At 70.6% G+C, this 190,688-nt stretch carries 167 protein-coding genes and 5 tRNA genes; 100 read left to right on the plus strand and 72 right to left on the minus strand.

Annotated elements, in window-relative coordinates; translation table 11 throughout:
- Positions 1-300: 300 nt before the first annotated feature.
- From AB0M63_RS40220 to AB0M63_RS40240, 5 genes are all read left to right on the plus strand, one after another.
- Entirely contained in the window at positions 301-1,704 is a 1,404-nt protein-coding gene (locus tag AB0M63_RS40220) for an APC family permease (protein ID WP_355901373.1), read from the plus strand.
- Between the two features lie 103 nt (positions 1,705-1,807).
- A complete protein-coding gene (locus tag AB0M63_RS40225) occupies positions 1,808-4,633 on the plus strand; it encodes an alpha/beta fold hydrolase (RefSeq protein ID WP_366022874.1) in 2,826 nt (941 codons plus the stop codon).
- Positions 4,630-5,493: an ABC transporter permease gene (locus tag AB0M63_RS40230; RefSeq protein ID WP_355901378.1), complete on the plus strand. Its 864-nt coding sequence runs from the start codon at positions 4,630-4,632 to the stop codon at positions 5,491-5,493. The genes AB0M63_RS40225 and AB0M63_RS40230 overlap by 4 nt, the downstream gene beginning before the upstream one ends.
- A 147-nt stretch (positions 5,494-5,640) precedes the next feature.
- Positions 5,641-7,212, plus strand: coding sequence for a von Willebrand factor type A domain-containing protein (locus AB0M63_RS40235; protein WP_366022875.1), 1,572 nt, complete (start codon positions 5,641-5,643; stop codon positions 7,210-7,212).
- Positions 7,213-7,316: 104 nt separating this feature from the next.
- Positions 7,317-9,236 (plus strand): AMP-dependent synthetase/ligase, encoded by a 1,920-nt coding sequence (locus AB0M63_RS40240; protein ID WP_366022876.1) that lies wholly within the window; start codon positions 7,317-7,319, stop codon positions 9,234-9,236.
- A 65-nt stretch (positions 9,237-9,301) separates the two neighbouring features.
- Here the strand turns inward: AB0M63_RS40240 and AB0M63_RS40245 are convergent, their stop codons facing one another.
- Positions 9,302-9,712, minus strand: coding sequence for a rodlin (locus AB0M63_RS40245; protein ID WP_355901384.1), 411 nt, complete (start codon positions 9,710-9,712; stop codon positions 9,302-9,304).
- 215 nt (positions 9,713-9,927) lie between these two features.
- Positions 9,928-10,341, minus strand: a complete 414-nt coding sequence (locus AB0M63_RS40250; protein ID WP_355901386.1) for a rodlin — start codon at positions 10,339-10,341, stop codon at positions 9,928-9,930.
- Between the two features lie 188 nt (positions 10,342-10,529).
- On the opposite strand from AB0M63_RS40250, the gene AB0M63_RS40255 reads away from it, so the two are divergent.
- From AB0M63_RS40255 to AB0M63_RS40265, 3 genes are all read left to right on the plus strand, one after another.
- Positions 10,530-10,946, plus strand: coding sequence for a rodlin (locus AB0M63_RS40255; protein WP_355901389.1), 417 nt, complete (start codon positions 10,530-10,532; stop codon positions 10,944-10,946).
- A gap of 336 nt (positions 10,947-11,282) precedes the next feature.
- Positions 11,283-11,474, plus strand: a complete 192-nt coding sequence (locus AB0M63_RS40260) for a chaplin (RefSeq protein ID WP_019065692.1) — start codon at positions 11,283-11,285, stop codon at positions 11,472-11,474.
- A gap of 131 nt (positions 11,475-11,605) precedes the next feature.
- Positions 11,606-12,523, plus strand: a complete 918-nt coding sequence (locus AB0M63_RS40265) for a chaplin family protein (protein ID WP_366022959.1) — start codon at positions 11,606-11,608, stop codon at positions 12,521-12,523.
- Positions 12,524-12,576: 53 nt separating this feature from the next.
- Here the strand turns inward: AB0M63_RS40265 and AB0M63_RS40270 are convergent, their stop codons facing one another.
- Together AB0M63_RS40270 and AB0M63_RS40275 are read right to left on the minus strand one after the other, a co-directional pair.
- Positions 12,577-13,833 (minus strand): NAD(P)-binding domain-containing protein, encoded by a 1,257-nt coding sequence (locus AB0M63_RS40270; RefSeq protein ID WP_366022877.1) that lies wholly within the window; start codon positions 13,831-13,833, stop codon positions 12,577-12,579.
- Positions 13,833-15,110: an ATP-grasp domain-containing protein gene (locus AB0M63_RS40275; protein ID WP_355901393.1), complete on the minus strand. Its 1,278-nt coding sequence runs from the start codon at positions 15,108-15,110 to the stop codon at positions 13,833-13,835. Before AB0M63_RS40275 ends, AB0M63_RS40270 begins: the two co-directional genes overlap by 1 nt.
- Before the next feature lie 166 nt (positions 15,111-15,276).
- On the opposite strand from AB0M63_RS40275, the gene AB0M63_RS40280 reads away from it, so the two are divergent.
- Positions 15,277-16,485 (plus strand): glycosyl hydrolase, encoded by a 1,209-nt coding sequence (locus AB0M63_RS40280; protein ID WP_366022878.1) that lies wholly within the window; start codon positions 15,277-15,279, stop codon positions 16,483-16,485.
- A gap of 22 nt (positions 16,486-16,507) precedes the next feature.
- Here the strand turns inward: AB0M63_RS40280 and AB0M63_RS40285 are convergent, their stop codons facing one another.
- The 9 genes from AB0M63_RS40285 to AB0M63_RS40325 are packed head-to-tail and all read right to left on the minus strand — an operon-like array spanning position 16,508 to position 26,895.
- A complete protein-coding gene (locus AB0M63_RS40285) occupies positions 16,508-17,611 on the minus strand; it encodes a GNAT family N-acetyltransferase (protein ID WP_366022879.1) in 1,104 nt (367 codons plus the stop codon).
- Positions 17,608-18,240, minus strand: a complete 633-nt coding sequence (locus tag AB0M63_RS40290; RefSeq protein ID WP_366022880.1) for a lipopolysaccharide biosynthesis protein — start codon at positions 18,238-18,240, stop codon at positions 17,608-17,610. Before AB0M63_RS40290 ends, AB0M63_RS40285 begins: the two co-directional genes overlap by 4 nt.
- Positions 18,237-19,391 (minus strand): glycosyltransferase, encoded by a 1,155-nt coding sequence (locus AB0M63_RS40295; protein WP_366022881.1) that lies wholly within the window; start codon positions 19,389-19,391, stop codon positions 18,237-18,239. Before AB0M63_RS40295 ends, AB0M63_RS40290 begins: the two co-directional genes overlap by 4 nt.
- Positions 19,388-20,146 (minus strand): polysaccharide deacetylase family protein, encoded by a 759-nt coding sequence (locus AB0M63_RS40300; protein ID WP_366022882.1) that lies wholly within the window; start codon positions 20,144-20,146, stop codon positions 19,388-19,390. The genes AB0M63_RS40295 and AB0M63_RS40300 overlap by 4 nt, the downstream gene beginning before the upstream one ends.
- On the minus strand, positions 20,130-21,827 hold the full coding sequence (locus AB0M63_RS40305; RefSeq protein WP_366022883.1) for a lipid II flippase MurJ: 1,698 nt from the start codon (positions 21,825-21,827) through the stop codon (positions 20,130-20,132). The genes AB0M63_RS40300 and AB0M63_RS40305 overlap by 17 nt, the downstream gene beginning before the upstream one ends.
- Complete coding sequence (locus tag AB0M63_RS40310) at positions 21,824-23,158, minus strand: O-antigen ligase family protein (protein WP_366022884.1); 1,335 nt, start codon at positions 23,156-23,158, stop codon at positions 21,824-21,826. Before AB0M63_RS40310 ends, AB0M63_RS40305 begins: the two co-directional genes overlap by 4 nt.
- A gap of 3 nt (positions 23,159-23,161) precedes the next feature.
- Positions 23,162-24,580 (minus strand): exopolysaccharide biosynthesis polyprenyl glycosylphosphotransferase, encoded by a 1,419-nt coding sequence (locus AB0M63_RS40315; protein ID WP_355901410.1) that lies wholly within the window; start codon positions 24,578-24,580, stop codon positions 23,162-23,164.
- Positions 24,577-25,749: a glycosyltransferase gene (locus tag AB0M63_RS40320; protein ID WP_366022885.1), complete on the minus strand. Its 1,173-nt coding sequence runs from the start codon at positions 25,747-25,749 to the stop codon at positions 24,577-24,579. The genes AB0M63_RS40315 and AB0M63_RS40320 overlap by 4 nt, the downstream gene beginning before the upstream one ends.
- A gap of 54 nt (positions 25,750-25,803) precedes the next feature.
- On the minus strand, positions 25,804-26,895 hold the full coding sequence (locus AB0M63_RS40325; protein ID WP_366022886.1) for a DUF3344 domain-containing protein: 1,092 nt from the start codon (positions 26,893-26,895) through the stop codon (positions 25,804-25,806).
- Between the two features lie 254 nt (positions 26,896-27,149).
- Between AB0M63_RS40325 and chpG the strand changes: the two genes are divergently transcribed.
- From chpG to AB0M63_RS40360, 7 genes are all read left to right on the plus strand, one after another.
- The gene (gene chpG, locus AB0M63_RS40330) at positions 27,150-27,389 is read left to right on the plus strand and encodes a chaplin ChpG (RefSeq protein WP_355901416.1); all 240 of its coding nucleotides are present in this window, start codon (positions 27,150-27,152) and stop codon (positions 27,387-27,389) included.
- 168 nt (positions 27,390-27,557) lie between these two features.
- The gene (locus AB0M63_RS40335) at positions 27,558-28,259 is read left to right on the plus strand and encodes a hypothetical protein (RefSeq protein WP_355901418.1); all 702 of its coding nucleotides are present in this window, start codon (positions 27,558-27,560) and stop codon (positions 28,257-28,259) included.
- A 232-nt stretch (positions 28,260-28,491) separates the two neighbouring features.
- Positions 28,492-28,782, plus strand: a complete 291-nt coding sequence (locus tag AB0M63_RS40340; RefSeq protein ID WP_355901420.1) for a hypothetical protein — start codon at positions 28,492-28,494, stop codon at positions 28,780-28,782.
- A 127-nt stretch (positions 28,783-28,909) separates the two neighbouring features.
- The gene (locus tag AB0M63_RS40345) at positions 28,910-29,407 is read left to right on the plus strand and encodes a DUF5949 family protein (RefSeq protein WP_355901422.1); all 498 of its coding nucleotides are present in this window, start codon (positions 28,910-28,912) and stop codon (positions 29,405-29,407) included.
- Between the two features lie 189 nt (positions 29,408-29,596).
- Positions 29,597-30,115 (plus strand): hypothetical protein, encoded by a 519-nt coding sequence (locus tag AB0M63_RS40350; protein WP_355901424.1) that lies wholly within the window; start codon positions 29,597-29,599, stop codon positions 30,113-30,115.
- Positions 30,116-30,262: 147 nt separating this feature from the next.
- Positions 30,263-30,712, plus strand: a complete 450-nt coding sequence (locus AB0M63_RS40355) for a tyrosinase family oxidase copper chaperone (RefSeq protein ID WP_355901426.1) — start codon at positions 30,263-30,265, stop codon at positions 30,710-30,712.
- The gene (locus AB0M63_RS40360; protein WP_366022887.1) at positions 30,696-31,562 is read left to right on the plus strand and encodes a tyrosinase family protein; all 867 of its coding nucleotides are present in this window, start codon (positions 30,696-30,698) and stop codon (positions 31,560-31,562) included. Before AB0M63_RS40355 ends, AB0M63_RS40360 begins: the two co-directional genes overlap by 17 nt.
- Before the next feature lie 72 nt (positions 31,563-31,634).
- On the opposite strand, the gene AB0M63_RS40365 is transcribed toward AB0M63_RS40360, so the two are convergent.
- Entirely contained in the window at positions 31,635-31,934 is a 300-nt protein-coding gene (locus AB0M63_RS40365; protein WP_355901430.1) for a chaplin, read from the minus strand.
- Between the two features lie 197 nt (positions 31,935-32,131).
- Here AB0M63_RS40365 and AB0M63_RS40370 point away from each other — a divergent pair, with 197 nt between their 5' ends.
- Complete coding sequence (locus tag AB0M63_RS40370) at positions 32,132-32,671, plus strand: DUF2087 domain-containing protein (protein WP_355901432.1); 540 nt, start codon at positions 32,132-32,134, stop codon at positions 32,669-32,671.
- 43 nt (positions 32,672-32,714) lie between these two features.
- Here AB0M63_RS40370 and AB0M63_RS40375 read toward each other — a convergent pair whose 3' ends face one another.
- From AB0M63_RS40375 to AB0M63_RS40385, 3 genes are all read right to left on the minus strand, one after another.
- Positions 32,715-33,674 carry a D-2-hydroxyacid dehydrogenase family protein gene (locus AB0M63_RS40375; protein ID WP_366022888.1) on the minus strand — a complete coding sequence of 320 codons (960 nt, stop codon included), beginning with the start codon at positions 33,672-33,674 and terminating at the stop codon, positions 32,715-32,717.
- Positions 33,675-33,747: 73 nt separating this feature from the next.
- Positions 33,748-35,280, minus strand: coding sequence for an APC family permease (locus AB0M63_RS40380; RefSeq protein ID WP_366022889.1), 1,533 nt, complete (start codon positions 35,278-35,280; stop codon positions 33,748-33,750).
- 168 nt (positions 35,281-35,448) lie between these two features.
- Positions 35,449-35,524 (minus strand) — tRNA-Arg (locus tag AB0M63_RS40385).
- Between the two features lie 323 nt (positions 35,525-35,847).
- Here AB0M63_RS40385 and AB0M63_RS40390 point away from each other — a divergent pair.
- The 7 genes from AB0M63_RS40390 (at position 35,848) to AB0M63_RS40420 (ending at position 45,229) form a co-directional block, all read left to right on the plus strand.
- Positions 35,848-37,455 (plus strand): dynamin family protein, encoded by a 1,608-nt coding sequence (locus AB0M63_RS40390; RefSeq protein ID WP_355901438.1) that lies wholly within the window; start codon positions 35,848-35,850, stop codon positions 37,453-37,455.
- Between the two features lie 3 nt (positions 37,456-37,458).
- Positions 37,459-39,414, plus strand: coding sequence for a YfjP family GTPase (locus AB0M63_RS40395; protein WP_366022890.1), 1,956 nt, complete (start codon positions 37,459-37,461; stop codon positions 39,412-39,414).
- Positions 39,415-39,653: 239 nt separating this feature from the next.
- Positions 39,654-40,157: a single-stranded DNA-binding protein gene (locus AB0M63_RS40400; protein ID WP_366022891.1), complete on the plus strand. Its 504-nt coding sequence runs from the start codon at positions 39,654-39,656 to the stop codon at positions 40,155-40,157.
- 271 nt (positions 40,158-40,428) lie between these two features.
- Complete coding sequence (locus AB0M63_RS40405; protein WP_366022892.1) at positions 40,429-41,841, plus strand: Cys-Gln thioester bond-forming surface protein; 1,413 nt, start codon at positions 40,429-40,431, stop codon at positions 41,839-41,841.
- Positions 41,842-42,480: 639 nt separating this feature from the next.
- Positions 42,481-44,145 (plus strand): energy-dependent translational throttle protein EttA, encoded by a 1,665-nt coding sequence (gene ettA, locus AB0M63_RS40410; RefSeq protein WP_366022893.1) that lies wholly within the window; start codon positions 42,481-42,483, stop codon positions 44,143-44,145.
- Between the two features lie 5 nt (positions 44,146-44,150).
- Complete coding sequence (locus AB0M63_RS40415; RefSeq protein ID WP_355901448.1) at positions 44,151-44,564, plus strand: thioesterase family protein; 414 nt, start codon at positions 44,151-44,153, stop codon at positions 44,562-44,564.
- Positions 44,561-45,229, plus strand: coding sequence for a hypothetical protein (locus tag AB0M63_RS40420; protein ID WP_355901450.1), 669 nt, complete (start codon positions 44,561-44,563; stop codon positions 45,227-45,229). The genes AB0M63_RS40415 and AB0M63_RS40420 overlap by 4 nt, the downstream gene beginning before the upstream one ends.
- Before the next feature lie 6 nt (positions 45,230-45,235).
- Here AB0M63_RS40420 and AB0M63_RS40425 read toward each other — a convergent pair whose 3' ends face one another.
- The 4 genes from AB0M63_RS40425 to AB0M63_RS40440 form a co-directional block, all read right to left on the minus strand.
- Positions 45,236-46,192 carry an ABC transporter ATP-binding protein gene (locus AB0M63_RS40425; protein ID WP_355901452.1) on the minus strand — a complete coding sequence of 319 codons (957 nt, stop codon included), beginning with the start codon at positions 46,190-46,192 and terminating at the stop codon, positions 45,236-45,238.
- Positions 46,193-46,259: 67 nt separating this feature from the next.
- Positions 46,260-48,983, minus strand: coding sequence for an FtsX-like permease family protein (locus AB0M63_RS40430; protein ID WP_366022894.1), 2,724 nt, complete (start codon positions 48,981-48,983; stop codon positions 46,260-46,262).
- A 297-nt stretch (positions 48,984-49,280) separates the two neighbouring features.
- A complete protein-coding gene (locus AB0M63_RS40435) occupies positions 49,281-52,535 on the minus strand; it encodes an ABC transporter permease (RefSeq protein ID WP_366022895.1) in 3,255 nt (1,084 codons plus the stop codon).
- A 175-nt stretch (positions 52,536-52,710) separates the two neighbouring features.
- Positions 52,711-53,115 (minus strand): globin, encoded by a 405-nt coding sequence (locus AB0M63_RS40440; protein WP_093626885.1) that lies wholly within the window; start codon positions 53,113-53,115, stop codon positions 52,711-52,713.
- 85 nt (positions 53,116-53,200) lie between these two features.
- On the opposite strand from AB0M63_RS40440, the gene AB0M63_RS40445 reads away from it, so the two are divergent.
- Positions 53,201-54,166, plus strand: coding sequence for a methyltransferase domain-containing protein (locus AB0M63_RS40445; protein ID WP_366022896.1), 966 nt, complete (start codon positions 53,201-53,203; stop codon positions 54,164-54,166).
- A 24-nt stretch (positions 54,167-54,190) separates the two neighbouring features.
- On the opposite strand, the gene AB0M63_RS40450 is transcribed toward AB0M63_RS40445, so the two are convergent.
- The 14 genes from AB0M63_RS40450 to AB0M63_RS40515 form a co-directional block, all read right to left on the minus strand.
- Positions 54,191-55,939, minus strand: a complete 1,749-nt coding sequence (locus AB0M63_RS40450) for an FHA domain-containing protein (protein WP_366022897.1) — start codon at positions 55,937-55,939, stop codon at positions 54,191-54,193.
- A gap of 41 nt (positions 55,940-55,980) precedes the next feature.
- Positions 55,981-57,327 carry a VWA domain-containing protein gene (locus AB0M63_RS40455; protein WP_355901463.1) on the minus strand — a complete coding sequence of 449 codons (1,347 nt, stop codon included), beginning with the start codon at positions 57,325-57,327 and terminating at the stop codon, positions 55,981-55,983.
- A gap of 99 nt (positions 57,328-57,426) precedes the next feature.
- Positions 57,427-58,770 carry a PP2C family serine/threonine-protein phosphatase gene (locus tag AB0M63_RS40460; protein WP_355901465.1) on the minus strand — a complete coding sequence of 448 codons (1,344 nt, stop codon included), beginning with the start codon at positions 58,768-58,770 and terminating at the stop codon, positions 57,427-57,429.
- Positions 58,771-61,323: a tetratricopeptide repeat protein gene (locus tag AB0M63_RS40465; protein ID WP_355901823.1), complete on the minus strand. Its 2,553-nt coding sequence runs from the start codon at positions 61,321-61,323 to the stop codon at positions 58,771-58,773. It abuts the gene before it with no gap.
- 26 nt (positions 61,324-61,349) lie between these two features.
- Positions 61,350-62,681, minus strand: a complete 1,332-nt coding sequence (locus AB0M63_RS40470) for a hypothetical protein (protein ID WP_366022898.1) — start codon at positions 62,679-62,681, stop codon at positions 61,350-61,352.
- 73 nt (positions 62,682-62,754) lie between these two features.
- Complete coding sequence (locus AB0M63_RS40475) at positions 62,755-63,813, minus strand: glutamate ABC transporter substrate-binding protein (protein WP_355901825.1); 1,059 nt, start codon at positions 63,811-63,813, stop codon at positions 62,755-62,757.
- A 20-nt stretch (positions 63,814-63,833) separates the two neighbouring features.
- Positions 63,834-65,225 (minus strand): hypothetical protein, encoded by a 1,392-nt coding sequence (locus tag AB0M63_RS40480; protein WP_366022960.1) that lies wholly within the window; start codon positions 65,223-65,225, stop codon positions 63,834-63,836.
- Between the two features lie 239 nt (positions 65,226-65,464).
- Complete coding sequence (locus AB0M63_RS40485; RefSeq protein WP_366022899.1) at positions 65,465-66,436, minus strand: BadF/BadG/BcrA/BcrD ATPase family protein; 972 nt, start codon at positions 66,434-66,436, stop codon at positions 65,465-65,467.
- Positions 66,427-67,692: a 6-phospho-beta-glucosidase gene (locus AB0M63_RS40490; protein WP_366022900.1), complete on the minus strand. Its 1,266-nt coding sequence runs from the start codon at positions 67,690-67,692 to the stop codon at positions 66,427-66,429. The genes AB0M63_RS40485 and AB0M63_RS40490 overlap by 10 nt, the downstream gene beginning before the upstream one ends.
- Before the next feature lie 6 nt (positions 67,693-67,698).
- Complete coding sequence (locus AB0M63_RS40495; RefSeq protein WP_366022901.1) at positions 67,699-68,592, minus strand: carbohydrate ABC transporter permease; 894 nt, start codon at positions 68,590-68,592, stop codon at positions 67,699-67,701.
- A 3-nt stretch (positions 68,593-68,595) separates the two neighbouring features.
- On the minus strand, positions 68,596-69,537 hold the full coding sequence (locus tag AB0M63_RS40500; RefSeq protein WP_262058107.1) for a sugar ABC transporter permease: 942 nt from the start codon (positions 69,535-69,537) through the stop codon (positions 68,596-68,598).
- Between the two features lie 14 nt (positions 69,538-69,551).
- A complete protein-coding gene (locus tag AB0M63_RS40505) occupies positions 69,552-70,910 on the minus strand; it encodes an ABC transporter substrate-binding protein (RefSeq protein WP_366022902.1) in 1,359 nt (452 codons plus the stop codon).
- A 71-nt stretch (positions 70,911-70,981) separates the two neighbouring features.
- Positions 70,982-72,193, minus strand: a complete 1,212-nt coding sequence (locus AB0M63_RS40510) for an ROK family transcriptional regulator (RefSeq protein WP_366022903.1) — start codon at positions 72,191-72,193, stop codon at positions 70,982-70,984.
- Positions 72,194-72,383: 190 nt separating this feature from the next.
- Complete coding sequence (locus AB0M63_RS40515) at positions 72,384-73,217, minus strand: hypothetical protein (RefSeq protein WP_366022904.1); 834 nt, start codon at positions 73,215-73,217, stop codon at positions 72,384-72,386.
- Positions 73,218-73,561: 344 nt separating this feature from the next.
- Between AB0M63_RS40515 and AB0M63_RS40520 the strand changes: the two genes are divergently transcribed.
- Together AB0M63_RS40520 and AB0M63_RS40525 are read left to right on the plus strand one after the other, a co-directional pair.
- A complete protein-coding gene (locus AB0M63_RS40520) occupies positions 73,562-74,113 on the plus strand; it encodes a hypothetical protein (protein WP_355901482.1) in 552 nt (183 codons plus the stop codon).
- Positions 74,114-74,129: 16 nt separating this feature from the next.
- A complete protein-coding gene (locus AB0M63_RS40525; RefSeq protein WP_366022905.1) occupies positions 74,130-74,441 on the plus strand; it encodes a hypothetical protein in 312 nt (103 codons plus the stop codon).
- A 188-nt stretch (positions 74,442-74,629) separates the two neighbouring features.
- On the opposite strand, the gene AB0M63_RS40530 is transcribed toward AB0M63_RS40525, so the two are convergent.
- Both AB0M63_RS40530 and AB0M63_RS40535 read right to left on the minus strand, forming a co-directional pair.
- A complete protein-coding gene (locus AB0M63_RS40530) occupies positions 74,630-74,950 on the minus strand; it encodes a hypothetical protein (RefSeq protein WP_366022906.1) in 321 nt (106 codons plus the stop codon).
- 33 nt (positions 74,951-74,983) lie between these two features.
- Positions 74,984-76,078 carry a mechanosensitive ion channel family protein gene (locus AB0M63_RS40535; protein WP_355901488.1) on the minus strand — a complete coding sequence of 365 codons (1,095 nt, stop codon included), beginning with the start codon at positions 76,076-76,078 and terminating at the stop codon, positions 74,984-74,986.
- Between the two features lie 323 nt (positions 76,079-76,401).
- Here AB0M63_RS40535 and AB0M63_RS40540 point away from each other — a divergent pair, with 323 nt between their 5' ends.
- Positions 76,402-76,938: an HNH endonuclease gene (locus AB0M63_RS40540; RefSeq protein ID WP_030609777.1), complete on the plus strand. Its 537-nt coding sequence runs from the start codon at positions 76,402-76,404 to the stop codon at positions 76,936-76,938.
- A gap of 82 nt (positions 76,939-77,020) precedes the next feature.
- On the opposite strand, the gene AB0M63_RS40545 is transcribed toward AB0M63_RS40540, so the two are convergent.
- From AB0M63_RS40545 to AB0M63_RS40555, 3 genes are read right to left on the minus strand one after another with little or no spacing between them, the layout of a single operon-like run.
- Positions 77,021-78,370: an ABC transporter permease gene (locus tag AB0M63_RS40545; protein ID WP_366022907.1), complete on the minus strand. Its 1,350-nt coding sequence runs from the start codon at positions 78,368-78,370 to the stop codon at positions 77,021-77,023.
- The gene (locus AB0M63_RS40550; protein ID WP_366022908.1) at positions 78,367-79,065 is read right to left on the minus strand and encodes an ABC transporter ATP-binding protein; all 699 of its coding nucleotides are present in this window, start codon (positions 79,063-79,065) and stop codon (positions 78,367-78,369) included. The genes AB0M63_RS40545 and AB0M63_RS40550 overlap by 4 nt, the downstream gene beginning before the upstream one ends.
- Positions 79,062-79,595 carry a PadR family transcriptional regulator gene (locus AB0M63_RS40555; protein WP_366022909.1) on the minus strand — a complete coding sequence of 178 codons (534 nt, stop codon included), beginning with the start codon at positions 79,593-79,595 and terminating at the stop codon, positions 79,062-79,064. Before AB0M63_RS40555 ends, AB0M63_RS40550 begins: the two co-directional genes overlap by 4 nt.
- 180 nt (positions 79,596-79,775) lie before the next feature.
- On the opposite strand from AB0M63_RS40555, the gene AB0M63_RS40560 reads away from it, so the two are divergent.
- From AB0M63_RS40560 to AB0M63_RS40570, 3 genes are all read left to right on the plus strand, one after another.
- Positions 79,776-80,102 carry a hypothetical protein gene (locus AB0M63_RS40560; protein WP_366022910.1) on the plus strand — a complete coding sequence of 109 codons (327 nt, stop codon included), beginning with the start codon at positions 79,776-79,778 and terminating at the stop codon, positions 80,100-80,102.
- A complete protein-coding gene (malQ, locus tag AB0M63_RS40565; RefSeq protein WP_366022911.1) occupies positions 80,103-82,229 on the plus strand; it encodes a 4-alpha-glucanotransferase in 2,127 nt (708 codons plus the stop codon).
- Between the two features lie 110 nt (positions 82,230-82,339).
- Complete coding sequence (locus AB0M63_RS40570; protein WP_355901501.1) at positions 82,340-82,627, plus strand: hypothetical protein; 288 nt, start codon at positions 82,340-82,342, stop codon at positions 82,625-82,627.
- Positions 82,628-82,694: 67 nt separating this feature from the next.
- On the opposite strand, the gene AB0M63_RS40575 is transcribed toward AB0M63_RS40570, so the two are convergent.
- Complete coding sequence (locus tag AB0M63_RS40575; protein WP_355901503.1) at positions 82,695-83,285, minus strand: TetR family transcriptional regulator; 591 nt, start codon at positions 83,283-83,285, stop codon at positions 82,695-82,697.
- 113 nt (positions 83,286-83,398) lie between these two features.
- On the opposite strand from AB0M63_RS40575, the gene AB0M63_RS40580 reads away from it, so the two are divergent.
- Positions 83,399-84,850 carry an FAD-dependent monooxygenase gene (locus tag AB0M63_RS40580; RefSeq protein WP_366022912.1) on the plus strand — a complete coding sequence of 484 codons (1,452 nt, stop codon included), beginning with the start codon at positions 83,399-83,401 and terminating at the stop codon, positions 84,848-84,850.
- Positions 84,851-84,869: 19 nt separating this feature from the next.
- Here AB0M63_RS40580 and AB0M63_RS40585 read toward each other — a convergent pair whose 3' ends face one another.
- Positions 84,870-85,364, minus strand: a complete 495-nt coding sequence (locus AB0M63_RS40585; RefSeq protein WP_366022913.1) for a MarR family transcriptional regulator — start codon at positions 85,362-85,364, stop codon at positions 84,870-84,872.
- Between the two features lie 134 nt (positions 85,365-85,498).
- Between AB0M63_RS40585 and AB0M63_RS40590 the strand changes: the two genes are divergently transcribed.
- The 3 genes from AB0M63_RS40590 to AB0M63_RS40600 all read left to right on the plus strand — a co-directional run bounded on the left by AB0M63_RS40590 (position 85,499) and on the right by AB0M63_RS40600 (position 88,566).
- Positions 85,499-86,572, plus strand: coding sequence for an EamA family transporter (locus AB0M63_RS40590; protein ID WP_366022914.1), 1,074 nt, complete (start codon positions 85,499-85,501; stop codon positions 86,570-86,572).
- Positions 86,494-87,735, plus strand: coding sequence for a sigma-70 family RNA polymerase sigma factor (locus AB0M63_RS40595; RefSeq protein WP_366022961.1), 1,242 nt, complete (start codon positions 86,494-86,496; stop codon positions 87,733-87,735). The genes AB0M63_RS40590 and AB0M63_RS40595 overlap by 79 nt, the downstream gene beginning before the upstream one ends.
- Positions 87,736-87,807: 72 nt before the next feature.
- Positions 87,808-88,566 (plus strand): SDR family oxidoreductase, encoded by a 759-nt coding sequence (locus tag AB0M63_RS40600; RefSeq protein ID WP_366022915.1) that lies wholly within the window; start codon positions 87,808-87,810, stop codon positions 88,564-88,566.
- 53 nt (positions 88,567-88,619) lie between these two features.
- Here AB0M63_RS40600 and pepN (AB0M63_RS40605) read toward each other — a convergent pair whose 3' ends face one another.
- Positions 88,620-91,193: an aminopeptidase N gene (gene pepN / locus AB0M63_RS40605; protein WP_366022916.1), complete on the minus strand. Its 2,574-nt coding sequence runs from the start codon at positions 91,191-91,193 to the stop codon at positions 88,620-88,622.
- Positions 91,194-91,305: 112 nt separating this feature from the next.
- Between pepN (AB0M63_RS40605) and AB0M63_RS40610 the strand changes: the two genes are divergently transcribed.
- Positions 91,306-91,797 (plus strand): DUF1203 domain-containing protein, encoded by a 492-nt coding sequence (locus AB0M63_RS40610; protein WP_366022917.1) that lies wholly within the window; start codon positions 91,306-91,308, stop codon positions 91,795-91,797.
- 320 nt (positions 91,798-92,117) lie between these two features.
- Here AB0M63_RS40610 and AB0M63_RS40615 read toward each other — a convergent pair whose 3' ends face one another.
- Positions 92,118-93,137, minus strand: a complete 1,020-nt coding sequence (locus tag AB0M63_RS40615) for an aspartate-semialdehyde dehydrogenase (RefSeq protein ID WP_355901515.1) — start codon at positions 93,135-93,137, stop codon at positions 92,118-92,120.
- Between the two features lie 312 nt (positions 93,138-93,449).
- On the opposite strand from AB0M63_RS40615, the gene AB0M63_RS40620 reads away from it, so the two are divergent.
- Together AB0M63_RS40620 and AB0M63_RS40625 are read left to right on the plus strand one after the other, a co-directional pair.
- Entirely contained in the window at positions 93,450-93,977 is a 528-nt protein-coding gene (locus tag AB0M63_RS40620; protein WP_355901516.1) for a sigma-70 family RNA polymerase sigma factor, read from the plus strand.
- Position 93,978: 1 nt separating this feature from the next.
- Positions 93,979-94,725 (plus strand): hypothetical protein, encoded by a 747-nt coding sequence (locus AB0M63_RS40625; RefSeq protein WP_366022918.1) that lies wholly within the window; start codon positions 93,979-93,981, stop codon positions 94,723-94,725.
- A 78-nt stretch (positions 94,726-94,803) separates the two neighbouring features.
- On the opposite strand, the gene AB0M63_RS40630 is transcribed toward AB0M63_RS40625, so the two are convergent.
- Positions 94,804-98,097: a S8 family serine peptidase gene (locus tag AB0M63_RS40630; protein ID WP_366022919.1), complete on the minus strand. Its 3,294-nt coding sequence runs from the start codon at positions 98,095-98,097 to the stop codon at positions 94,804-94,806.
- 175 nt (positions 98,098-98,272) lie between these two features.
- Here AB0M63_RS40630 and AB0M63_RS40635 point away from each other — a divergent pair, with 175 nt between their 5' ends.
- Together AB0M63_RS40635 and AB0M63_RS40640 are read left to right on the plus strand one after the other, a co-directional pair.
- Complete coding sequence (locus tag AB0M63_RS40635) at positions 98,273-98,722, plus strand: NUDIX hydrolase (protein WP_355901519.1); 450 nt, start codon at positions 98,273-98,275, stop codon at positions 98,720-98,722.
- A 252-nt stretch (positions 98,723-98,974) separates the two neighbouring features.
- Positions 98,975-100,744: a TIGR03767 family metallophosphoesterase gene (locus AB0M63_RS40640; RefSeq protein ID WP_366022920.1), complete on the plus strand. Its 1,770-nt coding sequence runs from the start codon at positions 98,975-98,977 to the stop codon at positions 100,742-100,744.
- Positions 100,745-100,793: 49 nt separating this feature from the next.
- On the opposite strand, the gene AB0M63_RS40645 is transcribed toward AB0M63_RS40640, so the two are convergent.
- Entirely contained in the window at positions 100,794-101,231 is a 438-nt protein-coding gene (locus AB0M63_RS40645) for a hypothetical protein (RefSeq protein ID WP_366022921.1), read from the minus strand.
- A 154-nt stretch (positions 101,232-101,385) separates the two neighbouring features.
- Here AB0M63_RS40645 and AB0M63_RS40650 point away from each other — a divergent pair, with 154 nt between their 5' ends.
- Positions 101,386-103,137: an esterase gene (locus AB0M63_RS40650; protein ID WP_366022922.1), complete on the plus strand. Its 1,752-nt coding sequence runs from the start codon at positions 101,386-101,388 to the stop codon at positions 103,135-103,137.
- Between the two features lie 62 nt (positions 103,138-103,199).
- On the opposite strand, the gene AB0M63_RS40655 is transcribed toward AB0M63_RS40650, so the two are convergent.
- From AB0M63_RS40655 to AB0M63_RS40665, 3 genes are read right to left on the minus strand one after another with little or no spacing between them, the layout of a single operon-like run.
- Complete coding sequence (locus tag AB0M63_RS40655; protein WP_366022923.1) at positions 103,200-103,436, minus strand: DUF397 domain-containing protein; 237 nt, start codon at positions 103,434-103,436, stop codon at positions 103,200-103,202.
- A complete protein-coding gene (locus AB0M63_RS40660; protein ID WP_366022924.1) occupies positions 103,433-103,648 on the minus strand; it encodes a DUF397 domain-containing protein in 216 nt (71 codons plus the stop codon). The genes AB0M63_RS40655 and AB0M63_RS40660 overlap by 4 nt, the downstream gene beginning before the upstream one ends.
- Positions 103,649-103,651: 3 nt before the next feature.
- Positions 103,652-104,530 (minus strand): helix-turn-helix transcriptional regulator, encoded by an 879-nt coding sequence (locus AB0M63_RS40665; RefSeq protein ID WP_366022925.1) that lies wholly within the window; start codon positions 104,528-104,530, stop codon positions 103,652-103,654.
- 199 nt (positions 104,531-104,729) lie between these two features.
- Here AB0M63_RS40665 and AB0M63_RS40670 point away from each other — a divergent pair, with 199 nt between their 5' ends.
- Together AB0M63_RS40670 and AB0M63_RS40675 are read left to right on the plus strand one after the other, a co-directional pair.
- The gene (locus tag AB0M63_RS40670) at positions 104,730-105,140 is read left to right on the plus strand and encodes an ATP-binding protein (RefSeq protein ID WP_366022926.1); all 411 of its coding nucleotides are present in this window, start codon (positions 104,730-104,732) and stop codon (positions 105,138-105,140) included.
- 143 nt (positions 105,141-105,283) lie between these two features.
- Entirely contained in the window at positions 105,284-106,501 is a 1,218-nt protein-coding gene (locus tag AB0M63_RS40675; RefSeq protein WP_355901831.1) for a glycosyltransferase family 4 protein, read from the plus strand.
- Between the two features lie 74 nt (positions 106,502-106,575).
- Here AB0M63_RS40675 and AB0M63_RS40680 read toward each other — a convergent pair whose 3' ends face one another.
- Together AB0M63_RS40680 and pepN (AB0M63_RS40685) are read right to left on the minus strand one after the other, a co-directional pair.
- A complete protein-coding gene (locus tag AB0M63_RS40680) occupies positions 106,576-107,625 on the minus strand; it encodes a hypothetical protein (protein WP_355901525.1) in 1,050 nt (349 codons plus the stop codon).
- 207 nt (positions 107,626-107,832) lie between these two features.
- Positions 107,833-110,415, minus strand: a complete 2,583-nt coding sequence (gene pepN / locus AB0M63_RS40685) for an aminopeptidase N (RefSeq protein WP_366022927.1) — start codon at positions 110,413-110,415, stop codon at positions 107,833-107,835.
- Positions 110,416-110,552: 137 nt separating this feature from the next.
- On the opposite strand from pepN (AB0M63_RS40685), the gene AB0M63_RS40690 reads away from it, so the two are divergent.
- Positions 110,553-111,227 (plus strand): DsbA family protein, encoded by a 675-nt coding sequence (locus tag AB0M63_RS40690; RefSeq protein WP_355901527.1) that lies wholly within the window; start codon positions 110,553-110,555, stop codon positions 111,225-111,227.
- 14 nt (positions 111,228-111,241) lie between these two features.
- Here the strand turns inward: AB0M63_RS40690 and AB0M63_RS40695 are convergent, their stop codons facing one another.
- From AB0M63_RS40695 to AB0M63_RS40705, 3 genes are read right to left on the minus strand one after another with little or no spacing between them, the layout of a single operon-like run.
- Positions 111,242-111,445 carry a hypothetical protein gene (locus tag AB0M63_RS40695; RefSeq protein WP_355901528.1) on the minus strand — a complete coding sequence of 68 codons (204 nt, stop codon included), beginning with the start codon at positions 111,443-111,445 and terminating at the stop codon, positions 111,242-111,244.
- Between the two features lie 55 nt (positions 111,446-111,500).
- Positions 111,501-112,934, minus strand: coding sequence for an FGGY-family carbohydrate kinase (locus AB0M63_RS40700; protein ID WP_366022928.1), 1,434 nt, complete (start codon positions 112,932-112,934; stop codon positions 111,501-111,503).
- A 29-nt stretch (positions 112,935-112,963) separates the two neighbouring features.
- Entirely contained in the window at positions 112,964-114,007 is a 1,044-nt protein-coding gene (locus tag AB0M63_RS40705; RefSeq protein ID WP_366022929.1) for a 2-hydroxyacid dehydrogenase, read from the minus strand.
- A 71-nt stretch (positions 114,008-114,078) separates the two neighbouring features.
- On the opposite strand from AB0M63_RS40705, the gene AB0M63_RS40710 reads away from it, so the two are divergent.
- Positions 114,079-115,515, plus strand: a complete 1,437-nt coding sequence (locus tag AB0M63_RS40710) for an FGGY family carbohydrate kinase (RefSeq protein ID WP_366022930.1) — start codon at positions 114,079-114,081, stop codon at positions 115,513-115,515.
- Positions 115,512-116,129, plus strand: a complete 618-nt coding sequence (locus AB0M63_RS40715) for a histidine phosphatase family protein (RefSeq protein ID WP_366022931.1) — start codon at positions 115,512-115,514, stop codon at positions 116,127-116,129. Before AB0M63_RS40710 ends, AB0M63_RS40715 begins: the two co-directional genes overlap by 4 nt.
- Before the next feature lie 8 nt (positions 116,130-116,137).
- Here the strand turns inward: AB0M63_RS40715 and AB0M63_RS40720 are convergent, their stop codons facing one another.
- The 6 genes from AB0M63_RS40720 to AB0M63_RS40745 form a co-directional block, all read right to left on the minus strand.
- The gene (locus AB0M63_RS40720) at positions 116,138-117,028 is read right to left on the minus strand and encodes a TauD/TfdA family dioxygenase (RefSeq protein ID WP_366022932.1); all 891 of its coding nucleotides are present in this window, start codon (positions 117,026-117,028) and stop codon (positions 116,138-116,140) included.
- A 12-nt stretch (positions 117,029-117,040) separates the two neighbouring features.
- Entirely contained in the window at positions 117,041-118,405 is a 1,365-nt protein-coding gene (locus AB0M63_RS40725) for an LLM class flavin-dependent oxidoreductase (RefSeq protein WP_366022933.1), read from the minus strand.
- Positions 118,402-119,139, minus strand: coding sequence for an ABC transporter ATP-binding protein (locus AB0M63_RS40730; RefSeq protein WP_366022934.1), 738 nt, complete (start codon positions 119,137-119,139; stop codon positions 118,402-118,404). Before AB0M63_RS40730 ends, AB0M63_RS40725 begins: the two co-directional genes overlap by 4 nt.
- Complete coding sequence (locus AB0M63_RS40735) at positions 119,115-119,978, minus strand: ABC transporter permease (RefSeq protein WP_366022935.1); 864 nt, start codon at positions 119,976-119,978, stop codon at positions 119,115-119,117. The genes AB0M63_RS40730 and AB0M63_RS40735 overlap by 25 nt, the downstream gene beginning before the upstream one ends.
- Before the next feature lie 5 nt (positions 119,979-119,983).
- Positions 119,984-121,054 carry an ABC transporter substrate-binding protein gene (locus tag AB0M63_RS40740; protein WP_355921393.1) on the minus strand — a complete coding sequence of 357 codons (1,071 nt, stop codon included), beginning with the start codon at positions 121,052-121,054 and terminating at the stop codon, positions 119,984-119,986.
- 218 nt (positions 121,055-121,272) lie between these two features.
- Positions 121,273-122,499, minus strand: a complete 1,227-nt coding sequence (locus tag AB0M63_RS40745; RefSeq protein ID WP_355921396.1) for an ROK family protein — start codon at positions 122,497-122,499, stop codon at positions 121,273-121,275.
- Positions 122,500-122,896: 397 nt separating this feature from the next.
- Between AB0M63_RS40745 and AB0M63_RS40750 the strand changes: the two genes are divergently transcribed.
- Positions 122,897-123,478: a biotin transporter BioY gene (locus tag AB0M63_RS40750; RefSeq protein ID WP_366022936.1), complete on the plus strand. Its 582-nt coding sequence runs from the start codon at positions 122,897-122,899 to the stop codon at positions 123,476-123,478.
- A gap of 64 nt (positions 123,479-123,542) precedes the next feature.
- Here AB0M63_RS40750 and AB0M63_RS40755 read toward each other — a convergent pair whose 3' ends face one another.
- The gene (locus tag AB0M63_RS40755; protein ID WP_366022937.1) at positions 123,543-124,970 is read right to left on the minus strand and encodes an amino acid permease; all 1,428 of its coding nucleotides are present in this window, start codon (positions 124,968-124,970) and stop codon (positions 123,543-123,545) included.
- Between the two features lie 95 nt (positions 124,971-125,065).
- On the opposite strand from AB0M63_RS40755, the gene AB0M63_RS40760 reads away from it, so the two are divergent.
- Together AB0M63_RS40760 and AB0M63_RS40765 are read left to right on the plus strand one after the other, a co-directional pair.
- The gene (locus AB0M63_RS40760) at positions 125,066-125,551 is read left to right on the plus strand and encodes a ribose-5-phosphate isomerase (RefSeq protein WP_355921405.1); all 486 of its coding nucleotides are present in this window, start codon (positions 125,066-125,068) and stop codon (positions 125,549-125,551) included.
- A gap of 66 nt (positions 125,552-125,617) precedes the next feature.
- Positions 125,618-126,427 carry a DNA-formamidopyrimidine glycosylase family protein gene (locus tag AB0M63_RS40765; RefSeq protein ID WP_355921408.1) on the plus strand — a complete coding sequence of 270 codons (810 nt, stop codon included), beginning with the start codon at positions 125,618-125,620 and terminating at the stop codon, positions 126,425-126,427.
- Between the two features lie 7 nt (positions 126,428-126,434).
- On the opposite strand, the gene AB0M63_RS40770 is transcribed toward AB0M63_RS40765, so the two are convergent.
- Positions 126,435-127,694 carry a GNAT family N-acetyltransferase gene (locus AB0M63_RS40770; protein WP_366022938.1) on the minus strand — a complete coding sequence of 420 codons (1,260 nt, stop codon included), beginning with the start codon at positions 127,692-127,694 and terminating at the stop codon, positions 126,435-126,437.
- 162 nt (positions 127,695-127,856) lie between these two features.
- Between AB0M63_RS40770 and AB0M63_RS40775 the strand changes: the two genes are divergently transcribed.
- Positions 127,857-129,044 carry a PP2C family protein-serine/threonine phosphatase gene (locus AB0M63_RS40775; RefSeq protein WP_366022939.1) on the plus strand — a complete coding sequence of 396 codons (1,188 nt, stop codon included), beginning with the start codon at positions 127,857-127,859 and terminating at the stop codon, positions 129,042-129,044.
- Entirely contained in the window at positions 129,041-129,496 is a 456-nt protein-coding gene (locus AB0M63_RS40780; RefSeq protein ID WP_366022940.1) for an HD domain-containing protein, read from the plus strand. Before AB0M63_RS40775 ends, AB0M63_RS40780 begins: the two co-directional genes overlap by 4 nt.
- Here AB0M63_RS40780 and AB0M63_RS40785 read toward each other — a convergent pair.
- Positions 129,493-130,632, minus strand: a complete 1,140-nt coding sequence (locus tag AB0M63_RS40785; protein WP_366022941.1) for an acyltransferase family protein — start codon at positions 130,630-130,632, stop codon at positions 129,493-129,495. The genes AB0M63_RS40780 and AB0M63_RS40785 overlap by 4 nt on opposite strands.
- 305 nt (positions 130,633-130,937) lie before the next feature.
- Here AB0M63_RS40785 and AB0M63_RS40790 point away from each other — a divergent pair, with 305 nt between their 5' ends.
- The gene (locus AB0M63_RS40790; RefSeq protein WP_026151384.1) at positions 130,938-131,132 is read left to right on the plus strand and encodes a hypothetical protein; all 195 of its coding nucleotides are present in this window, start codon (positions 130,938-130,940) and stop codon (positions 131,130-131,132) included.
- A 100-nt stretch (positions 131,133-131,232) separates the two neighbouring features.
- Here the strand turns inward: AB0M63_RS40790 and AB0M63_RS40795 are convergent.
- A tRNA-Gly gene (locus tag AB0M63_RS40795) sits at positions 131,233-131,306 on the minus strand.
- Between the two features lie 153 nt (positions 131,307-131,459).
- Here AB0M63_RS40795 and AB0M63_RS40800 point away from each other — a divergent pair.
- From AB0M63_RS40800 to clpX, 5 genes are all read left to right on the plus strand, one after another.
- Positions 131,460-131,536, plus strand: a tRNA-Pro gene (locus tag AB0M63_RS40800).
- A gap of 203 nt (positions 131,537-131,739) precedes the next feature.
- Positions 131,740-133,125: a trigger factor gene (gene tig, locus AB0M63_RS40805; protein ID WP_366022942.1), complete on the plus strand. Its 1,386-nt coding sequence runs from the start codon at positions 131,740-131,742 to the stop codon at positions 133,123-133,125.
- Between the two features lie 240 nt (positions 133,126-133,365).
- Positions 133,366-133,968, plus strand: coding sequence for an ATP-dependent Clp protease proteolytic subunit (locus tag AB0M63_RS40810; RefSeq protein WP_355921542.1), 603 nt, complete (start codon positions 133,366-133,368; stop codon positions 133,966-133,968).
- 49 nt (positions 133,969-134,017) lie between these two features.
- A complete protein-coding gene (locus AB0M63_RS40815) occupies positions 134,018-134,698 on the plus strand; it encodes an ATP-dependent Clp protease proteolytic subunit (protein WP_355921426.1) in 681 nt (226 codons plus the stop codon).
- A 161-nt stretch (positions 134,699-134,859) separates the two neighbouring features.
- On the plus strand, positions 134,860-136,146 hold the full coding sequence (gene clpX, locus AB0M63_RS40820) for an ATP-dependent Clp protease ATP-binding subunit ClpX (protein ID WP_019065572.1): 1,287 nt from the start codon (positions 134,860-134,862) through the stop codon (positions 136,144-136,146).
- 82 nt (positions 136,147-136,228) lie between these two features.
- Here clpX and AB0M63_RS40825 read toward each other — a convergent pair whose 3' ends face one another.
- Positions 136,229-137,218 (minus strand): hypothetical protein, encoded by a 990-nt coding sequence (locus AB0M63_RS40825; RefSeq protein ID WP_355921429.1) that lies wholly within the window; start codon positions 137,216-137,218, stop codon positions 136,229-136,231.
- Between the two features lie 135 nt (positions 137,219-137,353).
- On the opposite strand from AB0M63_RS40825, the gene AB0M63_RS40830 reads away from it, so the two are divergent.
- The 11 genes from AB0M63_RS40830 (at position 137,354) to AB0M63_RS40880 (ending at position 152,687) form a co-directional block, all read left to right on the plus strand.
- Positions 137,354-139,978, plus strand: coding sequence for a valine--tRNA ligase (locus AB0M63_RS40830; protein ID WP_366022943.1), 2,625 nt, complete (start codon positions 137,354-137,356; stop codon positions 139,976-139,978).
- 111 nt (positions 139,979-140,089) lie between these two features.
- Positions 140,090-141,577: a folylpolyglutamate synthase/dihydrofolate synthase family protein gene (locus AB0M63_RS40835; RefSeq protein WP_355921435.1), complete on the plus strand. Its 1,488-nt coding sequence runs from the start codon at positions 140,090-140,092 to the stop codon at positions 141,575-141,577.
- A 5-nt stretch (positions 141,578-141,582) separates the two neighbouring features.
- Positions 141,583-141,939, plus strand: a complete 357-nt coding sequence (locus tag AB0M63_RS40840; RefSeq protein WP_366022944.1) for a DUF4233 domain-containing protein — start codon at positions 141,583-141,585, stop codon at positions 141,937-141,939.
- A gap of 82 nt (positions 141,940-142,021) precedes the next feature.
- Complete coding sequence (gene ndk / locus AB0M63_RS40845; protein WP_355921441.1) at positions 142,022-142,435, plus strand: nucleoside-diphosphate kinase; 414 nt, start codon at positions 142,022-142,024, stop codon at positions 142,433-142,435.
- A 276-nt stretch (positions 142,436-142,711) separates the two neighbouring features.
- The gene (locus tag AB0M63_RS40850; protein WP_355921444.1) at positions 142,712-143,731 is read left to right on the plus strand and encodes a rod shape-determining protein; all 1,020 of its coding nucleotides are present in this window, start codon (positions 142,712-142,714) and stop codon (positions 143,729-143,731) included.
- 163 nt (positions 143,732-143,894) lie between these two features.
- A complete protein-coding gene (gene mreC, locus AB0M63_RS40855) occupies positions 143,895-144,836 on the plus strand; it encodes a rod shape-determining protein MreC (RefSeq protein ID WP_355921447.1) in 942 nt (313 codons plus the stop codon).
- Positions 144,837-144,848: 12 nt separating this feature from the next.
- On the plus strand, positions 144,849-145,517 hold the full coding sequence (gene mreD, locus AB0M63_RS40860) for a rod shape-determining protein MreD (protein WP_355921450.1): 669 nt from the start codon (positions 144,849-144,851) through the stop codon (positions 145,515-145,517).
- A 95-nt stretch (positions 145,518-145,612) separates the two neighbouring features.
- The gene (gene mrdA / locus AB0M63_RS40865; protein WP_355921453.1) at positions 145,613-147,877 is read left to right on the plus strand and encodes a penicillin-binding protein 2; all 2,265 of its coding nucleotides are present in this window, start codon (positions 145,613-145,615) and stop codon (positions 147,875-147,877) included.
- Positions 147,874-149,070, plus strand: coding sequence for a rod shape-determining protein RodA (rodA, locus tag AB0M63_RS40870; protein WP_355921456.1), 1,197 nt, complete (start codon positions 147,874-147,876; stop codon positions 149,068-149,070). The genes mrdA and rodA overlap by 4 nt, the downstream gene beginning before the upstream one ends.
- 88 nt (positions 149,071-149,158) lie before the next feature.
- Entirely contained in the window at positions 149,159-150,667 is a 1,509-nt protein-coding gene (locus AB0M63_RS40875) for a CYTH and CHAD domain-containing protein (RefSeq protein WP_366022945.1), read from the plus strand.
- 70 nt (positions 150,668-150,737) lie between these two features.
- Entirely contained in the window at positions 150,738-152,687 is a 1,950-nt protein-coding gene (locus AB0M63_RS40880) for a TIGR03960 family B12-binding radical SAM protein (RefSeq protein ID WP_366022946.1), read from the plus strand.
- 25 nt (positions 152,688-152,712) lie between these two features.
- Here the strand turns inward: AB0M63_RS40880 and AB0M63_RS40885 are convergent, their stop codons facing one another.
- Positions 152,713-153,096 carry a hypothetical protein gene (locus AB0M63_RS40885; protein ID WP_355921465.1) on the minus strand — a complete coding sequence of 128 codons (384 nt, stop codon included), beginning with the start codon at positions 153,094-153,096 and terminating at the stop codon, positions 152,713-152,715.
- 116 nt (positions 153,097-153,212) lie between these two features.
- Between AB0M63_RS40885 and AB0M63_RS40890 the strand changes: the two genes are divergently transcribed.
- Complete coding sequence (locus AB0M63_RS40890; protein ID WP_355921468.1) at positions 153,213-153,692, plus strand: MarR family winged helix-turn-helix transcriptional regulator; 480 nt, start codon at positions 153,213-153,215, stop codon at positions 153,690-153,692.
- Between the two features lie 62 nt (positions 153,693-153,754).
- Here AB0M63_RS40890 and AB0M63_RS40895 read toward each other — a convergent pair whose 3' ends face one another.
- Positions 153,755-154,537 carry a hypothetical protein gene (locus tag AB0M63_RS40895; protein WP_355921471.1) on the minus strand — a complete coding sequence of 261 codons (783 nt, stop codon included), beginning with the start codon at positions 154,535-154,537 and terminating at the stop codon, positions 153,755-153,757.
- Positions 154,538-154,836: 299 nt separating this feature from the next.
- Between AB0M63_RS40895 and AB0M63_RS40900 the strand changes: the two genes are divergently transcribed.
- The gene (locus AB0M63_RS40900) at positions 154,837-155,949 is read left to right on the plus strand and encodes a glycosyltransferase (protein ID WP_366022947.1); all 1,113 of its coding nucleotides are present in this window, start codon (positions 154,837-154,839) and stop codon (positions 155,947-155,949) included.
- A 7-nt stretch (positions 155,950-155,956) separates the two neighbouring features.
- Here the strand turns inward: AB0M63_RS40900 and AB0M63_RS40905 are convergent, their stop codons facing one another.
- A complete protein-coding gene (locus AB0M63_RS40905) occupies positions 155,957-156,436 on the minus strand; it encodes an Rrf2 family transcriptional regulator (protein WP_355921545.1) in 480 nt (159 codons plus the stop codon).
- A 168-nt stretch (positions 156,437-156,604) separates the two neighbouring features.
- Here AB0M63_RS40905 and AB0M63_RS40910 point away from each other — a divergent pair, with 168 nt between their 5' ends.
- Positions 156,605-157,342 carry an NAD(P)H-binding protein gene (locus AB0M63_RS40910; RefSeq protein ID WP_355921477.1) on the plus strand — a complete coding sequence of 246 codons (738 nt, stop codon included), beginning with the start codon at positions 156,605-156,607 and terminating at the stop codon, positions 157,340-157,342.
- Positions 157,343-157,365: 23 nt separating this feature from the next.
- On the opposite strand, the gene AB0M63_RS40915 is transcribed toward AB0M63_RS40910, so the two are convergent.
- Complete coding sequence (locus tag AB0M63_RS40915; RefSeq protein ID WP_355921479.1) at positions 157,366-158,199, minus strand: hypothetical protein; 834 nt, start codon at positions 158,197-158,199, stop codon at positions 157,366-157,368.
- Between the two features lie 98 nt (positions 158,200-158,297).
- Positions 158,298-158,849 (minus strand): isochorismatase family cysteine hydrolase, encoded by a 552-nt coding sequence (locus tag AB0M63_RS40920; RefSeq protein WP_366022948.1) that lies wholly within the window; start codon positions 158,847-158,849, stop codon positions 158,298-158,300.
- 123 nt (positions 158,850-158,972) lie between these two features.
- Between AB0M63_RS40920 and AB0M63_RS40925 the strand changes: the two genes are divergently transcribed.
- From AB0M63_RS40925 to AB0M63_RS41010, 18 genes are all read left to right on the plus strand, one after another.
- Positions 158,973-159,584: a helix-turn-helix domain-containing protein gene (locus tag AB0M63_RS40925; protein ID WP_366022949.1), complete on the plus strand. Its 612-nt coding sequence runs from the start codon at positions 158,973-158,975 to the stop codon at positions 159,582-159,584.
- A 19-nt stretch (positions 159,585-159,603) separates the two neighbouring features.
- Positions 159,604-160,083 carry a GNAT family N-acetyltransferase gene (locus AB0M63_RS40930; RefSeq protein WP_366022950.1) on the plus strand — a complete coding sequence of 160 codons (480 nt, stop codon included), beginning with the start codon at positions 159,604-159,606 and terminating at the stop codon, positions 160,081-160,083.
- Between the two features lie 43 nt (positions 160,084-160,126).
- Positions 160,127-161,203 (plus strand): hypothetical protein, encoded by a 1,077-nt coding sequence (locus AB0M63_RS40935; RefSeq protein WP_366022951.1) that lies wholly within the window; start codon positions 160,127-160,129, stop codon positions 161,201-161,203.
- Between the two features lie 46 nt (positions 161,204-161,249).
- Complete coding sequence (locus AB0M63_RS40940; protein ID WP_355921488.1) at positions 161,250-162,017, plus strand: TIGR03936 family radical SAM-associated protein; 768 nt, start codon at positions 161,250-161,252, stop codon at positions 162,015-162,017.
- 264 nt (positions 162,018-162,281) lie between these two features.
- Positions 162,282-166,229, plus strand: a complete 3,948-nt coding sequence (locus tag AB0M63_RS40945; protein ID WP_366022952.1) for an Rne/Rng family ribonuclease — start codon at positions 162,282-162,284, stop codon at positions 166,227-166,229.
- Positions 166,230-166,458: 229 nt separating this feature from the next.
- Entirely contained in the window at positions 166,459-166,779 is a 321-nt protein-coding gene (gene rplU / locus AB0M63_RS40950) for a 50S ribosomal protein L21 (protein ID WP_067245664.1), read from the plus strand.
- Between the two features lie 14 nt (positions 166,780-166,793).
- Positions 166,794-167,048, plus strand: coding sequence for a 50S ribosomal protein L27 (gene rpmA / locus AB0M63_RS40955; protein WP_019063244.1), 255 nt, complete (start codon positions 166,794-166,796; stop codon positions 167,046-167,048).
- Between the two features lie 104 nt (positions 167,049-167,152).
- The gene (obgE, locus tag AB0M63_RS40960) at positions 167,153-168,589 is read left to right on the plus strand and encodes a GTPase ObgE (protein WP_355921495.1); all 1,437 of its coding nucleotides are present in this window, start codon (positions 167,153-167,155) and stop codon (positions 168,587-168,589) included.
- Positions 168,590-168,785: 196 nt separating this feature from the next.
- On the plus strand, positions 168,786-170,336 hold the full coding sequence (locus AB0M63_RS40965; RefSeq protein WP_355921498.1) for an alkaline phosphatase D family protein: 1,551 nt from the start codon (positions 168,786-168,788) through the stop codon (positions 170,334-170,336).
- 113 nt (positions 170,337-170,449) lie between these two features.
- Complete coding sequence (locus AB0M63_RS40970; protein ID WP_355921501.1) at positions 170,450-171,613, plus strand: hypothetical protein; 1,164 nt, start codon at positions 170,450-170,452, stop codon at positions 171,611-171,613.
- Between the two features lie 149 nt (positions 171,614-171,762).
- On the plus strand, positions 171,763-173,256 hold the full coding sequence (locus tag AB0M63_RS40975) for a bifunctional cytidylyltransferase/SDR family oxidoreductase (RefSeq protein ID WP_355921504.1): 1,494 nt from the start codon (positions 171,763-171,765) through the stop codon (positions 173,254-173,256).
- Between the two features lie 59 nt (positions 173,257-173,315).
- On the plus strand, positions 173,316-175,394 hold the full coding sequence (locus AB0M63_RS40980) for a hypothetical protein (RefSeq protein WP_366022953.1): 2,079 nt from the start codon (positions 173,316-173,318) through the stop codon (positions 175,392-175,394).
- A gap of 198 nt (positions 175,395-175,592) precedes the next feature.
- Positions 175,593-176,795, plus strand: a complete 1,203-nt coding sequence (locus tag AB0M63_RS40985) for a glycosyltransferase family 2 protein (protein WP_366022954.1) — start codon at positions 175,593-175,595, stop codon at positions 176,793-176,795.
- Positions 176,796-176,963: 168 nt separating this feature from the next.
- Entirely contained in the window at positions 176,964-178,070 is a 1,107-nt protein-coding gene (gene proB, locus AB0M63_RS40990; protein WP_366022962.1) for a glutamate 5-kinase, read from the plus strand.
- Positions 178,071-178,206: 136 nt separating this feature from the next.
- Positions 178,207-178,674: a hypothetical protein gene (locus tag AB0M63_RS40995; RefSeq protein WP_366022955.1), complete on the plus strand. Its 468-nt coding sequence runs from the start codon at positions 178,207-178,209 to the stop codon at positions 178,672-178,674.
- A 70-nt stretch (positions 178,675-178,744) separates the two neighbouring features.
- Positions 178,745-180,031 carry a glutamate-5-semialdehyde dehydrogenase gene (locus tag AB0M63_RS41000; protein ID WP_355921510.1) on the plus strand — a complete coding sequence of 429 codons (1,287 nt, stop codon included), beginning with the start codon at positions 178,745-178,747 and terminating at the stop codon, positions 180,029-180,031.
- Between the two features lie 121 nt (positions 180,032-180,152).
- Entirely contained in the window at positions 180,153-180,734 is a 582-nt protein-coding gene (locus tag AB0M63_RS41005; protein WP_355921513.1) for a hypothetical protein, read from the plus strand.
- 89 nt (positions 180,735-180,823) lie between these two features.
- Positions 180,824-181,903 (plus strand): hypothetical protein, encoded by a 1,080-nt coding sequence (locus AB0M63_RS41010; protein WP_366022956.1) that lies wholly within the window; start codon positions 180,824-180,826, stop codon positions 181,901-181,903.
- 31 nt (positions 181,904-181,934) lie between these two features.
- On the opposite strand, the gene AB0M63_RS41015 is transcribed toward AB0M63_RS41010, so the two are convergent.
- Positions 181,935-183,062, minus strand: a complete 1,128-nt coding sequence (locus AB0M63_RS41015; RefSeq protein ID WP_355921519.1) for a M48 family metallopeptidase — start codon at positions 183,060-183,062, stop codon at positions 181,935-181,937.
- Positions 183,063-183,163: 101 nt separating this feature from the next.
- Here AB0M63_RS41015 and AB0M63_RS41020 point away from each other — a divergent pair, with 101 nt between their 5' ends.
- The 7 genes from AB0M63_RS41020 to AB0M63_RS41050 all read left to right on the plus strand — a co-directional run bounded on the left by AB0M63_RS41020 (position 183,164) and on the right by AB0M63_RS41050 (position 187,464).
- Positions 183,164-183,325 carry a hypothetical protein gene (locus tag AB0M63_RS41020; RefSeq protein WP_366022957.1) on the plus strand — a complete coding sequence of 54 codons (162 nt, stop codon included), beginning with the start codon at positions 183,164-183,166 and terminating at the stop codon, positions 183,323-183,325.
- A 133-nt stretch (positions 183,326-183,458) separates the two neighbouring features.
- Positions 183,459-183,620 (plus strand): hypothetical protein, encoded by a 162-nt coding sequence (locus tag AB0M63_RS41025; RefSeq protein ID WP_355921525.1) that lies wholly within the window; start codon positions 183,459-183,461, stop codon positions 183,618-183,620.
- Between the two features lie 60 nt (positions 183,621-183,680).
- Complete coding sequence (nadD, locus tag AB0M63_RS41030) at positions 183,681-184,346, plus strand: nicotinate-nucleotide adenylyltransferase (protein ID WP_355921527.1); 666 nt, start codon at positions 183,681-183,683, stop codon at positions 184,344-184,346.
- 16 nt (positions 184,347-184,362) lie between these two features.
- On the plus strand, positions 184,363-186,039 hold the full coding sequence (locus AB0M63_RS41035; protein ID WP_355921530.1) for an LCP family protein: 1,677 nt from the start codon (positions 184,363-184,365) through the stop codon (positions 186,037-186,039).
- Positions 186,040-186,192: 153 nt separating this feature from the next.
- Entirely contained in the window at positions 186,193-186,636 is a 444-nt protein-coding gene (gene rsfS, locus AB0M63_RS41040) for a ribosome silencing factor (RefSeq protein ID WP_355921533.1), read from the plus strand.
- Positions 186,633-187,298 (plus strand): histidine phosphatase family protein, encoded by a 666-nt coding sequence (locus AB0M63_RS41045; RefSeq protein ID WP_355921535.1) that lies wholly within the window; start codon positions 186,633-186,635, stop codon positions 187,296-187,298. Before rsfS ends, AB0M63_RS41045 begins: the two co-directional genes overlap by 4 nt.
- A gap of 93 nt (positions 187,299-187,391) precedes the next feature.
- Positions 187,392-187,464, plus strand: a tRNA-Ala gene (locus AB0M63_RS41050).
- A 47-nt stretch (positions 187,465-187,511) separates the two neighbouring features.
- On the opposite strand, the gene AB0M63_RS41055 is transcribed toward AB0M63_RS41050, so the two are convergent.
- On the minus strand, positions 187,512-188,375 hold the full coding sequence (locus AB0M63_RS41055) for a helix-turn-helix transcriptional regulator (RefSeq protein ID WP_366022958.1): 864 nt from the start codon (positions 188,373-188,375) through the stop codon (positions 187,512-187,514).
- 215 nt (positions 188,376-188,590) lie between these two features.
- Here AB0M63_RS41055 and AB0M63_RS41060 point away from each other — a divergent pair, with 215 nt between their 5' ends.
- From AB0M63_RS41060 to AB0M63_RS41075, 4 genes are all read left to right on the plus strand, one after another.
- Positions 188,591-189,955: an MFS transporter gene (locus tag AB0M63_RS41060; RefSeq protein ID WP_366022963.1), complete on the plus strand. Its 1,365-nt coding sequence runs from the start codon at positions 188,591-188,593 to the stop codon at positions 189,953-189,955.
- A gap of 69 nt (positions 189,956-190,024) precedes the next feature.
- Entirely contained in the window at positions 190,025-190,198 is a 174-nt protein-coding gene (locus AB0M63_RS41065; protein ID WP_019063265.1) for a hypothetical protein, read from the plus strand.
- A 3-nt stretch (positions 190,199-190,201) separates the two neighbouring features.
- Positions 190,202-190,435, plus strand: a complete 234-nt coding sequence (locus tag AB0M63_RS41070; protein ID WP_003976229.1) for a hypothetical protein — start codon at positions 190,202-190,204, stop codon at positions 190,433-190,435.
- A gap of 137 nt (positions 190,436-190,572) precedes the next feature.
- Positions 190,573-190,645, plus strand: a tRNA-Ala gene (locus tag AB0M63_RS41075).
- Positions 190,646-190,688 lie beyond the last annotated feature (43 nt).

Consider the following 190,688-nt stretch of genomic DNA (forward strand, 5'->3'; position numbering starts at 1 on the left):
TTCTACACCCGCGGCAAGGTCGTCACCACCCGCTGGCCCGACCCCGCCGACGCCCCCACCGGCGTAGACCTCGGCTTCCCCCGCAACCACTGAGCGGCATCCGCAGCACTGGTGGGGTCGTCCGTATCGCGGACGGCCCCACTTTTTTCGTCCCGTCGGCTGCGGTTCCCGCAGGGAGTGGGACCGTGGCCCGCACTGCCTCGAACTGCCGAATACGCCCTACCCGACGTGTTCGATCTACGGATTCCGTAGGTGAACACCCATTGACGTGACGGTTTCCGTCACTGTTCCATCAGCCCCGTGACCGACACCCTCCCCACCGCCGAAGCCGCCGTCGCCGAGGCATCGTCGGGCAGCTCCCAGGGCCCGCAGCAGCTCAAGCGTTCCATCGGCATCGTCGGCGGCACCCTCCTCACGCTCTCGTGCGTGACGCCCGCCTCCACGCTCTTCGTGGTCGTCCCCGACCTGTTCGGCTCGCTCGGTACCGCGACCGCCCTCACGATCGCGATCGGCTCCGTCCTCTGTATCGCCGTGGCGTTCTGCTACTCGGAGCTGGGCACCCTCATCCCCAGCGCGGGCGGCGAGTACGCCATGGTGTCGACGCTGGCCGGCCGGCTCGCGGGCTGGCTGGTCTTCGTCCTCTCCCTCCTCGTCGTGATGATCGTCCCGCCGGTGATCGCGATGGGCACGGCGGACTATCTCGCCCCGATCGTCCACCTCGACCCGGCGATGACCGGCGCGGGCGTCATGCTCCTGGCCACCCTCGCGGGCCTGCTGGACCTGCGCGCCAACGCCTGGATCACCGGCGTCTTCCTGGTCCTCGAAGTCATCGCGGCCGGTGTCGTGGCCCTCCTGGGCTTCACCCACAGCCACCGCGGCCTCGGCAGCCTCACCTCGATGCAGGTCGCCGGCACCGGCGGCCATACGGACACGGTGACGGCGATGCTGGTGGTCTCCGGCCTGGCGATCGCCCTCTTCGTCACCCAGGGCTTCTCCACGGCCGTCTACCTCTCCGAGGAACTGGAGAACCCGCGCCGCAACGTGGCCCGTACGGTCCTCGCCACCCTCGCGATCTCCACGGTGATCATCCTGGTCCCGGTGGTCGCGATCACCCTGGGCGCGTCCGACCTCTCCGAGCTGACCGGCGGCGACATCAGCAGCATGGTCACCGCCTGGTCCAACTCCGCGGTCGGCACCTTCGTCAGCCTCTGCGTCGCCCTCGCGATCATCAACGCGGGCATCGTCATGGTCATCCAGAACTCCCGCGTCCTGTTCGCCTCCGCCCGCGACAAGGCCTGGCCCGAGCCGGTCAACACCGTCTTCTCCAAGCTCGGCCGTTTCGGCTCCCCCTGGGTCGCCACCCTCGCCGTCGGCATCCCCGGCGCGATCCTCTGCTTCGTCAACCTCGACACCCTGTACGGCGTGACAGGCGTCTCGGTGACCGGCATGTACCTGCTGGTCGCGGTCGCCGCCCTGCTGTCCCGGCGCGGAAACCACCGGCACACGCACGCGTGGCGCATGCCGCTGTGGCCCGCGATGCCGGTCCTGCTGATCGCCGTGCTGGCGTACATCCTCACCCAGCAGGAGACGAGTTACCTGCTGTGGACGGGCGGCATCGTCGCCGTGGCCACCCTCTACTGGGTGTTCTACCTGCGCCCCCGCCGCGAGACCCGCTGGCTGGTCTCGATCCCTGAGGAGACCTGAGCCCTGGAGGCTATCGGCCGTACACCAGACGCGGTACGTCATTGAACTCCGGTTCACCCCAGGGTCTGCCCCGACTGTCGGAGACGCCCCGTACCGTTGAGGCATGGATCTTCGACTGCCCGCCCTGCGAGGGCTGCTGCGAGGGCCCCGGCGCCTGATGGCCGCCGGGGCCGCCGTCGTGGTGCTCGCCGGTGCCGGTACCTGGACGGCGGTCGCCTCCGACGACCCGCCTCCGGTGCACCGCTCCGACCGCGTCATGGCCGTGGACGGAGTGCGCCTCGACACCTCGTACTTCACGTCCGGCTCCGCCGGCCGCCGCCCCGCCGTCCTCCTGGCGCACGGCTTCGGCGGCAGCAAGGACGACGTCCGCAAAGAGGCCCAGGACCTGGCCCGGGACGGATACGCGGTGCTGACCTGGTCGGCGCGCGGCTTCGGGAAGTCCACCGGCAAGATCGGGCTCAATGACCCGGACGGCGAGGTCAAGGACGTATCGAAGCTGATCGACTGGCTGGCGAAGCAGCCGGACGTCCAGCTCGACAAACCGGGCGACCCGCGCGTGGGCGTGGCGGGCGCCTCCTACGGCGGAGCGATCTCCCTGCTGGCCGCCGGGTACGACGACCGGGTGGACGCCATCGCCCCGGCGATCACGTACTGGAACCTCGCCGACGCGCTGTTCCCGAACGGCGTCTTCAAGAAGCTCTGGGCCGGCATCTTCATCAACTCCGGTGGCGGCTGCGCCAAGTTCGAGCCCCAGTTGTGCGCGATGTACGACCGGGTCGCCGAGTCCGGCACACCGGACGCGGCAGCGCGCGCCCTCCTGGAGGCCCGCTCCCCGTCGGCCGTCGCCACGCACATCAACGTGCCGACACTGCTCCTCCAGGGCCAGACCGACTCCCTCTTCCCGCTCGGCCAGGCCGACGCGGCCGCGAAGGCGATCCGGGCGAACGGCGCCCCGGTGGACGTCGACTGGATCGCGGGCGGCCATGACGGCGGCGACATGGAGACCGGCCGCGTGCAAGCGCGCGTGACGTCCTGGTTCGACCGCTACCTGAAGGACGACAAGAACACCGACACCGGCCCCGCCTTCCGCGTCACCCGCACCGGAGGCGTGGACTCCACGGACGGCGCGGCCCTGCTGCGCGGCGCGAGCGGCAGCGTCTACCCCGGCCTGGAGAGCGACCCGCGCGCGATCACTCTGACCGGCCGCCGCGAGCAGAGCTTCGTCAACCCGGCCGGCGCCAGCCCGCCCGCGATCTCCGCCCTGCCGGGCCTCGGCGGCACCGGCGGCCTGTCCCAACTGTCCGCCCTGGGCGTCGGCGTCTCCCTCGACTTCCCCGGCCAGTACGCGGCGTTCAACTCGGCCCCCTTCACCAGAGACCTCCGCATCACGGGCTCGCCGACGGTCACCGTCCACGTCAAGTCGACCGACTCCGCCGCCGTCCTCTTCGCCAAGGTCTACGACGTCGGCCCCGGCGGCACCCAACAGGTGCTCCCCTCCCAGCTGGTGACCCCCCTCAGGGTCGACGGCGCCCAGGCCGGCAAGGACGTCACGATCACCCTCCCGGCCATCGACCACGACGTCCAGAGCGGCCACCACCTCCGCCTGGTCCTCGCCTCGACGGACCTCGGCTACGCCTCCCCGGCAGCCCCGGCGACCTACACCGTCACCCTGAAGAGCGACCTCAGGGTGCCGACGGCCCCGGGCGTCACCACCGCGGCGGCGACACTGCCGTCCTGGGTGTGGTGGCTCCCGCTCACCGGCGCGGCCCTCGCCCTGGCACTGCTGCTGTCCGGCCGCAGGCGTACGGCGTCGACACCCCCCGACCCCGGGCTGGCCGAAGTCCCGCTCCAGATCACCGACTTGAGCAAGCGGTATGCCAAGTCGGCGGACCGGTACGCGGTACGGGACCTGTCCTTCCGCGTAGAGAAGGGCCAGGTGCTCGGCCTGCTGGGTCCGAACGGCGCGGGCAAGACGACCACCCTGCGCATGCTGATGGGCCTGATCAAACCGGACGCCGGCGAGATCAGGGTCTTCGGCCACGCGATCCGCCCGGGCGCACCCGTCCTGTCCCGGGTCGGCGCGTTCGTCGAGGGCGCGGGCTTCCTCCCGCACCTCTCCGGCCGCGAGAACCTGGAGCTGTACTGGCAGGCGACGGGACGGCCGCCGCAGGACGCCCACCTGGAGGAGGCCCTGGAGATCGCGGGCCTCGGCGACGCGCTCGCCCGCGCGGTCCGCACCTACTCCCAGGGCATGCGCCAGCGCCTCGCCATCGCCCAGGCCATGCTCGGCCTCCCCGACCTCCTCATCCTCGACGAACCGACCAACGGCCTCGACCCGCCCCAGATCCGCGAGATGCGCGAGGTGATGATCCGCTACGCGGCGGCCGGCCGCACGGTCATCGTCTCCAGCCACCTCCTCGCCGAGGTCGAGCAGTCCTGCACACACCTCGTCGTCATGGACCGCGGCCGACTCGTCCAGGCCGGCCCGGTCACCGAGATCATCGGCACCGGCGACACCCTCCTCGTAGGCCTGGCGACCGACATCACCGACCCCCTGGTGGAAAAGATCGCGGCCCTCCCGGATGTGGAGTCGGTGACGCGTGCGGAGGGCGGCTTGCTGCTGCGCCTGGCTCCCGCCGACGAGTTGCTGACCGCCAACTCCCTGGCGGACGGGGCCAATACGCATACCGGTGCGGTCGCCGCCACCACGACCGAGGCGTCCGGCATCGCGCTCGCCGAGCCCTCCGACGCCGCGCTCGACGCGGAGGCATCCGCAGCGGACCCTGCGCCCCCGCCCCCCGCCCACGGCTCCGCCACCGCCGCCCGACTCCTCGTGGAGCTCGTACGACTCGAAGTCCCCGTCTCCTCGGTCGGCCCCCACCGCCGGCTCGAAGACGCCTTCCTCACCCTGATCGGAGGTTCCGCGTGAGCACGCTCGCCGAGCCCGTCGAGGTGGCCTCCGGCTACCGGGCCGGCCGCACCCTGCCCCTGAGGGTCGAGCTGGTCCGGCAGTTGAAGCGGCGCCGCACGCTGATCATGGGTGGCATCCTCGCCGCGCTGCCCTTCGTGCTGGTGGCCGCGTTCGCGATCGGTGGCACCCCGGGCGACCGCAACTCCCAGGTGACGCTGATGGACACGGCCACCTCGTCCGGCGCCAACTTCGCCGCGGTGAACCTGTTCGTGTCGGCGGGCTTCCTCCTGGTCGTCCCGGTCGCCCTGTTCTGCGGAGACACGGTCGCCTCCGAGGCGAGCTGGTCCTCCCTGCGCTATCTGCTGGCGGCACCCGTGCCCAGGGCCCGCCTCCTGTGGTCCAAGCTCGTGGTCGGACTCACCCTCAGCCTCGCCGCGATGGTCCTGCTCCCGCTCGTCGCCCTGGCCGTCGGCACCGCCGCCTACGGCTGGGGCCCGCTGGAGCTGCCCACCGGCGGAGCGATCGGCGCGGCCACGGCGGCCCAACGCCTGCTCGTGGTCGTGGCGTTCATCTTCGTGTCCCAACTGGTCACCGCGGGGCTCGCGTTCTGGCTGTCGACCAAGACCGACGCGCCCTTGGGAGCGGTAGGCGGCGCGGTCGGCCTGACCATCGTCGGCAATGTCCTGGACGCCGTCACGGCCCTCGGCCACTGGCGCGACTTCCTGCCCGCACACTGGCAGTTCGCCTGGGCGGACGCCGTACAACCCCATCCCGAGTGGTCCGGCATGATCCAGGGCACGGCGGTCTCCGTTACGTACGCCCTGGTGCTGTTCGCCCTGGCCTTCCGGGGTTTCGCCCGCAAGGACATCGTGTCCTAGGTCACCGGAGGATCTCCCACCGGTCTCGACCGGCCATGATCGCGACCCCTTCGAGACTCTTCCGCAACTCCCCGTAGCGCACATTCCGGCCCCCTCCGCCGTCACAGTCGCAGAAGCCGACGTCAACGGACCGAGGGGGCACGGCAGATGGAAACCAACGGAACACAGCCGGGCGAGCGGCGGGAGCTGCGCTCGCGCCACCGCACCCGCCGCCTACGCGCCACCCTGCTCGCCCTCACCACCGCGGGCGGCCTGCTCCTCACCGGCTGCGGCGCGGGCGGCGGCAGCCACTCCAGCAGCTCGGACGGGGCGAACCACACCGGCTTCCCGGCCCCGGCCGTCACCTCCGGCGGAGAACAGGGCGAAGACCAGAACGGGGAGCGGAAGGACAGTTCCGCCGACGAGATCGCCCCGTCCCCCGACTACCTCTCCACCTTCGCCCTCGACGTCGACACGGCCTCGTACGGTTACGCCCGCCGCGTCCTCGCCGACGGCCAGATGCCCGACCCGTCGACGATCCGCCCCGAGGAATTCGTCAACAGCTTCCGGCAGGACTACGACCGCCCCGACGGCAACGGCTTCACGGTCACCGTCGACGGCGCCCGCACCGACGACACCGACTGGTCCCTCGTCCGCGTAGGCCTCGCCACCCGCGCCGCCGACGACAGCGACGAACGCCCGCCCGCCGCCCTGACGTTCGTCATCGACGTCTCCGGCTCCATGGCCGAGACGGGCCGCCTGGACCTCGCCAAGAAGTCCCTCGACGAGATGACCGACCGACTGCGTGACGACGACTCGGTCGCGCTCGTCACCTTCAGCGACGAGGCCGAGACCGTCCTCCCGATGACCCGCCTCGACGGCCACCGCGGCAAAGTCCACGACGCCATAGACGAGTTGGAGACCCAGTCCTCGACCAACCTCGGCGCCGGCGTCGAGACCGGCTACGCGACAGCCACCGACGGCCTGCGCGAGGGCGCCACCAACCGCGTCGTCCTCATCTCCGACGGCCTCGCCAACACCGGTGACACCAACGCCGATTCGATCCTCGAACGCATCGCGGACGAACGCCGTGAGCACGGCATCACCCTCTTCGGCGTCGGCGTCGGCAGCGACTACGGCGACGCCCTGATGGAACAACTCGCCGACAAGGGCGACGGCCACACCGCGTACGTCTCGAACGACGACGACGCCCGCAAGGTGTTCGTCGACCAACTCCCGCAGAACATCGACCTCACGGCCCGCGACGCCAAGGCACAGGTCGCCTTCGACCCCGAGACGGTCGCGCGATTCCGGCTCATCGGCTACGAGGACCGCAAGGTCGCCGACGACGACTTCCGCGACGACAAGGTCGACGGCGGCGAGGTCGGCCCCGGCCACACCGTGACCGCCCTCTACGCCGTCCGCACCAGGCCCGGCGCCGACGGCCACCTCGCCACCGCGAGCGTCCGCTGGCTCGACCCCGACACCCGCGCCCCGCACGAGGAATCGGGCCAGTTGGAGACCGGCGACCTGCACGACTCCCTGAGCAGCTCCCCGAACACCTTCCAAGTCACCGCGGTGGCCGCCTACTTCGCCGACTCCCTCCGCTCGGCCGACCTGCCCGGCGACCCCGGCCTCGACGAACTCGCCACCCGCGCCCACGCGTTGGCGAAGAAGACGGAGGACCGGGACGTACGACAACTCGCCGAGGCGATCGACGAGGCGAGCCGGATGAACTGAACCCGACCGAACCGGAACCGACTCGGCCGACCCCATTGACCTTCCCCTACTTGCGAGTAAGTTGACGCCCCAGTCACCGTCGACGTCGACCGGGAGCAGCCGTCATGGGCGTACGCAAGGACCTGAAGCGGGCGCGGCAGCGCACCGACCTGGCGGCCCGCACCCGGGTCGAACTCACCAGGGACGAGCGGGGCGTCGTACGGGAGGCGAGCACGCTGCCGCTCGCCCCGCGTCCGACGACGGGCAGCACCGCAGACCTGCCGTTCACCAACGCGGCGGAAGCCCCCGACACCGTGGTCCTCCGCCGCGAACAGGACGGCACCTGGCAGCCCGTGACGGCGGCCGCCTTCGCCCGTGAAGTCACCGCCACCGCAAAGGGGTTGATGGCCGCGGGCCTCGAACCGGGCGGACGGGTCGCGGTCATGTCCCGCACCCGCTACGAGTGGACGGTCCTCGACTTCGCGATCTGGGCGGCCGGCGGCCAGACCGTACCGATCTACGCCACCTCGTCCGCCGAGCAGGTGGAGTGGATCGTCCGGGACTCGGGCGCTCGCCTCGTCGTCACGGAGACCGCCGAGAACGCCGACACGGTCGCCAAGGGCACCGCCCGCCACCCCCAACTCCCGCGCGTCTGGCGGCTGGACGCCGGAGCCATGGCCGAACTCGCCGCCCTGGGCGCGGACACCCCCGACGAGGAGGTCGCCAAGCGCCGCGCATCCCTCACCCCCGACACGATCGCGACGATCTGCTACACCTCCGGCACCACCGGCCGCCCCAAGGGCTGCGTCCTCACCCACGCCAACCTGCACGCCGAGGCCGCCAACACGGTCGAGTTGCTGCACCCCCTCTTCACCGAGGTCACCGGCCAGGTCGCCTCGACACTCCTCTTCCTCCCGCTCGCCCACATCATGGGCCGCACCCTGCAGATCGCCTGCCTGATGGCCCGCATCGAGATCGGCCACTGCCCGAGCATCAAGCCCGACGAACTGAGGCCCGCGCTACGGGAGTTCAGGCCCACGTTCCTGGTCGGCGTGCCGTATCTCTTCGAGAAGATCCACGACACCGGCCGCGCGACCGCCGAGAAGATCGGCCGCGCCGCCTCCTTCGACCGAGCCGACCGCACCGCCGTCCGCTTCGGCGAGGCCTACCTCAACAAGTTCCTCGGCACCGGCAAGGGCCCCGGCCCGGGCCTCTACGCCGCATGGGCCCTCTACGACCTGCTGGTGTACCGCCGTATCCGCAAGGAACTCGGCGGCCGCCTGCGGTACGCCATCAGCGGCGGCTCCCCGCTCGACCGCGACCTCAACCTCTTCTTCTCAGCCGCCGGGATCATCGTCTACGAGGGCTACGGCCTCACCGAGACCACCGCCGCCGCCACCATCGTCCCGCCGCTCAGGCCCCGCCCCGGCACGGTCGGCCTCCCGGTGCCCGGCACCGCGATCCGCATCGCCGACGACGGCGAGGTGCTCGTCAAGGGCGGGGTGGTCTTCGGCGCGTACTGGAACAACCCGGCGGCCACCGACGCCGTACTGCGGGAGGAGTGGTTCGCGACCGGGGACCTGGGCGCGCTCGACGAGGACGGCTATCTCACCATCACCGGCCGCAAGAAGGACATCCTCGTCACCAACGGCGGCAAGAACGTCTCCCCGGCCGTCCTGGAGGACCGGCTGCGCAGCCGCGCCCCGGTCGGCCAGTGCCTGGTCGTCGGGGACAACCGCCCCTTCGTGGCCGCCCTGATCACCCTCGACCCCGAGGCCCTCGCCCACTGGCTATCGGTCCGTGGGCTCCCCACGGACACCCCGCTCGCCGACCTCGTGCGGGACCCGAGCCTGCGTGCCTATGTCCAGCGGGCCGTCGACCACGCCAACCAGGCCGTCTCCCGGGCCGAGTCGATCCGCGCCTTCGCCCTGGTCGAGGGCGAGTTCACCGAGGAGAACGGCCTGCTCACCCCGTCCCTGAAACTCAAACGGCATGTGGTGACGGCGGCCTACGCGGACGACATCGAGGCCCTCTACGCGAAGTAGCGCCACCACACGCAGGAGCGGGCCGCCGAAGTCCTCGGCGGCCCGCTCTCGTGGTGCTGGTGGGGTCAGCTGCCCACAGCGCCGTTGCCCGAGAGGACCGGGATGTTGTCCAGGATGTGCGACAGCGGCTCGTCGCCCTTCGCCTGGGTGGAGTTCTCGGTGCACTGCTGGTTCTGCGGGGCCGACAGGATCGGCACGTCCTGGAGGACGGTGATCGGCACCAGGCCGACGAGCGAGGCCAGGTTCGCCTTGACCGGCAGGCCGACACAGGGCTTGTTCAGGGTGCCCTGGACGAGGGAGAGCTGGGGGCTCATGTCGCCCTTGGTCTCCTGGTTGCCGTACTTCTGCACGGCGCCGTTGCCGTTGGTGGTGGTGACACCGTCATCGTTGCCGATCGCCATCGCCGGGGTGGCGACGGCGGCCGAGGCACCGGCGATGGAGGCGGCAACAGCCGCGGTCGCCCACAGCTTCTTCATGTTCTATCCCTTTCGGAGGACGGACTCCCGTTGCGGAGCCGCGTGATGATCAACCGGGTGGTAACTGGTTTGGTTGCGGCTTTTGCCCCGAATGGAGCAATGTGCCGGTCGTGAACTCCGTGGACGACGGAGGGGTTACCGGCGCGGGCGGATCCGCCCGCACGAAAACCGACGGGCCGCCGACAATTCGGCGGCCCGTCGTGCGAGTCCGCGAATCAGCTACCCGCGGAGCCGTTGCCCGAGAGGACCGGGATGTTGTCCAGGATGTGCGACAGGGGCTCGTCGCCCTTCGCCTGGGTCGAGTTCTCGGTGCACTGCTGGTTCTGCGGCGCGGAGAGGATCGGCACGTCCTGGAGGACGGTGACCGGCACGAGGCCGACCAGCGAAGCCAGGTTCGCCTTGGCGGGCAGGCCGATGCAGGGCTTGTTCAGCGAGCCCTGGATGAGCGCCATCTGCGGGCTCATGTTGCCGTACGTGGCCTGGTTGCCGTAGACCTGCTCGGCGCCGTTGCCGTTCGTCGTGGTGACGCCGTGGTCGTTACCGATCGCCATCGCCGGGGCGGCGACGGCAGCCGAGGCTCCGACGACGGAAGCGGCGACAGCCGCAGCAGCCATAACCTTCTTGATCACTTCATGATCCCTTCTGGAGTAACCCCGTCCACCGGAGCGTCCTGAACAACTGGCGCCCGGCCGCATGGTTGCTCCGATTCACTCCAATGGCCCAGATGAATCCAACCGGGTGAAGCCACGCAACCAATTCCGTCGACCCCGGTTGATGGGGGAGCAGGAATTGTCTCTGCCAGGAAAGGACCGCAGAAATGCTCAAGAAGGCAATGGCTGCGACGGCTGTCGCGGCTTCCGTCGTCGGCGTCTCGGCGACGGCCGCCCCGCAGGCGCTGGCCATCGGCAACGACAACGGCGTCACCACGATCAACGGGAACGGTGCCGAGCAGGTCTACGGCAACGCCAGGACCGTCGGCGACATGAGCCCCCAGCTCTCGCTCGCCCAGGGCGACCTGAACAAGCTCTGTGTCGGCCTGCCGGCCAAGGTGAACGCGGCCTCCATCGTGGGCATCCTGGTGCCGGTCACCGTCCTCCAGGACGTGCCGATCCTGTCGGCCGAGCAGAACCAGCAGTGCGCCGAGAACTCCACTCAGGCCAAGGGTGACGAGCCGCTGTCGCACATCGCGGACAACATCCCGGTGCTGTCGGGGAACGGCGCCCTCGGTAGCTGACCGTCTGTCAATGAAACGGCCAGGGCGGCCCGTCGGAAATCCTCCGCGCGGGTCGCCCTGGCCGTTTCATGAAGCTGTGCTCCCTTGACTTCCCTTGAAGAGAAGCGTTTCTGCGCTCGTGCGGCCATCGCGTCAATTCGGTGCGGACGATCGAGTGAATTGTCAGGTGACACGCGTTCTTGAGTTTCTTCCTGCGTCTATCCCTCGTTTTACAGGCTGCAGGTCATGGTGCGAGCCGCCCAAGCTGTGCTCGCTCGGTTTCGGCCGTCATAGGGCATGACCGCAGAGAAGGGAACGTTCATGAAGAAGAGCGCTGCTGTTGTCGCTGGTGCGATCATGGCCCTCGGTATGGCCGCCCCGGCCTTCGCCGACGCCGGTGCCGAGGGTGCCGCGATCGGTTCGCCGGGTGTCCTCTCGGGCAACGTGGTCCAGGTTCCCGTGCACATCCCCGTCAACGTGTGCGGCAACTCGATCGACGTGATCGGCCTGCTGAACCCGGCGTTCGGCAACACGTGCGTCAACGACTGACGACGTAACACACCAGCCGTTCCGGCTGTGTCACGGCCGGCCTTGGACGCGTTTCCGTTCCAGGGCCGGCTTTTTTTCCCACTTCTTCAAGCAGGAAGACAACGAGATTGCGACAGACCCTGGGTAAGGGAATGGTCGCGGCCGCCGCCGCGACAAGCATTCTGTCCCTGTGCGGCAGCCCCGCCGTGGCCGACTCGTTCACCGGCGGCGCTGCCAAGGACTCACCGGGCATCCTGTCCGGCAACAGTCTTGAGGTCCCGGTCGACGCGCCGGTCAACGCGTGCGGCAACTCAGTCGACGGCGCGGCCGGGCTCAACCCGACGTTCGGCAACTCCTGCGCCGGCGGCAAGGAATCGCACCGGCACAGCGAGCACACCGGACACCACCGGTGGGCCGAGCGGGCGTTCGACGACTCGTACGGCGACTCCGACGACGACTCGGGCTACGGCTCCGGGAACGATTCGGGGTACGGGTCCGGGGACCACTCCGGCTACGGCTCAGGGGAGCACTCGGGCTACGGGTCCGGGGATCACTCGGGCTACGGCTCGGGGGACCACGAGACGCCTCCGCCGCCGCCCCCGCATGTGCCCCCGACCGGTGGCGAACACCACCACCATCACCACACCCCGCCTCCCACGGACTGCGACCACACGCCGCCGCCCACGGGTGGGCACCACCACACCCCGCCTCCGGGCGGCGGGCATCACACGCCTCCGCCTACGGGTGGGCACCACACCCCGCCTCCGACGGGTGGGCACCACACGCCTCCCCCCACGGGTGGGCACCACACCCCGCCTCCCACGGGTGGAGACCACACTCCGCCTCCGAGCGGCGGGAACCACACTCCGCCGCCCACCGGCGGTGACCACACCCCACCTCCGAGCGGTGGGGACCACATGCCTCCGCCCGCCGGTGGGGGCCACACCCCGCCGCCCGTCCTGGCGCACACCGGCAGTGAGGCCATGCTGGCCACCTCCGCCGTCAGTGCCGCGTTGATCGCGGGTGGCACGATCCTCTACCGACGAGGCCGAGCCGCGTCCCGTAGGTAATGCACACGGGGTGCCGGACGTCACCGCCCGGCACACCCGCATCGCACAAGCCCTCAGCGCCGCACGAAGGCCGGCGTGCTCCGCCGACCCGGTGCCGGGATCATCCCGCCGCGCGGCTCCGAGCGAAGCCGGCGCCCGACTCCCCGCACCAGCGCGCCCGCGGTGAAGGTGGCGCCGTGCACGAAGCGCATCGCCGGACCGAAGCCCGAGGCCGTCACCAGGCCCGCCATGAAGAGGCCGGGGTGCGAGGACTCGAAGTCCCGGCCGACCTCGGGGGAACCGTCGCCCACCGTGGCCAGCGATCCCCTCAACTCGCTTGAGAGCAGCCCGAGTCTGCCGGTCGTCGCCTTGAACCCCGTTGCCGCGATGACGTGTTCGGTCTCCACCGACCGCGTTCCGCCCACTCGGCCCACCGTCTCCAGACGTACCCCGCCCGGCACCGCGTCGGCCGCCGCGACCTCGTGGCCGAGCAGCACCTCCACCGCCGGCTCGAACCGGTCCCGTACCCACCAAGCACCGGCAGGACCAAGGGCGTTGGCCGCGATCCCGGCCCGGGTCGACTCCGGGAGACGGCGGAAGAGGTCGGGGCGCTCGGAGTAGAACCAGTTGCGCCAGCCGGGGCCCAGGCCGCTGTGCGGGGAGCGGGCCGACTGCCACCAGGGGCGCTTCCAGGCCGGCGGCACATCGTTCCAGCACAGCTCGTCGGCCCTCGCCAACACCCGTACCCGCGTGCCCTGTTCGGCCAGCAGGGCCGCCGTCTCCAGGGCCGCCTGGCCGCCGCCGATCACCGTGACGTCCTTGTCGCGGAAGTCGTCCAGCGTGCTGTGGTGACTGCTGTGCGAGACGAGGGAGCGGTCCAATCCCCGCAGTGCGGAGGGGATTTCGACGAACGGCATGACACCGACCGCGAGCGCGACGGTACGGGCGTGCACGACCGTGCCGTCGTCGGTCACCGCCTCGAAGCCGCCGGGCACCGGCGCGATCCGCTCCACCGTCCGCTCGTCCACCTCGGGCACGGCGTTCCGCGCGAACCACAGGCCGTACGAGGCGAACATCTCGACCGGGATCGGCTCCCCGTGCCGGGCCTCCACGCCCTGGCCCGCGCAGTACACGTCGAGCGGCCAACGCCCTTCGGGATCCGAGAGGTTGGAGGCCCAGGGCTCCGACTTGAGGAACATGCCCCGGGGCATGTGGTCGCGCCAGGACGCCATCGGCCGGCCGAAGACGCGCAGGTTCAGCCCGGCGGCCGCGGCGTGGGACGCGATGGACAGGCCGTACGGGCCCGCGCCCACCACCAGCAGGTCGTACATCAGCAACTGCTCGCTTTCTCGTCATCGGTCAACTCGGTCAGCTTGCTCAACGTGCTCAACTCGGCCTGTTCGGAGGCCGATACGGGCTCATGGAGAGGGCTCGCCCCGCCCAGCCGCTCCCGCAGCTTGCGCAGCACATGCCGGGCCCACAGTCCCCACATCGCCCGGCCCGGCGCCCGGTCGTCCGGCGCGTACCAGGCCAGCTCGCGTCCGGCGGGCGCCGGGCGCAGCGCGCTGAGCGGCGCGTAGTTCTCCACCACGAACGACCGCCCCGGCCGCGGCGCCCCGTCCGGCAGCGGACGGTGGGTCAGATCCAGGTGCAGCGCGCGGACGACGTCCAGGCCGGCGCTGTCGGCGAAGAGCCGGAACTGGGCGCCGGGCCGCGGGTTGAAGTCCAGCAGGTGATAGCGGCCGGTCGAGCCGCAGCGGCGGAAGTCGAGGTCGAAGATGCCGCGGTAGCCGAGTTGTGCGGTGAGGCGTTCGGAGAGGGCCTGCACCTGCGGGTTGGGCGTCCAGCGGCCCACCGCCGTCAGGCCCGCGCCGCGCGGCCAGGCTCGCTGCTTGCGACCGGGCCCGCCGCCGCGCACGGCGCCGGAACGGTCGGCGTACCCGTGGAAGAACCAGTCGCGGTCGGGCCCGGACGGCAGGAACGCCTGCAACAGCAGCCGGCTGCCCGCCTCCTCGGCGCGCAGATACAGCTCGCGCGCTTCCTGCGCGCTGTGCACCACCACCGTGCTGCGCAGCCCGGTTCCGGCCGGCACCAGCCAGGGCCGGCTCCACTTGGCGACCACCGGCAGCCCCAGTTGCCAGGCGGCGCTCGCGGCCTGCGCCGGGCTCTCCGGGATCAGCGTCACCGGGTGCGGGATGTCCGCGCTCGCGCACACGGCGGCCAGTTCCGCCTTGTCGGCGACGCGTTCGGGCAGCGCGCCGGGCTGCTGCGGCAGCAGATAGGAGGGGGCGAGTTCGTCCCCCAGCCGGCCGACCGCGACGGCGCTCGCGTCGTCCATCGGGATCAGTACGGCGGGACGCGCGATGCGGGCGGCCACCCGCCGGAGTGTGCCCGCGATCTCGCCGGGAGTCGCGCCGGGCGACGGCGGGGGATGCATCTGGCAGACAAAGCGGGAGCTGCGTACGGGACTTCCGGCGGAATCGGCGACCACATGCACCTCCACTCCCGCCCTGCCGAGCGAGCGCACGGCACCCAGCGTTCCGTGGTGAAAGGGATTCCGGTCGATCCGCAACAGAACTGCGGGGACACGGATGTCGAGCAGCGACACGGACTGTTTTCCTTCGGGTCGGTTCACCCGTGCGGGCGATAGGGAAACTCGGAAGCCGTAACGGCGGTGGCGTAATTCATATTCATATGACTGAGTGTCAGTAGCAGGAAAAGCCAAGACGGAACAAGAAGCTGGACAGAGCACGAGAGTGGAGAGAGGAGCAGGCATGGCCCCACAGCAGCGACCGTCCCGGATCGGACGGCTGGCTTTCGTCGCGGCGACGGTCGCCGCGTCGGCGGCACTTGCGTCGGGTCCCGGGTTCGCGGCGGGGGCGGGGGGACCGGAGCCGGTCAAGACGCCCGGCCCCGCCTTCGGTGCCTTCCTCGACTCCGGTGCTCGTGGCGTGGCCCGCATGGCGGCGCTGAGCAGTTGGCTGGGCGGCGCCGAACTGCGCGTCGGCCACACCTACCTGCCCGGCAACCAGTGGAGCGACATCGAGGGCGCCCCCGGCCTCCTCGACGTATGGGCGGACTGGCGCACCGAGAAGTCCGACCGGATGCTCGTCCTCAACGTGCCGATGCAGGAGCACAACGAGGACGGTGTCTCCGACTACCAGGTGCGGCGGCTGCTCCAGCAGGGCGCGGCCGGCCAGTTCGATCAGCACTTCAAGGCCCTGGCCCAGCGGCTGGTCGACCTCAAGGTGCCGGACACGGTGATCGTGCTCGGCTGGGAGATGAACGGCACCACGTACACCTCTCGCTGCGGGCCGGACCCGGAGGCCTGGAAGAAGTACTGGAACAGGATCGTCACCACGATGCGCTCGGTGCCGGGCCAGAAATTCCGGTTCGACTTCACTCCGAGCCGCGGCCGGGACGCCGTTCCCTGGACGCAGTGCTATCCGGGGGACGCCACGGTCGACATCGTCGGAATGGATTCGTACGACCAGCCTTCCGGGCTGACGTTCGACGAGCAGGTGAAAGAGCCCTACGGACTCCAGGAACACGTGGACTTCGCCAAATCCCACGGCAAGCCCATTTCCTATCCTGAATGGGGACTCTTCCGCAACGGTGACAACGCGGAGTACATGAAACGCATGCTCGCCTGGATGGACGAGCACAAGCCGCTGTACAACACGGTCACCGACTACTGCCCGCACGGTGTGTGGCAGTGCTCCGAGAACCCGAAGTCGTCGAAGATCTACCGCTCGGCCCTCTTCGGCCGCACCGAGGAACCCACCACGAACCCGACCGCACCGACCACGCCCACGACCCCGGTAACCCCGGCTCCGGTCACTCCGACCCCGACCCCGACCCCGACTCCGGTCACCCCGACGCACCCGGCCAACTGCTCGCCGGTGGAGCTGGGTGACTGGGTGGAGTACTGGCTCGGCGGGAAGCTGTGCGTGAAGTTCGACTGGTGGCAGCGCGACCGCTGAACCGGAGGTGGCGGCGGGCCGCTCAGGGTCCGTCGCCACCGCGCTCCCTCCACTTCCGCAGGATCGCCTTGCCCCGCCGGCGCGCGGCGACATCGCAGACGACCGCCGACATCAGCGGTGCCGTGCGCCGCCGGGCCAGCAACAGCCGCTGGTTGACGACCGGTTCGGGCCGCCAGTGATGCTTGTACGGCTCGTCGCCGCGCAGCAGGCTGAGGGTGCGGGACCCGTCCGCGCCGGTGTGCTCGGCGCACGCGTCGAGCAGCATCACCGCCACGTCCGCCTTCCGCTCCCGAAGCCGCGGATGCGCGCCGTACAGATAGCCGCCCGCGAGCCGCCGCGACAGCAGTGTGAGGTCCACGGCGACCACGTCCTCGTCGAGCCGGAACTCGGTGACGACGGCGTCCCCGGAGCGGACCATCGGCCCGACCGAGCGCACCAGGTGTTCGCAGAACCGCGTCTGCAGATGCTCGGACGTCACCTTCCGTCCCTGCCACTGGAGTTGGTGCAGTTCCAGCAGCCGTCGCAGCGCCGAGTCCACCCCGTCCGGCTGTACGACGTGACGCTCGACGCCCAGTGCCGTCAGCTTGCGGAGCTTGGCGCGGACCCGTTGGGCCTTGGAGGAAGGGAGACGGGCGACCAGCTCGGACATGGGGACGGCGGGCAGCTCCAGGCACAGCGAGTCGTGGACGCGGCGCCGCGGGCCGCGCCAGTGGTCGTAGACACGTTCGACCGCGCCACCGGGGCGTACCTCGCGGAAGTCGATCAGCGCGGTGCGGGCGGCGGACGCGAGACCCTCGGTGAGCGCGACGACCGCGGGGTCCCCGTGCTCGTCGTCGAGCAGGACGTCGCCGTAGTCGGAGATCGCCCCGCCGAGCGGGACCAGCGCGGGCACCGGGCGCCGTACGAGCATCAGAGGTGCGGCGGCGACGAGTTCGCGGCCGTCGCGGACAACGAGCAGGCGCAGACGGCCGGTTCTGCCGTAGGACAGCCACCAGGAGTGCAGCCAGGCGTGGCTCTGGAACGGGGTGGCCGCGCCGCACTTCTGGTACAACCGGCCCCAGGCCGGGGCCAGTTCGGCGAACTCCCGGGCGTCGGTGACGAGGTGGGTCGAGTACACCGGTGTCACAGCACGTCGGCCGCGGTGGCCGGGCTGGGCACGGAGGCGGGGCGGGCGGTCTCCTCGGTGGTCCGGCGCGGTCGTACGAGCAGCAGCAGGCCGCCGAGGAGACCGCCCGCGCTCGCGCCGACCAGACCGGTCACCGCGGCCGTGGCCGAGGAGGGCGCGGCCGGCTTGACGGCGCGGGCGAAGGTCTGGAGTTCGACGTGGGTGGAGTCCTTGGAGTCGTTGGCGTGCACGGTCAGCGAGCGGGTCACGGCGTTGGCCATGTCGGCGGCGAGGTCGGCGCGGGAGGAGACGGCGGTGACGGCGACCATCGGCGCGTCCGGCGAGGTCGCCGTCTGCACGCTCGACTGGAGCGTCTTCACCGGGACGCCCGCCCACACCTGCGCGTCGCCGAGCACCGCGAGCTGCGTGGCGACCCGGCCGTAGGCCTGCGCGAAGCCGAGCGCGGTCGCGGAGTCGGCCTTGTCGGTCGGTACGGCGATGACGTAGCTGGTGGCCGTGTACGTCGGCGTCTTGGCGATGCCGTACACCCCGCCGAGCAGGCCGCCGGTCACGGCGCCGGCCGCGAGGAGGGACCAGGCGGGGAGGGCCCTGGCGCGGGCGAGGGGGCGGTGCTGTCGGTTCTCGGTCATGAGGAACTGGCTCCCTGGGGTGCGGGGGACGGCGACGAGGTGGAGACCGCGGCCGCGTACACGTCCATGAGGTGGGCGGCGCTGCGGGTGATGCAGTAGTGGTGGGCGGCGTCCGGCGCGGTGCGCGGGCGCGGGCCCTGGGCGCGGGCCGCCGCCAGCGCGCGGGCGAAGACATCGGGGCCGCCCTCGACGCGCCGGGCGGCGGACGCCGCGTGCGGGGGGAGATCCTCTACGGCGGGACAGGAGGCGTAGAGCACGGGCAGCCCGGCCGCGAGTCCTTCCACGACCGCCAGGCCGAAGGCCTCCTCGGGGCACGGTGAGGCCAGCAGGTCCATGGCGGCGGTGAGGGAGGGCAGGTCGGGGCCCGGCGAGCCGTCCGGCGCATAGGGGCGTTCGCCGGTGAACAGCACCCGGTCGGCGACCCCGCACTCGTGTGCCGTACGGCGCAGGAGGTTCTCCTCGGGGCCGCCGCCGACCAGCAACAGCCAGTAGTCGGAGGGGAGTTGGGTGAGGGCGCGGATCAGGACGTCGAAGCGTTTGCCGGCGGCGAGGCGGCCGATGCCGCCGACGACGTACGCGCCCTCGGGCAGGCCGAGACGTTGGCGGGTGCGCAGTCGCTGGACCGGGTCGAAGCGGAAGCGGTCCAGGTCGATGCCGTTCGGGACGACCTCGATGCGCGGGCCCGGCACGCCCCAGCGCTTCAGGCGTTCGGCGACCGTGGGAGATACGGCGACCGTGGACCGGCCGAGCCGCTCACTGGCGAGATACAGGGCGCGGACCCCGGCGCTGAGCCTGCGGCCCTCCATCTGCGAGTCGCCAAGGGAGTGTTCGGTGGCGACGACCGCCTTCACGCCCGCGATCCGGGCGGCGAGACGGCCGTAGACGCAGGCGCGGTAGAGGTGGGTGTGCACGAGGTCGTAGCCGCCGGTGCGGATGATGCGGACCAGGCGGGGGAGGGCGGCGAGGTCGCGGTTGCCGGTCATGCCGAGGTGGATCACGCGCACCCCGTCGGCCGTGAGGCCGTCGGCGACCGCGCCCGGGTTGGTGAGTGTCACGACATCGCAGTCGACCGGCAAGTGCCGTAGCAGCAGCCGCAGTTGCTGCTCGGCGCCGCCGACGCCGAGCCCGGTGATGATGTGCAGGGCCTTCACGCGAGGCCCTCCACCGGGCGGCGGCGCAGGCGGTGCAGCCGGTACTTGAGGAAGAGGCGTACGGCGGTGTCGTTCTGGCCGATGTGGACGCGGGGGAACGCGTGCGGGCCGTTGAGATCGCCCGGGTCGATCGCGCAGGCGTAGGTGTATCCGGCGGCGCGTACTGCGTCGACGGCCCGGGCGTCGATCGTGCCGTAGGGGTAACAGAAGCCGTCGACGGGGGAGTTGAGGAGTTCCTGGAGCCGGGAGCGGCTGTCGGCGACCTCGGCTTTCAGGGTGGGGTCGTCCGCCTTGGTCAGGTCGACGTGGGTCAGACCGTGCGAGCCGATCTCCACGCCCTCGGCGGCGGCCTGCCGGATGCCGTCGGCGGTGAGGAGCGGTTTGCGCGGTCCCAGCGGGTCCCAGGCGTTGTCGCCGCCGAGCCTGCCCGGGAGGACGAAGAGGGTGGCGCCGAAGTTCCAACGGGCCAGCAGGGGAAGGGCGTTGGTGACGAAGTCGGCGTAGCCGTCGTCGAAGGTCAGGCCGACCAGGCCGTGGCCCTCGCCACGGGCGCGGGCGGCCAGCAGGTCGGCCATGGAGACGCCCCGCAGACCGCGCCGGCTCAGCCAGCGCAACTGCTGTTCCAGCCGGTCCGGGGTGACCGTGATGCGGTAGGGGTCGTCGGAGCAGTCGCCGACGGAGTGGTACATCGCGACCCACGGGACCGGGCCCGTGACGCGACTGCCGGTGGTGGGGGACTCAACGGGAGCGGCCATGCGAGAGCCTTCGTGTGACGGAGCGTACGGATTCCAGTGCGGGTGCGAAGCCCTGGGCGCCCAGGGCCCAGCCGAGCAGGACGAAGACGGCGGCGACGGTGGTGCAGCCGACGGTGAGACCGAGCAGCGGTGAGGGCATCGCGCGGGCCGCGAACGCCCCGGCGATCGTGGCGACGGCCGCCGCGCGCACCGGCCGGCTCAGCTCGATCAGGACCTGCCGGGTGCGGATCGGGACACTGCGCGGGCCGCTGCCGCACAGCAGCAGAACGGCGGTGACGGTGATGCCGATGGCGTTCGCGATCGCGATGCCGATGACGCCCCAGGGGCCGACCGTCCAGACGCCGATCCAGGAGGTCACGACGATGCCGGCGGCCATCGCGCCGACCGGGTACCAGGTGGGGCGGCCCGCCGAGAAGTAGGAGCGGACAAGGACGCCGACCAGGGTCTGGCCGAGCAGCCCGAGGGCGTACACGCGCATCACACCGGCCGTGGCGGCGGTGTCGTGGGCGGTGAACGCGCCCCGCTGGAAGAGGAGTTCGATGATCTGCGGGGCGCAGGCGATCACCGTGGCGGCGCCCAGCAGCACCAGACACGCGGCCAGCGCGAGGTCCCGCTCCACCCGGTCGCGGGCCTTCTCGGTGTCGCCCTCGGCGAGCGCCCGCGCGACCACCGGGAAGGTGACCGTGCACAGCATCAGCGAGAGCACCATCGGCATCTGGGCGACCTTCTGCGCGTAGTTCAGATGCGAGATGGCGCCGGCCGGGAGGTTGGAGGCGAGGAAGCGCTCGATGAGGACCTGCGACTGGCGGCAGAGTGCGAAGAGCAGCACGGTGGCCATCAGCGTGAAGTTCATCGGGCCGGGGGTGTCGGTGGTGCTGGTGCCGGTATCCGCAGTGGCCGGTGTGTGACTCCTCAACTGGCGTACCAGCGCAGGAAGTTGAGTCAGCACCATCAGGCAGCCGCCCGCCGCGACGCCCAGCGCCGCCGACCGTACGCCCCAGCGGCCGCCGAAGGTGTACATCCCCGCGATGATCCCGATGTTGTACGCCACGTAGATCGCCGCCGGTGCGACAAAACGGCGGTGGGCGCGGAGCGCGGCGCTGCAGTACCCGGCGAGTCCGAAGCTCAGGACGCAGGTCGCGGTGAGGCGGGTGCAGTCGATGGCGAGGGCGGGGTGGGGGAGGCCGGGGGCGAGGGCCTCGACCAGGTAGGGGGCCGTCGCGATGAGCAGCGCCGACACCGCGATGAACGCCAGGGTGAGGCGGGGGAGGGTGTTCGCGACCAGTGCGCGGACCGGGTCGCCGGGGGCACCTTGGGCGCGGCGGGCCAGCGCCATGCTGAACGCCGGGATCAGGGCGAACGCCAGTCCGTCCTCGATCAGCAGGGTGGCGGCGAACTCCGGGACGGTCCAGGCGACGAGGAAGGCGTCCGTCTCGCTGCCGGCGCCGAAGAGGGTGGCCAGCGCTTGGTCGCGCACGAGGCCGAGCAGGGAGCCGGTGATGGAGAGGGCGGCGGTGATGAGGGCGGCTTTGGCGAGGAAGCGGGGGGATTCTGTTGCCGGGGGTTCTTGGGGGGTGCTGGGGAGGGGTGTTGGTTGGGTGGGGGCTAGTTGGTGCTGGGCGCGCAGTTCCCCGCGCCCCTTTGGGGCGCTGTCGCTGGGGGCGTTGCCAGTTACCGTCATGCGGCCATGGCCCCTTCGGCGTTCGTGCGCACCGGCGCCGTAGCCACCGGACGGTCCTCCTCGTTCGCTCCCACCAGTGACCACCACGCCGCCACCCCGAAGACCACCGCCGTCAGGACCGTGGACGGGCCGCCGATGTCCGCGTAGGCGAAGTCGACCAGCTGCCAGAACAGCAGGCCGCAGGAGACGAGGGCGCAGTCGAGGCCGGGGTGGCCGGAGCGGTGGACGTGGAACAGGCCGCGCAGGGCGCGGACCAGCAGGGCCAGCCAGCTGCCGGCGAGGGTGAGCAGGCCGAGCAGGCCCTGTTCGCTGAGGACCAGGAGGTACATGTTGTGCGGGGAGAGCAGCGGCTGCTTGAGGAACGCGGCGCCCGCGCCCTCGGTGTCGCTGCCCGAGGAGAGGGCCAACGAGGCGTTGCCGTCGCGGTGTTCGGGGAATCCCTTCAACCCGACGCCGGTCAGCGGGTGTTCACGCCACATGGCGGTGGCCGCCGCCCACATCGTGTAGCGGTCGGTCACCGACTGGTCGGGGGCGTCGGTGACTTGGGTGATGCTGCTGATCCGCTCCTGGAGCATCGCCGTACCGACCCCGAAGCCGCCGACCAGGACCACGCCCGCCGCCGTCACGGCCGCGGCCACCTTCAGCGCGCGCCGCAGTCCGGCCAGCGCCAGTTGCACGGCGCAGGTGGCGGCCGTCGCGATCCAGGCGCCGCGGCTGAAGGACAGGGCGAGGGGGAGGAGGAGGGCGAAGGTGCACGTGGTGGCAACTGCCCTTTGGCGTACGCCGGTTCGGCCCAGGGCGAGGGCCAGTGCGCAGATCAGTCCGAAGGACACGACCGTCGCCATGCCCATCACGTCGGTCGGTCCGAAGGTGCCCACCGCGCGGATGTCCTCGCCCTGGTACGAGGCGCCGGTCCCGGTGACGTACTGCTGGACGCCGATCGCCCCCTGCCACAGGGCGAGTGCGACGAACGACCAGGCCAGCAGGCGGAAGTCGCGCCGGTCGCGGATCAGCAGCAGGACGGCGGCCGGCACCAGCACGAAGATCTGGAGGTAGCGGCCCAGACCGCTGAGACCGGCGCCCGGTGAGGACGCGCCCATCGCGGCGATCGACAGGCCGAGCACCGGAAGTCCCATGACCACCATGGCAGTTGGGGTCAGGGGCCGACGTCGGTCGCGCAGCAGCCGGATCCCGCAGTACAGCACGACAAGCCCGGAGACCGCGTCGGCCGGACCGGCGCCGCCCTCGCCGGGGGCCAGCGGCAGGCCGAGCAGGGCGATCACGGCGATGACCGGCAGGACGGGGGCGAACGTGCGCAGGCGGTGGTTCACGGCTCAGCTCCCGGTCGGACGGACGAGCGCGGTGACCGTGCGGGCCAGGATGCAGATGTCCTGCCACAGCGACCAGTTGTCGATGTACGCGTTGTCGAACCGGCAGCGGTCCTCGATCGAGGTGTCGCCGCGCAGCCCGTGGATCTGGGCGAGACCGGTGATGCCGGTCTGCATCCGGTGGCGGGCCGCGTAGCCGGGGTAGGCCTGGCTGAACTCGGCGACGAAATAAGGGCGTTCGGGCCGTGGGCCGACCAGGCTCATGTCGCCCCGGAAGACGTTCCAGAGCTGGAGCAGTTCGTCCAGCGAGGTCTGCCGCAGGAAGCGACAGAAGCGGCCCATCTGGTGCTCGCCCGCGACACTCCAGCGGGTCGCCGCCTCGTGCTCGTCGACCGGGCGGTGGGTGCGGAACTTCAGCAGGGTGAAGGGGCGCCCGTCCTTGCCGATGCGTTCCTGGCGGAAGACGACCCCGGGTCCGTCGGTGAGCCGGAGCACCGCCGCGCACACCAGCAGCAACGGGCTGACCAGGAGGAGCAGGATGCCGGAGGCCAGGACGTCCAGCGCCCGCTTGCCCGCGCTGCCGCGTCTGCGGGAGCCCAACTCCAGTCGCCGGCAGGCGAATCCGGCGAGCTGGTCGCGCATCTCGTACGAGGGCGAGTCGGCGTCGACCTCCCAGACCGTGCAGCCCGACTCCGCCAACGCCCGTAGCAGCGGCCCGCGTTCGGACCGTACGGAGGGATGCACGGTGAGGACGGCCCGTACGCCGTTCTGGATGAGGGCGCGTTCGACCTCCTCGCCGGTGGTCAGCACGGGCAGGCCCTCGGTGCCGTCCGGGTGGTCGGCGACGATGCCGATCGGCTCGACCCCGCACCCCGGGTGGCGCAGGATCGCGGCCGCCACGCGCTGCGCGGTCGTCGCCGGGCCGATGACCAGGGCGGTGCGCGGGCGGGTCAGCAGGGCCTTGCGGCGGCGCTGGTGCGCCGCGCCGCGGGCCACGCAACTGGCCGCCGTCTGAAGGGCGAAGCCCAGGAGCAGGGTGCGCGCGGACAGCGCGCGGTCGGGCGCGTAGGCCGCCGTGATCGTGCCGAGGGCGAGCCAGGCGACCGCGATCCGCCCGCAGACGGCGGGCAGTTCGTCGAGGACGCGCGGTACGGCCCGGGGCAGGTGCGGGCGCAGCAGTATCGACCCGGCGATCAACATGGCGACCAGCAGCAGCCGGTGACGGCCCGTCAGTGTGACGGCGCCGCACACGGCGGCGGCGAGGTCAGCGCCGAGCAGCGGCAGCGGTGAGGCCGGCCGTGCCGGCGGCCGGCGGACCGGGAACCGGAAACCGCCGCCGGTGCGCCGGGGGATGACCGAGACGTTCGAGTATCCGTGGTCCCGTGGCTGTCCGCCGGGGGAGGGGACGGTGCTTTCCGCAGTCACGAGTGGATGGACTCCCTGCACTCGGTGGGCACGACGGGTTTGCCGCCCAGCAGTTCGCGATAGACCCCCGCGACCGCTTCGGCGGTGTTCCGCACGTCGTGCGTGGACAGGACGTACCGGCGGCCCTGGTGGCCGAGGGACTCACGCAGCAGCGGGTCGAGCAGCAGCTCGGCGACGGCACCGGCCAGCACCGCCGGGTTCTCGGCCGGGACGAGACAGCGGGCGGCGAGAGCGGGGGGCAGGCTCTCGCGGGCGCCGGCGACATCCGAGACGACGACGGGCCGCGCGCAGGCCATCGCCTCCAGCGGGGCCAGCGCCATGCCCTCCCAGCGAGAGGGCAGGACCACCAGATCGGCGGCCTGGTACCAGGGCACGGGATCGGCCACGGCTCCCGCGAACAGCACGGATTCCGGGGCGAGTTGGCGCAGCGCGTCTCGGTCGGGCCCGTCGCCGACGAGCACGAGCCGCGCCTTCGGCACCCGCCGGAGCACCGCGTCCCACGCCGACAGCAGGACGTCCTGGCCCTTCTGCCGGCACAGCCGCCCCACGCACACCACCAGCGGCGCCGCCGGATCGACCTCGGCGAGGTGCTCGATCCCGGCCCGTACGGTGTCCACGGCGGCCGGGTGGAAACGCTCGGCGTCGATGCCGTTGGGGATCACGCTCCAGCGGCCCCGGACGCCGGCCCGCAGCCCGGTGGCGCGCTCCGCCTCGCTCACGCACACCGTCCGCGTGGCCCACCGCGCGCCCCACCGCTCCCAGCCGGTCGCGAGCGTGGCGGTGACCCCGCCGACCGCCTCGAACGACCAGGCGTGCGGCTGGAACACGGTCGGAATCCGCCCCCGTACGGCGAGCCGCCCGGCCAGACCGGCCTTCGCGCTGTGCGCGTGCACCAGATCCGGCCGCACCTCCTCGACCACCCGGGCGAGCCGCCGTACCTCGGAGAGGAGCGCCGGACCCGGCGACCGTGTCGCCTCCCAGGTCCGTACGTCGGCGCCGAGCGTCCGCAGGCCGTCCGCGAGGGCGCTGTCGGGGCAGGCGACCGTGACGTCCAGGCCGGCCGTGAGCTGAGCCCGCGTCAGATCCGTGACGACCCGGGCGACTCCGCCGTCCACGGGCTGGGCGAGGTGCAGGACCCGTGGCCGGGGGACGGTTGCTGGCTGGTGCATTGCGCGGTTTCCTCGCTCACGGACGGCGCTCGGGACTGCGGGCGGGAACGCGCCTCACTGCTGGGCGTCGACGGCGACGAAGAGCGCCCCGAACCACGCCGCGTCCCGCTGGGAAACGAGCCGGAAGGCCACCTGGTCACCGCCGGGCCGCAGTGCCTTCCCGAGATCGAACACATCGGAGTCGTAGCCGAGGGTGTTCGCATACGCGGGCGCACGCTCCGAAGGCGCCGCCCCCGGGTCGCTGATCGTGGAGTTCAGCACGTCGTCACGGGGATTGACGCCGTCGCCTAGCGGAGTGGCGTTCGTACGACCGGTCGAGAGGGTGAGCGAATCCCCGGTGCGGCCGCGATCCCCGTTGTACGCCACCACGCCCGCGCGTCCCCCGGCGTGCGCGGGCGTGCGCAGCCCGCGCAACCGGATCTCCGCGCCGGTACGGGAGTTCAGCGCGTCGAAGCCGTCCCACAGCTCCAGCCGGCGCAGCGGCTCCCGCTGCTTCTCGTACGCCACGACGAGCGTCCAGCCGCCCCAGGCGCCGGCCGCCGACCTCCCCATCGCCGTGTTGACCTGGGCCACGGTGTAGAGGCCCGACCCGCTCTCCCGGACCAGCTCGGTGACGTCCGCCGAGGCCTGGAACGCGTCCGCGCCGCCCGCCACCCGGTGCCCCACGACCGTGTCCGCGAGCACCGTCTTGTACTCACCGCCGGGCTCCGCGATCAGCACCCGCCCGTTGTCCCTGGCCGGTTTCTGCTCGCCCACCCGGAGGTTGCCGCCCCAGTACAGACGCGCGTAGGTGGCCCGGGCACCCTCGGGCAACCGGACCTCCGCGCGGGAGGAGTTGTAGGTGTTCGGGTCGCGGTCGACGTCGACGTAGAACATGTCGAAGTCGCCGTTGGCCCCGTTGACTGCGTCTCGCCCCTCGCGTACGGCCGGGCAGGTAGCCGAGTCCGTACGGCAGCTGATGGAGGTGTTGGCCGCGCGGACGATGCCGCCGTGCTGGAGCGCGTGATAGCGCTGGGCGAGGGGGAGGCGCTCGGCCTCGGCGGCGGGCGGGGCGGACGCGCCGGAGGCGGCCGGGGCCCAGATCGAGGCGAGGGCGAGAGCGCCCGTCGACGCCCGGCGCAGCAGCGGACCCAGGGAATTGCGCATGACCGGCGGTGCCCTTTCGAGAAGTACGGCCCCTATATGCGATTTGCTGGCTATAGGGGTACTTCGGGAGGTGCGCAACTCTAGTAGCTATCCGGATTAATACGGCGAAACGTGACAAGTGTGTCGGAATGGTGAAGTTCGGCCACGCGGGACATCACCCCATTGGCCGCACAACCCCCGTGGGCGTCGCGCGTTGACACAGCGCCGGGCATCCCCGCCCGGATGTTTGTTTCAACCCCAAGGAGCACCTCTCCATGTCGCGTATCGCGAAGGGCCTGGTCCTGACCTCCGTTGCCGCCGCCGCCATGGCGGGCACCGCCGGCATCGCCGCCGCCGACAGCGACGCGCACGGCGCCGCCGCCCACTCCCCGGGCGTGCTGTCGGGCAACGTCGTCCAGGTCCCGGTTCACGTCCCGGTCAACGTCTGCGGCAACACGATCAACGTGATCGGCCTGCTGAACCCGGCCTTCGGCAACACCTGCGTCAACGACTGACGTCCGCGCGCATCCCTCCGGCCGGCCGTTCTCCCGTGGTCCTTCCACGGGGGGACGGCCGGTTGGCGTTGGGGAGCGTTGCGCCGAATGGTCGGTACCGGTTGCAGACGGTGGTGAGCGCTTTCACGGTGGGCTCAAGATCCGAAGCACCACCGAAAGGAACACCCCATGCGTGGTCTGCCCGCACGGCGCATCGCGTCCTCCGTACTCTGTGCCACCGTCCTGATCGGAATCGCCGGCCCCGCGGCCGTCGCGGCCGACAACGACTCGGCGCGTGAGCACGTCCGCGCGACGTCGAGCGCGCCGGTCCCCAACGCTGACGCGCTGCTCGCCCAGGTCAAGGGTCTCGGCGACATCGGCAGCGTGCTCACCCCGGTCACCGACCTGCTCAACCAGGTCCTCAAGGCCGACAACGGACAGCTCTCCGCCGACCAGGCGCAGAAGCTCGTCGACACCGTCAACGCGGCCATCGCCAAGATCACCGCCGCCGCACCGGCCGCTCCTGCGGTACCGGCTGTTCCGGCGGCTCCGGCTGTTCCCGCGACACCCGCGCTCCCGGCGACCTCGGCCCTGCCCGCGTTGCCCGCGCTCCCGAAGAGCGGCGACGACTCCAAGGCCAAGGCGCCCGCCGACCTCGCCGGTGACGCTCTCGCCGCCCTGCAGAAAGCGGTCGCCACGCTGCTTGCCGCCGTCACCTCCGGCGATGTCGGCAAGGTCGTCCCGGCGGTCACCGGTGTGGTGACGGGCCTGGTCAACGTGGTCGCCGCCACGCTGCTGGGCGGCGGTCTGCCCGCGCCGAGCCTGCCCGGTCTGCCCACGCTGCCCTCCACGTCCGCGCTGCCGGCGGTGCCCGCGGTGCCGGGGGTGTGAGGCGAGCAGTCGTAGAAGGCCGTTGGGCCGGTCCCTTTCCGGGAGCGGCCCAACGGTCTTTTCGGCTGCACGGCCCTTTCATATGAGGATGGGAAACGCCGATGAGACACACGCCGCATTTGGGTGGGCAGCAGAAACTTTCTGCGCACGGGGTTTCCGGCCCGGCCGGAACTCGTTACACACGGCGACAGATTTCCCTCTGGTGACATGAGTTGCCGAAGAAAGGAACACGATGAAGTCCCTGAAGGCTGCCGCTGTCGTTGCCGGGTCCGTCGCCCTCGCCGGTGCCGCCGCGCCCGCGTTCGCCTACAGCCCCGCCGACGTGACGCCCACCAGCCTCACCGGCGCCGTCAACACCCTCACCAGTGGTCCGCTCCAGCCCGCCGACGTGATGCCGCTGCAGCACCAGTCGGACGCGCTCGACACCGAGAACAAGAACTCCGCGCTCAGCACCGTCAAGGGTGCGGCCGGTGCGCTGAACCAGCACAACCCGCTGCTCGGCGGTCTGCCGTTGCAGGGCTGAGTCCCGCCGGTGCTGTTCGAGGGGCGTCGAGAGGCGTCCCTCGTTCGTGTGGCGGGGCGGCCGTGCCATCGGCCGGACGGGTGAGAACGCGGGCGGCGGCCTTCCGGCCCGTCGATAAGGTCGCGCGGTGACCTCAACCTCAAGCGAAACGCGCCCCTTCCGCGTCGCCGACCTCGGCACCCTCGTCGTCCTGGCCTGGAGCGGCGAGGCCCCCGACGGGGACATGCCCTATCTCCTCGCCTACACCCTGGGCGACGCCGCGGACGGCCCCGAGGCCGCCACCGCCGCCGTGGAACGGCTGCTGGCCGACAACGGAATCCCGGTCGGCGGCGATGTCGTCGACGGCTCCACCCGGCCCAGCCTGCCGGTCACCATGCTCATCGAGTCCGGGCAGGCCGTCCTCAACATGCCGCAGCTCAACGCCCAGTGCGTGCCGCCGCCCGAGTGGCTCGCGGCGGTCGGTGAACGCGGCTTCGCCTACCTCGTGTTCACCACCCGCCCGTGGCCCGAGGCCGAGCCCGGCAAGCCCGTCACCCCCGAGGCGCTGGCCGCCTTCGCCGGCTCCGAGGAGACCCTGAACGCCGCCGCGCACATCATCCTGCCCGCCCGCAGCCTGCGCGGCTGACCACCGGACAGCGGGCGGGAACACCGTCGATTCCGGCCCGCTGGTGGGACTTTGGGAATTCTGGAAAAGCTGACTACTGCGGCAGTCGGGGGAATCTTGAACTGTTGTCCTTCCCGGCCTCGTTACCCGGGCAGCACGCAGAGCCTCAGCATGCAGAGCCTCCGAATTCCGAAAGGGACCGTACTCGAAATGAAGTCGACCACCCGAGGAACCATCGCCGCCGTCATCACGGCCGTGGCGGCCGCGGCCGGCGCCGCCACCGCGACCCCCGCCGCCGCCCTCGGCACGGTTCCCGTGCCCGTGCCGCTGGAGGGCGCGGAGAGCGCCCTCGGCATGGAACTCCCCCACCTGGGCGGAGAGGTGCCGGTGCCCATGCCGGGCGCGCCCGAGGGTCCGCGGTACGTCGAGGGCCGGCTCATCCCGGAGCGGGTACTGCCCCAACTCCCGGTCCACGGCGGCCTTCCCGGCATCGGCCTGCGCGCACCGCTGCCGCACGTCCTCGGTGACGGCTTCGACCACGTCGGCGTCAGCACGCCCGCCTCCGACCTGCGCACGCTGGCCCCGGGCCTCGCCCTGGACGCCCCGCTGACCCCGCCCAACCCCGACAACTTCGGCCTCCCGGACCTGAAGGCGCCCCAGGTGGGCGTCCTGGCACCGGTCCTGCAGACCGTGCCGGGGGCGGAGCTGATCACGGGGGCCGGCCTTTAGGCCCTGTCGCGACGAAGTCCGTACGACAAGGGCCCGGGTGGTGCTACCCGGGCCCTTTCGCCTGCCCGGGTGCTTCGGACGGTGACCGTGCGGGGGGTCGGACGGTTAGCCCCCTCGAACGGTCGGAACGGACGAGGGAGTTGGGCCATGAGCGTGAGCGTCGGCGGAGCACCGGTGGGCGGGGAGTCGCTGAGTCCGGTGAGACCCGGGCCGGTGCGCGGGACGCGGCGGGAGGCACTGCGCGGGGCGTTCGGTGCTCTGCTCGCCGTGGCGCTGGTGCCCGTCGTCGCGGCCTCCCGGCCCACCCGCTCCGGTGAGGATCCGGGGGACACCGCCTTCGACGAGACCTACCGGGGCCGTCGTATCCACGGTGTGCTGAAGGACGGCTGGCAGGTGACGGTGGACGGCCGGCCGCTGCATCTGATGCGGCGGGCCGACGGCACCTGGCTGAGCATGGTCGACCACTACCGCTCGTATCCCACCGCCCTGGAGGCGACACGCGCGGCCGTCGACGAGCTCAGCCCCGGCCGCGAACTGCGCGAGGCGGACGGCCCGATGGACATGCACATGGGGGGAGACCATGGCGTACACGCGTAAGGACGTCAGCACCCTCACCGCCGCCGAGAAGCGGCGGTTCGTGGCGGCGCTCCTGGAGATCAAACGGCGGGGCGAGTACGACGAGTTCGTGCGCACGCACATCGAGTTCTTCGTGCCCGACGGGGAGTACGGACTGCGCTCGGCGCACATGGCGCCCTCCTTCCTGCCCTGGCACCGGCAGTTCCTGCTGGACCTGGAGCGGGCGCTGCGCCGGGTCGACTCCTCGGTGACGGTGCCCTACTGGGACTGGACGCGGGACCGCTCCGCGACCGCCCTGCCCTGGACCAAGGACCTGCTCGGCGGCACCGGGCGGCGCTCCGACCACCAGGTGACGACCGGGCCGTTCGCCTATGCGGCGGGCCACTGGAAGATCAAGGAGGGGATCACCGACGAGCCGTACCTCACCCGGGACCTCGGCCACCCGGCCGCCCCGATCGGGCTGCCGACGAAGCGCGACCTGGACGCGGCGCTCGCCGACCCCGTCTACGACACGGCGCCCTGGGACTCGACCTCCCGCAAGGGCTTCCGCAACCGGCTCGAAGGGTGGGGCACCGGGTCGGGCAGCGCGTCCTGGCGCAACCACAACCGGGTCCACAAATGGGTCGGGGGCGTGATGCTCGGCGGCGCCTCCGTCAACGACCCGGTGTTCTGGCTGCACCACGCCTTCGTCGACCTGCAGTGGTCCCGCTGGCAGAGCAGGCACCGCGGCGCCCGCTATCTGCCGGCGCGGCCGCCGGGGCCGGGCGACGACCAGGAGGGGCGGGTCGTGGCACGGCAGGAGAAGATGCCGCCGTGGGACGTGACGCCGGAGCAGTTGGAGAACGTCGGCACGATCTACCGGTACGGCTGACCGGCCGCGGACACGGGGAGAGCCCCGGCGCCTGAGGTGCCGGGGCTCTTCGCGTTCGTGCGTACGACCGGGTCAGTGACCGTAGCCGCTGTCGCCGTGGCCCGGGCCGGGGTGACCGTCCTTGCCGTGGCCGCTCACGTTGGCGCAGGTGTTGCCGAAGGCCGGGTTCAGCAGGCCGATCACGCTGACGGTGTTGCCGCACACGTTGACCGGGATGTGCACCGGGACCTGCACGACGTTGCCCGACAGGACGCCGGGCGAACCGACGGCCGCAGCCTGCGCGCCCGCGTCCGCCATGGCCAGACCGGCGCCGCCGAGCGCCACAGCGCCCGTGCCCAGGGCGACTACGGCCGCCTTCGCGATGCGAGACATCACGTTCTCCTTTGGTTCGGTGAGATGCGGCGGCAGGACTCGCCACCGCACTTCGAGTTCAACGCGGCGGCCCATGCCTGGTAACGGCGAGAACGCCGGGATCACCTTTTTGAACAGGACTTCGAGCGCCGGGAGCGGCTGTTCTACGGCCGGAAATTCGGTGCCCTCGGCGGGTGGGTGTCGTCTAACCTCCCGGCATGGCAACCGACCAACTGCTCCGTCTGTTCGCCGAGCAGAACCGAGTACGCGCCTTCGCGGCGGTGGCCCTGGGCGCGGAGACCTCCGAGGAGGTCGCCCAGATGGCCGGCCTCACCCCGAGGGGGACGGCCGTCGCCCTGCTCAAGCTGCGCGAACAGGGCGTGGTGAAGACCATGGACGACGGGGAACTGCGCGTCGACTACGACCTGTTCAGGAACCTCGCGCGGGAGGCCGAGGAGCCCGCAGAGGAGAGCCCGGTCACCGGCGACGAGCACACCGACATGATCCTGCGGACCTTCGTCCGGGGCGGCCGGCTGGTCCGCCTGCCCGCCCAGTGGTCCCGCAAACAGGTCGTGCTCCAGCACATCGCCGAGCAGACCTTCGCCCCTGGCGTCCAGTACCCCGAGCGGACCGTCAACGAGAAGCTGCGGGCCTGGTGCGACGAGGGCGAGGTCGACCATGTGACGCTCCGCCGCTACCTGGTGGATCTGCACCATCTGCGGCGGAGCGAGGGGATCTACCGGCGGCCCGCCGCGTGAACCCCCCGGTGTCCTGCGGCAGTTGGCGTGCGAGCGTCCGGTTCTACGGCAGTCGGCGTACGGGCGACCCCGCCAGGTAGGCCCGGATGTCCTCGACGGCCTGGCCGTAGTACGTCGTGTAGTTGGCGTGCGACACATAGCCGAGGTGGGGTGTCGCGAGCAGACGCGGTGCCGTGCGCATCGGGTGGTCGGCGGGGAGGGGCTCGATGTCGAAGACGTCGATCCCGGCGCCGGCGATCCGGCCCTCGTGCAGCGCGGCGAGCAGGGCGTCCTGGTCGACGATGGCCGCGCGTGAGGTGTTGATCAGATATGCGCTCGGCTTGAGGAGAGCGAGTTCGGCGGGGCCGAGGAGACCGCGGGTGCGGTCGCCGAGGGCCAGGTGGACCGAGACGAAGTCGCTGTCCGCGAGCAACTCCTCCTTGGAGGCGGCGAGTTGTACGCCGACCTCGGCCGCCCGGTCCTTGCTGAGGTGCTGGCTCCACGCGGTGACACGCATGCCGAAGGCCAGCCCCACCTGGGCGACCCGGCTGCCGATCTTCCCGAGGCCGAGCAGTCCGAGGGTGCGGCCGTGCAGGTCGGCGCCGACGGTCTGCTGCCAAGGGCCGCCGCCGCGCAGGGAGTTGCTCTCCTCGACGATCCCGCGGGCGAGGCCGAGGAGCAGCGCCCAGGTCATTTCGACGGGCGGGGTCGAGGAGCTGGCCGTACCGCACACGGTGACGCCGTGCGCCTCGGCGGCGGCGTAGTCGATGACGGAGTTGCGCATCCCCGAGGCCACCAGCAGCCTCAGGCGCGGGAGCCGGGCGAACAGCGAGGCGGGGAAGGGGACGCGTTCGCGCAGCGTGACGACGATGTCGGCGGTGGCGAGGGCGGCGGCCAACTCGCCCTCGTCGTCGAGGTGTTCACGCAGGCTCACGACCTCCACCGTGTCCTGGACGGGCGACCAGTCGGCGAGCTCGGTCGCCACGTTCTGAAAGTCGTCGAGGACAACACAGCGCAGGCGCACGGCGGTTCTCTTCCTTCTGTCGGTCCCGGGGACCGGCTCCCCGGTGATCGACTGGAACGCTACTCCTTGCGCCCTACTCCTTGACGAGCGAGTTCGCCCTGCGGGTCGGCTTGCCCAGGGCCCAGAAGAGGACGCCGAGGAGCATGAACCCGATGAGTGGTACGAGCTCCGTCAGGAGGTACTTCCCGCGCTCGCTCTCGGTCCAGCCGTCCGGGACGTAGTCGGCGCCGAACCAGTGGTCGCCCGCGCCGGGGGCGACCAACTGCACACTCGCGAACACGATGAGCACGGTGAGCACCACGCTGATCAGGATGGGGGCGGGCGCCTTGTAGGGGCGGGGGACGTCCGGGGCCTTGTAGCGCAGCACCGCGAGGGCCGGGAAGATGCCCAGGTAGCTGATGAGCGTGGTGGAGATGGCGAGGCCGAGGACGGCACCGAAGAGCTTGGCCGCGCTGCCGTTGGTCAGTTGGTGGGCCAGGATCAGGACGCCGGTGGAGACGAGACCGCTGAGGATGTTGACCCGCACCGGCGTGCCGAACCGGCTGGAGATGACACCGAGGAAGCGCGGCGCGGCGCCGTCGTAGCCGGAGACCGCGAGGGCGCGGTCGGAGCCCATGACCCAGGTGACGCCGGAGGAGAGCACCGTGAGGATGAACAGGACCGCGGCGATGTCCCCGAGCACCGTGCCGGCCCCGCTGCTGGTGACGGTGCCGTCGGCGGCCACGTCACCGCCGTAGACGGTGAAGACCTGGCGGATCGCGTCGAGGAAGCCGCCGAGGCCGGTGATGGCCTTGACCGGCAGGACGAGCAGGATGCCGAGGATGGGGAGCGCGTACAGGAGGACGGCGAGGGCGGCGCTGCGGAAGATCGCGAAGGGGACGTCCTTCTGGGCGTCGGTCATCTCGTCGCCCGCGGTGTTGGGCAGCTCGAAACCGACGTAGTTGAACATCAGGACGGGCACCAGGCCGACGAAGCCCGCGTACGTCGGGGAGAAGTCGCCGAGGCCGAAACCGTGCAGGCCGTGCTGGATGCCGTAGACGACGACCGTGATCGTGAACAGGCCGAGGAGCACGAAGCGGCTCCAGGCGCCGATGGTGGGGATCCACTTGCCGACGTCGAAGGAGAGGATCGCGGCGAGGACGCCCACCCAGATGAAGACGAGGGCGAAGACGTAGAAGGCCGGGGTGCTCAGGTCTTTTCCGTCGTTGAAGAAGGTCGTGTAGGCCGTGACGGCGGAGACGGCGAGGGTGCCGCCGAGCCACACCGGGTTGGTGATCCAGTACAGGAAGTTGTTGACGGCGCCCGCGAGACGGCCGAAGGCCCGGCTGGTCCAGATGTAGGGGCCGCCCTCCTCGGGGAACGCGGCGCCGAGTTCGGCGGTCAGCAGCGCCGAGGGCACGAAGAAGACCGCGGCCAGCACGATGAGCCAGGTGAACGCCTCGGCGCCGGAGGAGGCGACCGTGCCGATGGTGTCCACGCCGACGATGGTGCAGAGCAGGAAGAAGAGGATGTCGAACCGGCCGAAGTGCTTGCGCAGCTTCTGTCGTTCGGTCTGGGCTGCGGCCGGCGCGCCGGCCGGCTCGGAGGCTATCTGACCTGCGGCCACCGGGGGCTCCTGCGGGTTCGGGGGGAGGGGCGGGATTCGGCCAATGATCGGTCGCCCTCGCGAGAGCCCACAAGCGTTCGGGTGCAATTCTTGACCATTACGTATCCAGCGGGACGTAACGGAAACGGTGCCGAAACATGGGAGACGATTCCCTGATCAGAGCCCTTGTGGCGCCCCCGGCAGGACTCGAACCTGCGGCCAAGCGCTTAGAAGGCGCCTGCTCTATCCACTGAGCTACGGGGGCCGGATGTGGTGGCCTCGGTCGTGGTGTGCCCGGGTGTGGGCCGGTCCGTGACGTTGCCGGGGACAAGGATAGGGCTCCCGGGTCCTTGTCCCTGTTGCTTCCCCTCCGTGGCTCGATGTGGAGGTTCGGTGAAGCGGTCCTGATAATCGCAGGCAGGTACGAATCGTGCATCGCTTTTGGTGCCCCGAGGCACGGGTGTTGTGCACTCGTTATGCCTGGACTGTGCCCATGCCCCAGTCATCCCTTCCGTCCGTTGTGTTCCGTCGGCGCGCAGACATGCGCATATGCTTCAGAATTCCCCCAAAATTGGGCATTCTTCACATGTGGTGACCTTGGACGTACGGCCTCAGCTGCTCGACGCACTCTCCGCCCTGCGCGACCGTGTCGCCGCCGCACGCTTCCCGCTGCCCCTGGCGGGGGCTCCACGCGCGCGTGCCAACCGCGACGAACTGCTCGCCCAGCTCGACGACTATCTGGTGCCCCGCCTGAAAGAGCCCGAAGCCCCTCTGCTGGCCGTGGTCGGCGGCTCCACCGGCGCGGGGAAGTCGACACTCGTCAACTCCCTGGTCGGGCGCCGGGTCAGCGAGGCCGGCGTGCTGCGGCCGACGACCCGCACCCCGGTGCTGGTCTGTCATCCGGAGGACCATCACTGGTTCAGCGGGATGCGGGTGCTGCCCGACCTCACGCGCGTGTGGGTGCCCCACCAGGACCCTGCCGACGAGTTGCTCCTCCCCGGGGAGGACGGTATGCGCGTGCTGCGCGTGGAGACCGCCGACTCCCTCCCGCGCGGAATCGCCCTCCTGGACGCGCCCGACATCGACTCCCTGGTCGCCGACAACCGGGTGCTGGCCGCCGAACTGATCTGCGCGGCCGACATCTGGATCATGGTCACCACGGCCGCCCGCTACGCCGACGCCGTGCCCTGGCATCTGCTGCGCACGGCCAAGGAGCACGACGCGACCCTGGTCACCGTCCTCGACCGGGTGCCCCACCAGGTGGTCTCCGAGGTGTCCCGCCAGTACGGCGCCCTGCTCGCCAAGGCCGGACTCGGCGACGTCCCCCGGTTCACGGTGCCCGAACTGCCCGAGTCCGCCTGGGGCGGAGGCCTGCTGCCGGCCAGCGCCGTGGCCACGCTGCGGAGTTGGCTCGCGCAGCAGGCCCAGGATCCGGTGGCCCGGCACCAGACCATGGCGCGCACGGCCTACGGCGTCCTCGACTCGCTCAAGTCGCGGATGCCCGAGCTGGCCAGCGCCGCCGCCGCCCAGTACGCGGCCGCGCTACGGCTCACGGCCGCCGTCGACGGGGCCTACGACAGCGAGCACGCGCGCGTACGGGGGCGGTTGCAGGCCGGGGCCGTGCTCGCCGGGGACGCGTTGAAGCGCTGGCGCGCCTTCCCGCTCGACTGCTCGGCCGGCGAACTGCTCGACGCCCTCGCGGAGAGCCTCGCCGCACTGCTCCTGTGCTCCGTCACGGCCGCCGACGAACGCGTCGACGACGCCTGGCGGCGCGAACCGGCCGCGGGCGCCCCCGAACTCACCGGCCGCGACCCCTCGCCGGAGAGCGCCGAGCACCGCATCGGGATGGCCGTACGGCGGTGGCGGCGCGAGCTGGAGGAGTACGCCGAGGAAGAGGTGCACGACCTCGACAGGAGTGCCGCGACCGAGCCCGAGGTGGTCGCCGCCCTGGTCGCCACCGCGCTGTTGGGCGGTCGCCGGGCGCGGTCCGCGGGCGAGGGGCTCGCCGAGCGGATCGGCGCCCACGGCGCGCTACGGCTGCGGGACCGTGCCGGGCGGCTGCTCAACGACCATCTGGACCGGGTCATGCACACCGAGCGCGAACGCCGGCTCGCCCCGCTCGACGCCCTCGACGTGCACCCCGAACCCCAGGCCGAACTCATCGCCGCGCTGTCCGTACTGCAGAAGGAGAGGTGACCGGTGACTGCCGTCACTGACCAGGACCACACGGACGAGATGGATCACGCCGATCGCGCCGATCACGGCCAGGGTGCGGACATCAAGGCCGAGCGCCTCGAAAAGCCCTCCCCCGTAGAGGGCGATTCGGGGGCGACTCCCGTAAAGGGCCGCTCCGTAAAGGCCGCGAAGGAGGTGAGCGGGCGGGCGGACACCGACAAGGTGGCGGCGGACCCGGCGGACCCCGGGGAACCGGCCGGCGGCTGGGACGACGGGCTCATCGCCCGGCGGGTCAACGAGACCACCGCGGCGCAGCAGGCCGCGGAGAACCGGGCCGCCCGCGCGCAGGCCGCGCACACCGCGAAAGCCGCGCACGTCCCGGCCCCGCTGGCCTACGACGGGCCGCTGCGGTCGCGGCTGGACGCGCTGCGCGAACTGGTCGGGCTCTCCCGGACCCGGCTCGACAGCGGCACCCTCGCCGAGGCGGGGCGGGTCCTCGACGAGGCGGCCGCGCGCCGCAGGCTCTCCGGACAGCACACCGTCGTCGCCATCGCGGGCGCCACCGGCAGCGGCAAGTCGCAGCTCTTCAACGCGCTCGCCGGAGTGGCCATCTCGGAGACGGGTGTACGACGGCCCACCACCGCCGCGCCCATCGCGTGCAGTTGGAGCGACGGCGCGGCCACCCTCATCGACCGGCTCGGCATCCCGGGACGACTGCGCCGACGCCCGCTGCAGAGCGCCGAGATGGAGGCCCAGTTGCGCGGGCTCGTCCTGGTGGACCTGCCCGACCACGACTCGGCGGCCGTGGCGCACCGCGAGCAGGTGGACCGAGTCCTGGCGCTCGTCGACGCGGTCATCTGGGTCGTCGACCCGGAGAAGTACGCCGACGCGATCATCCATGAGCGCTATCTGCGGCCGATGGCGGGCCACGCGGAGGTCATGTTCGTCGTCCTCAACCAGATCGACCGGCTCCCCGGGGAGGCCGCCGACCAGGTCCTCGACGATCTGCGCCGACTGCTCGACGAGGACGGGATCGCCCTCGGGGAGTACAGCGAACCCGGTGCCACCGTGCTCTCCCTGTCCGCGCTCACCGGGGACGGCATCCCGGAACTGCGCGAGGTTCTGGGCCAGTTCGTGGCGGATCGTGGAGCCGCGGCACGGCGAATTTCAGCCGATGTTGACGCCGCCGCGTGGCGACTGCGACCCGTCTACGCCACGGGTCGGCGCACCGGGCTCAGCGAGGAGGCGCGGGACGAGTTCGCCGCGCGCCTCGCGGACGCGGTGGGCGCCACCGCGGCGGGCGACGCGGCCGAACGCGCCTGGCTGCGCAACGCCAACCGGGCCTGCGGCACGCCCTGGCTGCGGCTGTGGCGCTGGTACAACGACCGGCGCGAACCGGCGACCGGCCGGCTTCCGGTGCGCGCCCAGGCGGACGAGGAGGCCACGGCACGCCAGCGCGTCGAGCAGGCGGTCCGTACGGTCGCCGACCGCGCGTCCCGCGGACTCCCGGCGCCGTGGGCGCAGGCGGTGCGGGAGGCGGCCGTACGCGGGTCGCAGGGGCTGCCCGAGGCGCTGGACGAACTGGCGGCGCGGGCCGGGCTGCCCGCGGGACGGCCGCCGCGACCGGGCTGGTGGCCCGCGGCCGTACTGGCGCAGGCGTCGATGACGATCCTCCAAGTCGTCGGCGGGCTGTGGCTGTTGGGGCAGATCATCGGGTTCATGACACCGAATCTGGGGGTGCCGGTGCTGCTGATGGTGGCCGGCATCATCGGCGGCCCGCTCGTCGAGTGGAGCTGCCGGCTGGCGGCCCGCGGACCCGCCCGGCGCTACGGCCTCGACGCGGAGCGGCGCCTGCGGGAGGCGGCCTCGGGATGCGGACGGGCACAGGTGCTCGATCCGCTGGCCGCGGAGCTGCTGCGGTACCGGGAGGTCCGGGAGCAGTACGGGCGGGTCACGGGGGCGGGCGTCGGGGGCGGGTGAACTGCGGTCCGGGCCGGGTGAACCACGGTCCGGGCCGGGTGAACTACGGTCTTGGGCCGGGTGAACTGCGGTCCGAACGTCGTTCCCTCGTCCGGGTGATGAGGATTTCCACAGGTGGGCGCCGGTCCACAGCGCTCGGCGGGCCCGGCTCGGCGGAGGCAGTCTGACTGCAGCCGTACGGGACGGGCCCGTACGCGTTTCCGCCCGGTCCGCGAGGCCGGGTGAGGGAGGGAGACGCGATGAACGAGACCATGGTGTGCGTCGTCGGGAATGTGGCGACCCAGCCGATGTACCGGGATCTGGCGGCGGGACCGTCGGCGCGGTTCCGGCTGGCGGTGACCTCGCGTTACTGGGACCGCGAGAAGAGCACGTGGACGGACGGCCACACCAACTTCTTCACGGTGTGGGCCAACCGCCAGTTGGCCACCAATGTGGCGGCGTCGGTGTCGGTCGGTGACCCCGTCGTCGTCCAGGGCCGGCTGAAGGTGCGGACGGAGGCGCGGGAGGGGCAGCCGAACCGGTCCTCGGCGGACATCGACGCGGTGTCGATCGGCCACGACCTGGCGCGCGGAACCTCGGCCTTCCGGCGGGCCAACAAGCCGGAGACCTCGGCCTCTCCGCCCCGGCCCGAGCCCAACTGGGAGACGCCGGACGGGAATTCCGTCGCCGATTCCGCCGACCCCGCCGCCGTCGCTTCCGATTCTCCCGGGCAACAGCGTTCGGACGTACTCGTGGTGACGTGATGTCAGTGAATGCCCCGAGCTGATCGAACTGCGGCTTATCGATGAATGCGCTCCGAACGGTCCGGTGGATTTGTCGATAAGCCCTGCTCGCAGACGATCTTGGGGATAACGATTCCGAGTCGGATCGGTTATCCGATGACCCGACTGGAGAAGGGGGGTCGTCCGCGTCCATAGGATGCCGGGCATAGCTCGGGCACAGCTCCCGGCGCTATTCATGCTGCTGGTGGGACCGCATTCCCACGCCAACGGGTCCTGCTCGAAGGGGAATTCCGTGTCATCTGCTTTGTCTGTGTTCTCCGCGCGGTCCCCGCGCGGGCGGGGCGCCGTGCGCCTCGTCGCCGCGGCCTGGGCGTGCGGACTCGTCGCCGCCGGTGTGCTGGCCGGTGCCGGCCCGGCCGTCGCCGACGAGACACCGCAGACCCAGGGCGGGGCGACGGCCACCATAGGCGGGCTCAAGACGTACGGCGACGCCGTGATCCACGCGGACAGTGGCGATCAGCAGGTCTCCGCGGGCCTGTTCGAGATGTCCGTGGACGGCGGCGGCACCCTGCAGACGTACTGCGTCGATCTCCAGAACCCCACCCAGCGCGACGCCAAGTACCACGAGACCGCGTGGAGCGGCACATCGCTCGGCGCCAACAAGAGCGCGGGCAAGATCCGTTGGATCCTGCAGCACTCCTACCCGCAGGTGAACGATCTCGCGGTGCTCTCCGCGAAGGCCGGCACCAAGGGCCTGACCGAGCAGGACGCGGCGGCCGGCACCCAGGTGGCCATCTGGCGCTACTCGGACGGCGCCGACGTCGACGCGGTCGACCCGCAGGCGGAGAAGCTCGCGGACTATCTGCAGAAGAGCGCGCGGGACGTGGCCGAACCGCAGGCCTCGTTGACCCTCGACCCGCCCGCGGTCTCCGGGCACCCGGGCGAGCGGCTCGGCCCGGTGACCGTGCACACCAACTCGAGCGGGGTGACGGTGACGCCGCCCGCGGACGCCGCCACCAGCGGGGTGCGGATCGTCGACAAGGACGGCAAGGTCGTCACGTCCGCCGTGGACGGCAGCCAGGTGTTCTTCGACGTGCCCGAGAAGGCGGGGGCCGGGTCGGCCGAGCTGACCGTGCAGGCCTCCACCACCGTGCCCGTCGGCCGGGCCTTCACCTCCGACAGCAGGAGCCAGACGCAGATCCTCGCCGGTTCCAGCGAGTCGACGGTCTCCGCCGTCGCGAGCGCGGACTGGGCGAAGACCGGTGCCATACCGGCACTCTCGGCGCGGAAGAACTGCGCCGAGGGCGGCGTGGACATCACGGTGGCCAACCAGGGCGACTCGACGTTCACCTTCGAGCTGCTGGGCGTCGAGCACGGTATCGACGCCGGGAAGTCCCAGACGGTGACGATCCCGCTCCAGGAGGACCAGGCGTACGACTTCACGATCACGGCGCCGCACGGCTACGCGAAGCGGTTCACCGGAGTCCTCGACTGCCGGACGGAGAGCGACGCGGGCGGCGATGTGACGCAGACGCTCAGCGAGCCGAGCCCCGCGACGGTGGGCGGCACCACCGTCGACACCAACCTCGCCGAGACCGGCGGCTCCGGCATCACCCCGATGATCACGGTCGTCGCCCTCGGCCTGGTCGGCATCGGCGCCACGACCCTGGTCCTGCTGCGGGACCGCAAGCCCGGGCAGGGCTGAGAAGGCAAGGCGGCGACGGTTCGGGTCGAGGTCGGGGGAGCCTGAGACCGCTGCGGCGAGCTGGAGCGACCTGCTGCTGGTCGTACGGGGGCGGGTGGTTCCCGGCTGGCAGGTGAGCGGTGCTCTCCTCGTCCTGGCCCTCGTGCTGTGGTGGACCGTCGCCCGACGGTCTCCCCGGGCGGCGCTCTCGCGGCCCCTCGGAAGCAGGCGAGGCGGGTCCTGCGGGGGAGCATGCCGCTGATCGCCATCTCGGTGCTCGGTATCGCGTGGGGAGCGGTGGACGATCTGGTCTCGCACGCGGAGTACCGCGTACTGAGTCTTACCGGACCGGGGGCTGCACCGCCGTGGTCCGGGAGACGTCCTTCCTCGTGATCGGCAACGGCGAGGCGTACGCGGTGGGACGCACCGGCCTGGCCTGGGGCGAGGCGGGGTCCTGGGCGGTCGACGACGGCTACCGGCCCGTCGCCGCACACCTACGCGCTGAAGTGGGAACTGCGGATGGTGAGTCCGGTCACATACCGGACGCCGAACCCCCAGCTCACAGCCCCCGGCCTATACGCGTTTCCCCCGAGGGGTGGCTGTCGGGCAAGATGGAGTACATCTGCCCACTCCAGATTTCAAGCTGCCGGACGGTTTCTCTTGGCTGAGTACATCTACACCATGCGCAAGACGCGCAAGGCGCACGGCGACAAGGTCATCCTTGACGATGTGACGCTGAGCTTCCTGCCCGGCGCGAAGATCGGTGTGGTCGGACCTAACGGTGCCGGTAAGTCCACCGTTCTCAAGATCATGGCGGGCCTTGAGCAGCCGTCGAACGGCGACGCGTTCCTGTCGCCGGGCTACAGCGTCGGCATGCTGCTCCAGGAGCCCCCGCTCGACGAGTCGAAGACGGTCCTGGAGAACGTGCAGGACGGCGCCGCCGAGATCATGGGCAAGCTCAAGCGCTTCAACGAGGTCGCCGAGCTCATGGCGACCGACTACTCGGACGCGCTCATGGACGAGATGGGCAAGCTCCAGGAGGACCTGGACCACGCCAACGCGTGGGACCTGGACACCCAGTTGGAGCAGGCCATGGACGCCCTGGGCTGCCCGCCCGGCGACTGGCCCGTCACCAACCTCTCCGGTGGTGAGCGCCGCCGCGTCGCGCTGTGCAAGCTGCTGCTCGAAGCGCCCGACCTGCTGCTGCTCGACGAGCCCACCAACCACCTGGACGCCGAGTCCGTCCAGTGGCTGGAGCAGCACCTCGCGAAGTACCCCGGCACCGTCGTCGCCGTCACCCACGACCGGTACTTCCTGGACAACGTCGCCGAGTGGATCCTCGAACTCGACCGCGGCCGCGCCCACCCCTACGAGGGCAACTACTCCACCTACCTCGACAAGAAGGCCTCCCGCCTCAAGGTCGAGGGCCAGAAGGACGCCAAGCGCGCCAAGCGCCTCAAGGAGGAGCTGGACTGGGTCCGCTCCAACGCCAAGGGGCGGCAGGCCAAGTCCAAGGCGCGTCTGTCCCGCTACGAGGAGATGGCCGCCGAGGCGGACAAGATGCGGAAGCTGGACTTCGAGGAGATCCAGATCCCGCCGGGCCCGCGCCTGGGCTCCATCGTCGTCGAGGTCAGCAACCTCTCCAAGGCCTTCGGCGACAAGGTCCTCATCGAGGACCTCTCCTTCACGCTGCCGCGCAACGGCATCGTGGGCGTGATCGGCCCGAACGGCGCCGGCAAGACCACCCTCTTCAAGATGATCCAGGGCCTGGAGACGCCGGACTCCGGCTCCATCAAGGTCGGCGACACCGTCAAGATCTCCTACGTCGACCAGAGCCGCGAGAACATCGACCCCAAAAAGTCGCTGTGGGCCGTCGTCTCGGACGAACTGGACTACATCAACGTCGGACAGGTCGAGATGCCCTCCCGCGCCTACGTCTCCGCGTTCGGCTTCAAGGGCCCCGACCAGCAGAAGCCGGCCGGCGTGCTCTCCGGTGGTGAGCGCAACCGCCTCAACCTCGCGCTCACCCTGAAGCAGGGCGGCAACCTGCTGCTCCTCGACGAGCCGACCAACGACCTCGACGTCGAGACCCTCGGCTCGCTGGAGAACGCGCTGCTCGAATTCCCCGGTGCGGCCGTGGTCGTCTCCCACGACCGCTGGTTCCTGGACCGGGTGGCCACGCACATCCTCGCCTACGAGGGTGACTCCAAGTGGTTCTGGTTCGAGGGCAACTTCGAGTCGTACGAGAAGAACAAGGTCGAGCGGCTCGGCCCGGACGCGGCGCGTCCGCACCGCGCCACCTACAAGAAGCTGACCCGGGGCTGATCTTCTTGCGCCACATCTACCGCTGCCCGCTGCGCTGGTCGGACATGGACGCGTACGGCCACGTCAACAACGCGGTCTTCATCCGCTACCTGGAAGAAGCCCGTATCGACTTCCTGTTCCGCCCGGAAAAGGATTTCAAGCAGGGCTCGGTGGTGTCGCGCCACGAGATCGACTACAAACGCCAGCTCGTCCACCGGCACGCGCCCGTGGACATCGAGCTGTGGATCACGGAGATCAGGGCGGCGTCCTTCACCATCACCTACGAGGTGAAGGACGGCGACCAGATCTACGTCCGTGCCTCCACGGTCGTCGTGCCCTTCGACTTCGAGACACAGCGACCGCGCCGGATCACCGCCGAGGAACGGGAGTTCCTGGAGGAGTACCGGGACGACGACGAGGAGGAGGCCGTCGCCGCATGACGGTCCTCCACCTCGCCGACGAAGGGGAGGCGGCGGACTTCGCGGCCTTCCTCTCCCGGCTGCTCCACTACGACCGCGGCGCCGCGGTCCGTCTCCAGGCGGCCGGCACCGCACTGGCCGTATTCGGCCGTCCGCCGTCCTTCGAGGTGCTCGCCATCCGCGCGGTGCGCCTCGCCAAGCCGTACGAGAACGGCCTGGACGTCGACCTCGACGTGACCGTCTCCGCCGGTGAACTCCTGGAGTCCATCGACGAGTCGGCGGCCACGGCCGGGGTTCCGGCCGCGGTGACCGGCCCACCGTGGGCCGGGGTGCTGCCGCCGCGCGGCGGCTGGACCCCCGAGTCCGGACTGCCAGGCCCGCAGGCACTGCGCGGGATGATCGCGTCCGGAGTCGCCGAATTCCGGTCCCGTACCCAGGAGTTGGCCCCCGAGGGCCGTACGCGCGGCGAACTCGACCGGATAGGGCGGGAGATCTGGTCCCGGCCGGTCGGCGACACCCCGCTGCCGGTGCGCGCGGTGCACGCGGCGCAGTCGCTCGGGTTCCTGCGCCCCGGCGGCGAGCCGGGCCTCTTCTCCTCGGGCGCGTGGCTGCGGCTGCGCACGCCGTACGGCTCGATCGCCGTCCGCAGGGCGGGAGTCGGCGCGCTCGGCGTCAGCGTGCTCTGAGCCCGCTCAGTCCCGCTCGCTGTCGTCCGGCCAGACGCCGATGTGGTCCGGCTCCAGTTCCAGGGCCACGCGGTCGCGCATGTTCAGTGCTTCCGTGTACTCGGCGGGGAGTTGGAGCCGGCCCGCCCGGTCCAGCATGGCGTACTCCCGCGCCACGACCGTCTCGTGGCCCGTGGTCGCGTCGACCTCGCTGCGCCGCAGGACCTCCGTGGAGGTGCGGCCGTCGCGGATGGCGACCGTACGGCGGACCTCGGTGGCCACCGTCTGGTCGTGGGTGACGATCACGATGGTGGTGCCCAACCGCTCGTTCGCGGTGCGGAACGCGGCGAAGACCTGTTCGGCGGTGTGCGAGTCGAGTTCGCCGGTGGGCTCGTCGGCGAGCAGTACGGCCGGAGCGTTGGCGAGGGCCACCGCGATCGCCACCCGCTGCTGCTGGCCGCCCGACATCTCCTGCGGGCGTCGGTCACGACAGTCGGCTACCTCCAGCAACTCCAGGAGTTCCAGGGCGCGTTCGGCCCTCACCCGACGCTTGGAGCGGGCGCCGGACAACTGCATGGGCAGGGCGATGTTCTGAGCGGCCGTCAGATAGGGGAGCAGATTGCGGGAGGTCTGCTGCCAGACGAAGCCGACGACCTCACGGCGGTAGGCGAGCCGGTCCTTGGCGGTCATCGTGAGCAGATCCCGGCCGGCCACCCGGGCGGCGCCCGCGGTGGGCGTGTCCAGCCCGGCCAGGATGTTCATCAGCGTCGACTTGCCACTGCCCGAGGCCCCCACCAGGGCCATCAACTCGCCCTCCCTGACCAGGAGATCGAGCCCCTGGAGCGCCTGCACCTCGACACCGTCCGTGGTGAAGATGCGGACCAACCGGTCGCAGGTGATGAGCGCGTCATGGCCGTAGACGGGCCGGTCGCGGCTCTCGGTGGCGCGGGCGGCCAGGTCGGCGAGGGTGGGGTTCGTGGTCATCGACGCTCTCCTCGGTCGCACCCGGCACTTCGGCACAAGCCTTCTTCACGCACGTCCTCGCTACGGCTCACCGCGCGTCCCCAGCCCTCAACTCCCGTACGGACGCCTGCCGTCCGGACCACCAGGCCTGCACCCCGGCGACCCCCACCGCCACCAGCAGCACCCCGATCGCGGGGACGGCAAGCGACACCGGATCGGTTCTCAAGTGGGCCTCCCCGAGCGGGTTCCGGGCCGAGGCCAGGGCCACCGAGGTCAGGTCGAAGCCCGGGGCGAGCAGCCGGACCGTGGCCCAGCCGGTGAGCGCGCCGCCGGCCGCCGCCAGCACGGCCTGGGGCAGCGACTCCAGGACGAGCAGCCGGCGGCCCTGCGCCCGGGTGAGGCCCATCGTGCGGAGCCGGGCCAGCAGGGCGGCGCGTTCGGGGGCCGCGCGCAGGAGGGCGAGGAGGAGAGCGAGGACGGCGTACCCGGCGCCCGCGGCGACCGCCGCCGTGTAGATGTGCTCGGCGCCGGACTGGAGGGGCGAGTCGACGTACCGGGCGCGTTCCTCGGCCCGTACCGTCACCCCGGCCGAGGTTCCGGCCGCCGCGCGCAGCGCGGCCCCGCTCACCCGCTCGCCGGTCACCAGCAGCGAACTCGGCCTGGCCGCCGCACCGGACAGCCCGGCCCGGTCCACGACCAGGAAGTCGGCGCCGGACACGGCCGGGGTCACGTCCCGCACGAGCACGATCCGCACGGTGACCGCGCTGGTGTCGGGCAGCCGTACGAGGAAGGGGCGGGTGCCGTAGGCGGCCGCCACGGAGGGCGAGGCGAGGGCCGGGAGTACCGAACCGGACTGCTTCAACTGCCCCTCGCCGAAGGCCCCCAGGCTCGTCCGTCCCGCCAACTCCGCGTAGGAGCCGGGGTCCACGCCCACCAGCGGTACCGCCTCCAGGCCGTCCAGCGGCTTCGCCTGGTCCGTGACGCTCACTTCGGCGAGCCCGCGCACCCCCGCCAACCGGCTTACTTTGCCAGGGAGTTCGGTCGGCAGGGGAGCGGTCGCGTCGATGCGGGCGTCGGCGCCGACGGCGAGCAGGGCCGCGTGGTCGCGGGCGTCGCTCACCCCCGCCAGCACCGAGCCGCCGAACGCGGCCGTGGTGAGCGCGGTCAGCAGCGCGAGCAGGGGCAGCACCGCGGAGACGGAGGTGCGGCCCGCCCTGGCCAGCGACAGATGGCCCACCACGCCCCGCAGCAGACCGGCCGGACGGGCCAGCCGGCGCAGCAGCAGCGGGTAGACCCGGACCAGCACCAGGGCCGCGATCACGCCCACCAACACCGGTGCCAGCGCGACCAGTTGATCTCCCGAGGAGCCGGACGTGCCGCGTCTGCGCAGGGCCTCCACCGCGCCGGAGGCCAGCACCAGCAGGGTGAGCTCGGCGACCGTACGGCGCCGCGAGGGACGTACGGTCGTCACGTCCTCGCGCGGGCCGTGGACGCCCACGGCCCGATGGGTGAGCGCGGCGCGCACGGGCAGGGCGGCGGACGCGGTGAGGGTGACCGCGAGGGCGGCGGCGACGGCGTAGGAGCGGCGGCCCTCGGGGACGGCCAGCAGCGCGGCCGTCAGACCGAGTGCGCCCGCCGGTACGGCGATCACGGCCGTCTCGGCGAACAGGCGGGCGGTGAGGGCGCGCAGCGAGGCGCCGCGGGCGCGGAGCAGGGCGAGTTCGGTGCGGCGGCGGTCGGCGGTCAGGGAGCCGGCCATGAGCAGGACCACGACGGCGACCGAGCCGGTGCCGAAGGCCGCGACGGCGGTCAACGGGCGGATGCCGGCGCGGAGTTCGCCGTAGGCGGTGAACATGTCGTCGAGGGCGGTGCTCACCTCGGTGTCGGGGGTGGTGTAAGTCCGGATGCGTTGGAGGTCGGGGCCCGATTCGATCGCGGCGACCGCGGTCTTGAGGCTGTCCAGGTCGTGGGCGTGGAAGGCGGTCAGGTCGGGGGCCAACTGCCAGTACGGGGCCGGTTTCGCGGTGGTGGCGAGGAGACCCGGGGCCGCGTCCGGGGCCAGCAGCAGGGCGCCCAGCCAGTACTTCGGCCGGTCCGGCGTCGGCAGCGCCACCAGGGTCGGGGTGCGCAGCAGCGGCTGGGTCGACCAGTAGGCACCGGCGGGATCGCGCGGGGTGAGGATGCCGGTGACGCGGACGGCGAGCGGGGCGCGTCCCTCGCCGGGCACGTGGATCACCGAACCCACCTTGATGTGCAGGCTCTTGGCGGTCGCGGCGGTGACGGCGGCCTCGACCTCCGGAGTCTCCGTGGTGACCGACGCGGCGGCGCGCGGCAACCGGCCCTCGCGCACGGTCGCGTGTGCGGCGAGGTCGCTCTGGGTGGCCGGGTAGACGTGTGCGGGCAGGCCGTTCGGGCGCGGTATCCAGTTGTCCGGCACGGCCGGGTCGTTGGCCGGGCGCACGCCGTACGCGGACTGCACGGGGTCGAGGACGAGGGAACGGCCGACAGCGGTGCGGACGTGGTCGTACTGGGTGCGGAGCGCGCCAGGGCGCAGGTCCGCCTCGCGCTGATTCTGCGGGATCACCAAGTCGGGCTGCCCGCCCGAGAGTTGGACGGAGGTCCGGTCGGGCCCCGCCTCCCCGGCGGCATGCCGCAGCCCGGCATCCTCGTACCGGTCGAGCGCACGCGGAAACGCGGCGGCCAGACACGCGGTCACCACGACGAGCAAGGCCAGCGCCCAGGCGGAGCCGGGTGCGGAGCGCAGGCGGGTGCGGATCCAGGGGGCGGTCGGGGAGGTGTGTGCGGGGTTCATCTCACTTGCCTCCCTGTTTCCGGAGCGAGGCGGCGGGATCGGCTCGTCGCAGGGCGTTCACGGAAGGGCGTGCGGTGTCCACCCCACTCGCCTCCCTGTTCCCGGAGCGAAGTTGCCGGATCGGCCTGTCGCAGCGACGCCAGTGCGGCCGTGACGGCCTGGGGTGTCACCGCGACCGCGGCGAGTCGCAACGCGGCCCGTGGGACGGGGAGTTCGACGAGGAGACGCGGGACGGGGGCGGGGCGCAGCGGGGTGCGGATCCATGGGGCGGTCGCGGAGGCGTGTGCGGGATTCATTTCACTCGCCTCCCTGTTCGCGGAGCGAGGTGGCGGGATCGGCCCGCCGCAGCGCCAGCGCGGCCGTGACGACCAAGGGTGCTACCGCCACCGCCACGAGCAGCAACGCGACCCGTGCGACGGGGAGTTCGACGAGGGCGCGCGGGACCGGGCGGGTGGCCTGGGCCGTCAGGACGATCAGGGGGATTACCGCGCGGGTCAGCACCGTGCCCAAGGCCACGCCCACCACGAGGGCGAGGGCGACCAGGACGCCCTGTTCGGCGGCGATCATCCGGGCCAGCTGGCGGCGCGGGGCGCCCAGTGCGCGCAGTACGGCGAACTCGGCGCCGCGTTCCCGCAGGGACCCCGCCGCGCTCACCGCGAACCCGACCGCCGCGAGCGCCGCCGCCACCAGGGCCGCCGCCGCGAACGCGGCCTCGGGGCCGGCGCCGAACGGGTCGTCGCGGAGTTCCTGGGCGATCTCCTCCCGCACCACGACCTCCCCGGGATCGACATCGGGCAGGGCGCGCACGGCCGTGGCCACCGCCGCCGCGTCGCCCGGCGCGGTCCGCAGCCACCACTCGGTGGGCGTGACGCTCTCGCCGTAGCGCGTCTCCAACACCCGGTTCACGGACCGGAGATCGACCAGCAGCGCGCCGCCGTCGCCCTCCGCGACATCACCGGTCGTCGGCAGTCCGCGGACCGCCGCCACGATCCGCACCGGCAGATTCTCCCCGCCGAGTGTCACCTGCACCCGCTGTCCGGTGCGGGCGCCCGCCGAGGTCAGGAACCGGTCGGTGGCGACGGCCGTGATCTCGGGCGCCGCCGGCTGCACGACCGCCAGCCGTACCGTGACGGAGGCGACCGTCCAGATGTCCTTGCCCGGGATGTATCCCGTGCCGTAGTCGACGGTCAGCGGCTTCGCCGAACTCACCTGCGGGGCGGGCGGGTTGGAGGTCGGGCCGTACGACTCGCTGACGGAGGTCCGTCCTGTCCAGGCGGCGGGCAGAGTGAGTCGCCGGACCTTTCCCTGGGCGTCCGTGGCGCTCAACGCGCTGACCGTGAGCCGGTGTTGCGAGCCGTGCTCGCCGGGCTGGGGCATGTCCAGTTGGAGTCCGGTGAGGGTGAGCGGGCCGGGGGACGCGGAGACGTCCAGCTTCAGGTCGTACTGCCGTCCATCGGTGGGGAGTTGGCCCAGCGGTTCCTGGTACGGGGTGCCGTAGCGGTCCTCGACCGTGGCCGTGACGTCGACCGTGGTCTTCGGGCCCGTGCCGCGGATGCCCGCTCGCATCGTCAACTGGGCGGTTCCTGAGGGGATTTGGGTTCCCCTCGTGGTGCCCTTCGGGCCCAGGCCCGCCAGCAGTGGGCCGGCGGGGCGACCCGACGTCAGGTCCCCGCGCATCAGCACCGTGTCCGACGCGTGCGCCGTGTCCAGGGCCAGCACGGTCGCCGTACGGTCGCCCGAGAGGGACTGCGAGGCGCGGACGGCGGGGGCGGCCTCGCGTACGTGCGGGAGGTTCGCGTAGGTCTCCGTGCGGCCCAACCCGCCCTCGCCGGCGGCCAGTACACGTACCGGCGCCCCTGCCTGGAAGTCGGCCTGGTCGCTCTGCGAGCGGTTCCAGGAGGAGCTCTGCCCGATGGCGAGCATGCCCAGCGCCAGGGCCAGCACCAGCAGCAGCACCGGCCCGGCACCCCGCATCGGACGCCGGCTGAACTGCCAGCCCGCCAGCGCCACCGGCAGCCCCCGCCCGGCGGCGGCCCGGCGTTCCGCGAGCCGTGCCACCGGCGGCAGCAGCCGTAGCGTCAGGACCGTGCCCGCCAGCAGGGCGAGTGCGGGGGCCGCGACCAGGAGGGGATCGATGCCCAGGGTCCCGGAGGTGTCGGTGCTGACGGCTCCCGAGGTCTGCCGGTTCAGTTGCCAGTAGGCGACAGCGGCCACCACCAGCAGGCCGAGGTCCGCGCCCGCGCGGAGGGGAGCGGGGAGGGCGTGGGCCCGGCCGCCCTCGAAGGACGAGGTGAGGGCGGGGAGCGTCACCGCGAACGCGCAGCCCAGGGCCACGGCCGCCGCGACCAGCCACACCCCGGCCCGGCCGCCCGCCGGGGTGTCCAGGTGCAGCCCGATCCGGGCCAACGCGCCGTGCCCGGCGAGGAGTTCGGTGAGCGGGCCGGCGAGGAGCGGAGCAACTGCCGTGGCCGGTACGGCGAGCAGCAGTGCCTCGGCCGCCGACAGGCCCGCGAGCCGGGCCCGGGCGCCGCCGCGCGCCCGCAACAACCTGCTCTCGCCCGCCCGTTCGGCGCTCAGCAGCCGGGCCACCAGCAGCAGGGCGTAGCCCGCGAGCAGCGCGAGTTGGAGCGCGACGATGAGCAGTGTGGAGCGGGAGACGAGCAACGAGCGGTCGAGCCGGTCCAGTACGTCCGGCAGCGAGGTCGTGGCGGCCGTCGTACCGCTGAGCACGCTCGCCCTGCGCAGCGACGCGCTGCCGGTGCGGGCCGCCTCGCGCAGCGCGCCCGTCCGTCCGGTCGTCAGCGTGGAGAAGTCGGCGGACGCGAGCCACGCGGACTGCCCGGCGCTCAGCCCGGTCAGGCTCGCGGGAGCGGTGAGCAGCGGGCCGTAGGTCGTGAAGCCGGCCGTGCTGAGGCCACGGCCGCGCAGGTCGTCGAGGAGCCAGTAGGCGGCGCTCGCGACGGCGGGCCGGTAGACGCCGGTGACGAGGATGTGCGCTGCGGGGCCGCTGAGCCGGTTCGGGAGGGTGAGGCGGGTGCCGGCCTTCACACCGAGGCCCTCGGCGGCGGCACGGGGCAGCGCGACCTCGACGTCTCCCGAGGCCGTCGCGCGGGGGAAGCGGCCCGAGAGCAGCTGCACCTGTGTCCGGTCCAGGGCTCCGAAGTAGGTGAGATCGGGGTCGCCGGACCGCTGGGCGCGCGGCTGGAGCGAGCGCGGCAGGGCGTACGGGCCCGAGCGCATCAGGGTCCGTACGGTCACCGGCAGTCCGTCGAAGGTCCGGCCGGCCGCCTTCCGTACGGCGGTGTCGGCGGCCGTGTGGTCGCCGGGCGGGACGTCGGCCTTGACGATCAGGGCGGTGTCAGGGGTGTTGCGGGCGTCGTTCAGGGAGTGCTGGAGCGCCGCGTCGCCGATCGCGCCCGAGTAGGCGGTGAGCGTGGTGAGGACCGCCGTGGTCAGCAGGACGGTGAGCAGCGCGGCGGCGAGCAGCAGGCGGTGTGCCCGCGCGCGTACCAGGACGAACCCCACCCGGCCCCCCGCCGTTGTCCGGATCACTTCCGGCGATGCTGTCAGAGGGGACGGGCGTCGAGTAACCGTTTGCGACCATGGCTTGACCGGATTGTGACCGGATAGCGGCGCCGGGTGACCGGAATCCGACGTTCAGTGAACGGCGGTCAGCCCACGGTGCTCAGCCCACGGTGCTCAACCCGCCGTGCTCAACCCGCCGTGCTCAACCCTCCGTGTTCACCATCGAAGCGGCGGCGTACGTCAGGTAGTTCCACAGCGTGTGCTCGTGCTCCTCGGAGAGCCCGAGTTCGTCGACGGCGACCCGCATGTGCTTCAGCCAGGCATCGTGCGCGGCCCGGTCGACCTGGAAGGGCGCGTGCCGCATCCGCAGGCGCGGGTGGCCGCGATTGTCGCTGTACGTCGTCGGGCCGCCCCAGTACTGGATGAGGAAGAGGGTGAGGCGCTCCTCGGCCGGCCCCAGGTCCTCCTCCGGGTACATGGGCTTCAGCAGCGGGTCCCCGGCCACGCCCTCGTAGAAACGGTGGACGAGCCGACGGAAGGTCTCCTCCCCGCCGACCTGCTCGTAGAAGGTCTGCTCCTGAAGCGTGCCGCGCCGAATCTCTTTCACGCTCCCATGGTCTCAGACGGGGTGACCGAGGACTCAAGACTTAGGACCGCTCGCCTCCCGGCCCCTGGCGCAGGACAGTGGACGTATGAGCGCGCACGCTCTCGACAAGGATCTGGACGCCGTCGCCGTGGCCGCACGGGCCGAACTGGTGCGGGAGATCGAGCTGAGCGGGGCCTGGGACACCGATCCGGAATGGCGTGCGGTGTTCGAGGCGGTGCCCCGGCATCTGTTCGTGCCGTACTACTACGTGAGCGTCGCCGGCGGGCACGAGCGGCTGTGGCGGGACAGCCCCGATCCGGGCACCCGGGAGCGCTGGCTGCGCGGGGCCTACACCGACATGCCGCTGGCCACCCGGTTGCGGGACGGGGAGTTGGTGTCGTCCAGCAGTCAACCCTCGCTGATGGCAAGGATGTTGGCCGAACTGCGGGTCTCGGACGGCGACCGGGTCCTGGAGATCGGCGCGGGCACCGGCTACAACGCGGCGCTGCTCGCCCACCGGCTCGGCGACGACCTGGTGACCACCGTCGACCTGGAACCGGAGATCACCGAGTCCGCGCGCGCCCACCTCGCCGACGCCGGGTACCACCCGGCCGTCGTCACCGGCGACGGCACCCGCGGAGTCCCCGAACGTGCCCCCTACGACCGGATCATGGCGACCTGCGCCCTGCCGTCGATCCCGCGCGGCTGGCTCGCCCAGTGCGCGCCCGGGGCGCTCGTGCTGGCTCCGCTCGCCACCGGCCTGATCAGGCTCACGGTCCGGGACGCGGCGCACGCCGAGGGCGCCTTCCTGGACACGGCCGCGTACTTCGTGCCCCTGCGCGGCACCGGGCCAGGACCGGCCGACGAGGTCCCGCACCGGGCCGGCGAGCCCGAACTCCTCCGCTTCCTGCTGACCCTCGCCCAGGGCACCCTCGATCCGCGGGCCGCGTACGAGCTGTGGGAGCGCGAAGGGCGACCCGGACGCGAGCGCTACGGCGTCACGGTCGCCGGTGAGCGGACCTGGGCGTGGCTGGACGACCCGGAGGGGCCGTACACCTGGCCCCTCCGCTGACGGGCGTCGCTTCTCTCCGCGCGGCTAGCCGCGGCGGACCGTGATCGTCGTCCACGCGCCGACGTGCACCCGGTCCCCGTCCTGCAAGGGCACCGGCACGAAGGGCTGGATCGGCTCCTCGCCGCCGTTGACCGTCGTACCGTTCGTCGAGTTCTGGTCGACGACCGCCCAACTGCCGTCGGGCTGCTGGACCAGGACCGCGTGCTGGTGCGAGACGCCCGGGTCCTCCGGCGGCACCGACAGGTCGATGTCGGGGGACTCTCCGGTGGAGTGCCGGCGGCGGCCGATGGTGATCTGGTTGCCGGTGAGCTGGCGCTGCTGCTCGGGGGAGTACGCGGGCAGGTTGAGACCCGCGGCCTCCGGGCCCGAGCGCTGCATCATCGCCATGAAGTACTCGCGGTCCGGGCCGATCGTCGCCAGCCAGGTCGTCGGCTGCTGCTGGTAGGCCTGGCGGGGCGGGGGCGGGGCCTGGGTCGAACCGGGCTGCGGATAGCCGTAGCCGCCACCGCCCTGTCCGGGACCGCCGGGGCCACCGGGACCGCCCGGGGAGCCGGGGGTCGGCGGGGAGATCACCCAGTCGTCGTCACCGCCGCCGAAGGACGGGCCGCCCTGCTGCGGACGGTTCGTCTCCTGCGGGTACCCGGGCGGGGCCGACGGGGCGGACTGCTGGAACGCCTGCGGTGCGCCGCCGCTCGTCCGGCCGGGGCCCCCGGTGGGGGTCGGTCCGGGCGGGGGCGGGACGGGCCGCGAGGGGTCGGGGCCGAAGTTGGGGGGACCCTGCGGGTTCGAGGGGTCATTGCCGAAGGGGCCGGGCGGGCCCTGCCGCTCCCCGCCGTAGGCGCCGGGCCGGCCACCGCCGAACTCGCCCTGGCCGGGGCGCTCGTTGCCGAACTGGCCGCCGGGACGGCCCGCGGAACCGGGGGGTTGCTCGTTGCCGAAGGGCGGGGGCGGGCCGGAGGGCTCGTTGCCGAACGGCCGCGGCGGACCGGACGGGTCGTTGCCGCCGAACCCCTGTGGGCCGGGGCCGGGGCCCTGACGCTCCCCGCCGAAGCCCTGCGAGCCGCCGGGGGCGCCGGGCCCACCTTGCCGCTCGTTGCCGAAGCCCTGCTGCGAGCCCGGGCCGCCGGGTCCACCCGGACCGCCCTGCCGCTCGTTGCCGAAGCCCTGCGGGGGCTGACCGCCGGGTCCGCCCTGCCGTTCGCCGCCGAAGCCCTGCGGGCCGGGACCGCCGGGGCCACCTTGGCCGCCCCCTTGGCGCTCGTTGCCGAAGCCACCGGGACCGTTCGGGCCCCCAGGGCCACCAGGACCCCCGGGTGCTCCAGGCGCTCCGGGTCGGCCCGTCGGTTCGTTGCCGAACGGGGGTATCGGCTCGGCCGGGCGGTTCATCTGCGAGGGGCGCGAACCCTGGTACTCGTAGGAGTCACCGCCGTACGTCGGACCGGGCGGCTGCTGCTGGAAGCGCGCGGCCGGGCTCGGGCCGGGCGCCGGGGGGCGCGGGGCGGCGGGGGTGTACGAGGTCGCCGTGTTCGTGAGGAAGTTCCACCGGCACTCCTCGCAGAACGGCGCACCGCCCTCACGGGGCGTACGGCACTGCGGGCACAGCTCCGCCTCGGCGGAGGCGTTCGGGCGGCCGCCGGGCGCGGGCGGCGGGAAGCCGTAGCCGCCGCCGGGGGGCGGTGGAGGGGGCGGGGGTACGGCACCGGCCATGCGGTGACCGCAGACCTCGCACCAGTCGTCGGAACCCGACTGGTGTCCGTTCGGGCAGGTCGGCATGTCGGCGCGTCCCCCTTTCGCACAGGGTCGTTCTAGCTAGGTCACTTCTTTACACGAACAGTCTTTGTGGACCGTGTTTCGAGAGTCATCTCGTCGGCCTCCGCGACCTTCGCCTTCAGTCGCACAGTACCCGCCGCGGCATCGACCACGTCCACCACCTTCGCAAGCAGTTTCGCAGTATCCGCGTTTCCGGAGACGCTGGCGAGCTGAACGGCCCGTCCCAGTTTGGCCGTTGCTCCATCGACATCACCCGATTTGCGAAGATCCAGCCCTTGTTGGATGACCTGTGCCAGTTCGGCCTGGCCGGTGTAATGCGCGACCTGGGGATTGATGGACGTGGAGGCCACCATGTCGTCGGTCCACACGGCCTTCACCAGGCCCTGGGCACCCAGGTTCTGCGCACTGCCGTCGGGCTGCGGGACGACCAGCGAGACTCGGGCCGCGAGCATCTCCTGACCGATGCCGGCCTCGGGGACCTCGACGCACACGTGGTAGTCACGGGACTCGTCTCCCCAGGACCCGGTGGGGTAGTCCCCGGCGCGCGGGCCCGCCTCGGTGCGGCGGTCGGTCAACTCCTCGACCCTGGGCGCCACTTGCTTGACGAATTTGATGGCCGTGCCCACCGGCGTCCACAGCCGCAGCGCGACGTCCGCGACCTCCTTGCCCATCGCCGTCTCCATCATCTGCGTGAAGTCGGCGGCGAGGTTCGCGGGGTCGGCGACGATGTCGGCGGTGCCGAGCAGTGCGGAGGCGATCCCTGTGACTTCTTTCACTTCCCAGTCGGTGCCGACGCCCCGCGCGTCACAGGTGAAGCGCCCGGCGCAGGAGTCGAGGGCGGCCTTCAGGTCCTCCGGCGCCTCGTGCTCGTTGCGGCCGTCGGTGAGCAGGATGCCGTGGCGTATGGAGACGTCCGCCGAGGACAGCAGCCGGTCGGCGAGGCGCAGCCAGGTGCCGATGGCGGTGCCGCCGCCCGCGCTCAGCTTGCGCAGCGCCTGCTTGGCCTGGTCACGGGTGCGGGAGTCGGCGACCGCGAGCGCGCCGCCGCCCGGATAGACCTCCTTGGCGACATGGGTGCCGCCGATCACCGCGAAGTGCACCCCGTCACGCAGGGTGTCGATGGCGGCGGCCGTGGCGTCCCGGGCGTTGCGCATCTTGGTCGGCGGGTAGTCCATCGACCCCGAACAGTCGACCATGATCGCCACGGCCGCGTCCGGGCCCTGCCCGGCCGAGTAGAGATGGGGTGCCGTGACCGGGCTTCCGATGGTGCCGCCGCCGGTCGAGGTCACCGTGACGATCGCGTTGACCTCGCGCCCGCCCTCCGGCAGGTACTCGTTCTGGTACACGTCGACCGAGAACTGTGGCACGTTCGACTTCGAGAAATTGGCCATGACTGCTCTGATCCCCCTCAAGTACCCCACCTGGATGGGGCGATGACTGTGAGCGGACCGGTCCCCTCCGGTCCGAGACCATCCCCGTTTTGTCTGGCCTCAGCCGGATACTGCCCCTTGTGGCGGGGCTGGGAACGGTACGACGGCCACTGTTACGTTGTCGTGGCCCCCGCCGTCCAGTGCGTGGCCGACCAGGACCTGGGCGCTGTGCAGCGGGCGGAGCGCCGCGTCCGGGGGGACGACCTCGGCCATCTCCTCGGCGGACTCCGCGTAGTTCCACAGGCCGTCCGTGCACACCACCACTACACCCGGCCGGTCGGGCTTGAAGGAAGCGGTGTGCGGCTCCAGTTCGTAGGCGTCCGCGCCGAGCCAGCCGGTGATCGCGTGGGCGCGCTCGTCGGCGTAGGCCTCGGCCTCGCTCATCAGGCCCGCGGCGACCATCTGCGCCGCCCACGAGTCGTCCTCGGTGAGCCGGGCCGGCGGTGAACTGCGGTCCACCGGGATCCAGTAGGCGCGGCTGTCGCCGACCCAGCCGACGACGAGAAGCGTCGGTGTGACGACGGAGCCGACCAGGGTGCAGGCCGGCGCGTTCTGGTGCGGGGCGTGCTCGCGGGCCGTCGCGGGCTCCTGGGCAAGGGAGTTGACCGCGTGCGAGGCCGCGATGATCGCCTCGTGCATCGCCTGCTGCGGATGTGTGCCCCGCGGCAGCGCGGCCAGCAGCGACTCGCCCGCCTCCCGCGAGGCGGCCAGCGAGGCCGCGTCGGGCCGGGTCGCCGAGGACACCCCGTCGCACACGACCGCGACGAGCGCGGGCGCCCCGTCCGGCAGCAGGCACTGTCCTACGGCGAAGGCGTCCTCGTTGCGGTGGTGGCGCAGCCCGCGGTCGCTGACCGCCGCGAGCGGGCCCGACTCCTGTTCCATGTGGTCGCGTTCACGGGGCTGGGCGTGCCCGCAGTTCTCGCAGTACCCGTCCGGATCCACCCGGCCCGACCGGCAGGCCACGCACACCTTGGTGCCCTCGGCCGGGGTCGGCGGATCGGCGGCGACCCTCGGGTCCGGCGCCTGGAGCGGGTACTCGTCGGGCTCTGGCGGCCGGTCGAACCGTACGCCCGCGGCCGGGGAGACCGGCGAACCGGACGGCGGGAGCGGGGCGTCGGTCGGCAGCGGGGTGCCGCCCGAATCGGTGCCGGGCAGGTCCGTCGGAAGATGGACCGTCGGCCGGCTCTCGGCACCCTCGGGCTGGGACACCACGGGCCAGTCCACCTCCGCGGACTCCTCGGGCGGGAGCGGCACCGCGCCGTTCATGGTGAGCGTCGGATGGTCGTCCGGCGGCGCCGGCACGGCGGACAGGTCGTATCCGCACGCACCGCAGAAGCGGTCACCCGATTCGAGGGGTTCCTCGCAGCTCGGGCAGGCGGACAACTGGGGCATCTGCGACATCAACTACACCCACGTCCGGGGGCGGTAACGGTTGGCACGTTCCACCAGGTCGATCCTCTCCTCGCCGCCCCGCGCCAGCCGGGCCAGCGTGCGGTACGAACGCTCCAGGCCGAAGCGGAGTCCCCGCTCGTCCAGCTCGCTGCCGAGCAGCTCCCGCCGTGCGGGCGGCACGGAACCCTGGCCTCCGGAGAGTATCCAGTCGAGGGCGCACCCGAGGACCTCGGCCGACAATCGCTCCCGCCGGACCGCGTCAAGACCGTATCCCTCCAGCGCTTCCACCTGCCCGGCGGCTGCGGTCAGATCGTCCAGGAACGGCGTGTCGCCGGCCGTCGCGGTCCGCTGCCGAAGCCGCGCCCGTACGGCGGCCACCCGCGCGGCCGTGTAGTGGATCGACGCCTCGGGCACCGACTCCAGCGTCCGTACGGAACCGGCCCGGTCGCCCGTCGCGAGCTGGACGCGGGCCAGGCCGAACGCCGCGCTCACATAGCTCGGGTCGGTCGACCACACCAGCCCGTAGTACTCGGCGGCGTTGTCCAACTGCCCCAGCACCTCGGCGCACACCCCGAGCGCCAGCTTCGGTGTGGGCTCGCCCGGGAAGGCGTCGTAGATCGCGTCGAAGGAGAGCGCGGCGGCCTCGAAGTCACGGGTCGCCAGGGCGGCCACGCCCCGGTACCAGACCACCCGCCAGTCGTCGGGCCGCTCGTCCTCCAGCTTCGCCAGCGCGTCCAGCGCGGTGTAGGAGTCGCCGTTCTCCAGCCAGGCGCGGATCTGCCGCAGCCGGGTCTCCACGGACGGCGACGGCGCGGACGCGAGCGCGCCGAGCAGCTCGGTCGCCGCGGTCGCCATCAGGCCCGCCAGGAAACCCGCGTTGGGGTCGGCCGGGTCGACATGAGGGACCGGCAGGGCGAGCGCCACGGCCGGGGCGTCGACCGACTTGACGATGCCCGGGGCGTCCGCGGTGGCGGACAGCGGTGCGGTGGGCAGCGGTGTGGCGGCGGACAGCCGGGCGGCCGGGAGCGCCGTGGACGCCACCGCCTTGCGGTTCCTCGGCCGCACCACCCGCGCCCCCAGCGACGACACGTCCCCGTCCAGCGCCGGGAACAACTCCGTGTCCGTGACCTTGAGTTCGGGGCCGAACAGGGTGGACAGCGACGGCCGGGCCCGGCCGGTCTGCAGCGAGACGACCTCGCGCAGCACGCCCGTCAGCTGCTCGGCCATCTCCTGCGCGGAGGCGAACCGGCGGGCCGGGTCCGGGTCGGTGGCGCGGACCAGGAGCCGGTAGAACGACTCGTAGCGGCGGAAGACCTCGATGTTGTCCGGGTCGGGCAGCGAGTCCACGAAGACGTTCGTGTAGCCCTGGAAGTCGAAGGTCATGACCGCGAGGGTGCGGGCGACCGTGTACAGGTCGCTCGCCACCGACGGGCCGACCTCCGCGACCTCCGGCGCCTGATAGCCCACCGTGCCGTAGATGGCCGACTCGTCGTCGTCCATCCTGCGCACCGCGCCCATGTCGATCAGCTTGAGCTGGTCCTCGGTCTGGATCGCGTTGTCGACCTTGAAGTCGCAGTACAGCAGATTGCGGCTGTGCAGATGGCCGAGCGCCTCAAGGGCCTCGATGCCGTACGCGCAGGCCTGCTCCACCGGCAGCGGATCGCGCTTCCCGGCCGCCGTACGACGGTCGTTGGCGATCTCCTTCAGGGACTTGCCGCCGACGTACTCCATGACGATGTACCCGTCCAGCGAACCCGTCCGTTGGTCCAGGTGCTCCACGAAGTTGTAGATCCGCACGATGTTCGCGTGCTCGATCTCGGCGAGGAAGCGCCGCTCGGAGATCGCGGCCGCCATCGCGTCCTGGTCACCGGTGTCGAGGAGGCCCTTGAGCACCACCCAGCGGTCGGAGACCGCGCGGTCCACGGCGAGGTAGACCCAGCCCAGGCCGCCGTGCGCCAGACAGCCCGCGACCTCGTACTGGCCGTGCACCACGTCACCGCCGGCCAGCTTCGGCACGAAGGAGTACGGGTTGCCGCACTTGGTGCAGAAACCCTCGGTGCGCCCCGGGCTGTCGCCGCGCGAACGCCCCACCGGCGCCCCGCAGTCCGAGCGCGAGCAGAACCGCTTGCGCTCGGGCACCTCCGGGTTCTCCAGGACCATCTCGCGCGGGTCCGGCCTCGGCACGCCCGGCACCTGCACCAGGCCGACCCCGAGCCGGCCGCGGCTGGAGGTCCCCGACGACGGGCCGGAGCTGCGCACCGACACCGAGCGGCTGGAGGACCGGCCCGACACCGAACGCGAGAGCCGTCCCGACACCGAGCGCCGCGACTTCGACGACTGCGACGACGTACGCGAACTGCGGGCGCTGGCACGGGAACTGCTGCTCCCCGAACCTCGCGAGCCCTTGCCGCCGCCGGTCATCCCGGTGGGCGGCGAACCGATCGCGCCGGTCGACGACACCACCGGCGCCAGACCGCACGTGTCGCAGTACAGCTCACCGCCGCCGACGTCCTCGTAGGACCCCTCGCAGCCGGGCCGCTGACACTTCCGCCGCGCCTCACTCATCACCGACCCCGCTTCTCCCTCGTCACTCACGCGCCCGGCCCCCTCAAGTCCTCGGGACCGCCCTGCGGTTGGGCCCGGGGAGCGCTGAACTGCTCTGCCGCCGCGTGCTGGTAGCGCAGCACCGCCTGCTCGGCGACCCGCAGGTCGCAGGGGGCGCTCCACAGCATGCGGCGCGCCGCGTCGTACCGCTCGATGAGCAGCGGGTCCTCCGCGAGGCCGTGCCGGGCGACCTTCGCCTTGTACGCGTCGAGACGGCCGCGCAGCTCCGCGCGGACCGCCAGCGGCTGGGTGACCGCGGTCAACGACTCGCGGGCGCGCAGCAGTTCGTCCTCAGCTTTCTGCTCCAGGGACTCCAGGAGCGGGGACAGCCGGTGCCACTGGGCGTGTCTGCGGTACTCGGCGGCCGTCGACAACTGCTCCTGGAGCACGGTCGGCGGTCCGCTGACGACCGGCACCTCCGTGGCGGCGATCTTCGCGAGGACCTCACCGCGCGCGGTGCGCGCCTCGGCGAGCGTACGGTCCGCGCGGGAGAGCACGTCCCGCAGCTTCACCAGCCTTGCCTCCGCGTCCTGCCGGACGGTGAGCACGGCGTCGATCTCGCGGCGCACGTCCTCCAGGGCGCGCGCCTCCCGGTCGTAGACCGTGGTGTCCGGTCGGCCGCCGCCGGGGGCCGAACTGCCCTGCGCCCGCACCCAGAAGGCCAGCGGGTCGGAGATGACCCGCTCGCGCAGCTCGGTCAGGGTGCTGGTGATGCGCTCCAGGTCGTCGCCCGCCGGGTGCTCGCCGGGGCGGACGCCGACGGAGTGGGCGAGCTGCCGGGTGCGCTGCAACTCCGCGGCCAGTAAGTCGATCCGGGCGGGCAGCGCCGACCACACCGCGTCGGACGTGACGACCATGTCGAGCGAGGTCGCGTACAGGTCGTTCATCTCGTCGACCAGCGCGCTCAGCGAGAACTGGTGGCTCAGCTTGCTCGAACCGCCCGTCAGCGTCGGGGCGTTGGCGGTGGCCGCGGTGGATCCGGCGACCGTGACGGACTCGCCGCGCAGCAGCTCGGTCAGCTCGACCAGGTCCTCACGGCTGGACCAGCGGCGCCGGGAACGGATGCTCTGGGCGGCGTGGAAGGCGTCCGTGTACGCGTCGAAGTACGTCCACAGCAGCGTGATGGACGCCTCGGTGGATGCCCAGCGCTCCTTGGTGGTGCCGGTCAGCTCGGCGCCTTCGAGGAGTCTGCGGCCCGCGTGGTCCTGGAGGGCGAGGAGCGAGGTCTCGATGGCCTCGTGCTCCGCGCCGAGCCGCGCCAGCGCACGGTCCACCTCGTCCCGGTCCATTACCGGCCCGGGGGGTCCCGTGACGCCCATCGATCACCTCTCGCTGCGTTGTGTTTCCGTCAGTGGTCCGTGTTGTCCTGGTTGTCCTGTAGTTGATGGTCCGTCACGTGTAGTGCGGTGCGGGCGGGTTGGCCGACTCCGAGTCCTTACCCAGGGTGGGCAGCAACCATTTCGTGTAGGACGCCCGCCAGCCGTCCGGGCTGGTGCGGTACGTCTCCAGTATTCGGTTCACCCGGCGTACCAGGTCGGTCGCCCCCTTGTTCATCGCCACGCCGTAGTACTCGGTGGTGAAGGGGCTGCCCTTCAGCTCCACCGTCGGGTCCTGCGCCGCCTGGCTGGCGGCGAGCGCGCCGTCGGTCACCACCGCGTCCGCCTGGCCGAGTTGGAGCTGCACCAGGCAGTCCAACTGGTTGGGGACGGCGGGCAGGACGTCGACACTCGCGGGGAGCTTGCCGCTCGTCTTGTCGTCCGTCAGCCGCTTGTTGGCCGTGGACGTCGCCGCCGAGCAGACCCGCTTGCCGGCGAGCGAGTCGTTGTAGCCGCTGATCGTCGACACCTTCGGAGCGAGGACCTGCTGGCCGGTGACGAAGTACGGGGCGGAGAAGGCCACATCGTCGAGGCGGTCGCAGGTGATCGTCATGGTGCGGACCACCATGTCGACGCGCTTCTTCTGGATCGCGGGGATGCGCTGGCTGGTCGGGATGGCCAGGAACTGGAGGTTGTCGGAGGTGTAGGAGCTGCCGAAGATGTCCTTGGCGATGGCGGTGACCAGGTCGATGTCGAAGCCCTCCAGGTCGCCGGAGGAGCCGTTGGGGTTGCGGTACCCCCAGCGGTAGCTGTTCTGGTCGACGCCCACCCGCAGGACACCGCGGGCCTTGATGGCCTTGATCGTGGCGCCCTCGGCGTCCGACGGGGACGGGCTCAGGTTCTGGACCGTCTTCTCGTCGCACTTGGCGGCCTTGGCCTGGACGCCCTCGGCCGTCCGCTGCCCGTCGAGGTCCGCGCCCGCCTCGCCGCGGGACTGGGTGAGCGGCAGCAGCAGGACGAAGGCGAGGGCGAGGACGCAGACGGCCGCCATCGCGCCCACCCCGCCCCAGCCCCTCAGGCCGGCCCGCAGCCGTCCGAGGTTCCGGAGGCGACCGGTGTAACCGCGTGCTCGCATCGTCACGCCCTCTTTCCCCTTCACCGGTACTCCGACAGCCTGCGCCCGATGCCCAGTACGGCGCCGGCCGCGCCGAGCACCGCGAGGACCGCGGCGCCGGCGGTGAGGCCGGTCATCGCGTCCAGGCCGTCACTCGCGGACTGTTTGAACTCGCTCGTCTCGTGGTCCAGTGCCTTGTCCAGCGAGGCGTCCACGGCGTTGAAGCACTCGGCCGTCGCGTCCTTGCCGCCGATGACACCGTCACGGGCCTCCTGGTAGTGGCCCAGTTCGTTGTTGTCGCTGACCACCTTGTGACGGGCTATCCACACCGTCATGGAGCTGTTGGCGACCGCTACGGGCTTGCGGCCCGCGGAGTCGTCGGCGAGCGAGTCGGCCATCTTCAGGCCCTTGCCCAGCGCGGCGATCTCCTGGTCGTACCCCCAGTCGTAGGCGTCCACGACCTTCTTGTCCGGGAGGGTCCTCGTCTCCGAGCCGCGGCTGACCAGTGTCAGGTTCTCGTCGCTGCGGGCCTTGAGGGAGGCGATACGGGCGTCGTGCAGCACGTTGAGCGACTTGACCCCGTGGTCGTACGAGGCGTTGAGGCCCGCGCGGGCGAAGCTGTGGCCGACGACCAGCCAGAGCAGGACGATCGCCGTGGCGGCCGAGGCGGCGACCAGGCCGTGGTTCAGCACCCGGTTCGTGCGCTGGTAGTTGCGCCGCTGGGCCCAGGCCAGGCCACCGAGCGCGAGCAGCCCGAGGGCGATCGCGAACCAGGGGTACGGCGTCGCGTCCCCGTAGTCGGCGCTCAGCCGCTGGTTCTCGTTCTTGTAGAGGTCCTGGGCCTTCGGGAGCATCCGGTTCTGCATGGTGTCGTTCGCCGCACGCAGATAGGCGCCGCCCACCGGGAAGCCCTGCCGGTTGTTGGCGCGGGCGGACTCGACCAGGCCCTTGTACTCGGGCAGCAGTTCGTTGAGCTGCTTGATGAGGGTCGCGGACGACGAGCCCGGGTCGGTGTTGGCGGCGGCGGTGACGAGCTTCGAAGCGGCCGTACGCACATCTTTCTCGTATGTCGATCGGGTCGCCGGGGTCTCCTCCAGCCCCGCCAGATAACCGCTCGCCGCCATGGTGTTGGCGTCGGCGAGCGAGCGGTAGATGTCGGCCGCGTCGGAGCTGAGCGGCTGGCTGTGGTGGAGGACGTCGTCGGCGGCCGTCGCCCGGCTGTTGGTCTGCCAGGCGGTGACCGCGCCGAACGCGACCACCAGCACGGCAAGCAGCGCGCCGATGGCACGCAGCCGGCCCGGCTCGGTGGTCGCCGCCGCGCGCAGCCGGTCGACACCCTCGGCGAGCGCCGTACGGCGCGCGGGTGCCGCGTCCGGCGTGCGCCGGGGCGCGGGCGCCCCCGACCGGCCCGGCTGCGGCGGTAGCACCGGCATCGTGGGCAGCGCGGAGCCCGGTGGCGCCGCGCTGCTCTTCGGCGGTTGTGTCACTGCTGACCTCCCCCAGGGTCATCCCGTCGGCGCAAGTATCGCCGCCAGGACTGACATTCCGCACCGGCCTTCACTGGATCTTGATCGGATCGCAGCGTGACGACCGGATTTCCGGCACCACACAACGCCCCGCACCGCCCCCTTGTCCATGAATACGCCGTGGCAATCTGTTCGGTTCCCGGGTGTCAGTGCTCGTAGTGGGCCCGCGCCCTGGCGTGTGCCTCGGGCGGAGCGCCCACGTGGTCCAGGCCCAGCAGGACGGAGCCGAGGACCGGGCGAGCGGTGACCACCCTCGCCACCGCCTTGGGCGCCCGGGCGGCCAGCAACTCCCTTATACGGTCGTCCAGTTGGGGATGGCGGGCGGCGAGGATGCTGCCGCCGAGCAGCACCGGCGCCTCCTCGTCGAGCAGGTCGAGGCGGGCCAGCGCGACCGTGGCCATCGCCACCACCTCCTCGGCCAGCCGGTCGACGATCGAGCGCGCCACCGGGTCGCCGTCCGCCGCCGTCGCGAACAGCACCGGCGTCAACTCGTGCCGCCGCTCGTGCACCACCTGTTCGAGATGCAGGGCCTCGATGAGGTCGTACATGGAGCCCAGGCCGAAGTACGCCGGGAGCGTACGCGCCAGGGCCGTAGGACCACCGCGTCCGTCCTCGGCGCGGGCCGCGTGCCACAGGGCCTCCTCCGCCAGGCCCCAACCGCCGCCCCAGTCACCGGAGATACGGCCGATCGCCGGGAAGCGCGCGATACGGCCGTCGGGGCGCATGCCGGCGCAGTTGATGCCCGCCCCGCACACCACGGCGACTCCGCGCGGCTCGGGGATGCCCGCCCGCAGCACCGCGAACGTGTCGTTGCGCACCTCCACACTCGTGCCCCACCCGCGCGCGTGCAGCGCGGCCGCCAACTGCTCCTCCTCCACCGGGAAGTCGGCGTTGGCGAGACAGGCCGACACATGCTCGACCGCGCTCACCCCCGCGTCCGCGAAGGCGCGGGCGACGGCTTCGGCGACGGTGTCCACGGCCGTCCCGATGCCCACGACCGGGGGCCGGAACCCGCCGCCGCGGGCCGTGGCGAGGACTTCTCCGTCGGCCGCCACGACCGCGACGTCGGTCTTGCTGTTGCCCGCGTCGATGGCGAGGACACTTGCGGTCAGGCCCACGCGAGGTGCTCCCGGTTGTGCGCGATCAACTGGTCGGTCAGGGCTTCGGCGTACTCGTACTGGCCGATCAGCGGGTGCGAGAGCAGCGCCCGGAACACCCGGTCCCGGCCGCCGCGCAGCGCGGCCTCCAGGGCGAGGTCCTCGTACGCCGTCACCTGGGCCATCAGCCCCGCGTACAGCGGGTCGACCTCGGCCACGGCGAGCGGGGTCGGGCCCTTGGCGCCGACGGCCGCCTGCACCTCGATCACCGCGTCGTCCGGCAGGAACGGCAGCGTGCCCCCGTTGTACGTGTTCACCACCTGGTAGGGACTCCCGCCCCCGCCGAGCAGCGAGGCGGCCAGATCGACGGCGGCCTCGGAGTAGTAGGCCCCGCCGCGCTTGGCGAGCAGCGCCGGCTTCTCGTCGAGGTCGGGGTCGGCGTACATCTTCAGCAACTCCCTTTCCATCTCGGCGACTTGGGAGGCCCGGGACGGCTTGGTCCGCAGCTCCCGCACGACCTCGTCGTGCGCGTAGAAGTAGCGCAGGTAGTACGACGGGACGACGCCGAGCCGGTCGAGCAGCACCCGGGGCAGGCTCAGGTCGGCGGCGATGTCGTCGCCGTGTTCGGCGAGCAGCCCGGGCAGCACGTTCGCCCCTTCGGGACCACCGAGCCGCACACCGGTCTCCCAGGTGAGGTGGTTGAGGCCCACATGGTCGAGGTGCACATCGTGCGGGGCGACATCGAGGAGCCCGGCGAACTTCCGCTGGAAACCGATCGCCACGTTGCACAGCCCGACCGCCTTGTGGCCGGCCTGGAGCAGCGCGCGGGTCACGATCCCTACCGGGTTGGTGAAGTCGATGATCCAGGCGTCCGGGTTGGTACGGCGGACCCGTTCCGCGATGTCGAGGACCACCGGTACGGTCCGCAGCGCCTTGGCGAGGCCGCCCGCGCCGGTCGTCTCCTGGCCGACGCAGCCGCACTCCAGCGGCCAGGTCTCGTCCTGCTCCCGGGCCGCCTGACCGCCGACCCGGAGTTGGAGCAGCACGGCGTCGGCGCCCTCGACACCGGCGTCGAGATCGAACGTCGTCACGATCCGGCCGGGATGCCCCTGCCTGGCGAAGATCCGGCGGGCCAACCCGCCCACCAGTTCCAGGCGTTCCGGCGCCGGGTCGACGAGGACGAGTTCCTCGACGGGCAGGGTGTCCCGCAACCGGGCGAAACCGTCGATGAGTTCGGGTGTGTAGGTCGAGCCTCCGCCGACCACGGTGAGTTTCATACGTGGTTAACCCTTCACTCCGGTGAGCGTGACGCCTTCGACGAACGCCTTCTGTGCGAAGAAGAACACGAGGATCACGGGGGCCATGACCAGTACGGTCGCGGCCATGGTGAGGTTCCAGTCGGTGTGGTGCGCGCCCTTGAACGACTCCAGGCCGTAACTCAGTGTCCAGGCACCGGGGTTCTCCGACGCGTAGATCTGCGGCCCGAAGTAGTCGTTCCAGGCGTAGAAGAACTGGAAGAGCGCGACGGCCGCGATACCGGGCTTGGCCATCGGCAGCACGACCCGCAGCAGGGTCCTGAACTCGCCGCAGCCGTCGACCTTCGCCGCGTCCAAGTATTCGTTCGGGATGGTCATCAGGAACTGGCGCAGCAGGAAGATGGAGAACGCGTCGCCGAACGCCATCGGGATGATCAGCGGCCACAGCGTGCCCGACAGGTCCAACTGCTTCGCCCAGAACAGGTACATGGGGATGATGACGACCTGCGGCGGCAGCATCATCATCGAGATGACCAGCATCAGCGACAGATTCCGGCCCCGGAAGCGGAACTTGGCGAGCGCGTACGCCACCGGGATCGACGACACGACGGTCAGCACGGTGCCGAGACCGGCGTAGATGAGGGTGTTCTTCCACCAGGTGAGGAAGCCCGGGGTGTCGAAGACCTTCTGGTAGTTGCCCCACTCCCAGGTGTGCGGGATCAGGTCCCGGCTCAGGGCCTGGCTGTCGCTCATCAGCGAGGTCAGGAACACGAACACGAAGGGGAGTGTGAAGAAGAGCGCGGCGGCGACACCGAGCGAGTGGACCGCGATCCACTCGATGAGCGCCTTGCGGCGGGCGGTGCGCTCGGCGGGGGTCACCGGCGCCCGCAACTCCACGGGTTTGTCGAGTACTTGGGCCATGGGTCAGTCACCTGCCAGGTTGAGCCCGCCCCGGCGCCGCATCAGGAACGCGGTGAACACCATCGACAGGGCGAAGAGGACGAGTGCCACCACGCAGGCCGAGCCGTAGTCGAAGCGCTGGAAGCCGAGGTTGTAGACGAGCTGGGGAAGGGTGAGCGTGGACTTCTCCGGGTAGCCGGGCTCGAACTGCGTACCGGCGCCCTGGATGACACCGGAGGCGACCTTCCCGGCGATGAGCGGCTGGGTGTAGTACTGCATGGTCTGGATCACGCCGGTGACGACGGCGAACATCACGATCGGCGAGATGTTCGGCAGCGTGACGAACCGGAACCGCTGCCAGGCCGAGGCGCCGTCCAACTCGGCCGCCTCGTACTGCTCCTGAGGCACATCGAGCAGCGCGGCCATGAAGATGACCATCAGGTCGCCGATGCCCCAGAGGGCGAGCAGGGTGAGCGCCGGCTTGGACCAGGTGGGGTCGTTGAACCAGCCCGGGGCCGGGATGCCGACCTTCTCCAGGATCGAATTGACCGGCCCGGTACCGGGGTTGAGGAGGAACGCGAACGCCATCGTCGCCGCGACCGGCGGGGCGAGATACGGCAGATAGAAGAGCGTACGGAAGACGCCCGTAGCCGTCTTGATCTTGGTGATCAACAGCCCGACGCCGAGCCCGAACACGACCCGGAGCGAGACCATCACCACGACCAGCCACAGGGTGTTGCGCATCGCGGGCCAGAAGTACGGATAGTTCTTGAAGACGTACGTCCAGTTCTTCGTCCCCACCCACGTCGGCGGCTTAAAGCCGTCGTAGTGCATGAACGAGAAGTAGACCGTCGAGATCAGCGGATACGCGAAGAAGACCGCGAAGCCGATCAGCCAGGGCGACATGAAGGCGAGAGTACGAAGCGCGGACCTGCGGCGCTTCGACGCCAGGGTGATGGTGCTCATCGCGACCGCTACCGCTACTTCGCCTGCGCGATGTCGGTGTCGATCTGCTTGGCGGTGCTCTTCAGGGCCGAGTCGAGATCGGTGACCTTGCCGCTCTCGTAGTCGTAGCCGAGGTTCTGGATGGTCGCCAGATACACACCGCCGTTGATCGAGGCGGGAGAAGTCGTCGAGTACTGGTTCGCCGCGATGTCCAGGAACGTCTTGAAGCGCGGGTCGTACTTCAGCTTCGGGGACTTGAGGGCGGCGAGGGTCGAGGGCACGTTGTGGATGGAATTGGAGAAGCCGACCACCGCGTCCGTGTCCGTGGTGATGTACTTGACGAACTCCCAGGCCGCATTTTGCTTCTTGCTGTTCGCGGCGATACCGGCGATCGTCCCGGTGATGTAGCCCTTGCCGTACTGGGCGACCTGGTCGTCCGGGACGGGCAGCGGCGCGACGCCGATGTCGAGCTTGGGATTGGCGGCCGTGGCCATCCCGAGCCGCCATTCGCCGTCGAGCTGCATCGCGACCTGACCGGTGTGGAAGGGGTGCTTGTCGCCCCATTCGTCACCGAGTGTGGAGCGGTAGCTCTCCAGCTTCTTGAATCCGCCGAGTTCGTCGACGAGCTTCTTCTGGAGGGTGAAACCGGCCTTGAACGCGGGGTCGGTGGCGAGTGCCGACTTTCCGCTCTTGTCGAAGTACGTCGGCGAGAACTGCGCGAAGAGGTGCTCGGTCGTGGTCTCCCAGCCGTGGTAGTCCGGCATGAACCCGAGCTGCGAGTACGTGTCACCCTTCGTGATCGTCAACTTCTTTGCGTCGGCCTCGAATTCGGACCACGTCTTGGGCGGGCCGGCGATGCCGGCCTTCTTGAATTCCGTCTTGTTGTAGTAGAGGCCGTACGCGTCGCCGAGCAGGGGCGCGGTGCAGCGGTTGCCGTCGAACTGGGTGTACTCGTTCATCGCCTTCGGGAACGTCGTCTCCGGGTCGATGCCGTCCTTCTTGAAGAGCGGGTTGAGATCGACCAGGGCGCCCGAGGAACAGAACTTGCCCACGTTGTTCGTCGTGAACGACGAGATCACGTCGGGTGCCTTGCTGCCGCCGGTGCGCAGCGCCTGGTTGATCTTGTCATCGGTCATGTTGCCGACGACGTTCACATGGATGTTGGGGTGCGCCTTCTCGAAGCCGGCGACCAGCGACTTCACGGCGCTCAGCTCGGACGCCGCGCTCCAGGCGTGCCAGAAATTGATGGTGACGTCCTTCGACGCGTCGTCGGTGGCACCGGACGAGGACTGGCCCGTACAGGCGGTGGCGAGGAAGGCGAAGGACGCGGAGGCGGCGACTGCGACAGCCGCTTTCCGGGATGTTATGGACATCTTCTGTGACATTCCGGGCATGGCAAGGTCTCCCAAGGGCGGGGCGGGGTGAGGTGGTTGCGGGAAGCCGGGGGGTGGGTCGAAGGGGGTGCTCAGCGCGAGGTGTCGAAGACCTCGTCGCGGGTGGTCGCCAGCGCGCTCTCCAACGCGCCGCGCAGCACGGGCTGTTCATGGACGTCGCCGACGACGAGCCGGGGCCGCGACGCCGCCAGCTCCTCCAACTCGGCCTGGACGAGGGCACGTAGCGGTTCGCCGCCGGCGGTCAGTGAGGCACCGCTGAGGACGACGAGTTCGGGGTCGAGCACGGAGACGAGCGAGGCGAGACCGGTCGCGAGGTGGGTCGCGTAGATCTCCAGGAGTTGCCGCTGGGGGCCGCTCGTGTGGTCGGCTGCGGTCGCGACGAGGGCGGCGGCGACCTCGGCGTAGGGACCCGTCGGAATCTCGGTGATACCGAGTTCGCGGGCGAGTCCGGGCAGAGCCTGCGAGCCTGCCAGGGCCTGGTAACCACCGCTGTTGGCCTTGGTCACCTGGCGGACCAGGGGTGCGCCCGGCACCGGCAGAAAGCCGACCTCGCCCGCGCCGCCGGTCCAGCCGCGGTGCAGCCGACCGCCGAGAACCAGGGCGGCGCCGAGACCGCCCTCGTTCCACAGCAGCACGAAGTCGCCGTGCCCGCGGGCCGCGCCGAGCCGCTGCTCGGCTATGGCGACGAGGTTCACGTCGTTCTCGTACTCCACCGGCATCGGCAGCGCGGCGGCGAGTTCGTCGAGGAGGGCGGGGGAGTGCCAGCCCGGCAGGTGCGAGGCGTACCGCAGCCGGCCGGTGTTGGGGTCGAAGGCGCCGGGCGTGCCGATGACCAGCCGGTGGATGTCGTCCCTCGCCAGACCCGCCGCCTTGACGGCCCCGTCGAGGGCGTCGGTGACCTGCCGTACGACGGGCTGGGCGGGGCGCCGGCCGGGGGTGGCGAGCTCGAACTCACCCACCGTACGACCGGTGACATCGGCGACGGCGGCGCGGATGCGCTCCGGCGTGACGTCGAGTCCGGCGGCGTGGGCGGCGCCCGGATTGACCACGTACAGCTGGGCGTTGGGGCCCGGCCGTCCCTCACTCGTCCCCGTGGCGAGCACGAGCCCCGCCGCTTCCAGCCGGGCCAGCAGCTGGGAGGCGGTCGGCTTGGAGAGGCCGGTGAGCTTGCCGATCCGGGTGCGGGACAGCGGGCCGTGCTCCAGGAGGAGGTCCAGGGCGGCACGGTCGTTCATGGCGCGCAGGACGCGGGGAGTGCCCGGGGTGCCGGAGGTTCCTGCCATGTCGTACGCCACCTCCCTCTCGAACTGCTTCCAGCCGTCCAGCGTGTCATGTGATCACTGTTAGGAAGGTTTCCTATTGGGTGGGAGGAACGTAAGCCCAGGGCGAAGGGGGCGTCAATAGACACCGCCCCCGAGGCAACAGACTCGTTACCTGCGGGGGCGGTGGGGTGGTGCGCGCGTTATGTGAGCCCTACTGGACGTCGATGTAGTCGCCGGCGGCCGTGGCCGTGCCGGTGGTGGCGGTGCCCGCGAAGACGTAGCGGAAGTAGCCGTCCTTGACCGCCTTCACGGTCGTCCTCAGCGCGCCGCCGGTGCCGGAGGTGACGGTCTTGACAGTGCTGTACGTGCTCGAACCCTTGGCGCGGAACTGCAGCTTGGCCGGCTGCGACACGTACCCGGAGTACTTGCCGGTCTCCCAGTTGGCCCGCGTCAGCGCGCCGGTGACCGTGATGGTCCTGCCCTTCTTCACCGGCTCGGGCGCGGCGTTGGCGGTGAGCTTCGCGGCCCGCTGCACCTTGACCTTGCCCTTGTTGCCCCAGGCCGCGTAGTCGGTCGACGCGCTGATCTTGTCGTCGGAGTCGTCCAGGTCGACGTCGTAGTGGCCGTACATGCCGGCGACGTTCCAGGTGGTCGCGTCGGCGGTCTCGAAGAGGCTGTCCTCCGGGTCGATGGTGATCGTGTCGGAGCAGGATTCGGTGACGGTGGTGTCCGTCGTCGCCGTCGTCGTGCAGGTCGGCGCCATGTTGCCGTCGATCTCGTTGTCCGCGTCCGCGAGCCCGCCGCGGTAGAGCATCACCCCCACGAATGTCGACTTGTAGTCGATGACCAGGTCCGACGGCCGCGTCAGCGTGTACGTCACGGGCACCTTCACCGCGGCGGTGGTGCCGACGACGATCGCCTTCCCCTTGTTGACCGTCACACCGGAGAAGACCAGATCCGGCGTGGCGGCCTGCGCGAGCGGCGCGGCCAGACCGGTCAGGGCCAGGGCACCGGTCAGGGCGGCGCCGATGGCGAGTTTCCTCATGCTTGTCCCCACATTCGAAACGGACCCCTGGGCGTTGCGCTCCAGAACAAGGGCCCGTCGTGGGGCGACTTTAGGCATGGGGAGGCTGCGATGGAAATGAGTTGGAGCTGTGAAGGCGGGTGCATCACGGGTTCGTCACGATGAACAAAGTCGCAGGTGGGAGCGGGCTGACGGATATTTCCCCGATCTACCGCAATGGCGCCACCTGTTGGCCCCTTTTCGGCCACTACGGCTCCGCCGCCGAGGCCGATTCGTGATGTCGTGGGCAGCGGCTGCCAGCCACCTCACAGACTCCTGACTTTTGATCAACCGCGTTTGCGAGAGGCGGGGAACGGGGTGTTGGCGTGAAGGTGTGGGTGGGGTGCTGGCGGGAGGCGGCGTGTGTGTTCGCCGTACCCGTGGTGATCCAGGTCGGCTTCGCATGGTGGGACCGGGGCAGCCTCGGCTGGGGCACGGCGGCCGAGGTCGTGGCGACCGGGGCCGTAGCCAGTGTTGTCTGGGCGGCCGTCACATGGCTGTCGCTACGACACCGGGCCCGCACGTCGGGCATCACCCTCACCCCGGACGCCCTCGCCGGCCGCCAGACACGTCAACTGCGGGCGCTACGGCCCTCCTTGGGCTGGTCCGACCGGATGCGCACGGAACTGAAGTCGTCGGACCGCGCCTCCGTCACCGCGGAGAAGGGTCGCGAGGAGATCTGGTTCCACTGGCGCCCGGGGCGCCGCAGGCGCACGGTGTGGGGCTCGATCACCTTCGACGAGAGGTCGGGGACGGTGCTGCTCGACCTTCGCGCGGGGGAGGCCTATACGGGGGTCTCGGGCTTGCGGAGGGGCGCGTCTTTCGGCGCGTTGTGCCAACTGGCCCGGGGGCTCGGACTGGTGGAGGCCGGAACGTGAAGAGACAGGGGATCGAGTGAGCGAGCTGTCCTGGTACGGCGTCCGGTGCGTGTTCCGGCATCGCGAACTCGGCGTCTACGAGGAGCGGTTGACCCTGTGGCGGGCGGGTTCGCCCGATGACGCGATCGCCCTCGCGGAGTCGGAGGCGCATGAGTACTGCGCTGACCTCGACGGCGTGGAGTACGTCGACTTCGCCGAGGCGTACCGGATGGACGGCGGGCCGGGGGCGGGTGCCGAGGTGTTCTCGCTCATGCGGGAGAGCGGGTTGCCGGTCGGTGAGTACGTGGGGCGGTTCTTCGATACGGGGGCCGAGCGGAGGGGGACCTGAGGGGCACCCGCGGTCTGGGGCTCACATGTCCAGGAAGGGTGCCGTGTCCAGGGTGGGATACGGGGCAGGGAGGGGCAGGGGCTCGCCCAGGTCCACCTTCGACTCCGTGTCGTAGTACGCCTTGGTGGGGTCGTCGCCGGGGAGGACGGGGGTGGTGTGGCAGTGGGCCGTCTTCGTCTCGCGGTTGATCAGACCGGGACTCCCGCGGCGGCGTAGGTACGGAGCTTCGGGCCGGTGTCCGTCTCGTGGTCGGTGGACGTGACCTCGCCTACCAGGGCGATCGTGTCGATGGGGTACCAGCCCTTGTGCGTCTTGCGGTACGACTCGTCGAGTTCGGTGGGCTCGCGGCGAAGGACGTAGAAATCGGGGATGACCAGCGCCATGGCCTTGCTGTGCTTGTAGTCCGGCTGCGGCGGCAGGATGGCCATCCCCTCGACGTACTCGGGTCGAATCGGCGTCGTCGACGCCTCCTCGATCGCGATCAGTGCCCCGGCAGAACGCTCAGGCATTCGGAGGCCCCGTGACCTGGGATTCCGCCACTACTACCGCGTAGAAGGCCGCTGCGAAGAAATAGGCGAAGCAGCCGCCGTCTGCGGCGAGTCCGCGTTGGAGTACACCGAAGGCGCCGCGACCGCCTCCACCGGATCCGCCGCGTCCTCCGCCGGGTCAGCCGTCGCCCCGCCCACGATCCGGATGTTCGCCTCGTCGAAGGCCCGCTTGACGCGCCAGCGGAGTTCGCGTTCGACGCCGACGGACTTGCCCGGCATGGTCTTCGCGGAGAGGCGGACGACCATCGAGTCGATGAGGACGCTGTCGAGGCCGAGGACCTGGATGGGGCCCCAGAGGAGTTCGTTCCAGGGCTCCTCCTTGCTCATGCGCTCGCCGACCGCGTCGAGGGTGGCCTTCACGCGGTCGAGGTTCTCGGAGGAGCGGACGGTGACGTCGACGCCGGCCGTGGCCCAGCCCTGGGAGAGGTTGCCGATGCGCTTGACCTCGCCGTTGCGGACGTACCAGATCTCGCCGTTGTCACCGCGCAGCTTGGTCACGCGCAGGCCGACCTCTATGACCTCGCCGGAGGCGACGCCCGCGTCGATCTGGTCGCCGACGCCGTACTGGTCCTCCAGGATCATGAAGACGCCGGAGAGGAAGTCCGTGACGAGGTTGCGGGCGCCGAAACCGATCGCCACGCCCGCGACACCGGCGGAGGCGAGCAGCGGGGCGAGGTTGATCTCGAACGTGCCGAGGATCATCAGCGCGGCCGTGCCCAGGATCACGAACGACGCCACCGACCGGAGGACCGAGCCGATCGCCTGGGAGCGCTGGTGGCGGCGTTCCGCGTTGACCAGGAGACCGCCCAGTGCCGTGCCGTCCACCGACTGGACCGTCCGGTTCATCCGGTCTATCAGCTTGGTGATCGCCCGCCGCACCGTCATTCTCAGCACCGCCGCGATCACCAGGATCAGCAGCACCCGCAGACCGATCGCCAGCCAGGTGGACCAGTTCTGCTCCACCCAGCTCGCGGCGTTGGTGGCGCTCTCCTGGGCGTCCTGGAGCGTGGGCACGGTCACCGCGGTCTCCGAGGGGCTCGGAGAGGGCGACGGCGATGCGGCGGCCAGTAGGACGGCGGACAAGGACACGGCAGGTACCTCCAGGTGCTGCGTCTGCCTCCGGCATGGTCCGGCAGGAGCAAGGTCACGAATAGGTCACCGAGAAGGCAGGTCCACCACACTATCGGGGCATCGTGTGTGGATCGTTGCCATGTTCGGGGGAGAGGCTGTGCCCAGCGGGGAATGAACAGGTGGGACGAGTCCACACCCGTCCCGGCGCTGCATCACATGTGGTCGAAAACACTCCCAGCCCGTTACCGGGACATGGTGGCGCTTCCACCAGGCATGAGGGGAGACTGACTACAGATCGTCCCGGCGCGAGCCACGCGCCGCCGACGCACAAGGAGGCATCCGTGCCGCATGTCCTGGTCCTCAACGCGTCGTACGAGCCACTCGGCGTCGTACCGCTCCGCCGCGCGCTCGTCCTCGTCCTGGAGAACAAGGCTGTCTCCCTTGAGGAATCCGGCGCCTTTATGCACAGCGCAACCGTCACAGTCCCCGCACCCAGCGTGGTCCGGCTCAAGCGATTCGTACGGGTTCCCTATCGGGGGCCCGTTCCTCTTACCCGGCGGGCGCTGTTCGCGCGCGACGGGGGCCGGTGCATGTACTGCGGTGGCGTCGCAACCAGCGTCGACCATGTCATTCCGCGCAGCCGCGGGGGCAAGCACGTCTGGGACAACGTGGTGGCGTCCTGCCGCCGCTGCAACCACGTGAAGGCCGACCGACATCTCTTCGAGATCGGCTGGCGGCTGCGCCACAAACCCGCCCCACCATCCGGCCTGGCCTGGCGCATCATCGGGACAGGCCATAGGGACCCGCGCTGGCTGCCGTACTTGCAGCCGTACGGCGCGGAGGACGCGATGGCCCGGATCGACGGCATCTCCGCCTGACGATCCGGGCTTTTGTGCACCCCCTGTACGGCGGTACGGAGTCGTCCGCCCCGGCAGCCCCCCGTGCTGCCGGGGCGGACGGTCATGCGTAGCGCAGCTCGCCCTGCCGTACCGAGCGGCGCAGCAGCGGCAGTGAGGTGGCCGCCGCCAGCAGACAGCACGCGTAGACGCCGACCGGGACCAGCAGCGCGGTGTACGGCACCGGCACGCTCGTGTGCTGCGAGACGGCGGCGCCGTACCAGAAGCTGATCGCCGCGCCGCCGAGGCCCGCCACCGCGACCGCGGGCAGCAGTGGCAGCGCGGTCTCCAGGAGCAGCGCCCGGGACAGCACGGAGTGCGGCACCCCGGCGGCGACCTGCGCGGCCAGGCCCCTGCGCCGGGTGGCGAGGGACTCGGCGGTGCCGACGGCCAGGCCGGTCAGGACGAGCGCGAGGGCGAGGGCGATCGCGGCGGCCATGAGGTCGATGCCGGTCGTGTAGTAGCTCATGTGCGCGGCGAGGTGGCCCCGGTCGCGCTTGTCGGCCAGGTCCGCGAGCAGGATCTGGCGTACGCCCGCGAAGCCCGAGCCGACGACCGTCACCAGCAGGACCGCCGCATGGGTCCGGGCGGTCGCCCAGGGGTCCTCGCGCAGCCGTTCCGCCGCGATCAGCAGCGCGGGGCGCCCGGTGCCGGCCGCGAGGCCCTCACCCAGTTGGCGGGACGAGACCCCGGACAACCAGATCGCGGTGAGGCTGAGCAGCACCGCCAGGACGAACACCGTCACCGGGCCGAGCCCGAAGGAGACCGGGCTCCCGAAGACCGGGGTCAGGGCGATGCCCACCGCCGTCACGGCGAGCAACCGGACCGCCGTACGGAACAGCCGCCCCGGCCCGCGCACCGCCGGTACTCGCCGCACCCGGCCCAGCGGATCGGCCACCACCCGGCGCAGCGCCACCGCGCTCACCACCGCGCCCAGCACCGGCACGGCCGCCACGACCAGGACCGCACCGGCCCAGACCGTGCCGGACGGCAGCAGCGGTACGACGGCCGCCGTGGCACCCGCCGCACCGGCCAGGCAGGCGAGCCCCGACTCCAGCGCCGCGATCCGCCGCACCTGCCAGGGCCCGGCCCCCGCCAGCCGCAGCGCGGCCAGCCGCCGGTCCCGGTGTACCGCCCCGATCCGCGCGCACTGCCCGAGGAACCCGAGCACCGGGATCAGCAGCAGCCCGAGCGTGAGACTCACGTTCCGCCGGTCACTGGGCGAATCGAACAGCCCGGACCCGAAGGACACGGAGTAGAACCCGTCCAACGACAGCAGCCCTATGACGACCAGAGCGATCCCCGTCGCCAGTGCGGCCCCCGCCGCCGTGAGCCCGGCCCGCCACCACTCCCGCCGGTCCGAACCCCGGGTGAGCAGCCAGGCCAGCCGCAGATCGGACCGCAGGGACCTCACGCGGTCACCCCCGCCGTCGCCACGGTCCCGTCCGTCAGCCGGATCTCACGGTCCGCGTACGCCGCGACCTGCGCGTCATGGGTGATCAGCAGGACCGCCGTACCGCACTCGCGGGCCGTGCGGACCAGGGCCGTCATCACCTGCTCGCCCGCCAGGGAGTCCAGCGCGCCCGTCGGCTCGTCCGCGAAGACGACCTTCGGGCCGGTCACCAACGCCCGTGCCAGCGCCGCCCGTTGGGCCTGGCCGCCGCTCATCTCACCCGGCCGCAGCTCGGCCTGCCCGCGCACCCCGAACCGCTCCAGCCACTCACCGGCCCGCGCCTGGGCGTCGGCGCGGGTGGCGCCCGCGAGCAGCAGCGGCAGCGCGACGTTGTCCACCGCCGTCAGCTCGGGTATGAGCTGCCCGAACTGGAAGACCACCCCGAACTCGGTGCGCCGCAGCTCGCTGAGCCGCTTCTCGGGCAGTTCGTCCAGCCGCTCCCCGGCATACGTCACCGCCCCCTCGTCCGGGCGCACGATCCCGGCCAGACAGTGCAGCAAGGTGGACTTTCCGCTGCCGCTGGGCCCCGTGACGGCGAGGATCTCGCCGGCCGCCAGCTCGATCGAGGCGCCGCTCAGCGCCCGGCTCCTGCCGTGCGTCTTGGTGAGGTCACGGGCCGTGAGAAGCGGCACCTTGTCGTCCCCCATGTCGCTCATGCTGTGTCGACCTCCGCGGTCAGAGTGGTCAGCCGGGCCGCCGTCGTCGCCATCCAACGGAGGTCCGCGTCAAGGTGGTTGAGGGCGTAGTCCGCCGAGAGCACGGTCGCCAGGTCGCTGCCCTTGGCGGTCTTGACCGCCGTGAGTTCGCGCATCCGCTCCATGTGGGCGGCGCGTTGGGCCCGCAGATACGCCTCCGGGTCGCCGCCGGACAGGATCGAGACGACGACCTTGGCGAAGATCTCGTTCGTCACGAAGGGCGCGGGCGGCGCGATCTCCCCGGCCCAGCGCGCGAGTTCACGCGAACCGTCGGCCGTCGTCCGGTACGCCGTCCGCTCCGGGCCGCCGTCCGAACCGGTGCCGTCGATCTCCGCGAGACCGTCCCGGACCAGCCGCTGGAGGGTCGTGTAGACCTGCCCGTAGGCCAGTGGGCGGGCCCGCGGGAATCGTTCGTCGTGGCGTCGCTTGAGGTCGTAGCCGTGGCTCGGTCCCGAGGCGAGCAGGCCCAGCAGGATGTGGCGGGTGCTCATGGCCCTCAGTATGCACCCGATACATGTACTGAGTGAATAGTGATCAGCGGAAAACTACGGGGTGCGCGGTGCGGGAGTGGCCGCGGTGCCACCCGTGCCCCAACCTGGAGGTCTGCCCTCGCGTCCACTGGGTAGGGCTGCGGTAACCAGTCCGTCGCCCGATCCGACAAGGAGGCCACCGTGGCCGCTTCGGCATCACTTCCGCTCCCGGCCCGCTCCAAACGCACCGCGGAACCGTCCGCCGACCTCGAAACCGACCTGTTCTTCGTCGACGCAGAGGGAGCCTGGGCCGAGGCCCCGCTGACCAGCGAACCGCCGCTGGCCGACGCCGAACCCCTCACCAGCGAACCCCCGCTCGCCGACACCGTCCCGCTGACCAGCGAGTCCGCCGCGATGGGCGCGCCGCTCACCAGCGAGGCGGGACTGATCGACGACCCGATGACGACGAGCGGTGAATTCGCCGCCCTGGCCGACCCGTTCGCCGACCCGGACTCGACGAGGCCCTAGATGACAGCTTCCCGGCCGGCCGAACCCCTCGGCGAGGAGCTGTCCCGCCTCGCCGAACTGCACGGCGTCGCCACCGCCTACCGCCCCTCCCCGGACCGCACGGTCCCGGCAGCGCCCGGCGCGGTCGTCGCCGTCCTGGCCGCCCTCGGCGTCGACGCGAGCACCCCGCAGGCCACCGCCGCCGCGCTCGCCGCCCGCCAACAGGAGCTGGCCGAGCGGCTGTTGGAGCCGACCGTCGTGGGCCGCCACGGCAGTACGCCCGCCGCGCTCGACGCGCTGCCCGACGGCACCCGGCTGCACATCAGGACCGAGCAGGGCGAGACCCGGGCGAGCGCCGACCAACTCCCGCCCGGCATCCACCACTTGACCGCCACCGCGCCGGACGGCCGCACCGCCGAGGCCCACCTCGTCATCGCCCCGGACCGGTTGCCCACGCCCACCGGACGCTCGTACGGGCTGATGGTCCAGGTCTACTCCCTCCTCTCCCGGCACTCCTGGGGCATGGGCGACCTCGGCGACCTCGGTGAACTCACCGCCTGGGCCGGGCGGTCGCTCGGCGCCGGATTCGTCCAGGTCAACCCGCTGCACGCGGCCGTACCCGGCGCGCCCACCGACCCCTCGCCCTACCGCCCTTCCTCGCGCCGCTTCCCCGACCCGGTCTATCTGCGCGTCGAGGACATCCCCGAGTTCGCCTACGTCGGGGAAGCGGACCGGGACCGGCTGCGCGGACTCCTCGACCGGGCCGCCCGACTGCGCGAATCCGTCCTGGAAAAGGACGCGTTGATCGACCGGGACGCCGTCTGGGAGGCCAAACGGGAGGCGCTGGAACTCGTCCGCCAGGTCCCGCTCGGGCCCGGACGCCGCGCCGCCTACGTCGACTTCCTCGCCCGGGAGGGCGAGGCGCTGGAGGACCACGCCACCTGGTCCGCGCTCGCCGAGACGCACGGCTCCGACTGGCACCGGTGGCCCGCCGGCCTGCGCGACCCGCGCTCACCCGAAACCGCGCGCGCCCGCACCGAGTTGATGGACCGCGTCGACTTCCACTGCCGCCTCGCCTGGCTCACCGACAGCCAACTCACCGCCGCCCAGCGGGCCGCACGGGAAGCGGGCATGCCGGTCGGGATCGTGCACGACCTCGCCGTCGGGGTGCATCCCGACGGCGCCGACGCCTGGGCGCAACAGCGGTACTTCGCGGCCGGCATGTCGGTCGGCGCGCCCCCGGACGCCTTCAACTCCCTCGGCCAGGACTGGGGGTTGCCCCCCTGGCGCCCCGACCGCCTCGCCGAGTCGGGCTACGCCCCCTACCGCCGGCTGCTCCGCGCCCTCTTCCGCTACGCCGGCGCCCTGCGCATCGACCACGTCATGGGCCTCTTCCGCCTGTGGTGGGTCCCCCAGGGCCGCCCGCCCACCGAGGGCACCTACGTCCGCTACGACGCCGAGGCCATGCTCGCGATCCTCGCCCTGGAGGCCTCGCGCGCCGGGTCGGTCGTGATCGGCGAGGACCTCGGGACCGTGGAGCCGGGTGTGCGCGAGACGCTGCGGGAACGCGGGGTGCTCGGCACCTCGGTGCTGTGGTTCGAGCGGGACTGGGACGGTGACGGCCGTCCCCTCGACCCAGGGCGCTGGCGCGCCGACTGTCTGGCCACCGCCACCACCCACGACCTGCCGCCCACCGCGGCCCGCCTCACCGGCGAACACGTCGAACTCCGCGACCGGCTCGGCCTGTTGACCCGGCCGGTGGAGGAGGAGCGGATCGAGTCCGCCACCGATGTGGGGGAGTGGCTGGCCCTGCTGTCCGGGCTCGGCCTGCGCGAACCGGCGACGGGCGGCGGCCGGCCCGCGTCCGAGGAGGAGGCCGAGATCCACGCGGTCCACCGCTTCCTGCTGCGCACCCCCGCCCGCATGATCGGCGTCTGGCTCCCCGACACCGTCGGCGACCGCCGCCCGCAGAACCTCCCCGGCACCTGGGACCAGTACCCGAACTGGCGCCTGCCCCTCGCCGACGCGGACGGCCGCCCCGTGACCCTGGAGGAACTGGCCGCGTCGCCAAGACTGCACGCGTTGGTGGAGGTGCTGCGGGCGGGGCTGGATGCGGGCCAGGGGGGCGGTGGGGGCGGGGGCCCCTGAGGCCCGTACGCCGCATTAGTCACCCACGTACGCCGCCTACTCCACCCCCGCAGGCCCCATACGGCACCCCCGGGCGCGCGGCTCGTTCGGGCGTTCGCTACTTTTGCACCGTGGACAAGAAGAACGCCCTGCGCGCCGGCGCCCTGGCTGCCGGTACGACGCTGATGATGCTGCTCATGACGTCCCCCGCGCTCGCGCTCACCCGCGACGACGGTGACGACCCGGGCCACGGCCTGAGTGTCGCCGAGACGCTGGGGCTCTATGTCCTGTGCCCGCTCGCCCTGTTCGCGATCATCGCGGGCCTCGTCATGGCGCTGGACAAGTCCAAGGACCGCGCGCCGAAGGCCAAGCCGGGCACGAAGACCGGCGCCGAGGCCACCGCCGACGCGAAGGTCTGACCCCACCTTTACCGGAGGGCGTCCGCCTCACCCACAGCGGTGAGGCGGACGCCCTTCGCATGTACTCTCACGGGCTCGGTGCCGTCAGATAGCGCTGCACCGTGGGCGCGAGCCAGGCCACGATCTCCTCGCGGGCCAGAGCCACGGCCGGCGGGAAGCGCAGCACATAGCGGGTGAGCGCGAGCCCCAGGAGCTGGGAGGCGACCAGTCCGGCACGCGCCGGTGCCTGCTCCGGATCGGGGCACGCCTGCCGCGCGACCGGCATCAACTGGTCCCGGAAGATCTCCTGCATCCGCTCGGCCCCGCCCTGGTTCGTGGCGCCGACCCGGAGCATCGCCGTCAGCTCCTCGTTCTCCTCCCACATGGCGAGGAAGTGCGTCACCAGGGCGTGACCGACCTCGCCCCGCGCCGCCGAGGTCAGGTCCGGCAGCCGCAGGTCGTAGGAGACGGCCGCCGCGAAGAGGCCCTCCTTGTTGCCGTAGTAGCGCATCACCATCGACGGATCGATCCGCGCGTCCTTGGCGATGGCGCGGATGGTGGCGCGCTCGTAGCCGTCGGCGGCGAAGCGCTCTCGGGCGGCTTCGAGGATGGCGGCGCGGGTGGCGTCGGAGCGGCGGGGGGTGGTGGTGCTGGGACTCGCGTTGTCGCTGTCGTTCATGCCAACAAGCGTAGGCCAACAGGTGTTGACAGTCCAGGGAGCGGGTCCTAGTCTCGTCATCGAGCGTTGGCAAACAACCGTTGGCAAACGCACGTTGGCATCAGGAGGCCACCATGAACGGCACCGACACCAGCACGAGCACTGTCATCGTCGTGGGCTCCGGTCCCACCGGTCTTCTCCTCGCCGGTGACCTCGCCACCGCCGGTGTCCCGGTCACCCTGCTGGAGAAGCGCCCCGAGAACATCAGCAACCTGTCCCGCGCCTTCGTCCTGCACGCCCGTACCCTGGAGCAGCTCGACGCCCGCTCCCTCGCCGACGGACTCGAAGCCCTCGGCCAGCCCCTCGACCGGCTCCGCCTGTTCGGCCGCCTCACCGTCGACCTCACCCCTCTCCCCTCCCGCTTCAACCACCTCCTCGTCCTCCCGCAGTACGAGGTCGAGAAGGCGCTGCTGCGGCGCGCGGTCGAGGCGGGCGTGGACTTCCGGTACGAGACCGAGCTGACCGGACTGACACAGGACGCGGACGGGGTGACCGTCGAGGTGCGCGGGCCCGGCGGGGAGTCCGGGTCGCTGCGGGCCGCGTACGTCGTCGGCGCCGACGGGATGCGCAGCCCGGTGCGGAACGCGATCGGGCTGCCCTTCCCCGGCCATTCCGTCATCCGTTCCGTCGTCCTCGCCGACGTACTGCTCGACGAGCAGCCGGAGACCCTGCTCACCGTGGCCACCGTCGGCGACGCCTTCGCCTTCATCGCGCCCTTCGGGGACGGCTACTACCGGGTCATCGGCTGGAACCGCGCCCACGACGTCGCCGACGACGAACCCCTCGAACTCGACGAGATCAAGGAGATCGCCCGGCTCGCCCTCGGCCGTGACTTCGGCATGCGGGACGCCCGCTGGATGTCCCGCTTCCACAGTGACGAGCGCCAGGCTCCCTCCTACCGGGTGGGCCGCGTCTTCCTGGCCGGCGACGCCGCGCACGTCCACACCCCGGCCGGCGGCCAGGGCATGAACACCGGCCTCCAGGACGCGGCCAACCTCGGCTGGAAACTCGCCGCGGTGATCCAGGGCCACGCGCCCCGGACCCTCCTCGACACCTACCAGGCCGAGCGCCACCCCGTCGGCAAGGCGGTCCTGCGCAGCAGTGGCGGCATCGTCCGCCTCGCCATGGCCAAGCGCCCCTGGACCCTCGCCCTGCGCGCCGCCCTCACCACGGTCCTCGACCATGTGACCCGGGCCCGCCGCAAGGCCCTCGGCCAGCTCACCGGCATCGGCTTCGCCTACCCGGCCCCGCGCGGCGCCCACCGTCTCGTCGGCACCCGCGTCCCGGACGTGACCCTCGCGGACGGCGGCCGCCTCTACGAGGCGCTGCGCGGCGGCCGGTTCGTCCTCGTCACCCCGCAGGCCTACGGCACGAAGGACACCCGCGACGGCCGGCTTGCCGCGGAGCACTGGGCGAGCGACCGGCGTACGGCGCTCCTCGTGCGCCCCGACGGATACGTCGCCTGGGCCGCGGACGCCGTGGACCCGGCCGGGATCGAGGCGGCCCTCGCCGAGCACGTCGGCTGAACGGGGCTGCCAGGGGCGGCTACCGCTCGGTCGAGGACAGCAACTTCCGCAGCAGGTCGGCCAGTTGGCCGACCTGCTGCTCGTCGAGGCCGGACAGGGCCGCCGTCTGGACCGCGAGCCCGGAGACGACCGCCGTGTCGATCAGCGCCAACCCCTTCTCGGTCAGGGTGACTTGGAGACCGCGGCGGTCGTGCGGGTCGGGGGAGCGGCGGAGCAGTCCGGCCCGTTCCAGCTTGTCGAGGCGGCCGGTCATGCCGCCCGTGGTGAGCATCAGCGTCGCGGACAGCTCGCGCGGCGAGAGGGTGTACGGAACGTCGGCCCGGCGCAGGGTCGCGAGGACGTCGAACTCGCCGCGCGAGACGCCGTACGACGCGTATGTCTTCTCCATGCGGTCGCCCATGGCCCGGGAGAGCCGGAAGACCCGCCCGAAGACCTCCATCGCGGCGGTGTCGAGGTCGGGCCGCACCGCAGCCCACTGTCCGACGATCGCGTCGACGGGGTCCTTGTCGTTCATGGGACGAGTATCCGCTGCCCGCTAGGTCGGTCGCAAGAAAGCGGCTTGACGCTAAGTTGCTTAGCGGTAAGCTAATCACCATCGACCTACTTACCGCAGACCTACTCCGGCCTCTGCTGAAAGGCGCGTCTCCCATGGCCAGTCGCCCGGTCCTGACGGCCGCTCTCACCGCCCTCGCCCCCATCTCCTGGGGCACCACCTACGCCGTCACCACCCAGTTCCTCCCGCCCGACCGCCCCCTGTTCACGGGCCTGATGCGCGCCCTGCCCGCCGGCCTGGTGCTCCTCGCGCTCGCCCGGGTGCTGCCGCGCGGTGCCTGGTGGGGGAAGGCGACGGTGCTCGGCGCGTTGAACATCGGCGCCTTCTTCCCGCTGCTGTTCCTGTCCGCGTACCGGCTCCCCGGCGGCATGGCCGCGGTCGTCGGCTCGGTCGGGCCGCTGATCGTCGTGGGCCTCTCGGCGGGACTGCTCGGGCAGCGGCCGACGGCCCGGAGCGTGCTCACCGGCGCCGTCGCGGCCTTCGGTGTCAGTCTCGTCGTACTGAAGGCGGCCGGGGCACTCGACCCGACAGGTGTGCTCGCGGCCCTCGCCTCCACCGCGTCCATGTCCACCGGCACCGTGCTGACCAAGCGCTGGGGCCGCCCCGACGGCGTGGGCCCGCTCGCCCTCACCGCCTGGCAGCTCACCGCGGGCGGTCTGCTCATCGCGCCCGTCGCCTTCCTGGTCGAGGGGGCGCCACCCGCGCTCGACGGCCGGGCGGTCGGCGGCTACCTCTACCTCGCGCTGGCGAACACGGCGATCGCGTACTGGCTCTGGTTCCGCGGCATCGGCCGGCTCTCCGCGACCCGGGTCACCTTCCTCGGCCCGCTGTCCCCGCTGACCGCGGCCGTCGTCGGCTGGGCGGCGCTCGGGCAGGCGCTCACGCCTGTGCAGATGGCGGGGATGGCGGTGGCGTTCGGGGCGACGGTGGCCGGGCAGGTCGGGGCGCGTACCCCGGGCGTTCCCCTTCGAGAGGTAGCGTCACGCGGGAACGCCGTGACGCAACGCCGGAGGCACCCGTGGCCGAAGAGTTCTGCCCCAGTTGTGGCAAACCGCTCACCGCACGCGCGGGCCGTACCGGCCGCCGTTCCGTGTACTGCTCCGCCGCCTGCCGGCAGAAGGCCTACCGCGAGCGGCAGGGCAGCGTCGGACCCGGTGTCGACGGGCTGATCAAGGAGATCGGGCGGCAGGTGGAGGAGTTGGTGCCGCAGCCGCCCTCCGTTCTCTACTCCGGTGTGACGGAACTGTCGTCGTCCGTCGCGAAGTTGAGGCGAGTGGCGCGGACCGCGCGGGACACCGCCCAGGAATCCGTCACACCCGCGTCCGTTACGGAATCCCCTGCCGTCGCTCAAGTCCCGGTCGACGAAGGCGACTTCGCCGCCCTCGTCGAGTCCCACCGCCGTGAGATCCAGGTGCACTGCTACCGGATGACCGGTTCCTACGACGACGCCGAGGACCTGGTGCAGGAGACGTTCCTGCGGGCCTGGCGGGCCCGGGACACCTTCCAGGGGCGGGCCGGTGCCCGGACCTGGCTGTATCGCATCGCCACCAACGCCTGCCTGGACTTCCAGCGCCGTACGGCCCGCCGACCGAAGCGCTACGAACCGTTGCCCGGCATGAACCACGGCGGCGGGGAGCCGCCCGCCCGGATCACCTGGCTCCAGCCCTACCCCGACGACGAGTTGCCCTCCGCCGAGGAGCAGCCCGAGGCCGCCGCGGTGTCCCGCGAGACCCTCGAACTGGTCTTCCTGGCCGCCGTCCAGCATCTCCCGCCGCGCCAGCGCGCGGTGCTGGTGCTGCGGGACGCGCTCGGGCTGAGCGCCGCGGAGACCGGCGAGGCCCTCGACATGACCGTGGCCTCGGTCAACAGCGCGCTGCAACGCGCCCGCCCCACCCTGCGCGACCGGCTGCCCGGCCGTCGCGCGGACTGGACGAGCGCCGAGCCCACCGAGCACCAACGCACCCTGGTCAAGCGGTACATGGCCGCCGCCGAACGCCTCGACCTGTCCGAGGTCGCCGCCCTGCTCAGCGAGGACGTCACCCTCACCATGCCACCGAACCCGTTCTGGTTCACCGGCCGCGAGGCGATCGTGGAGTTCCTGAGCGTCAGCCTCGACGTCGACTCGCCCATGTTCTTCGGCCATTGGCGCCATCTCCCCGCCCGCGCCAACGGGCAGCTCGCGGCCGGGGGTTACGTCCGCCGGCCCGGTACGACGGTCTACCGCGCCCAGGTCCTCGACGTGCTCCGCTTCGACGCCGACGACCGGATCGCCGAGATCACCTCCTTCGAGCCGCACCTGTTCCCGGCCTTCGGACTGCCCCTGCGGCTGTGACCGATGAGTGGTGCGCGGTCCGTGCGTCTGTATGACCGACATCGACATCAGCCACTCGCAAGGAGATCCACCATGCTGCTCACCGACAAGACAGCGGTCGTCTATGGCGCCGGCGGCTCGATCGGCGGTGCGGTCGCCCGCGCCTTCGCCGCCGAGGGAGCCCGCGTCCACCTCGTGGGCCGCACCCGGGAGACACTGGAGGCCGTGGCCGCCGACATCAAGAACGCCGAGGTGGCCGTCGTCGACGCCCTCGACGAGACGGCCGTGACCGAACATCTCGCCCGCGTCGGCGACATCGACGTGTCCTTCAACCTCGTCTCGCGCGGCGACGTACAGGGCCTGCCGCTCACCGACATGCCCGTCGACGACTTCCTGCGGCCGGTGCTCAACGGCGTCCGCGCCAACTTCATCACCGCCCGCGCCGCCGCCCGCCGCATGGCCGAACGGGGCAGCGGAGTCGTCCTCACCCTCAACAGCGGCTCCGCGCACGGCAGTCCGATGATGGGCGGCACCGGCCCTGCCGACGCGGCGACCGACAGCCTGGTGCGCAACCTGGCGATGGAGCTGGGCCCGCGCGGGGTGCGCGCCGTGGGCCTGTGGGCGGCCGGCATCCCCGAGACCCTCACCGTCGAGAAGCTCGGCAAGGTCAACCCCGACCTCAACGAGGCGGCGATCCAAGGCATCCTGGACCACCTGTCGAGCCTGCGCATGACCCGCCGCAACCCCACCCTCGCCGAGATCACCGCGACCGCCGTGTTCCTCGCCTCCGACCACGCGGCGAGCATCACCGGCACGTTCGTCAATGTCACGGGCGGGATGTTCCCGGGGTGACGGCAAAGGGCGCCCGGCGGATCGCCGGGCGCCCTTCGCCGTCGTAGAACCGCTTACGAGGCAGCCGCGTCCGCCGCCTGGGCCTTCAGGGCGCGCTCCACGCCCGCGCGGGACTCCGAGACCAGGCGGCGCAGGGCCGCGTTCGGCTCGGCGGCCGTCAGCCAGGCGTCCGTGCGGTCCAGGGTGTCCTGGGAGACCTGGATCGAGGGGTAGAGACCGACCGCGATCTGCTGGGCGATCTCGTGCGAACGGGTGTCCCAGGCGTCCTTGACGGCCGCGAAGTACTTCTCCGTGTACGGCGCCAGCAGCTCGCGCTGGTCGGTCTGGACGAAGCCCGAGATCACCGCTTCCTGAAGGGCGTTGGGGAGCTTGTCGGACTCGACGACCTGCGCCCAGGCCTCCGCCTTCGCCTCCTCGGTCGGGCGGGCGGCGCGGGCGGTCGCCGCGTGCCGCTCACCGGCCGCGGTCTTGTCCCGCTCGTACTCGCCGGCGATCTCCGTCTCGTCGAACCGGCCCACGGACGCGAGGCGTTCGACGAACGCCCAGCGCAGCTCGGTGTCGACGGCCAGGCCCTCGATCGTCTGCGTGCCCTCCAACAGGGCGTCCAGCAGGTCCAGTTGCTCCGGTGTGCGAGCCGTGGACGCGAACGCCCGGGCCCACGCCAGCTGGTGGTCGCTGCCCGCCTCGGCGGCGCGCAGATGCGCCAGCGTGGCGTCCGTCCAGCGGGTGAGCAGGGCCTCGCGGGCGGCCGGGTCGGCGTACAGCTCGATCGCCAGCTTCACCTGCCGCTGGAGCGACTGCACGACACCGATGTCGGACTCCTTGCCGATGCCCGACAGGACGAGGGAGAGGTAGTCGCGGGTGGCGAGTTCGGCGTCGCGGGTCATGTCCCAGGCCGAGGCCCAGCACAGGGCGCGGGGCAGCGAGGACTCGAAGTCGCCGAGGTGCTCGGTGACGAACGCGAGCGACTGCTCGTCGAGGCGGACCTTCGCGTACGACAGGTCGTCGTCGTTGAGCAGGACGACGTCCGGGCGGCGCTTGCCGACGAGCTGCGGTACGGCGGTCAACTCGCCGTCCACGTCCAGCTCGACGCGCTCGTCACGCACCAACTTGCCGGTGTCGTCGTCGAGTTCGTACAGACCGACCGCGATCCGGTGCGGGCGCAGCGTCGGCTCGCCCTTGGCGCCGGCCGGCAGCGCCGGGGCCTCCTGGCGGATCGCGAAGGCGGTGATGACACCGTCCGCGTCCGTCTCGATCTCCGGGCGCAGGATGTTGATGCCGGCCGTCTGGAGCCACGCCTTCGACCAGGTCTTCAGGTCGCGCCCGGAGGTCTCCTCCAGCGCGCCGAGCAGGTCGGACAGCCGGGTGTTGCCGAACGCGTGGCGCTTGAAGTACGCCTGCACGCCCGCGAAGAACTCGTCCATGCCGACGTAGGCGACGAGCTGCTTCAGGACGCTCGCGCCCTTGGCGTACGTGATGCCGTCGAAGTTGACGAGGACGTCGTCCAGGTCGCGGATCTCGGCCATGATCGGGTGCGTGGACGGGAGTTGGTCCTGCCGGTACGCCCAGGTCTTCATGGAGTTGGCGAACGTCGTCCACGAGTGCGGCCAGCGCGAGTCGGGGGCGTAGGCCTGGCAGGCGATGGAGGTGTAGGTGGCGAACGACTCGTTCAGCCACAGGTCGTTCCACCACTCCATGGTCACGAGGTCGCCGAACCACATGTGAGCCAGCTCGTGCAGGATGGTCTCCGCGCGCAGCTCGTACGAGGCGTCGGTCACCTTGGACCGGAACACGTACTGGTCGCGGATGGTCACCGCGCCCGCGTTCTCCATCGCGCCCGCGTTGAACTCCGGGACGAACAACTGGTCGTACTTCTTGAAGGGGTACGCGTAGGCGAACTTCTCCTGGAACCAGTCGAAGCCCTGCCGTGTCACCTCGAAGATCGCGTCCGAGTCGAGGTACTCGGCGAGCGAGGGCCGGCAGTAGATGCCGAGCGGGACGCTCTGCCCGTCCTTCTCGTACACGCTGTGGACGCTGTGGTACGGACCGACGATCAGCGCGGTGATGTACGACGAGATACGGGGCGTCGGCTCGAACTCCCAGATGTCGTCCCGGGGTTCGGGCGTCGGGGAGTTGGAGACGACGGTCCAGCCGGTCGGCGCCTTCACGGTGAACTGGAAGGTGGCCTTCAGGTCCGGCTGCTCGAAGCTGGCGAACACGCGGCGGGCGTCCGGGACCTCGAACTGGGTGTACAGATAAGCCTGTTGGTCGACCGGGTCGACGAACCGGTGCAGCCCCTCACCGGTGTTGGTGTACGCGCAGTCCGCGACGACCCGCAGGATGTTCGGCCCTTCCAGCAGCCCGGCCAGCGCGATCCGCGAGTCCTTGAAGACCTCGTCCGGGTCGAGCGGGTCGCCGTTCAGCGTCACCTCGTGCACGGTCGGGGCGACCAGGTCGATGAAGGACCCGGCGCCGCCCTCCGTCACATCGAAGCGCACCGTCGTCGTGGACCTGTAGGTCCCGCCCTCCTGCGCGCCGGAGAGGTCGAGATCGATCTCGTACGAGTCAACGGTGAGCAGCTTCGCCCGCTGCTGCGCCTCTTCGCGAGTCAGGTTTGTGCCAGGCACGCGGTCATCTCCTCGTTATGTGTGGGTTGCGCCATCCTTCCACGGGACCTGACCGGAACGCGATGTCCGTATCCCGCCGGTGAGCGGGGCGGACGAGCGCGAGCCTGGAGCCATGACGGCATACACACCTCGCCCCATCGACCCGATGACCTTGAAGGACCTGCGCACTGCTGACGACGCGGGCCGCCGAATGGTTCCCGTGACCGATGAGGAAGGCGGCGCTCCGCTCCGCTGCTGCCTGCGCCGCAGCGCCCCCGGCGAGCACATCGCCCTCGTCTCCTACGCCCCCCTGCGCCGCTGGGCAGCGGCAACGGGGGCCGAGCCGGGGGCGTACGACGAGCAGGGGCCGGTGTTCATCCACGCGTCGGACTGCACGGGACCGACGCCCGCCTCTGCCTACCCCTTCGCCAACGCCCCCCGCGTCCTGCGCCGCTATTCGGCCCACGGCCACATCCTCGGGGGCCACCTGGTGACGGACCCGTCCGGGTTCGACCAGGCCTTCATGGAGGCGTTCGCCGAGCCGGGGGTGGCGGTGGTGCATGTGCGGGCTGTGGAGTACGGGTGCTTTCTCTACGAGGTGCGGGGCAGGTTGCGCGATCACTGATGCTGTCTGCGGTGAAGATGTCACACCTTGTTACCGTGGGCGGGCCATCGAATTGCTGCGGCGGTCACAGGCGGAGCAGGAGCACACAGAGGCGTTCACGGAGCGGGGCGGCGGCGAGTACGCGGCGCACCGGGATCAGCTCTCGGGGGACGGACCGACCGCCGAAACCCGGTGAACCCATCGTCGCGGATGAGCCCGCCCGCAGCAGCGTGGCTGTGGCCGACAAGGCGCGGCAGACAGCATCAGCACCTGGCCCTCTGAAACACACGGAGGGGCGCCCACCCGGCAACCGACCGGTGGGCGCCCCTCCGTCGTACCGCCTACTTGGCGCTCAGCTCCGCCGCCACCAGCTCCGCGATCTGCACCGCGTTCAGCGCGGCCCCCTTGCGGAGGTTGTCGTTGGAGATGAACAGGGCGAGGCCGTGCTCGACCGTCTCGTCGGGGCGGATGCGGCCGACGTAGGACGGGTCCTGGCCGGCCGCCTGGAGGGGGGTCGGGATGTCGGAGAGGGCCACGCCCGGGGCGCCGCCGAGGATCTCCGTGGCGCGCTCGACCGTGATCGGGCGGGCGAAACGGGCGTTGACCTGGAGGGAGTGGCCGGAGAAGACCGGGACGCGGACGCAGGTGCCGGAGACCTTCAGCTCGGGGATCTCCAGGATCTTGCGGGACTCGCTGCGGAGCTTCTGCTCCTCGTCGGTCTCGTGGAGGCCGTCGTCGACGAGCGAGCCCGCGAACGGCAGCACGTTGAAGGCGATCGGCCGCTTGTAGACCTGCGGCTCGGGGAAGTCCACCGCCGAGCCGTCGTGGGTCAGCTTGTCGGCGTCGGCGACGACCTTCAGCGCCTGGCCGTGCAACTCGGCCACACCGGACAGACCGGAGCCGGACACCGCCTGGTAGGTGGCGACGACCAGCGCCTCAAGGCCCGCCTCCGCGTGCAGCGGCTTCAGGACCGGCATCGCGGCCATCGTCGTGCAGTTCGGGTTGGCGATGATGCCCTTGGGACGGTCCACGATGGCGTGCGGGTTCACCTCGGAGACGACCAGCGGTACGTCCGGGTCCTTGCGCCAGGCGGAGGAGTTGTCGATCACGACCGCGCCCTGCGAGGCGACCTTCTCGGCCAGCGCCCGCGAGGTCGCGCCGCCCGCCGAGAACAGCACGATGTCCAGGCCGGAGTAGTCCGCGCTCGCCGCGTCCTCCACCGTCACGCCGTCCAGGACCGTCCCCGCCGAACGGGCCGAGGCGAACAGGCGCAGCTCGGTGACCGGAAAGTTCCGTTCCACCAGGATCCTGCGCATGACCGTGCCGACCTGACCGGTGGCTCCGACGATTCCGACCTTCACGGCGACTCCCTTTGCGTGCGTTTTACGTGGTCCAGCGTTTCCATGATGCGTCTCACCCGTGCCCGCGTGTCCAATCCTTTCGCCGCCCGGCCCGAGGAGTGGGACACCGGCACCGGCCGCGCCCGGCCCGATCCTCCGGCGCCGGCTCCCCGCGCTGCGAAGAAATCCGCCCGTCACCCGCCCACGGCCGCAAGCCGTTCGGCACGACGGTGTGACCCACGACTCCGACCGCCGTGGGAGAAAACTTCCTCGCGACGGTCCGAACGTTTCGGCCCGCTCCGGCGTCGTAGAGGAAACGCGGGAAGGGGAGGGGTGTCTGTGCTGCGCAGAAAAGCCCGCCGCGCCCAGGAGGCGGACGATCCGCTGGACGCGGCCCAGGAGCGGCGGGTGCGGGCGGTGCTCGCGCTCGGCGGGGTGCCGCAGGCGGACCTGGCGGACGGCGTCCAGCAGGTACGGCTGCGGTTGCTGGAGCGGGCGGCGAAGGGCGACGAGGCGCCGCGCGACGTCTCGGCGTGGGCGGCGGTCGTCGCCTCGAACCTCGCCATGGACTGGCACCGGGCCAAGCGCCGCCAGGAGCGGCTGGGGGAGCGGCTGGCCTCCCTGCGCCAGTTCGAGCACCCCTCCGACGAGGACACCAGCGTGCTGTCCCTGGCCGTCGCCCAGGGCCTGGACGAGCTGCCCGACCAGCACCGCCAGGTCCTCGTGCTGCGGTTCTTCGCCGATCTGCCGGTGCGCGGGATAGCCGAGGAACTCGGCATCCCGGAAGGCACGGTCAAGAGCCGGCTGCACTCCGCGGTCCGCGCCCTGCGCGACCGCCTGCACGAGGACGAGGTGGTGTGACGTGGCTGCCGAACACGACGCCGAGTACGACGGCGTGGACGCGCTGCTGGCCGCGATCACGGACGAGCCGCTCCCGGAGGCGGCCCGCGCGGACGCCGAGTTCATGGCCGAGCACCGGGCCGCGAAGGCCGATGTGGCTTTGCTGCGCGAGCAGTTGGGCATCATCGGGGAGGCGCTGGCGGCTCCCCCGGCACCGCAACCGGTGATCAGGCCCCGCCCGGCCCGCCGACGCCGGCCCGCCCTGCGCGCCCTCTCCTACGGCACCCTCGCGCTCGCGGTCGTCGCCACGATGATCACCGGGCTCGCCTGGCTGGTCGCCCACACCGGGGCGTCGGACTCCGCGTCGGGCAGCAGCGCGGACTCGAAGGCGGCGGGCGGCGCCGCGCAGGACAAGGGCTCCGAGACCCCGGGCCCGCTCTCCGACCCGGAGCTGTACGTGGCCTGCTCCCGCCTCCTCGTCGAGGGGACGGTGACCGAGGTGCGGCCGGGTTCCGACCCGAGTAAGCGGATCACGCTCGCCGTCACCCGCTCCTACCGGCCCGCCCACGGCCCGGCCGACGTCACGGTCGTGCTGCCCGCCGGGGCGGCTCCGGCGCCGCGCCAGGGGCAGCACGTGCTGGTCGGCGTCCCGAAGGGCGCGGACACGGCGACCCTCTGGGCCGTGGGCGACGACGCCGTCGCCACGGACCGCGCCGCGATCGTCGACGCACTCGCCGACGCCGGTACGGTCACCTGCCCGACGGGCTGACGAACGAGAGGGACGGGCGCCCGCACGGACGCCCGCCCCTCTCCTGTCGTACGTGGTGCTACGACGTCGTACGTGGTGCTACGACGTGACCTTCTCGATCTTCACGCTGCCCAGGCCCGCGACCGTGCCGCGCGCGTCGAGCAGTTGGACCTGGCCGAAGAACTCACGGCCCGCCGGAGCGGCCGCCAGGGCGGTGACGCTGCCGGAGACGGTCGCCGAGGCGCCCGTGCCGAGTGTGACCGGCGTGGAGTCGTCGACGCTGACCGTGCCGAGCGCGGCCGAGTAGAACACGTCCAGGTAGTCGTACGCGGTCGAGCCGGACGGCACCGAGTAGCCCGCGACCTCGACGGTGTACGTCCCGGCGGCGGGCGACGCGATGGACACCGCCTCCTCCGAGTCGCCGTCGGCGGAGGTGCCGACGACCGTCCCGGCGGCGTTCTTCACCGTCAGGTCCAGGTCCGCCGCCGTGTCCGAGACATTGCCGATGGACACGTCCAGCGAGGTGGCACCGGCGGGCACGTCGACCGTGGTGGTCTGGGTGACGCCCTCGGTGATGGTGGGCCGCGCGGTCAGCGAGGAGCCGAGCGGGCCGCCCTTCAACGTGCCGGTCAGGGCCGCGTAGTTGTTGGTCACCTTCCAGGAGGCGGCGGCCGGGGTGCCGACCTTCGCCTCGGCCACGGTCACGGTCTCCGGGTCGAAGGCAGCGCCGAGCACGGTGGCGTCCAGCTTGTACGGGTTGTCGAGGTACGGCGAGGTGCGGCGCGCCTCGACCTCGATCTCCCAGACACCGGCCTGCGGGTCGGCGTACGACCGCACGTCGGGCTTGCAGCCGTTGCCGTCGAGGTAGTTGTTGTAGCAGTACGGAGTACCGGTGTTGTCGACCGGAACGCCGTACGGGTGGATGGAGATGAACCGCGTCTGGCTGTTCGCCTTCAGCCCGCTCATCGCGACCTCAAGGGCCTTGGCCCCGGCCGGGACGGTCACGAAGTACGACTGCGTGCTGTTGCGCTGCACCGAACTCGACTTGGAGTAGGTGTAGTCGACGGGCGTGGAGACCACGACCGTCGCCAGGACCTGCTTGTCGACGCCCTCGGTCTTCGGGTCGTCGACCTCCAGGATCGCGCTCTTGATGCCCGAACTCCGCGGCGCCGCCTGCACCTTGACGGTCACCGGCTGGTTCAGCGGCAGCTTGACCTCGTCCGAGCCGACGATCCGGAAGGTGTCACCGGCGTTGTTCTCGAAGTGCAGCTCGTGCCGAACGGCCTTGTCCGCACCGGTGGTTCGCGTGATGACGACGTCGTACGTCTTCTTCGCGCCGACCTTGAGGCCGCCCTCGCGGTCGTAGAGACCGGTGCCGAAGCCGGGGGTCTTCAGCGCGTAGTCGATCGCCGTGTCGACGGGAGCCTTGACGGTGTACTCGTGGGCGGTGGCGCCGTCCTTGATGGACTTCCACGCGTCCACGATGTCGATGAGGCCCGCGCCCTCCTCGTACGCCTGAACACCCTTGATGTGATCGGCGGTCGAGGTGAGCGCCGTGCGCAGGGTCGCCGGGGTGAGCGCGATGTTCTTCTGCTTGGCGGCGCTCAGCAGCAGCGCGGAGGCGCCCGCGGCCTGCGGGGAGGCCATCGAGGTGCCCTGGAGCATCGAGTAGCCGGCCGGCAGCGAGTAGCCCGCCTCGGCGACCGGGGAGCCCGGCAGCCAGGTCTGGGTGGAGTTGATCGCGGCACCGGGCGCGACGAGCGTCGGCGTGAAGCCGCCGTCCTCACGCGGGCCGCGCGAGGAGAACGGCATCATCTGGTACGAAGTCGACACCTGGGAGCCGTAGTTGGCGGCCCACGTCTGCTTGGAGATCGTGGCGCCGACGGAGATCACCTTGTCGGCGAGGCCGGGGTCCCCGATGGTGTTCGCGCCCGGACCGGAGTTCCCGGCCGAGATCACGAGCTGCACGCCGTAGGTGTCGATGAGCCGCGTGTACAGCTCGTTGCGCGCGCCGCTGCCGTCGTTCAGCGCGGGCAGGCCGCCGATCGACATGTTGACGATGTCGACACCGCGGTTGACGACGAGGTCGATCATGCCCTCGGTGAGCGCCACGTTGGTGCAGCCGCCGGTCCAGGTGCAGGCACGGGACGACACGATCTTCGCGCCCGGGGCCTCGCCGCTCATCTTGCCGCCGAACAGGCCGTTGGCCGCGGTGATACCGGCGACGTGCGTGCCGTGCTCGGACTCGATGACCCCGATGTTCACGAAGTCGGCGGTCTTGCCGACCCAGGACCCGCCGTACGGGTCCATCGGGACGTCCTTGCGGATCTGCACGACGAACGGCTGCCGCTCGACGACGTCCGTCGCCGGGTTGTCGGTGCCGAAGTACCCGATCTGGTAGCCGTCCTTGTACGGCTTCATCGGGGTGTCGTCGCCGAAGTCCTGGTTGTTGTTCAGGTCGACCGTCACCGTCCCGGCCGCCGCGTCGTAGAGCACGCCCCACGAGTCGGTGGTGTCACCGTCCCGGTTCGCGTCGCCCGCCGCGTCACCACCGGTGGTGTACGACTCCTTGAACGTGCTGATCTCGTACGACCCCGCGGGCGCCGTCCACGTCGTACCGCCGTAGGTGAAGGTCGGGCCGGACACGGCCGTCACCATCGGGCGCCAGGTCTGGTCGCCGTCCACGATCGGGTCGGTCGAGGTGACCCAGTCGACGATCTTGCGCTCGCCGGTGGTGGTCTTCTGCAGCGCCGGGTGGCCGAGGTCGACGCCGGAGTCGAGGATGCCGATGGTGATGCCCCGGCCGTCCGCCTTCGGGTTCTTCTTCACGAAGTCGACGGCGCCCGTCTCGAAGGACGGGTTGTACGGGTTCTCGGCGGGGGTGCTCTTGCTCGGCCCGGAGTAAGTGGCCGTGGCCGTCGTCTTGGTGGCGCCCTTCGCCGTGTCCGCGCTCGGGGTCGGATCGTCGAGCGCGATCTCCTGCCGCAGGTCGATCGCCTGCACGGAGGACAGCTTCGCGGCGGCGGCGATCGCCGAGTCCGCCTTGCCGGTCGGGACGGTGGCGCGGACGTAGCCGAGCTTGTCGTAGGTGCGGCCCACGGAGCCGCCCTTGACCGCGTCCAACTGCCCGGCGACCTGCTCCGTCTGGCCGGGAGCGGTGGCGATCATCATCGTGACGTTCTTGTCGCCGTCGGCCTTGGCCGCAGCGAGCAGATCGGCGTCGTCCGAACCGAGCTTGGCGGCGGCGGACTTGACGGTGCCGTCGGCGGGAGTACTGCTCGACGGCGCGTCGGCGGAGAAGGCCATGGGTATCGGCCCGGCCGCGGAGAGCGCGGCGACGAGACCGGCGGCCACGGATATCCGGGCCACGCGTCTCTTGGGGTTGAGGGTCATCGGCATCCCTTGTAGGTGAAGAATCCAGTGCCGGACGAGCGCACAGCTTTACCCAAGGGACAGTTGTTTGGGAAGAGTTGACCGAAACGATAAGGACGTATGGGGAAAACCCCCTATGTGAACCGCCCCCGAATACTCGGCTGCCGATCCGGACCCGACGCGCTAGCGTCTCCGGGTGCGCAAGAAGCTGAGGGTCGCCGCCTACGCCGTCTGTGTCCGTGACGGACACCTCCTGCTGGCCCGCTCGCCCGCCGAGGGCGGAGGGTACGAGTGGGTGCTGCCCGGGGGCGGCATGGATCACGGCGAGCATCCGAACGACACGGTGGTCCGGGAACTGGAGGAGGAGACCGGCTACCAGGTCGAGATCACCGGGTTCCTCGGCATGGACTCGATCCATCACGTCATTCCGGACTACCAGGGGCTCAGCGTGGACCATCAGGGCCTGCGGCTCGTCTACGAAGGCCGGGTCGTCGGCGGTGAGCTGCGGGACGAGATCGGCGGCTCCACCGACATGGCCGCCTGGCATCCGCTCGACGACGTTTCCGACCTGACCCGGGTCGGGCTGATCGACGTGGCGCTGCGGCTGTGGCGGGAGCGGCCGGCCGTCGGGCGGGTCCCGGAATAGCTTCACTACCCCGCCAGATGAACACTGAGTAGCCGCCTCCCGGCGGCTCGACGAGCGTTCACGAACGCACAGGGGGCGCCAAGATCCACGTACGGTGATCGGCGCTACGCGTTGCCGTCTCGTTTACGCGCAGGTCATCCCCGATGCCAAGCATCCAGTACGAGCGGGAAGTTCGCGACCGCGATCGAAAACCGATCGACGCGAACCCCCGCGACCACTGCCGACGCAGTTCGTACTCGGGGAGATCGCGCCATGTCGCGCACACGCTCTGTCGCCAGCTCCGCGCTGGGGGTCAACCGCCGTACCGTCCTCGCCGCCACCGCGGCCGTGTCCGTCTCCGCAGGTGTCGGTTACGCCCTGAGGCCCACCGACAGCCAGGCCGCCACCACCGACGCCGCGGGCACCAACGCCGCCGAGGCGCCCGTCGCGCACTCCCGCGTCGCGCCCGCCGCACCCCTCGCCCCCTACACCAAGGGCACCACCCTCGCCACGGTCGCCGCCCCGCGCACCGGCTCCGGCTTCCGCCGCCTCGGCGACGGTGCAGGATGGAAGCGCGTCGTGCGCGCCGACCTCGCCGCCGCCAAGTCCGGGCGCGCGGGCCGCCGTACGGCACTCGCCTCGTTCGTGCAGTTCACCGACCTGCACCTGATGGACAGCCAGCACCCGCTGCGCCTGGAGTACCTGCGCTCCACCGACAAGCACGCCTGGCGCCCGCACGAGGCGCTCACCGTGCAGGGCGGGATCTCACTGGTCGAGCGGGTCAACGCGCTGCGCGGTGCCCCGGTGACCGGCTCCCCGCTGCACTTCGTGATGACCACCGGCGACAACACGGACAACAACGCCAAGTCCGAGCTGGAATGGTTCATGAAGATCATGAGCGGCGGCCGCTTCACCCCCAACACGGGTGACCCGCGTCACTACGAGGGCGTCCAGAGCAGCGGCCTCAAGCTGTACTGGCAGCCCGAGTCCACCCTCCGTGACGGCGACAAGCAGGTCGGCTTTCCGCACCTCAAGGGCTTCCTGGCCGCCGCGATCCGCGAGGTCCGCAGCCCCGGCCTCAACCTGCCCTGGTACTCCACGGTCGGCAACCACGACGCGCTGCCGCTCGGCTGCTTCGGCTCCCACGCCGACCCCTACCTCACCGAACTCGCCATCGGCGGCAAGAAGTTGATGACCGCGACCACGGCCGAGGCGAAGAAGCTCCAGAACTCGATCCGGGACGCCAAGGACCCCAAGGGCACCGGCTACCGCGACTTCCTCAAGGCGCACGCCCGCTCCATGCACTCGGTCACCCCGGACGAGAAGCGCGCCCCGTACACCCAGGCCGAGTACCTCAAGGCCCACCTGGACCCGGCCTACCAGGGCCTCGGCCCGGTCGGGCACGGCTACTCCTCCGCGAACGTCGACGCGGGCACGCAGTACTACGCGTTCCGGATCGCCGACGACGTGATCGGCATCAGCCTCGACACCACGGACGCGGGCGGGCATTACGAAGGGTCCATCGGGGCAACGCAGTTGAGGTGGCTGGACAAGACGCTCCGCGACAACAAGGACTCGTACGCGGTGATCTTCAGCCACCACACCAGCAAGACGATGGACAACACCCGCCCCGACCCGGCGCACCCGACCGAGCGCCGCTACGAGGGCTCGGCGGTCATCGCCCTGCTCGGCAGCCACCCGAACGTGCTGGCCTGGGTCAACGGTCACATCCACCGCAACGTGATCACCCCGCACTCGGCGCCCGACGGCCGCAGCTTCTGGGAGATCTCCACCGCCTCGCACGTCGACTATCCCCAACTCGCCCGTGTCATCGAGCTGGTGGACAACAAGGACGGCACGCTCTCGCTCTTCACCACGCTGATCGAGTCCGCGGCCCCGCACCGCACCGACTTCTCCGACCTCACCCAGACCGGCCTTGCGGCCCTCTACCGCGAGCTCTCCTACAACGCGCCGGGTTCCAGCACCGTGCTCGGCGGCGACGCGAAGGACCGCAACACGGAGCTGATCCTCAAGAAGAGCTGACCCGGGGAAAGGCCGAAACTCGCTCAACTGACCCATAGGCGGGCAACCTTCACGCCATCCCACGATACGTGCGGCGGTTGATGAGGAGCAGCACGCAGCAGACGAGGAAGCAGGCAAGTCCCGCGTACAGCAGGGGCGGGACCCAGAACCACACTTCTTCGGTGCTGTGGCCGCTGGTCCATTGGCAGGTGATGGACGGAGGGAAGCCGTCCACGTGCACGGAGGTCGTGCTGTAGTCCCGCCCGGCGTCCCTGTACACACCGTCGCCGGTCCTGTCGCCGCATACGTCCTTCGGGTTCGTGAAGGCGAGCCCGTAGAGGGTTCCGGCCCCGTAGGCGGCGATCGCGGCCGCGATGCCGATGACCGCCCAGCGGGCCGGCCGCGAGGGCTTCTTCCTGGTCACCCACAGCGCGTAGGGAATCGCGCCGACGGCGAAAAGGAAGATGGTGATCGCGGGTGGCCCGAAGAGAGCGAACACAGACACCATGCACCTGACATTAGCCCGCGGCGCCGATCCCGCCCGGCCCGTAAACCTCTCACGAAATAATCATCAAAATTGTTAACAATCCGTGGCTCCGCCTCAGGGTCCCGCCCTACAGTCTGGGACTCGTCAGTAACTTCCCGCACAAGGAGGCCCACAGGTGGAGATCAACCGTAGGACCGTTCTCCGGACCGCTACGGGCGCCGCCGCGCTGGTCGCGTTCGGAACCGCCGAGGGCGCGACCGGCACGGCTTTCGCCGCCACCTCGTCGTCGAGCAGCTCGTCGAGCACGGCCTCGGCGTACTCGCTGGAGTTCGATCCCACCGCCTGGTCGTACGACGCGACGAACGACGTGTACTACCAGCTCGGCAAGGTGTTCGTCACGAACCCGGCCGCCACGGACTACGAGAACCTGTCGATCTACGTTCCGGGCGCCTATCTGACGGCGACCAAGAACAGCGACGGCACGACGTACACCGCGAAGGCCAACCCGAAGGGCACCGTCGGCGCCTACTCGGGACGCACCGCGCCGATCGTGATCCCCGTCAACACCCCCGGCTACGCCGCCCAGAAGCCGGCCACGACCTACAGCTACACCAGCGTCTCGCAGTACCTGGAGGCCGGGCAGATCTACGTGTGGCCGGGCCTGCGCGGCAAGGACAGCTCGACCAGCACCCGCAACGACGCCGCCCCCTGGGCCCTGACCGACCTCAAGGCCGCGATCCGGTTCCTCCGGTACAACAAGAGCGTGCTGCCCGGCAGCACGGACGACATCGTCCTGTTCGGCATGAGCGGCGGCGGCGCCCAGGCCAGCGTGGGCGGTTCGTCCGGCGACAGCCCCCTGTACTACCCGTACCTGCGCTCCCTCGGCGCGGCGATGGAGGACGCCCACGGGCGCCCCCTCAGCGACGCGGTCGCCGGCGTCATGGCCTGGTGCCCGATCACCAACCTCGCCGAGGCCAACCTCTCCTACGAGTGGAACATGGGCCAGTTCGCCTCCACCGACACCCGCGCGTCCACCACGTGGACCAGCGCCTACTCGGCGGACCTCGCGAAGGCCTGGCCCAAGTACCTCAACCGCCTCGGCCTGCGCGACGAGCACGGCAAGCGCCTCCAGCTCACCGAGTCCAGCGACGGCACCTACCTGGCGGGCAGTTACTACGACCACCTCATCAAGGTGATCACCACCTCGCTGAACAACTTCCTCTCCGACAACACCTTCCCGTACACCATCACCACCCAGGGCGGCCCGCCCGGATCGGGCCAGACGGGAACCTCGACCACCTACGCGACGGTCGAGGACTACATCGCCTACCTCAACACCAGCAGCACGTGGGTCACTTACGACGCCACGACCAACACCGCCACGGTGTCGAGCCTCGAAGGCTTCGTCAACAGCCAGAAGAACGCGAACAAGCCGGTGGGCGCCTTCGACGGCTACTCCCGTGGCCAGGGCGAGAACAGCGTCTTCGCGATGGCGCTCAACGACCCGTCCCACTTCGCCCCGCTGACGCGTGACGTCATCCGCGCGAACGAGTCGAAGTACGCGACGTTCTCCGACTGGAACACCGACTACGGCTCCGCGTCGTACGACAGCGACTTCGCCCAGAAGGACACCGTCGGCAAGGACATGATCTGGCGGGGCAACGCCTACAACCCGCTGTACTTCCTCGCCCCCACCCTCGGCGGCTACCGCCGCTCCACGGTCGCCCGCCACTGGCGCATCCGCACCGGCATCATGCAGGGCGACACGGCCAACACCACGGAGATCAACCTCCAGTTGGCCCTGGAGAACTACGGCGTCGACTCCGTCGACTTCGCCACGGTCTGGGCCATGGCCCACACGGAGGCGGAGCGCACGGGTGACCCGGCGACGAACTTCATCAGCTGGGTGGAGACCATCGTCAAGTAGCCGTTGCTTCGCACACCCCGGGCGCCTGACCGAGCGGTTTCGGTCGGGCGCCCGGTTCGTTGTCAGAGGTGCGCGAGGAACGGTGCCCAGGCGGAGGCGGGGAGGAGGAGGGCGGGGCCGGTGGGGTTCTTGGAGTCGCGGATGGCGATGCCGGGGGTGTGAAGGGCGGCTTCGAGGCAGTTCTGGCCGGCATCGCTGTACGACGACTTGAACCAGGTGGCTTCGAGGCAGTTCTGGCCGCCGGAGTCACTGTAGGAAGACTTGAACCAGGTCTGGCCCGGGGCGAGTTCAGGGCTCATGAATCCGTCTTGTGGAGGTGGGCGAGGAACGGTGCCCAGGCCGTCGCGGGGAGGAGCAGCGCGGAGCCGGTGGGGTTCTTGGAGTCGCGGATGGCGATGTCGGGGGTGCGGAGGGCGGCCTCGACGCAGTTCTGGCCCGCGCCGTCACTGTAGGACGACTTGAACCAGGCTTGGTCCGGGGCGAGTTCGGGGGCGGTGGGGTGCGTGGGCATCGTCTACAGCTCTCGTTCTAGTCGGTGCAGGAAGGCTGGTGTGTCCTCGGGGGGCAGCGCTGATGCTGTCATGGCGTCGAACCGGCGGGTGAACCGGCCGACTTCGCGTGGCTTGTCCGATGTGGATACAGAACCCCAGGGGCTGTCGGCCTGGACGCGTGGCGGGAACTCCTTGCCGAAGTCGAGGATCGCGAAGTCATGAGCGGCGCGGTAACTCCAGCGGTACGGCAGGACCTGGATGGTGACATGATCCCATGACGTCAGCGTCTCCAGCTTTGCGTACTGCTCGCGCATCACATCGGCTCCTCCCACCGGATACCGCAGGGCGGCCTCTGCGAGGATGACGTGCAGCCTGATGGGGGCCTCTCGGGTAAGCACCCCCTGGCGTTCCATCCGTACTGCCAGGCTACTGCGGATGAATTCGGTTGTGGTCTCCTCGATCGGCTTCTGTACCTCATGCAGAGCGAGTGCGTATCGCTCGGTCTGGAGCAGGCCGTACACCAGACTTGGGTGGTACGCCTTCATGGACTGGGCCTCAGGCTCCAGGCCGACGAACGCCGGCATCCCCGCGGGCATCACCCCCCGATGCTGAGTGAGCCAATCCTGCTGACTGGACTCCCGGTTGAGGCTGATCAGCGAGTCGATGATCTCCTCGTCATGGACTCCGTACTTGGTGAGCAGCTTCCGTAGGTCGCCCACATTGCGGAAGTTGAGGGAGCCCGTCTCGATGCGTTGCAGGGACGGCTCGGAGATCCGCAGGCCCTGGACGGCATGCCGACGAGTCATTCCCGTTCCGGTCTCCGTCTCGCAGTTCTCCCGTAACTGACGCAGTTGCAGGCCGAGTTCCAGCCGTTGTGCCGTGCGCCCGCGTTTCGTAGCCATGCGTACCGCCTTTGTGCTCCAGCACCTTGTGCTTGCCGTCGTGTGCGGAGTGTTACATCCCGTGAATGGCCCGCGCAGCCGGTTGTGCAGATTCGGGCATAGTCCACTTTCTGAACTGCTGAATTTTCAGCGGTAGTTCGATTGCAGCTCCGGGTGCGGGACGAACAGGCTGGTGCAACCCCCTACTTGGAAGGCAGCCATGCACTGGTCCACCAGCTACCCGCTGACCACCCCCAGCGTCCGCCTCGCCCGCCTCCACGCCCGCCGCCACCTCACCCTCTGGAACTGGCCCGGCGACATCGAGGACGCAGTCCTGGTCACCTCCGAGCTGGTAGCCAACGCCGTCCGGCACGGCCGGCTCCCCGGACACGAGCTGTGGCTGCGGGTGGCCGTAGACGAAGAAGAGAAAAGCGAGCTGACGATCGACGTATCGGACCCCGTCCGAACCCTCCCCGTGATCCGCCCCGAGTCCGACGAAGCGGAAGGCGGCCGGGGTCTCCGAATCGTCTCCGGAGTTGCCGCCTCACTCGACTGGTTCCTCCGGGACGACCTGGGGAAGACCGTCCGCGCCCGCCTGGCCTGCGGCTCATTCCAATTGACCCGCGGATAACCAACCGGACTCAGACACGAGACACCGAGTTCATTCGTACGAAATGTCCGTGCCGCCTCATAACGGCTAACCCGCTGTTCACGGGGATGGCTCGATTCATACGCAAGGCGGGTGGTCGTGTGCGCGCTAGACACGAACTGCACGTGCTGTCGGTCTACGAAGGCTTCTTCTCCGGGGGAGCCCGAATCGTCCACAGCGACGTCATCATGGGACTCGTGGAGGGCGGCCAGCATCATTCGGTGCTGAGCATCCACGGCGAAGTACATCGAGAAGCGACCCGGCAGGCCATGGAGAACGACGCCTGCTATCAGCGACTGACCGCGGCCGGCGTCGGTGTCTCCACCCTCGGCCGAAGCTTCGGCGGCGACCGGGACCCGGACGGCACCGTCAGCGACTGTTTCACCGGCCCCGAGCTGGCCGACGCGGCCCGCGCCCTGGCCGACGCGGATGTCGTCCTCTCACTCAAGGAGCAGCCGCTCTCCCTGCTGAACCAGGCAGGTCTGCCCCGCCGCCCGGTCGTCGTGACCCTGCACCGTTCGGACCCCGAACACCAGGGTGCAGCCCTCGACGAGCTGAAGACCGCCATCGCGGACGGCAAGGTCGTCGCCTGTGTCTGCTGCGCGGAGTCCACCCGCGACGCCTACCAGGCCGCCGGCATCCCGCCGGAGGTCCTCCACGTCATCCCCAACGGTGTCGATCTGCTGCGCTTCCGGCCCGACCCGGCCCGCCGGCTCGCGTTCCGCGCGTCCCTCGGCATCCCGGACACCGCCCCCGTCGTGGTGTTCGCGGCCCGCTACGCCGCGATGAAGAACATCCCGCTCTTCCTCCGCGCCGCCCGCGCATGGCTACGGCGCGAACCGGCGGGCCACATCCTCATGTGCGGCACGGGCATGACCCCCGACAATCAGCCCGCCCTCTCCGCCGACATCGACGCCGCCTTCGGGGAGGACGGAAGAGAACTCACCGACCGGCTCCATCTCCTCGGCGTACGGCGGGACATGGAGACCGTCTACGCCGGCTCCGACGTCGTCGCGCTGACCTCGTCCTTCGGTGAGGCCGCGCCCCTGTGCCTGATCGAGGGCATGATGTGCGGGGCCGTACCCGTCGCCACCGACGTCGGCGACAGCGCCTCCATCGTCGCCGGGCACGGCATCATCACGCCCCCCGACCCGGACGCCATCGCGTCCGCGTGGACCGAGGCGGTCGTAGGCCGTACGGAGTTCGCCCGGGCGCATGCCCGCAGCCGTGAACGCTTCAGCCGTACGCGCATGATCGCCTCGTACGCCGCGCTCATCGACGGCCTCCACGCGGGGCACTCGACCACCACCGCGTCCCCTCCACCACTGCCCGAACCTCTGTAGGCACGCGTGAGGAGGGGCCACCGGTCCGACCGGTGGCCCCTCCTCTCCCCTCCTGATGCGGTCCCGGTCCGTCACTACCGGGGCAGCACCACGACATACGCGGCGGGATCGCGGTCGCCGGACGCCATCAGCGCCGTACGGACCACCGCCGCCTGCTGATCCATCGCGTCGCGCAGCTTCTTCGGCGTGATGTGGACGACCGTGATGCCGAGCCGTTCCAGGTGCTCGCGCTTGCGGGCGTACTCCGACCAGAGGGCGTCGTCGTCCTGCCGATGGCCTTGGCGGGGCGCGCGGGTGTCCAGCTCGACAGCCACCGCCTGCTCGGGCCAGTACGCGTCCAGGCCGCCGAGGTGCGGGCCGCCGGGCAGACGGAGATCCACGTTCCACACCGGGTCGGGGAGGCCGTACTCGCTCACCATCCGGTAGAGGCGGTCCTCCGCGATCGCGCGGCCCTCGGCCAGCAGCGAGTCCACCGCGTCCACCACGTGCGGGCGGCTGAGCAGCTTGGCGTTGTTCAACTCCCGTACCACCGCGGCCGGTTCGCAGTGGCCGCCGCGCACCGCCTCGGTGAGCAGCACGCGCACCGCGTTCGCGTCGGACAGTTCGGCCACCGCGTCCGCGAGGGCGCGCGGCACCGGGGCGACCGGGACGCCCTGCACCTGCTGCGGGGTGGGGAGCGCCGGGGTGCGGACGATGCGGGCGCAGCCCGTCGAGCGCAGTCGGCGCAGCCGGGGGACCAGGACGTCGATGCGGTCCAGGGACGGCAGCGGCGGGGCCGAGGTGAAGCCGTGCAGGGTGAGGGCGGCGAGGCCGGTGACCATCGTCTCGGTGTACGTCCGGCGGTGCGGTTCCTCCGCGCCGGGCTGGACCGGGACCCCGGTCGTCCGCTCCCGTGCCGCGTACAGCAGCACCGCGTGCAGCTTCTCCTCGCCGGTGGGCGGGCCGGGGTGCAGCAGGACGACGCCGGGGAGGAGCTGCTGCCAGGGGCCGCCGGGGCGGCACTGCTCGTTCACCTCGGCGGCCGGGACGCCGTGCGAGCGGAGCTGAACCGTCGTCAGGACGCGGCGGTGCACCTCGGAGAGGTGGCTGAGGGGGCGGGGGGAGAGCGGGGTGTTGTGGTTCATGAACCGGGGTTTCCCGCGCCGGATCCGCTCCCTAACCGCTGTTACACACCCGTCGACAAATACGGACAACATGGCACTAAAGGACAGGCGTTCGGATGCCGAGTAGGCGCCGAAAACCCCTGGTCCAGATGGGTGGCACCAGGGGTTACGGCTGCGATTACCTGTATTCAGTAACGGTCACGCAGAGGCCAATCACAGGCCAAAGGATCAGTCCCTGACGGTGGCCGCCTGCGCCCGCAGCGCCCGCGCCAGATCGTCTCGCGCCTCCAGCACCAGCCGCCGCAGAGCCGGCGCGGCCCCCTTGTGCGCGGTCAGCCACGCGTCCGTCGCGTCCAGCGTCGCCTGCCCGTCCTCGGCGGTCGGGTGCGCCGGGAACAGGCCCCGCACCACGTCCACGCCGATCTGGATCGACCGCTCCTCCCACACCCGCTCGATCGCCGCGAAGTACTTCTCCGTGTACGGCGCGAGCAACTCCCGCTGCGAGGGCTGTGCGAACCCCGCGATGGTGGCCTCCACCAACGCGTTGGACAGGGAGTCCGACTCGACGACCTGCGCCCACGCCTGCGCCTTCACGGCCGCCGAGGGACGGGCGGCGAGACAGCGGACCTGGTGGCGCATGCCCGACGCGGTGTCGTCGCGGGCGAGTTCGGCGGCCACCGCGGACTCGTCCGCGACCCCGTGCGCGGTCAGCGGCTCCAGGAACGCCCAGCGCAGCTCCTGGTCGACGACCAGGCCCTCGATCTTCTCCGTACCGTCCAACAGGCCCTGGAGCAGCGCCAGTTCGTCCGGCGCCGACGCCACCGACGCATAGAAACGCGCCCACGCCAACTGCTGCTCGCTGCCCGGCTCGGCGTCCCGCAGATCCCGCAGCGCGATGTGCGTCAGGAGCTTCGCGCCGGTCTCCCGCCACCACGGCGGCGAGTAGTTGACCAGCGCCGAGTTCGCCCAGCCGTGCAGCATCTGGAGCACACCGATGTCGGTCTCCCGGCGCCCGAACCGCATCACCAGATCGATGAAGTCCGGCGCGAGCAGCAACGCGTCCCGCGTCATGTTCCACAGCGCCGACCAGCACAGGGCCCGCGCCATCGGGTCGGTGAGCGCGCCGAGGTGGTTGCGCAGGGTGACGAGGGAGGTCGTATCGAAGCGGGTCTTGGCGTAGGTGAGGTCCTCGTCGTTGACGAGGATCAGCTCCGGGGCGTCCGCACCGGCCAGTTCCACCACGACCGTGCGCGGACCGTCGACGTCCACCTCGGCCCGCTCGTACCGCACGAGACGGTCGTCCTCCATGCGGTAGAGGCCCACCACGACGCGGTGGGGGCGGAGTTCGGGGTGCGACTCGGCGGCCTCCTGGAGCACGGTCAGCTCGGCGATACGGCCGCTCTCCACGTCCAACACCACTTGCGGGGTGAGGGAGTTGACGCCGGCCGTCTGCAACCACGACCGCGCCCAGGACGCCATGTCCCGGCCGCTCGTCTCCTCCAGCACCGACAGCAGATCACCGAGGCGCGTGTTGCCGTACGCGTTCCGCTTGAAGTAGCGGCGCGCGCCCTCCAGGAACGCGTCCTGGCCGACGTACGCCACCAACTGCTTCAGTACGGAAGCCCCCTTGGCGTACGTGATGCCGTCGAAGTTGAGCTTCGCGTCCTGGAGGTCGCGGATGTCGGCGGTGATCGGATGCGTGGAGGGAAGCTGGTCCGCGCGGTAGGCCCACGCCTTGCGCCGGTTGGCGAAGGTGATCCAGCCGTCGGTGAAACGGGTCGCGCCGACCAGCGCGAACGCGCCCATGAAGTCGGCGAAGGACTCCTTCAGCCACAGGTCGTCCCACCACTCCATGGTGACCAGGTCGCCGAACCACATGTGCGCCATCTCGTGCAGGATCGTGTTGGCCCGCCCCGAGTACGACGCCTGCGTCACCTTCCCCCGGAAGATGTACTCCTCGCGGAAGGTGACAAGACCCGGGTTCTCCATCGCGCCGAGGTTGTACTCCGGCACGAACGCCTGGTCGTACTTCCCGAACGGGTACGGGTAGTCGAAGTGGTCGTGGAAGAAGTCCAGCCCCTGCTTGGTGATCAGGAAGACGTCGTCGGAGTCGAAGTGCGGCGCCAGCCCCTTGCGGCACATCGCGCCGAGCGGGATCTCCAGCGTCGTACCGTCGTCGAAGGTGCGCGAGTAGGAGTCCGTGACGTAGTGGTACGGGCCCGCCAGGAACGCCGTGATGTACGTCGAGATCGGCTTGGTCTCCGCGAACTTCCATACGCCGTCCGTGAGTTCACCGACGCCGTTGCTCCACACCGTCCAGCCTTCGGGCGCCCGCACCTCGAAGCGGAACGGCGCCTTGAGGTCCGGCTGCTCGAAGTTGGCGAAGACGCGGCGCGAGTCGGCCGGCTCGTACTGGGTGTAGAGGTAGATCTCGCCGTCCTCGGGGTCGACGAAGCGGTGCATGCCCTCGCCGGTACGGGAGTACGCGCACCGCGCGTCGACGATCAGCTCGTTCTCGGCGGCCAGGTCCTCCAGCTGGATCCGGGACCCGTCGAAGACCGCGCCCGGGTCCAGGTCCCTGCCGTTGAGCGAGACGGCGGTGACGCCCGGCGCGATCAGGTCCGCGAAGCTCGCCGCGCCCGGCTCGGCGCAGCGGAACCGGATGGTGGTCACGGACCGGAAGGTCCGCGGCCCCTCCCCGGCCTCGTCACCGACCGCCGAGCGCAGGTCGAGGGACACGTCGTACCCGTCGACGGACAGCAGTGCGGCCCGCTCCCGGGCCTCGTCGCGGGACAGATTCTCACCGGGCACGGGCGGTACTCCCTCGGCAGGTGTTCGATATGTGGACAGGGGTGATCCTGCCATGCACACCTGTCGCCGGGCATCGGGAATGGGCACGGGGCGGTCTGGTGTTGCCCCGGGAAACAGGCGTATTCCCTAGGAGAGACATGTCCGAGACCGCGACCACCTCCTCGACCGGCTCCGCGAAGACCCCCGTCGACTTCTGGTTCGACCCGCTGTGCCCCTGGGCCTGGATGACCTCGCGCTGGGTGCTGGAAGTGGAGAAGGTCCGGGACATCGAGGTCCGCTGGCATGTGATGAGCCTCGCCGTGCTGAACGAGGACCGTCTCGACGAGCTCCCCGAGCAGTACGCCGAGAACATGCGCCCTGGCGGCAAGTCCTGGGGCCCGGTCCGTGTCGCGATCGCCGCCCAGCAGCTGTACGGCAACGACGTCGTCGGCAAGCTGTACACCGCGCTCGGCACCCGCATCCACAACGAGGGCATGGGCGTGACCAAGGAGTCCATCGCCGCCGGCCTGGCGGACGCGGGCCTGCCGGCCGAGCTGATCGAATACGCCGACAAGGACACCTACGACACCGAGCTGCGCGCCTCCCACAAGGAGGGCATAGAGAAGGTCGGCCAGGACGTCGGCACCCCCGTCATCGCCGTCCCCGGTCCCGACGGCGAGCAGATCGCCTTCTTCGGCCCGGTCGTCACCCCCGCCCCCCAGGGCGAGGAGGCGGCCCGCCTCTGGGACGGCACGATCGCGGTGGCCTCGGTCCCCGGCTTCTACGAGCTCAAGCGCTCGCGCACCAAGGGCCCGGACTTCAGCAACCTGTAAGCCCGCGCGTACGGCTACTCCTCCGGCTTGGGAAAGAAGCCGCCGTCCTGCCAGTTGAGGTGCCGCTGAAAACGGCGGCACCCCGGGACGGCACACCGTATGTACGCCTCGGGGGCGAAGTCCGGCTTCTGCCCCCGGACGTACACCTTCTCCTTGTCGTCCAGATCACGGAACTCCCGCAGCGGCCCACGGCAGCCGGGACACCACTTGTGCACCATGTCGAACCTCCACGCGAGAGCGTAAGCGCCCCCGGGGCAGCACCGCAGCCCGAGATCAGACCCCGCCGCGCTCACGCCCCCGCGCTGCCGCCAGCCGTGCGAGATGGTCGGCGTACCCCTTGGCGTAGTACGCGGCCCGTCCCGGGTCCGGCTCGACGATCTCCGTCGGCCGGGTCCAGGCGGCCGTGTCGAGTGGAACTCCGTACCGCTCGGCCGCCGCGAGCACCGCACCCCGCGCCCCCACCTCGCCCTCCACGACCCGTAGCGGCCGGCCCAGGACATCCGCGAGAAGCCGCATCCAGGCAGGACTGCGCGTCCCGCCGCCGCACACCGCGAGGGAACCCGTCAGACCCGCCGCCTCCAGACAGTGCCGGGCCGCGTAACCGATGCCCTCGCAGGTCGCACGGATCAGATCGGCGGGCGTCGACTCCAGGGAGACGCCGGTGAGTTCGGCGCGGAGGCGGGGCTCGACGAAGGGGGCGCGCTCGCCGGACGGCGCGAAGTACGGGAGCACGCGGACGTCGTTGGCTCCGGGCGGGGTCGCGGCCAGGAGGCCATCCACCTCCTCGTGCCGGACACCCGTCGTCGACAGCACCCAGTCCAGCGCCGCCGTACCGACCATCGCCGGCATGGCACGCAGCCAGTGCCCCGGCCGGTCGAGGGAGATGTACAGGCCCGCCGGTTCGCCGGTCAGGTCCAGCTCGGTGGTCGCGACCAGGCTGGCCAGACAGGTCCCGACGATGAGCAGCCCGTCTCCGGGCTCCGTCACACCCGCGCCGAGCGCGCAGGCGGGCAGGTCGTACGGCCCGTTCGCGATCCGGGTGCCCGCCGGCAGGCCCCCCTCGCCGAGTGTCTCGGCTGTCGCGACGGGGTCGCTGACCGGGGGCAGCAGCCTGCGGCGCCGGGTCAGACCCAGGAGTTCGACGACACCGTTGTCGTACGACCGCGTCCGGGGGTCGAGGAACGGCATCGACGCGTCCGACACATCGGTGGTGGCGGGTGCCCCCGTCAGCCGCTGGAACACCATGTCCTTGCAGTACAGGGCGGCTGCGGCGGCGTCCAGCGACTTGGGCTCGTACGCCGCGAGCCAGGCCAGCAGCGGGCCCGGACACCCGGGGAACATCGCGCTCCCCGTCCGCCGGAACACCGTCTCGAACGTCCCGTCCGCCAGCCACTGGTCCAGCAGTTCATGCGCCCGCCCGTCCATCCAGGACGCCGCCGCCCGAACCGGCCGCCCCTCCGCGTCCACCAGCCACACCCCGTCACCCTGCCCGGTGAGCCCGGCCAGCTCGATCGGGCCGTCCACTTCCGCGGTGAGTTCACTGAGCACGGCGACCACCGCGCCGTAGACCTCGTCCATGTCCTGCTCGACGAACCCGCCGTGCATCGACAACTCCACGGGCCTTGCGGATACGGCGAGTTGACGGCCGGTGGTGTCGAAGGCGGCGGCCTTCACGGTGGATGTGCCTACGTCGATTCCCACGTACACAACAACCTCCTCGGAGTTGGTGACACTGCTCAGGTCAGGCTGTGTGCCAGCGGTTGCCCACGTGTCCAACGTCCCACCTCCGCCGCAGCGATACGCGCCGCCTTCTCCGCTACGGCCTGGGAGGCACCGCCCAGATGGGGAGTCAGCACAACCCGGTCGGGGAACCCGAACAGCCGTGACCCGGCGGGCAACGGCTCACGTGCGTACGTGTCCAGGGCAGCCGCCGACACCTGCCCGCTCTCCAGCGCGTCGCACAACGCGTCCTCGTCCAGCAACGGACCGCGCGCCACATTCACCACCACCGCGCCGGGCCGCAGCAGCGCCAGCTCGCGCGCACCGATCAGACCGCGTGTCTCGGGCGTCAACCGGGCGTGCAGTGCGATGACTTGGGAACGCCGGAGGAGTTCGTCCAGCGACGGGACGCGCAGCCCGTGGATCTCGCCGTGCACATAAGGGTCGTACACCATCACGCGCGCCCCGAACGCGCACAGCGCCCGGGCCACCCGGCTGCCGACCGCGCCGTACCCGACCAGCCCGACCGGCAGGTCCTCCAGCTCCAACCCGCTCCGCTCGTAGGTGTAGTAGGCGGCGCCGCCTTCCCAACTGCCCTGCCCGGCGAGGAGTTCATGCGCCTGCGGGATACGGCGCAGCGCCGCCAGCATCAGGCCGACGGTGAACTCGGCGGTCGCGGCGGCGTTGCGGCCGGGCGCGAAGCACACCCGTACGTCGTGGGACTTCGCCGCGTCCAGGTTGACGTTGACGGGCCCGCCCCGGCACACGACGACGAGCCGTAGCTCCGGACAGGCCTCCAGCACCCGCTCGGTGACCGGCCCCATCTGGGTGACGAGCACCTGGGCGCCGCCACCGGCGCGCAGGGCGTCGATCACCTCGTCCTCGGCATCGCTGGCCTCCTCGACCTCGGCGACGCTCCCGAAGGGCTCCAGCGGCCAGCCGAGGGTCAACTCGGTGGCGGTGAAAGGGTGTTCACGCAACTCCTCGGAAATCGCGGACGTGATCAGCGACGGCAGGACGAAATGGTCACCGGCGGCGACGACACGCAGGGTCTCGGTCATCGTGGGGCTCCCTCCCTCTTTGCCACGATGAACGGGGAATGCCGAATTCGTAACCCCTGTGGGAGGTCCGGATGATGTTCGAGGGTGAGGCCGAGGCGTGGCTCGGGATCGACCTGGGCACGCAGAGCGTCCGCGCGCTGCTGGTCACGGCCGACGGCACGGTCCTCGGTGCGGGTACGGCCCCGCTCACCGGCCGCCGGGACGGCGTACGGCACGAACAGGACCCGGGGGAGTGGTGGCAGGCGGTGTGCATCGCCTCCCGGGCGGCGCTGGCGGGACGGGAGCCGCCAGGTGCTCGGATCGCCGGCCTCGCGGTCTGCGGCACCTCCGGGACCGTACTCCTGACGGACATTCAAGGACATCCGCTCACACCGGGGTTGATGTACGACGACGGGCGCGCGGTGGCGGAGGCTGCGCGCCTGGGCATGCAGACGAGCTGGGCACTGCCGAAGGCACTGTGGCTGCGGGAGGCGTACGGGCGGGGACGGGTGACCCATCAACCCGACGTCGTCACGGCTCGGTTGACGGGCGGGGTGGTGCCGACCGACTCCAGCCACGCGCTCAAGACGGGCTACGACGCGGAGCGCGAGGCTTGGCCGCTCCAACTGACCGAGCTGGACGCAGTGTTGCCGGGCGTCGTACGACCCGGGACCCGGCTGGGTGAGGTGTGCCGGACGGCCGCCGAAGCGACCGGCATCCCGGCCGGTACCCCTGTGATCGCGGGCATGACGGACGGCTGCGCCGCGCAGATCGCCTCGGGGGCGCTGCGCTTCGGCGCGTGGAACTCGGTGCTCGGCACCACCCTGGTCCTCAAGGGCGCCTCCGCGAGCCCCGTCCGGGACGACGCCGGGGTGGTCTACAACCACCGTGCACCGGACGGGAGTTGGCTGCCGGGCGGGGCATCGAGCGTGGGTGCGGGCGCGCTGCCGACGGGGGTCGACCCGGCGTCGATGGACCTGCGGGCGGCCGCGTTCGAGCCGTCCGGCGCCCTCACCTACCCGCTCACCTCACGCGGTGAACGCTTCCCCTTCCTGGCCCCGGACGCCGCCGCCTTCACCCTCGGCACACCGACCTCCGAGGCGGACCGCTGGGCGGCGGTACTCCAGGGCGTGGCGTTCACCGAGCGCCTGTGCCTGGACTACCTCCACCACCTCGGCGCCGGGATAGACGGCCCGCTCACCTTCACCGGCGGCGCGGCCCGCAGCGCGTACTGGAACCAGCTCCGCGCCGATGTCCTCGGCCGCCCGGCCCGGGTACCGGAACAGATTCAACCAGCCCTGGGAATGGCGGTGTTGGCGGCCCACGGGACGACCGGGCTGCCCCTCGCCGAGGCCGCCGAGAACATGGTCCGCGTCCGCACGATCGTCGAACCGCGACCCGAGGGCACAGCCCGCTTCACCGAGCCGTACGCCCGCCTAGTGGCCGAACTGGAGTCACGCGGCTGGCTGCCGACACCGGTCGCGGCGCACGCCCGCGCCCGCCTGAACCTGGACAATGACGCCCCATGAGCACCATCACCGCCACCACTCTTCTCCTGGCCCGCCACGGGCAGACGGTCTGGCACGCCGAGAACCGCTACGCCGGCATCAGCGACGTCGCCCTGACGGACACGGGCGTCGCCCAGGCGGAAGCCCTCGGCCGCTGGGCCGCCGCGCACCCGGTCGACGCGATCTGGACCTCCCCCCTGTCCCGAGCCGTCCGCACAGCAGCCCCCGCCGCGCGTGCCCTGCACCTCACCCCCCACACCGAACCCGCCCTGACCGAATGCGACTTCGGGGTCGTGGAGGGCCGCACCCTGGTGGAGTTCGAGGCGGAGAACCCGGACGCGGCGGAGGCCTTCCGCACCGACCCGGCGGCTCATCCGTTCCCGGAGGCAGAGGACCCGACAGCAGCGGCCACCCGCGGCACAGCCGCCCTGCACCGCATCGCCGGCGCCCACCCCGGCCAACGCGTCCTGATCGTCGCCCACAACACCCTGCTGCGACTGGTGCTGTGCCGGTTGCTGTCGATTCCGCTGAGTGAGTACCGGCGGGTGTTTCCGCAACTGCGGAACGCGGCCGTGTCCGAGATCCGTATGACGGGGGACGAGACCGCGTTCCTTTCGCTCAACGTGCCGGTGTGAGCGGGTGGTTACTCGGCGACCGACGTGTAGTGCGACGCGTCGCCCTCCACCGAGTAGCTCTCCTTGCCCTCGATGCCGACCGGGACGTCACCGGCGACCGTCACGCGGTTGAGGCGGCGCGGCTGGTCGTCGTAGTTGTCGATGGCGTAGTGCTGGGTGATGCGGTTGTCGAACAGGACGAGCTGGTTCGGGGACCAGCGGTGGCGCAGGATGTTCTCGGGGCGGGTGACGTAGGCCTGGAGGATGTCCAGGAGCTTGCGGGACTCGCCCGTCGAGAGGCCTACGATCCGCTGTGCGAACCCGCCGATGAACAGGCCGCGTTCACCGGTCAGCGGGTGGACGCGGACGACCGGGTGGACGGTCCGGAACTTGATGGACGTGAACTGCGCGCGCTGCGCGGCCCGTTCGTCGTCGATCTGCTCGTCCGGTACGGCGTAGTCGTAGTCGTTGGTGTGTTCCGCCCAGAGGGTGTCCGCCAGGGCGCGCAGCGGTTCGGGCAGGTCGCGGTAGGCCGCCGCCGAGCTGGCGATCAGGGTCTCGCCGCCGTACGGCGGGATCGTGATGCTGCGCAGGGTGCTGGCCTGGGGCGGGTTGAGGACGAAGGTGACGTCGGTGTGCCAGTGGTTGGCCCGGCCGCGCTCGCTGTCGACGGGCAGCACGTTCGGGGCGCCGGCGACGGCGGACACCGTCGGGTGGGCGGTGGTGACGTCCCCGAAGTGGCGGGCGAAGGCTTCCTGGCCCTCGTCGTCGAGGTGGACGTCGTCGAAGACCAGGGCCTTGTGGGTGTTCAGGGCCTCGCGGATCGCCGCCACCTGCTCGGCGTTCAGTGGCTTGTTGATGTCGACCCCGGAGACTCGGGCGCCGATGTTCGCGGTGACCTTCTGGATCTCGATGGACATGGTGAAGTCCCTTCAGACTCGGGCGAGTTCGGGGTTGACGTGGTCGGGGGCGACGTACTGGTTGGCGGGGCGGGGGAGGCCGTAGCGCTCCCGGAGGGTCGTGCGGGGGCCGTACTCCGTGCGGAGCAGACCGCGGGCGCGGAGGACGGGGACGACGTGGTCCACGAAGGCGTCGAGGCCGGAGGGCAGGACGGCCGGCATGATGTTGAAGCCGTCGGCCGCGCCGCGCGTGAACCATGTCTCGATCGCGTCGGCGACCTGCTCCGGCGTGCCGGCGAAGGTGAGATGGCCGCGTCCGCCGCCGAGCCGGCCGATCAGCTGTCGTACGGTCAGGCGGTCGCGGCGGGCGAGTTCGACGACAAGGGTGTAGCGGCTCTTGGCGCCCTCGATGGCCTCCTCGGGAGGCAGGTCGGCGGGGAGCTGGGCATCCAACTCCAGGGTGCCGGGCTCCAGTTGCAGCAGGCTCTCCAGCCGTTCCACGCCGTGCGTGTACACGATGTGGTCCTCAAGGAGCCGTTCGTTCGCGCGGGCCTCGGCTTCCGTCGAGCCGAGTACGGGGACGATCCCGGGCAGCACCTTGATGTGCTCGGGGTCCCGACCGGCCGCCGCTGTACGGGACTTGAGGTCGGCGTAGAAGGCCTGTGCGTCGGCGAGGGTCTGCTGCGCGGTGAACACCGCCTCCGCGTGTCGGGCCGCGAACGCCTTGCCGTCCTCGCTCGAACCCGCCTGCACGAGAAGGGGGTAACCCTGCGGCGAGCGGGGGACGTTGAGCGCGCCCGCGACGCTGAAGTACGTCCCCTGGTGACGCGGTGGGTGGATCTTCGCGTCGTCGCCCCACACACCGGCCGCCTTGTCGGCGACGATCGCGTCGTCCTCCCAGCTGTCCCAGAGCTTGCCGGCCACCTCGACGAACTCGGCGGCGCGGGCGTACCGGTCGGCGTGCGCGGGCTCGTGCTCCAGACCGAAGTTGCGGGCGGCTTCGGCACCGGCCGTGGTGACGATGTTCCAGCCCGCCCGGCCGCCGCTGATGATGTCGAGCGAGGCGAACTTACGGGCCAGGTTGTAGGGCGAGTTGTAGGACGTGGACGCCGTGGCGATCAGGCCGATGTGCTCGGTGGCCGTCGCCAGCGCGGTGAGCAGGGTGAGCGGTTCCAGCGCGCCGGCCGGGCGCTGGGCCAGGTTGCTCCACAACTGCGGTCCGTCGGCCAGGAAGAGGGAGTCGAAGGTGCCGCGCTCGGCGATCCGGGCGAGGTGGATGTAGTGGTCCAGCTCGACGTGGGCGTAGGGGTTGCTCTCCGGGAGGCGCCAAGAGGCCTCGTGGTGGCCGGTGTTCATGAGGAAGGCGTTCAGGTGCAGTTGGCGCGGGCGGCTGGTCACGCGTGGTCCTCCGTCACACCGAGGGCGGCCAGGAGACGCTCTCGGTACTCGCCCAGTACCGGCTCCCGGTAGGAGCGTGGGTGGGGGTGGTCGATGGTCAGGTCGAGGCCGATCCGGCCCTTTTCAAGAACAAGCACCCGGTCCGCGAGGACGATCGCCTCGTCCACGTCGTGGGTGACCAGCAGCACCGAGGGACGATGCCGCTCCCACAACTCCCGCAGCAGCACATGCATCCGGATCCGGGTGAGCGCGTCCAGCGCGCCGAACGGTTCGTCGGCCAGCAGGAGTTCGGGCTCGCGGACCAGGGAGCGGGCGAGGGCGGCGCGCTGCGCCTCGCCGCCGGACAGTTCGTTGGGCCAGGCGCGCTCGCGGCCGGCGAGGCCCACCTCGGCGAGCGCTTCGCGGCCCTTCGCCGCCGCCTCCTTGCCCTCCGTCCCCAGCAGTACGTTGTCGAGGACCCGGCGCCAGGGCAGCAGCCGGGAGTCCTGGAAGACCACCGACACCCGCTCCGGGGCGGTGAGTTGACCCCGCCCGGCCACCTCGTGGTCCAGGCCCGCGATGGCCCGCAGCAGGGTGCTCTTGCCGGAGCCGCTGTGTCCGAGCAGGGCGGTGAACTGTCCGGCGGGCAGATCGAGGTCGATGTCGTCGAGGACCGTACGATCGTCGAACGACCGTGTCAGACCCCGGAGTTGGACGGCGGGGGCCACCGTCAGCTGCTGAGTGTGCGGCGCCATGACAGCACCCTCCGTTCGATGAGACGGACCACGCTGTCGGAGACCAGGCCGAACACGCCGTAGATCAGCAGGCCGACCAGGATGACGTCCGACTGGCCGTAGTTCTGGGCCTGGAACATCATGTAACCGAGGCCGCTGGTGGCGTTGATCTGCTCCAGGACCACCAGGCTCAGCCAGGAGCCGGTCACCCCGAGGCGCAGGCCGACGAAGAAGCCGGGCAGAGCTCCGGGGATGACGATCTGGCGGACGAACTGGAGCCTCGACAGGCCCTGGACCTCGGCGAGTTCGACATAGCGGTGGTCGATGCCGGACAGCGCGGCGTGCAGGTTGAGGTAGATCGGGATGTAGACGACGATCGCGATGATGGCGATCTTGAAGGTCTCGCCGATGCCCAGCCAGAGGATGAAGAGCGGGATCAGACCGAGGGTCGGGATCGCGCGGTTGAGCTGCACGGTCCCGTCGATCAGCGCGTCGCCGATCCGGCTCAGCCCGGCGGCGAGTGCGAGGACGACACCGGCGGTGAGACCGAGGGCGAAGCCGTAGGCGGCCCGCTCAAGGGAGGTCAGGATGTCGGTGGGCAGCGTGCCGTCCGTCCACAGCCGGCCGGCGGTCCGCACCACCGTCCAGGGCGCCGGGATCGCCGCCGGGTCCAGTTGTCCGGCCGCGGAGGCGAGTGCCCACAGGGCGAAGAAGAGCGCGGGGCCGATGATCCGGGAGGCGGGCAGGCGTTTGCCGGGGGCGAGGCCGCGGCGCCGCCTGCGGGGGGCGGCGGGTGCGTTCTCGGTGGCGGTCACCGGCGCGGTGGTCGTGGGCGCGGTCGCGTTCGTGGATGTGGTCATGGCCGTCACTTCCGGTACTCCGCCGCCACGGACTTCGCCGCGATGCCCTCGAAGCGCCGGTCGAAGAGGGAGTCGACCTTGAACTCCTTCACGAAGCCGCCCTCCGCCAGCAGATCGGCGGTCTCCTGCTCCCACTTCACGGCCTCGTCCCAACTGGGCGGGAACAACGGCTTGTTGGCGAGCTTCGTCACCGACTGGGCCTGCGCGAGAGTCAGGTTCTGCGTCTTGACGTAGAACTCCTCGTTCCAGGTGTCCGGGTTCTCGTACGCCCAGACCTGGCCCTGCGCCCACTGCGGGATGTACGCGGCGATCGCGGCGGCCTTCGCGGAGTCGGCCAGTACGGCGGACGGTGCCCACAACAGATTGAGCAGGTCCACGACGTCGGTGGTGATGACGCGGGCGCCCTTCGCCTCGTACTGCTTGAGGTAGGCCGGTGCCTGACTGTTGCCGAGCGGGGCGACGTCGACCTGGCCCGACTGGAGGGCCGTGAAGAACTGGTTGCTGGTCAGCGGGACGAGCTTCACGTCGTCGTACTTCAGCCCGGCCTGCTTCAACGCCCGCAGCAGGACGACGCCTTGGGCCTGGCCCTGCGAGAACGCCAGCTTCCTGCCCTTGAAGTCGGCGATCGTGCGGATGTCGCTGCCGGGCTTGGTGGCGAAGAGGTAGTTGGGCTTGCGGGTGAGGTCGATCGCCACGATCTTCGCGTCGAAGCCCTGGAAGTGCGCCTGGATCGGCGGGATACCCGCGTTGTTGGCGAGGTCCAGGGACTTGGCGCGGAACGCGTTGATGACATCGGGACCGGCCCCGATGTTCAGCCAACTCGACACGGTGAACGGCAACTTGGGCAACTTCGCCAGCTTGAACTGGAGTTGCTGGGTGTTCAGATACGAGGAGATCTTCAGACTCGTGCCGGACGGCACCTTCTCGGCGAGCGGGGCGGACAGACCCGCCCCCGACTTGGTGGCCGCGGCACTGCTCGTGGCGCAGCCGCTGAGGCCGGCGATGCCCGCGGCGGCACCCAGTACGGAGGTGAGGAAGAGCCGCCGGTCGACGCCGGGCGCACGGGAATTGGGCATGGAGAACTCCCTGATGGCAAGGATGACAAGGATGGCAAGGGTGAAAAGGCGGAATTCACGGCGTGGAAAGCCGGAGAAGGGAAATGCGCAGGATGAGTCGGGCGCCCCGGGGGCGCGTCAACGTGTCAGCAACAAGAAGTGCGACAACTCATCGGCAGGCTCATGAACAGGATGTTCCCGGTCACGCGTACCCCCTGTCAACATTCCGAGTTTCTGAATTAAATACGTCCCGGTGACACACTCAACGGATCCCGGTACAGCACGTCCAGAATCACCGAACCGCCCGCCACGGCCAGTACGGAATCCGGGAAACTCGTCGGTACGACAGCGGACGCGCGCGCGTCGCCGACCTCCTCGCGCAGCGCGCGCAGGCAGTCCTCGCGGTGGATGATCCCCAGCTCGGTGACGACCACCGTCTCCGGGTTGAGGATGTCGAGCAGCAGCCCGGCTGCCCGCCCGGCCATCCGCGCCCGCTGCGTCAACAGCCGTACGGCGAGCGGGTCTCCGCGCTCGGCGGCGGCGACGACATGGGTCGGGTTCACGCCGTCGATGAGCCCCGCCTCCCGGGCCCGGCGGCACAAGGTCCGTTCGCTCAGCTCCACTTGGAGGCAGCCGACCCGCCCGCAGTCGCACGGCTCCGTGCCGCCGCGCAGCGGCAGATGGGCGATCGCGCCGGCCTGTGAGCGGGGGCCGTGGTGCACCTCGTCGTTGGTGGCGAAGGCCGCGTCGACCACATTGCCGACGAAGAGATGCAGCACGCTGCGGCTGCCCCGGGCCGCCCGCCCGAACAGGCGCTCGGCGTTCACCAACGCCCGTGCGTGCCCGTCGACATGGACCGGCAGTCCGGTGCGGGCGCCGATCAGTTCGCGCACCGGCACGTCCCGCCAGCCCAGCAGCGGATGGTCGACGACGGTCCCGGAGTCCCGGTCCACCCAGCCGCCGGCGGCCACCCCGACACCCAGCGGTGTCGCCCCGGCGGCCTCCGTCAGCAGCGCGTCCAGCCCCTCGGCGGCCCGGGCCAGTACCCGGGACGGTTCGGCGAGGTCGTGGCGGTCGTGTCCGATGCGCCGTTCGGCGACCACTCGCCCGCGCAGGTCGAGCAGCGCGACGGTCGTATAGGGCACGGCCACATGGACTCCGCCCACGAGAAACCGTGATGAGTCCAGGTCGACGGGTACATGGGGTCGGCCCACACCGTTCGAGCGGCGGGGTGTGGCGGACTCCAGGATCAGGCCGAGTTCGCCGAAGCGGGCGCAGTAGTCGGTGACCGATGCCGGGGACAGCCCGGTCAGCCGCGCGATGGTGCTGCGGGCCACCGGGCCGTGCTCCAGCACCGTGCGCAGGACGACGCTCGCGTTGGTGCGCCGCCGGTCGCTGTCGGCGGCGCGGGGTACGGGGGAGTGGGTGGAACGGGATGTGAGAAGGGGTGCCGCGGTACGGGGCATGGGGATCTTCCTCGGGAACGGGTCCGACAGTGCGCCGTCGTCTCAGGTATCGAGGCGCACCGGATCCGCTCCGCCCGCCTCAGGGGCGGTAACAGGTCGCCGCGGCCTGGCGTCGCAGGTCGACATAGCGACGCGACGCGAAGTTCCGGGCCTGGGCAACCATGTGCTCGAAGCTAGCAAAACGGTCCACGGCTGCCCAGACGGTGACCGGTGTGCGAGACGGCACGGGGTGCGCGTGACCGGCATCACGCCCGAGCGCGTGTAGCGGGCATCCTTTGTCCGGAGCCCACCAAGTCCCCGATCCACCCTTTGTCGAGCGCTGACGGTGATCGGCCCGAAAGCCCTGGGATAGCGTCGCGGTGTCCCCCTGTACCCCCGTCAACCTGCGGAGTTCCCCTTGAGTACCGCCGTCGCCACCGCCCGCCCCGGGCAGGTCCTCGCCGACCTGCTGCCCGCCTCCCGCGTCCGGGACATCGCCCTCGTGCTCGGTGGCGCCGCGCTCACCGGCCTCGCCGCCCAGCTCTCCGTGCCCGTGCCGGGCTCCCCGGTGCCGGTCACCGGCCAGACCTTCGCCGCGCTGCTCGTCGGCACGTCCCTCGGTGCCGGACGCGGCTTCCTCTCGCTCGCCCTGTACGCACTGCTCGGCCTCGCCGGCGTGCCGTGGTTCGCCGGCGGCACCTCCGGGAGCGGCGCCTCCTTCGGCTACATCGTCGGCATGCTGCTCGCCTCCGCCGCCGTCGGCGCCCTGGCCCGGCGCGGCGCCGACCGCTCGGTCCCGCGCATGGCGGGCACGATGATCGTGGGCGAGGCGATCATCTACGCGATCGGCGTCCCGTACCTGGCGCTGAGCCTCCACCTGTCGACGAGCGCCGCGATCGCCGCGGGCCTCACCCCGTTCCTCCTCGGCGACGCCCTGAAGGCCGCCCTGGCGATGGGCGCGACGCCGACCGCCTGGAAGTTCGTCAACAAGCAGCGGTAGAGCACTCCGTGAGGCAGCGGTAGAGCACCCCGGGGCACGTGAACACACGTGCCCCGCGCTCCTGTCAGCCCACGGAGACCGTGTCGGTGTCCGTCTCGGCCGCGGTGACCGCGGCCTGCCCGCTCCGCATCCTCTCCTTCACCAGGGCGACGGCCAGCACCGCCGCCGCGACCAGCAGCGACAAGAGCACGGTCGTACGTCCGCTGCTCTCGCCCTTCGTGTCGGTGAGCATGTAGCCGAGGACGAACACGATCAGCGCGATCGTCGCCCACGTCAGATACGGGTACAGCCACATCCGCACGACGAGCTTCTCCGGCGCCTCGCGCTCGATGATCCGCCGCATGCGCAGCTGGGACGCGCAGATCGCCAGCCACACGAACAGGGCCACCGCGCCTGAGGAGTTGACGAGGAAGAGGAAGACGGTGTCCGGGAACGCGTAGTTGAAGAACACGGCGACGAACCCGAAGACGACGGAGGCGATGATCGCCGCCATCGGCACACCGCGACCGGTCGTGCGGGCGAACGCCTTCGGTGCGTCGCCGCGCTCGCCGAGCGAGAAGGCCATCCGGGAGGCCGTGTACAGACCGGAGTTGAGGCAGGACAGCACCGAGGTCAGCACGATGAAGTTCATGATCTGGCCGGCGTGTGCGATGCCGAGGGAGTCGAGGGCGGCGACGTAGGAACCCTGCTCCTTGATCGACGGGTCGTTCCACGGGAGGAGGCAGACGACGACGAGGATCGAGCCGAGGTAGAAGACGCCGATGCGCCAGATGATGCTGTTGGTCGACTTGGTGACCGCGCGCTGCGGGTCCTCGGACTCACCGGCGGCCAGCGTGGCGATCTCGCTGCCCATGAAGGAGAAGACGACCAGGAGGACACCGGTCAGGATCGCGCCGGGGCCGTTCGGCAGGAAGCCGCCGTGGTCGGTGAGGTTGCCGACGCCCGCCTTGTCCGTGTGGGCGCCGGGCAGCACGCCGAAGATCGCCAGCGCGCCGACGACGATGAACGTGCCGATCGCCACGACCTTGATCCCGGCGAACCAGAACTCGAACTCGCCGTAGGAGCCGACGGAAACCAGGTTGGTGGCGGTCAGCACCACCATCACGATGAGCGCCCAGCCCCACTGCGGTACGGCGGGTATCCACCCTTCGAGGATCTTGGCGCCGGCGGTCGCCTCCACGGCGAGCACGACGACCCAGAAGAACCAGTACAGCCAGCCGATCGAGAAACCGGCCCAGCGGCCGAGCGCGCGGTCGGCGTGCGCGGAGAACGAGCCGGACGTGGGGTTCGCGGCCGACATCTCGCCGAGCATCCGCATCACCAGCACCACGAGCGTGCCGACGAGCGCGTAGGAGAGCAGGATGCCGGGGCCCGCGGTCGCGATGCCCGAGCTGGAACCGACGAACAGACCGGCGCCGATGACGCCACCGATCGCGATCATCGACAGATGTCGGTTCTTGAGTCCTGCCTGGAGGCCGGAACCATCAGTCATGGGGGGAGTTCCTTTACGCCGGGTGCGGTGTCGGGTGCGACGGGTGCGTGAGCCCCCGGGCTGCTGCCCCGAAACAGGCATGTCACACTCGTCCCATGCGCGTGTATCTCGGCTCCGACCATGCGGGCTTCGAACTCAAGAACCACCTCGTCGAGTGGCTGAAGGAGGCGGGCCATGAGCCCGTCGACTGCGGACCGCACATCTTCGACGCCCAGGACGACTACCCGCCCTTCTGCCTCCGCGCCGCCGAGCGCACGGCCGCCGACCCCGAGGCCCTCGGCATCGTGATCGGCGGCTCCGGCAACGGCGAGCAGATCGCGGCGAACAAGGTGAAGGGCGTCCGTGCGGCTCTCGCCTGGAGCGAGGAGACCGCGTCGCTCGGCCGGCAGCACAACAACGCGAACGTCGTCGCGGTCGGCGCGCGCATGCACACGCGGGACGAGGCGGTGAAGTTCGTCGAGACGTTCCTGGCGACGCCGTTCTCCGAGGACCCTCGGCACATCCGCCGGATCGACATGCTGACGGACTACGAGACGACGGGGGACCTGCCGGAGATTCCGGCGCACCACCCGCAGCAGTAGGACGGATTTCGAGGCCCACCCGTCGAGCGACCGAGACGGGTGGGTTGGTGGAAAGGAATTACGTCAGTGCCAGAGGGGCACACGATTCATCGGCTCGCGCTGGACTACGGCGGTCACTTCAACGGGCGGCCCGTGCAAGTGACCAGTCCTCAGGGTAAGTTCAGCGACGCCGCCGCGCTCGTGAACGGCACGGCACTCACCGGTACGGAAGCGCACGGCAAGCATCTCTTCCTCGGGTTCCGGGACGCCGACTGGATCCACATCCACCTCGGCCTCTTCGGCAAGGTGAACTTCGGCGACGCCCCCGCGCCCCCGCCCACGGACACCGTCCGCCTGCGCCTCGCCAACGACACCTCCTACGTCGATCTGCGCGGCCCCACGACCTGCGCCCTGATCACGGACACCGAGAAGCAGGCGATACACGACCGCCTCGGCCCCGACCCGCTGCGCCCGGACACCGATCCGGCCCCGGCGTACCGGCGTATCTCCCGCAGCCGTACGACGATCGCGGCCCTGCTGATGGACCAGAAGATCATCGCCGGGGTCGGCAACGTCTACCGCGCCGAGGTGCTCTTCCGGCACGGCATCGACCCGTATCGCGCGGGCAAGGACATCACGCCCGCCGAGTGGGACGCGATCTGGGCCGACCTCGTCGCGCTGATGCGCGAGGGCGTCCGCGACAACCGCATCGACACCGTCCGCCCCGAACACACCCCCGAGGCGATGGGCCGCCCACCCCGCGTGGACGATCACGGCGGCGAGGTCTACGTCTACCGCCGGGCCAACCGGCCCTGCCACATCTGCGGCGGCGAGATCCGCACCGCGGACCTCGCCGCCCGCAACCTGTTCTGGTGCCCCAAGTGCCAGAAGCCGTAGGGCCGTTCTAGAAGCCGTGCGGCAGCCACGGCGCCACCGTCGAGCCGAACGCCAGTGACGCCTCCGCCAGCGCCCCCGTCCGCAGCTCCCGTACCCGCCCGGCGCCCGCGAGCGAGGCGAGGGAGATCCCGCCGAGATACGCGGCGCCCAACTCCCGTACGGACAGGGCGAGATCGGCCGGTTCCTCGGTGCTCTTGCAGGACGCGCCCTTCGCGTCGCCGGTGAGCCGCCAACGCCCTTCGTTCCAGGGGCAGAAGGCGTCCTCGACCTCGAACACCACGTCCAGGGGCGTCTGATAGGTGCGCGCCTCCAGCGCGGCCCCGAGGTCCACCAGCCGTACGTGCAGCGCGTCCACCTGCTGGACGGAACACCGGCGGACGTCGGAGACGAGATGCTGCCAGGGGTCGTCGACGGCACGGCTGCGCAATCTGACCCGGTCCGTCAGGTCGATGCCGAAGAGGAACCGCCACAGCGCCGCGTACGCCACCGGGTCCAGCGCCTCCAGATCACGCAGCACGACCTCGCCCTTCGGGCCCTGGACCTCCCACTCGGACCTCACGAAGTAACGCGTGTAGCCCACGAGTTCACCGTCGCGCTCGGCGACCACGCACTGGAGCGGCGACCCGCCCTGCCGCTCGCTCTCCGGGTCCAGCAGCGGAAGATCCTCCCACCCGGGCCGCCGCGCCAGCATCCCCGGCCGCCCGGCCACCCGCCGCGCGTACACCGCCTCGCACTGGTCGCGTACGGCGACGGGGTCGGCGTAGCGCAGTCGTACCTCGTCCGTGCCCGGGGGCACCGTCAGCCGCACCCGGGCGGTGTCGATCTCGGCGGTCGTCCGCATGCTCGCGATGCCGTAGCCGAACCGGCCGTAGATCACGGGCTCGGAGGCCGTCAGCACGGCGAGCGGTTCGCCCCAGGACCGTACGTCGTCCAACTGCCGCCGCATCATGGACGTGAGGATGCCCCGCCGCCGGTGCGTCGCGGCCACACTGACCATCGTGACGCCGGCCGCGGGTACACAGGCACCGCCGGGGACGGTGATCCGGAAGCTGAACGCGCCGGCCGTCGCCACACACGCGTCCCCGTCCCAGACGCCGATGGAGCGGTCGACCTCGGTGAGCCGGCCCCACAGCGCACGCTCCTCGGCCGGCTCCGGGGCGCCACCGAAGGCGGTGATCAGGGTGTCGTACCAGGTGTTCCACTCGTCCTTGCGCAGCACCCGCAACTCGGTCCGCCCGGCAGGCGTGTTCCTCGCGTCTGTCCCCATGGACCATGACTACCAGCGCGATACGGGACGAGCCAGGGAATTTCCGCTCGACGCCAGCGCGAGCGCCTCAGGTGAAGTTCACTGTGAAGTTGAACCTCGCAGGGGGGACAAGTGGGACCTCCCGTGCCAAGCGGCTGGTCGGATGGATAGGGTCCCGAACTAATGGCAGCAGGACGAGAGCGGCGCGCGGAGGCCGACACGTTCACGGCCCGGTTGAAGAAGCTGGTTCACCGGGTCCGCACCGGCCTGCGCAGAAGTGCCGTCGACTACTTCCGCGGCGACGGCTCGGACTGGGTCGCGCTGGCCGGGCTGCTGCTCACCATCCCGGTGATCGTGGGCATGACCCTCGCCAACGCGGTGTGGTTCTCACCGGCCGCGCTGGTCCTGCCGATCGTCGCGGGCGGTCTGCTGCTGCGTCCCGCGAGCCTGCTCGGCCTGTACGCGGCGGCGGCCACCGGACTGATCGTCGAGTCGGTGAAGCTCGGCCCGTACACCGAGGGCCCGTCGCGGGTGACCCCGGGCGTGGTGCTCGTGGTGGCCGCGTGCGGTTTCTTCGGGCTGCTGATCGCCCAGTTCCGCAGCCGGGTGGGCGTCCCCTGGCGGCGCGGCGGCACCATGCTGTTCGACCTGCGTGAGCGGATCCGGGTGCAGAGCAAACTGCCTCAACTGCCGCAGGGCTGGCACCGGGAGATGGCGCTGCGGCCGGCCGGCGGTCAGTCGTTCTCCGGCGACTTCGTCGTCGCGGCCCGGACCAACGGCGGCCGGACGATGGAGGTCGTCCTCACCGACGTCTCCGGCAAGGGCATGGACGCGGGCTCCCGCGCCCTGCTGCTGTCGGGCGCCTTCGGCGGCCTGCTGGGCTCCCTGCCCCCGCACGCCTTCCTGCCCGCCGCCAACGGCTATCTGCTCCGCCAGGACTGGGACGAGGGCTTCGCGACCTCGATCCACCTCGTCCTGGACCTCGACTCCGGCGACTACGAACTCTTCTCCGCCGGCCACCCGCCGGGTCTCCAGCTCAGCGCGGGCAGCGGACGCTGGGAGGAGAAGGCGGCGGAAGGACCACTGCTGGGTGTGTACGACGGCGCCCAGTTCGACCCCGTGAAGGGATCGCTGCGGCCCGGGGACGTGCTGATGCTGTTCACGGACGGCCTGGTGGAGACCTCCGACCGCGACATCGTCGAGGGCATCGACCGCCTCACCGGCGAGGCCGACCGCTATGTCGCCGGCGGTTTCCACGGTGCCGCCTGGCATCTGATCGAGGCGGTGGCCAAGGACGTCAACGACGACCGCGCCCTGCTGCTGGTCTGCCGCGAGGGCCCGACTGCGGCGGCACAGGCGCTGGCCCGATGACCGCGCTCCTCACCCCGACCGAGGTCGAGGCCCTCGCCCGCGCCGCCCACGAGGGCCAGACCGACAAGGCGGGCCGCCCCTACGCCGAGCACCTGCGGGCCGTCGCGGAGGGCGTCCGCGCGCGGGGCGGGGACGCGGACCAGATCGCGGCGGCCTGGCTGCACGACTCCGTGGAGGACGACGCGCTCACCGAGCGGTGGCTGGAGGAGGCCGCGCTGAGCCGTCGTACGAAGGACATCGTGCGCGCGGTCACCAAGCGGGCCGGGGAGCCCCCGGAGGCGTACGCCCGGCGCATTCTCGCGACCCCCGGCGCACTCGTGGTGAAGGAGGCGGACCTGGCGCACAACGCGGACCCGGCCCGCCTCGCGGTCCTCGACGGACCGACCCGCACGCGACTGACCGAGAAGTACGCACGGATGCGCGCACTTCTCGGTCTGGGGACTCCTGACTAGACGCCGGCCTTCTCCAGCACGGGCTGCGGCCCCGCTTGCCCGAACTGCTCGCGGCCGCGGGCCTGTTCGGCCGCCTCACGCCTGAACGCCCACTCCATGTCCGGCTCGATGACGAAGCGGAACACCCGCCGTACGGGCGGGGTGCACAGCAGGGTGACGGCGGTGGCCGCGAGGGTGGTCACCAGGGCGACGCCGTAGGGCCGGTGCAGCCAGGCGTGGTCGAACAGGCCCGCGTAACCGGCCCCCTTGATCAGGAAGCCGTGCAGCAGATAGCCGTACAGCGTGCCCGCGCCGAGCGCCGTGAACCAGGTCTTCCGGCTCGGCACCCAGGAGTAGAAGCCGGCGGTCAGCAGCACCGAGCAGGCGAACATCAGGAGCATCATCACCGGCCCGGCCCACCAGGGCGCGCCGAACTCCTGCGCGGAGTCGTGGTGGTAGAACCAACCGGCGTTCATCCGGGGCACCGCCCACCAGCCGAACAGCACGGCGCCCACGAACAACGGCACCGCCAGCATCCGCACCTCACGGCGGCGCACCAGCCGGAAGTGCTCGGGCTTCAGGACCAGGCCGAGCACGAAGTACGGCAGGAACTGCGCCAGCCGCTGCAGGTCGAAGTCGTCGGTCATGTCCGGGGTGCAGGACGCGAGCATCGCGATGCCCAGGGCGAGCGGCAGCGGGTGGCGGACCAGTTTCCAGATTGGGGTGGTCAGCCGCCAGATGAACAACGCGCAGAGGAACCAGGTGAGATACAGCGGGTCGAGGAGGGTGATCTTCTGGTGCGGGTCGTCGTTGGCGTACCGGCCGAAGAGCGAGTACGCGATCTCGAAGAGGATGTACGGCACCGCGACACCGGTGAGGAGCCGCTTCAGGCGGTCGGGGCGGAAGTCGAAACTCCGGGAGAAATAGCCGGAGATGATGATGAAGGCCGGCATGTGGAAGCTGTACACGACCATGTACAGACCCTGAAGCGCTCTGCTGTCGCCCTTGAGCGGCTCCCAGGAGTGCCCCATGGCGACCAACAGGATCGCCAGGTACTTCGCGTTGTCGAAAAACGCGTCGCGCTGTTTGTGCTGTTCGTTCTTTTCGTTCTGTTTGCTCTGTTCGTTCTGGCCGGGAGGCGTGGCAGCGTGGAACATCTGAGGCACCCTAGCGTTGCCCGTGGGAATCGGTAAAACCATCGGGCACGCGTCCGAAATCTGTGCACGATGTCATGATTCATACCGATCAAAAGGCGCAAAAGAGCTTGCCGGGAACGGTTGTTCGTGTGCTGCTGCCAATAATTCGAACGGGCTGCGAACGGACCTGTTCCGAACCTTTGAGGCCAACGATGCGTCACCCGCCGCATAGGTGGGCCGCGTTGGTGGCACGATGGTTCTGGCGGGGGTGCGCGGCACGGCGTCCCCGGGCCGGGATTGCGGACCGACCGAGGGTGTGATCAGTTGTGGCCATTTCACTGTCTGTGGTGCTGCTGTTGGCGATCATCCTGGTGGTGTTGATCCGAGGGGGATCGATCAAGGCGGGCCCAGCCATAGTCGCGATCCTCTTCGGCTTCTTCCTCGCCTCGACCGGGATGGCACCGTCCATCAACCGGTTCATCAACTCGCTGGCGGAGACGATCAACTCGATCAGCTTCTGATGGAGGGGCGTGCGCGGCGGCGAACGGCCGCGGGTCCACGGCCCCGGAAACGACCGGAGCCAGGCGGAGGATCGATCCTCCGACCTGGCCCTGAGTCGTGTGGAGCGGGCGACGGGAATCGAACCCGCGTAGCTAGTTTGGAAGACTAGTGCTCTACCATTGAGCTACGCCCGCACATGACGCGCCGCAGGTCAGAAGACCGCGGCACAGAGAGCATCGTAGCGGGTCGGGTGCCGTTGGCGCACACCCCGATTCCCCGCACCCCGGCGCTCGGGAAATGCGGCGGCCCCACTGCCTGCGGGCATGTACCCTACGTCTCGCACCAGACGGGGTGTGGCGCAGCTTGGTAGCGCGTCCGCTTTGGGAGCGGAAGGCCGTGGGTTCAAATCCCGCCACCCCGACCACCTGCCGGACCTTCGGGACCGGTTACCACGCGAGGCCTCGCGAGTACCTCGTGAGATCGCCTTTTGGGGCGTCCAGTCGCTGCGGCTACTATGCAAGCTGCGCGCCCGTGTGTCTCACACTCTGAAGTCCTCCGGGCGACCAGAAACCGCCGGACCTGTCTGGGTCCGCAACCCAAGAAGTCAGCCCCCAAGGAGACCGAACCGTGAAGAGCGCCGTGGAGACCCTGAACCCGACCCGGGTTCGGCTCAGCATCGAGGTGCCCTTCGAGGAGCTCAAGGACAGCCTCGACGCGGCGTACAAGAAGATCAACCAGCAGGTCACGGTGAAGGGCTTCCGGAAGGGCAAGATCCCGGCGCGCGTCATCGACCAGCGGTTCGGCCGCGGTGCGGTCCTGGAGGAGGCGGTCAACGACGCGCTTCCGAAGTTCTACACCGACGCGGTCAACGAGGCGGAGCTCAACCCGCTCGGCCAGCCCGAGGTCGACATCACGGAGCTGAAGGACGGCGAGACGCTGAACTTCACCGCCGAGGTCGACATCCGCCCGACCATCGAGATCCCGGACTACTCCGGCATCGAGGTCGAGGTCGACGCCGTAGAGGTCAGCGAAGAGGACATCGACAAGTCGGTCGAGCAGCTCCGCGAGCGCTTCGCCTCGACCGCCCCGGTCGAGCGCGCCGCCGCCGACGGTGACGTCGTCACCCTCGACCTGGAGGCCAAGGTCGACGGCGAGGTCCTGGAGGACGGCGTCGCCGAGGGCGTCTCCTACACCATCGGCTCCGGCGAGCTGCTCGACGGCGTCGACGAGGCCGTCACCGGCCTGGAGGCCGGCGGCGAGGCCACCTTCGCCTCCGAGCTCAAGGGCGGCTCCGGGGCCGGCCAGGAGGCCCAGGTCACCGTCAAGGTCACCCAGGTCGCCGCCCGCGAACTGCCCGCGCTGGACGACGAGTTCGCCCAGCTCGCCTCGGAGTTCGACACCCTGGAGGAGCTGCGTGCCGACAGCCGCAAGCGCCTTGAGAACATGAAGCAGTACGACCAGGCCACGCAGGCCCAGGAGCGCGTCCTGGAGAAGCTGCTGGAGCTCGTCGAGGTGCCCGTCCCCGAGAAGCTCCTCGAGGACGAGATCAACACCCGCAAGCACAACCTGGAGCACCACCAGCTCGGTCAGATGGGCCTCGACCTCGACAAGTACCTGGAGATCCAGGGCAAGACGGCCGAGGAGTTCGACGCCGAGACCAAGGAAGCCGCGGTCAAGGGCATCAAGACGCAGTTCGTCCTCGACGAGCTCGTCAACAAGGAGAAGCTGAACGTCAACCAGGAGGAGCTCACCGAGCACCTCATGCGGCGTGCGGCCTCCTCCGGCATGTCCCCCGACCAGTTCGCCCAGGCGGTCGTCGAGGGCGGCCAGGTTCCCCTCCTGGTCGGCGAGGTCGCCCGCGGCAAGGCCCTGGCCGTCGTGGTCGAGGCCGCCACGGTGAAGGACACCAACGGCGAGATCGTCGACCTGGACGACGAGGACGAGACCGCAGACGCTGCCGAGACGGCCTCGGAGACGGCCGAGGCCGCCGCCGAGGAGTCGACCGAGGCGTAAGCACGCGCACACAAGGGCCCCGGGGACATCGCGCCCCGGGGCCCTTGCCCTTACCCGGGGTCTCATCAGCGCAGTACATGCGCTGACAGCGAACAGTTCCCTTTGCGGGATTCTCCGAAGGGACCCGCGCGTTAGGGTCCATGAATACGCGGGCAGGGGAGTCCCCGTTGCCCCCGGCAGTACACGTGAGACGGCCCGGCGCCGTCGTAAAGACGAGCAGGTGGATACGTGACGAATCTGATGCCTACAGCCGCCGGCGAGCCCTCCATCGGTGGCCTCGGCGACCAGGTCTACAACCGACTGCTCGGCGAGCGGATCATCTTCCTCGGCCAGGCGGTCGACGACGACATCGCGAACAAGATCACCGCACAGCTCCTGCTCCTTGCCTCCGACCCGGAGAAGGACATCTTCCTGTACATCAACAGCCCCGGTGGTTCGATCACGGCGGGGATGGCGATCTACGACACCATGCAGTACATCAAGAACGACGTGGTGACCATCGCCATGGGTATGGCGGCCTCGATGGGCCAGTTCCTGCTCAGCGCGGGCACCCCCGGCAAGCGCTTCGCGCTGCCGAACGCCGAGATCCTGATCCACCAGCCCTCGGCCGGCCTCGCCGGTTCCGCGTCGGACATCAAGATCCACGCCGAGCGGCTGCTGCACACCAAGAAGCGGATGGCGGAGCTGACGGCCTTCCACACCGGCCAGACGGTCGAGCAGGTCACCCGCGACTCGGACCGTGACCGTTGGTTCGACCCGATCGAGGCCAAGGAGTACGGCCTCATCGACGACATCATGCCCACGGCCGCCGGAATGCCGGGCGGCGGCGGTACCGGGGCCTGAGCCCCGACACAGCCCCCAGCCGACCGCCACAGCCCCCAGGAGAGAGACAGTGAACGACTTCCCCGGCAACGGCCTGTACGACCGCGCACGCGCCGAATACACGGCCCCGGCCGCCGAGTCCCGTTATGTGATCCCGCGCTTCGTGGAGCGCACCTCGCAGGGCGTGCGCGAGTACGACCCGTACGCGAAGCTCTTCGAGGAGCGGGTGATCTTCCTCGGTGTCCAGATCGACGACGCGTCCGCGAACGACGTCATGGCGCAGCTCCTGTGCCTGGAGTCGATGGACCCCGACCGGGACATCTCGATCTACATCAACAGCCCCGGCGGCTCCTTCACCGCGCTGACGGCGATCTACGACACGATGCAGTTCGTGAAGCCGGACGTCCAGACGGTCTGCATGGGCCAGGCCGCCTCCGCCGCCGCCGTCCTGCTGGCCGCCGGCACCCCCGGCAAGCGCATGGCGCTGCCGAACGCGCGCGTGCTGATCCACCAGCCCTACAGCGAGACGGGCCGGGGCCAGGTCTCCGACCTGGAGATCGCGGCCAACGAGATCCTCCGCATGCGTGGCCAGCTGGAGGACATGCTGGCCAAGCACTCGACCACCCCGCTGGACAAGATCCGCGAGGACATCGAGCGCGACAAGATCCTCACGGCCGAGGACGCCCTGTCGTACGGCCTGATCGACCAGATCATCTCCACCCGGAAGATGAACAACGCCGACGTCCGCTGACCCGGACTCTGTATCGTCTACCGCCTCTTGGCGCGGTCCACGTGGAAGTGAACCGTGCCAAGGGGGGCCCGAACGGGGGGCCCGGCAAGGTACCGTCGGACATAAGGCAGCACCAGGAGCCGCTGTACCCAGGCGGCTCCCAGGCGAAGGGGAAGCACACCGTGGCACGCATCGGTGACGGCGGCGATCTGCTCAAGTGCTCGTTCTGCGGCAAGAGCCAGAAGCAGGTCAAGAAGCTCATCGCAGGGCCCGGTGTGTACATCTGCGACGAGTGCATCGACCTCTGCAACGAGATCATCGAGGAAGAACTCGCCGAGACGAGCGAGGTGCGCTGGGAGGAACTCCCCAAGCCCCGCGAGATCTACGAGTTCCTCGAGGGCTACGTCGTCGGCCAGGAGTCGGCGAAGAAGGCACTCTCGGTCGCGGTGTACAACCACTACAAGCGCGTCCAGGCCGGGGAGAACGGCGGCGGCCAGAGCCGTGAGGACGCCATCGAGCTGGCGAAGTCCAACATCCTCCTGCTCGGCCCCACCGGCTCGGGCAAGACCCTCCTCGCGCAGACCCTGGCCCGCATGCTGAACGTCCCGTTCGCGATCGCCGACGCGACCGCGCTCACGGAGGCGGGCTACGTCGGCGAGGACGTCGAGAACATCCTGCTGAAGCTCATCCAGGCCGCCGACTACGACGTCAAGAAGGCCGAGACGGGCATCATCTACATCGACGAGATCGACAAGGTCGCGAGGAAGAGCGAGAACCCCTCGATCACCCGCGACGTCTCCGGCGAGGGCGTCCAGCAGGCCCTGCTGAAGATCCTGGAGGGCACCACGGCCTCGGTCCCGCCGCAGGGCGGCCGTAAACACCCGCACCAGGAGTTCATCCAGATCGACACGACGAACGTGCTGTTCATCGTGGGCGGTGCCTTCGCGGGCCTGGAGAAGCTCATCGAGTCCAGGGCCGGCGCCAAGGGCATCGGCTTCGGGGCGACGATCCGCTCCAAGCGGGAGCTGCAGTCCAAGGACCAGTTCGAGGACGTCATGCCCGAGGACCTGGTCAAGTTCGGCATGATCCCCGAGTTCATCGGCCGCCTCCCCGTCATCACCTCGGTCCACAACCTGGACCGCGAGGCCCTGCTCCAGATCCTCATCGAGCCGCGCAACGCGCTGGTGAAGCAGTACCAGCGCCTCTTCGAACTCGACGGTGTGGAGCTGGACTTCGAGCGCGAGGCCCTCGAAGCCATCGCCGACCAGGCCATCCTCCGCCAGACCGGCGCCCGCGGCCTGCGCGCCATCATGGAGGAAGTCCTCCAGGGCGTCATGTACGAGGTCCCGTCCCGCAAGGACGTGGCCCGCGTCGTCATCACCGCCGACGTCGTCCTCTCGAACGTCAACCCGACCCTGATCCCGCGCGACGCGCGGGGCCGCGGCCCGGGCGAGCAGAAGACGGCGTAGCCGCACCCCGGTTCACCGCGAAGGGGCCCCGGTCAGTTCCAACTGACCGGGGCCCCTTCGCGGTTGAGTGGCGTCTACGTCATCAGGCCTTGACCCGGACGTCGTTGCGGAGCTTGGCGGCCATGGCCGACGTGCTGTCGATCGTGCCGCCGCTCCCGGCGGCGAGTTCGGCGACCCCGAACGCGCTGACGACGGCGACCGTGCTGTGGTCGCCCCAGATGCACATCGGCATCTTGATGGTCTTCGCGGCGCCGGCGCTGGTGGTCGACGTGTCGTTGTTCGTGAACTCGGCGACCTGGCACTTCATGATGCCGTTGGAGAAGCCCGCGGGAGTGACCTTCTCCGGGCTGCCGACCAGCTTGCCGTTGCTGCTCTCGCCGCTCTGGTCCTTCTCCGACTCCGTCTTGACCTTGGCGAACATGGCGTCCACGACGGCCTCCGGGTCGTCGATCGAGCCGTACACACCGTCGAAGGAAAGGGTCTTCTGGGACAGGCCCGTGCCGTTCTCGTAACCGGCGCTGACCTCCACCGGGTTCTTCACGCCCCACTTCTCGAAGTCGGCCTTGTCGTCATCGGTCATCGAGTCGGCGTCGGAGGCGTCGTTGTCGGACTTCTTGTACGTCCCGTTGACGACCGTCGCCGGAGCGGTCAGCTTGTGCGCCCCGTCGTCGGCGACGCCGCCGCTGCCACCGCCCCCGCCGATCACGAAGTACGCCCCCACCGCGATCGCGGCCACGACCGCCACCGCGCCGATGACGATCCCGGTCTTCTTCTTGCCGCCGCCGGGCGCCGGCGGCTGCGGGACGCCGTAGGGAGGCTGGCCGTAGGGCGGCTGCTGGCCGTACTGCGGTTGCGGCTGGCCGTAGGGGTTCTGCGGCGGGACGCCCTGCGGGGGCTGCTGCGGGTAGCCGTAACCGGGCTCGGCGGGAGGGGCCTGCTGGGGGTAGCCGTAGCCGGGCTGAGGGGCGCCCTGCGGCGCCTGCTGGGGAGGCTGGCCGTAGGGACCCGGCTGACCGTACGGACCGGGCTGCTGAGGCTGCCCGCCGTACGGGCCCGGCTGGTTGTAGCTCATTCTGGGTTCCCCTCCAGATGCTTATGTGTTCCTGACATCCTGGCGCAGGCACAGGAGGCACACGGCTTCGGGGGCCGCACCGTTACAGAACAAACGCGTTTCGGGACACCCCCGCGACACCCCTAAACTGGGCCCGTGACCGAGAACGCTCAGCAGCAGCCACCAGCGCCCGACTCCGAACTGCCGACCCAGTACGCGCCGGCCGATGTAGAGGGGCCGCTGTACGAGCGCTGGGTGGAGCGGGGTTACTTCGAGGCGGACGCGAAGAGCGAGAAGCCGCCGTACACGATCGTCATCCCGCCGCCGAACGTCACGGGCAGCCTGCACCTGGGGCACGCGTTCCAGCACACGCTGATGGACGCCCTGACCCGCCGCAAGCGCATGCAGGGTTACGAGTCGCTGTGGCTGCCGGGCATGGACCACGCGGGCATCGCCACCCAGAACGTCGTCGAGCGCGAGCTCGGCAAGGAGGGCAAGTCCCGCCACGACCTGGGCCGCGAGGAGTTCGTCGAGCGCGTCTGGCAGTGGAAGGACGAGTACGGCGGCAAGATCCTCGGCCAGATGCGCCGGCTCGGCGACGGCGTCGACTGGACCCGCGAGCGGTTCACCATGGACGAAGGTCTGTCCCAGGCCGTCCAGACCATCTTCAAGCGGCTCTACGACGACGAGTTGATCTACCGCGCCGAGCGCATCATCAACTGGTGCCCGCGCTGTCTCACCGCGATCTCGGACATCGAGGTCGAGTACCAGGACGACGACGGCGAGCTCGTCTCCATGAAGTACGGCGAAGGGGACGACACCATCGTCGTCGCCACGACCCGGGCCGAGACGATGCTCGGCGACACCGCCGTCGCCGTCCACCCCGACGACGAGCGCTACAAGCACCTGGTCGGCCGGCACATCAAGCTGCCGCTCACCGACCGCACCATCCCGGTCGTCGCCGACACCCATGTCGACCCCGAGTTCGGCACCGGCGCGGTCAAGGTGACCCCGGCCCACGACCCGAACGACTTCGCGATCGGCCAGCGGCACGGCCTGGAGTCGCTGACCGTCATGGACGAGCGCGGTGTCATCACCGTCCACGGCCCCTTCGAGGGCCTGGACCGTTTCGAGGCCCGCTCCGCGATCGTCGCCGCGCTGCGCGCCGACGGCCGGATCGTCGCCGAGAAGCGGCCCTACGTCCACTCCGTCGGCCACTGCTCGCGCTGCAAGACGACCATCGAGCCGCGCCTGTCCATGCAGTGGTGGGTCAAGGTCGCCCCGCTCGCGAAGGCGGCCGGCGACGCGGTCCGTGACGGCCGGGTCAAGATCCACCCCCAGGAGATGGAGAAGCGCTACTTCGACTGGGTCGACAACCTCCACGACTGGTGCATCTCGCGGCAGTTGTGGTGGGGACACCGCATCCCGGTCTGGTACGGCCCGGAGGGCGAGGTCGTCTGCGTCGGCCCCGACGAAGAGCCGCCCACCGGTGAGGGCTGGACCCAGGACTCCGACGTCCTGGACACCTGGTTCTCGTCCGGCCTGTGGCCCTTCTCGACCCTCGGCTGGCCCGAACAGACCCCGGATCTCAAGAAGTTCTACCCGACCGACGTCCTGCTCACCGGCCACGACATCATCTTCTTCTGGGTCGCCCGGATGATGATGTTCGGCCTGTACGCGATGGACGGCGAGGTCCCCTTCAAGACCATCGCGCTGACCGGCCTGGTCCGTGACCAGTTCGGCAAGAAGATGTCCAAGTCCTCGGGCACCGCGGTCGATCCGCTGGACTGGATGAACGCGTACGGCTCCGACGCCGTCCGCTTCACCCTGGCCCGCGGCGCCAACCCCGGCACGGACGTGCCGATCGGCGAGGACTGGGTCCAGGCGTCCCGGAACTTCGCCAACAAGATCTGGAACGCCACCCGCTTCGCGCTGATGAACGGCGCCACGGTCGACGGCCCGCTCCCGGACGCGTCCGGGATGACGGCCACGGACCGCTGGATCCTCTCGCGCCTGAACGAGACGATCGCCGAAGTCGACGCGCTCTACGACGACTTCCAGTTCGCCAAGCTCTCCGACGCCCTCTACCACTTCGCGTGGGACGAGGTCTTCGACTGGTACGTCGAACTCTCCAAGACGACGTTCCAGGCCGGCGGCGAACCCGCGAAGGTCTCCGGCCGCGTCCTGGGCGAAGTCCTCGACGTCACCCTGAAGTTGCTGCACCCGATCGTCCCCTTCGTCACGGAGACGCTCTGGACCACCCTCACCGGCGGCGAGTCGATCGTCATCGCCGACTGGCCCACCGACAGTGGCTTCCGGGACGCCGCCGCCGAGCGGGAGATCGAGACGCTCCAGCAGGTCATCACCGAGGTCCGCCGTTTCCGTGCCGACCAGGGTCTCCAGCCCGGCCAGCGCGTCCCGGCCCGCCTCACGCTGGACGGCACGGCGCTCGCCCCGCACGAGGCGGCCATCCGCCAGCTCCTCCGTCTCCAGCCGGAGGGCGACGCCTTCGCGGCGACGGCCACCCTGCCGGTCGGGGGTGCCACGGTCGCCCTCGACCTCTCCGGCACGATCGACGTCGCGGCGGAGCGGAAGCGGTTGGCCAAGGACCTCGCCGCCGCCGAGAAGGAGAAGGCCCAGGCGACGGCCAAGCTCGGCAACGAGGCGTTCCTGGCGAAGGCCCCGGACAACGTCGTGGACAAGATCCGCGGCCGCCTGACCAAGGCGGACGAGGACATCGCCCGCATCAAGAGCCAGTTGGACGGCCTGCCGGAGGCGTAAGCGCCCGGGAGGGGCGCGGGGAACTCCGCGGCGACCAGCCGCAGCGTTCCCCGCGCCCGCCCAACAGGACCAGCCGTCCCCTTCCCGGGCCGCACCCCTAAACTGGGCCCTGTGACCGACAGCGACCCCTTCGACGAGATCATCGAAGCCGAGACCGACCGCGACCCCGACCTCGCGGTGATCGAGGCCGGCAGCCGCACCCTCCGCGCCCAGGGCACCGGCGCCCCCGAGGCGGACGTCCCCGGACGCCCGGAGGACCCCGCGCTGGACAAGGCCCTGCGCGAGGTCGAGGCGGAGCTGGCCACCCGGTGGGGCGAGACGAAGCTGGAGCCGTCGGTCAGCCGTATCGCCGCGCTGATGGACGTGCTGGGGGAACCGCAGCGGTCGTACCCCTCGATCCACATCACGGGGACGAACGGCAAGACGTCCACGGCCCGCATGATCGAGGCGCTGCTCGGCGCCTTCGAGCTGCGGACCGGCAGGTACACCTCCCCGCACGTCCAGTCGATCACCGAGCGCATCAGTCTCGACGGGGCGCCGATCTCCGCCGAGCGGTTCATCGAGACGTACAACGACATCAAGCCGTACATCGAGATGGTCGACGCGCAGCAGGAGTTCCGGCTGTCGTTCTTCGAGGTGCTGACGGGGATGGCGTACGCCGCGTTCGCGGACGCGCCCGTTGACGTGGCCGTGGTGGAGGTGGGGATGGGTGGCTCCTGGGATGCCACCAACGTCATCGACGCCGATGTCGCCGTGGTCACCCCGATCGATCTCGACCACACCGACCGGCTCGGCGGGACGACCGGTGAGATCGCCGTCGAGAAGGCCGGCATCATCAAGCAGGACGCGACCGTGATCCTGGCGCAGCAACCGGTGGACGCGGCGCAGGTGCTGCTGAAGAAGGCGGTGGAGGTCGACGCGACCGTGGCCCGGGAGGGGCTGGAGTTCGGGGTCGTGTCCCGGCAGGTCGCGGTCGGCGGGCAGCTCCTCAACCTGCGGGGCCTGGGCGGGGAGTACGAGGAGATCTACCTCCCGCTGCACGGGCCCTACCAGGCGCACAACGCCTCCGTGGCGCTCGCCGCCGTGGAGGCGTTCTTCGGTGTCGGTGCCCAGCGGCCCGATCCGCTCGCGATCGACACGGTCCGCAAGGCCTTCGCGTCCGTCACCTCGCCGGGGCGGCTGGAGGTCGTACGGCGGTCTCCCACGGTGGTGCTCGACGCGGCGCACAACCCCGCGGGCGCCCGTGCCACCGCCGAGGCCGTGGCGGAGGCCTTCGACTTCAGCCGGCTGATCGGCGTGGTCGCGGCCAGCGGCGACAAGAACGTACGCGGACTGCTCGAAGCCTTCGAGCCGATGTTCGCCGAGGTCGTCATCACGCAGAACTCCAGTCACCGCTCGATGGACGTGGACGAGCTGGCCGCCATCGCCGTCGAGGTGTTCGGCGACGAGCGGGTGCAGGTCGAGCCGCGGCTGCCCGACGCCCTGGACGCCGCGATCACGCTGGCCGAGGAGGAGGGCGAGTTCGCGGGCGGCGGGGTGCTCGTCACCGGTTCCGTCATCACCGTGGGCGAGGCCCGACTGCTCCTCGGGAGGGGCTGACTTCCGTGCGTACGCTCTGTTCCTCGACGCTGATCGGCGAGTTCTTCGTGATCGGCTTCGCCGGTCTGGTCGCAATGAAGGACCCCGACCTGACCACGTCCACGGTGTGGACGGTCTGCGGTATCGCCATGTTCCTGTCCGTCGCGCTGTGCGGCGTGGTGACCCGGCCGGCCGGCATCGCGCTGGGCTGGGCGCTCCAGGTCGCGCTGATCGCGGCGGGCTTCGTGGTGCCGTCCATGTTCTTCCTCGGGGCGATCTTCGCGGCCCTGTGGTGGGCGTCGGTGCACTACGGCCGGAAGATCGACGAGGCGAAGGCGAGGTTCGCCGCGCAGGCCGCCTCCACTACACCTGACGCTGCGTAATGGGCGCACGGACACGCCCTGTAGCCTCGGCTTTGTCGTGAGACGCCCCGCACGCACCATCATGATCCGAAGGAGCCCCGTCGTGACCCAGCGCACCCTCGTCCTGCTCAAGCCCGACGCCGTTCGTCGTGGCCTGACCGGCGAGATCATCAGCCGCATCGAGCGCAAGGCCGGCTGGCAGATCACCGCGCTGGAGCTGCGCACCCTGGACCAGGACACCCTGGAGCAGCACTACGGCGAGCACAAGGGCAAGGTCTTCTACGAGCCGCTGGTGGAGTTCATGGCCTCCGGTCCGGTCGTGGCCCTGATCGTCGAGGGCGAGCGGGTCATCGAGGGCGTGCGCGCCCTGGCCGGTCCCACCGACCCGATCGCCGCCGCGCCGGGCTCGATCCGCGGCGACTTCGGAGTCATCGTCCGGGAGAACCTGATCCACGCCTCGGACTCGGAGGAGTCCGCCGAACGCGAGGTGAAGATCTTCTTCCCCGGGCGCGCCTGAATCTCCATCAGTAACCCACATGCCTGACCAGGGACGGCCGCGTTTTTCCGGCCGTCTCTTGGCATATGCGTGCCGATCGGGGGAACGCATGCCCCCGATGGGCCGTCTCCACAAGCGAGGCGACACCTCACATGCTGACAATGGCGAAGACCCTCGCGCAGTGTTCGTGCAGGCGCGTCTACGATGGAAGCCTTCACGTCACAGCACCCACTTCGCCGACCTGAAAAGCCCTCAAAAGCTCCCAGGAAGGCCAGACGAATCCTGATGGGGAACTCAATGTCGTTCATCGGCCGTGACATGGCTGTCGACCTCGGGACCGCCAACACGCTGGTGTACGTCAGGGGTCGCGGGATCGTACTCAACGAGCCGTCCGTCGTCGCGATCAACACCAACACCGGTGGCATTCTCGCGGTCGGCTCCGAAGCCAAGAAGATGATCGGGCGGACGCCGGGCAACATCGTTGCCGTGCGCCCGCTGAAGGACGGTGTCATCGCCGACTTCGAGATCACCGAGCGCATGCTCCGCTACTTCATCCTGAAGATCCACAAGCGGCGCTACCTCGCCCGTCCCCGTGTCGTCGTCTGTGTGCCCTCGGGCATCACCGGCGTCGAGCGCCGTGCCGTCATCGAGGCGTCGTCCCAGGCCGGCGCCCGCCAGGTGCACATCATCGAGGAGCCCATGGCCGCGGCCATCGGTTCCGGCCTGCCGGTCCACGAGGCCACGGGCAACATGGTGGTGGACATCGGCGGCGGCACCACGGAGGTCGCGGTCATCTCGCTCGGTGGCATCGTCACCGCCCAGTCCATCCGCGTCGCGGGCGACGAGTTGGACAACGCGATCATCCAGCACATCAAGAAGGAGTACTCGCTCCTCCTCGGTGAGCGCACGGCTGAGCAGATCAAGATCACGATCGGTTCCGCGTACGACCTCGACGACGACCAGCACACCGAAATCCGCGGCCGGGACCTGGTCTCCGGCCTGCCCAAGACCGTCGTGATCTCCGCCGCCGAAGTCCGAAAGGCGATCGAAGAGCCCGTCAACGCGATCGTCGACGCGGTGAAGACGACCCTCGACAAGTGCCCGCCGGAGCTGTCCGGCGACGTCATGGACCGCGGAATCGTTCTGACCGGCGGCGGAGCCCTGCTGAAGGGTCTCGACGAGCGCCTGCGCCGGGAGACCGGAATGCCGATCCACATCGCCGAGGACCCGCTGGACAGCGTGGCGCTCGGTTCCGGCAAGTGCGTCGAGGAGTTCGAGGCGCTCCAGCAGGTTCTGGACGCCCAGCCGCGCAGATGACGTAACGCTTCGATTCCGCCGTACGGGATGATCTCCTCTCGTGCGGCGGATCGTTGATACGGAGGCATAGGCTCCGTCATAAGTCTCTGTAGCCATCCGCACGCACAACACCTGCATACCCGAACCTCCGCACATTTCTATGAGGAAGGCACGGCCGCCGCACGTGAGGGACACACGAGAGAGCCGGCTGCTCCTGGTGCTGCTGATCGCCGTCGCGTTCGCGTTGATCACGGTGGACATCCGGGGAGGGCAGGACTCGCCGGTCGAGGGTGCCCGCCGGGCCGCGGCCACCGTGTTCGGCCCGATCGAGAACGGCGTGTCGTCCGCCGTCAATCCGGTGGGTGACGCGGTCTCCGCGGTCCGCGACTCCGGTGCGCGGCACGACCGGCTCGCGCTCCTGGAGAAGGAGAACGCGGCCCTCAAGGCGAAGCTCGGGAGCGACGACCGCAACCGCAGCCGCCTGACCCAGCTCGACAAGATGCTGAAGGTGGCCGGCGAGGGCCAGTACGGCATCAAGGGCGCCCAGGTCATCGCGATAGGAGCCGCCCAGAGCTTCTCCTGGACGATCACCATCGATGTCGGCGCCAACGACGGCATCAAGCGCGACATGACCGTCCTCAACGGCGACGGACTGGTCGGCCGCGTCACGACCGTCGGCCCCGACGCCTCCACCGTGCTGCTCGCCAACGACCCCGACTTCACCGTCGGCACCCGCATGGAGGGCAACGACGAACTCGGCTTCGCCTCCGGCGAGGGCGACGGCCCGCTGCGCGTCGAACTCCTCAACGGCAAGGCGGAGGTGCAGAAGGGCGACCGGCTGGTCACCTTCGGCTCGCAGGCCGACAAGCCGTTCGTGCCCGGTGTCCCGGTCGGTACCGTCTCCCGCGTCGACCCCTCCGGCGGCGGCCTGACCCGCACGCTGTACGTCACGCCGTACGTCAACTTCACCAAGCTCGACATCGTCGGCGTGGTCGTGGAGGCCCCGAAGAAGGACCCGCGCGACACGGTCCTGCCCGCGAAGCCCAAGCCGACCCCGACCCCGACGGTGACCGTCACGGTCACCCCGTCCGCGAACGCGCCGGTCGACGGCCAGCAACAGCAGTAGGAGCTCCTCCCCATGCGTGTCAACCGGATCCTGCTCTCCGTGCCGCTGGTCGTCGTCGCCATGGTGATCCAGGTGAGTGTCCTCGCCCGCCTCCACCTCCCGGGCGCCGTCCCCGACCTGCTGCTCCTCACGGTCCTCGGCCTCGCCATGGTCTACGGCCATGTCACGGGCGCCCTCATCGGCTTCGGCGCCGGCCTCCTCGCCGACCTCGCCCCGCCCGCCGACCACGCGGCCGGCCGCTACGCGCTCGTGCTCTGTGTGATCGGCTATCTCGCGGGCCTCACCAAACCGGAGAACGGCCGCCTCAAGTCGGCGACCGGCCCGATGGCCGTCGTGGTCGCCGCCGCGATCGGCGCCACCCTCCTCTACGCCGGTGTCGGCGCCCTCGTCGGCGACACCGCCGCCCGCCATGTGGGCCTGGGCAGCCTGCTGTTCACGGCCGCCCTCTACGACCTGCTGCTCGCCCCGTTCGTCGTCCCCGGCGTCATGGCGCTGGCCCGGCGCGTCGACAACGACCCGCTCGCCGAGACCAACGCCGCCAAGTCGGCCGACATCTCCTCGGGTTGGCTCTCCTCGGGCACCGGCCTGAAGATCGGCGGCCAGCGCGGCGGACTCCGGATGAAGACGGCCCGCGCGCGGGTGGCCCGCGCCGGGCGCATCAAGGGGGTCAAGCGGCTTTGAGGACAGGGGAGTTGGCGTACGGCCTCACAGCCACGTCGTATATGACTCATACACGCACCGACTCGCACACGTACTGAGAGGGGGCGGCAGCACGCATGACCAACATCCCGGAGACCGGACGGACTCCACGGGTTCAGATCAGGCTCGTCGTCATCCAGATCCTCGTCCTCTCCCTCCTCGGCACCCTCGGCGGGCGCCTCTGGTACCTCCAGATCCGTGAGGGCGCCGCCTACCAGAAGGAAGCCTCCGGCAACCACGTCCAGCAGGTCGTCGATCCCGCGGTGCGCGGTTCGATACTGGACGCGCGCGGTGTGCCCCTCGCCGACAACGAGACCCGGCTGGTGGTCTCCGCCTCCCGCACCGACCTGCTGAAGCAGGCGGACGACGGCAAGGCCGTCCTCACCAAGCTGGCCGGCGTGCTGGGCCTGAAGCCCGAGGACGTGATCCAGAAGGTCCGGCTGTGCGACGCCAAGACCCCGCAGCCCTGCTGGAACGGCTCGCCGTACCAGCCGATCCCGATCACCGACGAGGCCACCGCCAAGCAGGCCCTGCAGATCCGTGAGCGCTCCGAGGACTTCCCCGGCATCACCGCCGAGCCCGAGGCCGTCCGCCGCTACGCCGCCCCCGGCGACGCCAACGCGGCCCAGGTCCTCGGCTATCTCTCGCCGGTCACCGACGACGAGATCACCCAGGCCAAGGACTCCGACTCGCCGTATCTGCGCTCCGACCAGGTCGGCCGCTCGGGCCTTGAGCGCCAGTACGACAAGGAGCTGCGCGGCAAGGCCGGCGTCACCCGCTACGAGGTCGACAACCTCGGTCGCGTGATCGGCAAGGCCAAGTCCGACGCCGCGCAGCCCGGTTCGAACCTCGTCACCAGCATCGACGCCCGGGTGCAGCGCGTCGCCGAGTACCAGCTCGACAAGGCGATGAAGGGTGCCCGCCAGCAGTTCGACAAGATCACCGGCGAGAACTACAAGGCCGACTCCGGCGCCGTGGTCGTGATGGAGGCCAAGACCGGCCGGATCGTCGCCATGGCCTCCGCGCCGACGTACGACCCGAACGTCTGGGTCGGCGGCATCTCCGCCAAGGACTACAAGGCCCTCACCGGCAAGAACTCCGACTACCCGCTGCTGAACCGGGCCATACAGGGTCAGTCGGCGCCCGGTTCGACGTTCAAGGTGGTCTCCACGGCCGCCGCGGTCGAGGCCGGCTACGAGTGGGACGGCGGCTACCCCTGCACCAGTTCGTACTCGGTGGGCGGCCAGGTCTTCAAGAACTTCGAGGGCGAGAACTTCGGCCCGATCTCCCTGGGCCGCGCGCTGGAGGTCTCCTGCGACACCGTCTTCTACGGCCTCGCCGACGCCCAGTGGAAGAAGGACGGCGGCATCAACCCCAAGAAGGGTGAGCCGAAGGACTACTTCTACAAGGCGGCCCACCAGTTCGGCCTCGGCAAGACCACCGGTATCGACATCCCCAACGAGGTCACCGGCCGCGTCCCGGACCGCAAGTGGAAGCAGGAGACCTACGAGGCCAACAAGGCCTACTGGTGCAAGACCGGGAAGAAGGACGGCACGTACGTCCAGAAGATCGCCTACGAGAACTGCCTCGAAGGCAACAAGATGCGTGAGGGCGACTCGATCAACTACTCCATCGGCCAGGGCGACACCCTCGTCACGCCGATCCAGGAGGCCATGATCTACGGCGCCCTCGCCAACGGCGGCACCGAGTACGTCCCCACCATCGGCAAGGCCATCGTCAGCGCCGACGGCAAGACCGTCCAGGAGATCAAGCCCAAGGTCAAGGCCAAGCTGCCGATCAGCCAGGCCACCCTCAAGGGCATGGACAAGGCGCTCGCGGGCGTGGTCACCAGCGGTACCGCAGCCTGGAAGTTCCAGGGCTGGCCGCAGGACAAGATCGAGCTGCACGCCAAGACGGGTACGGCCGAGGTCTACGGCAAGCAGACGACGTCCTGGCTGGCCACGTACTCCAAGGACTACACGGTCATCATGACGATCGCCCAGGCCGGTACGGGTTCGGGCGCCTCCGGTGAGGCCGTGCGCAACATCTACAACGCGATGTACGGCGTCCAGGCCGACGGCTCCATCGACAAGAAGAAGGCGCTGCTGCCCTCGCCGCAGACGAGCCTCCCGAAGGTCCGCGCCGACGGCACGATCGCCTCTCCGAAGATCACCGCCGACCCGGCCAAGGAGCTGGAGAAGCAGCAGCAGAAGGCGACCGAGGAGGGCGTCACGGCCGCGGACGAGACCCAGCCGCCGGCCACCTCGCCCACGCCGACCACCGCCAACAGCAACACCCGAAGGCGCCCGCGCAGAAGGGGAAACCGGAGGATGCTCACATGACCGGCAACAGCTTCTCCGTCTCCGGATACGGCCCCGAGCGGGCCGGCTGGACCCGGGTCTTCGCCCGAGACTCGCTGGCCCGTCGGCTGGACTGGCCGATACTGCTGTCGGCGATCGGCCTGTCGCTGATCGGTTCGGTGCTGGTCTTCTCGGCGACCCGCAACCGCACCGAGATCAACCAGGGCGACCCGTACTACTTCCTGATCCGGCACCTGATGAACACCGGCATCGGCATCGCCCTGATGATCGGCGTGATCTGGGTCGGCCACCGCACCCTGCGGGTCGTCGTCCCGTTCCTCTACGGCGCCTCGGTGTTCGGCATCCTCTTGGTGCTCACCCCGCTGGGCTCCACGGTCAACGGCGCGCACTCCTGGATCGTGCTCGGCGGCGGCTTCTCGCTCCAGCCCTCGGAGTTCGTGAAGATCACGATCATCCTGGGCATGGCGATGGTGCTGGCCGCGCGGGTCGACGCGGGCGACAAGCCCTACCCCGACCACCGCACCGTCCTCCAGGCCCTGGGCCTGGCCGCCGTCCCGATGATGATCGTGATGCTGATGCCCGACCTCGGGTCGGTCATGGTCATGGTCATCATCGTGCTCGGTGTGCTGCTGGCCTCCGGCGCCTCCAACCGCTGGATCTTCGGCCTGCTGGGCGTGGGCGCGATCGGCGCGGTCGCGGTGTGGCAACTGCACATCCTGGACGAGTACCAGATCGCCCGCTTCGCCGCCTTCGCCAACCCGAGCCTCGACCCGGCCGGCGTCGGCTACAACACCAACCAGGCCCGTATCGCGATCGGCTCCGGCGGCCTCACCGGCGAGGGCCTCTTCCACGGCTCCCAGACGACCGGCCAGTTCGTCCCCGAACAGCAGACGGACTTCGTCTTCACCGTCGCGGGCGAGGAGTTGGGCTTCGTCGGCGCGGGCCTGATCCTCATCCTGCTCGGCGTGGTGCTGTGGCGCGCCTGCCGCATCGCCCGCGACTCGACCGAGCTCTACGGCACGATCGTCGCCGCCGGAATCGTCGCCTGGTTCGCCTTCCAGGCCTTCGAGAACGTCGGCATGACCCTCGGCATCATGCCCGTCACCGGCCTCCCACTGCCCTTCGTGTCCTACGGCGGCACCTCGATGTTCGCGGTGTGGGTCGCGGTGGGTCTGCTCCAGTCGATCCGGGCCCAGCGACCCATGTCCGCCTGACCGCCACCCGCGCATACGCCCGGGTTTCCCCCCGGTTCATTTGGGACGCCCTCTGCCATCCCGGCCGGTCAGCAACTAGATTCAGGTCATGGCGGACACAAAGCGCGAGATCGAGCGTAAGTACGAGTCCGACGAGAGCGGTCTGCCTGACCTGACCGGCGTCGCAGGGGTCAAGACCGTCATCGACAAGGGCGTCGCGAGCCTGGACGCCGTCTACTACGACACGGCCGACGAACGCCTCGCGGCGGCCTCGATCACCCTGCGCCGCCGCACCGGCGGCTCCGACGCGGGCTGGCACCTGAAGCTGCCGGTCGAGCCCGGCGTCCGCGACGAGATCCGTGAACCGCTCTCCGACACCGTGCCGCGCACCCTCGCCGGACTGGTCCGCTCCCGGGTCCGCGAGGCCGAGCTGGTGCCCGTCGTCCGCCTGCGCTCCGACCGTGACGTACGCCATCTCGTCGACGCCCAGGGCACGTTGCTCGCCGAGGTCAGCGTGGACGCCGTGCACGCCGAACGGCTCACCGACGGCGGCGGCACCGCCCAGTGGACCGAGATCGAGGTCGAACTCGCCGACGACGGCGACCCGGCCTTCCTCGACAAGGTGGAGAAGCGCCTGCGCAAGGCGGGCGTACGGCCGTCGACCTCGGCCTCCAAGCTCGCGCGGGCGCTGCGGGAGACCACCCCGAAGAAGAAGCGCCGCAAGACCCCCGCGCCGCAGGAGCCGGCGACCGCGGGCGACCACATCCTCGTGTACGTCCGCGCCCAGCGGGACGCGATCCTCGAACTCGACCCCGCCGTACGGCAGGACGCCTACGACTCCGTGCACCGCATGCGCGTCGCCACCCGCCGCCTGCGCAGCACCTTCCGCTCCTACGGCAAGGTCCTCGACCGTACGGTCACCGACCCGATCGGCGAGGAACTGAAGTGGCTGGCAAGCGAGTTGGGCGTGGACCGCGACCGCGAGGTGATGACAGAGCGCCTGACGTCGGTCCTCGCCGAACTGCCCCGCACCCTGGTCTCCGGCCCGATCCGCACCCGGATGCGCACCTGGGCGGGCGCCCGGCGCGGCGGCTCGCGACGCCGGCTGATCGGCGTCCTGGACTCCAAGCGCTATCTCGCGCTCCTCGACACCCTGGACGCGCTGGTCGCCGAGCCTCCCCTCCTGCCGGATGCCGCCGGCAAGCCGGCCAAGGTGATCGGCAAGGCCGTACGCAAGGATCTCGGCAAGGTCTCCGCGCTCGTCGAGCAGGCGCTGGCCACCGCCGAGCCGGGCACGGACCGGGACCTCGCCCTGCACGAGGCCCGCAAGAAGGCCAAGCGCACCCGGTACGCGGCGGAGGCGGCGACCCCCGCGCTCGGCGACCCGGCCCGCACCCTCGCCAAGTCCATGAAGTCCCTGACCAGCCTGCTCGGCGACCACCAGGACAGCGTGATGGTCCGCCTGACCCTGCGCGAACTGTCAGCCGTGGCGCACGCGGCGGGGGAGAGCTCGTTCACGTACGGCGTGCTGTACGGACGGGAGGAGCAGCGGGCGGCCGGGGTGGAGGCGGCGCTGCCGGAGGTGTGGAAGGGGATCGTGGCGGAGGCGTCGGTCTGAGCGTGCGGGGGCGGCACGGGATCGCGTTAGTCTTGATGGTCACCCCTGTCTGCTCACGAAGGTTCCCGCGATGCCTGCCGAGTCGGTTTTCCCGCAGCTCGAAGCCTTGCTCCCGCATGTGCAGAAGCCGATCCAGTACGTCGGCGGCGAGCTCAACTCCACGGTCAAGCCGTGGGAGTCGTGCGATGTCCGCTGGGCCCTGATGTACCCGGACGCGTACGAGGTCGGCCTGCCCAACCAGGGCGTCATGATCCTCTACGAGGTCCTGAACGAGCAGGAGGGCGTCCTCGCCGAGCGCACCTACAGCGTGTGGCCCGACCTGGAGGCGCTGATGCGGGAGCACCGCGTCCCGCAGTTCACGGTCGACAGCCACCGCCCGGTCGGCGCCTTCGACGTGTTCGGGTTGAGCTTCTCCACCGAACTCGGCTACACGAACATGCTGACGGCCCTGGACCTGGCCGGCATCCCGCTGGAGTCCAAGGACCGCACACTCGACGACCCGATCGTGCTGGCGGGCGGCCACGCGGCCTTCAACCCCGAGCCGATCGCGGACTTCGTCGACGCGGTGATCATCGGTGACGGCGAGCAGGCCGTCCTCGACATGACGAAGATCATCCGAGAGTGGAAGGCGGAGGGCCGCCCGGGAGGCCGCGAGGAGGTCCTCTTCCGCCTCGCGAAGACGGGCTCGGTCTACATCCCGGCGTTCTACGACGTCGAGTACCTCCCCGACGCCCGTATCGCGCGGGTCGTCCCCAACAGGTCGGGCGTCCCGTGGCGGGTGTCGAAGCACACGGTCATGGACCTGGACGAGTGGCCGTACCCCAAGCAGCCCTTGGTGCCGCTCGCGGAGACGGTCCATGAACGCATGTCGGTCGAGATCTTCCGCGGCTGCACCCGCGGCTGCCGCTTCTGCCAGGCGGGCATGATCACCCGCCCGGTGCGCGAGCGCTCGATCACGGGCATCGGCGAGATGGTCGAGAAGGGCCTGAAGGCAACGGGCTTCGAGGAGGTGGGCCTCCTGTCCCTCTCCTCCGCGGACCACTCCGAGATCGGCGACATCGCCAAGGGCCTCGCGGACCGCTACGAGGAAGACAAGATCGGCCTCTCCCTCCCCTCCACCCGCGTGGACGCCTTCAACGTCGACCTGGCGAACGAGCTGACGCGCAACGGCCGCCGCTCGGGCCTGACCTTCGCCCCCGAGGGCGGCAGCGAGCGCATGCGCAAGGTCATCAACAAGATGGTCTCGGAAGAGGACCTGATCAGGACCGTCTCCACGGCCTACGGCAACGGCTGGCGCCAGGTGAAGCTGTACTTCATGTGCGGCCTGCCGACCGAGACCGACGAGGACGTCCTCCAGATCGCCGACATGGCGATGAACGTGATCGCCGAGGGCCGCAAGGTCTCCGGCCAGAACGACATCCGCTGCACGGTCTCGATCGGCGGCTTCGTCCCCAAGCCTCACACCCCCTTCCAGTGGGCCCCCCAGCTCTCGGCGGAGGAGACGGACGCCCGCCTCACCAAGCTCCGCGACAAGATCCGAGGCGACAAGAAGTACGGCCGCTCGATCGGCTTCCGCTACCACGACGGCAAGCCCGGCATCGTCGAGGGCCTCCTCTCCCGGGGCGACCGCCGCATCGGCGCGGTCATCCGCGCGGTCTACGAGGACGGCGGCCGCTTCGACGGCTGGCGCGAACACTTCTCCTACGACCGCTGGATGCGCTGCGCGGAGAAGACCCTGCCCGCCTTCGGCGTGGACGTCGACTGGTACACCACCCGCGAGAAGACCTACGAGGAGGTCCTCCCCTGGGACCACCTCGACTCCGGCCTCGACAAGGACTGGCTCTGGGAGGACTGGCAGGACTCCCTCGACGAGACGGAGGTCGAGGACTGCCGGTGGACGCCTTGCTTCGACTGCGGGGTGTGCCCGCAGATGGACACGTCCATTCAGATCGGGCCCACGGGGAAGAAGCTGCTGCCGTTGACGGTGAAGCAGCCTGCGGGGAGTGGGCACGCGCACTGAGGCAAGGCGGGCGCTTGGGCGGGTGTCAGGTGAGACGGCCGCCGATGCCGGAGCGGCCTGCGGGGGTGGTCAGTAGGGCGACCGTCACCTGCTCGCGGGTCTGTTCGCCGAGTACGGTGGCCGCCGCGTCCGTGATCGCGGTGATCAGGCGTGCGGGTGCGTCCGGTACGTCAGGGTGTTGGTAGGCCGCTTCGCGCAGGCTGAGTGTGATGTTCGGGGCGGCTTGGTCGGTCGGGCTGCCGCCGATGCCGCGTCGGCGTCGGGGGATTCCGATGAGGTCGACTGCCACCAGGCGGCCGAACTGCTCGCCGTAGACGGATCCGACCGCGTCCGTGAGGCCGCGGATCAGGCCGTCCTCGGTCTTTTCGTCGAGGGCGGTTTCGCTGATGTGCACCGTGAAGTGAGGCATGGTGGAACCTCCGTTCGTGCCCGTGGTGGCGGGCAGGTCGGGTGGTGATGTCAGATGTCTTATGCCTTTGTTAGCAAAGCACCTTTGTAGTTAAAGGTAAATGCTGGGGGTGCCTGATGGCCGGATCCGTGCGGCGCGAGACCGAAGCGGGTGACGTGGACGCCGCGGTGCGTGAGCTGCTGTTGCTCATGCCGCGGATGGTGAGCCGGGTGAAGCGCATCCCCGTGCCCGAGGGACTGCGGTCGCAGTCGTTGGCGCCCCGCCATCTCTCGTTGCTGTCCTGTCTGCTGTTCGACGGACCCATGACCGTCAACGACCTCGCCGCGCGGCTGGAGGTGGCGCCCACCACGGTCAGCCTGATGGTCGGGGACCTGTACGAGAAGGGCATCCTGGACCGCCGCGAGGATCCGTCCGACCGGCGGCGCCGGATCGTGGCCATCGCTCCCGAGCGGCACGACGCGATCGCCGCCTGGCTGGCCCCCGGCGCCGCGGCCTGGCACCGCGTACTCACCCCGCTGGCTCCGGCGCAGCGGCGTCTGTTCGTCGACACCCTGCGCGCCTATGAGGCGGCGGTGGCGGAGGAACGTGAGCGCTGAGAAGGGGGTGCCCGGAGGTCCGCCGACCTTCGGGCACCCCCTCTTCTGTGGTGCGGGGTCCGTCACACCCCGCCGTTGACTGCCCCCGGGGACGGCTGCAGCGTCACCTTGGTCCAGGGGATGGGGACGCCCATGGCGTTGTTGCAGTTCAGGGTGGCGGGGTTGGTGCTGTTGACCTCCACGCAGGTGGTCTCCCAGACCTGGCCCGTGGTCGTCATGACGTCGAACTTGATGGGCGCGCCCGTGTTGGCGCTGTGCCCGTTGATGGCGACTCCGCAGGGGAGGCCGACGGCGCCGCCCGCCGGGTAGTTGGCGTGGGTGCTGAGGTCGGTCCAGAGGAAGGGGCGGGCGTTGGTGCCTCTGAGGTCGTGGATGCCGGCGTAGGTGTGTCCGCCGGTCAGCGCCACCCGCAGTTCGAAGTTGTTCGAGTCCTGCTGGGCGTCGATGTCGGAGCACGGCCCCGTCGCGCCCGTGGGACCGGTGGAGCCGTGATCGCCCTGTGGTCCGGTGGGACCGGTCGGCCCGGTGACTCCCGCGGGTCCGGTCGGGCCGGTGGCTCCCGTGGCGCCCTTGGGCCCGGTCGGTCCCGTCGGGCCCTTGCAGTCGCCCTTGCCGCCCGCCTCGGTCGCCGCGGTCTTGTGGTGGTGGCCCGGCTTGCAGTGGTCGCCGCCGTGCCCGGTCGCCGCCGGGGCCCCGTCGGTCACGCTCCGCGCCGCCGCGGCGGCCGGATCGACCGCACCGGCGGCCAGGACCAGCCCCAGCGAGGCCACCATGCCCGCCTTCTTGAAGCGGTCCCGGGCCAGCGGCCCCAGTGCTGCTGTCCGGAACTCAGGACTCGACCTCATCGTCATGCTCCTCTCGATCGGTTCGGGTGATGTCCCGAATCCGAGTGCGAGCTTGACCTGGGTGGACCGGGCTTATCAGCGCGGCGGTTCGGACGCGCCCATTTATCGTCGTATCGGACTAATCGGTGCGTTCTGATGGGGCATTTTTTACCTGTGATCACCCGTCCGGGCTCAACCGCGGCTGTTCGGGGGTCCTAGGACGTGGTCATCCGTGTGGATGGACGGTCGGGGAGCGGGCGCGTGCCACTGTGGCGCGCGTGTTTCCGACGGGGCGTCAGCAGTCCGGGACGGGTGAGGCCGTGAAGCAGCAGACCCTTTGCCTGTGCATGATCGTCAAGAACGAGTCGCTCGTGATCGAGCGCTGTCTGGAGGCCGTACGCCCGCTCGTCGACTACTGGGTGATCTCCGACACCGGCTCGACGGACGGCACGCAGGACCTGATCCGCAAGGTGATGGACGGGCTTCCCGGCGAGCTCCACGAGGAACCCTGGGTCGACTTCGGCCACAACCGCACCCGGAACGTCCAGCGCGCCCGCGGCAAGGCCGACTACCTCCTCACCCTCGACGCCGACCATGTCCTGCGCCAGGACGCGCCGCTGCCCCGGCTCACGGCGGGGTCGTACATGCTGCGCTACGACGGCCCCGGCACTCAGCACCGTTTCAAGCACCTGATGCGGGGCGACTGGCTGTGGCGCTACGAGGGTGTCACCCACGAGTACCCGTGCACCGACGAGCCCGACACCCAGGAGAACCTGGACGCGCTCGTCGTCGAGGACCATGCCGACGGTGGGTGCCGCAGCGACAAGTTCGAGCGCGACGCACGTCTGCTGCGGCGAGAGCTGGAGCGCGACCCGGGCAATCCGCGCACGGTCTTCTATCTGGCCAACACCGAGCGCGATCTGGGGAACGCCAAGGAGGCGATCGCCCTCTACGAGCGGCGCGCCGGGATGGGCGGCTGGGGCGAGGAGGTCTACTGCTCGCTTTTGGAGGCCGGGATCCTCAGGGCGGAGCGGACCGACGACTGGCCGGGGGCGATGGACGCGTTCTCCCGGGCCTGGGACGGACGCCCTCAACGGCTGGAAGCCTGCTACGAGTTGGCGTCCCGGCTACGGATCGCGGGCCGCTACCGCACCGCGCACGCCCTGCTCGGCGATGTCGTCGGCCGACCGGAACCGGGTGATCTGCTCTTCACCAAGCCCTGGGTGTACCGCTGGGGGCTCCTCTTCGAGTTCTCGATCACCGCCTACTGGGTGGGTGACTTCGCGGCCTCCGTCAAGGCGTGCGACAGGCTGCTGGCGCTGCCGGACCTGCCTGCCGCCATCCGCCAACAGACCATGGCCAACCGGGAGTTCTCCGCCCCGCACGTCGCCAGGGCGAGGAACAAGGCGAGGGACAGGGCGAGGAAGAGGTAGGCGACGGCTACGTCTGGGACGCCGAGGTCAGCCAGGTCCCCACCACCGTCAGCGTTCCCTCCCCGGAGTCGGACTCCACGTCGGCGGCCAGGTCGGCGATCGTGACCGCGCGCAGGGCGTCGCGGCGGGCCGACTCGGCGGCGGCCATGGTGCGGGAGATCGGGCAGGGGGTGGTGCATGCCTCGCGCGGGGTGGCCATCGGGCCGCGTTGGCGGATCTCCGTGCAGACGAAGGCCGGGTCGGGGCCGTCGATCGCCTCGACGACGTCGAGCACGGTGATCGACGCGGGGGAGCGGGTCAGGACGTAGCCGCCCGACTTCCCCTGTACCGATCGCACCAGGCCGGCGCGGGAGAGGGCCTGGAGCTGTTTGGCGAGGTAGGTCGGCGACACGTCATGGAACTGGGCCAGGCGCGCGGCCGGTACCGGATCCTCCGTCGAGGTCAGGACAACGCAGCAGTGCAGGGCCCACTCGACTCCGCCGGACATCTTCACCCGCTCATTTTACCCGGACAGCCGTTGACTCGGACATCTGTTGTCCGGGTATTATCCCGAAGGGAACTCGGATAGAAATTGTCCGGGTTTCAAGGCCGGGGTGCCGCCGGAACCGTCCGGCGGTACATATCGGACGTGAGTCGTCTACGGAAGGCGTGTGTCATGAAGATCGCAGTCATCGGCGGAACCGGGCTGATCGGGTCGCAGGTCGTGAAGAACCTGAACGCGGCCGGGCATCAGGCCGTGCCGCACTCCCAGTCCACGGGCGTGGACATCATCAGCGGTGAGGGGCTGGAGGCGGCCGTCGCGGGCGTCGACGTCGTCGTCAATCTGACGAACTCACCGACCTTCGACGACGCCTCCCTCGGCTTCTTCCAGGTGTCGATGGACAACCTGGTCGCCGCCAGTGAGAAGGGCGGGGTCGGCCACTTCGTCATCCTGTCCATCGTCGGGGTGGACCAGGTGCCGGGGCTGGACTACTACCGGGCGAAGGTCCTCCAGGAGGACATCCTCAAGGCCGGGTCGGTGCCGTACTCCATCGTCCGCGCCACGCAGTTCATGGAGTTCATGGACGCGACCCTGGCCATGACCACCGACGGCGACACCGTCCGCCTGCCGCGTACGCCGGTCCAGCCGATCGCCGCCGCGGAGGTCGCCGCCGTCGTCGCCGAGGTCGCCGCCGGCAGCCCGCTGAACGGCGTCCTCAACATCGCGGGCCCGGACGTCTACCCCCTCGACGAACTCGGCCGGCTCACCCTGACCGCCAAGGGCCGGACGGGCACCGTGGTCACCGACGACACCGCCGGCATGTTCGCCGCCGTCCCCGGTGCCGTCCTCACCCCGCAGGCCGGCGACGACGCCCGTGTCACCGCCACCCACTACACGGACTGGCTGGCCTGAGCCGAGCAGAAGTCCGGGGCGGGCTAAGGCTGTTGGCTCTGGGTGGCCGAAGCCGACGCCGGTGGGTAACTCGGGTGCAGTGAAGAGGGAAGCGGGGCCAGCGACTCGCACAGCGAGGTCGGGAACGCGGGCTCCGCACGGTGTACGGCCGCGCAGCCGCCGCTCGCGGTCGCCGTGATCGGGGACCAGCCCGAGGGCTTCGCGCGGAAGAACCAGCGGTCGCCCAGTCGCGAGGAGCAGCCGGACGGGGACGCGGTCGTGTCGCCGCAGACCGGGCCCGTACGCCAGGAGAAGTCGAGGACCAGCCACTTGCCCTCGCAGTGCTCCGAGTCGAGGTAGGTGTGCTCGGGGGCGTCGGCCGCCTTCAGCGCCTGCTCGTAGGAGGCGCCGGTGCAGCCGGTGGCCGCCGGGTGGCAGCCGAGCTCCCCGCACAGCCGTAGCGCGGGCAACTCGGCGCCGTCGGCGGTGAATACCACGTCGTGGTCGACGACCAGTTCCTGGCTGCCCAGGGGTTCGCGCAGCCGGACCCGTGTCGAGCCCGTGCGCTCCCCGGTGCATCCGGAGCGTCTGTCCGAATCCGGTGAGGAGAAGGTGACCTGGACCCACACGTGGTTTTCCGTGGGTTCGGTGAGCACCGCCTTGAGCGCCCGCACGCACGGGCCCTTGCCGTCGGGCAGTTGGACGTCGAGGGTCAACGTGCGCTGGTCGGCGCCGAGTCGGGCCGCGGTGACCGCGGCGGGCTGCTCCGTGGTCCAGGGGAGTGACGCGGTCGGCGTCGCTCCGTCCGTGTCGCCGGCGACCTGCGTTCCGCAGGCGCCGAGGAGCAGCACGGCCACGGCGCAGAGTGCGGCGGCCACCGCCGCTCTTCGCGTTCCTTCCGGTTGCACGAGTGCTCAATCCCCCCTGATGGCACGGACGTTGACGCCAGCTCCTCAATATAGGGAGTGAGCAGGTCTCAGCGTGCGGCGACCCAGTCCGCCACCGTCGTGACCTCCGCCTGCGTCGGGAACACCTTCTCCGTGAGGACCCGGTGCACCTCCGGGTCGTTGTCGAGGCAGCCGTCGGACAGGACGGTGAGGGCGAAGTCCAGGTCGGCCGCCTGGCGGAGAGTGGACAGGACGACCCCGCTGGTGGCGATGCCGGTAAGGACCAGGTGGTCGATGTCGTTCGCCCGCAGGACCATGTCGAGGTCACTGCCGGCGAACGCGCTGACGCGGCGCTTGGTGACGAGGATGTCGCCGGGCTCGGGGGCCACGTCCGGGTGAATCTCGTTGGCCTGGCCGGCGGCGGCCGACGCGGGGGAGCCCGCGAGCCTGCCGAACATCTTGTTGCGGGCGCTGATCTCCGGGGCGCCGGGGCGGAATCCGACGGTCACGTAGATCACGGGGACCCCGCCCGCGCGGGCCGTGCCGATCGCCTCGCGCAGACGCGGCAGATAGGCCGGGTCGGGATAGCGGTCGACGATGACGCGCTGGACGTCCATGACGAGGAGGGCCTGCTGGGACACCGTTGTCCTTTCATCGGGGGGCTGTTGAGCCAAGTCATCAGGTGATTACTTGCTTAACGTAACCATGCCCTGTAGTCATGTCAACGAGTGATTACTTGACCCGTCCGAAGGAGATCGCCGGTGATGACGAGCGAGGCCGACGGGCGTCGGCGGCGGGACGCGGCGGCGACCCGGCAGGCGCTTCTGGAGGCCGCGAGCAGCCGGTTCACCCGGCTCGGCTACGACCGCACCACGCTGCGCGATGTCGCCGCCGACGTCGGGGTCAACCTCGCGCTCATCAAGCGGTACTTCGACTCGAAGGAGGGCCTGTTCAAGGCGGCCCTGGCCTCAACTCCCCGGTTCCTGGGGCGGGACGAGGAGTTCCCGCACGACCGGGCCGGCCTCGCCGAGGCGCTCAGCCGCCAACTGTCCGCCGGGGCCTGGCCGGAGTTCGGCGAACACCCCGTCCTGCTGCTGCTCCGCGACTCCGGGGACGAGCGGGTGGACGCCCTGCGCCGGAAGGCCCTGGACGAGTTCAGCCGCCAGATCCTCCAAGCGTCCGGCGCGGGACCTGCGGGGCAGGACGACGAACGGCTGCTGCGGGCCCAACTCCTCGTCGCGCTGGGCGTCGGCGTCGCCGTCGTACGGTCCGCCGTAGGTCTGCAACCGCTGCGTGACGCGACCGCCGAGCAACTGGCCGCGCCCCTGCGGGAGATCGTCGACGCGCTGCTGACGCCCCCTGCCGACGACCGCTGAACTCCCGCACAATGCACGGGTGGACGACATCACGATCCGCCCCGCCGAACCCGCCGAGCTGGACGTCGTCGCAGGGCTGCGGTGGCGGTGGGTGCTGGAGAGCGGACACCAACCCGTCACCACCCGTGAGGAGTTCGTACGCCATCTTGTGAACTGGGCGGCGGAGAACACCGGTTCGCACCGGTGCGTGGTCGTCGTACGGGGCGGCGTGATCATCGGGATGGCGTGGCCGACCGTCGTGCAGCGGGTGCCCAGTCCGCGTGCCCTGCGGCGGGCCAGCGGCGATCTGCAGTGCGTGTACGTGATCCCCGGCGAGCGGGACGGCGGTGTCGGCGGGCGGCTCGTGGAGGCGGTGCTGGCTCGCGCCCGTGACCTCGGCCTCGAACGTGTCACCGTGCACTCCTCGCCCCGGGCGATCCCCGCGTACGCCCGCCGCGGCTTCGCCTCCTCACCGCGTCTGCTGCACACCGACGTCGCCCGCACCGACCCCTACCCTTGACCGAAACTGGATCCGGACGGGGCGTTGCGGCGTCCTGGCAGATATGGACACCCCTGTGAACTTCGAGAAGCCGTCCGCGCGGCCCCCGGTTCAGCCGCCCGAAGGGTGTCTCGCCGTCGCGATCCGTGTTCCCGTGCGGATCGTCGTGCTCGTGCTGGTGGTGCCGATGCGGTTGGTGTGGGACGCATTGGTGGTCGGCGGGCGGTTCCTGCACCGCACGGTGCTGGGGCCGTTGGCGCGCGCGGTGTTCGTGTGGCCGTGGGTCGCGCTGTGGCGGTATGTCGTCGTGCCCGTCGCCAAGGCGGTCGGGTGGCTGGCGAAGGTGCTGCTGATCGTTCCCCTGGGCTGGTTGTACCGGCACGTGCTGACCCCCTTCGGGCATGCCCTCGGCTGGACCGCACGCGGGATCGGCGCCGGGCTGGCGTGGGTGTACGCGCGCGTGCTCACTCCGGTGGGGCACGCGTGCGCGTGGGTCGTCGACGGGGTGGCCGCTGCGGTGGCCTGGCTCGGGCGGTATCTGCTCGTCGTACCGGCCCAGTGGTTGTACGCGTGGGTGCTCGCGCCGGTCGGGATTGCCATTGCCTGGTGCGGACGAGGGCTGCTGTGGCTCTTGAAGACCGTCGGTACGGGGGTCGGTGTCGCCTTGTACTGGGTGGCTCGGATTCTGCTCGTGCTGCCCGCCGTCGCCCTCTGGCGCTGGGTGCTGGCACCGGTCGGGCGGGTCCTCCTCGTTGTCGGACGCGAGGTCCGGGACGCCCTCGGGCATGCCTGGCGGATCGCGGGGCACGTCTCGCTCGCCGTGGGGCGGGCGCTGGGGACCCTCTTCCGGTGGATCTTCGTGGAGCCGGTGAGCTGGGTGTACCGGACCGTTCTCACCCCGGTCGGGCACGCCGTACGGGACCTGGTGCTGCGGCCCGCCGCCGAGGCCGCGCGCGGTGTGGGGCGGGTCACCCGGCAGGCGCTGGCCGCCGCGCGCGAGTCCGCCCGGCAGGCCCGTGCCGACTTCCGGCGGATGGTTTTCGGCGAGCCTCGACAGCCGCTGCCGGTGGAGCGACGGGAACCGACGGGCGACGAGACACGTACTCTTGGTAGGAGTACGACCGTTCTCACGAAGGACTAGGACACTGGGCAAGCGACAGCCCGAAGGCCCGCCGCCCGCACCCGCGGTGCAGCGCATCCGACTGCGCTACACCAAGCGCGGCCGCCTCCGGTTCACCAGCCACCGAGACTTCCAGCGCGCCTTCGAGCGTGCGCTGCGCCGCGCCGAGGTGCCGATGGCGTACTCGGCGGGGTTCACACCGCACCCGAAGGTGTCGTACGCCAATGCCGCACCCACCGGCACGGGCAGTGAGGCGGAATATCTGGAGATCGCGCTCACCGCCGAGCGCGACCCCGACAAGCTGCGCGAGCTGCTCGACGAGTCGATGCCTGTCGGGCTCGACATCGTCGACGCGGTCGTGGCCCGGACCTCCGGGCTCGCCGACCGGCTCACGGCTTCCGTGTGGGAGCTGCGGCTCGACGGGGTGGCGCCCGAGGACGCCGAGCGCGCGGTGGCCGCGTTCAACGCGGCCGAGAGCGTGGAGGTCCAGCGCATGGCCAAGAACGGCATGCGCACCTTCGACGCCCGCCCCGCCGTAGCCAGTCTTGAGACGCTCGGTCCACAGGCTGATAGGCCTACCGACCAGGCCTGTGCGATACTGCGGCTGGTTGTTCGGCACGTGACGCCTGCCGTTCGACCCGACGACGTCCTGTCCGGTCTTCGCGCCGTGGCCGACCTGGCGCCGCCGGTCGCCGCAGCGGTGACCAGGCTGGCGCAGGGGCTGTTCGATGAAGAGACCGGCACGGTGACCGACCCGCTCGCGCCCGACCGCGAGGCAGCAGTGACCGGGAATCCCACGGTCGCCGAAGCTGCCGCCGCGAAGGCGCCGGCGTAGGGAAGGTTCCGCGTAGGGACGGACGTCGTAAGCGCCGCCCTCGGACTCGGGAGCCACCTGGGTCGGGCAGCGCACCGACCACAAGACTTTCGCCAGGCCGTCCGCAACTGGGCGTACGGAACCGGCGAGACAGGACACAGAGAGCTCCCGTGCGGCGCCCGCGCCCCGGACGGCGGCACCGCGCAACGCGCGAGCCGCGGACGTCACCGGCATCATCGCCGGACCAGGTGCGGCGCCCGGGAGCCTGACGGGAGAAACGCCCGCATGCTCGAACCGACCGAACCCGCCGAGGGTTCCGAACTGAACACCCCCAGCGACACGCTGCCGCCGCGCCGCAGGCGCCGCGCCGCGTCTCGCCCTGCGGGACCGCCGACCGCCGCCGAGGGCGCGGTCGAAAACGGCGCTCCGGCCATACCGGCCGAGGCTGTCGACGAGACCCCCGAGCCGGTCGCGGCCGAGGCGCCCGCCGTCGTGGCAGCGGAAGCAGAGGCCGAAGAGGCCGCGCCTGCCGCTCGTACGCGCCGTCGTGCGACCCGGCGGGTGTCCGCGCCCGCCGGTGCGCCCGAGGCCGCCGAGACGCCCGAGGCGGCCGAGATCGTGGTGCCGGCCGTTGCCGCCGCCGAGCCCGCCGTCGTCGAGGAGGCCGCGCCCGTCGTGGCCGGGGACGATGCCGCTCCGCCCCGCACCCGCCGTCGCGCCACCCGCCGGGTGACCGCGCCCGAGACCGTCGCCCCTGAGGCCGTGGTCGAGCCGGTGCGGGAGACCGCTGAGGCACCCGCCGTCGTGGAAGCGGAAGCAGAGGCCGAAGAGGCCGCGCCAGCCGGTCGTACGCGCCGGCGTGCGAGCCGTCGTGCCTCCGCGCCCGCCGGTGCGCCGGAGGCCGCCGAGGCGACCGCGGTGACCCCCGTGTCCGAAGAAGCGACCGAAGAACCGACCGAAGGTGCCGCGCCCGCGGCGTCCGATGAGGATGCCGCCCCGCGCCGGAGCCGTCGTCGCGCCACGCGCCGTGTGTCCGCGCCTGCCGGGACGCCCGTGGGCGAGGAGGCCCCTGTGCACGACGAGACCCCCGCGGAGACCGCGGAGACGAACACCACCGCCGACGCTCCCGCCGAGGACTCCGGGCCCCGGCGTCGCCGCCGGGCCGTGCGGACCGCCGCCGGAGGGTTCTCCGCGCCCGCGCCCAAGAAGGGCAACGGCGCCGAGGAGGAGGACGGCCCGCGCCGCCCCGCCCGGCCCGCCGTGGCCGTGTTCCGGGCGCCCGTCTTCACCGAGCCGATGTTCCAGACCCCGGAGCGGGCCGCCGCCGCTGCCGCCGAGGCCACTGACGACGACGAGGAAGAGATCGTCGTCGCCGAGCCGGTCGCCGTGGAGGCCGTCGAGGAGGAGACCGGCGGCCGTCGCCGTCGGCGTCGCCGGGGTGCCGCCGCCGAGGCGGAGCCCGAGGCTCCGGCCGTGGCCGAGGCCGTCGTGGCGGAAGAGCCGGAGGAGGCCGACGAGGCCGCCGAGGACTCCGCCGACGACGAGGCCGAGGAGACCGGTTCGCGCCGCCGCCGCCGTCGCGGTGGCCGCCGTCGTCGCCGGGGCGAGTCCGCCACCGGTGAGGACGAGGGGGAGGACGGCGAGGAGTACGCGGCCGAGCAGGCAGCGCAGGATTCCGAGGACACCGCCGAGCAGGTCGAGGAGGACGCCGAGGAGGCGGACGACGACCAGGGCGGTTCCGGGTCGAGCAGCAGCCGCCGTCGGCGTCGCCGTCGCCGTCGCGCCGGTGACTCGGGCGGCGAGGCCGAGACGTCCTCGTCGGCCGACGACCCCGAGCGCACCGTCGTCAAGGTCCGCGAGCCGCGTGCCAAGAAGGACGACCACCCCAGCGACGAGGTGCAGTCCATCAAGGGCTCGACGCGCCTCGAAGCCAAGAAGCAGCGCCGCCGCGAAGGCCGCGAGCAGGGGCGCCGACGCGTCCCGATCATCACCGAGGCGGAGTTCCTGGCCCGCCGTGAGGCCGTCGAGCGTGTGATGGTCGTCCGGCAGAGCGGTGAGCGCACGCAGATCGGCGTCCTGGAGGACGGTGTGCTCGTCGAGCACTACGTCAACAAGGAGCAGTCGACCTCGTACGTCGGCAACGTCTACCTGGGCAAGGTCCAGAACGTGCTGCCCTCCATGGAGGCCGCGTTCATCGACATCGGCAAGGGGCGCAACGCCGTCCTGTACGCCGGTGAGGTCAACTTCGAGGCGCTCGGCATGGCCAACGGCCCGCGCCGCATCGAGTCCGCCCTGAAGTCCGGGCAGTCCGTGCTCGTCCAGGTCACCAAGGACCCGATCGGGCACAAGGGCGCGCGGCTGACCAGCCAGGTCTCCCTTCCCGGGCGTTACCTCGTGTACGTCCCCGAGGGCTCGATGACCGGCATCAGCCGCAAGCTGCCCGACACCGAGCGGGCCCGGCTGAAGACCATCCTCAAGAAGATCGTCCCCGAGGACGCGGGCGTCATCGTGCGCACCGCCGCCGAGGGCGCGAGCGAGGACGAGCTGAGCCGCGACGTCGAGCGTCTCCAGGCGCAGTGGGAGGACATCCAGAAGAAGTCGAAGAACGGCGGCTCGAACGCGCCGTCGCTGCTGTACGGCGAGCCGGACATGACCGTCCGCGTCGTGCGCGACATCTTCAACGAGGACTTCACCAAGGTCATCGTCAGCGGTGACGAGGCGTGGGACACCATCCACGGCTACGTCTCGCACGTCGCCCCCGACCTCGCCGACCGGCTGTCCAAGTGGACCTCCGAGGTCGACGTCTTCGCGACGTACCGCATCGACGAGCAGCTGATGAAGGCCCTGGACCGCAAGGTCTGGCTGCCGAGCGGCGGTTCGCTGGTCATCGACAAGACCGAAGCGATGATCGTGATCGACGTCAACACCGGCAAGTTCACCGGTCAGGGCGGCAACCTCGAAGAGACCGTGACCAGGAACAACCTGGAGGCGGCCGAGGAGATCGTGCGCCAGCTGCGGCTGCGCGACCTGGGCGGCATCGTCGTCATCGACTTCATCGACATGGTCCTGGAGTCCAACCGGGACCTGGTGCTGCGGCGCCTGCTGGAGTGCCTGGGCCGCGACCGTACGAAGCACCAGGTCGCCGAGGTCACCTCGCTGGGCCTGGTGCAGATGACCCGCAAGCGCGTCGGACAGGGCCTGTTGGAGTCCTTCTCCGAGACCTGCGTGCACTGCAACGGCCGTGGCGTGATCGTGCACATGGAGCAGCCGACCTCGGTCGGTGGCGGCGGCAAGCGCAAGCGGCGCGGGCGCGGTGGTGACGGGGCCGGGCAGGACGCCCACGACACCCACGAGCACGACACGCACGAGCACGAGTCCGACGAGGTCGAGACCGAGGCGGAGGTGGCGGCCGAGGTCGCCATGCCGGTGCCGTTCGCCGAGACGGAGTTCCGGCCGGACGAGGACCTGTACAGCAGCGCCGCCGAGGCGGAGGCCGCGGCCACTCGCGGCGGGCGTTCGCGGCGCCGGACGAGCCGGCGGGCGTCGGCCCCGGCCGGTGCGCCGAAGGCGGAGTCGCGGCAGCCGCGCGAGGCCCGTGAGGTGCGCGAGGCCCCCGCGGAGGCCGAGCCGGCCGCCGTCGCGCAGGCCGAGCCCGTCGCCGTGGAGGACCCGGTGGTCGAGGCCCCGGCCGCTGTCGAGGCCCCCGTGGTCGACGACGCGGCGCCCAAGGGCCGTACGCGGCGCAGGGCGACCCGCAAGGCGACCGCGCCCGCCGGTTCACCGGCCGGGTCCGAGGAGGCCGCCGTGGTGACGGTCACCGAGGCCGCCGCTCCGGTCGTCGAGGCACCCGCCCCCGTCGAGCAGCCCGAGGCGCCCGCCGAGAGCGCGGCTCCGGCCCGCCCCCGGCGTCGTGCCGTGCGCAAGGCCACCGCGCCCACCGCGTCCGAGGAGGCGGCCGTCGTGGTCGTACCGTCGGCCGTGACGGAGGAGGCCCCCGCCGCCGAGGCGGAGGCCGAGGCTCCCGCCAAGAAGACGGCCGCTCGCAAGGCCGCCAAGAAGGCCCCGGCGAAGAAGGCGGCCGCCAAGAAGACGGCGGCGACCAAGACCGCGGCCAAGAAGACGGCCGCTAAGAAGACGACGGCCAAGAAGGCCGCCAAGACCACGTCGAAGAAGACCGCGGCGGCGGAGCAGACGACTTCGTCCGCCGTCAGCGCCTCCACCGACGAGGACTGAAACCCGGGGTGTGCGGCCGGCCCATGTGACCGGTCGCACACCCGCAGGGGCCCGGTTTGACCTGTTCGGCCGTGGCCCCGTAGCCTTGACCGTCGGCGTGTCCACAGGTGACACGCCACATCCCCGTAAACCTCTTCCTCCCGGGCGTGTTCCGCCGGGAGAGGCTGTCTGCTCTGCAGGGCGGCTGGACTGCGGGGGTGCCGTTCCCGAGCGAGAGAGTGAGATCCGCGTGTACGCCATCGTGCGCAGCGGTGGTCGCCAGCACAAGGTTGCTGTCGGCGACATCGTTGAGGTTGACAAGATTTCCACTGCCCAGGTTGGCGACACGGTCGAGCTCTCGACCCTGCTCGTTGTCGACGGCGACGCTGTGACCAGCGACCCGTGGGTCCTGGCCGGCATCAAGGTCCAGGCCGAGGTCGTGGACCACCACAAGGGCGTCAAGATCGACATCCTTCGCTACAAGAACAAGACCGGTTACCGCCGTCGTCAGGGCCACCGCCAGCAGTACACGGCGATCAAGGTCACTGAGATCCCCGCGGCTGCGAAGTAAGGGACTGAGGAGAGATGGCACACAAGAAGGGCGCATCGTCCACTCGGAACGGTCGCGACTCCAATGCCCAGCGGCTCGGCGTGAAGCGCTTCGGCGGTCAGGTCGTCAACGCGGGTGAGATCCTGGTCCGCCAGCGCGGCACCCACTTCCACCCCGGTTCGGGCGTCGGCCGTGGCGGCGACGACACGCTGTTCGCGCTGAACGCCGGTGCGGTGGAGTTCGGTACCCACCGTGGCCGCAAGGTCGTGAACATCGTTCCGGTCGCCTGATCGGAAGCTTTCGCGAGGCGGACCTCACTTCCCCTGGTGGGAAGCGGGTCCGCCTTTCGCGTGTTAGTACAAAGACACCCCGTACGTAACTGGAGGCACATCCCATGACCACCTTCGTGGACCGCGTCGAGCTGCATGTCGCCGCGGGTAACGGAGGCCACGGCTGTGCCTCCGTCCACCGTGAGAAGTTCAAGCCGCTCGGCGGCCCGGACGGCGGCAACGGCGGGCGGGGCGGGGATGTCATCCTCGTCGTCGACCAGTCCGTGACCACCCTGCTCGACTACCACCACTCCCCGCACCGCAAGGCCACCAACGGCAAGCCCGGCGAGGGCGGCAACCGCTCCGGCAAGGACGGCCAGGACCTGGTCCTGCCGGTGCCGGACGGCACGGTCGTGCTCGACGGCGCGGGCAACGTGCTCGCCGACCTGGTCGGCCACGGCACCTCGTACATCGCCGCACAGGGCGGCCGGGGCGGCCTCGGCAACGCGGCGCTGGCCTCGGCCCGCCGCAAGGCCCCCGGCTTCGCGCTGCTCGGTGTCCCCGGTGACCTCCAGGACATCGTCCTTGAGCTGAAGACGGTCGCCGACGTGGCACTGGTGGGCTACCCGAGCGCCGGCAAGTCCTCGCTGATCTCCGTGATGAGCGCGGCCAAGCCGAAGATCGCCGACTACCCCTTCACGACCCTGGTCCCGAACCTCGGTGTGGTCACGGCCGGCGAGACGGTCTACACGATCGCCGACGTGCCCGGCCTCATCCCCGGCGCCAGCCAGGGCAAGGGCCTGGGCCTGGAGTTCCTGCGCCATGTCGAGCGGTGCAGCGTCCTCGTGCACATCCTCGACACCGCGACGCTGGAGTCCGAGCGCGACCCGATCTCCGACCTCGACACGATCGAGGAGGAGCTGAAGCAGTACGGCGGGCTCGACAAGCGGCCGCGCATGGTCGTCCTGAACAAGATCGACGTACCGGACGGCAAGGACCTCGCCGAGATGGTGCGGCCGGACCTGGAGGCGCGCGGCTACCGCGTCTTCGAGGTGTCGGCGGTCGCGCACATCGGACTGCGTGAACTGTCCTTCGCCCTCGCGGAGTTGATCGCCGCCTCGCGCGCCGCGAAGCCGAAGGAGGAGGCGACCCGGATCGTCATCCGCCCGAAGGCCGTCGACGACAGCGGCTTCACGGTCGTACAGGAGGAGGACGGACTCTTCCGCGTGCGCGGCGAGAAGCCCGAACGCTGGGTCCGCCAGACCGACTTCAACAACGACGAGGCCGTCGGCTATCTCGCCGACCGGCTCAACCGCCTCGGTGTGGAGGCGGAGTTGATGAAGGTGGGCGCACGCTCCGGCGACGGCGTCGCGATCGGTCCCGAGGACAACGCGGTCGTCTTCGACTGGGAGCCGACCGTCATGGCCGGCGCGGAGATGCTGGGCCGGCGCGGCGAGGACCACCGGCTCGACGAGCCGCGGCCGGCGACGCAACGCCGCCGCGACAAGCAGGCCGAGCGGGACGAGGCGGCGCAGGAGTTCGACGAGTTCAAGCCCTTCTGAGCCGTCCTGCGTCCGGTGTTCTGATCGCCCGTCAGGCGTGACCAAAACTGGCTGAGACCCGTTGCTCTTCGAGCAACGGGTTTCTTGCTGTGTGCTCATTTGTCATGGACGCGATACTTACTGTTCAACGGGTGGGACTCCGCGCACTGTGAGGCTTCAGGGAACCCAAGAGGCCAACGTCGCAAGGGAGTTCACGATGACCGGAGCCGTATCACCCGATCGACGACGTTTTCTCGCGGCCGGCGCGGCGGTGCTCGGGGCCGCCGCCTCCGCCCAACTGTGGCTGCCGACCTCGGCCCGAGCAGCCGAAACCCCGCTGCCCGACGGTGTGTTCAGCCTCGGCATCGCCTCCGGCGACCCGCTGCCCGACGGTATCGTGCTGTGGACGCGCCTCGCCCCCGACCCGCTGAACGGCGGCGGGATGCCCGACCGAGTGGTCCCCGTGGAGTGGGAACTCGCCGAGGACGCCCGTTTCAGAAAGAGCGTGCGCCGGGGAATCGCGCCGGCCCGGCCCGAGTACGGGCACAGCGTTCACGTGGATGTACGGGGACTGCGCCCGGGCCGTGACTACTGGTACCGCTTCCGCACCGACGGACAGATCTCCGCCACCGGCCGCACCCGCACCGCGCCGCACGCGAACAGTTCCGGCGGCCGGCTGCGCGTCGCGCTCGCCTCCTGCCAGAACTGGCAGAACGGCTACTTCACGCCGTACGCCGACATGCTGGCCCAGGACCCCGACTTCGTGCTCTTCGTCGGCGACTACATCTACGAGTCGGCGCCGTCGAGCGCGGGGCCGCGCCGGCACGAGGGGACGGGGGAGCCGTACACCCTGGTCCAGTACCGCAACCGGTACGCGCAGTACCGCGCCGACCCGGACCTGCTGGCGATGCACGCCAACACCCCCTGGGTGGTGACCTTCGACGACCACGAGGTGGACAACGACTGGGCGGGGGAGGTCCCGCAGGACCCCGCGCAGCAGTCGCACGACGCGTTCGTGGCCCGGCTGACGGCGGCCTTCCAGGCGTACTACGAGCACATGCCGGTGCGTGCGAGCGCCATTCCGAGCGGACCGCACATCCAGATGTACCGGCGCCTGGAGTTCGGCCGGCTGATGCGGCTCAACGTGCTGGACACCCGGCAGTTCCGCAGCGACCAGGCCACCACGCAGGCCGGCGCCGAGGACCCGTCGATGACGATGATGGGCGCCGAGCAGAAGGAGTGGCTGCTGCACGGGCTGCGCCACTCGCCGGCCCGCTGGAACGTCATCGCCTCGCAGATCATGATGGCCGAGACGGACACCCTGCTCGGCGCGGGCAAGCAGTGGTTCTACGACGCCTGGGACGGCTACCAGGTCGAACGCAACGCCCTGCTGGAGGACTTCGGGAGCGTTCGCAACCCCGTGGTGCTCAGCGGCGACCGGCATCTCACGATGATCAGCGACCTCAAGGAGGACTTCGCCGACCCGGACTCCGACGTCGTCGGCGCCGAGTTCGTCGGTACGTCCATCTCCAGCAACGGCGACCAGGACCAGGCCGCCTTCCACGCCCAGTGGGACCCGCTGATGGCGGACAACCCGCACTGGAAGGTGATCGACGCCCACCGCGGCTACCACCTGTTCGACATCCGCCGGGACGGCATCGACGCGAAGGTCAGGGTCGTGGACACCGTGCTGAAGCCCACGGCCGTGCCGAGCACGTATGCCGCACTCCGGGTGGAGTCGGACGACCCCGGCGTCCGGGTCGTATGACACCTCTTTGCCGCATCTTCGTATGAAGTGCGTGTGAACGGAGCCTGGGACTCATCTGTGTCCCAGGCTCCTCTCAGGTCAGACTCAGGAACAACTCTTACCGTCCGTTAACCATGGAGACGGATTGCATTAAGGAAGCGTTGCCCGTCGGGACCCGGCTGCTGCACATCGGACCGCACAAGACCGGGACCACCGCGATCCAGGGCGCGCTGTTCGCCGCGAAGGACACGATGCCCGAGCACGGCGTCGACTTCCCCGCGCACAGCAGACACCCGATGGAAGCGGCCCTCGCCGCCTGCGCCCGGCCCGCGATGATGGGCGACACCGTGCCCACCGACAAGCACTGGACACGGCTCCTGGACGCCGTCCGGGCCACCGGCGGTCGCACCTCGGTGATCAGCAGCGAGTTCTTCGCCGACGCCGAGGACGACGAGACGATCGCCCGGATCGTGGAGCAGCTCGGCGGCGAGCGCGTGCACATCCTGATCACCCTGCGCCCGCTGGTGCGGATCATGCCCTCGCAGTGGCAGCAGTACGTGCAGAACGGCCTGCGCATGGGCTACGGCAACTGGCTGGAGCACATGCTCCGCAAGGCGCCCTACGAGCAGCCCAACCCCAGTTTCTGGCGGCGCCACCGGCACGACCGGCTGGTGGAGCGGTGGACGCGGGCCGTGGGTCCCGAGCGGGTCACCGTCGTCGTGGTCGACGACAGCGACCGGGACGGGCTGCTGCGCACCTTCGAGGCGCTGCTCGGACTGCCCGCGCAGCTGCTCCGGCCGGTGCCGGACGCGGCCAACCGTTCCCTCACCCTCGCCGAGACCGAAATGCTGCGGAAGCTCAATGTGGAATTCCGCGGCAATGGGCTCCCCGACGAGCTGTATTCCAAGCTCGTGCGCAACGGCGCGGTCATGCATATGAAGAATGCGTGCAGCCCCACCCCGCAGGACGTGAAGATCACCACGCCCCGGTGGGCCGTCGAGGCGGCGGGCACCCTCGGTGCCGAGATGGCCGCGACCATCGCCGCCACGGGCGTGCGGATCGTCGGTGACACCGCGCTCCTTTCGGCCGTACCGCAGGCCGCCGAGAAGGCGCCCGCGGCGCCGCGGATCGCGCCCGAGGTGGCCGCTCAGGCGCTGTACGGGGCGCTCGCGGCGGCGGCCGCCGCGCCCGTGCGGCACACCGCGCCGGCGAAGGCGCGGACCGTTCACCAGACGTCGTCGAAGGAACTCGTCCGCGTTCTCGGTCACCGTTGTCTGAAGAAGCTGCGGCGCCGCTGAGTGATGCCCCCGCACGGCTACCAGCAGTACAAGATGAATGACAGATGACGCGTACATATGCGGCGGAGGTCACTCGCCTTGCACTGCGGTAACCGTGAGTGGGACCATTTGCGAGTTCCCCATTGTCCCGAGGTAGGTCAAGGTCACCTGTGTCGCACATAGCCAAGCCCCGCACCACCGCAGTGATCCTGGCCGGTGGCACCGGTCAGCGCGTGGGTCTCTCGATCCCCAAGCAGCTGCTGAAGATCGCCGGCAAGGCAGTCATCGAGCACACCCTGACCACCTTCGAGAAGGCCGACTCGATCGACGACATCATCGTCCTGATGGCGCCGGGCTACGTCCCCGACATCGAGAAGATCGTCGCCAAGGCCGGCTTCAAGAAGGTCACCCGGATCATCGAGGGCGGCTCCACGCGCAACGAGACCACCGAGCGCGCCATCGCCGCGCTCGGCGAGGGCCTGGCCGAGGGCGAGGACCGCAACGTCCTCTTCCACGACGCCGTGCGCCCGCTGCTCTCGCGGCGTGTGATCGACGACTGCGTGGTCGCCCTGGAGCGCTTCCAGGCCGTCGACGTGGCCATCCCGTCCGCGGACACCATCATCGTGACCCGCACCCACGGCGACGACGGCGAGTTCATCACCGAGATCCCGGACCGCTCCCGGCTGCGCCGCGGCCAGACGCCCCAGGCGTTCAAGCTGTCCACGATCCGCCGCGCCTACGAGGTCGCCGCGGGGGACCCCAACTTCCAGGCCACCGACGACTGTTCGGTCGTGCTCAAGTACCTGCCGGACGTGCCGATCCACGTCGTCGCGGGCGACGAGTACAACATGAAGGTCACCCAGCCCGTCGACGTCTTCATCGCCGACAAGCTCTTCCAGCTCGCCTCCACGGCCGCGCCCGAGCAGGTCGACGAGGAGGCCTACCGCCACCTGCTCACCGGCAAGACCCTGGTCGTCTTCGGTGGCTCGTACGGCATCGGCAAGGACATCGCCGAGGTCGCCGAGGGCTACGGCGCCACGGTGTACGCGCTGGGCCGCTCCACCACCGGCACGCACGTCGAGAACCCCGAGGAGGTCGACGACGCGCTGTCCAAGGCGTACGCCGAGACCGGGCGCATCGACTACGTCATCAACACCGCGGGCGTGCTGCGCATCGGCAAGCTGGCCGAGACGGACAACGCGACGATCGAGGAGGCGCTGAAGGTCAACTACCTGGCGCCGGTGCAGATCGCCCGTTCCGCGTACAAGTACCTCGCCGAGACCAAGGGCCAGCTGCTGCTGTACACCTCCAGCAGCTACACCCGCGGCCGCGCCGAGTACAGCCTGTACTCCTCGACCAAGGCCGCGATGGTCAACCTCACGCAGGCCCTGTCCGACGAGTGGGCCGGCGACGGCATCCGCGTCAACTGCATCAACCCGGAGCGCACGGCCACCCCGATGCGCACCAAGGCGTTCGGCCAGGAGCCCACGGGCACGCTGCTCTCCTCCGAGGCCGTCGCCCGCACCTCCCTCGACGTGTTGCTGTCCGAGCTGACCGGCCATGTCATCGACGTCCGCCAGCAGGACCCGACGGCCGGCGCGGCCAGGGCCTCCGGTTTCGAGGCCGCCCTGGCCTCGGTGCTGGACGTCCAGGACGGCGTTTAATTAAGCCTGACTCTGAGATCCCGGTAAATTACTCAAAACCCCCAAGAGCAGGTTTATCAGTGATTTCCACCGCCATCCGCGTTGCCCGGGTGGGCAGCGCGGCCGAGCTCGCCGCCGCCGTCCTCATGATGCTGGGCTTCCCCGCCCTCATGCTGGCCGCACTCGTCCCGAGCGTCCCCGCCTTCGCGGCCGCGGCCGTCGTGACGTACGTCGCCGACCACTATCTGCACCGCCAGGGCAGCTATCTGGTCAACCGCCTCAGCAAGGTCAGAGCGGGCCTCTCGATCCGCTTCCTGATCCGCCAGCTCCTGCTGATCCTGCTGCTGGCCCGCATGGACCTCACCGACCACCTCATCTTCTACGGCGCGATCGCCTGCTTCATCGCCTTCTACGGCCTCCAGGCCCCGCACGGCGCCGTCGTCACGCTGATCCGCAACCGCCGCCGGATGCCGGTCGCCACCCGCAACGTCGACCTGGGCTCGCGCATCAACATCCCGGACGCCCCGCCGTTCGGCCTGCTGGAGCGCTCCGCCGAGAAGATGCTCCACCTCGACCTGTTCGCCGTCATCGGCCTGCTGATCTCCGCGCAGATGGACTCCGCCGTCGCCGGGTTCATCGGCATCGGCCTCACCCTGGTCCTGGGCAGCCTCTACGTCCTCGCCCTCGTGCCGTACATACGGGGTACGAAGATCCCGCCGACGCCCGAGGTCATCCTCGAAGCCGTCGACGACTGGCTGCACGAGTACAAGCCGCAGACGGTGCTCTACTTCTCCGGCTCCAAGGACTCGGCGTACCAGGTCAACATGTGGCTGGAGACCATGGAGGAGCTGGACACCCGGCCCCTGGTCCTGCTCCGCGAGCGAGTCATACTGCAGAACCTCGCCCCCACCAAGGCCCCGGTCATCTGCGTCCCCGGCGGCGTGCACCTGATGAACATGGACCTGTCGACCGTGCGCGTCGCGCTGTACGCGGCCAACGTCGGCAAGAACATCCACCTGCTGCGCGTCCCCACCATGAAGCACGTCTTCATCGGCCACGGCGACAGCGACAAGCTGGCCAGCGTCAACCCGTACAGTAAGGTCTACGACGAGGTGTGGACCGCCGGCCGCGCGGGCCGCGACCGCTACGCCATCGCCGACGTCGGTGTCCGCGACGACGACATCGTCGAGGTCGGCCGCCCCCAACTCGCCCCGATCCAGCCCTTGCAGGGCGTGCCCGAGGACCGTATCCCCACCGTCCTCTACGCGCCGACATGGGAGGGCTGGGACGACAGCCCGGGCAACACCTCGCTCCTCCTCGCGGGCGAGAACATCGTGAAGAAGCTGCTCAAGGCCGACCCGCCGGTCCGTGTCCTGTACAAGCCGCACCCCTTCACCGGCACCGTCAGCCCCGCGGCCGGCTCCGCGCACCGCAAGGTCACCGCCCTGGTGGAGAAGGCCGCCGCCCAGCGCGCCACCGACCCCCGCTTCACCGCCGACGCGGCCGCCCAGACGAAGGCCAAGGCCGACCTGGCCCGCATCGAGGCCCGGATCACCGAGTTGACCGGCGGCGCCGCCGACAAGGGCGACGAAGCCGAGCTGACCCGCGACGGCGTGGTCGACCTGGTCAAGTACGAGGAGATCGCCCGGCTGCGCGCCGAGTGGAACGACGCGTACTGGAACTCCTTCGGCACCTTCGAGCATCGGGTCATCTCGGGCGCCGAGCCGCGCCTGTACGACTGCTTCAACGTGTCCGACGCGATGGTCTCCGACATCTCCAGCGTGGTCTCGGACTTCATCGCGAGCGGCAAGCCGTACGCGGTCACGGACTCCGCGCAGTTGGGCGTCGAGGAGTTCAAGCGGCAGAACACCGCGGTGCGCGCCGCCGTGATCCTCTCCAACAAGGCAACGGAACTGGGCGAGTTGCTCGCCGCGGTCCGCGCCCCGGAGGCCGACCCGTTGGCCGAGGACCGCAAGGAACTCAAGGAGTACCTGCTCGGCCCGGACGAGCCCACGTCCATCCAGCAGTTCAACACGGCGGTGGCGAATCTGGCGCTGAAGTCCCAGGCCCGCAATGTGGGCCAGGAGCGGGCGGCGGCGAGCGGTGAGACGGCGGGCGCGGCGGAGGCCCACCTGTCGGCGGACCCCACGGTCGGCTGACGTACGCAACGACTGACTGAGTGACTGACTGACTGACGTCGGCTTTCGGCCAGGATTTGGTCAAGAAGAGCCCGGTTTTCGAGGAGTGATCCTCAAAAACCGGGCTCTTTTGCGTACCCCCTGCTGACGGAGGACAACCGATCCGCCCGTTCGTCCGTCTTCGAGATGGCGATCCAGTGAACGAAGGGGGACGCGACCGTGTCGCAGCCTGATGTGACCGTGGTCATCGGGGCGTACGAGGCGATGCCGTATCTGGTCGAGTGCCTGCGCTCGGTCGAGGCGCAGACGCTGGACCCGGCACGTATCGAGGTCGTCGCAGTGGACGACGGCTCGACGGACGGCACGGGGGAGTACCTGGAGGATTTCGCCGCCCGCGCCGCGACCCACGTCACCGTGATCCGCCAGGAGAACTCCGGCGGCCCCAGCTCCCCGCGCAACGTCGGCCTCGGCAAGGCGACCGGGCGCTACGTCTTCTTCCTCGACGCCGACGACCGGCTCGCCCCCGAGGCCCTGGAGCGCATGGTCGAGATGGCCGACCGCAACGGCACGGACGTGGTGCTCGGCAAGGTCGAGGGCATCAACCGGGTCCCGCCCAAGGCGGCTTGGGTCGAGACGCTGGAGCGCACCGACGTCTTCCACTCCAACATCAAGTTCACGCTGAGCGCCCAGAAGCTGTTTCGGCGGGCGCTGTTGGAGCGGCACAGCATGCGGTTCGACGAGTCGCTGTTCACCGGCGAGGACGCGCTGTTCACGATGGAGGCCTATCTGCGGGCCGACGGCGTCTCGGTGATCGCCGACCACGTCTGCTACTACCTGGTGGGCCGCGACGACGGCAAACACGTGACGAAGAGCGGGAGTTACACCCTGCGCTTCGACTCCGCGCGCGCGTTGATGAACCTCATCGCGGAGATGGTCCCGCCGGGGGTGGAGCGCGACAAGCTGATGGTCCGCCCCTTCCTGGTCACCCTGCTCCCGCAGTTCGGCCCGAAATACCTCAAGGACAGCGAGCAGATCAGACGCCACAAGTTCGAGCTGGCCAAGCCCCTGATGGCCGCCCACTGGACCGACGAGGTCGCCCTCCGCCTCAAGGTCGACGAACGCCTCCGCCTCCACCTGGTGGCCCACGAACGCCCCGAACTCCTCCTGGATGTCGTGGAGTTCATCAAGTCGAGGAAACGCCCCGACGCGGTCGTGGAGAAGCGGGGCCGCCGCGTCTACCTGGCGTATCCGCACTTCCGCTCCGACTCGGCGGGCCTGCCCGACTCCCTGTATCTCGCCGAACCCCGGGAGGCTCGTGGGGTGGAGGGGTACCGGGAGGGGACGGCGGGCGCGTTGCTCCGCAGGGCGGCGCGGAAGGTGCGCAGGGTGCTGAGGACCCGGGTGAGGGCTGCGGCGGTGTGAGGTGAGCCGGCTGGGTGCGGGCGCGACCAGCCCCCACCCGTACCGTGATTCCCCCTGTCCGGGACCTGGACCGATGTGCGGTCGGCGGCCCGGTTCGCGTAGATTGCCGCGCGGGGCAGCCGGACCTACGCGAGGGGAAGTCAGCACGTGGCAGGGGCAAGGCAGGCCGTGACCGAGGCCCGCAGGATCGTCGTCAAGGTGGGTTCCTCCTCGCTGACCACCGCGGCCGGCGGTCTGGACGCCGACCGGGTCGACGCGCTCGTCGACGTCCTCGCCAAGAGCCGCAGCGGGGGAGAGAAAGAGGTCGTCCTCGTCTCCTCCGGCGCCATCGCCGCCGGGCTGGCCCCGCTCGGACTGCGCCGCCGCCCCAAGGACCTGGCCCGCCAGCAGGCCGCCGCCAGCGTCGGGCAGGGCCTCCTCGTGGCCCGTTACACCGCCTCCTTCGCCCGCTACGGCATCCGCGTCGGACAGGTCCTGCTCACCTCCGACGACATGAGCCGCCGCTCCCACCACCGCAACGCCTCCCGCACCCTCGACAAACTCCTCGCCATGGGCGCCCTCCCGATCGTCAACGAGAACGACACGGTCGCCACCGACGAGATCCGCTTCGGCGACAACGACCGGCTCGCCGCACTCGTCGCCCACCTCGTCCACGCGGACCTGCTGGTCCTGCTCTCGGACATCGACGGCGTCTACGACGGCGATCCCAGCCGGCCCGGCACCTCGCGGATAGCGGAGGTCAGGGGACCGCAGGACCTCGCCCACGTCGAGATCGGCAGCGCGGGCAAGGCAGGCGTCGGCACCGGCGGCATGGTCACCAAGGTCGAGGCGGCCCGTATCGCCGCCGCCGCGGGCATCCCCGTCGTGCTCACCAGCGCGGTCCACGCGGCCGACGCGCTGACCGGCGGCGACACGGGCACGTACTTCCACGCCACCGGAAAACGCTCCGCGGACCGGCTGCTCTGGCTCCAGCACGCGTCCACTCCGCAGGGCTCGCTGACGCTCGACGACGGCGCCGTGCGCGCGGTCGTACAACGCCGGATGTCCCTGCTGCCGGCCGGAATCGCCGCCGTGGAAGGGGAGTTCAGCGCGGGCGACCCCGTCGAACTCCGGGACGGTGCCGGGCACGCGGTCGCCCGGGGCCTCGTCAACTTCGACGCCAAGGAGATCCCCCAGCTGATCGGCCGCTCCACCAGGGAACTGGCACGGGAGCTGGGACCGTCGTACGAGAGGGAAGTCGTACACAGGGACGACCTGGTGATCCTGCACCCGTAAAACAACCGAAACGTCCGCCTCCCCCGGTGGACCTTCCGTAAAAGCGCCACGCGGACGCCTTCGGCCTGCTCAACTTTGTCTCAGGGACACATTCCGCGCGAGCACAGCAGCTCGACCATTGCGTAAGGAGGCCGTCGTGAGACGAGTGCGCCCTGGGGCGGCGGCGTCCCGCGGTGGTGCCACCTCCCGCGCGCCCGGCGAGGAGCGCGCGCTGACGAGCGTCGCGGCCGGCGCCCGGTACGAGGGCGGGGAACCCAAGGACGTCCCCCGCCTGTGGCATGTCACCCTCAGCGTCTCCGGCGGCGAGGCCCCGCTGAAGGAGGTGCGGCGCGGCCTGGAACAGCTCGCCCACGACCACCCCTTTCTGCTGACCAGCCGCTACGCCAACGACCACGCGGAGATCCGCTACTGGGAAGAGGCCCGCGACCTGCACGACGCGGCCGCCGTGGCCCTCCGCCTGTGGGGCGAGCACCGCCAGACCGCCCAACTGCCGCCGTGGGAGATCGTCGGCCTGGAGGTCATCGACCGCGAGACCTACCACCAGCGCATCTCCGAGGGATACGGCCCGCTGCCCGCCACCCCGGTCGGCGTCCACCCGTTCTGACGCCCCTTGTGGGGTCTCGCGGTTTGGGACAACCGGTGGACGCCTCCGCCGGGCGCACTACCCTTCCCTCATGACCACGCTCTCGCCGTACGACTCCATGTCCCCGGTCACGCGGGCCGCGTACCGCGCCAAGTCCGCCGCCGCCGACCTCGCACCGCTGCCGCGGGCCGAGAAGGACGACGCGCTGCTCGCCATCGCGGACGCGCTGGAGGTCCGTACGAGCGAGATCGTCGAGGCCAACGCCAAGGACATCGCCAAGGCCCGCGCGGCCGGCACCAGCGAGGCGATCATCGACCGGCTGACGCTGACACCCGAGCGCGTCCGGGCCATCGCCTCCGACGTACGGGACGTCGTCGCGCTCCCCGACCCGGTCGGCGAGGTCGTCCGCGGCTCGACCCTCCCGAACGGCATCGACCTCCGCCAGGTCCGCGTCCCCCTCGGCGTCGTCGGCATCATCTACGAGGCCCGCCCGAACGTGACCGTGGACGCCGCCGCGCTCTGCCTCAAGTCCGGCAACGCGGTCCTGCTGCGCGGCTCGGCCTCCGCCTACGAGTCCAACACCGCCCTCGTGCGCGTCCTGCGGGACGCCGTCGGCGGCGCCGGACTGCCCGCCGACGCCGTGCAGTTGGTGCCCGGCGAGAGCCGCGAGAGCGTCCGCGAGCTGATGCGCGCCCGGGGTCTCGTCGACGTCCTGATTCCCCGCGGCGGGGCCTCCCTCATCCAGACCGTCGTCTCCGAGTCCACGGTCCCCGTGATCGAGACCGGCGTCGGCAACTGCCACGTCTACGTCGACGCCGACGCCGACCTCGACATGGCGATCGACATCCTGATCAACTCCAAGGCCCAGCGGCCCAGCGTCTGCAACGCCGCCGAGACCCTCCTCGTCCACCAGGACATCGCCCCCGAGTTCCTGCCGCGGGCCCTTGACGCCCTCGCGGAGGCCGGTGTCACCGTGCACGCCGACGAGCGCGTCCTGGCCTACGCCAAGGACTCCGAGGCCACCGTCGTGGAGGCCACCCCGGAGGACTGGGACACCGAGTACCTCTCCTACGACATCGCCGCCGCCGTCGTCGACTCGCTCGACAAGGCCGTCCAGCACATCCGGCTGTGGAGCTCCGGCCACACCGAGGCGATCGTCACGACCTCCCAGCAGGCCGCCCGCCGCTTCACCCAGTTGGTCGACTCCACCACCGTCGCCGTGAACGCCTCCACGCGCTTCACGGACGGCAGCCAGTTCGGCTTCGGCGCGGAGATCGGCATCTCCACCCAGAAGCTGCACGCACGGGGCCCGATGGGCCTGCCGGAGCTGACGAGCACCAAGTACATCGTCACCGGCGACGGCCACATCCGCCGCTGAGGCACATGGCACCCGGCATATGCGCCGGGCATACCGGCTCGTGGTGGGAGACACGTCTCACCCAGCGGATGAATTTCCATACCGTCTGCCCAAATTGACCCCCCAGGTCTACTCTGGAGAGGTGCCGGAGGACGTGGGGGGCACGCCGTTCCCTGACGGCTGGGAGCCCGACGACGACCACGACCGCGGAATGTCGGACGAAGAGTTCGCATCCGTGGTCTTCGACGAGGCCTTCGTACGGGCGGCCGTAGTACACGAGCCGACCGCCGTCGAGCGCCTCCTCGCCGCCGCGCAGGCCAGAGCCGAGGCCTCCGAGGCAGAGACCCGCCGAGCCCAGCGCGGCAGAGGCGCACGCGGCGACGACGACCTCTTCGAGGACGCCTACGGACGCCAATTCGGCCATGATCCGGAACTCGACGACCTGGACGACACCGACCTCGTCGAGGGCCGCTACGGCGCCCCGGGAACCTACGGCAAACAGGTCCGCTGGCACCGGCCCGTCGCCTGGCTGCTCGCCCTAGTGATGGGCATCGGCATGGTCGCCCTTGCCTTCTCGGCGGTCTACCGCGGCGCGTCCTCGGGCAACCGGGACCGCGTCCCGCCCCCGGCCTCCACCGGCGTTGAACAGGGCACGGCGGCGGCACCCTCCGCTTCCGCCGACAACTCCCAGCCACCGCTCTCGGCCGCCCCGCGCAAACCCTGAGCGGTCGGTGAGCGGCCCGGTGAGAACCTGTCAGAACTTGTCGTGTACCAGGGCGTTTACCTGAGGCTCCGGAGACCTACTCTGAAAGTATGGGCGGTCCAGGAGACCCACCCGAGGGGACACCCGAGGGCGCTCCCGGTGGTGGTGAGGACGAGTACCGATCCGTCGTATTCGACGAGTCGTTCGTCCGCGCTGCCCGGCTCCAGGAGTTCTCCGCCCAGGAGCGCATGGCCGACCACGCGCCCGCCGTCCGCCGCCGCCCGGCCCTGCGCCGCGGCCTCTCCCGCCAGGCACTGATCCTCGTCCTGCTGATCGCCGTCGCCTTCGGCACCGCGATCTACATGGGCGTACGGCACCCCTACACCACCCCTGCGGCCCAGCAGCCCGCCGAGCCGCTGCGGATGACCGTGATCCCGCTCTCCCCGCAGGGCACGGTGCCGGGGGCGGCCGACGCCGAGTTCCTCTACGCGCACTCTCCGGCCGCGCAGTTCGGCATCGGCGGCGAGGGCATACCGCTGCCGGCCGCGCGGCGCACCGCGCACTTCTCGGACAGCCAGGTCGTGGCCGCCCTGAGCACCGCCAAGGACTACATCGTGGAGTCCTCGCTCTACCCGGCCGTGCTCACCGGCGGACAGATCCGCCCCGCGCGCGTCCTCGTCGACCCGGACCAACTCGACCAGTTCGACCAGAGCTTCGAGCACCCGACCGCCGACGGCCGGCACGAGCCCACCGGATGGCTGGTTCGCTTCGACCCCTCACGCGTCCAACTGGCCGACCGCAAGATCCGCGTCCAGGCCACCCTGGAGGCCACCGAGGTCGACTCGGCCACCCTTGAGGTCACCGCCGACGGAACCTTCGTCTACGCGCTCCGGGCCACCGGCTCGGCGGGCTCCGGCGACAGGGCCCAGGTGTCCCTGTTCACCGTCCGCCGCGAGCTGCACTTCCGCTTCGACCGCGACGACCTGCGCATGCACCAGGCCCAGCTCGTCGTCTCCTACCTCCAGGCCGGGCCCCTGTCCTGCGCCGAGGACTCCGCGACCCATCTGCACCCGCTGCTCGCCGGCCAGACCGCCAAGGCGGGCGGCCCGGCCGGCACGGACCCCTTCGCGACGGACAGCGCCACGGCCCTGTGCGGATCACTGGCGGCCGGCGCACAGCCGAAGGTGTGAGGTCGGTGTGGATCGGTGAGAGCGGTGCGGGTCAGTCCTCGTCGCGCGGCGGCGTGTCAGTGGGCGGCTGCTCCGTGCCGTTGGCCGACTCGGACGGCGGTCCGTCCGCCGGGCTCGAACTCGCGAAGCCGCCGAAGCCGCGCCGCACCCGGCCGCCCAGGTCGCCCGCGCCGCCCGCGATGTCGCTGACCAGCTTCATCAGCGGGTCCTTGGAGCTCTTCACATTGGTGGCGTAGCTCGCCGCCGACTCGCGGAACGAGTCCGTGACCGAGGTGTCCTTGTCCTCGCTGCGCCGCGGGTAGTGGCCGTCCATGATCCGCTGGTAGTCGCGGGAGGCTGCCCACTTCTTGAGCTCGGCCGCCCGCACGGTGGTGAACGGGTGGGAGCGGGGCAGCACATTGAGGATCTTCAGCACCGAGTCGCGCAGGTCGCCGCCCGACTCGAACTCCTCGGCCTGCTGGAGGAACGCGTCCACGTTCATCTCGTGCAGGTGGTTGCCGCCCGCGATCTTCATCAGGCCGCGCATCGAGGCCTTCAGGTCCTGGCCGACCAGCAGACCCGCGCGGTCGGCGGACAGCTCCGACTTGCGGAACCACTCGCGCAGCGCCGTCACGATCGCCAGGATCGCGAGGTTGCCCAGCGGGATCCAGGCGACCTTCAGGGCCAGGCTGGTCAGGAACAGCAGGATCGTGCGGTACACCGAGTGGCCGGAGAGGGCGTGGCCCACCTCGTGGCCGACGACCGCCCGCATCTCCTCCTCGTCGAGCAGCTCGACCAGGCCGGTGGTGACGACGATGATCGGCTCGTCCAGGCCGATGCACATCGCGTTGGGCTGCGGGTCCTGGGTGACGTACATCGGCGGGACCTTCTCCAGGTCCAGGATGTAACAGGCGTCCCGCAGCATGTCGTTGAGGTGCGCGAACTGCTGGTCGGACACGCGCACCGAGTCGGACAGGAACAGCAGCCGCAGACTGCGCTCGGGCAGCAGCCCGCTGAGCGCCTTGAACACGGTGTCGAACCCGCTCAGCTTGCGCAGCGCCACCAGGGCGGAGCGGTCGGCCGGGTGCTCGTACGCGCGCGAGGAGATCCCCGGGAAGCGCCTGCGCTGCCTGCTCGGTACGTTCTCGTGCCCGTTCTGCTCGTGGCCGTCTTCGGACATGTGGTCCCCCATGTGCGTGTGAGTGCCCTGAGTGCCCCCGAAGCAGAGCCCAGCCTAGGCGGAGATACCGTTGACGGGCAGTACAGCGAAGGAGTCAACGCATGGAGCCCCATTCCGCAGCCGCCTGGCTGGCAGAGGCCGCGAGCGCCGCCCCCCGGCAAGGGTCGGGGGACCTGCTCAAGGTCGTACTGATCGTGATGTTCCTCGGCTGCATCCTGACCGCGTGGTTCCTGCTGCGCGGGTACAAACAGAAGGACGACTGAGACGCCCGTCGAGTTCCCCCTCGCGTTCCTTGTCGAGTTCCCAATGGCGGAGTCGGCGTGATCGCCGTCGGGCCGCCCGCTTACGATGGGCCGACATCTTTATCCCGCCCACACCGGATAGGTTCTGCCGAAGATGAGCTTCCACAGCACCGCTGCCCAGTTGGCCACCCTTGCCGCCGAGGGCGAGGGCGGTGGCAACCACGAGAGCCTCCAGCCGATCATCACCGGTGGCGGCGCGTTCATCGTCCTGCTGCTCCTGCTGTGGATCACCACCCGCTTCAACCGTGACCGCTAGGCCGGCCCGGTCCACGGTGGCTCACGAGGCCTTCATATCGGGCCGGTAGGGTCTGCACGCATGGGAGAGCAGGACATGCCTACCGGCCCGGTGCACCACAAGGCCGACGGCCCGCGCAACAACGGCCCGTCGAACCCCGGCAAGCGCCGGCTCGGCGTCATGGGCGGGACGTTCGACCCGATCCACCACGGACACCTCGTGGCGGCCAGTGAGGTCGCCGCGCAGTTCCACCTGGACGAGGTGGTGTTCGTCCCGACCGGCCAGCCCTGGCAGAAGACCGACCGCAAGGTCGCGCTCGCCGAGGACCGCTACCTGATGACGGTGATCGCGACCGCCGAGAACCCCCAGTTCTCGGTGAGCCGCATCGACATCGACCGCGGCGGCCCCACCTACACCACGGACACCCTGCGCGACCTGCGCGCGCTCAACCCCGACGCGGACCTCTTCTTCATCACCGGCGCCGACGCCCTCGGCCAGATCCTGACCTGGCGGGACGCGGAGGAGCTGTTCTCCCTCGCGCACTTCATCGGGGTCACCCGGCCCGGCCACACCCTGACCGACCCGGGTCTCCCGGAGGGCGGCGTCTCGCTGGTCGAGGTTCCCGCGCTCGCCATCTCCTCAACAGACTGCCGTGCGAGAGTCGCCAAGGGCGATCCCGTCTGGTACCTGGTGCCCGACGGAGTCGTGCGCTATATCGACAAGCGCGAGCTGTACCGCGGCGAGTGAGCCGAGAGGGGCACCGGTGAACGACCGATACGACGCCGGGTACGGCGGCGACCAGTACGAACTCGTCGGCTACGACGAGTACAACCAGCCTGTCTACCGGCAGGTCCCGGCCCAGCAGGCCCAACAGCCCCCGCAGCAGCAGCCGTACGACCCGTACGGGCAGCAGCAACAGGGCTACGGCTACGACCCGTACGCGACCGGCACCCAGCAGCGGACGCCCGACTACGACACGGGCACCCAGCAGCCGGCCGCGCCCTACGACCCCTACGGCACCGGGACGACGACGGCCTACGACCCCTACGGGCAGACCGCGACCAGTGGACAGCAGCCCCGGGTCGCCGAGCAGACCGCCTACATCCCGCAGCAGGCCGGGCCGGCCGAGGACACGGAGGCCCCGGACGCGCGTGAACGGGACTACCACACCGGGCAGTTCGCCTTCGTGGAGGAGCCGACCGACGACTCCGAGGACGTCATCGACTGGCTGAACTTCACCGAGAACCGCACCGAGCGCCGTGAGGAGGCCAAGCGCCGGGCCCGCGGCCGCCTGGTCGGCCTCGTCGTGGTCATGGCGCTGGTCGTGGCCGGCGGTGCCGGCTATCTCTGGTACGCCGGGAAGCTCCCCGGAGTGTCCTCGTCCGCCTCGAAGACGGGCACCACGACCGCCGCGGGCGCCCAGAACCGCGACGTGATCGTCGTCCACCTGCACAACACCTCGGCGGGCGGCACCTCCACCGCGCTGCTCGTCGACAACACCACCACCAAGCAGGGCACCACCGTGCTGGTGCCCAACTCCCTCGCCCTCACGGACGACGACGGCAACACGACGACGCTGGCCAAATCGGTCGACGACGACGGCTCCTCCGGGACACGCGACGAACTCGACACGGTCCTCGGCACCAACATCGAGGGCACCTGGCGCCTGGACACCCCCTACCTCCAGAACCTGGTCGACCTCGTCGGCAACATCAACGTCGACACCAACGCCGAAGTGCCCGACCCGGCCGCGACGAAGAAGGGTGCCGCGCCCCTCGTCCACAAGGGCAAGGACCAGACCCTCAGCGGCAAGATGGCCGTCGCCTACGCCACCTACCGCGCCTCGGGCGAGGCCCAGAACGCCCAACTGGAGCGGTTCGGCCAGGTCATGCAGGGCGTCCTGCGCCAGTTGACCTCCGACCCGACGGCGGCGACCACCACGGTGCAGACGCTGGCCCAGATCCTCGACCCCTCGCTCACCGACAAGGACCTCGGCACCTTCCTCGCCAAGCTCGCCGACCTCGCCAAGGGCGGCGACTACAAGACGGCCCTGCTGCCCGTCCAGAACGACGGCACCATGACCGCACAGGCCTCCGCCAGTGTCGTCAAGGACGTCCTCGGCGGCAGCGCGAAGAGCCCCGACGAGGGCTCGGCGGTCCGGGTCGCCGTCCAGAACGCCACCGGCGTCAAGGACGACACCGAGAAGGCCCGCGTCGTCCTCCTCAACGGCGGCTTCACCTTCCTGGAGGCCGGCACGACGTCCGGGACCTCGGCCACGTCCAAGATCACGTACTCCGACGCGGCCGACAAGGAGAACGCCACCGAGGTCGCCAAGACCCTGGGCCTGCCCACCAGCACCGTGACCAAGGGCACAGTGTCCGCGAACGCGGACGTCTCGGTGGTCCTGGGCGAGGACTACAAGCCGTCGTCGTCATCGTGACGAAGGCGCGGCGGCTGTGACGGAGAGCACGCCCCGGAGGCCCGAACCGGAGTTCAGGCCGACGTCCGGGGCGTGATCCGTCGTTAACGTGGGGTGCCGTCCACGGTCCGTGAGACCCTTGAGGTCTGTTGACCGCCGACCGAAAGCCGCGTAGTGACCGCCACTGACCGCTCCATCGAGCTCATCACCGCCGCCGCCCAAGCGGCCGCCGACAAGCTCGCGCACGACATCATCGCCTACGACGTCAGCGACGTGCTGTCGATCACGGACGCCTTCCTGCTGGCCTCCGCTCCCAACGACCGTCAGGTCAAGTCGATCGTCGACGAGATCGAGGAGCGGCTCAGCAAGGAACTCGGCGCCAAGCCGGTCCGCCGCGAGGGCGACCGCGACGCCCGCTGGATCCTGCTCGACTACGTCGACATCGTCGTCCACGTCCAGCACAGCGAGGAGCGGGTCTTCTACGCCCTGGAGCGGCTGTGGAAGGACTGCCCCGAGCTGGACCTCCCCGCCGACGCCAAGGCCACCCGCGGCAAGTCCGCCGAGCACGCCAAGCTGCAGGCCGAGGAGGACGCCTCCGAGTTCGGGGAGGTGCGGTGAGCGTCGGCGCGGACGGCCGGAAGGCGGGCCGGGGCCGCCGCGTCATCCTGTGGCGCCACGGCCAGACCGCGTGGAACGTGGAGCGCCGCTTCCAGGGCACCACGGACGTCGAGCTGACCGAGACCGGCATCGGCCAGGCCCGCCGGGCCGCCCGGCTGCTGGCCTCGCTCGGGCCCGACGCGATCGTCGCCTCGGACCTGAAGCGGGCGGCGAACACGGCCGCCGAACTGGCCGCCCTCACCGACCTCGACGTCACGCACGACGAGGGCCTGCGGGAGACCTACGCGGGCGTCTGGCAGGGCCTGACGCACGAGCAGATCATCGCCCGCCACGGCGACGAGTACGCCGCGTGGAAGCGCGGCGAGCCGGTGCGCCGAGGCGGCGGCGAACTGGAGACCGAGGTCGCCGACCGGGCCGCCCCCGTCGTGCTGCGGCACGCCGAGAAGCTGCCCGAGGACGGCACCCTCGTGGTGGTCAGCCACGGCGGCACGATCCGCACCACCATCGGGCGGCTCCTCGGTCTGGAGTCCCCGCACTGGGAGAGCCTCGGCGGTCTCTCCAACTGCTGCTGGTCCGTGCTCGGCGAGGGCGCCCGCGGCTGGCGCCTGCTGGAACACAACGCCGGCACGCTCCCGGAACCGGTGCTCGGCGACGACGACTGAGCTGCGCCGATGGGCCCCGACCCCGGATTTCACTTTCCGGCAGGTCGCAGGCTAAAGTTCTTCTTGTTCGCCCGCCGAGCGGGAAGAACACAAGGGGCTATAGCTCAGTTGGTAGAGCGCCTGCATGGCATGCAGGAGGTCAGGAGTTCAATTCTCCTTAGCTCCACAGATCGATAGATCGACACTCTTCAGTTGTCAAAGATCCCGTCCCGCTCAGGGGCGGGATTTTTTCGTTGCCATCGCCGTTGCTGTCGCTGTCAGCGTCTCCGCGCGCCGCCGAGTCTCCTCATCGGCCGGGGTGTAGACCACGATCCGGCATTCCGGCATGCCGTTGACCGACAACGACACCGACGTCATCCGCATCTCGCCCACCTCCGCGTGCCGGAACGTCTTCACCCGCCGCCCCGGCTCCGCCACGTCCCCGCTCTCCCACAGCCGTGCGAAGAACGGACTCGCCGCCGACAGCCCCCGTATGAACTCCTCCCAGGCGGGCTCGCCGGTATGCAGTCCGTAGGCCGAGCGCAGTGTCGCCACCATCACGGGCAGCTCCGTCTCCCGGAACAGCAGGGGACACTCCTCCTCCGGCAGCGCGAACAACCTCCACATCACGTTGGGCACTTGATCCGCGGGCAGCGGCTCCGGCCAGAACATCGTCCGGTAGACGGCGTTGGCGGCGAGGATGTCGTACCGCGAGTTGTAGACCACCGCCGGGCGCGGGTCGAGGGCGTCGAGGATGCCCTGGATCTCCGGACCCACTGACCGCGCGATCGCCTCCGGCGGATGCGTGAACGGCACCTCGGCCAAGTGGTACAAGTGCTCCCGCTCCGGCGGGTCGAGCCGGAGCGCGCGGGCCACGGCGTCCAGGACCTGCGCGGAGGCGTTGATGGGGCGCCCCTGTTCGAGCCAGGTGTACCAGGTGACGCCGACGCCGGACAGCTGCGCGACCTCCTCGCGGCGCAGCCCCGGCGTACGCCGGCGAAAGCCCGGCGGCATGCCGACGTCGTGCGGTGTCACCCTGGCCCGCCTGCTGCGCAGAAACGCGGCCAGCTCAGGTCGGCGGCGCTGTGTCGTCCCCATCGTCACAATCCCCCATACTCGACGCCCCACTTGAGCCCTGCCAGGTGCTGGCAGTACCAGCATCAGCGGGCTCTCGGCACCCGTACCGGCTCGCCCCCACGCTCGACGGCATGACGACAACACCCCGGACGGAACCGGATCCCGCACCCGTTCCAAGTCCTGCCACCAGTAAAGCCCCCGGCACTGACAATCGCCGTGGGCCGCTGCTCGCGCTGCTGCTCGCGGCCCAGTTCATGGCTCTGCTCGACGTGTTCATCGTGAACGTCGCCGCCCCCACCATCGGCACCGAACTCCACGCGTCCGGCGCCGACTTGCAGCTCGTCATCGCCGGCTACACCATCACCTACTCGGTGCTGCTCATCACCGGAGCACGCCTCGGCGACCGGCTCGGCCATGCCAGGGTCCACCTCGCCGGGCTCGCCCTCTTCACCGCGGCCTCGCTCGCCTGCGGCCTGGCCCAGGGCTCGACCGAACTGATCGTCTTCCGCCTGGTGCAGGGTTCCGGCTCGGCACTGATGATTCCGCAGGTGCTCAGCCTGATCCAGCGCACCTTCACCGGCGAGGCCCGGGTGCGCGCGCTCGGCGTGTACGCGGCGGTCATCGCCGTCGGCGCCGCGGCGGGCCAGATCGTCGGCGGCGTGCTCGTCAGCGCCGACCTGTTCGGCACCGGCTGGCGGCCGGTGTTCCTGGTCAACGTGCCCGTGGGCGTCGTACTCCTGGCCGTCGGCAGGCGCGTACTGCCGAAGGACCGTCGGTCGGAACCCGAGCGGGTGCGGGCTTTCGACCTGCCGGGGCTGGTGCTGCTCGCCTCGGCCGTGTCGCTGCTCACGGTGCCGCTGGTGCTGGGTCAGGAGGAGGACTGGCCGCTGTGGTCGTGGCTGTCGCTGATCGCGGCGGCGGTGCTCTTCGCGTCCTTCTGGGTCTACGAGTCCCGGCTCGCGCTGCGCGGCGGCGCCCCGCTGATCGCGCCCCGTGTGCTGCGTCACCCCGGCATGGGTCTCGCCGTCTTCCGGATCTTGGCGGTCATGGCCGTCAACGGCGGTTTCCTGTTCGCGCTCACCCTGCACGTGCAGGGTGGTCTCGGCTTCAGCGCCCTGCGCTCGGGGCTCACCTTCGCGCCGACCGCGGTCGTCTTCGGGGTGGTCGGCCTGACCTGGCGCAGGTGGCCGGCGGCCTGGCAGCGTGCGCTGACCCCGCTCGGATTCGTGATCACGATGCCCTCCGTCGCGGGAGTCGGCCTGGCGTTCGAAGGCGGCGAGCGCGGCGGGGCCGTACTGTACGTGGCGTACGTCGGTGTGGGGGCCGGGCTAGCGCTCGCCTTCAGTCCGACGCTGACCCGGGCCCTCGCCACCGTGCGGCCCGAGGACGCGGCGGACGCCAGCGGTCTGCTCTCCACGGTCGCGCAGTTGGGTCAGCTCATCGGGGTCGCCGTTTTCGGCACACTGTTCTTGAACCGGCTTGAGTCACTTGGGGCCCCGGGGGCGTATACCTCTGCGGAGGCGCTTTTGGCGTGCATGTTCGCGCTGGCGGGGACGGCCGCGGTGGGTGCCGTGTCCGGACTGGTACTGAGGCGTCGCTGACCGTATTGGTCCGGCCGTGGCAGAATCAAACGGCCGGAAGGGGGCGCGGCCCGACGGGAGGGAGTAGCGATGCCTGCGAGCATCATCGAGGAGGTCGACCACCTCTTCGATGCGGCGTTGATACGAGATACGATCACCCGCCTGAGCTGCCCTTCCTGCGGTTCCGCCCACGTGGCCCAAGTCCTCGGTGACAACGGCGGAGTTTCCTACGTGTGCACGGCCTGCGGCCACAGCTGGAGCTGATCGATGGGTGCACACAGGCGAAAGTGCGACTGGTGCGGCAGTGGGACGCCGATCGTCCGTGACATGGAACCGGTGAATCCCGACTACCAGTACTGGTGCGAGGAGTGCGCGCGGGCGCTGATCATAAAAGGCGACCCGATCGAGACGTACCGCGAACTGGAGGGCGAGCCGATCTACGGTCGGCTCCTCGAAGAGCACTGCACTTTGAAGCGGTTCTATTCGTTCGTCACCGCTTGACTACGGCCGGGACCCGCGAGGAGGTCCCGGCGGACGGAAACGATTTGGTGGTGCACCGGGTCCACCGGTACTGTTGGCGTCGCCGCCAGGGAGACCCGGTGGCGCGGACGATATGCGGCTCCGCCGCGTGGCCGCAAGGGGCTATAGCTCAGTTGGTAGAGCGCCTGCATGGCATGCAGGAGGTCAGGAGTTCAATTCTCCTTAGCTCCACAGAAGTCGAAGGCGGGTCATCCGAGAGGATGTACCCCCATAC

It is taken from the genome of Streptomyces sp. NPDC051576, from assembly GCF_040681835.1.
Classification (GTDB): domain Bacteria; phylum Actinomycetota; class Actinomycetes; order Streptomycetales; family Streptomycetaceae; genus Streptomyces.

What these genes read in the sequence shown, in the direction of transcription:
- AB0M63_RS40610 (WP_366022917.1), top strand. Translation starts at nt 91,306, where the DNA reads ATGACGGCATACACACCTCGCCCCATCGACCCGATGACCTTGAAGGAC.
- rodA (WP_355921456.1), top strand. Translation starts at nt 147,874, where the DNA reads ATGACCGGCAACAGCTTCTCCGTCTCCGGATACGGCCCCGAGCGGGCC.
- AB0M63_RS40575 (WP_355901503.1), bottom strand. Translation starts at nt 83,285, where the DNA reads ATGAACGACAGCGACAACGCGAGTCCCAGCACCACCACCCCCCGCCGC.
- AB0M63_RS40585 (WP_366022913.1), bottom strand. Translation starts at nt 85,364, where the DNA reads ATGAACGACAAGGACCCCGTCGACGCGATCGTCGGACAGTGGGCTGCG.
- AB0M63_RS41015 (WP_355921519.1), bottom strand. Translation starts at nt 183,062, where the DNA reads ATGTCCGAAGACGGCCACGAGCAGAACGGGCACGAGAACGTACCGAGC.
- AB0M63_RS40740 (WP_355921393.1), bottom strand. Translation starts at nt 121,054, where the DNA reads ATGCCCAATTCCCGTGCGCCCGGCGTCGACCGGCGGCTCTTCCTCACC.
- AB0M63_RS40775 (WP_366022939.1), top strand. Translation starts at nt 127,857, where the DNA reads ATGGCAGCAGGACGAGAGCGGCGCGCGGAGGCCGACACGTTCACGGCC.
- AB0M63_RS41055 (WP_366022958.1), bottom strand. Translation starts at nt 188,375, where the DNA reads ATGGGGACGACACAGCGCCGCCGACCTGAGCTGGCCGCGTTTCTGCGC.
- AB0M63_RS41000 (WP_355921510.1), top strand. Translation starts at nt 178,745, where the DNA reads ATGACCACGCTCTCGCCGTACGACTCCATGTCCCCGGTCACGCGGGCC.
- AB0M63_RS40945 (WP_366022952.1), top strand. Translation starts at nt 162,282, where the DNA reads ATGCTCGAACCGACCGAACCCGCCGAGGGTTCCGAACTGAACACCCCC.
- AB0M63_RS40420 (WP_355901450.1), top strand. Translation starts at nt 44,561, where the DNA reads ATGACGGTCCTCCACCTCGCCGACGAAGGGGAGGCGGCGGACTTCGCG.
- obgE (WP_355921495.1), top strand. Translation starts at nt 167,153, where the DNA reads ATGACCACCTTCGTGGACCGCGTCGAGCTGCATGTCGCCGCGGGTAAC.
- AB0M63_RS40245 (WP_355901384.1), bottom strand. Translation starts at nt 9,712, where the DNA reads ATGAAGAAGCTGTGGGCGACCGCGGCTGTTGCCGCCTCCATCGCCGGT.
- AB0M63_RS41025 (WP_355921525.1), top strand. Translation starts at nt 183,459, where the DNA reads ATGAGCTTCCACAGCACCGCTGCCCAGTTGGCCACCCTTGCCGCCGAG.
- AB0M63_RS40550 (WP_366022908.1), bottom strand. Translation starts at nt 79,065, where the DNA reads ATGAGCGACATGGGGGACGACAAGGTGCCGCTTCTCACGGCCCGTGAC.
- AB0M63_RS40645 (WP_366022921.1), bottom strand. Translation starts at nt 101,231, where the DNA reads ATGGTGTCTGTGTTCGCTCTCTTCGGGCCACCCGCGATCACCATCTTC.
- AB0M63_RS40500 (WP_262058107.1), bottom strand. Translation starts at nt 69,537, where the DNA reads ATGAGCACCATCACCCTGGCGTCGAAGCGCCGCAGGTCCGCGCTTCGT.
- rpmA (WP_019063244.1), top strand. Translation starts at nt 166,794, where the DNA reads ATGGCACACAAGAAGGGCGCATCGTCCACTCGGAACGGTCGCGACTCC.
- AB0M63_RS40305 (WP_366022883.1), bottom strand. Translation starts at nt 21,827, where the DNA reads ATGACGGTAACTGGCAACGCCCCCAGCGACAGCGCCCCAAAGGGGCGC.
- AB0M63_RS40480 (WP_366022960.1), bottom strand. Translation starts at nt 65,225, where the DNA reads ATGCCGGTGCTACCGCCGCAGCCGGGCCGGTCGGGGGCGCCCGCGCCC.
- AB0M63_RS40235 (WP_366022875.1), top strand. Translation starts at nt 5,641, where the DNA reads ATGGAAACCAACGGAACACAGCCGGGCGAGCGGCGGGAGCTGCGCTCG.
- AB0M63_RS40785 (WP_366022941.1), bottom strand. Translation starts at nt 130,632, where the DNA reads ATGTTCCACGCTGCCACGCCTCCCGGCCAGAACGAACAGAGCAAACAG.
- AB0M63_RS40350 (WP_355901424.1), top strand. Translation starts at nt 29,597, where the DNA reads ATGAAGTCGACCACCCGAGGAACCATCGCCGCCGTCATCACGGCCGTG.
- AB0M63_RS40335 (WP_355901418.1), top strand. Translation starts at nt 27,558, where the DNA reads ATGCGTGGTCTGCCCGCACGGCGCATCGCGTCCTCCGTACTCTGTGCC.
- AB0M63_RS40695 (WP_355901528.1), bottom strand. Translation starts at nt 111,445, where the DNA reads ATGGTGCACAAGTGGTGTCCCGGCTGCCGTGGGCCGCTGCGGGAGTTC.
- AB0M63_RS41065 (WP_019063265.1), top strand. Translation starts at nt 190,025, where the DNA reads ATGCCTGCGAGCATCATCGAGGAGGTCGACCACCTCTTCGATGCGGCG.
- AB0M63_RS40300 (WP_366022882.1), bottom strand. Translation starts at nt 20,146, where the DNA reads ATGGCCGCTCCCGTTGAGTCCCCCACCACCGGCAGTCGCGTCACGGGC.
- AB0M63_RS40445 (WP_366022896.1), top strand. Translation starts at nt 53,201, where the DNA reads ATGAGCGCGCACGCTCTCGACAAGGATCTGGACGCCGTCGCCGTGGCC.
- AB0M63_RS40370 (WP_355901432.1), top strand. Translation starts at nt 32,132, where the DNA reads ATGGCAACCGACCAACTGCTCCGTCTGTTCGCCGAGCAGAACCGAGTA.
- AB0M63_RS40340 (WP_355901420.1), top strand. Translation starts at nt 28,492, where the DNA reads ATGAAGTCCCTGAAGGCTGCCGCTGTCGTTGCCGGGTCCGTCGCCCTC.
- AB0M63_RS41020 (WP_366022957.1), top strand. Translation starts at nt 183,164, where the DNA reads ATGGAGCCCCATTCCGCAGCCGCCTGGCTGGCAGAGGCCGCGAGCGCC.
- AB0M63_RS40735 (WP_366022935.1), bottom strand. Translation starts at nt 119,978, where the DNA reads ATGACCACATCCACGAACGCGACCGCGCCCACGACCACCGCGCCGGTG.
- AB0M63_RS41070 (WP_003976229.1), top strand. Translation starts at nt 190,202, where the DNA reads ATGGGTGCACACAGGCGAAAGTGCGACTGGTGCGGCAGTGGGACGCCG.
- AB0M63_RS40715 (WP_366022931.1), top strand. Translation starts at nt 115,512, where the DNA reads ATGAGCACCATCACCGCCACCACTCTTCTCCTGGCCCGCCACGGGCAG.
- AB0M63_RS40270 (WP_366022877.1), bottom strand. Translation starts at nt 13,833, where the DNA reads ATGTACGACCTGCTGGTGGTGGGCGCGGGCCCGTACGGCCTGTCCATC.
- AB0M63_RS40925 (WP_366022949.1), top strand. Translation starts at nt 158,973, where the DNA reads ATGACGAGCGAGGCCGACGGGCGTCGGCGGCGGGACGCGGCGGCGACC.
- AB0M63_RS40755 (WP_366022937.1), bottom strand. Translation starts at nt 124,970, where the DNA reads ATGACTGATGGTTCCGGCCTCCAGGCAGGACTCAAGAACCGACATCTG.
- AB0M63_RS40260 (WP_019065692.1), top strand. Translation starts at nt 11,283, where the DNA reads ATGGCCCTCGGTATGGCCGCCCCGGCCTTCGCCGACGCCGGTGCCGAG.
- AB0M63_RS40810 (WP_355921542.1), top strand. Translation starts at nt 133,366, where the DNA reads ATGCCTACAGCCGCCGGCGAGCCCTCCATCGGTGGCCTCGGCGACCAG.
- AB0M63_RS40705 (WP_366022929.1), bottom strand. Translation starts at nt 114,007, where the DNA reads ATGACCGAGACCCTGCGTGTCGTCGCCGCCGGTGACCATTTCGTCCTG.
- AB0M63_RS40760 (WP_355921405.1), top strand. Translation starts at nt 125,066, where the DNA reads ATGCGCGTGTATCTCGGCTCCGACCATGCGGGCTTCGAACTCAAGAAC.
- AB0M63_RS40510 (WP_366022903.1), bottom strand. Translation starts at nt 72,193, where the DNA reads ATGGCAGGAACCTCCGGCACCCCGGGCACTCCCCGCGTCCTGCGCGCC.
- chpG (WP_355901416.1), top strand. Translation starts at nt 27,150, where the DNA reads ATGTCGCGTATCGCGAAGGGCCTGGTCCTGACCTCCGTTGCCGCCGCC.
- AB0M63_RS40630 (WP_366022919.1), bottom strand. Translation starts at nt 98,097, where the DNA reads ATGACCCTCAACCCCAAGAGACGCGTGGCCCGGATATCCGTGGCCGCC.
- AB0M63_RS40530 (WP_366022906.1), bottom strand. Translation starts at nt 74,950, where the DNA reads ATGCCTGAGCGTTCTGCCGGGGCACTGATCGCGATCGAGGAGGCGTCG.
- AB0M63_RS40450 (WP_366022897.1), bottom strand. Translation starts at nt 55,939, where the DNA reads ATGCCGACCTGCCCGAACGGACACCAGTCGGGTTCCGACGACTGGTGC.
- AB0M63_RS40660 (WP_366022924.1), bottom strand. Translation starts at nt 103,648, where the DNA reads ATGCCCACGCACCCCACCGCCCCCGAACTCGCCCCGGACCAAGCCTGG.
- AB0M63_RS40665 (WP_366022925.1), bottom strand. Translation starts at nt 104,530, where the DNA reads ATGGCTACGAAACGCGGGCGCACGGCACAACGGCTGGAACTCGGCCTG.
- AB0M63_RS40690 (WP_355901527.1), top strand. Translation starts at nt 110,553, where the DNA reads ATGTCCGAGACCGCGACCACCTCCTCGACCGGCTCCGCGAAGACCCCC.
- AB0M63_RS40325 (WP_366022886.1), bottom strand. Translation starts at nt 26,895, where the DNA reads ATGCGCAATTCCCTGGGTCCGCTGCTGCGCCGGGCGTCGACGGGCGCT.
- mreD (WP_355921450.1), top strand. Translation starts at nt 144,849, where the DNA reads ATGCGTGTCAACCGGATCCTGCTCTCCGTGCCGCTGGTCGTCGTCGCC.
- AB0M63_RS40885 (WP_355921465.1), bottom strand. Translation starts at nt 153,096, where the DNA reads ATGCCTCACTTCACGGTGCACATCAGCGAAACCGCCCTCGACGAAAAG.
- AB0M63_RS40720 (WP_366022932.1), bottom strand. Translation starts at nt 117,028, where the DNA reads ATGTCCATCGAGATCCAGAAGGTCACCGCGAACATCGGCGCCCGAGTC.
- AB0M63_RS40670 (WP_366022926.1), top strand. Translation starts at nt 104,730, where the DNA reads ATGCACTGGTCCACCAGCTACCCGCTGACCACCCCCAGCGTCCGCCTC.
- AB0M63_RS40465 (WP_355901823.1), bottom strand. Translation starts at nt 61,323, where the DNA reads ATGAGTGAGGCGCGGCGGAAGTGTCAGCGGCCCGGCTGCGAGGGGTCC.
- AB0M63_RS40255 (WP_355901389.1), top strand. Translation starts at nt 10,530, where the DNA reads ATGCTCAAGAAGGCAATGGCTGCGACGGCTGTCGCGGCTTCCGTCGTC.
- AB0M63_RS40780 (WP_366022940.1), top strand. Translation starts at nt 129,041, where the DNA reads ATGACCGCGCTCCTCACCCCGACCGAGGTCGAGGCCCTCGCCCGCGCC.
- AB0M63_RS40515 (WP_366022904.1), bottom strand. Translation starts at nt 73,217, where the DNA reads ATGAGGAAACTCGCCATCGGCGCCGCCCTGACCGGTGCCCTGGCCCTG.
- AB0M63_RS40365 (WP_355901430.1), bottom strand. Translation starts at nt 31,934, where the DNA reads ATGTCTCGCATCGCGAAGGCGGCCGTAGTCGCCCTGGGCACGGGCGCT.
- AB0M63_RS40710 (WP_366022930.1), top strand. Translation starts at nt 114,079, where the DNA reads ATGATGTTCGAGGGTGAGGCCGAGGCGTGGCTCGGGATCGACCTGGGC.
- AB0M63_RS41010 (WP_366022956.1), top strand. Translation starts at nt 180,824, where the DNA reads ATGGGCGGTCCAGGAGACCCACCCGAGGGGACACCCGAGGGCGCTCCC.
- AB0M63_RS40970 (WP_355921501.1), top strand. Translation starts at nt 170,450, where the DNA reads ATGGAGACGGATTGCATTAAGGAAGCGTTGCCCGTCGGGACCCGGCTG.
- AB0M63_RS40600 (WP_366022915.1), top strand. Translation starts at nt 87,808, where the DNA reads ATGCTGCTCACCGACAAGACAGCGGTCGTCTATGGCGCCGGCGGCTCG.
- AB0M63_RS40455 (WP_355901463.1), bottom strand. Translation starts at nt 57,327, where the DNA reads ATGGCCAATTTCTCGAAGTCGAACGTGCCACAGTTCTCGGTCGACGTG.
- AB0M63_RS40875 (WP_366022945.1), top strand. Translation starts at nt 149,159, where the DNA reads ATGGCGGACACAAAGCGCGAGATCGAGCGTAAGTACGAGTCCGACGAG.
- AB0M63_RS40265 (WP_366022959.1), top strand. Translation starts at nt 11,606, where the DNA reads ATGGTCGCGGCCGCCGCCGCGACAAGCATTCTGTCCCTGTGCGGCAGC.
- AB0M63_RS40895 (WP_355921471.1), bottom strand. Translation starts at nt 154,537, where the DNA reads ATGAGGTCGAGTCCTGAGTTCCGGACAGCAGCACTGGGGCCGCTGGCC.
- AB0M63_RS40240 (WP_366022876.1), top strand. Translation starts at nt 7,317, where the DNA reads ATGGGCGTACGCAAGGACCTGAAGCGGGCGCGGCAGCGCACCGACCTG.
- AB0M63_RS40910 (WP_355921477.1), top strand. Translation starts at nt 156,605, where the DNA reads ATGAAGATCGCAGTCATCGGCGGAACCGGGCTGATCGGGTCGCAGGTC.
- AB0M63_RS40935 (WP_366022951.1), top strand. Translation starts at nt 160,127, where the DNA reads ATGGACACCCCTGTGAACTTCGAGAAGCCGTCCGCGCGGCCCCCGGTT.
- AB0M63_RS40730 (WP_366022934.1), bottom strand. Translation starts at nt 119,139, where the DNA reads ATGGCGCCGCACACTCAGCAGCTGACGGTGGCCCCCGCCGTCCAACTC.
- AB0M63_RS40655 (WP_366022923.1), bottom strand. Translation starts at nt 103,436, where the DNA reads ATGAGCCCTGAACTCGCCCCGGGCCAGACCTGGTTCAAGTCTTCCTAC.
- AB0M63_RS40290 (WP_366022880.1), bottom strand. Translation starts at nt 18,240, where the DNA reads ATGACCGAGAACCGACAGCACCGCCCCCTCGCCCGCGCCAGGGCCCTC.
- mrdA (WP_355921453.1), top strand. Translation starts at nt 145,613, where the DNA reads ATGACCAACATCCCGGAGACCGGACGGACTCCACGGGTTCAGATCAGG.
- AB0M63_RS40580 (WP_366022912.1), top strand. Translation starts at nt 83,399, where the DNA reads ATGAACGGCACCGACACCAGCACGAGCACTGTCATCGTCGTGGGCTCC.
- AB0M63_RS40400 (WP_366022891.1), top strand. Translation starts at nt 39,654, where the DNA reads ATGAACGAGACCATGGTGTGCGTCGTCGGGAATGTGGCGACCCAGCCG.
- AB0M63_RS40475 (WP_355901825.1), bottom strand. Translation starts at nt 63,813, where the DNA reads ATGCGAGCACGCGGTTACACCGGTCGCCTCCGGAACCTCGGACGGCTG.
- AB0M63_RS40680 (WP_355901525.1), bottom strand. Translation starts at nt 107,625, where the DNA reads ATGAACCACAACACCCCGCTCTCCCCCCGCCCCCTCAGCCACCTCTCC.
- AB0M63_RS40225 (WP_366022874.1), top strand. Translation starts at nt 1,808, where the DNA reads ATGGATCTTCGACTGCCCGCCCTGCGAGGGCTGCTGCGAGGGCCCCGG.
- AB0M63_RS40965 (WP_355921498.1), top strand. Translation starts at nt 168,786, where the DNA reads ATGACCGGAGCCGTATCACCCGATCGACGACGTTTTCTCGCGGCCGGC.
- AB0M63_RS40425 (WP_355901452.1), bottom strand. Translation starts at nt 46,192, where the DNA reads ATGACCACGAACCCCACCCTCGCCGACCTGGCCGCCCGCGCCACCGAG.
- AB0M63_RS40880 (WP_366022946.1), top strand. Translation starts at nt 150,738, where the DNA reads ATGCCTGCCGAGTCGGTTTTCCCGCAGCTCGAAGCCTTGCTCCCGCAT.
- AB0M63_RS40555 (WP_366022909.1), bottom strand. Translation starts at nt 79,595, where the DNA reads ATGAGCACCCGCCACATCCTGCTGGGCCTGCTCGCCTCGGGACCGAGC.
- AB0M63_RS40490 (WP_366022900.1), bottom strand. Translation starts at nt 67,692, where the DNA reads ATGAAACTCACCGTGGTCGGCGGAGGCTCGACCTACACACCCGAACTC.
- AB0M63_RS40360 (WP_366022887.1), top strand. Translation starts at nt 30,696, where the DNA reads ATGGCGTACACGCGTAAGGACGTCAGCACCCTCACCGCCGCCGAGAAG.
- AB0M63_RS40495 (WP_366022901.1), bottom strand. Translation starts at nt 68,592, where the DNA reads ATGGCCCAAGTACTCGACAAACCCGTGGAGTTGCGGGCGCCGGTGACC.
- AB0M63_RS40890 (WP_355921468.1), top strand. Translation starts at nt 153,213, where the DNA reads ATGGCCGGATCCGTGCGGCGCGAGACCGAAGCGGGTGACGTGGACGCC.
- AB0M63_RS40355 (WP_355901426.1), top strand. Translation starts at nt 30,263, where the DNA reads ATGAGCGTGAGCGTCGGCGGAGCACCGGTGGGCGGGGAGTCGCTGAGT.
- AB0M63_RS40850 (WP_355921444.1), top strand. Translation starts at nt 142,712, where the DNA reads ATGTCGTTCATCGGCCGTGACATGGCTGTCGACCTCGGGACCGCCAAC.
- AB0M63_RS40905 (WP_355921545.1), bottom strand. Translation starts at nt 156,436, where the DNA reads ATGTCCGGCGGAGTCGAGTGGGCCCTGCACTGCTGCGTTGTCCTGACC.
- AB0M63_RS40320 (WP_366022885.1), bottom strand. Translation starts at nt 25,749, where the DNA reads ATGCACCAGCCAGCAACCGTCCCCCGGCCACGGGTCCTGCACCTCGCC.
- malQ (WP_366022911.1), top strand. Translation starts at nt 80,103, where the DNA reads ATGACAGCTTCCCGGCCGGCCGAACCCCTCGGCGAGGAGCTGTCCCGC.
- AB0M63_RS40280 (WP_366022878.1), top strand. Translation starts at nt 15,277, where the DNA reads ATGGCCCCACAGCAGCGACCGTCCCGGATCGGACGGCTGGCTTTCGTC.
- nadD (WP_355921527.1), top strand. Translation starts at nt 183,681, where the DNA reads ATGGGAGAGCAGGACATGCCTACCGGCCCGGTGCACCACAAGGCCGAC.
- AB0M63_RS40770 (WP_366022938.1), bottom strand. Translation starts at nt 127,694, where the DNA reads ATGGGGACAGACGCGAGGAACACGCCTGCCGGGCGGACCGAGTTGCGG.
- AB0M63_RS40590 (WP_366022914.1), top strand. Translation starts at nt 85,499, where the DNA reads ATGGCCAGTCGCCCGGTCCTGACGGCCGCTCTCACCGCCCTCGCCCCC.
- AB0M63_RS40745 (WP_355921396.1), bottom strand. Translation starts at nt 122,499, where the DNA reads ATGCCCCGTACCGCGGCACCCCTTCTCACATCCCGTTCCACCCACTCC.
- AB0M63_RS40640 (WP_366022920.1), top strand. Translation starts at nt 98,975, where the DNA reads ATGTCGCGCACACGCTCTGTCGCCAGCTCCGCGCTGGGGGTCAACCGC.
- AB0M63_RS40505 (WP_366022902.1), bottom strand. Translation starts at nt 70,910, where the DNA reads ATGCCCGGAATGTCACAGAAGATGTCCATAACATCCCGGAAAGCGGCT.
- AB0M63_RS40470 (WP_366022898.1), bottom strand. Translation starts at nt 62,681, where the DNA reads ATGGGCGTCACGGGACCCCCCGGGCCGGTAATGGACCGGGACGAGGTG.
- AB0M63_RS40825 (WP_355921429.1), bottom strand. Translation starts at nt 137,218, where the DNA reads ATGAGCTACAACCAGCCGGGCCCGTACGGCGGGCAGCCTCAGCAGCCC.
- AB0M63_RS40430 (WP_366022894.1), bottom strand. Translation starts at nt 48,983, where the DNA reads ATGAACCCCGCACACACCTCCCCGACCGCCCCCTGGATCCGCACCCGC.